At 52.8% G+C, this 176,546-nt stretch carries 176 protein-coding genes, 5 tRNA genes and 2 pseudogenes; 75 read left to right on the top strand and 108 right to left on the bottom strand.

The features are described from left to right. On the bottom strand, positions 1–1,948 hold a 1,948-nt coding region (locus tag L579_RS02670; protein WP_036624711.1), incomplete at its 3' end, for an Ig-like domain-containing protein. A 567-nt stretch (positions 1,949–2,515) separates the two neighbouring features. Here L579_RS02670 and L579_RS02665 point away from each other — a divergent pair. From L579_RS02665 to L579_RS02650, 4 genes are all read left to right on the top strand, one after another. Next, positions 2,516–4,717, top strand: a complete 2,202-nt coding sequence (locus L579_RS02665; RefSeq protein WP_021182725.1) for a type I secretion system permease/ATPase — start codon at positions 2,516–2,518, stop codon at positions 4,715–4,717. Further along, positions 4,710–5,942 carry an HlyD family efflux transporter periplasmic adaptor subunit gene (locus tag L579_RS02660; protein ID WP_021182724.1) on the top strand — a complete coding sequence of 411 codons (1,233 nt, stop codon included), beginning with the start codon at positions 4,710–4,712 and terminating at the stop codon, positions 5,940–5,942. Before L579_RS02665 ends, L579_RS02660 begins: the two co-directional genes overlap by 8 nt. Before the next feature lie 4 nt (positions 5,943–5,946). Next, positions 5,947–7,266, top strand: a complete 1,320-nt coding sequence (locus tag L579_RS02655) for a TolC family protein (RefSeq protein WP_021182723.1) — start codon at positions 5,947–5,949, stop codon at positions 7,264–7,266. 243 nt (positions 7,267–7,509) lie between these two features. Continuing rightward, on the top strand, positions 7,510–7,695 hold the full coding sequence (locus tag L579_RS02650; protein WP_021182722.1) for a hypothetical protein: 186 nt from the start codon (positions 7,510–7,512) through the stop codon (positions 7,693–7,695). An 84-nt stretch (positions 7,696–7,779) separates the two neighbouring features. On the opposite strand, the gene L579_RS02645 is transcribed toward L579_RS02650, so the two are convergent. Then, positions 7,780–8,043, bottom strand: coding sequence for a hypothetical protein (locus L579_RS02645; protein WP_021182721.1), 264 nt, complete (start codon positions 8,041–8,043; stop codon positions 7,780–7,782). A 587-nt stretch (positions 8,044–8,630) separates the two neighbouring features. Between L579_RS02645 and L579_RS23155 the strand changes: the two genes are divergently transcribed. Further along, positions 8,631–9,044 (top strand): hypothetical protein, encoded by a 414-nt coding sequence (locus L579_RS23155; RefSeq protein ID WP_071783559.1) that lies wholly within the window; start codon positions 8,631–8,633, stop codon positions 9,042–9,044. A gap of 1,182 nt (positions 9,045–10,226) precedes the next feature. Here the strand turns inward: L579_RS23155 and L579_RS22985 are convergent. The 28 genes from L579_RS22985 to L579_RS02500 form a co-directional block, all read right to left on the bottom strand. Next, positions 10,227–11,480 (bottom strand): tail fiber domain-containing protein, encoded by a 1,254-nt coding sequence (locus L579_RS22985; RefSeq protein ID WP_021182720.1) that lies wholly within the window; start codon positions 11,478–11,480, stop codon positions 10,227–10,229. Positions 11,481–11,535: 55 nt separating this feature from the next. Continuing rightward, positions 11,536–11,916 (bottom strand): hypothetical protein, encoded by a 381-nt coding sequence (locus L579_RS23665; RefSeq protein ID WP_152521857.1) that lies wholly within the window; start codon positions 11,914–11,916, stop codon positions 11,536–11,538. A gap of 25 nt (positions 11,917–11,941) precedes the next feature. Next, positions 11,942–12,226: a TonB family protein gene (locus tag L579_RS02630; protein WP_051337930.1), complete on the bottom strand. Its 285-nt coding sequence runs from the start codon at positions 12,224–12,226 to the stop codon at positions 11,942–11,944. 81 nt (positions 12,227–12,307) lie between these two features. Beyond that, on the bottom strand, positions 12,308–12,958 hold the full coding sequence (locus L579_RS02625) for a hypothetical protein (RefSeq protein ID WP_036624708.1): 651 nt from the start codon (positions 12,956–12,958) through the stop codon (positions 12,308–12,310). Next, on the bottom strand, positions 12,955–13,260 hold the full coding sequence (locus tag L579_RS23660; protein WP_036624705.1) for a hypothetical protein: 306 nt from the start codon (positions 13,258–13,260) through the stop codon (positions 12,955–12,957). Before L579_RS23660 ends, L579_RS02625 begins: the two co-directional genes overlap by 4 nt. A 9-nt stretch (positions 13,261–13,269) precedes the next feature. After that, a complete protein-coding gene (locus tag L579_RS02615; RefSeq protein ID WP_021182719.1) occupies positions 13,270–16,452 on the bottom strand; it encodes a host specificity protein J in 3,183 nt (1,060 codons plus the stop codon). Positions 16,453–16,505: 53 nt separating this feature from the next. Continuing rightward, positions 16,506–17,129, bottom strand: a complete 624-nt coding sequence (locus tag L579_RS02610; RefSeq protein ID WP_021182718.1) for a tail assembly protein — start codon at positions 17,127–17,129, stop codon at positions 16,506–16,508. Continuing rightward, the gene (locus L579_RS02605; protein WP_021182717.1) at positions 17,122–17,841 is read right to left on the bottom strand and encodes a C40 family peptidase; all 720 of its coding nucleotides are present in this window, start codon (positions 17,839–17,841) and stop codon (positions 17,122–17,124) included. Before L579_RS02605 ends, L579_RS02610 begins: the two co-directional genes overlap by 8 nt. 2 nt (positions 17,842–17,843) lie before the next feature. Beyond that, positions 17,844–18,578: a phage minor tail protein L gene (locus tag L579_RS02600; protein ID WP_021182716.1), complete on the bottom strand. Its 735-nt coding sequence runs from the start codon at positions 18,576–18,578 to the stop codon at positions 17,844–17,846. 45 nt (positions 18,579–18,623) lie between these two features. Beyond that, positions 18,624–18,965, bottom strand: a complete 342-nt coding sequence (locus tag L579_RS02595) for a phage tail protein (RefSeq protein ID WP_021182715.1) — start codon at positions 18,963–18,965, stop codon at positions 18,624–18,626. Between the two features lie 41 nt (positions 18,966–19,006). After that, positions 19,007–22,273, bottom strand: a complete 3,267-nt coding sequence (locus L579_RS02590; protein ID WP_021182714.1) for a phage tail tape measure protein — start codon at positions 22,271–22,273, stop codon at positions 19,007–19,009. A gap of 33 nt (positions 22,274–22,306) precedes the next feature. Then, on the bottom strand, positions 22,307–22,570 hold the full coding sequence (locus tag L579_RS02585) for a phage tail assembly protein T (protein WP_021182713.1): 264 nt from the start codon (positions 22,568–22,570) through the stop codon (positions 22,307–22,309). A 23-nt stretch (positions 22,571–22,593) separates the two neighbouring features. After that, the gene (locus L579_RS02580; protein WP_036624701.1) at positions 22,594–22,998 is read right to left on the bottom strand and encodes a phage tail assembly chaperone; all 405 of its coding nucleotides are present in this window, start codon (positions 22,996–22,998) and stop codon (positions 22,594–22,596) included. A gap of 53 nt (positions 22,999–23,051) precedes the next feature. Beyond that, the gene (locus tag L579_RS02575; protein ID WP_021182711.1) at positions 23,052–23,522 is read right to left on the bottom strand and encodes a phage tail tube protein; all 471 of its coding nucleotides are present in this window, start codon (positions 23,520–23,522) and stop codon (positions 23,052–23,054) included. A gap of 55 nt (positions 23,523–23,577) precedes the next feature. Then, positions 23,578–23,925: a tail completion protein gp17 gene (locus L579_RS02570; RefSeq protein ID WP_021182710.1), complete on the bottom strand. Its 348-nt coding sequence runs from the start codon at positions 23,923–23,925 to the stop codon at positions 23,578–23,580. Continuing rightward, positions 23,922–24,368, bottom strand: a complete 447-nt coding sequence (locus tag L579_RS02565) for an HK97-gp10 family putative phage morphogenesis protein (protein ID WP_021182709.1) — start codon at positions 24,366–24,368, stop codon at positions 23,922–23,924. Before L579_RS02565 ends, L579_RS02570 begins: the two co-directional genes overlap by 4 nt. Beyond that, positions 24,365–24,703 (bottom strand): phage head closure protein, encoded by a 339-nt coding sequence (locus tag L579_RS02560; protein WP_021182708.1) that lies wholly within the window; start codon positions 24,701–24,703, stop codon positions 24,365–24,367. Before L579_RS02560 ends, L579_RS02565 begins: the two co-directional genes overlap by 4 nt. A gap of 11 nt (positions 24,704–24,714) precedes the next feature. Continuing rightward, positions 24,715–25,020, bottom strand: a complete 306-nt coding sequence (locus L579_RS02555; RefSeq protein ID WP_021182707.1) for a head-tail connector protein — start codon at positions 25,018–25,020, stop codon at positions 24,715–24,717. Positions 25,021–25,049: 29 nt separating this feature from the next. After that, positions 25,050–25,325 carry a hypothetical protein gene (locus L579_RS22980; RefSeq protein WP_021182706.1) on the bottom strand — a complete coding sequence of 92 codons (276 nt, stop codon included), beginning with the start codon at positions 25,323–25,325 and terminating at the stop codon, positions 25,050–25,052. Between the two features lie 39 nt (positions 25,326–25,364). Further along, the gene (locus L579_RS02540) at positions 25,365–26,576 is read right to left on the bottom strand and encodes a phage major capsid protein (protein ID WP_021182705.1); all 1,212 of its coding nucleotides are present in this window, start codon (positions 26,574–26,576) and stop codon (positions 25,365–25,367) included. A 13-nt stretch (positions 26,577–26,589) separates the two neighbouring features. Then, positions 26,590–27,243 (bottom strand): HK97 family phage prohead protease, encoded by a 654-nt coding sequence (locus tag L579_RS02535; RefSeq protein ID WP_021182704.1) that lies wholly within the window; start codon positions 27,241–27,243, stop codon positions 26,590–26,592. Further along, complete coding sequence (locus L579_RS02530; protein ID WP_021182703.1) at positions 27,230–28,459, bottom strand: phage portal protein; 1,230 nt, start codon at positions 28,457–28,459, stop codon at positions 27,230–27,232. The genes L579_RS02535 and L579_RS02530 overlap by 14 nt, the downstream gene beginning before the upstream one ends. After that, entirely contained in the window at positions 28,459–28,644 is a 186-nt protein-coding gene (locus L579_RS02525) for a hypothetical protein (protein WP_021182702.1), read from the bottom strand. The genes L579_RS02530 and L579_RS02525 overlap by 1 nt, the downstream gene beginning before the upstream one ends. Before the next feature lie 9 nt (positions 28,645–28,653). Then, on the bottom strand, positions 28,654–30,384 hold the full coding sequence (locus L579_RS02520) for a terminase large subunit (protein WP_021182701.1): 1,731 nt from the start codon (positions 30,382–30,384) through the stop codon (positions 28,654–28,656). Positions 30,385–30,387: 3 nt separating this feature from the next. Then, a complete protein-coding gene (locus tag L579_RS02515) occupies positions 30,388–30,861 on the bottom strand; it encodes a phage terminase small subunit P27 family (protein ID WP_036624688.1) in 474 nt (157 codons plus the stop codon). Positions 30,862–31,017: 156 nt separating this feature from the next. After that, a complete protein-coding gene (locus L579_RS02510; protein WP_021182699.1) occupies positions 31,018–31,368 on the bottom strand; it encodes an HNH endonuclease in 351 nt (116 codons plus the stop codon). 36 nt (positions 31,369–31,404) lie between these two features. After that, a complete protein-coding gene (locus tag L579_RS02505; protein WP_036624685.1) occupies positions 31,405–31,707 on the bottom strand; it encodes a hypothetical protein in 303 nt (100 codons plus the stop codon). Positions 31,708–31,882: 175 nt separating this feature from the next. Beyond that, positions 31,883–32,206, bottom strand: a complete 324-nt coding sequence (locus tag L579_RS02500) for a hypothetical protein (RefSeq protein WP_036624682.1) — start codon at positions 32,204–32,206, stop codon at positions 31,883–31,885. A gap of 417 nt (positions 32,207–32,623) precedes the next feature. On the opposite strand from L579_RS02500, the gene L579_RS02495 reads away from it, so the two are divergent. Next, positions 32,624–32,881, top strand: a complete 258-nt coding sequence (locus L579_RS02495) for a biofilm development regulator YmgB/AriR family protein (RefSeq protein WP_036624669.1) — start codon at positions 32,624–32,626, stop codon at positions 32,879–32,881. 135 nt (positions 32,882–33,016) lie between these two features. On the opposite strand, the gene L579_RS02490 is transcribed toward L579_RS02495, so the two are convergent. From L579_RS02490 to L579_RS02475, 4 genes are all read right to left on the bottom strand, one after another. After that, positions 33,017–33,235 (bottom strand): hypothetical protein, encoded by a 219-nt coding sequence (locus tag L579_RS02490; RefSeq protein WP_021182697.1) that lies wholly within the window; start codon positions 33,233–33,235, stop codon positions 33,017–33,019. A gap of 126 nt (positions 33,236–33,361) precedes the next feature. After that, positions 33,362–33,817 (bottom strand): hypothetical protein, encoded by a 456-nt coding sequence (locus L579_RS02485; protein ID WP_021182696.1) that lies wholly within the window; start codon positions 33,815–33,817, stop codon positions 33,362–33,364. Next, positions 33,814–34,239, bottom strand: coding sequence for a lysozyme (locus tag L579_RS02480; protein ID WP_021182695.1), 426 nt, complete (start codon positions 34,237–34,239; stop codon positions 33,814–33,816). Before L579_RS02480 ends, L579_RS02485 begins: the two co-directional genes overlap by 4 nt. After that, on the bottom strand, positions 34,226–34,585 hold the full coding sequence (locus L579_RS02475; RefSeq protein ID WP_021182694.1) for a phage holin, lambda family: 360 nt from the start codon (positions 34,583–34,585) through the stop codon (positions 34,226–34,228). The genes L579_RS02480 and L579_RS02475 overlap by 14 nt, the downstream gene beginning before the upstream one ends. Before the next feature lie 460 nt (positions 34,586–35,045). On the opposite strand from L579_RS02475, the gene L579_RS02470 reads away from it, so the two are divergent. Both L579_RS02470 and L579_RS02465 read left to right on the top strand, forming a co-directional pair. Next, positions 35,046–35,972, top strand: coding sequence for a hypothetical protein (locus L579_RS02470; RefSeq protein WP_021182693.1), 927 nt, complete (start codon positions 35,046–35,048; stop codon positions 35,970–35,972). Beyond that, positions 35,959–36,501 (top strand): hypothetical protein, encoded by a 543-nt coding sequence (locus L579_RS02465; RefSeq protein ID WP_036624666.1) that lies wholly within the window; start codon positions 35,959–35,961, stop codon positions 36,499–36,501. Before L579_RS02470 ends, L579_RS02465 begins: the two co-directional genes overlap by 14 nt. 20 nt (positions 36,502–36,521) lie before the next feature. On the opposite strand, the gene L579_RS02460 is transcribed toward L579_RS02465, so the two are convergent. From L579_RS02460 to L579_RS23135, 12 genes and pseudogenes are all read right to left on the bottom strand, one after another. Beyond that, complete coding sequence (locus L579_RS02460) at positions 36,522–36,866, bottom strand: antiterminator Q family protein (RefSeq protein ID WP_036624664.1); 345 nt, start codon at positions 36,864–36,866, stop codon at positions 36,522–36,524. After that, positions 36,859–37,902, bottom strand: coding sequence for a DUF968 domain-containing protein (locus L579_RS02455; RefSeq protein WP_021182692.1), 1,044 nt, complete (start codon positions 37,900–37,902; stop codon positions 36,859–36,861). Before L579_RS02455 ends, L579_RS02460 begins: the two co-directional genes overlap by 8 nt. Then, positions 37,899–38,264: a RusA family crossover junction endodeoxyribonuclease gene (locus tag L579_RS02450; protein WP_021182691.1), complete on the bottom strand. Its 366-nt coding sequence runs from the start codon at positions 38,262–38,264 to the stop codon at positions 37,899–37,901. The genes L579_RS02455 and L579_RS02450 overlap by 4 nt, the downstream gene beginning before the upstream one ends. Then, a complete protein-coding gene (locus tag L579_RS02445) occupies positions 38,261–38,683 on the bottom strand; it encodes an HNH endonuclease (protein WP_036624661.1) in 423 nt (140 codons plus the stop codon). The genes L579_RS02450 and L579_RS02445 overlap by 4 nt, the downstream gene beginning before the upstream one ends. Then, on the bottom strand, positions 38,680–39,192 hold the full coding sequence (locus L579_RS22975) for a KilA-N domain-containing protein (protein WP_051337929.1): 513 nt from the start codon (positions 39,190–39,192) through the stop codon (positions 38,680–38,682). Before L579_RS22975 ends, L579_RS02445 begins: the two co-directional genes overlap by 4 nt. After that, positions 39,189–40,019 carry a ParB/RepB/Spo0J family partition protein gene (locus tag L579_RS02435; RefSeq protein WP_021182690.1) on the bottom strand — a complete coding sequence of 277 codons (831 nt, stop codon included), beginning with the start codon at positions 40,017–40,019 and terminating at the stop codon, positions 39,189–39,191. Before L579_RS02435 ends, L579_RS22975 begins: the two co-directional genes overlap by 4 nt. After that, positions 40,016–40,138, bottom strand: a complete 123-nt coding sequence (locus tag L579_RS24260; protein WP_021182689.1) for a hypothetical protein — start codon at positions 40,136–40,138, stop codon at positions 40,016–40,018. Before L579_RS24260 ends, L579_RS02435 begins: the two co-directional genes overlap by 4 nt. Continuing rightward, complete coding sequence (locus L579_RS02430; RefSeq protein ID WP_036624658.1) at positions 40,135–40,548, bottom strand: hypothetical protein; 414 nt, start codon at positions 40,546–40,548, stop codon at positions 40,135–40,137. Before L579_RS02430 ends, L579_RS24260 begins: the two co-directional genes overlap by 4 nt. A gap of 359 nt (positions 40,549–40,907) precedes the next feature. Next, positions 40,908–41,444 (bottom strand): annotated as a pseudogene (locus L579_RS24300) (helix-turn-helix domain-containing protein); the annotation flags it as partial. Then, on the bottom strand, positions 41,434–41,616 hold the full coding sequence (locus tag L579_RS23140; protein WP_071783557.1) for a DUF4222 domain-containing protein: 183 nt from the start codon (positions 41,614–41,616) through the stop codon (positions 41,434–41,436). The gene L579_RS23140 and the pseudogene L579_RS24300, both read right to left, overlap by 11 nt. 274 nt (positions 41,617–41,890) lie before the next feature. After that, positions 41,891–42,427, bottom strand: a complete 537-nt coding sequence (locus L579_RS02415) for a YmfL family putative regulatory protein (RefSeq protein ID WP_036624824.1) — start codon at positions 42,425–42,427, stop codon at positions 41,891–41,893. A 31-nt stretch (positions 42,428–42,458) separates the two neighbouring features. After that, the gene (locus L579_RS23135; RefSeq protein ID WP_071783556.1) at positions 42,459–42,689 is read right to left on the bottom strand and encodes a transcriptional regulator; all 231 of its coding nucleotides are present in this window, start codon (positions 42,687–42,689) and stop codon (positions 42,459–42,461) included. A 133-nt stretch (positions 42,690–42,822) separates the two neighbouring features. Between L579_RS23135 and L579_RS02410 the strand changes: the two genes are divergently transcribed. The 13 genes from L579_RS02410 (at position 42,823) to L579_RS02355 (ending at position 48,868) form a co-directional block, all read left to right on the top strand. Then, positions 42,823–43,494, top strand: coding sequence for a LexA family transcriptional regulator (locus L579_RS02410; protein ID WP_235056552.1), 672 nt, complete (start codon positions 42,823–42,825; stop codon positions 43,492–43,494). Positions 43,495–43,647: 153 nt separating this feature from the next. Next, positions 43,648–43,770 (top strand): hypothetical protein, encoded by a 123-nt coding sequence (locus tag L579_RS24255; protein WP_021182684.1) that lies wholly within the window; start codon positions 43,648–43,650, stop codon positions 43,768–43,770. A gap of 182 nt (positions 43,771–43,952) precedes the next feature. Further along, the gene (locus L579_RS02405; protein ID WP_036624652.1) at positions 43,953–44,348 is read left to right on the top strand and encodes a hypothetical protein; all 396 of its coding nucleotides are present in this window, start codon (positions 43,953–43,955) and stop codon (positions 44,346–44,348) included. A 411-nt stretch (positions 44,349–44,759) separates the two neighbouring features. After that, positions 44,760–44,921: a DUF1317 family protein gene (locus tag L579_RS02400; RefSeq protein WP_021182683.1), complete on the top strand. Its 162-nt coding sequence runs from the start codon at positions 44,760–44,762 to the stop codon at positions 44,919–44,921. Between the two features lie 10 nt (positions 44,922–44,931). After that, positions 44,932–45,369 carry a hypothetical protein gene (locus L579_RS02395; protein WP_021182682.1) on the top strand — a complete coding sequence of 146 codons (438 nt, stop codon included), beginning with the start codon at positions 44,932–44,934 and terminating at the stop codon, positions 45,367–45,369. Continuing rightward, positions 45,369–45,662 carry a hypothetical protein gene (locus tag L579_RS02390; protein ID WP_036624649.1) on the top strand — a complete coding sequence of 98 codons (294 nt, stop codon included), beginning with the start codon at positions 45,369–45,371 and terminating at the stop codon, positions 45,660–45,662. The genes L579_RS02395 and L579_RS02390 overlap by 1 nt, the downstream gene beginning before the upstream one ends. Beyond that, on the top strand, positions 45,659–45,886 hold the full coding sequence (locus L579_RS02385) for a hypothetical protein (protein WP_021182680.1): 228 nt from the start codon (positions 45,659–45,661) through the stop codon (positions 45,884–45,886). The genes L579_RS02390 and L579_RS02385 overlap by 4 nt, the downstream gene beginning before the upstream one ends. Next, positions 45,879–46,235, top strand: a complete 357-nt coding sequence (locus L579_RS02380) for a hypothetical protein (protein ID WP_036624646.1) — start codon at positions 45,879–45,881, stop codon at positions 46,233–46,235. The genes L579_RS02385 and L579_RS02380 overlap by 8 nt, the downstream gene beginning before the upstream one ends. Further along, positions 46,228–46,857, top strand: coding sequence for a phage-related protein (locus L579_RS02375; RefSeq protein ID WP_021182679.1), 630 nt, complete (start codon positions 46,228–46,230; stop codon positions 46,855–46,857). Before L579_RS02380 ends, L579_RS02375 begins: the two co-directional genes overlap by 8 nt. Continuing rightward, complete coding sequence (locus tag L579_RS02370; RefSeq protein WP_036624642.1) at positions 46,850–47,242, top strand: hypothetical protein; 393 nt, start codon at positions 46,850–46,852, stop codon at positions 47,240–47,242. The genes L579_RS02375 and L579_RS02370 overlap by 8 nt, the downstream gene beginning before the upstream one ends. Further along, positions 47,235–47,579: a hypothetical protein gene (locus tag L579_RS02365; protein WP_021182677.1), complete on the top strand. Its 345-nt coding sequence runs from the start codon at positions 47,235–47,237 to the stop codon at positions 47,577–47,579. The genes L579_RS02370 and L579_RS02365 overlap by 8 nt, the downstream gene beginning before the upstream one ends. Positions 47,580–47,633: 54 nt before the next feature. Further along, complete coding sequence (locus L579_RS02360; protein ID WP_021182676.1) at positions 47,634–47,855, top strand: DUF4224 domain-containing protein; 222 nt, start codon at positions 47,634–47,636, stop codon at positions 47,853–47,855. Then, entirely contained in the window at positions 47,855–48,868 is a 1,014-nt protein-coding gene (locus tag L579_RS02355; RefSeq protein WP_021182675.1) for a tyrosine-type recombinase/integrase, read from the top strand. Before L579_RS02360 ends, L579_RS02355 begins: the two co-directional genes overlap by 1 nt. Positions 48,869–48,992: 124 nt before the next feature. On the opposite strand, the gene L579_RS02350 is transcribed toward L579_RS02355, so the two are convergent. From L579_RS02350 to uvrY, 6 genes are all read right to left on the bottom strand, one after another. Then, positions 48,993–49,079 (bottom strand) — tRNA-Leu (locus L579_RS02350). A gap of 11 nt (positions 49,080–49,090) precedes the next feature. Next, a tRNA-Cys gene (locus tag L579_RS02345) sits at positions 49,091–49,164 on the bottom strand. A 45-nt stretch (positions 49,165–49,209) separates the two neighbouring features. Further along, positions 49,210–49,285: transfer RNA gene (locus L579_RS02340), tRNA-Gly, on the bottom strand. Positions 49,286–49,435: 150 nt separating this feature from the next. After that, entirely contained in the window at positions 49,436–49,984 is a 549-nt protein-coding gene (gene pgsA, locus L579_RS02335; RefSeq protein WP_021182674.1) for a CDP-diacylglycerol--glycerol-3-phosphate 3-phosphatidyltransferase, read from the bottom strand. 68 nt (positions 49,985–50,052) lie between these two features. Next, entirely contained in the window at positions 50,053–51,885 is a 1,833-nt protein-coding gene (gene uvrC, locus L579_RS02330) for an excinuclease ABC subunit UvrC (protein ID WP_021182673.1), read from the bottom strand. Next, positions 51,878–52,537, bottom strand: a complete 660-nt coding sequence (gene uvrY / locus L579_RS02325; protein ID WP_013508586.1) for a UvrY/SirA/GacA family response regulator transcription factor — start codon at positions 52,535–52,537, stop codon at positions 51,878–51,880. The genes uvrC and uvrY overlap by 8 nt, the downstream gene beginning before the upstream one ends. Before the next feature lie 429 nt (positions 52,538–52,966). Here uvrY and L579_RS02320 point away from each other — a divergent pair, with 429 nt between their 5' ends. After that, complete coding sequence (locus tag L579_RS02320) at positions 52,967–53,191, top strand: DUF2594 family protein (RefSeq protein WP_013508585.1); 225 nt, start codon at positions 52,967–52,969, stop codon at positions 53,189–53,191. A gap of 33 nt (positions 53,192–53,224) precedes the next feature. Here the strand turns inward: L579_RS02320 and L579_RS02315 are convergent, their stop codons facing one another. Both L579_RS02315 and sdiA read right to left on the bottom strand, forming a co-directional pair. Then, positions 53,225–53,836 (bottom strand): acyl-homoserine-lactone synthase, encoded by a 612-nt coding sequence (locus L579_RS02315; RefSeq protein WP_036624636.1) that lies wholly within the window; start codon positions 53,834–53,836, stop codon positions 53,225–53,227. A 124-nt stretch (positions 53,837–53,960) separates the two neighbouring features. Then, on the bottom strand, positions 53,961–54,683 hold the full coding sequence (gene sdiA, locus L579_RS02310; protein ID WP_021182671.1) for a transcriptional regulator SdiA: 723 nt from the start codon (positions 54,681–54,683) through the stop codon (positions 53,961–53,963). A 564-nt stretch (positions 54,684–55,247) separates the two neighbouring features. On the opposite strand from sdiA, the gene L579_RS02305 reads away from it, so the two are divergent. After that, positions 55,248–55,922, top strand: coding sequence for a DUF4396 domain-containing protein (locus tag L579_RS02305; protein ID WP_021182670.1), 675 nt, complete (start codon positions 55,248–55,250; stop codon positions 55,920–55,922). 2 nt (positions 55,923–55,924) lie between these two features. Here L579_RS02305 and L579_RS02300 read toward each other — a convergent pair whose 3' ends face one another. Further along, positions 55,925–56,623 (bottom strand): extensin-like domain-containing protein, encoded by a 699-nt coding sequence (locus L579_RS02300; protein WP_036624633.1) that lies wholly within the window; start codon positions 56,621–56,623, stop codon positions 55,925–55,927. A gap of 285 nt (positions 56,624–56,908) precedes the next feature. Here L579_RS02300 and cycA point away from each other — a divergent pair, with 285 nt between their 5' ends. Continuing rightward, on the top strand, positions 56,909–58,300 hold the full coding sequence (gene cycA, locus L579_RS02295) for a D-serine/D-alanine/glycine transporter (RefSeq protein WP_021182668.1): 1,392 nt from the start codon (positions 56,909–56,911) through the stop codon (positions 58,298–58,300). Between the two features lie 82 nt (positions 58,301–58,382). On the opposite strand, the gene rutR is transcribed toward cycA, so the two are convergent. Further along, on the bottom strand, positions 58,383–59,018 hold the full coding sequence (gene rutR, locus L579_RS02290) for an HTH-type transcriptional regulator RutR (RefSeq protein WP_021182667.1): 636 nt from the start codon (positions 59,016–59,018) through the stop codon (positions 58,383–58,385). Positions 59,019–59,324: 306 nt separating this feature from the next. On the opposite strand from rutR, the gene rutA reads away from it, so the two are divergent. From rutA to rutG, 6 genes are read left to right on the top strand one after another with little or no spacing between them, the layout of a single operon-like run. Further along, entirely contained in the window at positions 59,325–60,416 is a 1,092-nt protein-coding gene (gene rutA, locus L579_RS02285; protein ID WP_021182666.1) for a pyrimidine utilization protein A, read from the top strand. Beyond that, a complete protein-coding gene (gene rutB, locus L579_RS02280) occupies positions 60,416–61,126 on the top strand; it encodes a pyrimidine utilization protein B (RefSeq protein ID WP_021182665.1) in 711 nt (236 codons plus the stop codon). Before rutA ends, rutB begins: the two co-directional genes overlap by 1 nt. A 49-nt stretch (positions 61,127–61,175) precedes the next feature. Further along, positions 61,176–61,571 carry a pyrimidine utilization protein C gene (gene rutC, locus L579_RS02275; protein ID WP_021182664.1) on the top strand — a complete coding sequence of 132 codons (396 nt, stop codon included), beginning with the start codon at positions 61,176–61,178 and terminating at the stop codon, positions 61,569–61,571. Next, positions 61,571–62,368 carry a pyrimidine utilization protein D gene (rutD, locus tag L579_RS02270; protein WP_021182663.1) on the top strand — a complete coding sequence of 266 codons (798 nt, stop codon included), beginning with the start codon at positions 61,571–61,573 and terminating at the stop codon, positions 62,366–62,368. The genes rutC and rutD overlap by 1 nt, the downstream gene beginning before the upstream one ends. Beyond that, positions 62,355–62,879, top strand: a complete 525-nt coding sequence (gene rutF, locus L579_RS02265) for an NADH-dependent FMN reductase RutF (RefSeq protein WP_021182662.1) — start codon at positions 62,355–62,357, stop codon at positions 62,877–62,879. Before rutD ends, rutF begins: the two co-directional genes overlap by 14 nt. Before the next feature lie 45 nt (positions 62,880–62,924). Next, a complete protein-coding gene (gene rutG / locus L579_RS02260; protein WP_021182661.1) occupies positions 62,925–64,253 on the top strand; it encodes a pyrimidine utilization transport protein G in 1,329 nt (442 codons plus the stop codon). Here the strand turns inward: rutG and L579_RS02255 are convergent. Then, positions 64,250–65,173, bottom strand: coding sequence for a DMT family transporter (locus L579_RS02255; protein WP_021182660.1), 924 nt, complete (start codon positions 65,171–65,173; stop codon positions 64,250–64,252). The genes rutG and L579_RS02255 overlap by 4 nt on opposite strands. 110 nt (positions 65,174–65,283) lie before the next feature. After that, positions 65,284–65,448 (bottom strand): general stress protein, encoded by a 165-nt coding sequence (locus L579_RS02250; RefSeq protein ID WP_013508570.1) that lies wholly within the window; start codon positions 65,446–65,448, stop codon positions 65,284–65,286. Between the two features lie 314 nt (positions 65,449–65,762). On the opposite strand from L579_RS02250, the gene wrbA reads away from it, so the two are divergent. From wrbA to L579_RS02235, 3 genes are read left to right on the top strand one after another with little or no spacing between them, the layout of a single operon-like run. After that, complete coding sequence (gene wrbA, locus L579_RS02245; RefSeq protein ID WP_021182659.1) at positions 65,763–66,362, top strand: NAD(P)H:quinone oxidoreductase; 600 nt, start codon at positions 65,763–65,765, stop codon at positions 66,360–66,362. 20 nt (positions 66,363–66,382) lie between these two features. Then, the gene (locus tag L579_RS02240) at positions 66,383–66,613 is read left to right on the top strand and encodes a YccJ family protein (RefSeq protein ID WP_013508568.1); all 231 of its coding nucleotides are present in this window, start codon (positions 66,383–66,385) and stop codon (positions 66,611–66,613) included. A gap of 54 nt (positions 66,614–66,667) precedes the next feature. Next, positions 66,668–68,041 carry an NAD-dependent succinate-semialdehyde dehydrogenase gene (locus tag L579_RS02235; RefSeq protein ID WP_021182658.1) on the top strand — a complete coding sequence of 458 codons (1,374 nt, stop codon included), beginning with the start codon at positions 66,668–66,670 and terminating at the stop codon, positions 68,039–68,041. Positions 68,042–68,091: 50 nt separating this feature from the next. Here L579_RS02235 and agp read toward each other — a convergent pair whose 3' ends face one another. From agp to L579_RS02220, 3 genes are all read right to left on the bottom strand, one after another. Next, entirely contained in the window at positions 68,092–69,693 is a 1,602-nt protein-coding gene (agp, locus tag L579_RS02230; protein WP_021182657.1) for a bifunctional glucose-1-phosphatase/inositol phosphatase, read from the bottom strand. 256 nt (positions 69,694–69,949) lie between these two features. Continuing rightward, positions 69,950–70,037 (bottom strand) — tRNA-Ser (locus L579_RS02225). A gap of 35 nt (positions 70,038–70,072) precedes the next feature. After that, a tRNA-Ser gene (locus tag L579_RS02220) sits at positions 70,073–70,160 on the bottom strand. A gap of 224 nt (positions 70,161–70,384) precedes the next feature. Between L579_RS02220 and yccA the strand changes: the two genes are divergently transcribed. Both yccA and tusE read left to right on the top strand, forming a co-directional pair. Beyond that, on the top strand, positions 70,385–71,041 hold the full coding sequence (gene yccA / locus L579_RS02215) for an FtsH protease modulator YccA (protein WP_021182656.1): 657 nt from the start codon (positions 70,385–70,387) through the stop codon (positions 71,039–71,041). A gap of 100 nt (positions 71,042–71,141) precedes the next feature. Then, complete coding sequence (tusE, locus tag L579_RS02210; RefSeq protein ID WP_021182655.1) at positions 71,142–71,468, top strand: sulfurtransferase TusE; 327 nt, start codon at positions 71,142–71,144, stop codon at positions 71,466–71,468. On the opposite strand, the gene yccX is transcribed toward tusE, so the two are convergent. Further along, positions 71,469–71,747, bottom strand: a complete 279-nt coding sequence (gene yccX, locus L579_RS02205) for an acylphosphatase (RefSeq protein ID WP_021182654.1) — start codon at positions 71,745–71,747, stop codon at positions 71,469–71,471. 85 nt (positions 71,748–71,832) lie between these two features. Here yccX and rlmI point away from each other — a divergent pair, with 85 nt between their 5' ends. Together rlmI and hspQ are read left to right on the top strand one after the other, a co-directional pair. Then, positions 71,833–73,023: a 23S rRNA (cytosine(1962)-C(5))-methyltransferase RlmI gene (rlmI, locus tag L579_RS02200; protein ID WP_021182653.1), complete on the top strand. Its 1,191-nt coding sequence runs from the start codon at positions 71,833–71,835 to the stop codon at positions 73,021–73,023. A gap of 59 nt (positions 73,024–73,082) precedes the next feature. Then, positions 73,083–73,400, top strand: a complete 318-nt coding sequence (gene hspQ / locus L579_RS02195) for a heat shock protein HspQ (RefSeq protein WP_021182652.1) — start codon at positions 73,083–73,085, stop codon at positions 73,398–73,400. A 32-nt stretch (positions 73,401–73,432) separates the two neighbouring features. On the opposite strand, the gene L579_RS02190 is transcribed toward hspQ, so the two are convergent. Further along, positions 73,433–73,855 carry a CoA-binding protein gene (locus L579_RS02190; protein WP_021182651.1) on the bottom strand — a complete coding sequence of 141 codons (423 nt, stop codon included), beginning with the start codon at positions 73,853–73,855 and terminating at the stop codon, positions 73,433–73,435. A 176-nt stretch (positions 73,856–74,031) separates the two neighbouring features. Here L579_RS02190 and L579_RS02185 point away from each other — a divergent pair, with 176 nt between their 5' ends. Further along, on the top strand, positions 74,032–74,670 hold the full coding sequence (locus L579_RS02185; protein WP_021182650.1) for a YccT family protein: 639 nt from the start codon (positions 74,032–74,034) through the stop codon (positions 74,668–74,670). Between the two features lie 68 nt (positions 74,671–74,738). Beyond that, positions 74,739–75,200, top strand: coding sequence for a methylglyoxal synthase (gene mgsA, locus L579_RS02180; RefSeq protein ID WP_021182649.1), 462 nt, complete (start codon positions 74,739–74,741; stop codon positions 75,198–75,200). A 4-nt stretch (positions 75,201–75,204) separates the two neighbouring features. Here the strand turns inward: mgsA and helD are convergent, their stop codons facing one another. Then, the gene (helD, locus tag L579_RS02175; protein WP_021182648.1) at positions 75,205–77,259 is read right to left on the bottom strand and encodes a DNA helicase IV; all 2,055 of its coding nucleotides are present in this window, start codon (positions 77,257–77,259) and stop codon (positions 75,205–75,207) included. 123 nt (positions 77,260–77,382) lie between these two features. On the opposite strand from helD, the gene L579_RS02170 reads away from it, so the two are divergent. Beyond that, the gene (locus L579_RS02170) at positions 77,383–77,826 is read left to right on the top strand and encodes a YccF domain-containing protein (protein ID WP_021182647.1); all 444 of its coding nucleotides are present in this window, start codon (positions 77,383–77,385) and stop codon (positions 77,824–77,826) included. Between the two features lie 9 nt (positions 77,827–77,835). Next, complete coding sequence (gene yccS / locus L579_RS02165; protein WP_021182646.1) at positions 77,836–79,974, top strand: YccS family putative transporter; 2,139 nt, start codon at positions 77,836–77,838, stop codon at positions 79,972–79,974. Positions 79,975–79,981: 7 nt separating this feature from the next. Here yccS and L579_RS02160 read toward each other — a convergent pair whose 3' ends face one another. Then, positions 79,982–80,581 (bottom strand): TfoX/Sxy family DNA transformation protein, encoded by a 600-nt coding sequence (locus L579_RS02160; protein WP_021182645.1) that lies wholly within the window; start codon positions 80,579–80,581, stop codon positions 79,982–79,984. A gap of 223 nt (positions 80,582–80,804) precedes the next feature. Between L579_RS02160 and sulA the strand changes: the two genes are divergently transcribed. Next, complete coding sequence (sulA, locus tag L579_RS02155) at positions 80,805–81,296, top strand: SOS-induced cell division inhibitor SulA (RefSeq protein ID WP_021182644.1); 492 nt, start codon at positions 80,805–80,807, stop codon at positions 81,294–81,296. A gap of 350 nt (positions 81,297–81,646) precedes the next feature. After that, positions 81,647–82,720, top strand: coding sequence for a porin OmpA (gene ompA, locus L579_RS02150; protein WP_021182643.1), 1,074 nt, complete (start codon positions 81,647–81,649; stop codon positions 82,718–82,720). Positions 82,721–82,787: 67 nt separating this feature from the next. Here the strand turns inward: ompA and matP are convergent, their stop codons facing one another. Next, positions 82,788–83,255, bottom strand: coding sequence for a macrodomain Ter protein MatP (gene matP, locus L579_RS02145; protein WP_152521856.1), 468 nt, complete (start codon positions 83,253–83,255; stop codon positions 82,788–82,790). A 53-nt stretch (positions 83,256–83,308) separates the two neighbouring features. On the opposite strand from matP, the pseudogene L579_RS02140 reads away from it, so the two are divergent. Then, a pseudogene (locus tag L579_RS02140) lies at positions 83,309–85,167 on the top strand (AAA family ATPase). A gap of 66 nt (positions 85,168–85,233) precedes the next feature. Beyond that, entirely contained in the window at positions 85,234–85,752 is a 519-nt protein-coding gene (fabA, locus tag L579_RS02135) for a bifunctional 3-hydroxydecanoyl-ACP dehydratase/trans-2-decenoyl-ACP isomerase (RefSeq protein ID WP_021182640.1), read from the top strand. A 108-nt stretch (positions 85,753–85,860) separates the two neighbouring features. On the opposite strand, the gene rmf is transcribed toward fabA, so the two are convergent. The 6 genes from rmf to rlmKL all read right to left on the bottom strand — a co-directional run bounded on the left by rmf (position 85,861) and on the right by rlmKL (position 93,815). After that, a complete protein-coding gene (gene rmf / locus L579_RS23130; RefSeq protein ID WP_013508548.1) occupies positions 85,861–86,028 on the bottom strand; it encodes a ribosome modulation factor in 168 nt (55 codons plus the stop codon). Positions 86,029–86,305: 277 nt separating this feature from the next. Continuing rightward, positions 86,306–86,872 (bottom strand): membrane integrity-associated transporter subunit PqiC, encoded by a 567-nt coding sequence (gene pqiC / locus L579_RS02130; protein WP_021182639.1) that lies wholly within the window; start codon positions 86,870–86,872, stop codon positions 86,306–86,308. Further along, positions 86,869–88,512: an intermembrane transport protein PqiB gene (pqiB, locus tag L579_RS02125; RefSeq protein ID WP_021182638.1), complete on the bottom strand. Its 1,644-nt coding sequence runs from the start codon at positions 88,510–88,512 to the stop codon at positions 86,869–86,871. Before pqiB ends, pqiC begins: the two co-directional genes overlap by 4 nt. Beyond that, a complete protein-coding gene (pqiA, locus tag L579_RS02120) occupies positions 88,484–89,767 on the bottom strand; it encodes a membrane integrity-associated transporter subunit PqiA (protein WP_021182637.1) in 1,284 nt (427 codons plus the stop codon). The genes pqiB and pqiA overlap by 29 nt, the downstream gene beginning before the upstream one ends. Before the next feature lie 17 nt (positions 89,768–89,784). After that, entirely contained in the window at positions 89,785–91,698 is a 1,914-nt protein-coding gene (locus tag L579_RS02115; protein WP_021182636.1) for an ABC transporter ATP-binding protein, read from the bottom strand. A 5-nt stretch (positions 91,699–91,703) separates the two neighbouring features. Continuing rightward, positions 91,704–93,815, bottom strand: a complete 2,112-nt coding sequence (rlmKL, locus tag L579_RS02110) for a bifunctional 23S rRNA (guanine(2069)-N(7))-methyltransferase RlmK/23S rRNA (guanine(2445)-N(2))-methyltransferase RlmL (RefSeq protein ID WP_021182635.1) — start codon at positions 93,813–93,815, stop codon at positions 91,704–91,706. Positions 93,816–93,924: 109 nt separating this feature from the next. On the opposite strand from rlmKL, the gene L579_RS02105 reads away from it, so the two are divergent. Then, positions 93,925–95,034 (top strand): YcbX family protein, encoded by a 1,110-nt coding sequence (locus L579_RS02105; protein ID WP_021182634.1) that lies wholly within the window; start codon positions 93,925–93,927, stop codon positions 95,032–95,034. Positions 95,035–95,038: 4 nt separating this feature from the next. Here the strand turns inward: L579_RS02105 and L579_RS02100 are convergent, their stop codons facing one another. From L579_RS02100 to L579_RS02085, 4 genes are all read right to left on the bottom strand, one after another. Further along, complete coding sequence (locus L579_RS02100) at positions 95,039–95,581, bottom strand: cell division protein ZapC (RefSeq protein WP_021182633.1); 543 nt, start codon at positions 95,579–95,581, stop codon at positions 95,039–95,041. Between the two features lie 152 nt (positions 95,582–95,733). Next, the gene (gene pyrD / locus L579_RS02095) at positions 95,734–96,744 is read right to left on the bottom strand and encodes a quinone-dependent dihydroorotate dehydrogenase (RefSeq protein WP_021182632.1); all 1,011 of its coding nucleotides are present in this window, start codon (positions 96,742–96,744) and stop codon (positions 95,734–95,736) included. Positions 96,745–96,875: 131 nt separating this feature from the next. Next, the gene (locus tag L579_RS02090) at positions 96,876–98,180 is read right to left on the bottom strand and encodes a flippase (protein ID WP_021182631.1); all 1,305 of its coding nucleotides are present in this window, start codon (positions 98,178–98,180) and stop codon (positions 96,876–96,878) included. Between the two features lie 58 nt (positions 98,181–98,238). Further along, positions 98,239–99,246, bottom strand: coding sequence for a glycosyltransferase family 2 protein (locus tag L579_RS02085; protein ID WP_021182630.1), 1,008 nt, complete (start codon positions 99,244–99,246; stop codon positions 98,239–98,241). Between the two features lie 748 nt (positions 99,247–99,994). On the opposite strand from L579_RS02085, the gene ssuE reads away from it, so the two are divergent. The 5 genes from ssuE to ssuB are packed head-to-tail and all read left to right on the top strand — an operon-like array spanning position 99,995 to position 104,250. Further along, complete coding sequence (gene ssuE, locus L579_RS02080; protein WP_021182629.1) at positions 99,995–100,546, top strand: NADPH-dependent FMN reductase; 552 nt, start codon at positions 99,995–99,997, stop codon at positions 100,544–100,546. A 10-nt stretch (positions 100,547–100,556) separates the two neighbouring features. Continuing rightward, the gene (locus L579_RS02075) at positions 100,557–101,510 is read left to right on the top strand and encodes a sulfonate ABC transporter substrate-binding protein (protein WP_021182628.1); all 954 of its coding nucleotides are present in this window, start codon (positions 100,557–100,559) and stop codon (positions 101,508–101,510) included. Between the two features lie 10 nt (positions 101,511–101,520). Further along, a complete protein-coding gene (ssuD, locus tag L579_RS02070; protein WP_021182627.1) occupies positions 101,521–102,666 on the top strand; it encodes an FMNH2-dependent alkanesulfonate monooxygenase in 1,146 nt (381 codons plus the stop codon). A 10-nt stretch (positions 102,667–102,676) separates the two neighbouring features. Continuing rightward, entirely contained in the window at positions 102,677–103,462 is a 786-nt protein-coding gene (gene ssuC / locus L579_RS02065) for an aliphatic sulfonate ABC transporter permease SsuC (protein ID WP_021182626.1), read from the top strand. After that, positions 103,459–104,250, top strand: coding sequence for an aliphatic sulfonates ABC transporter ATP-binding protein (gene ssuB, locus L579_RS02060; protein WP_021182625.1), 792 nt, complete (start codon positions 103,459–103,461; stop codon positions 104,248–104,250). The genes ssuC and ssuB overlap by 4 nt, the downstream gene beginning before the upstream one ends. An 85-nt stretch (positions 104,251–104,335) precedes the next feature. Here the strand turns inward: ssuB and pepN are convergent, their stop codons facing one another. After that, on the bottom strand, positions 104,336–106,951 hold the full coding sequence (pepN, locus tag L579_RS02055; RefSeq protein WP_021182624.1) for an aminopeptidase N: 2,616 nt from the start codon (positions 106,949–106,951) through the stop codon (positions 104,336–104,338). Between the two features lie 231 nt (positions 106,952–107,182). On the opposite strand from pepN, the gene pncB reads away from it, so the two are divergent. The 4 genes from pncB (at position 107,183) to L579_RS02035 (ending at position 112,737) form a co-directional block, all read left to right on the top strand. Next, positions 107,183–108,403, top strand: coding sequence for a nicotinate phosphoribosyltransferase (gene pncB, locus L579_RS02050; protein WP_021182623.1), 1,221 nt, complete (start codon positions 107,183–107,185; stop codon positions 108,401–108,403). Positions 108,404–108,562: 159 nt separating this feature from the next. Continuing rightward, positions 108,563–109,963 carry an asparagine--tRNA ligase gene (asnS, locus tag L579_RS02045; protein WP_021182622.1) on the top strand — a complete coding sequence of 467 codons (1,401 nt, stop codon included), beginning with the start codon at positions 108,563–108,565 and terminating at the stop codon, positions 109,961–109,963. Between the two features lie 300 nt (positions 109,964–110,263). Continuing rightward, positions 110,264–111,346, top strand: a complete 1,083-nt coding sequence (gene ompF / locus L579_RS02040; protein WP_021182621.1) for a porin OmpF — start codon at positions 110,264–110,266, stop codon at positions 111,344–111,346. Between the two features lie 200 nt (positions 111,347–111,546). Next, entirely contained in the window at positions 111,547–112,737 is a 1,191-nt protein-coding gene (locus tag L579_RS02035) for an amino acid aminotransferase (RefSeq protein WP_021182620.1), read from the top strand. Positions 112,738–112,818: 81 nt separating this feature from the next. Here the strand turns inward: L579_RS02035 and L579_RS02030 are convergent, their stop codons facing one another. The 7 genes from L579_RS02030 to cmoM all read right to left on the bottom strand — a co-directional run bounded on the left by L579_RS02030 (position 112,819) and on the right by cmoM (position 123,462). Continuing rightward, a complete protein-coding gene (locus L579_RS02030) occupies positions 112,819–113,448 on the bottom strand; it encodes an MBL fold metallo-hydrolase (RefSeq protein ID WP_021182619.1) in 630 nt (209 codons plus the stop codon). A 37-nt stretch (positions 113,449–113,485) separates the two neighbouring features. After that, positions 113,486–114,037 (bottom strand): YcbK family protein, encoded by a 552-nt coding sequence (locus tag L579_RS02025; RefSeq protein WP_021182618.1) that lies wholly within the window; start codon positions 114,035–114,037, stop codon positions 113,486–113,488. 189 nt (positions 114,038–114,226) lie between these two features. Further along, on the bottom strand, positions 114,227–116,038 hold the full coding sequence (ldtD, locus tag L579_RS02020) for a L,D-transpeptidase (protein ID WP_021182617.1): 1,812 nt from the start codon (positions 116,036–116,038) through the stop codon (positions 114,227–114,229). Positions 116,039–116,194: 156 nt separating this feature from the next. Further along, positions 116,195–120,661 carry a chromosome partition protein MukB gene (gene mukB / locus L579_RS02015; RefSeq protein ID WP_021182616.1) on the bottom strand — a complete coding sequence of 1,489 codons (4,467 nt, stop codon included), beginning with the start codon at positions 120,659–120,661 and terminating at the stop codon, positions 116,195–116,197. Then, the gene (gene mukE, locus L579_RS02010) at positions 120,658–121,377 is read right to left on the bottom strand and encodes a chromosome partition protein MukE (RefSeq protein WP_021182615.1); all 720 of its coding nucleotides are present in this window, start codon (positions 121,375–121,377) and stop codon (positions 120,658–120,660) included. The genes mukB and mukE overlap by 4 nt, the downstream gene beginning before the upstream one ends. After that, entirely contained in the window at positions 121,358–122,680 is a 1,323-nt protein-coding gene (gene mukF, locus L579_RS02005) for a chromosome partition protein MukF (RefSeq protein WP_021182614.1), read from the bottom strand. The genes mukE and mukF overlap by 20 nt, the downstream gene beginning before the upstream one ends. 11 nt (positions 122,681–122,691) lie before the next feature. After that, positions 122,692–123,462 carry a tRNA uridine 5-oxyacetic acid(34) methyltransferase CmoM gene (cmoM, locus tag L579_RS02000; protein ID WP_021182613.1) on the bottom strand — a complete coding sequence of 257 codons (771 nt, stop codon included), beginning with the start codon at positions 123,460–123,462 and terminating at the stop codon, positions 122,692–122,694. A 124-nt stretch (positions 123,463–123,586) separates the two neighbouring features. Between cmoM and elyC the strand changes: the two genes are divergently transcribed. Next, entirely contained in the window at positions 123,587–124,372 is a 786-nt protein-coding gene (gene elyC / locus L579_RS01995) for an envelope biogenesis factor ElyC (protein ID WP_021182612.1), read from the top strand. On the opposite strand, the gene L579_RS01990 is transcribed toward elyC, so the two are convergent. From L579_RS01990 to serC, 12 genes are all read right to left on the bottom strand, one after another. Continuing rightward, positions 124,352–125,245, bottom strand: a complete 894-nt coding sequence (locus L579_RS01990) for a YcbJ family phosphotransferase (protein WP_021182611.1) — start codon at positions 125,243–125,245, stop codon at positions 124,352–124,354. The two genes, elyC and L579_RS01990, sit on opposite strands and share 21 nt — an antisense overlap. 112 nt (positions 125,246–125,357) lie before the next feature. Continuing rightward, positions 125,358–126,107: a 3-deoxy-manno-octulosonate cytidylyltransferase gene (gene kdsB / locus L579_RS01985; protein WP_021182610.1), complete on the bottom strand. Its 750-nt coding sequence runs from the start codon at positions 126,105–126,107 to the stop codon at positions 125,358–125,360. Then, positions 126,104–126,286 carry a Trm112 family protein gene (locus tag L579_RS01980; protein WP_013508517.1) on the bottom strand — a complete coding sequence of 61 codons (183 nt, stop codon included), beginning with the start codon at positions 126,284–126,286 and terminating at the stop codon, positions 126,104–126,106. Before L579_RS01980 ends, kdsB begins: the two co-directional genes overlap by 4 nt. Positions 126,287–126,363: 77 nt before the next feature. Beyond that, positions 126,364–127,581: a winged helix-turn-helix domain-containing protein gene (locus L579_RS01975; protein WP_021182609.1), complete on the bottom strand. Its 1,218-nt coding sequence runs from the start codon at positions 127,579–127,581 to the stop codon at positions 126,364–126,366. A gap of 21 nt (positions 127,582–127,602) precedes the next feature. After that, positions 127,603–128,604 (bottom strand): tetraacyldisaccharide 4'-kinase, encoded by a 1,002-nt coding sequence (lpxK, locus tag L579_RS01970; protein ID WP_021182608.1) that lies wholly within the window; start codon positions 128,602–128,604, stop codon positions 127,603–127,605. After that, complete coding sequence (gene msbA, locus L579_RS01965) at positions 128,601–130,349, bottom strand: lipid A ABC transporter ATP-binding protein/permease MsbA (RefSeq protein WP_021182607.1); 1,749 nt, start codon at positions 130,347–130,349, stop codon at positions 128,601–128,603. The genes lpxK and msbA overlap by 4 nt, the downstream gene beginning before the upstream one ends. A gap of 34 nt (positions 130,350–130,383) precedes the next feature. After that, complete coding sequence (locus tag L579_RS01960) at positions 130,384–132,642, bottom strand: DNA internalization-related competence protein ComEC/Rec2 (protein ID WP_021182606.1); 2,259 nt, start codon at positions 132,640–132,642, stop codon at positions 130,384–130,386. Positions 132,643–132,837: 195 nt separating this feature from the next. Continuing rightward, positions 132,838–133,122, bottom strand: coding sequence for an integration host factor subunit beta (ihfB, locus tag L579_RS01955; protein ID WP_013508512.1), 285 nt, complete (start codon positions 133,120–133,122; stop codon positions 132,838–132,840). A gap of 86 nt (positions 133,123–133,208) precedes the next feature. Continuing rightward, positions 133,209–134,882: a 30S ribosomal protein S1 gene (gene rpsA, locus L579_RS01950; protein WP_021182604.1), complete on the bottom strand. Its 1,674-nt coding sequence runs from the start codon at positions 134,880–134,882 to the stop codon at positions 133,209–133,211. 123 nt (positions 134,883–135,005) lie between these two features. Next, positions 135,006–135,686, bottom strand: a complete 681-nt coding sequence (cmk, locus tag L579_RS01945; protein ID WP_021182603.1) for a (d)CMP kinase — start codon at positions 135,684–135,686, stop codon at positions 135,006–135,008. Positions 135,687–135,885: 199 nt separating this feature from the next. After that, the gene (gene aroA, locus L579_RS01940; protein ID WP_021182602.1) at positions 135,886–137,172 is read right to left on the bottom strand and encodes a 3-phosphoshikimate 1-carboxyvinyltransferase; all 1,287 of its coding nucleotides are present in this window, start codon (positions 137,170–137,172) and stop codon (positions 135,886–135,888) included. An 83-nt stretch (positions 137,173–137,255) separates the two neighbouring features. Next, positions 137,256–138,341 (bottom strand): 3-phosphoserine/phosphohydroxythreonine transaminase, encoded by a 1,086-nt coding sequence (gene serC, locus L579_RS01935; RefSeq protein WP_021182601.1) that lies wholly within the window; start codon positions 138,339–138,341, stop codon positions 137,256–137,258. Positions 138,342–138,655: 314 nt separating this feature from the next. Here serC and ycaO point away from each other — a divergent pair, with 314 nt between their 5' ends. From ycaO to pflA, 4 genes are all read left to right on the top strand, one after another. Then, on the top strand, positions 138,656–140,419 hold the full coding sequence (gene ycaO / locus L579_RS01930; RefSeq protein WP_021182600.1) for a 30S ribosomal protein S12 methylthiotransferase accessory factor YcaO: 1,764 nt from the start codon (positions 138,656–138,658) through the stop codon (positions 140,417–140,419). A 352-nt stretch (positions 140,420–140,771) separates the two neighbouring features. Then, positions 140,772–141,632, top strand: a complete 861-nt coding sequence (focA, locus tag L579_RS01925; protein ID WP_021182599.1) for a formate transporter FocA — start codon at positions 140,772–140,774, stop codon at positions 141,630–141,632. Positions 141,633–141,705: 73 nt separating this feature from the next. After that, positions 141,706–143,991 carry a formate C-acetyltransferase gene (gene pflB / locus L579_RS01920; protein WP_021182598.1) on the top strand — a complete coding sequence of 762 codons (2,286 nt, stop codon included), beginning with the start codon at positions 141,706–141,708 and terminating at the stop codon, positions 143,989–143,991. A 154-nt stretch (positions 143,992–144,145) separates the two neighbouring features. Then, positions 144,146–144,886: a pyruvate formate lyase 1-activating protein gene (pflA, locus tag L579_RS01915; protein ID WP_021182597.1), complete on the top strand. Its 741-nt coding sequence runs from the start codon at positions 144,146–144,148 to the stop codon at positions 144,884–144,886. A gap of 70 nt (positions 144,887–144,956) precedes the next feature. Here the strand turns inward: pflA and L579_RS01910 are convergent, their stop codons facing one another. The 6 genes from L579_RS01910 to lrp all read right to left on the bottom strand — a co-directional run bounded on the left by L579_RS01910 (position 144,957) and on the right by lrp (position 153,934). Beyond that, positions 144,957–146,108, bottom strand: coding sequence for an MFS transporter (locus L579_RS01910; RefSeq protein WP_036624587.1), 1,152 nt, complete (start codon positions 146,106–146,108; stop codon positions 144,957–144,959). A 313-nt stretch (positions 146,109–146,421) separates the two neighbouring features. Then, positions 146,422–147,714, bottom strand: coding sequence for a serine--tRNA ligase (gene serS / locus L579_RS01905; protein ID WP_021182595.1), 1,293 nt, complete (start codon positions 147,712–147,714; stop codon positions 146,422–146,424). Positions 147,715–147,807: 93 nt separating this feature from the next. Further along, a complete protein-coding gene (locus tag L579_RS01900) occupies positions 147,808–149,157 on the bottom strand; it encodes a replication-associated recombination protein A (RefSeq protein WP_021182594.1) in 1,350 nt (449 codons plus the stop codon). 7 nt (positions 149,158–149,164) lie between these two features. Then, the gene (gene lolA, locus L579_RS01895) at positions 149,165–149,776 is read right to left on the bottom strand and encodes an outer membrane lipoprotein chaperone LolA (protein ID WP_021182593.1); all 612 of its coding nucleotides are present in this window, start codon (positions 149,774–149,776) and stop codon (positions 149,165–149,167) included. Between the two features lie 175 nt (positions 149,777–149,951). Next, positions 149,952–153,320, bottom strand: a complete 3,369-nt coding sequence (locus L579_RS01890; RefSeq protein ID WP_021182592.1) for a DNA translocase FtsK 4TM domain-containing protein — start codon at positions 153,318–153,320, stop codon at positions 149,952–149,954. 119 nt (positions 153,321–153,439) lie between these two features. Next, the gene (lrp, locus tag L579_RS01885; protein WP_006118610.1) at positions 153,440–153,934 is read right to left on the bottom strand and encodes a leucine-responsive transcriptional regulator Lrp; all 495 of its coding nucleotides are present in this window, start codon (positions 153,932–153,934) and stop codon (positions 153,440–153,442) included. A gap of 523 nt (positions 153,935–154,457) precedes the next feature. Between lrp and trxB the strand changes: the two genes are divergently transcribed. The 5 genes from trxB to infA all read left to right on the top strand — a co-directional run bounded on the left by trxB (position 154,458) and on the right by infA (position 160,359). Continuing rightward, on the top strand, positions 154,458–155,423 hold the full coding sequence (gene trxB, locus L579_RS01880; protein ID WP_021182591.1) for a thioredoxin-disulfide reductase: 966 nt from the start codon (positions 154,458–154,460) through the stop codon (positions 155,421–155,423). Positions 155,424–155,568: 145 nt separating this feature from the next. Then, positions 155,569–157,338 carry a heme ABC transporter permease/ATP-binding protein CydD gene (cydD, locus tag L579_RS01875; RefSeq protein ID WP_021182590.1) on the top strand — a complete coding sequence of 590 codons (1,770 nt, stop codon included), beginning with the start codon at positions 155,569–155,571 and terminating at the stop codon, positions 157,336–157,338. Beyond that, complete coding sequence (cydC, locus tag L579_RS01870; RefSeq protein WP_021182589.1) at positions 157,338–159,068, top strand: heme ABC transporter ATP-binding protein/permease CydC; 1,731 nt, start codon at positions 157,338–157,340, stop codon at positions 159,066–159,068. The genes cydD and cydC overlap by 1 nt, the downstream gene beginning before the upstream one ends. Positions 159,069–159,101: 33 nt before the next feature. Further along, positions 159,102–159,794 carry a leucyl/phenylalanyl-tRNA--protein transferase gene (gene aat, locus L579_RS01865; protein WP_021182588.1) on the top strand — a complete coding sequence of 231 codons (693 nt, stop codon included), beginning with the start codon at positions 159,102–159,104 and terminating at the stop codon, positions 159,792–159,794. A gap of 346 nt (positions 159,795–160,140) precedes the next feature. Continuing rightward, complete coding sequence (gene infA, locus L579_RS01860; protein ID WP_002211347.1) at positions 160,141–160,359, top strand: translation initiation factor IF-1; 219 nt, start codon at positions 160,141–160,143, stop codon at positions 160,357–160,359. Positions 160,360–160,515: 156 nt separating this feature from the next. On the opposite strand, the gene clpA is transcribed toward infA, so the two are convergent. Both clpA and clpS read right to left on the bottom strand, forming a co-directional pair. Continuing rightward, positions 160,516–162,792, bottom strand: coding sequence for an ATP-dependent Clp protease ATP-binding subunit ClpA (gene clpA, locus L579_RS01855; RefSeq protein WP_021182587.1), 2,277 nt, complete (start codon positions 162,790–162,792; stop codon positions 160,516–160,518). A gap of 55 nt (positions 162,793–162,847) precedes the next feature. Then, positions 162,848–163,168, bottom strand: a complete 321-nt coding sequence (clpS, locus tag L579_RS01850; RefSeq protein WP_021182586.1) for an ATP-dependent Clp protease adapter ClpS — start codon at positions 163,166–163,168, stop codon at positions 162,848–162,850. Positions 163,169–163,491: 323 nt separating this feature from the next. Here clpS and cspD point away from each other — a divergent pair, with 323 nt between their 5' ends. Next, positions 163,492–163,713 carry a cold shock-like protein CspD gene (cspD, locus tag L579_RS01845; protein ID WP_013508492.1) on the top strand — a complete coding sequence of 74 codons (222 nt, stop codon included), beginning with the start codon at positions 163,492–163,494 and terminating at the stop codon, positions 163,711–163,713. Positions 163,714–163,827: 114 nt separating this feature from the next. On the opposite strand, the gene L579_RS01840 is transcribed toward cspD, so the two are convergent. Further along, on the bottom strand, positions 163,828–165,468 hold the full coding sequence (locus tag L579_RS01840; protein WP_036624812.1) for an ATP-dependent nuclease: 1,641 nt from the start codon (positions 165,466–165,468) through the stop codon (positions 163,828–163,830). A 137-nt stretch (positions 165,469–165,605) separates the two neighbouring features. On the opposite strand from L579_RS01840, the gene L579_RS01835 reads away from it, so the two are divergent. The 3 genes from L579_RS01835 to ltaE all read left to right on the top strand — a co-directional run bounded on the left by L579_RS01835 (position 165,606) and on the right by ltaE (position 169,392). Then, positions 165,606–166,505 carry a lysine exporter LysO family protein gene (locus L579_RS01835; protein WP_036624807.1) on the top strand — a complete coding sequence of 300 codons (900 nt, stop codon included), beginning with the start codon at positions 165,606–165,608 and terminating at the stop codon, positions 166,503–166,505. Positions 166,506–166,598: 93 nt separating this feature from the next. After that, on the top strand, positions 166,599–168,320 hold the full coding sequence (gene poxB / locus L579_RS01830; RefSeq protein WP_021182583.1) for a ubiquinone-dependent pyruvate dehydrogenase: 1,722 nt from the start codon (positions 166,599–166,601) through the stop codon (positions 168,318–168,320). 67 nt (positions 168,321–168,387) lie between these two features. Beyond that, positions 168,388–169,392, top strand: a complete 1,005-nt coding sequence (ltaE, locus tag L579_RS01825; RefSeq protein ID WP_021182582.1) for a low-specificity L-threonine aldolase — start codon at positions 168,388–168,390, stop codon at positions 169,390–169,392. A 2-nt stretch (positions 169,393–169,394) separates the two neighbouring features. On the opposite strand, the gene L579_RS01820 is transcribed toward ltaE, so the two are convergent. After that, a complete protein-coding gene (locus L579_RS01820) occupies positions 169,395–170,228 on the bottom strand; it encodes an N-acetylmuramoyl-L-alanine amidase (RefSeq protein ID WP_369758255.1) in 834 nt (277 codons plus the stop codon). A gap of 83 nt (positions 170,229–170,311) precedes the next feature. On the opposite strand from L579_RS01820, the gene L579_RS01815 reads away from it, so the two are divergent. The 6 genes from L579_RS01815 to artJ (L579_RS01790) all read left to right on the top strand — a co-directional run bounded on the left by L579_RS01815 (position 170,312) and on the right by artJ (L579_RS01790) (position 174,785). Next, positions 170,312–170,848, top strand: coding sequence for a lipoprotein (locus L579_RS01815; protein WP_036624578.1), 537 nt, complete (start codon positions 170,312–170,314; stop codon positions 170,846–170,848). 216 nt (positions 170,849–171,064) lie between these two features. Next, entirely contained in the window at positions 171,065–171,793 is a 729-nt protein-coding gene (gene artP, locus L579_RS01810) for an arginine ABC transporter ATP-binding protein ArtP (protein ID WP_021182579.1), read from the top strand. Between the two features lie 15 nt (positions 171,794–171,808). Then, complete coding sequence (gene artJ / locus L579_RS01805; protein ID WP_021182578.1) at positions 171,809–172,540, top strand: arginine ABC transporter substrate-binding protein; 732 nt, start codon at positions 171,809–171,811, stop codon at positions 172,538–172,540. A 6-nt stretch (positions 172,541–172,546) separates the two neighbouring features. Next, entirely contained in the window at positions 172,547–173,260 is a 714-nt protein-coding gene (gene artQ, locus L579_RS01800) for an arginine ABC transporter permease ArtQ (protein ID WP_021182577.1), read from the top strand. 1 nt (position 173,261) lies between these two features. Further along, positions 173,262–173,930 (top strand): arginine ABC transporter permease ArtM, encoded by a 669-nt coding sequence (artM, locus tag L579_RS01795; protein WP_021182576.1) that lies wholly within the window; start codon positions 173,262–173,264, stop codon positions 173,928–173,930. Between the two features lie 123 nt (positions 173,931–174,053). Next, positions 174,054–174,785 carry an arginine ABC transporter substrate-binding protein gene (gene artJ, locus L579_RS01790; RefSeq protein WP_021182575.1) on the top strand — a complete coding sequence of 244 codons (732 nt, stop codon included), beginning with the start codon at positions 174,054–174,056 and terminating at the stop codon, positions 174,783–174,785. 84 nt (positions 174,786–174,869) lie between these two features. Here artJ (L579_RS01790) and rlmC read toward each other — a convergent pair whose 3' ends face one another. Together rlmC and L579_RS01780 are read right to left on the bottom strand one after the other, a co-directional pair. Continuing rightward, entirely contained in the window at positions 174,870–175,994 is a 1,125-nt protein-coding gene (gene rlmC, locus L579_RS01785; protein WP_021182574.1) for a 23S rRNA (uracil(747)-C(5))-methyltransferase RlmC, read from the bottom strand. Between the two features lie 48 nt (positions 175,995–176,042). Further along, complete coding sequence (locus tag L579_RS01780; RefSeq protein WP_036624572.1) at positions 176,043–176,504, bottom strand: YbjO family protein; 462 nt, start codon at positions 176,502–176,504, stop codon at positions 176,043–176,045. Between the last annotated feature and the right edge of the window lie 42 nt (positions 176,505–176,546).

Raw genomic sequence — 176,546 nt, 5'->3', positions numbered from 1 at the left:
CGCCGATCGCCACAGGGTTTTCCGGATCGTTGTCGTTGGTCATCACGATATCGGTCAGCGTACCGGTCGGACCTTCGGTATCACCGCCAGACGAACCGCCACCACCAACGTTCATCGGCAAATCTGTCGACGGACTGCTGTTACCTGCGGGATCTTTCTCGGTAACGACCAGGCCGTTGTTGCCATCGCCCAACGGCTGGTCCGGGGTGAGTTCCCAGTCACCATTTTCGTCAACAACAGCAGAACCAATCAGATTACCTTCTTTATCGGTAATGATAATGGTGTTGCCCGGCTCACCGCTTCCGCCAATGGTGGGTGTATTGCCTTCGGTGATGTTTTCACCGTCATTAGGTTTACCATCGATAGTGATATTACCTGGCGCTTCCGGCGGAGTGGTATCGATGTTCAGACCAACATCTTGAGCGTCTCCGCTATTGCCCGCAGCATCCTGCAATTCAGCGGTGATCTGGTGTTGGCCTTCGTCCAACGGTTTCTGCGGGGTAAATGACCAGTTCCCCTCTGCATCAATTTCTGCATAACCCAGCAGCGTACCGCCATCTTTAATGGCTACACGATCGCCTTTTTCAGCCCCATCGACCTTGCCAGTAATCAGCGGCGTAGTGTCGTTGGTGGAACCATTGGTGATGGCTGTTGGGTTAGCCGGATCGTTATCATTAATAAACTGGATATCGCTCAGCGTCCCGGTTGGTGGGATGGTGTCGACGTTGATTGGCAACTCAGAAGAACTGTTGTTACCAGCGGGGTCGGTCACATCGATGGTAAGATCTTGATTACCATCACCAATTGGTTGATTAGGAGTAATTTCCCAGTGGCCGTCTTCATCTGCCACAGCAGAACCGATAACATTTCCTTCGCCATCTGTGATGGTAATATTGCTGCCCGGTTCGGCGTCACCACCAATGGTTGGCGTGTTGTTTCCGGTGATGTTCTCGCTATCTGCGGGTTTACCATCCACGGTGATATTGCCTGGCGCTTCCGGCGCGGTGGTATCAATGATCAAATCAACCTGCTGAGAGTGGCCTGCATTTCCGTCTGCATCCTGCAATTCAGCAGTAATCTGGTGTGAGCCTTCGCCCAAGTCGGTAATCGGGGTAAATGACCAGTCACCGTTTTTATCCACTATCGCATAACCTAAGACCGTATCACCGTCCTTTATCGCGACGCGATCGCCCTCTTTTGCACCCGCAACCTTACCGGTAATTGTTGGTGTGCTGTCGTTGGTCATACCATTCGTGATGACTGTCGGATTATTGGGGTCATTGTCATTAATGAACTGAATGTTGCTCAGCGTACCGGTCGGCCCTGTGGTGCCGCCACCGTTGCCACCATCACCGTTGCCACCATTACCGTTGTTACCGCTATTGCTGTTGCCATCGTCTTTGCCACCGCCGGTAGCGGCGATCACACCACCGGCAATTGCTGCCGCTGCCAGACCCGCTGCCGCTGCCGCCCAGCCAGGAGAAAGGCCAAACAGACCTGCCGCACCTTTGTCGTCATCTTCCTGCTTCTCTTCAGCTGCCTCGGCAGTGACCTCCATTGCTGGAGTTGCTTCCTGCACACTGCTTTCGCCGTCGGTCAATGCAGCAACCATTGAGGTGGCACCGATGGAAGACCAGGTGTAGCGATTACCTTGCTCGTCAATACCGTAGATGTCCGGTGGGGTTTCCTGGGCGTAATAACCTTCAATAATCACCGTGGCGCGTGCGCCATCTGCGGTAAAAATTTCCAGGTTGTCGCCGTGACGAACAAATTTGAGACTTTGAATTGAGGCGATATCTTCGCCTGCCTGAATTTCAATCTGACCTTGTGGTGGAGACTGAATTGTTAATTGGGTTAAGGGTTCAACCTTAATAACAACGTTATTTTCCTTAATAACGCCGTTCGCTGCTTTGTTCAGCGTTCCGCCTGTTGACGTTGAGGATGTCATAGTCATTTCCTGGTGTCTTAATTCAATAATTCAATTCATCGCGTGGTGTCACACGTTGAGAAGAAACTCTTTCCATGCATTACCCCCTCCTGGAAGTAAGCACAGCAAATAATAAAGGCGCGTTTATCACAAAGGTATATTTATAAGCAGCTTTATATCTGAAATTATTGTGAGTAAAGTATTTTATCAAAGGTAAATATTTGCACCAAAAACAAGAATAACATTATGATATTTATAGTTATTAATAATGACAAAACAACTCTAATCAGATGTCACAAATTAATCACAGGCATCAGATTTCTTACCTAACTATCATGCCGGGTCGTTCTTAAAGGACGATGCGACTGATATGGCCTTTGTAAAAAAAGAAAATTAATATTGAATTATAACAATAAAAAATTAAGAGAATTCTTATTCCGCAAAAGAGAATTCGCGTAATAGGAATAATATATTAGTGATAGGGTTTTTATATTCGCGCCTGACACCAGACCGATTAATACCCCTGACATGCTGACTAATAAAACCAGGAAATGAATTATTACTATCCAGGATTGGAACTTACCCATTATGAAAGAAAATCTAAGTCCCCCTCCGGCTGAAAAGACGGAGATTGATACTTTACTTCATGCCGTCACATGGCTGGTGAAACACCACGGGAAATCCGCCAGTGAAGACGTGCTCTATGCTGGGCTGCCGCGCGGCGAACGACTCACACCCGATATTGCTGTGCGCATGCTGGAGCAGGCCGGAATTCAGGCCGGTTGGGTTGAGCGCGATATTCTGATGCTATCAGAATCGCTCTACCCACTGATTATCACCAACAAACGCGGTGAATATTGCATCCTCCAGGAAAAGCAGGACAAACAGTATACGCTGCTGTCGCCCGCTGACGGCCAGATACGCCATCTTTCTGCGGAGACGATGGCAGAGGAAGTAGCCGGGTTTGCTTTGCTGTCGAAAGTGAAGATCCAGCCGACTGCACGCGGAGAAAAAGATATCCTGCCGGAGATCGACCAAACTGGTCACTGGCTATTTTCCAATCTATGGCGTTACCGCCAGTATTTCTATAGCGCCGCGCTGGCAGCACTGCTCGCCAACATCCTGACCTTGTCGACCACCTTCTTCACCATGAACGTTTATGACCGCGTTGTGCCAACCGGTGCTTACGCCACCTTATGGTCATTAGCGATTGGCGTGCTGATCGCCATTAGCTTTGAGTTCACCGCGAAGCAAATCCGTTCGTGGTTGGTGGATTCCGCCGGGAAAAAAGCGGATTTGGTGGTGGGTTCACTGCTATTTCGCAAGACACTGGCGATCCGTATGGAGTGCAAACCACGGTCGGCCGGTTCTTTTGCTAACCAACTGCGTGAATTTGAGTCAGTGAGGGATTTTCTCTCCTCTGCAACCCTGGCGACATTGTCCGATCTTCCCTTCTGTTTACTGTTTATCGCCATTATGTTTGCCATTGGTGGACCACTGGCGTTTATACCGATGATGGCGATCCCGGTCATTATCATCGCTGCCGTGGCGATCCAGTGGCCACTGTCTCGTTATATGAAAGAGAACATCAGTGAAATTTCGCAGAAACAAGGGCTGGTGATCGAAACTATCGTGGGGCTGGAAACCCTCAAAGCGGCCAAAGGTGAAGGCGTGATGCAAAAACGCTGGAACGACTTCAGCGCGCTGGCTGCCGCCTCTTCAATGAAAACCCGTTACCTCTCAACCCTGACCAGTAACTTTGTCAGTTACGTGCAACAGATTTGTACCGTGTTGATCGTTCTGTGGGGTGTGTATCTGATTCATGCCGGTGACCTGACTATGGGTTCATTGGTGGGGATGGTGATTCTTTCCGGACGTTCTTTATCGCCGCTGGCGGCTGTGGTCGGGTTAGCCATTCGCTATCAGCAGGCAAAAACCGCCCTGATTTCCCTGAACCAGTTAATGGCGATGCCGACAGAGCGTGACCAGCAGGCGCATTTCTTACCCTCACCACCGCTCAAAGGCGAGATCGCATTGCGTCAGGTGGGCTTCCATTACCCGAAAACCGGGATCCAGGAGCCAGAGAAAATTCTGCACCCGTTGAATCTCAATATCCGCCCCGGCGAACGAGTAGCCATTTTAGGCACCATTGGTAGTGGAAAATCGACGCTGTTAAAACTCCTCGCCCGTCTCTACCTCCCCACCGCAGGAAAGATGACGATGGATGGTCTTGACGTGAACCAGATTGATCCCGCCGACTGGCGTTCCGCCTGTGGCTATGTTTGTCAGGACAATCGCCTGTTCCAGGGAACGCTGCGGGAAAACATCATCATGGGTAATCCCGCCGTGAGCACGGAACGCTTTTTACAAGTCGCAGCACTAGCCGGCATCGACGCTATCGCCCGCCGCCATCCCGCAGGATATGACATGCCGATCGGCGAAATGGGACAAGGACTTTCCGGTGGGCAAAAACAACAAGTTTCGCTTGCCCGATGCTTACTGCTCGATCCGGCCATCATGTTAATGGACGAACCCACCAGCTCCATGGATAGCAACTCAGAAGCGCAGTTTATTGCACGTCTGAGGGAGGTTATTCAACAGAAAACATTGGTCGTTGTGACCCATCGAATCCCGGTGTTGAGCCTGGTCGATCGCATTATCGTGTTGGAAGACGGGAGAATTCTGGCCGACGGACCTAAGGCGCAAATTATGGCCAAACTCTCGCAGGCTTCAGTAGCTAAAAATTCATCACGCACCGCACCGCCACGTAAGGAGACGACGAATGCGTAACACTAAAGAGTCGAAAACGCGTCTTCAGGCGGAAGATATGTCCTTCCTGGACGATTTGCAAAACGCCATCATTATGCAGAAGACGCCAAAAAGTATGCTGGTGCTCTGGCTGCTGGTGATTGTGGTCGTAACATCACTGGTGTGGGCGCATTTTGCTGTGGTTGAAGAGGTTACCAAAGGCGAAGCTAAGGTGATCCCTGCCAGCCATGAGCAAACCATTGAGAGTTTTGAGGATGGCACACTACAGGAGCTGTACGTAAAAGAAGGCCAACTGGTCGAAAAAGGACAGCCGCTGCTGAGACTCGACTCAACGCGCTCAGAAGCCAACTATCAGGAGGAGTTGTCCAAGTCCTACGGTCTTCAGGGTTCCATCGCCCGTGCCCGTGCTGAAGCCTATGACTTGCCACTGGATTTCCCGGACGAGATCAAAGATTTCCATACTATTGTTCAGGACGAAACCAAAGCGTATCAAACCCGACGCAAGCTGCTGGACGATAGCATCAGCTCCCTCTCACATAACCTCGAGCTGGCGGAAAAAGAGGTGAGCCTGTCCGAACCGCTGGCGAAGCGTGGACTGATCTCTGACATGGAAATCCTGCGTTTGCGTCGTCAGGCGAATGATCTCCGGGTGCAAATCGCCGACCGTACCAACAAATATCGTTCTGATGCCAACAGCGAGTTAACGCGACTGGAGTCCGAGTTTGCGCAGGTCGAAGCCCGTCTGGTAGGACGTAAGGACGTCATTAACCATGCGCTGATTACGGCACCGGTTAAAGGGACCATTAACAGTATCAAAACCACGACCATCGACAGCGTTATTTCTCGTGGGGAGCAGATCATGTCGCTGATCCCTTCTGAGGATAATCTGCTGCTGGAAACGCGTATCAAACCCGCTGAAGTGGCATTTCTACGTCCGGGTCTACCGGCCACGGTAAAAATCTCGGCGTATGACTTCGCCATTTATGGTGGGCTCGACGGTGTTATCGAGAGTATCAGCCCCGACACCATTATTGATGAAACCAAAATGCGCTCTGGCCGCGAAGATGCGACTTACTATCGTGTTTACGTCCGCACGTACGGTACGGATTTACAGGTTAAAGAGAAAAATTTTCCCATTATTCCGGGAATGACGGCCAGTGTAGAGATTAAAACGGGTGAAAAAACCATCCTGTCTTACCTGCTCAAGCCGGTTTTAAAAGCGCGCGAAGCATTCAGGGAGAGATAATAATATGCGCAAGACATTCATTACGCTGGCACTACTTGCCAGCAGCACCGGGGTGATTGCCTCACCGGATGCCATCCAGTCCGGCACCTTCGATACCGTGATGAACAAAGACACGCGTACTTTGTTGGCGAAGATGGTTAATCAGGCATTGAGTTACAGCCCGGAAATTCAGGTTGCCGGAGCGGATAAAACGGCGGCCAATTACGACATCGATCAGGTAAAAGGTGCGCGCTGGCCGCAGATTCAGCTGGGCAGCACGGCACCGATGGCCTCTTTTGGCGGTGGCAGTGAAACGACCAATAATCGGCTGAAAGACAGTAGCTTTTCAGTCAATGTCACCACCACAATTTTTGACTGGGGGAAAAATCGCGAAAATATTGGCAGCGCGACGCAGCAATCCCATGCCGCAGCACACCAATATGAATTTGAGAAACAACAGATTGCCTTCAACACCTTGAGCCAGTTGATTGAGTTGAGCCGTTATCAGCAAAATCAAAAAATTACGCAGGGTTACGTCAAGCGTATGCGTGAGCTGGTTAATATGCTGGGTGAAATTACCCAGACGGATGCAGGCCGCTACAGTGAGCTGGTGCAGGCCAGAGCCAAACTGCTCTCCGCTGAAACGTCCCTGGAGCGAATTAACGATCAGCGTCGGCAATCAGAGATCATGTTGCAACGCCTGACTGGCGATGCTGTCACGTTACCTGAAAAACTCGACTGGACAATGCAGCCCATTTCGACCGCCCTGGTAATGAGCAGGGTGAGTAAGCATCCCTCCCTGTTAAAAGCCGAGGCCGAAGCGCAATCTGCTCAGCACTTGACTGCCGCAACCAAAGCGAGCAGCCTGCCGCAGCTCAACTGGGTGGTGTCAAAAAGCACGGCAAAAGATGGCAATGGCAAAGCCGGACAGTGGTACACCGGCCTGAATGTTCAGTGGAATGCCTTTACCGGCGGTTCAGAAAAAGCGGCTGCTCAGGCGTCTGCCGCCCGTGCTTCAGCCAAAAAATCGCAGTATGCCCAGACCAAAATGGATATGGAGTATCAGGTGCATAACCTGACCCAAAGCCGCGATGCCGCCGAAGCACAAAGCCGGGAATATCAGAAGCTGAGTAAAGAAACCGATCAGGTGAGCAAAATTTACTATGAGCAATGGTTACGCCTGGGTAAAAGAACCCTGCTGGATGTGCTGACGGCAGAAAACGATCGCTATAACAACCAGGTTGCAACGGTCAATGCCCAACATGACATATACAGCAATAACGTTAAGTTGGTGGCAACTGCCAGTATGATCTTTGACTGGTTTGATCTTCGCCCTGAAACATAACAAGAGAGAAACATTCGCATCTTGAGGGGGGACTGACTTCGCTCCCCCTCTTCCTCCGGGGTACACGATTTCGGAGTTTTTAAGTCGTGCACATAATTGAAAAAAACTTTTCTAAACAAAGAGTAAAACACGAAATCAGCTACAATTAACTCGATGTTCCAGACGCTTTACGGGATCACGCAAGTGCTCAGGATGAGAAGGGAACTTTTAGCCGTTCATGTCCCTGATACCAAGGGGTTAATCATGATTCAATCAGCCAGTGATATTCAGAAACGTAGCGATGAAAAGCGCGGCATCAAACCCAAAACCTATAAGCTTCCTTTGGACACAATTGCGCGGATTGAGTTACTCGCCAGCCAGGGTGGTATGTCCCAGGGAGCGATTATAACGGCAGCCATCGATATCTATGAGCGGTCGCTTAATCCATAACAACAAGCCAGGTATATTGTCGCGGCGAGCGTAATTACGCCGCGACGATTCAGTGCAAACAAACGTTTGCACAGGTTGCGTCCATTAAGTCAGTTCTCTTACCAATCTCACACCCGCCTCTGTCAGCCTGACTTCATAGTACCGTGTGATATCAGTTGGCAAATAGGCAAACTCAACCAGACCATCGCGCAGCAGTGGTGCCAGACTGCGGCAATTAACTTCCTTTAGCTTGCGAGTTTTGTCATCACGTCTGACTTCCAGCCCTATTGCTTTGTCACCGCGGAGTAAATATTTCGCTCCTTTCAGCATGCGTTGTAGGGCGTTACTTTTCTCCAGTGAAATAATCATTAAGTTCTCCCGGCAAAAGTTGCTAACGGTAGTCACTCATATTTCCCCAACGTTTCCCGCATCTGTGACAGGTGACTAACTCCCCGACACGCCGCGGATCATGACCCGGTTGTGATTTGTGAAGATACTGTTGCGATAGTTTTAACAATATAACCGGTATATATCCGACTAATAAGCCGAAAAATCATTAGGCATTCTCCTGGATCTCCAGGATATCTGTACGTGGGAAGCGATGAAATATTAGCCTGACAGATATTACATGAGGGATTGGCTTGCGTGGTATTCAGACCGCACAGTCACGCCAGAACAAAAACAAAAAAACCGCCCTTGGGCGGTCACGACATCACTGCTTATTGCTTTGATTTTATTCGGTTTGAATCGGTATTCAATATGGTGCCCGGGGCGGGACTTGAACCCGCACGACCTTACGATCGAGGGATTTTAAATCAGGCGCTTTATGTATGATTTACAATGCTTTGGTTGACATTTTCATAAAAAAAGCTCAAAAATCACACTCAACATATCAGATGCTTACGGTTCATGTAAGCGGCATATTATGAAGGTTTTTCCTTAAACGTGAGGGACTTATGGCTGATATCGTAACTGGATTGGCTGCACTCAAAACGGCTTTTGATCTCGCTAAAGAAATAAAAAATGCTACCAGCGCATATACTGATGCCGAGATGCGCCTTAAATTTAGCGAATTATATTCCGTACTCTCAGAAGCAAAAATTGAGCTTGCCGATGCTCAACTTGAAATGCACGAACTAAAGAGGCAGATAACGGAATTGCAGGGCAAAATAAACGCCTCTGACGACCTGGATTTTAGAGATTCAGTATATTGGCGGACTACTCCGATAGATGGTAAACCAAATGGCCCTTTTTGCCCAAAATGCTATGAAGGTCCCCTTAAAAAATTATCATCAATGAGTCCTGTTGATGGCCACTTTAAATTTGCTGGTCGATATAAATGCAACACTTGCGCCACTTATGTGAAGTAAGTTAACACTGTCATGGGGTGTCAGGGGTCGGAGGTTCAAATCCTCTCGTGCCGACCAAAATTCCCTGAGAAAGCAGCCATTTACGGCTGCTTTTTTATTGCCTGAATTTCGCAATGGTAAAACGATGGCAAAATGGTGGTAAAACTCACCTACTCGCATGAGGCAAATCCAGGCTGCGACCAAAGGCCCCGAGGATGCACTATGCTTAAGTGGCAACATTAAGTTGTATGAAAAGGGATGCCACGTATGAGACATTCGTTAGGTTGGATGATGATTATCTTTGTGAGTCTGCTTGCTTTGGCGGGATGTTATCACCCTGACAGGCCAATCGGCCCTGATGGTCGACCTAATGTACCAGCTGAGCAATCAATCCCAGGTGGACCGATGAGCAAAGGGCCAGTGGGACAACCTGAAGCATAGGACGCTCAACCATGCCCAGGATGATTCTAATTACACCCTCTTCTGAGAAGGTTTGCAGCATCCTTTGCTATGGCCTTTACGGGCAATTCTTTCGATGCAGCAGCGATACGCTCAAGTTCATACAAAAGGTTATCGCGATTGAGCGGTATACCCTTTGCGCTTAACTCGATTACTGCTGTACCTATTGCACATCCAATCATACCTGCTCTATGCGAAATCAGTTCTTTCATTTTTCACTACAGTCTCATCATCTGCTTCAGTAATAAGCATAGTGGGGAACAGTGAGCTTTCCATCGCTGCGATCTGTGACATAGAACACATTAACGATTATAACAATTCATCTTTCTCATAACGAATTTTTTTTGCATAAAATGCTATGAGAAAAATCCTGATTGCCAGCGTGAAGTTTGACATGTACTCTTTCTCATCAAGCACTTACCCTGGTGCATAACTACAATAGCCATCCTTTCTTACCCGCTTAGGCGGGTTTTTTTGTGCGATAGCAATCTGGTATGATCAGTTACTAAATATTTATGTATAATCATCTCTCATACTTTGTATGAACTGGCTACACACAGCATGCGTAGCGTACATGAGAGATTTTGCATTTGAATGAGTTATACCTGCCATGTGCAGGTATTTTTTTGCACTACAGTCAGATACTGCTAAGCTCAAAAAATGGTATGCCACACCGACATGCCATGAGCTGATTATCCAAGACATAATTTGCCCGCGCCCACCCGTCCCGGAACGCGGGCTTTTTTAAGAACCAGCACCTTCCAGCGCAGCGATGCGGTCCTCCAAGGCCGTGATGGCCTTGTTCTGGGCGCTTATCAATTTCTGCTGCGCCTGGACAGCCATCGTGAGTTTTGCTATCAAAGCTACTTGGTCCAAGGTGTAAGCGTTCGGGTTGTTTGGATCGGCAACAATGTCATAGTCTTCCGGCAACCCATCACCTTCCACACATTCCGGGCTGACAATTTTCAGGTCATTAGCGATAAACCCAAATTTTTCGCTGGATTCGGGAATGTATTCTCCTCTGGCCTTATATTTAAAAGTGGCTATCTTCCATTGGGCCACTTCATCCAGCGCTGCCTCTGGATTTGCCTGATATTCAATATCTTTCTTCAATCCCTTATCAGAAGAGGATTGTGTGGTGACGTATCCGATAAAGGATGTGCCAATAAACATGCCGAGAGCAACGTTGCTATTGTAGTTCCAATAAAAGTTCCATGACACAGACTCATCTATCGCTCCTGTAGAGCCTGCTTTCGAGGCATACCCTGCCTGCGCAACGAAGCGAGACGATAAATTCAACAAGGTGTTTGAGCTTGCTATTATCCGGTGGGTGTAGTCAGCAGAACTGGTTCCGTAGTGGAAGTCTATAAAAGGAGTTGCGGCATACAACTCCAGACTACTCAGGTTAACAGTATTGGTAATTCCCAAACCAAGATCATCTCTGGCCGTTGAAGCTGTCCTGCCGTCTAAAAGCGCCTTCCAGGCGGTAGAAGCTGTTTTAGCTCCGGTTCCTCCCTGTGCAATTGATAATGCAGTCGTTAATCCTGTAAGCGAAGTAATATCACTATTCGCTCCATTCCCTGCTTTACCAGCGAGCGTGGTTGCAATGCCGTTCCACGCAGGGCCAGTAAAACTGGTGCCATCTGGAAGATTAACCGTAATATTACCTGTGCCGGTATAAATCTGCTGCCAGTTTGCCTTCTCCTGAATCATCCCTCGCGCAACCATTGCGAAGTCATTCAGGATTTTTTGAGTGATGGCGACCCGGATTGATGCAGGTACGGCGTTCCATGACAGACCGCTGGTCGTTGGTCCATCAAATGCTACAGACAAAGTCAGGCTGACATCTGAAGCTATTGACGCAACCACCAGCGTGTAGGGTGCGCCTCCTACAGTGACGTATACGAAATCACCAGGAGATAGCTCTGTGGTGAATGTGGTTCCCGTACCGTTAACAGCTGTAGAGCCATTGGTTAACGCAATAGTACCTGCCGACATGATTTTCTCCGGGCAATAAAAAACCCGGCGCAGTGGCCGAGTTCATCTTTAAACTTTACAGGCAGCGCTTTATCGCTGCTGTTCTCTTTTTTATTCCTCGCCAGGGGTCCAGTGCACCCCTTAGCGAATAGTAATTAACTACGGTTTTGCCATTTTCCTCGAAAGAATCAGCATTATCACTAACACCCAGCACACTGAAATACTTACCTGTTTTCTGCTGTGTCACAGGATAACCAAGCGGGTGTTGTTGCCACTCTGACAAAATGCACTCCTGAACATTCTGTGCTGGTTTTGAACTGTAAAAGGTTTCCAGAGGCTTGTAGTCTTCCCTGTATGTGTAGGTGTTAACACAACCGGCAAGAGCACTGATGGTAATTAATAAAAAAAATTTCTTATGCACAATTCCCTCGCAAAAAATAGTGGTGAAATTTTGCAAGGCAGATTACCACAAGTTCTGGTGGTTAGTTTGCTTTGAATACTATGTGCAAATTAATATCTTTTTGTGGCTTCTCGGGTGGAAATTCCCAGTGCCCAATGTCTTTTCTTACGCTCCCTTCAAACACGTACTTTGGTTCTGCATTCAGCACCCTGATGTTTTCAGCTCGCCCCTCTTTGTTGATGTCATATAGCACATCGACAATGCCATTAATCCGTAGCCTCTCTGCGCGTTCAGGGTACTTAATGCTGTTAGCAGATGCTGCGTTGCTCAAGATAAGGATGGCTACAACTGCACATAATTTATTCATTCACACCTCCATCTAAAGGTATGAAAGCCCCTGCAAGGAATTACGACAAATCATTAAATCGATCTTAAAGATCGATTTTGCTTAAGATAGATTGGAAAGTATTCCGTAGGGAATGCGCAACCCATAAGGCTTAAGTGAATTAGCCCATGTTAACTGATTCTGATTTACCCACTGACACTGTAACGTTCCATTCGAAAATTTAAAAAACGGGCCGGAGAATCCAGTTACGGAACCATCATCTGATATATTTCCACCAGGAACCGAACTCACAAGAATCCAGACATTAGTTCCAATGCTTTGCGAATACACCGTATTATCAAGGTCAAAATTTGCCGGTATATCAAAAAAACCAAGAATTCTCGGTATTTTTGCAGCCATGACGGCAGACCAGATTAATTCACCAGAAGAGTTAAAGACATCCCTGTAACCACTTTCGACTGGCATATCACTCCTGGTTCTTGCCATGCTGCCCGCATTAGCCGTCATCCAGTCGGGGCCAGTAAAGAACATCTTGGCGTTATTATTTGGCTTAAACCATCGCAGATGGTCATCAAGAGCCACACTATTGATGACATGCCCCATATCAGTTGAATTACCTAACTGGCATGAAATATTGTAATAACCAATATCGGTTAATCCAGTATAAGTCACCGTATCTTTATAATAGGTACCTTTGTAATCAGAATCGACAACAAGAGCACCAGCAGAATTAAATACCTGATATCCACTCATAAGAACGCATACATATCCAGTGTGAGTGTAACGGCGGCTGTGTAAGAGGAAAGTTTAAAAACAAGAAAACCACCATTGTAGGCCCGCGCAGCGAAATTAGCAGGGGTAAAATAAGATGTGCTTGATGCAGAGACTACTACGATAAAAGACCCTGTATCCGTCATTCCGTTAAAAGAACCGGTCGCAACATTTGAATTGGCAGGAATAGTAACAGTTGTCCTGCCAAGATAACGCGTGTTGTAATCACCAATATCAACGATCAGTTTACCAGTAGCATCCCAGCACTGAAGTCCACCGGGCATATTTCCCCCTTACCAGAGTCCGTCCCTGATGCGTAAAGTTCCATTGGCATCATAAACCTGCCTTAATGTGCCTGTATCAACCACCCTGCCAGAACCATTAGCAGCATTTCTTTCAAAGGTTCCAGACTTATCAAGACGCCAGCCGCTTGTGCCAGAAACATAGTCGTTCGACTGGATATAACTACCAATCATAGCGTTGTTGATCCATCCATCACCGATAAACGCCTGGCTGATTAATACCTGTCCGTTACTCACCACAAACGGCGAATACACGTTATCGCCGCTACCGCTCATAATGACGAATTGATTCGCGTTAATCGCGACTCGGGTCGTCACTGCTGTGCCATTAATGGTTACGGCAATTGATAACCCAGCATCATAATTAACCCCGCCATATTTGACGCCAGCTTTCATGGTGTAGATAGCTGAACCACCAGAGGCATCAGCATAGGCGGTCATTTTCTCCTGGATAGCCGCCTGCTGATCAGCGAACTGAGCAACAACATCCGTTTCCAGTTGAGCGACGGAACTTTGTGCATCTGTCGCAACTTTCTGAGCCTGAATAATTCCGGCGCGATTCTCACCGAACTGTGACCATTGCTGATTCACAGTATCGTAATTTGCCAGGATGTTTTCGGCCAGGGCCTGCGGGTCAGTGATCAAAGGATCAAGTAATGCTTCCCCGTCTTCCGATTGCAGGAAATCTTCAACAGCACTTCCAATCAGATCATTGGCGTCGGTATTGCTCGCACCGGCAACAAAATCAGTCCAGTCGCCCACGTTCCCGATTTTGTCCACCAGCCTTGCCCGATACCAGCGGCGAACACCAGCAGGCATCGGGCCATGCTGATAGCTGACGCCGGGATAAGGTACATAGGCCAGGAACAGCGGGTTTAGTCCGTCTGCCGTTGTGGCAACTTCCAGCTCGGTGTAAGCCGTGTCGCCGGAACCGGCAGGAAAGCCCCACTGAATATCGATAGCCCACACAACATCGGTGGAGGCCAGAAGGCTGACCGGCGTTCCGGGCTTGCCCACTTTCCCGGTGAGCGTGGTTGACTGCGCATAGCCCCAAGGTGACGACACATCGACCGCATTCACGGCGCGCACGCGAACGTCATACACTCCCGCATAAATCCCGGAAATGGTGAAGCCCTTCGCGCTCTGCTGCCCCACATTCACCCAGTCGCCGTTATCCTTGCGCCACTGTGCGGTGTAGCTGATGGCGTTCGCCACTGCATCCCATGTGACCTGCATGCAGGCAACGTTAAGCCCCTGCTCTACGTAATCAACCTGAGTGATGGTCACGTTTTTCGGTGCATCCATAACACTCGGTGGCGTCACGGTAATGGGTGCTGGGTCGATCTTCACACCGTCATCGATATAACGGTATTTGTTCGGGTCGTGCTGCACCCCGGCAATGGTAAACGTCCCATCATCGTTGGAGGCAATCGACGTTACGCGGAAATACTGAATCGCGAGGTTATCGCTGTCGATGGCCCATACCGCGCCTGCCGCTGGCGTCTGACTGAATGCCGTGTTTACCGTCACCGTCCGTTTATCCGTGCTGACTGACGCAATGTTCCGCGTCTGCGCGGTTCCGTCCGGCAGGTTAACCACCAGCCGATCGCCTGCTGCGTAATCCGCCTCACGGTCCAGACCGATATTCAGGCCATTAACGGAGCTGATGCGCCCGCCGTTCTGTTTACCTGCCCGGAACGGATCAGCAACGCCAATAATTTCAGCCGGCAGCGGGATATAACCGTCCAGGCCGACACCAAACGAAATGGTCCCATCTTTCGCATTTGACAGAATGGCCCAGCGGCCACGGCGATGCGCTTCGCTCTGTGACGTGCAGCCGATGGCGGTGATCTGCGTTTCATTGACGCCGTAGCGCTGAACGAGATCGGCCTCATACACACCTTCAACCGTGTCCGCGTAGTGGTTCTGCGGGTCTGACCATGACACCTGACAGGAGGTATAGCGGTTTTTATAAGAGCCACCAGCATACGTAAAAAGTCCGTCAATGACGTTTGATGAGTGATAGACGAAATCCACGTCATCTTGCGGCACGTCAGCTTTTACATAAATCTGGTCGTTACCCCAGAATGTAATACCGCGATATATAGCCGCAATATCTTTCAGAACGGTGTAAGCATCCTGCTGACTCTGGATGTAAACGTTACAGGTAAAGCGCGGCTCTGTGCCGCCTGCGCCGTCTGACACCATCTCATCGCAATACTGCGCAATGGTGTAAAGCTGCCACTTGTCAATCATGGTGGCATCGACACGGTTTCCCATGCCATAAATTTCATCAAGCACCTGGTCGTAAAAAATCCAGGCCGGATTATCCGTCCAGGCCAGTTTAAAATCTCCTGTCCATGTGCCGCTGTAGGTGCGCGTAACCGGGTCGTAAGTCGTCGGAACACGCACCAGCTTCCCATACGGCTTACAGGTGATTTTCGGGGCGCTGCCGTTGAACTGGCTGGAGTCCAACTCGATGTAAAGTAATGCAGTGTTTGGGTAGCGTAATTTGCTGTCGATAACTTCAGCAAAGGAATACACCTTGAAGGCGTTGATCAGTTTGGTGGAGGTTGAATCAGCAGTGATGCGCCGCACGCGTACAGACCAGCCGGTTGTGGCCGCAGGCAGATTAATACGGTGATCGCGCTGATATTCTGATGTGGTTTTACCGTCAAAGCTGCCGCTGACCACGTTCACCCAGGCTGCGCCATCAGTGGACAGGTCGATCGCGTATTGCGTGACGGTCCCGACCATGTCGCCGTTGTCTTTATACAGATACTGCACCGGCAGGCTCAGTTTTACGCGCACAGCATCCAGCGTCAGATCGGTAAACTGCCGGGTCCAGGGTGATGACGTTGTTACTTCAACGCCAACAGAAGACTCATTATCGATCTCCGGCATGCCCTGAATATAGGTCTGGTCCTGCGTTCCGTTGCGGTAATCCCACACAACGCCGGTAAAATTGTATGTCCCGTCTTCGTTCGCCAGTTGGGTATCATTCAGGTAAATCTGCTGCGCAGTCAGCCCACCCTGAATTTCACCTTCTGAAATCGCCAGCAGCATTTTCAGTTTGGCAACCGATAACAGATCATCCGGTTCTTCGACCGGCGTATGTGCGCTACTGCCGCCGCCTTTGTTGCCCTGGATTAACGCACCGTCAAGAAGTCGCATATCGCACCCATAAAAAAAGCCACCCGAAGGTGGCTTGCTGATTTATTCATTTTTTACTGCTGGTCGCTGGAGAAGATACCCGCGCTGATAATGGCACCGCCTATTTCACGCCTGCCATACAGAATCGGGACCGGATAACCCATCGCAACCGTGTTAACCGGGGAGCCAAACGCATAGTTAGGCTGGTTATCGGTACTGGATGCCGATCCGATGTTGTAGCTGGGCTGAGGCGTCAGCATGCTGACCACGCCGCCGAGCATCATGCTGATGCCGATACTGGTTAGCGCAGTCACAGCCAGTCCGGTTGCCGTGGTCGCTCCAAGCATCGCCCCCCACGCCGCCAGGCTCGCGCCAGCAGTAAAAAAGGCGGCCACCAGAGCAACAGCGCCGATCACAATCTGAAGCACACCGGCCTGCTTGCTTCCTTCAATGACCTGAGTCATGCGGTATTCAGTTGCACCCGAAGACATATCGAACTCTTCCAGGCTGATATTTTTACCGGCGCTGTAAAAAGCAAAACGCACCTTCTCAATGTGCGCATTTGAAAGGTATTTCTTGAAACCCGGAACCTGAGAGCACATCGCACGCAGCATTTCATTCAGGTCGGCTACGTGAAACTGATGCACCTTGCCAAACTTTTTTGCCAGGGCACCGGAGAGGATCATTTTCTTAAGCACCGAGTAACTCCTTATGCCTGACGATACGCACAGTGCGGTCACGATAATATTTTCCGTAAGGAACCCGCGCAGAAAGGTTGCCAAAGGCATGATGCAACATGATGTTATTCCCGAGATAAACGGCTGCGTGATTAGTAACAGGAGCCTGAACCCGCATCATGATCACATCACCCGGCTTCATGTCTGTCACATCTACTTCGGTGAAGCCTTCTGCCTGCCAGTTATCGTCATAGCGGTTTTCTTTGCCATCCACCCACCACTCGTAATCGACTGACCAGTTGTTAAGGATTACGCTGCGCTCCTGCCGGAAATAGTCCCGGACCAGCGTCCAGCAGTCGGCGTGCCCCAGCACCCAGCGCCGTCCGGCCAGCTCCCTGTCACCACGCGGGGAGATGGTGCAAAAGTCACCTTCAGGCCAGGACATAATCCCCCACTCAACACCGGAGTGATCGCACTGAATACGGTCAAGCTCGGACGGTATCAGCTGCACAACGTCAGGGTGAGAGTGGATAATCATCAGCACTTCACCCTTATTCTCCGCTTCAGCGAAATCATCCGGCGACAGCGTGAAATGCTCTTTCGGGGTTTCAGAGATGTTCCGACAGGGGATGTATTCCTGCGACTGCCCCGACTGCACAATCACCCCGCATGCCTCATTGGGGTATTCAGCCGCTACGTGTTCACGTATGGCGCTCATGATTTTTTCACGCATGATTATTTGCCCTGGAGATTTGCAGCCGGGAAGCCGCCGAACGGCATCGGGTTTTCAGACCCAAAGCGCAACTGGCAATCACTGAGCCTGCCACCGCATACGTCGAGTGAAGGATCAGCGGTTGGCGTCCCGTCTTTCAGAAAATAGTTTGTGCCGTTGTAATCGCAGCCAGTGCCGGAGCGATACCAGCCACGCATACACCAGGTGCAAACCGGTGTAATTTGCCGGGATGGTAATTGCAGGCTCTGGACATCAAAGGGGGAGCACAGCTCAAAATCTATCTGGGCGCGCGTTTCACTTTTCTTCAAATTGACGTAGAAAACCTGCACCCTTTCATCTGTCGGGCTGGCGTTCGCGTTACCACCAGTCCAGTTTGCCGCGTCCAGATATTTCGCCAGGGTAGTGTGAATCTTCACCTTTGCCCTAACCAGATCATCATACTGAAGGCACAAATCAGTGACATAATTGCCAACATTGCCAACAGACAGGGATGGTGTTGGTTGTGACCCCGTACTGCTCAGCTCTACCCCCGTAAGTTCATAGGGGTGAGGATCGTACTGGTTACCCTGCCAGATGATGGCCGGTAGACCTTTAACAAATGCGTTCCAGTCCGATTCAGCGATATTATGCGCGTGGAATCGCAATATATCGGTCATGCCAAAGCTGGTCCCGTCAATCTCGATCAACTGAACGAGGCTACCCGGCTCAAGCTGCTGTATGTCCTGCGTAAAGCTCATAACTCACCTGATAAACGAATGCACAAAACAACACGGCGTGACATGTCACGATGTGAAGGCTTGCTCAAAGGTAAAAGAGATGTCGGCGATCTGGCCGTTCTGAAAGCTGGGTTTGATAGAGTCATATTTCACCCGATAGAGCTTTGTTTCTCCCCAGGGGTTTTCCCACCAGAAAGAGGTGGTGACGTGTGATTTCAGAAAGGCCCGGACGGCTGCCATATCAGTAACTTTGCCGTTGCACGACAAATCCCATGATTCCATCGCCTGGTTGATGCCAACGCCAGCAATCTGTTTATATCCGTCACCAAACTGAGCCTGTAACGTTGCGGTCGTGACAGTCTCGGTTGCCCCAATCCGCACGCACCAGCCGAAAGTGTCAGTTGCCATTTTGACCCCAAAGAAAAACCCGCCGTAGCGGGTCTGATGAGTTAAGAGGAACGATAAAGCACACCACCGGGCGAAATGGCCTGCCTCGCCCATTCTGTGATGGTCTGCTGCATCATTGACTTCAACTGCTTCGAAGCAGCAGCGGTATTTGTGGTGCTGGTAGAACCGCTGTCAGCGCCCTGAGAAATGCTGACCGGTGCATCTACCTGAATATTGATATTTCCGTTGCCGGAGGCACGATTGACCCCTGAAGAATAAGGAACCGAACCACCAACATAGCCACCATCGGCATAACCACGCATCATGTCGTAGAGATTTGCCACACCAATTCGCGAGGTGGCCTCTTTGGTGAAAACAAACTCACCCTTGTGCACAACACCTGCGGCTTCATGCTTTCCACCGTTACCGGTATAGCCGCCATCATCATAGGCGCTGAAACTGGTAGACATTCCCATAGCACCCACGCTGCCAGTCGAAGAAGCCCCCGCACTGACTGAGCCGAGAGCGGCCCCGCCCAGGCTACCGGCGACAGAACCGAATATGCCGGTCACGGCATTCACCACGGCCATCTGCAATGCGACTTTGGCGATCATCTGGAGGACAGATAAACCCCAACTTTTCCAGTCGGCTTTACTGCCCGTCAGCATGGCGGCCATGTTGTCCATTGCGCTGTCCATCGTGGATGTGATGCCACTGGCAACAGTCCCCGAAACATTGCTGGCACTCTCAAGCCAGTTCTCATAGCCCTTCGAGACACCATTGAGCCAGTCAGATTCGGTTGCGGAAACTGCCTGATATTTCTTTTCCAGTGCGTCCAGTGCCTGCTGGCGTGCCGCAATGGCTGCTGTGCCTTTGTCGGTTTTGTCAAAAACACGCTCCACCTGCTGCGTCTCGTCGTACCGGCTGCGCTGACGGTCACTCATTCCAGCCGTATCGGTGGTCTGAACGGCTTCATCACGATATTTACGGGCGGCATCTGTCAGGTCTTTGAGGGCTTCGACCTGATCGCGCTGCTTCTTCACATTCGCATCAGCACGCTGCGTCCATGTTGCAAGCTCTGATGAGGATTCCCGGATAGCTTTAAGTTGCTCCTGAGTCCACTTTGTACCGGCCTGGTGAGCAGCAGCATAAAGATCAGCCGCCTTTTCTCCCTCCGTGGCGCGAACTTTCTGAACCTCAATAGCGACACTGAGATCGGCCATCTTCCGGGCATAGTTTTCGGCGGTCGTTGCCGCTTCCCGCTCCGCCTTGTTCTGCGCATTTGTTGCCGCTGTTCCGTCCTTTTTCGCCTGAGCGGCAGCAGCATCTTTCTTCGCTGCCTGGTCCTTGTTATAGACGTAGGTTGTATACAGTGCGCCAGTCAGTTTCAGATCGTCGGCTTCATACTGATACTGACGATGAAGTTTTTCCAGGCCATCCAGGCTTGCCAGCTCGTTATCGCGGCGGGCCTTCTCCAGTGCGGTCTGCTGTTGCGGTGTGGCATTCGATGTTGATACCACCGGCCCCTGATACTGCGGCGGGGTTGCGCCAGCAGTCGCAGACATTGAGCGATTAAGCAGGTCATATGCACCTTTCAGGATGGAAACCGCGCCTGCCTGCTCAACAGCCTTTTTCGTGGCAAGATCGCTGGCATCGTTAACCAGCTTTTGTGTTGCCTCAACTTTCGCCGCAGCGTCTTCACGCTGATATTCGAGCTTGTTCAGCTTATCCGTCAGTTCAACGTTTTTAGCCGTGATATCGGCCTGATCCATGAACGTGTTGATATACGTAAGCGTGGGGTGTTTGTTGTAATCCTGCTGAATCTGGTCGAGCGCGGAGAGGCTGTCTTTCACTTTCAGAATCTGAGCGTCGAGATCGCTCAGGTCTTTCTGCTGCGCCTGTAACGATGTCCGGGCATCAGCGGCGGTTGATTTCAGGCCCAATACAGACATCTGCTGTAGTTTGGCGTTAATCTCATCGAGATTATTGGCGAAGCCGACTGCCTCTTTATGTGCCTGCTGGGTGTTCTGGTACAGTCCGTACATCGCCGCACCGGCACCGATAATGACGCCGGGCCAGCCGCCAAGAATGCCGAGAATGCCACTACCTAACCGGGACATCGTCGAGGCGGTGTTGGTCAGGTTGGTGATAGCAGACGAACGCCCAGCTATAGCATTGTTAAGACCTGACTGAGCTGCCGTAAGATTCCGCTCTGCAACAATCTGAGCCTCAATTGAAACTGCTGCCGCTTTCGCCTGCTGGGCGCGATAAAGTGTCTGCCTTGCCGCTGCCACGCTGACCTGAGCACCCCGGACCTGAGCCTGCGCGAGCGCCACCTCAGCCGCAGTACTGGATACTACCGCTGCCGTTGACTGCGCGACATTCCCGACCATATCCCCAAAATATCGGGCCAGTCCCACACCAACCAGAATCCCGGCTGTGTTGGCTACCGTGTCGATATTTTTCGCCAGGACGTCCAGAATGCCAGACAGAGTCGAAGACGCGCCCACCGCATCATTAGCCCCGCCAACCCATGCCAGAAAAGCATTCTGCACCTTCTGTGCCGATCCACTGATCGAGGCTGGCAGGGTTTCAAACTCTTTGCGCAGCACCTGAACATTCGTCAGCAAAGGCACAATTTTATCGGTTGTCAGCTCGCCGTTATTTGCCATGTTGCGCAGGCCGCCAACGGTGGTGCCGAGGCCATCAGCCAGCAGTTTTGCCAGCCGCCCGCCATTTTCCATAATGGCGTTGAATTCTTCACCTCGCAGCACGCCTGAACCCAGCGCCTGACTCAACTGCGTGATAACTGAGCTGGCTTCCTCGGTACTGGCTCCGGACAATTTCAGTGACGTGGCAACCGTTTCTGTCACCTTCGCCACATCAGACGAAGCAAAACCCATAGAGCGCAGCGACTGAGCGATACGGCTGTAGAGGTTTGAGTTAGCTTCCAGTGATGTACCGGTGCGCTGGCTGATTTCCATCAGCGCACGCTGCGAGGTGGTATAATCATCTGCTGACGTTGAGGCAAGACGCAGGCGACCATTAAGTTGATTCCAGGTATCCGCGTATTCAATCAACTGATGCGTGGCAAATGCACCAGCCATCGCGCCCGCGAGTCCGGTCGCCGTTGACTGCACGGTTGCCAGTTGGGAATTAAGCTCTGCTACCGCCTGCCGCGTGCTCTGCGCAGCAGCAGCGGCTTTCTTGCCGCCCTGCTCCATCGTTTTGTAATAATCCGCGCCCATACGAGAGGCGCGAGCGATCTCCGACTGAAATGAACTGGAGTTCGCGGAAATTTTAATAATGAGTTCGCGCAGCGTTGCCATAATTCACCCGTTTAAAGCCCGCTGGCGCGGGAATTAAAGACCAGACATCCACTCTTCCAGGCCGCTGATTTCTTCCTCTTCTTCGGCTTGCCCCCACTTCAGAACCATTTCTGAAATGGATGCTTTAGCGCCCTGAGCATTCAGGACAGCAGTAACCACCTGAGCGGCCTGAATATCACCGCGCCAGTCACCAATCGGGCTGATACGATCATAGGCCAGCCACATTTTCAGCTCACTGGCGGTCAGGGTTTCGCGTAACTCATGGAGGGTGCGCCCCAGACGGAGCGCCAGCGACATCAGAAAGAAAGTCAGCGGCTCTTTTACTTTGCCTCTGCGGCTTCCTGAGAAAGGCCGAGGTTAAGCGCCTGAGAAAGTAAGCGGGAATGAACCGGACCATAAATTTCTGACACGGTGGATTCGTCTTCATCACTGAATACGCGATTACCCTCTTCATCCAGCAGGATGCCGAGGAACATCACCACATCCGCTTTTTTGTTGCGGATAAACTCTTGCTGTGCCGTGAGTTTCTGCGGCTCCTCGCCTTCTTTCAACTCAGGAGGCGTCATGATCTCGCGGAATTTCACCCAGACTTCGCCGGATGGTTCACGAAGCATAACTTTTGCACCATTCCATTCAGGAACGGTGACCACTTTCGAGCGGAAGCCCGATGATGGGGCCAGCGCCAGTGTGCGGAGTGAAACTTTGGGTTGAGCAGTTTTAGACATTTGGAATTCTCAGATAAGGGAAGAGAAAAGAGGAGTAAAGCGGCCTGAGCCGCTTACGAACCTGACGCAATAATGCGTTTTGCTTTGCCACGTACACGCAGGGAATAGGTCGCACTGACAACTGATGACGTGGTGGCCCCCCATGAACTCTGGCGCACCTCTACCAGCAGATAAAAACCATTCCCTGACGGGAAAACGACTTTCAGCGCCCGTAACTCATCGTTTTCATAGGCCGTCTGAAGTGCAAGCTGTGCCTCTTCATCACCAACCCAGTTACGGCTGATGCTCATTTCAGCCGGTGCGGCAAGTCCGTTGGTCTGCTCCTGTTCTGTGGAGCACAGCGTTGTCACATCAATATCGGCCTTCTGTCCACCGGTATATGTGATCTCTTTCGTCGCGCACTCCGCATCGAGAAACGTTACTGTTTCATCAGGAAAAGCAGCGTCATTGAATGCATCAGCAGTGATAACCGCACTGGATACACCAATGGTCATCCCCTTTGTAACTTCATATTTGCTGGTCATGTTTTCTCCAGGCATAAAAAAACCGGCTTTCGCCGGTCGTTATTGAGAGGGTTGGTTACTGCTGGATCTGTATCTCCAGCGTGGCCCGGTATAACCCGGTGTCGGTTTCATAACCGTTGGTTTTGTTAAGCTGGGTGAATTGCAGTGGCCCAAGCACGACAGCGACCTGCTCCCGTATGCTACGGGCCTCGTCTGTGGTCAGTGCGTAAACATCAACCTGAAGAGTGCCGTTTTCCTCAGCGGGTCCACACAGCGTGTCGCCGAAAACCTCACTCACTACAGTAAAAACCACCCACGGCGGTGACACGGAAGGCTCACCCTGCGGATTCAGTGGCACCACATAGGGATAAACCTGACCATCAGCCAGGTCACCGATAAGCGAATAAATCTGCGACTCAGTCATTTTGACAGCGCCTCATCAACGGCCTGGTTCGCCCTTGCAAAGGCGACTTTTGCCGCCTCCTCCTGCCTGGCGTCATATGCAGGCCGGACAAACGGCACAGCAGGCATGTTTGATGTTCCCAACTCGACAAATCGCCAGTAAAAAGCGTTGCGTGAGTCTTTGGTTTTCAGCTTGTTATCGCTGTTGCCGGTGCGGGGGTTGGTCCCGCGAATGTGAACGCCGGAAGAAATATTCCCGCTGCGATCGCGCTGAGTCATCACAACGATATTTTTCTTCAGTTTTCCCGTTCTCACTGGCGCACGCTTGATAACTTCTTCCTGAAAAACTGTGGCAGCGGCGCGGGTCGCATCACGCATCACCTTCCGGTTTTCAGCCTTACTGAGCGCTAACAGGTCATTGCTCAAATCCATCAGGCCGGAAAAGTCCAGTTTGGTGTCGATCACGTCTTCACCCCCTGCTTACAAAGCACTTCAAGAATCGTCATTCGTTCATCAGGAATCGGCGTACCGCTCACCTCCAGGACTTTCCCTTTAAATGGGCCGGTAAGAACTTTCAGGCGGGATGACGCCGTAATATCACTGCGGTAACGAACCCACACTCGCACTGTTGCCTCGGCATACTCTGCACCAGAGGACATTAACTCACGCCCACTGATGCCCTTAACCTCAGCCCAGACCGTTTTTCCATCGGACCACTGCTCAACCGGCTGGCCTGAAGGTGAACGCGTTGAGGTAAAGTTGCTGACAGTCACACGGTCGCGTAATCGCCCTGCCTGCATTCTGCCCTCCTCTATGTGCCAGGCTGTAACCGGTAGCTCCTGATGCCGTTAAAGAAAAAATCGGGAACCACTTCAGGTTGATCCCGATTGTCATACCAGAAGTTTACCAGTTGCATGACCCGGAGCTTAATTGATGGGGTGATCACAATCCCCGTGGTGTCATCATCAGGAACCGAGTCATCGTAAAGCCGACGATTCAGAAACTGCTCGGCTTCTTCGCGTGCCGCAGAGACATAAAGCTCAAGGAGAGAATCCTCGTCGGTATTGTCACTATCAATCCGGCACTGAACACGCAGCTCTTCCAATGATGGGATCATTGCTTTCTCCGCATTAACTTTCGGAACGGTTATTTTTTAGCTTTTTTATCCGCAGTTTCTTCTGGCTGCTCTGGCTGCTCTGGCTGCTCTGGCTGCTCTGGCTGCTCTGGCTGCTCTGGCTGCTCTGGCTGCTCTGGCTGCTCATCAGCATCCGGCTTCTGTTCCTCAGCCGCAAGCAAACCCATCTGCGCGGCCACTTCCAGCGCGCGTTCAGGCAGTTCACCATCGGCGTATTCACCAGCATTAAAAGCTTTTACCTGACAACCATCAGGGGACCACTTCAGGGTTTTAAGAAGTTTTGGCATTTTTCACTCCAGAAAAAGGGGCCTAAGCCCCGTAGAGGATTAACCAGCATCTACACCGATTTGCATCAGTTTGATGGCCTGAGAATCAGCCAGCATGCCACCAGTGCGCTTGGTGGTGTAGAAACCCACAAACGGTTTGTTGGTGTAGGGGTCACGCAGAATGCGCGTGCCGATACGGTCTACGATGGTGTAACCACGCTTGAAGTTGCCAAATGCGATGGCTTTCGCATCAGCTACGATATCAGGCATCTGCTCATTCTCAGCCACGCCATAACCTGCCAGAGATGACGGCTGGCCCAGCTCAAGCCCCGGACGCCACAGATAGTTGCCTTCCGAATCCTTCAGGATACGGACGGCAAAGAGGCTGTTATTGTTCATCATGAACTTCGCGCCGTTACGGTGGACTTTGCGGAGCGTATACACCAGTTTGATGATCGCATCAGCGGTCACTGCACCGGCAGCACCGGACAACATATGTTGCAAGGTGCCGAACGCGCGGGCTTTGTCATCTTCCAGACTGGAGGCGTAGGCCAGAAAGCCTTTCGGCTTTTTGGTTCCGTCACCACTGGTGAAGGCGATTTCTTCCTGTTCAGCAAACTCGATCGCCAGCTCGCTGTTAATCCAGTCTTCAACATTGAAGAAGGCGTCATCCAGCATGGTCTGCGTTGCCTGGGGGTTTCCGTAGATTTCACCCATAAACGGTTCAATCTGTCCAAGCTTCGACGCGGCGGTTTCCGGACGTGTGTCGGTTTCCCCCACCCAACCGGAAGCCGTACCACCGAGATTCACCAGCTTTTTATAGTTCGCCCCACCCACGGTGATGGTGGTAGCCTCCTGACGCATCACCACTTCATCTTTCAGAAGATCAAGGATGGTGCGGTCCAGCTCTTCCGGGACTGCATAGCCACCGTCTTCATCCATGCCGACCTGCAACGCCTTACGCTCCAGATCGCGCAAGCCGTCTTCTTTGCCTTTACGCATGAAGTCGATGAAAGCGGTTTTATGTTCACCCGCCGCTTTACTCTGTGTACCGCCACCGGGACGTTTGACCTGCTTCAGTTCCTCTTCAAGGGCTGATTTCAGCTGATCAAGCTCGGTCAGCTTGCCGTTAAGCGTCTCAACTTCCCCGGCCAACTTCCCCTTTTCCTGCTCAATCGCATCAATGCGCTTGTCATTTTTTGCGCGGAAATCGTCAAATTTCTGCTGAAGTTCCTGCGCGACCAGCTCAACGTCTTTAATTTCTACTGACATGATTCACTCCTGACTAAAAATTAATGTTTTTCAATGCATCCAGTGCGGCATTCACGCCACCAGCATCACGCTGAGACAGTGCGCCATAGCCCCCGGCCATGAATGCTTTGGCCTGGGTGCGGGAAAGTCCGACATCGCGCAGGACTCTTTCAATACTCTTCTGTGACGGGGTTTCACCCCGTGCAAAGGCGCTTTTTACATCACTGATTCGCGCCTCATCATTTGACGGGAACGTGACCGGGCTGACCTCCCAGAGGTCGATTTCTTTCAGGAGAAAAACCTCTTTGGTCCGGTCGTATTCCCAGTCTTTAAGCATGTAGCCAATAGAAAGGCCGGTTAAAGAACCGGCCTTCATATGTGCATGTGCGCGTCTGGCGAGAGGGTCATCATCGATTAGAAGTCGCCCTTTTACATACAGGCCAACTTCGTCCTCTTTCATTTCCGTATAGATGCCGATTGGCTCATCCATCTGATGTTGCCAGAGCATGGCAGGCATCGAATTTTTTTCCTTCCACATCTGGAGTGAAGCGGCGAAAGCACCAGGCACAACGACATCGTCATAGCTGTCTTTAACGCCAAAAACTGAGCCATACCCCTCAAACTCTCCGCCATCACTGACAGATTTCAGTTTCAGCGGGATATCCATCCGCTGTTTATTCATCGCCATTGCCCGGTTCCTCCTGTTTTGCTGATGAACCGCCATCAGATGGTTTCGTTGTCATGTTCATGGGGGTGAGATAAACATCACCGCCCTGCCGTGGGTTTAAATCTTCCAGCTCACGACAGTCATTCGGTGAATAGATGCCCCAGTTAATGCCCGTCGAATAGGCTTCAAATCGGGATTTCATATCCCCGCGCAACAGCGCACCGGCATTAAATTTGGCGTAAAAGGCTCCCTGTTTACTCTCTCTGACCAAACCGATGTTAATTCGCTGCTCAATTCGCGTGAGATAAGGGACGAGAGAATAATTAATAAAGCCAATACCGAGACTTTCGATATTGCTGAAGGTTGCTCTGTCCGTGTTCTGCACCAGGTGCATCGGGACGCGAAATAAACGACAGATTTCCTCAAGCTGAAACTTTCGCGTTTCAAGAAACTGACTGTCTTCGTTATCAAGCCCCATTGATTTCCAGTCGAGGCCCATTTCCAGAATCATCGGCCTGTGCGCGTTGCTTAACCCCAGATGCCGGTCCTCAAAATCCTTCTTCAGCCTGCCGTAAGCCGCATCTGTCAGTGTCTGATCCGTTCGCAATACCCCGGAAGTGACCGCACCATTGCTGAATAGCCGTGCTCCATGCTCTTCAGTCGCCAGCCCCAGTGAAATCGCCTCCCTCGCATAGGCTATGGGATTCAGCCCAACAAGACCGTCGAGCGTCAGCGTGCGGACATGCCAGATATCATCCTGCCCCAACACATCTGTAGAGCCATCAGGAAAAGTCACCTGATAAACCGGTTGCCACTGGCTGTTTAATTTCGGTGCAACACATCCGGGGTCGATTGGAAGAAGCTCAACGACCTCACCGAGCGCTTTCACCTTGTATGCGTAGAAATTTCCGCGCAGACAGAGGCAGACGATCACCAACTCCCAGAATTCCTGTGGGGTCATGTAGTCATTAGGTTTCATCGAAAGCACTTTAGAGAGGCGCTCTGATGCTGCTTTTTGCTTTGCATTGCCTGTTATTTTGTAAAGGTTGCAGGGGAGCATACCAACCGACTCCGCCAGCACCCTGACGCAGCCAAAAACAGCCGTCAGCCGCATGGCTTTCTGGCTGCTGACCCGCTTACCGGTATAGGTGTCGTATGACATCCCCACCGCTTCAGCCAGCTCAGCGGGTGTTGTTACCGGGGTGCTGTTTTTTCTGAACATACCGGGGAAAAACATTAATCATCACCCCCACCAACAGTTTTTCGCGGAATTGAAAGGTATTTCGATACCGCCCATGACCAGAAAAGGCAAAGCGCGCCAGCAGTAATAAAACCTGCCGGTTCATATATCTGCCAGGCACCGAATGCAATCAGAGCAGCCCCGATCATTCCGATAATCGGAGCGAGGATAAACAGAAACATAGTTGCCTCTTAAAGTGAGCGGACGCCGTAACTTTCCAGACGTTCAGACAGGCTTTCCGGTTGCTCACCGCCATTCACCAACAGGCGACTTTTCGCGGTAAATAACGCAACCGGGCCATCGATTTTATTTTCGGGTGTGGATTTATTCGGGAAAATATTGTCATTTTTGTCAGGTTTGACCGTGACGTTTGACATCATCCACCGCATAACGGGGTTGCCGTCATGGTGAAACTTACTACCGTAAATTTCGGCCTGGACAGACTTCATGGACTCCGACAGGTTTTTTACCGTCTGAGCCACCTCTACCAGCGGCAAACCTTCTTCGGCCAGCGCCAGGCTGAATTGTGTTGCGCTCCACGGGTCGAATGCTATTTCCCGCAACTGTTCACCCTTCACCCAGGCTTCGACCTCTGCTTTGATATAGGCATGGTCGATCACATCACCGTCAGTCAGTTCAAGATGCCCGGCATCAGACCACTTCTGATAAAGCTCCGCGATGTGTTTGGGTGCGGTGATCAGGCGGCCTTCAGGTATCCAGAATTTGTATTTCGAGTGGGTATGCCCGTCAGGAGAAAGCCACGTTTTGGCCGCCGCGCAGATATCAATCTTGTTGGAAAGATCGATACCAACCCATAGGGGCCAGTTACTGAGTTGTTCATCCGGTGCCAGACCTTCGCATGTTTCCCAGCGGTCCATGTCCATCCAGGCACTTTCAGCAGTGACCCAGATATTCAGGTGTTTGGTAAAAAAGTTGGGGCGCGCTGCTATCTGTTCTTTCGCCTTTTTTGCCAGACGGCGCATATCATCCCAGCGTTTGCAGACTCCTAAGCCGGGGTTAGCTTTCGGCCAGTTAGATTCATCAAAAGGATCATCATCTTCATCAAGCGTATAAATAACGGCGAAATAGGTGTCGTCATCCACCACGCCGCGAAGCACTTTGATGGCGTAATCGCGCTGCTCGAAGCAAATACCCTCTTTGTTGGTTCCCGCCGTTGTGATGGCAAACAACAGTGACTGAAGACGGGCACCGGTCGCCGTTTCAAGCACGTCCCATACATCGCGGGTGCGGTGAGCATGCAGCTCATCGACTATCCCGCAGTGAATGTTAAGACCGTCCAGGTTATTTGCATCGCTGGAAAGCGGCTCAAACTTTGATGCCGTCCTCTCCTGGTGAATATTCAGCTTTACGTGACCAAAGAGACGACCCAGAGTGCGGGGCGCTTTCTTAATCATGTTTTTGGCATCATCAAACACGATGCGCGCCTGGTCTCGGGTTGTTGCTGCGGAATAGACTTCCGCTCCACCCTCACCATCAGCACCAGTCATATAGAGACCAATGCCCGATGAAACCGTTGATTTGGCATTTTTACGCGCCACTTCGTTATAAGCGGTGCGAAAACGGCGAACCATGACAGGATCACCGTCGTCATCTGATACCTGTTTGCCTGTGTTCTCGTCCACCAAGGGAATGATGAAACCAAACAGATTTATCAGGATAAAAATGTGCCAGGGCATAAGCTCAATTGGCTTACCCGCAAGCGCCCCTTTAACATGGGGAACAAAGTTATAAAAGTCGAGAATATGCTGGGCGCGGTCCTCACTGAAGTAGATACCGCGTTCCGGCCCATGCTCTAAATCATTGAGAAACCGCTGGCACGCCAGACGCACCAGTTCGCCAGCAACAATCTCGCCAGACAGCACGCGCTCGGCGTACTGAATACCAGCCTGAACAGTTGCCATTCATCATTTGCGCTTTTTAAGAAACTCTTCCAGTGGGTCCACTTCACCAGCATCGCCAGAACTTACTTTGCTGCGTGAGGCTGGCGTCATACCAAACTCTGACATCATTCCGCGCAAGCGCTTCCAGGCATCAGCCATCATCGCGACACGAGGATGCGCCTTAACAAGCGTGTCACCCAGGGCTGTTTTGGTGGTGTACGTCTCGCCTTCTTCATCAAGGAAATCACGGTGAGTACGCCACTCAACGTAAGCGCCTATCAGCAATTCCAGCGCCATACCATCAAGCGTTGTAATCACTCCCATGCAGTCGAGTTCTTCACCCAACCGTTTGAACCAGTATTTTTCCTGCTTACTGAAATGCTTCGGAGTTGGGGGCACCCCAGAAGGTGGTTTCGGCTCATTTTTGTTGATGGGCCTTTTCGATGGGTTCCCCTTCACCAGAGCCAGGCGTGTCGGGGTCTTCGGCGGTCCTGACATAATCGAAAACTCCTATTAATCACTCATTGGGGGACCCCAAAAAAAGTTTTCTAACCTGCGGCGGTGCGAAAAAAACCTAGGCGGCGGTCCTGAGCGCGAAAAGCTCCAGAGATTTAACCCGCCCCTCCCCGCCACAGATACAATTTAGAATCGATATCATTTGAGCCGTTCGCGTGACGTTTTGCCGCGATGGCAGGGCCAGCACAGGCTTTCGAGGTTTGAATCATCATCGGTTCCCCCATGTGCTTTGGCTAAGATGTGATCGACGGTCTTAGCTTCAGCAGCGCGGCCATTCCGCAGGCAGCTCTGACATAGTTGATTATCACGCTTCAGAATGCGAGCGCGTCTGATGTCCCACTGACTGCCATAGCCACGCTCATGGCGGCTCTTGCCCTGCTGATGCTGTTGCCAGCCTTCGTGCCGGTGCTTCTCACAATAACCCGAACGGTCAGTCGTTGTAGTGGGACAGCCGCGCTTGCGGCAGGCACGAGGAATCAGCGCAGGCATTGCAGCCTCCAATAAAAAAACCACCCCGAAGAGTGGTTATTGTTTGTGAAGCAATCCGCCAGGACGTATCTCATTCTTGATTTTCTCAGTGATGAGATCATTCACTGCTCTGTATAGAGAATTGCATTTGGTGGTGTCCTTACTCTCTTCTGAGACTGGATTTATGGGACCACTAACGCTTAACAACACCGGGAAATATTCGGGAATACCATGAACTTCACCGCGACACCCCCAGCTATCATAAAATGCTGTCCCGGCTGCATTGTGCAACTCAAACCCACCATCGACGATGACGATTTGAAGTTGCTGCATGACATCTTTAAGCGGCGTATGTTTCATTTCAGTATTTCCTGCTGGTCAGATGAATGTAACCCTCGGCAATGGTGAGAATACCAGCCGATGATTCATTGTGTTTATGCTGAAAAGTGAACTCAGTGAATGCAGTTTTCAGCACAAAATAAAACCGCCACTTGGGCGGTTAGTACGCTGGTATGTATATTTGAGTGGAGATGCACTAATCAGTGAATTGTTGATTTTTAACAAACCGCCTTCTACTGAACTCCGCACTTCTTCTGCGACTTTTTATCCTCCTAACTGCATGCGATATCACTATGCTCCAGGCTGGGTCAGCTCTGCTATTCCGGTACCCCTCTAACGCGTCGAGCAGAAATGACCATTTCTCAATCTGGACTTCCTTATCAGGGCCAATAATTTCTCTGATTGACTGGATTAATCCATCCACATCTGCTTTCACTTCTTTAAGAGCTTTGCCCGATTGATGCTCAGCAGCTAATTTTTTGATTTCAATGGCGAAAAAATTTATATCAATATTCTTCAAAATCAGCTCATAAGCTTTCTGTTGGGTTTAATAAAAAGCATAGCTGATTAATTTGTACTTAGCTGACCGAGCAATCCAGTTATGAGAGTACCCTCAAGTGTTTTCTCCAGCTTCGCAGAATGGCTAACCGTTATCCCTTGCCGGTAGATTCTTCTTAATACACTGAATCAGTTTGCTCTCAACTCATATGACCACACACAATGATCAAAAAAAATTGTACAAAAATTTATTTATTGCATAAGTTTTTCAGGTGTTAATGAGTTCCTTGAACGAATGGTGCTTTGCATCGCCTCTGAAGGTGTTGCGGATTTTCACCTTCAGAGGCTATTTTTTGAACGACTAACAGATACACAGCTAAACTTACTATTCCCACAGCGCGGTATGCTTCTTTAAGCAGCCACACACTTGAGGCTTAAGATGGACCAGATAACACCGATGCAATCTCAGCTCTCAGTTTACTTACAAAGTATGGATTCACAATTCGTAAGCGAGAAAGCTGTGTTAGTAGAGATTTATCAGGATTTATCCTCTCGTAAGGCGGTTGTTGGCAACAAAGACATCATCCATTCCTTACTTGAAAAGCTTGAGGCCGAAAAAGATGTGATAAAGCTTGATGTCTATCGTCAAGCTCTTGAGATGGTCGTCCAACTAACCCCGGATGACACCATCAACTGAGTTCCTGTGTACTATAATTTATCCGTAAATATAAAACGGAATTTCGATCCCTTCCCTCAATTGGTTAGCCCCCTTCTGTCCAGGGGGCTTTTTTTACATCATCAGACGCACTCGCAAGAATGCGCCTTGTGATGACTACACCAGCTTTTTCACCACGGCGATCAGGTCATCAATCACCGTATGCGCCTTATCGCCAGCAGCTACCACCAGCTCTTTGAGTTTTGCCAGGACCACATCGGTGTTGTCAGTTACTGCCGGTTGCTCAGTCTGTGCTACTTCATTTTCATCAGGCATTTCGCTTTTCTCTTCTTTGGGTTTAGTGAACTGGCTTTTAAGCCATTCGAGGATTTTCATTTTTGCCCTGCCTCTATCTTGCGGATACCAGCCCGGTCGATGTTGCATTGCTTCACAACGCCATAAAGCAACGCGTTTAGTTCAACGCTGTCGCCATACAAAAGGCCAGGTTTTGGCTCGGGAGCTTCAATCGGGCTTGTCAGTTCCGCTGGCAGGTTTAACCGGGGCTGGCTGATTGTCCGGTACTCCACCACTGGCTGACTTTGCCGCGTCCCGCAACCGCTCAACAGCGCGACTGTCAACAGGAGCAGCAGCGCATTTATCCGCTGCGAGATAGCGCTTAATTTCATTCTGTAATTTCCTATTCTGCTCTGCGGTAACGGCGCGCTGTTCTGCTACCTCGCTCATCACGGCGTTCTGCTGGTTCACTGCTTTTACCAGGTCATTAACGCTTGATGCGAGGTCGTCATTCTTGGAGCGGAGATCGTTGATCTGGCTGTCTTTGCTGTCAGTCAGTTTTTCTAGCCGGTCATTGGTTGCTGACAGCTGTGAGTTACGGGCGTTAAGTCCCCACAGGCAGACACATACCAGGCCAATGATGATGAAGTGAGAATAATTTTTGATGAAGTTGATGATGCTCATGTCTCAAACATCCCCTTTTCTGCTGCGCGGCGGCGAACCAATCCGGGAAGCTCTTTTTTGCCTGCAAAGGTCCACTTCCCAAACTCAGCCGCAGCACCTTTGTAATCCCCGGCGTTGAGCTTTCTCAGCAGGGTGGATTTAACAAAGTTGCCAGCGCCCAGGTTGAATACGAATGACACCATCGCGTCAAACTGGCCCTGCGTGATCTTCACCTTAACGCTGGTGTTTACCGTTAACTCGGCAACCGACAGATCATCACGAAGGAATTTCTCAGCCTGCAATGGTGTAACCACATCATCAGGCTTCACACCGAAAGTGTGACCATAGCCAATCGTAAGAACGCCAACACTGTCACGGTAAGCCTTCAGCTCCAGACCCTCGGAGCGTTTAATCAATTCCATTCCGGCGTTACTGGTTTTCACTGGCATCTCCAAATCGCTTATCAATTAACCGGCGCAGCTTCGTCGAGAGCCAGTCAACACCGAGGAACCCGAGGAACACAGCCGCGACCTGTGTCGCACCAGCGCTGAAGTTCCAGTTAAATACTGAGCCGATCACCTGTAGCGTCGGCTGTAGGAAAAAAGCAAAGATGCTACACATCGCGGCATCCAGAAGACGACGGGGCCATGTATCTTTGCCAATGTAAGTTGCTCTCAGGATCGCCATAACGCCCGCCAGACCGGCATAGCCTGATTCGTTTTTGTGGGCGACCAACCAGGCGATCAGGCTGGCCCAAAACCCAACGTCTTTTTCCGGCATGCGCTTCATCTCCACCTCCCGCTTGTTGGGGTGGCTGTCTGTAGTCAGAAAACAAAAAAGCCAGCTCAATGGCTGGCATCTGAAAAAGGTGCGGGCGCTACCCCGCTGCATTAGCGTGTTATTAATACCCTGCCGCGCATCGGCGTTGATAACCTGGCTCGTCAGCCGCAGGGATAATGCTGTTGTGGATTCGCCACAATATGAAAGGCGCTGGATAGTTGCAGCTATCAAGATGGGTTGGGCTATGAACCCGTCATGCTTTAGCGCCTTTGGTATTGTGTGGAATGGAGAAGCACAAAACAAAAAAACCGCCAGTTGGCGAGGTTTCGATGATAAGCAGTACTGCGTAGTAACGACTCTTATCACACTACATCCTTTTTTGCGTACGCATTAGTGATTTTTTATTAATTTTTCAGTATTATCTGATTTCAATAAAAAATAAACGACCAGAAAACAGTAAGGCACTGAAATGAAAGTAAAAAGCATTGGATTTGAAATAGAAAACCCAAATCAATTCATTAAGACAGGCGATGTATTGGCCGCATTTATCCAGGCATCACGCCGTGTTCATTCATATACTGATTCCTCTCGCCAAATTCTAATGTCAGAGGAACCTGACTATTATGTCGGGATGGTTTTGACATATCGCAACCAGAAGAAAAACTGTAAGTCTACGTTTAGCGGGGGGAAATTTAGACTTAAGGTGGAAGACCTTAAAGGTAGTGAAAAGTTGGTATCTTTTAACTTTTTCTGCCTTAAAAAATCAAATTTGAAAGGACTCTATCTCTACCACCACTCGTCATGCTCAATAAACTCACTTTTTTCTAACTTTCAAACCATCTCTAATGATTACATAAGAAGTGTGAATAAAAAAGAAATAGATGCATTAGGTGAAAAACCAAAGAAAAAAGATGTTATTGCGGTAAATAAGAAATATAAAGAAAGATTTAATTTCAAAATACTCACTACTCAAAGCAGTATTGAGGCCATTCTGGCTCAGTTCAAAAAAATAAAATCCGCATCCTTCCGATTTTCGCACTTACAATTTGAACAAAAGCCTATGTCAGCAATTGAAACCATAACGAAGAATATTGACATTAATTTCTCTATTGATAATGCATCAAGATCAAAAACAAGTAACATTGGGCGACTTATATCAGATGCATATGGTTCTGTCAGTAACATCCTGAAAGCTAAGGTTGTAGCTTTAGACTATAATGATAATGAGAGGTTTATTGATGTTATGAATTGCCCAACGTTCTTCGATGAGTATGATTTCGACCTTATCGCAGATAAAGTTGATGGTTTGACAAATGACAACTATTCTTCCAGTGAAGTAATTGATATAATAAAGGACCAAATAATGAATGGTAAAAACAAAAATGTTTTTATATGACTGGATATTGTCGCAGAGGATACGTTATCAATACATTTTTCTTGCCTTGCTTTCTGTCCTGGCATTGCTAGGACTCATTATGCTTTATAAAAACTCCCCAGAGTTAAACTCTAAATTCTTTGAGTTCCACCATAAAAATTTAAGAGGTTATCTTTTTTCTGGGTTTATATCTGTTGGTTCTTTCTTGTTGAGTCTTCATACTTTTGTTATAGTAAATTTAAAAGAAAAGGTTTTTGGAACCAAAGAATACAGAGAAACATTTAGCCATGCAACTGGCATTGACGTTGACTCCATAGATGAGGGCGAATTATTTAAGCCTCTTGATAATTTATCTGCATTCATAAACACATCCATCTGGCTTTCAATTACAACGGCCATATCTCAATTTACGCTAGGCTTATCCACTAACTTCTATGCATGTCTTTTCTGTGTGTGGCTTGCCATATTAACCATATTCTTCATGCTCCACTCATTGATTATTATAAGGGATAATATAAAGGTCTTCCTGAAACAAAAAGGCGGGAAGTGACCGCCTTTTTCATCACATGCTTAATATAGCATACTCAAGCAACCATCTATAAATCCCATTGCTGCCTGTAACTCTTTCCTAATAGTTCCATCCGAACACTTTCTTTTTTTAGCTATCGTTCGCAATGATATCCCAATAACAAAATGTGCAATGATCAATTCAAACTCATCTGGTTTGTATTTTCTTAATCTAGCAACACAACTATCAATCATTATACCTTCATCATCGTTGCACTGAATACGTGAGCTTTTCCCATGAGGCAGAAGTCCTTTGAATCCAGCGGCAATTGGCTGCCAATCAACTCCACTACTTTCCGCAGCCGCCCACGCCCCCCAGCAATCTAAAACATGTGTCATGTCACGCATCGTTATTTCTCCATACCGTTTTATTTTTCGCTATCCCGATCACGCCGATGCCTATGGTGCGATCAAGGAATCTGAACAGCAGTTCTGTCTGGCCCCCGTATTTGTTTTCGAATGCCACCGGGTCACGGTGGAGTTCGTCGTGATGCGCCCTGCAAAGCGGTATCACAAACAAATCGTGTGCCTTGGTTCCCATTCCTCCCTGTCCGTGTCCGATGATGTGGTGCGGGTCATCTGCTGGTTTATTACAGCAGGCGCATGGCTGCGCTTTTACCCACCGTGTGTACTTCTCGTTTTCCAGTCGGCGGCGCTTTGGCCGCTTCATGAATGATTCCGGTGATTCCGGGTCGATAGCCAGGCTGATGACGGCTTTAACCACCTCTGCCGCTTCCTGTATCACTTCCCGTGCAGCCCGTTCCGGCTGGATGCGTGATTCCTTCAGTGCTCCTGTAGCCGGTTTCTCTTCTGGCATACGCAGCACACGGCGCGCTGGTGCTTCAGGTATCAGGTCCGTAACGTCATTAAGACAGGCCCACCAGCACAGCTCTGGTAATGTCATCCGATGGTCTGAACCTAACCCCATCTGAATACAGGCGGATTCGATAATCCACCGCGCCAGATTACCAGCGGCAACACTTTCAAGTGATTCAGGTAAGCCATTCTCACGGCAGTAATTATCATCGTGATAACACAGGCAAACCGTTCCCGATTCGGTGCGCAAGGTAGTGTAATGCGGATGATGATAGGAATCCTTTTTCTGAAGCTGGCAGGCGTTAATTTTTTGCACCCACGCGTCATGCACTTCCCAGCCACCAGCAGCTTTGATTACCCGGTCATCATTAAAGAATCCTGCCAGTGATTTTTCGTCCAGTAATGGCTGGCTGCTGTCGTTGATTAAGCCTGATGGCAGGTCGGCCATTTCTGATGTTGGGGTGCTGATCAGGACGCGTCCACGGAACAGCGAATGCAAATCTTTGCCGGGCTTAAACAGCACAACCCCAATGCGCGGAACCAGCTCAGGTGTTAACAATGCCCTCATGCAGCCACCGCCTGATAGTCAGTGATCGTCACTTCAGCTTTGCCGCCTTTGATGATCGGCCCCCACTCAATGATGATTCGCTTAATCTGGCTGTCGTCTTTCCAGACACCGGCATGCGTCAGGCTGTCGAATAGCGCTTTCTGGTAGTTGTCCAGGTCGCGCCTTAATCGGGTTGGCGGGTACAGGATCACATTCACCTGAACGTCAGTAGTGATCGGCTTGGGGCGGCGCTTTAACTGCTCCAGCACGCTGTAAATCGCACTGGAACGGAAAGAGCGCCCGGAGGCGCTGATTAATACTCCCTTTGGCGTGTTACGCCAGTAGGTGTTTACTGTTGGAGGGAATGGCAGGGTTAACTTCATGCCGCGCCCTCCTGCTGCTGGTATCGTTCAAACCAGAAAACAATCGGTGATGCAGTTACCTGAATCTGCCGGAATCTCTCGGCTGTACGAAAATTAACACTGTATTGTCTCGCCCGTTCTGCCTGCTCTGCGATTTGCTCCCGGAATCCTTCAAGGCTGAATGTGGCTTTGAAGAGGTTGCACGGTGCGCACGCCGGAAACAGGTTTTCCATAACATCGTTTTCGGGCTTCCAGTGCTCGCCAGTGGCAACCGTTCTTCGTGTGCCATCTGCCTGGCGGGGGCCAAACCCCCACTTGCGCAACGCCGCCTCTACGTGGTCAGCGTGCCAGCCCTTTTCAGGCAAATCACAACCGCAATAAGCGCACCGGCCACCAAATTTCATGCGCAATTCAGCGCGCTGTTTAGGGGTTAATTTCATTTAGCTCCCTTCTTAATTGCATCAACCAAATGAAGCTCACGAAGGACTCGGACAAACAGTTCAGGATTAATCCACATTGCGTAGGCGAAAAGCAGCTCCCGGCAAGCATAGGTGCCCTGAACTGAACCGCCTTTGATGATATGAACTTTTGTCCATGATTCACCAGGCAAAGAAGTGATAATTGTCTTAGCAGTATGAGTGCTTAGAAAATACTGTGGTCGGTGCCTGTTTTCATTTCCGCTGGCTTTGTGAAGATCATTAGCACAATACAACTTGTCCTCGAATTTATTGATGACAACACCATTGATTATCAATTCATTGCTATGACGGTTATTATCATGAAGCAATTCTTCCAATATGCAGTAGGCAAGGCTTACGTTTTCTTCTGCGTAATCACGTAGCAATAAGCTGTTTTCATCGTTAACTTTGATAGAGCTAATTGCATCAGCCATTTCATGCAGGTGGCCCTTTGCATCATTCAAATCCGAATAGAAATCAATAGCACTCATTGACACTCCCCTTTTTCTGATTTCAGAAAGTCATGGAATTCACAGATGATTAGCTCAATTTCTCTTTGATATTCGAGTGGCAGAGAAAGAATCAGTTTTCCCTCATCCGCAGATGAAACTGCATTGTGGAAAATTATTTCCAGTAGTCTACGCGCTCGAATGGGGCTGAACTCAGGGATAGCAGCGGAACGGGTCAGCTTCTTCTTGCCACTGGCTTTGGCCTTCTCCAGTTGGGTTCTGGCTACCGTCTCGGCTTTGGCTCCATGCTCCCGGACCATTGCTACAGCGGTCGTCGCGGCAACTTCCCCGGTTTTGACCATAGCGATCAGGCCGTCACCCACAGTAAGTAACTGGAGGTGATGATCGACATCTGCCACTGAGCGCTTAACTTTCTTCGCAATTTCTGCCGGTTCCCAGCCCTGATTGATCATGCGCTGATACGCGGCGGCACGTTCCAGCGGTTCCAGTGCCCTGCCCTGGCTGCTTGTGACCATGAATGCAATGCGATCGGCTTCACTGCCTACAAAGTCTTTGCACTCCAGGCGGATTTCATGGCCTGCTGCCTGTGCCAGCTTCGCGCCGTGCCAGCGGTGATGGCCGTCGATAATCTTAACGCCCTGCTCTGTCACCTGAACGGTCAGCGGCGGAACGTGCTCACCGGCGATAAACGCGTCGCGGAATTCTTCAACGTGTGTCTGGTCAATCTCTCGGACGTTGTAACCCGGCTCGATGTAGAGTTCATCCACGCCCAGCAGGTAAGTTTTGCGGACAGTGATGTTTGTTTCGTTGTCGTCTTTGTTTTTATAAACCTGAAGTAAATTACTCATTGGTGTGTCAGCTCCCATGCCAGGGCAAAAATCAGACCGGTTATCATCAGGACCGCAGGACGTGCTCCACGGTAGAAATCTTCATTGCGCCGCCAGTGGCGCTGTATGGCTGCTTTCATCGGAAGTTACCCCTGCGGCAGAAAGGATCAGGACCAGGTCGAGGGTCTTTCTCTCTGGCCCTCTCGACACACAGGATTGCCTTGATTCGTGCCTTCTCGCGTAGCCCCGGCTTGAGTGTTGCCTCTTGGGCCTGATGCCAGACGTGCGCGGCTGGGTTCCATAAATTCCGCTCTTGAAGGCGATATGCCTCGTCACAAAGCGCAATGTATTTCTCATCACCCTCGCCTGCTGGCTCTGCGGTGTAGTAACGGGCTTCGGCATCACTCCAGATATCACCAACAGCAACCATCACTGGCAGAGATGCGCCAACAGTGCTGCGGGTGCGTCCGATTGCATTGGCAATCTGCGCAGGGGTCTGACCGGGAAAACTCATCAGGTGAGTCAGAATCAACGTTTCTGTGTTCATCATTCCCCCCGCCAGCCGTCTGGATGCGCATAATCAACACTCGCGGTTTGGTTAACATCACGCTGACCGCCAGTCTTTGGCAGGTCGTTGGCGCGCTCTTCCTTGACCGACAGGTAACAACGTTCGGTGATCAGGTAATCGAAATTCTTTTTGCGCCAGGTGCGGCCTGATGCGTTGTCAGCGCGGTTCTCACACATCCAGCGGCAGTGCTTCGCGATGTAACGCAGGTAAGCAATCCAACGGTCTTGCGTGAAATCGAATTTGCGCCAGAGGCTACGCAGCTTGTCGCGGCGTCCGGTTGTCAGCTCCAGCACTTTTGCCATCTCTGGCAGGATTTCGTGATAAGCCTCGATAACGGACTGGTAATCCATTTTTGGTTGCTGCTCGTCGGCTGGCGCAGCCAGTTGACCAACAGGTTTTTTACTTGATGGATCATGTTTTGAATTTACTGACGGATCGTCGCCAGATTCTGGCGGGTGAAAACCTGTGTTTTTGTCGGATTCTGGTGCATCAGATTTTGATGCGTCAGAAACTGATGCACCGGATTTTGACGCGTCAGATTTTGATGTGTCAGATTCTGATGCGTCAGATTCTGACAGGTGAAGCGCAGCAGCTTCGCGCAGCTTCTTAACGTTCAACTGGTACATGTTGGAGTTATTGCGGTTGCCCTTGCGGCGCGGCGTGGTGGTAAGCCAGCCTTCGCTTTCCAGCTTTCTCAGTGAGGTACGGACAGTGCTCGGGCCAGCGCCAATTTGACGGGCGATAGTCGCGATAGAAGGCCAGCAAAGCCCCTCATCGCTGGAGAAGTCAGCCAGGCGCGCCATGATGGCTACGCTGGTGATCTTCATCCCCGATGCGGCACATCCGTCCCAGACGTATGCAGATAATTTAACGCTCATCCCTGACCCCTATTTCCCTGAAGTAACGCTGGAACTGGTCAAGAGGGCTGAAGCACTCGCCATGTTCGTAGTTTTCGCGAAGGTAGATAACCCGGTTTGATTCAGGCTCCCAGCGGATGACTTTGACGGGAACGCCCCGCTTGTCGGTAAATCGTCGGTCGAGGATTCGCAATGCTCTGTCTCCGGCTTACGATAAAAATCATTCCACTCGGTCTGAACTACCATCATGCTCACTTCCTGGTAGTTGCCGGGTCCACCAGCAGCGGGTAATCTCTGTTCAAACACCAGCGCACCAGCTACCAAACGGCAGCGAAATTGCACTGATGGCTTATTTCTGCGTAAAATGTTCATGCGATTAACTCTCCATACCAGTTGATTTACTCGCAAACCGACGCCTGGGGCTGCAACCTCGGGCGTCAACCTTTCTGACGCTGTCAAAACTTTCATCACGCCTCCGGCGACTCAAAATGCATTCCCGCCATCTCTGCTTTGCGATTGCTCGCTACAAACATATCCACCGAATGATCCGAGACACCCACGCCATAGAGCGCAAGAAAGCCCATAAAGCCGTGAATCTGATGACGGATTTTTTTGTTAAAAAGCTCGGAAAGGGTTTTGCGTTCGTGGTTGTCGATCACACCATCTGACACGGCTGCAAGTTTGGCGGTCGCAAGCTCACCAGCGGCTGCACTGGTTTTCAGTTCGATGTCAAAGAGATCAACCTTGTCCACGTTCTGCACTGATGAGATGTCCACCAGCGTCAGGCGACGACGAGCGGCAAAGTATTCAGCCAGGTGGTTAGTGCGCGACAGGTCTTCCATCTTCATCAGCTCATCAACCGTGAAAAAACGACTCTGGCACTTTCGGTAAAGGTGGTTGTGAAACTGATCAATGGACATGCCTAAGCCTTTAGCCATGCCCAATCGGCCAGCGGGGTGAGCTTTGCACATCAGGCGGATTGCTGTTTTAAGTGTGTCTACCATTTCGGTTTTCCTTTGGTAGTTACTGGGTTTGTTAGAGTTGTTTAACATCAGCCACACCATCAGATGGGCTTGGATACAAATCGGGCCTAAGTTCATGAGGTGTCACACCAGTGATCTGGAAGATGCTGATGACTCGCTCAGCAGGTACTACCCCTGATGAGCGGCTCTGCCAGTAACTTACAGTCATTGGAGATACACCAAGTTTCAGAGCCAAAGCGCGCGCGGAACCTGCCGCTTTAATCGCTTTGTTCAAAGCTTCCATTATTCATCTCCGGTTTATATTTGACAGGAACATTAAACAATAAGTTTACAGTGCAGTCAACTATGTGTTTATTCCCCTATGTAAACAGAACGTTTACAATCGAGTTTTGAATATGAACAGTGCGATACCACTTATGAGTAAGGCGACGACAAGGCTGGATGAGCTGCTGAAGGCTGCAAATTTGAGTAAAGCGGACCTTGCGAGGATTGCGGGGGTTTCACCTCAAGCGGTTAATAACTGGTTTAAGCGCGGAGAAATTGGTAAAGATTCGGCCATAAAAATTTCGGCGGCTACGGGTTTGGATTTATCCTGGGTTCTTGGTGAAAGTGAGCAGATGTATTCAACACCACACCAGAAACCTGCAAACGAGGTTGAAGTAGTTGGCAACATCATGAATGGGGTTATCCCCGTTAAAGGTGATGCTGTTCTGGGCATGGATGGGCTTATTGATATGATGGAGTTTCACGCCGGTTGGCTTAGAATTTATAGCGATGACCGTGAAGCTTATGGCTTGAGGGTTCGAGGGGATAGCATGTGGCCCCGTATCCAATCAGGTGAGTTTGTAGTGATCGAACCAAACACGAAGGTTCACCCTGGTGATGAAGTATTCATTAGAACTTCAGATGGTCACAACATGATCAAGATTCTCAATTACAATCGCGCAGGTGATTACCAATTCACGAGCATAAACAACGATCATAAGCCCTTCACCTTACCAGTTAACCAAGTAGAAAAAATCCACTTTGTCTCAGGAATAATCAAAGCAACACGTTTTATTTCTGCCGATGACGTTGGCAAAGAATAGTCCCGAATCAATGAATAAACCGGCCAAGTGCCGGTTTTTTTATGCCTGAAGCCTGGCCCCTCGAAGTAAACAAAATATTTATCAACTCATAGTTGACTCATTTATAAACATATAGTTTAATCACCCTATCGAGCGATTTCTGAGGAACATCAGATGAAGATGGTAAAGAACATGGCGAACACCAGCCTGGCCGACTTACTCACCTTCCTGAGACTGTTCCCTGAGGCTGAGCTGATTTGTGATGGTGATCTGTGTGTAGTGACGGTGGAGTGTTAGGCGCTTTGAGCAAGTAGTTGTTTGGCGGTTTCTCTGGTGATTGCTCTGGTTTAACCGCCCCTTTTTTCACAACGACAAGGGCATTTGCAAAACGGGTGTTTTCGAACGCTTTAGAGACGTGGAGTAAGTGCCCTTGATTTTTGTGGTAATTGAGTTCGTTTATAAATCAAAGAGGAATTTTCATGAAATTAAAGGCCCTGTTTCTCCTAGGTTTGCTGTCGTTTGGTAGCCAGGCTGAAACGTTTAATGTCAGTGCTATCAGCAACTGCATTTACCCACCGCTCAGTAATACCCAGATTCAAAAAGGTACCCCTATTCTGTTCAGTCTGAGTCAGGGTACTTACACCTTTTCTTTGTCATCTAACACCATGAACTGCCAGGGCGGCACTGGTTGCCCTATTGATCGTGTGTTTTTGCAAGGTGGTATGGGTAATGCGCGCTGGGGTGCAACAGTCAGCAGCTCACCGACTACCGTCACGGTTACACAGCCTACTGCAACATTCCAGGCTTTCATTAGTGACGATTCGTGTAGCAACAATGTGGGTAGCGCCACTATTCAGGCGACAAAAGTCAATTAAGCAGCAATCTCAGTTTTTGAATTAACTCGCCGCAAGGCGGGTTATTCAACAAAGGTAAGTCGCCGTGAAACATTCCGGCACACAACAGGCAAGAGCATTGGCCGATGGCGGGTATAGCGCCTGAAGCACCCTGACAGTGCTCTTACCGTTGTGGTGAATGCGGCTCAGCGCTCGCGGTAAAACTGACAATCACCTTAGTATCAGGTGCGTCAATACTATCAGTCACCGCCCTGCACTTTGTCAGCTTACACAGGGCACCGGGAGGCACCCGGCACCACACATCCTTTCAGGTATGGAGTAGCGGCGGTGAGTGTTGCAGTGCTCACCTGCCAATTTGAATGAATCCCTTTTTGCTTTATTGCCAATACCGGCAAGGGATTCGTGCAACCAAAAAACGGTATGGAGAGATATATGCAGCATCCAAACGATCACATCGTTGTCGGGATTATCACCCTTCCCTACAGCATCATCCTGGGTGGCTGGGTTATGCCTGACGGCTCAATCATCAGCAACCCGCTGGCGGCACAGAAAGAAGCTGAACGCCTGAATAATGCTAACCGCACCATTCACTGAGGCCACCAGCATGCACAACACAAAATCAAACAGAGAAGTGGTTAAAGCTGCTCACGAATTTTCAAAGGCACTGACCGTTGAAACCGCACTGATCGACATCGCGAAGATGATTAGTGACCTCGCTACCCGTCTCGATGTCGCAAACACCCGCGCTAACGTCATGGCCGGTGAAGTCCTGCGACTTAATGCGCTGATTCCCGGCGCTATCAAAGCGCTCCAGTCTGTAGGTGATCATGACAGCCTCATCGCTGACCTTAACGAAGCGATGATCACCCCTACTTCAGACCTGTGGATTAAAGAGCTGAACGCTCAGGCAGTCGGGCAAACGCATAAATACGTCCAGCTCCGGGCAAACCACCAGCAGCCAGGTGTTTCGCACTGCCTCAATCTCATCTCCCAACTGGAGATGGACCTGTTACGCGCCAATCAGCCAACTGAGGTCCACTGATGCCTACCAAATGCAACTGCCTGGATCAGGCAAATGAAAAGCTACACGCGCATCTGATGGAAGGCGTCCCGGAAGGCAGTGAATTAGGTTCTTCATGGGATGGGTGTGGTTGGGACAACCAAGTTATGTCATTCGGAAAGAATTCCGGGGTACATGTCATGCTCAGGTACCGACTTGCTTATCGCCTGAAAAAGAAAAACGGGGAGTTGGCTAAGAATTTCACCCGTAAAGAGTGCTCGCTGAAAATGACGTATTGCCCGCTGTGCGGCAACAAGTTGGAGGGTGATGAGTGATTAAGCTGAAAATGTTTACGCTTGATGGCCCTACCATCATTGAAACCAACGCTGTGACGCAATTTAGCCCTGATTCTGCTCGTGGCGGCAATTACACCAGGATTGAAACGGTTGATGCTGACGGTTCCTTTTCCGAAGTGGTAGTTAAACATGATTTCCACCAGGTAACTCAGGCATTAGCTAACGCATGGTCGATGGAAGAAAAGGCGGTGAACCATGCGTGACCACGAATTCTATCGCAAGGAATGGATGACCGAGGACCAGTTTTCATGCTTCCAGATGCTTTGCGACATTATGGGCGGTGGTAATCACTTGTGCGGAACGGTAAAGCCTTTTTCGCGTGGCATTGAACTCAACACTCGCAGTTTTAATGCAGCGACATTTGATTTTGATGGGCTGACTAAGGCGGTGATTTTGGCGCACGACCGCTGTATTCGCTTTGAAATTTGCCCGTCCGGACCCGGCATGGTGAAGCTGGTTCTGTTTAAAAGGCAGCGGGAAGGCAGAATGTTTGAACGCCACCCAACCATTGAGGAAGCGATAGCAAAACATCGGGAGGTGGACCATGCGTGAACGCGGAATGATTTTCAACGCCGACATGGTTCGGGCAGTTCTGAACGGCAGCAAGACGCAGACGCGCCGGTTGATTGACTGGCGGCGCACTACTCGCGCTACTGAAATTGCGGAGCGTGATGATGGTAGCAACTGGCCGTGGTCAGAAGATTGTGAGAATGGCGGTGATTATTGGCATGCCTGCCCGTTCGGTGCAGTAGGTGATCGCCTGTGGGTGCGTGAGACGTTCGGATTTGAAATCCGCTCAGTTGGCGGCGCACCTCATGAACAGCTTGTTTATCGCGCATCTAAGCCTGACGCGGTGCGTTTGTATGACTGCAACGGCAAGCCGCACCCGATGAAATGGACGCCATCACTTCATATGCGCCGCAAATATTCCCGCATAACGCTGGAGATTACCGGCGTTCGTGTGGAGCGGTTGCGTGATATGACGGAGCGGGACGCAATTGCTGAAGGTTGCTTAGGTGGTCATGACTCAATTCCCGGTTACATGTACAGCGCTACACCTCATGAGCACTTTCATCACGTATGGGAATCCATCTACGGAGAGGAAAGCTGGCAGGCTAACCCTTGGGTGTGGGTTATTGAGTTTAAGCGTGTGGAGGGTGGCAGCCATGATTAAGGGGGATTTGATCAGTTGCCAGCGTTACATCAACAGGGCAAAGGTTTTAGACAAAGCCTCCCGGTTTAAGCGCTTCATTGTGGCTGTATATCCAATTGTGTTGCGCGGAAAGCAATACACCGTCTTGATGGACGGGCATCACAACTATGCTGCTGCGAAACTCGTTGGGGCCACTCCCGATTATCGACCTGTCGGAAAGAAAGCATTGCGGATTCTTAATGCGATGCCTGAGAAAGAGCGGGAAGCCCACTTCATCAACAACATCACGGACAGCCATTACTATTTTGTTGAAACCGGGGAAGTGGTTGAGGATTTAGTGTTACCGGATACCTCTTATCCCCTTGCGGTGCATGTAAATAATCAGTGGGTGCTCGGTCATGGCTAAGTCACCCGCAGAACGCAAACAGGAACAGCGCGCACGTCAGGCCACTGCCGGTGATAAGAAACTTGAGCTTGTGCTCGATAATCAGGAACTCGAAATGCTGGCGCAGAATTGCGCCGGTCGTCGCCCTGGGCGTGAACCATATGAGCTGTATGAGTACATCACCACGCTTATTCGTATCGATAACGCCCAACTTAATCAACAGGTGGCAGAACTGAATAAACGTAATTGTGGCCGCTGTGGTGATCAGTTGCCGGTTACTGAATGTTGCTTTAGAGGTGAAAACGCTTGCTGGCTAACTCGCGGCTGGCATGAATTGAAATTAAAAATACCATCGTGACATGTCACGATAATTACTTCCCTGTTGCAGCAGGTCAGGTATGGAGAGATGGGTATGCAGACTAACGATATAATTTCTGATGCTGACATTGAACAAATCACCGGGTACAAAATCCCGTCTAAGCAATGCCAGTGCCTAAAGCAAGCCGGGGTTTTCTTCGTGGTTCGCCGCGATGGACGTCCACGCACGACCTGGCAACATTTCAACGATCCCATCACTCACCGTAAGACAGTGATGCCGGATGCATTCGAACCTAATTTTGGGGCACTCGACTAATGGCCCGTACCAGAAAAAATAAAGAAGACAGTTGGATGCCGCCCCGTGTTTACCGGGGCAAGTCTGCGTTTGAGTTCCACCCAAAGAATGGTGGTGCAATCAGGCTTTGCAGCTTTGATGCTCCCCAGTCTCAGGTATGGGCAGCATACGAAGCGCTTTTGAACGAATTGCCAGATGACAGCCTTGTTGCTGCTCTCGCTGATCGTTTCTTCAAGTCAGCCGATTTCTTTGAGCTGGCACCGGAGACACAGAAGGATTACAGAAAATATTCTAAAAGTGTCTTAGCTGTTTTCGGCGCGATGCCTTCTGATGCGGTTAAACCTGAGCACATCCGTAAATACATGGATAAGCGCGGCCTGAAAAGCCGCACCCAGGCTAACAGGGAGAAGGCTTTCATGTCGCGTATTTATCGTTGGGGTTATGAGCGCGGCATAGTTAAGCGCAACCCTACGAAAGGGGTAAAGCAGTTCAAAGAGAAGGCCCGTGATCGCTATGTGACAGATGCTGAATATGCTGCACTGTTTAGTGTTGCACCTGACGTTGTCCAGATTGCTATGGAGTTGGCTTATCTGTGCTGTGCTCGCCAGGGTGATGTTCTCGAAATGAAGAAAAGCCAATTGATTGACGAGGGGATATTAATCAAACAGAGCAAAACTTCAGTGTCTCAGATTAAGGGCTGGTCTCCGCGCCTTGAGAAAATTATCAAAGATGCTTCATGCCTGCCGTTAAAAACCGGGATGAGTAGCATTTATGTGATCCACCAGCCATCAGGTGCGAAATATACCCGTGATGGCTTTAACAGCCGCTGGCTGAAAGCGAAGAAGGAAGCAAAAGAGAAGTTTCCAGAGATGACCTTCGATTTCACTTTCCACGATCTAAAGGCCAAGGGCATTTCGGATTTGGATGGGAATTTATATGAGAAGCAGGCGATATCGGGGCATAAAAATGTTGAGCAAACTGCTCGCTACAATCGCAAGATTGCAGTTGTCCCTGTGGTCGGCGGTCAAAAATAGAACGGCGAATATTAGGAAAGGATATTAGGAAAGCGAGGTGGAGAAACAAAAAAACCGCCCTTGGGCGGTCACGACATCACTGCTTATTGCTTTGATTTTATTCGGTTTGAATCGGTATTCAATATGGTGCCCGGGGCGGGACTTGAACCCGCACGACCTTACGATCGAGGGATTTTAAATCCCTTGTGTCTACCGATTTCACCACCCGGGCAGGGTGTAAAGTGGAGGCGCGTCCCGGAGTCGAACCGAGGTGGACGGATTTGCAATCCGCTGCATGGCCACTCTGCCAACGCGCCTTTTAATCTGATGTGCATTCCGTTACTGAAACAGAGTGCTAAATCTGGAGCGGGAAACGAGACTCGAACTCGCGACCCCGACCTTGGCAAGGTCGTGCTCTACCAACTGAGCTATTCCCGCATATTTTTATTACTATCAAACTTACTGATTTTATTCAGCTTTTAGCAAACTCGCTGCCGTTCGATGCGATGCATTCTACTGAACTGGCGCAATGAGTCAATAGAATTATCCACACAGTGCGTCCGTTTGCTGCTTTTTAAATCGCATCGATCATCGTTCGAACAAATCGCCACGCGCTGCGTTCAAATATTGATACATTGACCAGAATGTCAGCACCGCTGCAATATACAACGCGACCACACCAACGCCAATCACCGTGGCATCATGTCGCCACAACAACGCGACCAGAGACAGCATCTGTGCGGTGGTTTTGACTTTGCCGATCCAAGAGACGGCCACGCTGCTGCGCTTGCCAATTTCCGCCATCCACTCACGTAATGCAGAAATAATGATCTCACGGGCAATCATGGTGGCTGCGGGTAAGGTTATCCACCAGGAGTGGAAATGCTCCGCCACTAACACCAGCGCGATTGCCACCATAACTTTGTCTGCCACAGGATCGAGAAATGCACCAAAACGTGTGGTTTGCTTCCAACGACGTGCCAGGAAACCATCAAACCAGTCAGTGACCGCAGCGACCACAAAAATAAGCGCGGTGACGAACGGCGCCCATTGAAATGGCAGATAAAACGCCAGCACAAAGAAAGGAATCAGGACAACTCGAAACAGGGTCAGATATGTCGGAATGTTAAATTGCATATGCCAGTAACTGTCTGGTATGGGTAGAATTTAACGTATGTTCCTACATTGCCCCCCCTGTTTCAATGTTAGTGTTTAAGGGAATAGTAGATTTTTTCTGCCAGGGCGAAAGAAATGCCCGGCACCCTGGCAATCTCTTCGACACTGGCATTCATCAGCGGCTGTAGGCCCCCCATGTACTTAAGCAACTGTTGACGCCGTTTTGGCCCAACCCCTTCGATGCTTTCCAGTGCGCTGGTGTTCTTAACTTTGGCTCTTTTTTTACGGTGACCCGAGATCGCATGATTGTGAGCATCATCACGAATATGCTGAATCACATGCAGCGCGGGTGAGTCCGGCGGCAGCGATACCCCCTCTCCTTCAGCTTCGAAAAACAGCGTTTCCAGACCCGCTTTACGATCGCTGCCTTTTGCCACACCGAGTAGAATCGGACGATCTTTATCCCAGGGCACATCCAGCTCGGCAAACACCTGTTTCGCCTGCGCCAGTTGTCCTTTACCACCATCAATCAGGATCACATCCGGTATTTTCTCTTCTTCTAGCGCCTTACCGTAGCGGCGGCGCAATACCTGATTCATTGCGGCGTAATCGTCGCCCGGCGTAATGCCTTCAATGTTGTAACGCCGATAATCGCTGCGTAACGGGCCGTTGCGATCGAACACGACACAAGAGGCAATGGTTTGCTCACCCATCGTGTGACTGATATCGAAGCATTCCATGCGGTTGATCTGATCCAGTTCCAGGAACGCCGCCAGAGCCGCCAGACGCTGCTGAATCGTTGAATGCTGTGATAAGCGAGTTGTTAGCGCGGTCGCCGCGTTAGTACGCGCCAGTTTGAGATAGCGAGCCCTGTCGCCACGCGGTTTGCTTTGGATATTGACTTTGCGTCCCGCCATTTCACTGAGCGATTCCGCCAGTAATTCGCGATCCGGAAGACTGAAATCCAGCAAAATCTCTGCCGGTAAGGTTCGTGCCTCACTGCCTTGCAAATAGAACTGACCCAGAAACGTTTGCACGACTTCCGCCAGTTCAGTATCAGCCGGGACTTTGGGAAAGTAACTGCGGCTTCCCAGCACTTTACCCTGACGAATAAACAATACGTGCAGACAGGCCATACCCGCATCGTAGGCGACGCCCATCACATCCAGGTCATCTCCCTGATTGGAGACAAACTGCTTCTCCGTGATACGACGTACCGCCAGAATTTGATCACGTAAACGTGCCGCTTCCTCAAAACGCAGCGCCTGACTGGCAGCCTCCATCCTTTTTACCAGTTGATTTAATACCTGGTCATCTTTGCCCGCCAGGAACAGCCGCACATAATCGGTTTGCTGGGCATACTCTTCCTCACTGACCAAACCGGCGACACAGGGGCCGAGGCAACGACCAATCTGATATTGCAGGCAAGGTCGCGAGCGATTGCGGTAGACGCTGTTTTCACACTGACGAATCGGGAACACTTTCTGCAATAGCGCCAGGGTTTCACGCACGGCATAGCCGTTGGGAAACGGGCCAAAGTATTCACCTTTGGCATGTTTCGCCCCACGATGCATCGCCAGTCGCGGATGGCTATCGCCGCTGAGAAAGATGTAAGGATAAGATTTGTCATCACGCAACAGCACGTTGTAACGCGGCTGGTAAAGCTTGATGTAGTTATGCTCCAGCAACAGCGCTTCCGTCTCGGTGTGCGTCACAGTGACATCGATTTGCTGAATGTTACTGACCAGCGCTTCGGTTTTGCGACTCCCCACCTGTGTACGGAAATAGCTGCTAAGGCGTTTTTTGAGGTCTTTGGCTTTACCAACATAGATCACCGTGCCTGTCGCGTCATACATACGATAGACGCCGGGCTGACTGGTCACGGTGCTGAGAAAGGCTTTTGAATTAAAAACGTCACTCACTACTGATTAACGGCTCCGCATTAAACAGGCCATGTCGTATGGCCAGATGCGTTAACTCCACATCGCCACTGATGTTCAGCTTGCTGAACATACGATAACGGTAGCTGTTAACGGTTTTCGGGCTGAGGCTAAGCTGTTCGGAAATCTCCGTCACTTTCTGCCCACGCGTGATCATCAGCATAATCTGCAATTCCCTTTCAGACAAACAACTGAAGGGCGATTCGGCTTTCTGCGGCTCAATCTGGCTGAGCGCCATCTGCTGAGCAATATCAGAAGCAATATAGCGCTGCCCTGCATGTACTGAACGAATAGCGCTAACAACTTCCTGTGGCGCGGCTCCCTTACTCAGGTAACCCGCAGCACCGGCCTGCATGACTTTCGCTGGCAGCGGATTCTCCGTATGGATGGTCAGCATGATAATGCGGATATCCGGGTTGTAACGCATGATCTTACGCGTAGCTTCCAGACCGCCAATGCCAGGCATGTTCATATCCATCAGCACGACGTCCACCGGATTGTTACGGCACCACTTCACCGCATCCTCACCACAAGCCACTTCCCCGGCAATTACCAATCCCTTCATATCTTCCAGTATGCGACGAATACCAACGCGTACCAGTTCATGGTCATCAACAAGAAGCAAGCTGATCAACGGGACGTACTCCGCAGGTTAGTGATGGGGGAATATATTTCAGGAGGCTTATCTTACCGGGTTTTCCGGTGAAAAAACATCGTCTGGGCAGATAAATCCTGGTTGAAATGACACACATCAAATAGATGTTAAGGACCACGTATTTTTAGTCATCAGCGATATCATGCGAGAATAAAAAAGTAAAATAATGACTAATATCATTATGTTATAATTTATGCGTCGCTTCGCTTTTTCCACGCCCTGCTTTAAATAAATAATCGCTTCCGTCATTATTTATTGACGATAAATACAGCAATTTCTCATTCCATTTCTGACATGAATTTCTGATTTCAGTGCTAATAAATTCTTTTGACAACCCTATGATATACTCTGTTTTTCGTGCACAGGAAGAATGTGTCAAGACCATGCAACACAACCAGGGAGTCAATTATGAGTGATGAAGACTTTGCAACTTCGCAGGAAACGCAGAAGCTGGCGGATGAAGTCGCCTGTCTGAAAATGATGGTGACACTGATTCTGAAAGGGATGGGCCAGGCTGATGCCGGAAAAGTGATCATCAATATGGAACGTTATGTGCAAACGTTAGGAGAAAAACCGCAGGCTGAAGTGTTCAGCAACACCATTCGCCAAATCAAAACCGCCTACCGCCAGTAAGCGGTCTGCCCCGCGCCTGATGCGCGGGGAGATTTAACCGTGCGACTGCCAGTTAACGGACACGCCCAATGTTGGCAGCACCTCTTCAGGGCTGAAGCGACGTGTACCCCGGTACTTTTCAGCCAGCGCCGGTTGCTGAACCGGAATACGAATGGCGAACAGGTTGTCCTCAGACTGAATCAGCCCCGGCGACAACGGTTCATAGACTACCCGATGTTGCTCAAACATTTTCTCCAACATCGGCGTAGCGGAACTGATAAGAAACTCGATCCCGCTCAATTCAGCGAGTTGAACCGAATGCCAGAGGATATTTAGGGGCAACTCTGCATCCACTTCCAGTCGGGCGGAAAAACGCGACATCTCCCAAACTTTTTCATGACTAAAAGGCAAAACTAACCCCTCGGTCATTTCGGGTTCTTGCCACGGCATTAAACGCGCACAACCACAAATGCCCTGCCGCGCGTTCCAGGCAATCATCCAGGTCACGTCTGAGCGATCGAAACGATCATACTCCTGGCCCGGGGTGCTCAAGCGGGGTGGAATTGACCAGCCTTCACCGCGCGCAAATACGCTGTAGCGATAGGTTCCCAATTCGGCCAGCAGAGAGGACGGCATATCCTTTAACTGGGTTTGAATTATTTTCATCATGCGCCCCTGACATCCCCATGTTTGCAATGATTTTTATGTGCGCCAGCCTGGCAAAGTTCCGGCGCAGGGTAGACAACTGGCTTCAGGCTGGGAACTACTAAAATTAGTAGTTGCCTTTTTGCTATATCAGTCCAATTGCTGCGGCATAACAGGCAATTTGCGTTTTATTGGAAACATTAAAGCGCTTTTGCATATTCTTTTGGTGGAAGTTCACCGTGTGTTCTGAAATCGCTAAAATAAGTGAAATTTCCGCAGAGGTTTTCCCTTCTGCCGTCCATTTCAAAATTTCCAGCTCCCTCTGACTGAAATCATTAGATAAAATCACCATAGCGTTATCGTTAAGGCGTTCCAGGACACGCAGGCTCAGTTCCGCCAGAAAGTGTAGTTTCACTTCCAGCTCAACACGTAAGTGCTGGGTCTTACTCTGTTGCTTAGATGCAATAGATAATATACCAATGGCACGATTTGATGCCATTGCCGAGCAGGAAAATCCACTCAAGAGGCCGTAAGCGTTCGCTTCTGCCCATAAATTACCCGCACCGGTAAACAGATCGCGCGTCCACTCCACCCCACGTCCTGGCTGCTGACAAAGTAGCAGCACCGGATCGACGGCAAAATAGTTCTCACTTTCGTAGTGTTTAACCCAGTTTTCCGGATACGTGCTGAACAAAAAAAGTCGTGGCCGGGTAAAGGGCACCGGATGCTGGATCAGAAAAGCAAAGTGATCAAAACCCAAGTTTTCAACGTGTTTCTGTAAAAGCGGTTTCAATTGCATCACGGCCGTCACCGCCTGAAATTGAATTTCGGTCTCGCCTCGCCAGACGAAATAATTATCGGTCGTCATTATTGCCTCAGCGTCTTGCAACGCTCTTGCGCCTTGTTATTCGGTCCGGTTAACACAAAAATTAAATTAACTAGAGAAAAAATATTGATTGAAAGAGATCCAACTACCCGCCGTAATCTTAAACATCCGGCGCTCAATGTGTTACCACAATGGAATGGATTGAGCTTTCATATCTTTGTTAACACCATCACAACTTTTAATGCGACAGATGTTTAGAATAGGATTTTTCTGATGTTGTTTCAATCTCCCCATTCATTGAAAATTTTCAATACTGTGATAAGCGTTGAGCATCGTCATTAACTGAAATCGATTGTTTACAGTGTTTTAACCTTAATCTCTCGGTTATTTTATGCCACATTTCTCCATCACCTTATTCTTGATCCCATTTATTTCTGCCATGTGGTGGCTTTTTCACCCCTCGCAGTGATTCCCGTCAGGCACGTTTCCGGCTACTCTTTAGCTGTGAGCGGCGTAGCACGCAACGGTGATTTGCAGGGGAAGACAATGCCGCAGCCGGGCTGACCGCATTGTCGCGCGTATTCGAGAAGCTAAGCGGGACTGACTATGTTGAACCAGTTGGCATTACCTTTCCTTGTTCTGGGTGGCTGCACCGCCCTGATGATTTTAAAAGACCTCTTCCGCCACCCTCACCCGGTTGCGGTGATGAATATCATTTGGCCATTAACCGGGCTATATATGCCTTTCGTTGGTTGGCTGGCCTGGTGGTATCTGGGAAGAAAACCTTCCCGCCAGGTAAAACTTGCCCTGCTGGTTCCTCAAAAATTACATCGCAACGCAGGCTGGCAAACCATCTTTATTTCGACTTCCTTGTCAGCCGCAGCCTGTATATTTGGCAATATAATGACAATCCCGATAATCACCTTACTAAATCAGTTCGCCATTAATCCGGCATTGTGGCTTGAGGCAATTATTTGCGTTGGGATTTCGTTATTGATGGGCTTATTTTTTCAATTTCTGGCAATTCGACAACGTGAAAAACGTTCATTTGGCCGTGCGTTATTATTAGCCCTGAAAACTGAAGTCTTTCCCTTGTTGATTTATCAATTAGGTATCTTTCTCTTTATGGGATTGGCGCTGAAATTTGTGCTAAATCAGCAAATCAATCCACTGTTGGTCGGCTTCTGGTTTATGTTGCAACTTGCCATGATGATTGGCTTTCTGTTTTCCTGGCCGGCTAACCACTTCCTGATTAAACGTGGATTGAATCCCGCGGTGTAAACTCAGCGACAATAGCCGCTTCCGCGCATGCCAAAATGAAAATGTCTGGCATGTGCGGCATTGTAATCAGGGCCAAGCGCATTGCCGAAGTTGGCACAACCATTCTGCCATAGCGCATGTAATGCGGCTGAGGCGTCCTGCGGCTGTTGCCAGTGATTCTCCACCCATAACCAACGTCCGTTCGCCAGTTGAAATCCCGTAATATCCCAGGCATCTGCCGTCGCATGCTCGCTTAAACGTCCCTCCTGACGATGATAAATATTGCGACAGGCGTAACTGCCAACATGCGCAATACGCTGCAATGGACTGTTGATCCCTGCCTGTTGTAACTCTGCCTGGCTTTGCAATACATACATCGTACTTGCCACTGCCAGTGGGCAGCTGGCGAGAAAACTGCTGCTGAGCATCACCGCACCAAAACTGCTAACACGCAGTGGCTGCGCCAGCGGGCATGCCCCTTGCCGTGTGGGTTCCTCACTGAACTGCACCTTGCCACTCCGCTGCGCCCGGCGCATCACATCCAGACAAGCAGCAGGATCACCTGCCAGTCGTTTGATTTTGTAACGCGTCAACCAACCCGGTGGATCGGTCACGGCTAGTGGGGTAAAGGGATTCCAGCCCGGCGGCAGATGCTGTTGCAACCACGGCAGACTCCACCAGCCAGCAAGCACCAACAAAATAATCATTAGCAATATGCGCATAACACCCCTCTGGTCATACCGCGAATATCACAAAGGTAGCTGCTCATGGCCGGAGGAACGGAGGATACGCACTGAAACTGCTGACTTTTTACCCATACTGACGGAAGATTGTACTGTGTAAATATTTACTGACAGAGCAAAGCGCGTAAAAGGTCACAGTTGTTAAAAAACAATTACCGAAAGTTGCTGCTGTTCCACTATCTTATGCCATCTCACAACGTGCAACAGCACGTTATCTAACAGCCAGCAGAGCTGACACGACATCAAGACAGGAAAGAAATCTTTATGGTTGACCAATCTAAAGAGGCGCTGCTTAGCGCTGAGCAGCCCGACAAGCTGCAACGAAATCTGCACAATCGCCATATTCAGTTGATCGCCATTGGCGGAGCCATCGGTACCGGATTATTTATGGGCTCCGGTAAAACCATCAGCCTCGCCGGCCCCTCGATCATTTTCGTCTATATGATCATCGGATTTATGCTGTTCTTTGTGATGCGTGCGATGGGTGAGCTACTGCTCTCCAACCTGGAATATAAATCCTTCAGTGATTTTGCCGCCGACCTGCTTGGCCCCTGGGCCGGGTATTTCACCGGCTGGACCTACTGGTTCTGTTGGGTGGTTACCGGCATCGCCGATGTGGTCGCCATCAGTGCCTATTTTCAGCTCTGGTTCCCTGACTTCTCGATCTGGATGAGCGCCCTGCTCTGCGTCTTCGTTTTTCTGACGCTGAATATCGCCACCGTGAAACTGTTTGGTGAAATGGAGTTCTGGTTCGCCATCATCAAAATTGTCGCTATCGTTGCGTTGATCATCACCGGTGTGGTGCTGGTCGCCATGCACTATCCCTCACCTGGTGGTGGCACTGCCTCACTGAGCAATATCTGGGATCATGGTGGCATGTTTCCAAAAGGCTTGAGCGGCTTCTTTGCCGGTTTCCAGATTGCGGTTTTTGCCTTTGTCGGTATTGAACTGGTGGGTACAGCTGCGGCGGAAACCCATGATCCCCACAAAGTATTGCCTCGCGCCATCAATGCGATTCCGCTGCGCGTGATTATGTTTTACGTGTTGGCGCTGATGGTGATTATGGCGGTAACACCCTGGAACCAGGTACTGGCCGACCGCAGCCCGTTCGTAGAAATGTTTGTTCTGATCGGCCTGCCTGCCGCCGCCAGCATCGTCAACTTTGTGGTGCTGACGTCAGCTGCCTCCTCCGCTAACAGCGGCATCTTTTCCACCAGCCGCATGTTGTTTGGCCTGGCAGAACAAGGGGTTGCGCATAAGGCATTTGGACGTTTATCCGCTCGCGCTGTACCGACCACCGGCCTGTTCTTTTCCTGCCTGTGCCTGCTTGGTGGCGTCGCGTTGATTTATCTGATTCCGGATGTGATGACGGTGTTCACACTGGTGACCACGGTGTCAGCGATTCTGTTTATGTTTGTCTGGACCATCATTCTGTGTAGCTATCTGGCTTACCGTAAACAACATCCACAACGTCACGCTGAATCTGCCTTTAAAATGCCGCTGGGCAAATTCATGTGTTGGGTGTGTATGGCATTCTTCGCCTTTGTACTGGTGTTGCTGACTCTCCAGGAAGATACCCGCCAGGCGTTGATGGTTACGCCGTTGTGGTTTGTCATCCTGACCATGGGCTGGTTACTGCGTCGTCGTAAAGCCTGATATCCCTGAAAAAATTAAGGCCCGATCATCGGGCCTTAATTTTAATCATCTTTCCTGCAACGTCCTCGGTGCCCTCTCCGGTTTAACGCACGCGGATACCTTCTATGATCATGCGCTGGACGTTATCGACGGTCTGCTCAAAGAACGCGGGATCATTCAGCGTCTGCCCGGTGATAGCCTCAACCTGCGAGGCGAAATCAGCGTAATGCTGGGTGGTTGCCCACAGCAGAAAAAACAGATGCTGTGGCCGTACGCCCGCCAACCGTCCTTCCGCGATCCACTGTTCAATGATCGCCGCCTTTTCATCCACCAGCGTTTTCAAATCGCCCGCCAGTTCACCTTTCAGCAGAGGAGCACCTTGTAACATCTCCAGGCAGAACAGGCGTGACGCCTGAGGGTGGTCGCGTGAGACTTCCAGTTTCAGACGGATATAGCGGCGGATCGCGGTCAGTGGCTCCTGATCGTGGCGCAATGCGCGCAGCGGAGCCAGCCAGACATCCAGAATCTCTTTCAGTACCGCAATATAGAGGGCTTCTTTCGAGGGATAGTAATAAAGCAGATTGGTTTTTGACACATCGGCACGCTCGGCCACTTTATCGAGACTGGTGCCATGAATACCGTATTGCGAAAAGAAGGTCAGCGCCGCTTCAAGAATCGCCGCCCGTTTTGCCGCAACCGCGCGTGACCGACGCGTGGGCTTTTTTTCATCGCTTTTCACACTGTTACCTCATCCATCCTGCGTAGAGGCATCATAACAAAGGCCTCCGCTCCTGCCTAATAATGACCCTGCACCTTTTTTGACCACTCACGCATGAAAAATGTGCAGATTGTTTTGACCAGATGGTCCAAAACGGACCACTCAATCCAATTTATCTTAAGCGTTATTTTTAACACATTGTTATCTATGGCATTTAAAAATGTGGCACAGGCTTTGCAGTTTTGTGAACGAGCGCCGCCGGCAGGGAGCAAGCAGGACGCAACGCAGCGCGTGAAACAACCCCCGTTCTTTGCTGAGAGGTTTCACATGAAAATTGGCGTCTTTATCCCGATTGGTAACAATGGCTGGTTAATCTCCACCCATGCCCCCCAGTACAAGCCGACTTTTGAGCTGAACAAAGCGATTGTGCAGAAAGCGGAGCACTACCATTTCGACTTCGCGCTTTCGATGATCAAACTGCGCGGCTTCGGCGGTAAAACCGAGTTCTGGGACCATAACCTCGAATCCTTCACCCTGATGGCCGGACTGGCGGCGGTGACTTCGCGTATTGAGATCTACGCCACCGCCGCCACCCTGACGTTGCCACCGGCGATTGTGGCGCGCATGGCCTCGACCATCGACTCAATCTCCAATGGCCGCTTTGGCGTCAACCTCGTGACCGGCTGGCAAAAGCCAGAGTATGAGCAAATGGGCCTGTGGCCCGGTGATGACTACTTCGCCAGTCGCTACCAATACCTGACCGAATACGTCACCGTGCTGCGAGATTTATGGGGCAATGGCCAGAGTGATTTTAAAGGTGAGTTTTTCACCATGAATGACTGCCGCCTCAGCCCGCAGCCGCAAAAGCCGATGAAGGTGATTTGCGCGGGACAAAGCGATGCCGGGATGGCGTTTTCTGCCCAGCACGCTGACTACAATTTCTGCTTCGGCAAAGGTGTTAACACGCCAACCGCCTTCGCCCCGACGGCCGCACGCATGAAACAGGCTGCCGACCAGGCAGGTCGCGATGTCGGTTCCTATGTGCTGTTTATGATCATCGCCGCAGAAACGGATGAAGCCGCACGCGCCAAATGGGAGCACTACAAAGCCGGGGCTGATGAAGAGGCCCTCGCCTGGCTGACCACACAAAGCCAACAGGACACGAAATCCGGCAGCGACACCAACGTGCGTCAGATGGCCGATCCCACCTCTGCGGTGAATATCAATATGGGCACGCTGGTCGGTTCTTATGCCAACGTGGCACGAATGTTGGATGAAGTTGCAGAGGTAGAAGGAACCCAGGGTGTACTGCTGACTTTTGACGATTTCCTGCAAGGGATCGAAGAGTTTGGTCAATTTATTCAGCCCTTGATGCAGTGCCGTCATGCTTTGATTGAATCGCAGAAGGAGGTTGCCTGATGAATACCGTTGTTTGCGCCCATACCTCGACTTTACCGCAGGTCACCTTGCCAGCCCGCCCGGAAGCGATCGCCTTCCCCCCTGCGCAGAGCGCGTTGATTGTGGTGGATATGCAGAACGCCTATGCCACCGAAGGCGGCTACCTCGATTTGGCGGGTTTTGATGTCTCCGCCACTAAACCGGTGATCGCCAAAATTCACCAGGCGGTGACCGCTGCCCGAGCAGCAGGCATCCAGATCATCTGGTTTCAGAATGGCTGGGATAACCAATATGTCGAAGCGGGCGATGCCGGTTCACCCAACTTTCACAAATCCAATGCGTTAAAAACCATGCGTAAACGCCCGGAATTGCAGGGCACGTTGTTGGCGAAAGGTGGCTGGGATTATGCGCTGGTGGATGAACTGGTGCCGCAACCCGGTGATATCGTGCTGCCTAAACCGCGCTACAGCGGCTTTTTCAATACCCCACTCGACAGCATGCTGCGCAGCCGTGGCATTCGCCATCTGGTGTTTACCGGCATCGCCACCAATGTCTGCGTGGAATCGACGCTGCGAGATGGCTTCTTCCTGGAATATTTTGGCGTCGTGCTGGAGGACGCCACCTATCAGGCTGGCCCGCCCTTCGCCCAGCAGGCAGCCATCTTTAATATCGAAACGTTTTTCGGTTGGGTCAGTGATACCGAGACGTTCTGTGAAGCATTAAAAGCCTGACATCCCAATAGTTTTCACCTGCAAAAACAACGATAAGGAAGACTTCACCATGCCAAAAAGTGTCATTATTCCGCCCGGAACCTCCACGCCAATTGCCCCGTTTGTCCCTGGTACGCTCGCCGATGGTGTGGTGTATGTCTCCGGCACCCTGCCATTTGATGCGCAAAATAACGTCGTCCACGTCGGTGATGCCGCGGCCCAGGCGCGCCACGTCCTTGAGACCATCAAAAAAGTGATTGAAACCGCAGGGGGTACTATGGACGACGTTACCTTCAACTCGATTTTCCTCACCGACTGGAGTAACTACGCCGCGATTAATCAGGTGTATGCCGAATATTTCCCCGGTGATAAACCGGCGCGTTACTGCATTCAATGCGGCCTGGTGAAACCTGATGCGCTGATCGAGATCGCCACCGTGGCGCACATCGGCAAACAGGAGGCGTAATGCATCTGGAAATTCAGGGATTGCAGACGGCAGATGCACCCACCCTGGTGCTCTCTTCTGGTCTTGGCGGCGTTGCGGGTTTCTGGCGGCCCCAACTGGCGGCGCTGGAGCAGCATTATCGCGTTGTCACCTACGATCAACGCGGCACCGGTCGCAGTGCTGATACCTTACCGGAAGGCTACAGCATGGCGATGATGGCCGCCGAATTGGCCGAAGCGCTGGAGCAGCAGGGTATTGAGCGCTTTGATCTGATCGGTCACGCGCTTGGCGGTTTGATTGGTCTGCAACTGGCGCTGGATTATCCACAACGCGTTGGACGCGTGGTGGTCATTAACGGCTGGTTATCGCTGAATGCCCATACCCGTCGTTGCTTCCAGGTTCGCCAGGATCTGTTGCTGAATGTCGGAGTGGAAGCCTTTGTCCGTGCCCAGCCGTTATTTCTCTATCCGGCGGAGTGGATGGCGCGCAATCAGGCTCGTCTGGAGCAAGAGGACACGCATCATGTGCAACATTTTCAGGGCATGGAAAACCTGTTACGCCGGCTGCATGCCCTGAAAAGCGCCGATTTTCGTCCTCATGCAGCGAAAATCACTCAACCGGTGCTGGCCATCTACAGCCAGGATGACCTGCTGGTGCCGTGGAGCTGCTCACCCGAACTGGCCTCCGCCTTGCCGAATGCCAGCCTGATCGAAATGGCCTGGGGAGGACATGCCATGAGCGTCACCGATGCTGAAAACTTCAATGCGTTATTGCTGCAATGGCTAACGCGTAAGGAGGCCAAAGATGAGTACGCATGAACTCTCGCCTGATTTACCGTTGGTCGAGCGCCAGGTGTTTCGCGATGCGATGTCACGCCTCGGTGCCGCCGTAAATATCATTACCACCGACGGCCCCGCCGGACGTGCCGGTTTCACCGCCTCCGCGGTGTGTAGCGTTACCGACACGCCGCCAACGCTGTTGGTTTGCCTCAACCGCTCCGCTTCGGTCTGGCCGGTGTTCCGCGATAACGGCTATCTGTGCGTCAACACGCTGGCCGCCGGGCACGAAGATCTCTCCACCCTGTTTGGCGGTAAAACGCCAATGGCAGACCGCTTTCTCGCCGCCCGCTGGCATACGCTCAGCAGCGGTTCACCGCTGCTGGATGGCGCGCTGGTGTCGTTTGATTGCAAAGTCTCCCAGGTGGTGAGCGTGGGAACGCACGACATTTTGTTTTGTGAGGTCATGGCGTTGGTGCGTAATGATGAGCCGCACGGCCTGGCCTGGTTCGACCGTGGATATCAGCATCTTTTACGGCAGGAAGCCCGCTAACGCCGCCCTGTGCGGCCCGGTTCCACAGACACTCTGGAGAAGACGATGGCGAGTTCCTGGTTTCCCCGCTGGCAGAAAAAGTCAGCCTTAACTGAAAATGGGTTGATTGCACCGGACGAAACACTGCCGCTCGGGCAGACGTTAATTCTGGGCCTGCAACATGCTGTGGCGATGTTTGGTGCAACGGTGCTGATGCCGTTGTTAATGGGGCTGGATCCAAACCTGGCTATTCTGGTTTCCGGTATCGGCACCTTGCTGTTCTTTGTGGTCACCGGCGGGCGCGTACCCAGCTATCTTGGTTCCAGCGCCGCTTTTGTTGGGGTAATTATCGCCATCACCGGTTTCAACGGTCAGGGACTGAACCCCAACCTGGCGTTGGCGCTCGGTGGCGTGATCGCCTGTGGTGCGCTGTACACGCTGATCGGTTTTGTGGTGATGAAGGCGGGTACGGGCTGGATTGAACGACTGATGCCGCCGGTGGTGACGGGCGCAGTGGTTATGGCAATCGGCCTGAACCTCGCGCCGATTGCGGTACACAGCGTATCATCATCCATGTTCGATAGCTGGATGGCGGTGATGACGGTGCTGTGCATCGGTCTGGTGGCGGTATTTACCCGCGGCATGGTGCAACGTTTGCTGATTCTGGTCGGGTTGATTGTCGCCTGGGCAATCTACGCGCTGCTCACCAATGGTCTCGGGCTGGGCAAACCGGTCGATTTTAGCGGGGTAGCCAATGCCGCCTGGTTTGGCTTGCCGCATACCACCTCACCGGTTTTCGATATGCAGGCGATTGTCATGATAGCGCCAGTGGCTATCATTCTGGTGGCGGAAAACCTCGGACATATCAAGGCGGTAGCAGGTATGACCGGGCGCAATCTCGATCCCTGGATGGGACGCGCCTTTGTCGGTGATGGCCTCGCCACCATGCTTTCCGGATCGATCGGCGGCAGCGGCGTTACCACCTATGCGGAAAATATCGGCGTGATGGCCGTTACCAAAGTCTATTCAACGCTGGCGTTTGTCGCGGCGGCCCTGATTGCGCTGGTACTGGGTTTCTCACCGAAATTTGGCGCGTTAATCCATACCATTCCCGGCCCGGTGATTGGCGGCGCATCGATTGTGGTGTTTGGTTTGATTGCCGTGGCAGGCGCACGTATCTGGGTGCAAAACCATGTGGATTTCAGCCAGAACAGCAACCTGATTATGGTGGCGACCACGCTGGTGCTGGGTGCCGGGGATTTCGCGCTGAAAATTGGCAACTTCACCCTCGGGGGCATCGGCACCGCCACCTTTGGCGCGATCATTCTCAACGCCATTCTGCGCCGTCGTGGAACCGGTGTGGGTGAGAACCAGACGGCACGGCAAAACAGTTAAGGTTCCTGTATCTCCTGCGGTGCCACATCCGGCACCGCTTTTTTGCGCCGGATACGCAACTCACTGACGATCACCCCGCAGACAATCAACGCACCGCCGAGTAGCGCTGCCGCAGGCAGGCGTTCGCCCGCAATGCGCCCCACCACCCCTGCCCATACCGGTTCACCGGCATAAATCACCGTGGCTCGTGTCGGCGAGACGCTACGCTGTGCCCAGTTCATGGTGACCTGAATCAATGCGCTGGCCGCCCCCAGACCCAGCGCGCTCAACAGCAGCGGTATACTCAAGGTTGGCAGCGACTCCCCGTTCGGAATCATAAAGATAAAGGCACAAGCCGAGGCCACCGCCAGTTGGATCAGGGTGACACGACGCACGTCAACCCGCCCGGCAAAGCGACTGATCAGGATGATTTCCGCCGCAATCGCCAGGGTGCTAAGTAATGTCGCCATTTCACCCGCGTTCAGCGCCAGTTCTCCATTCTGTGGACCGGCCACCAGCAGCAAGCCGATAAACGCCAGCAGGATGCCCAGCCAGGCCATCATCCCTGGAGGACGGCGTAAAAACAGCCACTGCAACAAGGGCACCACCGGCACATATAACGCCGTCAGGAACGCAGACTGGCTGCTGGAAATGGTTTGCATACCCCAGGTTTGTAAGCCATAGCCGCCCGCAATCGCCAGGCCAATCAACGCGCCAGCTTTACACTCCAGCCAGGTGGTTTGTCGGAGGTAGCGACGGAAGAAAAAAGCCAGCAGCAACGCCGCGGTCGCGAAGCGCAAACCGACAAAGAAGAACGGACCGGAGTGCGCCATCGCGCGGTGCACCACCAAAAAGGTGCCACCCCAGACCATCGTAATGAAGATCAGAACAAGTTCCTGACGCGACAGGCGCAGGAAAAAGCGAGAAGCAGGAACAGACATAAAGCACCATCGTGAGGATTCGGGCGCCATTTTCGCAGAGTCGGAAGGAATTGCAATGATTGTCACCGCCGGGCGTACCCGGCGGCGGAGGGCGTTATGTCGCAGCCGGGTTATTTTTTATTGCGGCTGCGTCCCCCTTTTTCACCTGCTTCGGAAGCGCGCTGCGGGTCATTTCTGAAATTCCCGCCGCTATTTTTACCGCCTTTACGGCCTGCTTCCGCGGCTCTTTCGCGATCTTCGGCGAAATTACCTGATCCTCCACGATGTTGTGCCATCATTTCCTCCGATAGAGTTTTCTCATCAGTGGTCAGGACTTTTCACATGCACGGGGTGAAAAGCAAGGTGGCACGCTTTCCGTACCACCCGTACAAAGAATAGCCAATGGCGTTACGTTTATGGTGAATATTTATACTTTGAAACACATATTCCTCTCATTTTTTAACCTAAGTTGGCATTTTACGCCATTCAACAAACGCTTAGCGGAGGATTAAGCGAAGCCGTAGTTTTCCCTCGCAAATTGCTGAGCAGCAGGTCACGCAGGCTCTTCTATACTTCAGATCGTGTGTTCAAACCCACAGGAAGGAAGAAGATGGCGAAAATTCTGGTGCTTTATTACTCCATGTATGGACATATTGAAACTATGGCGCAGGTAGTTGCGGAGGGTGCGCGTCGGGTTAGCGGCGCAGAGGTCACCATCCTGCGCGTACCGGAAACCATGGATGCCGAGCGCTTTGCGCAGGTCGGCGGAAAAGTACATCAGGCCGCGCCTGAAGCAACCCCCGAAGATTTACCGCAATATGATGCCATTATTCTCGGCACGCCCACGCGCTTCGGGAACATGGCGGGACAAATGCGTAACTTTCTCGATCGTACCGGCGGATTGTGGGCGTCAGGGGCGCTGTACGGCAAAATCGCCAGCGTCTTTGCCTCTACCGGCACCGGCGGCGGTCAGGAGCAAACCATCACCTCAGTCTGGACCACCCTCGCCCACCACGGCATGGTGATTGTCCCCATCGGCTATGGCACCAAAGAACTTTTCGATATCTCCCATGTGCGCGGCGGCACGCCTTACGGTGCCACCACCATTGCAGGGGGCGACGGATCGCGCCAGCCTTCTGCGGAGGAGCTCGATATCGCCCGTTTTCAGGGCGAACATGTCGCCGGTCTGGCGGTAAAACTGAAAGGATAAATCCACAACAGGAGACCTTTATGGCAACAGAACAGTCTAAAGCTCACCATGTGGGCGAATGGGCCACCTTGCGCCACACCTCGACCGAAATCGCCGAAGCGATATTTGAGGTCGCTAACTATGACGAGCGTCTGGCAGAAGAAATCTGGCGTCAGCAGGGCAGCGATGAAGTGCTATTTCGCGCCTTTGATAAGACCGATCAAGACGTTCTGACGTGGGACGATAAGACGGTCGAGCGTAAAAACATTTGAATCTCAGGCGGGCCAGTCCCGCCTTTGTCATTTTAATTGACCAAGGAGCGTTGTATGTCTTCCTATCAAAGTATCAATCCAGCCAATAACCAACTGCTGAAAACCTGGCCCTCGCATGACGACGCCCGGATGCAGCAGGCACTGGAAACCGCCGATCGTCTTTACCATTCCGACTGGTGCAAAGGAGATATGCAACCGCGATTACAGGTGCTGACACGTCTGGCGGAGCTGATTGATGCCAACGTTGAGCAACTGGCAACCATTGCCAGCCAGGAGATGGGTAAGCTGATTGGTCAAAGCCGGGGTGAAGTAAAAATTTGTGCGCAAATCGCCCGCTATTACGCAGAACACGCCGCCACCCTGCTCCAGCCGCGAGCCTATCCCAGCGACGTGGGGGATGCGTGGCTGGAATACCATCCTGTCGGCGTGATCGTGGCAGTAGAACCGTGGAATTTCCCTTATTACCAGTTGATGCGCGTACTGGCACCGAATCTGGCACTCGGTAACCCGGTGCTGGCTAAACACGCCCCCATCGTCCCGCACTGCGCGGATGCGTTCGAAAAACTGGTACTGGAGGCGGGCGCTCCCCAGGGAGCATGGACCAATTTGTTCATCTCCAATGAACAGGTTGCCGAGTTGATCGCTGATCATCGGGTACAGGGGGTAGCGCTCACCGGTTCAGAGCGCGCGGGCAGTGCCGTCGCGCAACAGGCGGGAAAATATCTGAAGAAATCGACGCTGGAACTGGGCGGTAACGATGTGTTTGTGGTGCTGGATGATGCCGACCTCGATGAGGCGGTGCGCCAGGGCGCGCAGGCCCGTCTGAGCAACTGCGGCCAGGTGTGTACTGCCGCGAAACGTTTTATCGTGCATGAAAAGGTGGCCGGGCAGTTTATGGCGAAGTTCAGCGCCGCATTACAATCCGCAGTCGTGGGTGATCCGCTGGATGAGAAAACCACGCTGGGTCCCCTATCGTCGCGTGATGCGCGCGATCGGCTGATTAAGCAGGTTGAGGATGCGGTACAGCATGGCGCGCGCGTGGAGTGCGGCGGACGACCGATTGACGGCGTGGGATGTTACTTTCAGCCAACCATTCTCACCGGTCTGACACCTGACAACCCGGCCTATTATCAGGAATTTTTTGGCCCGGTAGCCCAAGTCTATGTGGTGGCAAGTGACAGTGCTGCCGTCGCGCTGGCAAACGACTCGCACTATGGTCTGGGTGGATCGGTGTGGACACGGGATATCGCACGCGGACGTAAGATGGCGTCGCAGATTGAAACTGGCATGGTATTTATCAACTCACAAAGCGACACGGCCGCAGAATTGCCGTTCGGTGGGGTAAAACGTTCAGGCTATGGACGTGAGCTGTCCGACCTCGGGCTGAAAGAGTTTGCCAATCAGAAACTGGTGGTGGTGGCAAGTTAAGGGCATAAAAAACCCCGCTGCGGGAGCGGGGTGTTGGTTTTATCGCATTGTTAGTTACTAGCCGGTGCTGTAGCTGCGTTGCTCTTGTCCGTTTTGGCCGGGACATCAGCTTTCGCCTTTTCTGCCGCCGCTGCATCGGCTTTCGCTTTCTCTTCCGCCGCTTTCTGCGCAGTGGCTTTCTCGGCTTTCGCCTTTGCTTCAGCCGCTTTGTCAGCTTTCACTTTGTCTTCTGCTGCTTTCGCATCAGCCGCTTTCTGCGCAGCGGCTTTGTCTGCTGCCGCTTTATCCGCTGCTGCCTGATCGGCCGCCGCCTGATCCGCTTGCACCTGCGCATCATCGTTAGTCGCAGCCGGTTCCGGTTGCGCTGGCTGAGCAGCAGGCTCAGGTGCGGCTGGCTGCAACGGCGTACCCTGCAAAGCATTGTTCAGCACACCGGCGAACTGATCCCAGCTGCAATAACCGTTGGCATCAGCATCACAACCCGCCAGTTGCAGCGTGACACGTTTAGGCGGATTCTTCAGGCTCAGTACGTCGGCATTGCGCAACTGATCGCTGGTCTGATAAACGTATTCAACCTTCAACAAATCTTTGTTGTTTTTCGCATCGTGCCAGCGCTCAAACACCACCTGGCCACCAATCGGTGTTTTCTCATCATTGCCCGGCAGTTCATAGGGTTTGACCTGTAGCGCACTGAGCAGCGAAGCGATATTCGAATCATGTCCCACCATCAGCGTGACTTTTGGCGCGTTGGCTTTGTCCTGATCGATCAACTGGCTACGGATGTAATCCACCAGTGGAGCCGCCACTTCACGCGCCACTTCAGGTGAGGCGAATAACGCATCCTGGTAACCGTTTTTAATGGCAGCCAGCGCTTTCCACTGTTCAGGGGTTTTGATTTGGCCCCAGGCCACCTGGTCCAGCGGGAAGCCTTCATAGTATTGCAGCGTGAAGGCATCAACCAACGAGTTGCCCACTTTCAGCGGACCACTGACGTTCGGTTCTTTACCGTTATCAGCGCTAAAGGTGTTCTGCCCGCTGCTCAAATCACACTGTTTCTTGCCGTTGCAGGCCGGTGCCGATTTGTAATCGACAATTTTTTCCAACTGCTGGTATGCCGGTTTCAACGCCAGCTTCTCGTTGGCTGCGGTCATCGCCGCCAGCGCTTTCTTGTTGAAATCGTCGCTACCATCGGTCACGACCGGGTTAAACACCGGGTCCATGGTGCCCATAGCGTCCTGATGCGTCACCGCGATATCACATCCAGGGAAGGCACCATTAACAAAGAATTGGGCGGTCGCCACGGTACGTTGCAGGCTGTTAGCGTAGACAAAGACATTGTTGCTGTCCGGGCAGGTGCCGTTTTCAACCAGACCCTGCTGTGCCAGCCACTGACGGGTGTAATTACCCATGTAGACTTCCAGCACACCACCTTTAGTGGTGAGCTGCCCACCAGGTACATCCCATTGTGGCCAGCTTTTCTTGGTTGATTGCTCCAGAACGCTGCCATTGTTCGCCAGCGGGGCGCGCAGATTGTGACGGCTCAGCATCAGTACCTGCTGGAGCTGCATGTCCCCTTCTGCAGCCTGCGCTGCCATGCACATCGGTAACGCAGCGATGACTGACAACGCGCAAAGACTCAGTTTCTTGATCATTGTGCCTATTCCATAATTCATCAGTGAAACACTCTGGCATTCAAACGATTAGCTCGGCCACAGAGCGAAATGCCCCACAGTGTAACCCAGCTTGCCTGGGAAAATCGCCAGATGTTTGCAAAAACCGTGAATGGACTATAGCAGACATGGGGGCTGCCGGTGGACTGAGGCAGCAGATTGAAAAGCAACGGGATGTTTTTCGGAATCTCTGAAGCAGAAAAGCAAAAAGCCCGCATCGCTGCGGGCTTCTTTAATTTGGCGGAGGAAGAGAGATTCGAACTCTCGGATGGTTTCCCATCGGCGGTTTTCAAGACCGCTGCCTTAAGCCACTCGGCCATCCCTCCGGATAAAGCAGTTACTTAACTCTGAGTGAGTTAAGTGGCGGAGGAGGAGAGATTCGAACTCTCGGATGGTTTCCCATCGGCGGTTTTCAAGACCGCTGCCTTAAGCCGCTCGGCCACCCCTCCGCAATGACGCGCACTATAAACATCCCCCTGAAAGATGTAAAGCCTGGAGTGATTCATTCGCCTGAAAAACAGCCAAAAACTATTTAATCGGCGTCATAATCGCCATTCCGCTCAGGGAAACAGCAATTTATCGCGTAAAGAAGGGTAAAACGCCTTTTCTGCCCCGGTAGCGCTGCGTATTCTTCTTGGCATATTTAGTGTTCTTTCAATTAAAGGAGCGCATGATGGATAGAATTATTGCCTCGTCGCAGCGGCAGTCGCTAATCAGCACACATAAAGTGCTGCGTAATACTTACTTCTTACTTGGCCTGACGCTGGCGTTTTCCGCGCTGACCGCCACGCTGAGCACCGTCTTTGCCCTGCCCTCTCCGGGGCTGATTCTGATGCTGGTCGGCTTTTATGGGTTGATGTTTCTGACCTATCGCCTGGCGAACAGCCCAACCGGTATTCTGGCCGCTTTTGCCTTTACCGGCTTCCTCGGCTACTGCCTTGGCCCAATCCTTAACTCGTTCCTGTCGGCAGGAATGGGCGACGTGATTGGTATGGCGCTGGGAGGAACTGCGCTGGTGTTCTTCTGCTGCTCAGCTTATGTGTTGACTACCCGTCGCGATATGTCATTCCTCGGCGGCATGATGATGGCTGGCTTTGTGGTGCTGCTGGTCGCGGTTGTGGCGAATATTTTCCTGCAATTACCGGCTCTGCACCTGGCCATCAGTGCATTGTTTATTCTGTTCTCTGCCGGAGCCATCTTGTGGGAGACCAGTAACATCATCCACGGCGGCGAAACGAACTACATCCGTGCCACCGTCAGCCTGTATGTCTCGCTGTATAACATCTTTGTCAGCCTGCTCAGTTTGCTGGGCTTTGCCAGCCGCGACTAATCTCAGGCCGGCCGTAAATGAAAACCCCGCTTCGGCGGGGTTTTGCTTTTTCTGGCTACGCCGCCCTACAATATGCGCAAACTGAATCTGAGGAGTCACCGTGATTTTTGCCGGTAAAGAGATTGCCACCGATGCGGAAGGCTATCTGAAAAACAGCGCCGACTGGAGCGAACCCCTGGCGGAAGCCATTGCCGCTACCGAAGCCATCACCCTAAGTGAGGCGCACTGGGAAGTGGTCCATTTTGTCCGGGCGTTTTATCTTGAATTTAATACCTCGCCAGCGATCCGTATGCTGGTCAAAGCGATGGCGCAGAAATATGGCGAGGAGAAAGGCAACAGCCGTTATCTGTTTCGTTTGTTCCCGGAAGGCCCGGCTAAACAGGCAACGAAAATTGCCGGATTACCAAAACCAGCGAAGTGTTTGTAATCACCCGGTGGTAAAGCGGCTGGGGGCTTCTGTCGGTTGATGCGGTTCCACCAGCACTTTTTCCACGCGCGCGCTGCGCGGGCCACCGGCCTTTAACCACGTAATCAATGCGTTCACCTGGGGTTCCTCCCCCCATGCCAACACCTCTACGCTGCCATCGTTCAGGTTACGTGCATAACCTTTTACATCCAACTCTCTGGCCTGTGCCTGGGTGCTATAACGAAAACCAACCCCCTGCACCAGACCATGAACCCAGATTTTGAAGCAGGTTATGGCCATTATCCTCTCCCCTCACTGTTCATTGCATTTTGCCGCCATCCACCGGAAAATGACGCCTCATTTTTTCAGGTAAGCATAGCAAACTATGACTGTTCGATTGATTCTCACTAAGGGACGTGAAAAATCCCTGCTCCGCCGTCATCCCTGGGTTTTTTCTGGTGCTGTTGCCCGTATGGAAGGCAAAGCCCAATCAGGGGAAACCATTGATGTCTGCGACAGCAATGGCAAATGGCTGGCTCGTGCCGCTTATTCTCCGCAATCACAAATTCGGGCGCGCGTCTGGAGCTGGCAACAGGATGAGTCAATCGACATTGCCTTCTTTGTTCGCCGTCTCACCCAGGCGCAGCAATGGCGTGCCTGGCTGGCGCAACGTGACGGGCTGGATAGCTACCGTCTGATTGCGGGTGAGTCTGATGGTATGCCTGGCGTCACCATTGACCGTTTCGGCAATTTCCTGGTGCTTCAGTTGCTGTCTGCCGGTGCTGAATATCAGCGCCCGGCGATCATCTCCGCCCTGCAACAATGTTTCCCGCAGTGTGCGATTTACGATCGTTCCGATGTGGCGGTACGTAAAAAAGAAGGTCTGGAGCTGACACAGGGGCCGGTCACTGGCGAGCTGCCACCGCCACTGCTGCCGATTACTGAACACGGCATGAAGTTGTTGGTGGATATCCAGGGCGGCCACAAAACCGGTTATTACCTTGACCAGCGTGACAGCCGCTTTGCTACGCGCCGCTATGCCGAAAATGCCCGCGTGCTGAACTGTTTCTCCTATACCGGCGGCTTTGCCGTCTCAGCATTGATGGGCGGTTGCCGTGAGGTAATCAGCGTAGATACCTCTCAGGACGCGCTGGATGTTGCCAAACAGAATGTGGAACTTAACGGTCTGGATGTATCCCGTGCCCAATTCTTACGTGATGACGTGTTCAAATTGCTGCGTCGCTACCGTGACAGCGGTGAAAAGTTTGATGTTATCGTGATGGACCCACCGAAATTTGTTGAGAACAAGAATCAGCTGGCGGGTGCCTGCCGTGGTTATAAAGATATCAATATGCTGGCGATGCAGCTGTTGAATCCCAACGGGATTCTGATGACGTTCTCCTGCTCCGGCCTGATGGCAACCGATCTGTTCCAGAAGATTATCGCCGATGCCGCCGTCGATGCGGGGCGTGATGTACAATTTGTAGAACAGTTCCGTCAGGCAGCCGATCATCCCGTGATTGCCAGCTATCCTGAAGGGCTTTATCTGAAAGGTTTCGCTTGCCGCGTACTGTGACTTGAAAATTCTGCCCCTGCCTCCATATCTGACGCAGGGCAGTATTTTGGGAGGTCACTATGATTGCCAGTAAGTTTGGAATTGGACAGCAGGTCCGGCATCGTCTCTCCGGGGTGCTTGGCGTGATTGTGGATGTTGATCCGGAGTATTCGCTGGAAGAACCTAAGCTCGAAGAAGTCGGGGCTGCCGAGAAGTTACGCGCTGCACCCTGGTATCATGTGGTGATGGAAGATGAGGACGGTGAACAGGTCCACACTTACGTTGCCGAAATTCAGCTGTCCGGTGAAACATCTTTCGAACATCCAGAACAACCCTCGATGGATGAGCTGGCCGCGTCAATCCGACAGCAGCTTCAGGCACCACGCCTGCGTCATTGATCAAAAACGGCGACCCTCGGTCGCCGTTTGTTTTAGTGCACCGGCTGCGATAGCCCGAGCCGTGGTATCTCAATCTTCGGGCATCGATCCATGACCACCGTCAACCCCGCATCCTGCGCCAGTACCGCCGCCTGTTCATTGATCACGCCCAGTTGTAGCCACAACGTCTTCGCGCCGATGGCGATGGCTTCCTGCGCGATCCCCCATGCCGCTTCGGCATTACGAAACACATCCACCATATCCACCGGACCCGGGATGTCAGCGAGAGTCGCGTAGGCAGTTTGTCCCAACAGTTGTTGCCCGGCCAGCTTCGGACTCACCGGCACCACCTCATAACCCTGATCGAGCAAAAACTTCATCACGCCATAGCTGGGACGATCGGGACGATCGCTGGCGCCAACCAGCGCAATACGTTTGGTGCGCGTCAAAACATCACGAATGGTTTGATCGTTCATGCCTCTCTCCTTTTTCACTCGCCTGAGTGTAGATGGCATCAGGTTACACCACGCAACCCCCGCGTCAGAAAACTTTGCGCGGCAGCACGAATAAATATGTTAAAATGTAAATTTACTGCCATAATGTAATAATTTGCTACACATCACTGATTTGCGCCCAGCTTACGGGAGTTGAAATGAAGCTGTTTTTGGCTGCGACGAGTCTGTTTATCTTGCTCGTCTCAGCATCCTGCCATGCCATAACCTTGAAACTTGATCCGGAGATCGATCTTCTGGTGCTGGATGGGCGCAAAATTTCGGGCTCTCTGCTGAAAGGGGCCGATGGTCTGGAGCTGGATCGCGGTCAACATCAATTCCTGTTTCGGGTTGATAAAGCACCGACCTCTGCTTCAAACAATGGCCCACATTATCAATCTGTCCCGATGATTGTGACCTTTACCGCCAGTGGCAAAACCGTGGCTATCCGCCTGCCTGCCCTGGACAGCCGCCGCGAACGCCATGCATTCGATAAATCTCTCAATTTTCAGCTAATTGATGAACAGGGCAAAGAGATTGCCAGCATCCGTGACCACCTGCCCATGCCGTCGGGAGGCGATCTTGAACAGGCCATGTTGAATTATAATCGCAATGGTCAGGCCGCATCCGTCCCCCGTTTTGCCGTGCAAACCAGCAGTACGCCAGATGTCCAGTTGAACGCCGATTTCGCCTGGCAGGAAGCCAGCGACCTGCCCTCACTACAACGGTGGTTTGAACGTTTCGATGCGGCCACCCGTCTGCGTTTTCTTAGTTGGATGAAAACCTTACGCGCAAGTTGATAGGAACGAAATGCCAGGGGTAAACTCGAGCATCACTTAACCTAGCCCGAGAAGAGTCAGGAAGCCCTATGGAGCAGACCGTTCGTACCCTCAATATTCAGAAACACATTGCCCTCGTTGCCCACGATCATTGCAAAGCCTCGCTGTTGGACTGGGTCCAGAAGAACCAAAGCGCACTACAGTCGCATGTATTATATGCCACCGGCACCACCGGTAATTTGATCAATCGCCACACCGGCCTTGAGGTGAACGCTATGCTGAGCGGCCCAATGGGCGGCGACCAGCAGGTAGGCGCATTGATTTCCGAAGGGAAAATTGATGTGCTGTTCTTCTTCTGGGATCCGCTCAATGCCGTGCCGCACGACCCGGATGTCAAAGCGCTGCTGCGTCTGGCAACAGTATGGAACATTCCGGTTGCCACCAACCGTTCCACCGCAGATTTCCTGATCCAGTCACCGCTGTTTGCCAGCGAAGTCGAGATTCAGATCCCTGATTATCCGCGTTACCTGGCTGAACGCCTGAAGTCGTAATGCCTCAGGCCTTCCTGCTCTGCGGTACGCCTAAATCGCGGAAATGATCGACAAACACGGAAGGCCGTTCCTTATCGAACAATAACCAAACTTGCTGACGTGCACGCGTCAGCGCCACATACGCCAGGCGGCGTTCTTCCGCATCCGGGAACGCTTCTGGTTGCGGTAACAATCCCTGTTCCATGATCGACTCGCGTGCGGCAGCCGGGAAACCATCACGGCCTTCATGCAGGCCCAGCACAATAACAAAATCGGCCTGCTGCCCCTTGCTGGCATGGATGGTCATGAAATCCAGATGCAGCTTCGGCCAACGGGTTTTGGCTTTATCCAGCACCTCAGGCCGCAGGTGATGGTAGCGTGCCAGCAGCAGCACCCGCTCATCGGGTTTCACATAACCACTCAACTTATCGAGTAAGGCTTCAAGTTGTTCCTGCGCCAGCAATATCACCGATTTTTTATTGCCTTTAGTCAGGCTATTCAGTGGCTTGCGCAGCTGATGTGGATTTTGTTGCACGAATCGGTTGGCGATCTCACCGATGCGATCATTGAATCGGTAGGTGGTATCCAACACACAGCGATCACCTTCGCCAAAATAGTGATGGAAGGCGGTAGTCAGACTCATCTCTGCACCGCTAAAACGATAGATGGCTTGCCAATCGTCACCGACAGCAAACAGTGAGGTTCGCTTATTTTGTTGGCGCAGTGCGGTCAGCAAGGCGGCACGCTGCGGTGAGATATCCTGAAACTCATCCACCAGAATATGCTTCCACGGACTGATAAAGCGTCCCTTATCCAGAATAGCGATTGCCTGATGAATCAGGCCGGAAAAATCGACCGCGCCCTCGTCTTTTAACGCACTTTTCCAGGCTTTCAGGATCGGTGCCATCAACTTAACGCGTTTGCTAAATTGATCGCGTTGCTCCTCAGGTACATCGGCGATCATGGCGGCCTGTGCACCGCCATGCATACGCATCAACCCCAGCCAGCGCTCCAGACGGGACGCCAAACGCTGTGCCAGTTTATCATCCTGCCAAAATGGCCCTTCGGCAACGTCCCACTCCAGTTCTTCCTGCAACCACTGACGCCAACCACTGGCCTGCGCCTTTTTGCTGCTGCATTGTTCACGCCAGCTCTCAATTAACAACTGACGACGGGCTTTGCTGTCGCTTTCCAGTTTACTGATGACAGGCTGTTTATTGCTGCCTTCACGAATAATATGCAGCGCCAGCGCGTGAAAAGTGCGCGCCTGAATCGCGCTTTCACCCAGCCGCGACTGGATGCGATCGTTCATCTCGTCTGCCGCCTGACGCCCAAATGCCAGCAGCAGAATCTGCTCCGGCTGCGCCAGTTTACGCTGCAACAACCAGCCAGCACGCGCCACCAGCACCGACGTTTTTCCACTTCCCGCCCCGGCTAACACCAGTAACGCGTCTTCACCATTCACCACCGCCTCACACTGCGAAGGATTGAGCGGCGTCGTTTCAACCGTGGAGAAAAAGGTCTGGTACTCCTGCAAGATTTTTGCTGTCCACTCACGGTTGCGCTGGCGAATCGCCGTTTCACCCTGACTCATCCATTGCTGACAGAACTGCCACAATTCGCGGCAATTCTCGAACTTGTCCAGCCGTGATAGCGGTAACGGTAAGGCAGAGAACTGCCTGGCAATGTTTTCTTTTACCGTCTGGAGTTCGCTTCGCTTTAGCCAACGGTCCTGGCTGGTAAACGCGAAAATCTCCTGCTGTAACCCGGTCAGCACCCCGACACAAACCTCGCTCATCTCCTGGCTCCATTGCTGCCAGGCTTGTTGCAGGTAATGAAAAAAGCGCTGCGTTTCCTGCCATTCCGTGCCGTGCAACCGCACCACTTTCTCGTCTGGCAGCAAAAATTCCAGCTCGCCCCACACCAACCCACGCTTACAGGCGATATCCAATAATTGATTGAAAGGGATCAGGTATTCGTGACGATCGCCGCTGACTTCCACTCCGGCTTCCAGCAGACGTACGCGATTATAAGGGTGCTGAGCCAGACGTTTACCCATTGATGTTGCTTTCAGTTCCATGTCCGCACCGTGTTCAGCAAGAGGATTATCGCGCAGTTTACCTGTCAGACACTTGGCGCTCCAGCCTTAAAACAGGCTAAACTGGGCAACACATATTGCGGATTGCAAAAGGAAAATCGTGTTATGCGCACCGTGCTCAACATTCTCAACTTTGTACTGGGTGGCGTTTTCACCACCCTGAGCTGGTTACTGGCTACGCTGGTCAGCATCGTTCTCATCTTCACATTGCCATTGACGCGTTCCTGCTGGGAGATCACTAAACTCTCGCTGCTGCCATTTGGCAACGAAGCGGTTCATGTCGATGTACTGCGACCGGACAGTAAAAATCAGGTGATGAACGCCGGAGGCACTTTTCTTAACCTCTTCTGGCTGGTGTTTTTCGGCTGGTGGCTGTGCCTGATGCACATCTCTGCGGGTATCGTGCAGTGCCTGACTATCATCGGGATTCCTGTTGGCATTGCTAATTTCAAGATTGCCGCCATTGCCCTGTGGCCCGTGGGACGACGCGTTGTTTCAGTTGAAGAAGCGCAGGCGGCGCGGGAAGCCAACGCTCGTCGCCGTTACTGAGACTATGCCATGATGCCTGAAGCCTTACCCGGCTGGCGCCGTTATCTGTTTAACAGCAGCTTGCGCTATTTGCTGCGCATTTTTTTCGCCCTTGCCGGTTGTGCCGCCGTTCCGTGGTGGTTACAGCAAATTGAGTGGACGATCCCCCTCACCCTCGGCGTGGTTGCCGCTGCATTGGCCGATCTTGACGATCGTCTGGCAGGCCGCCTGCGCAATCTATTGATTACGTTGATCTGCTTTTGTATCGCATCGGTATCCGTCGAATTACTGTTTCCCCACCCCTGGGCATTCGTCCTCGGCCTGGCGCTCTCAACCTGGGGATTTATTCTGTTGGGTGCTCTCGGGCAGCGTTATGCCACTATCGCCTTTGGTGCATTGCTTATCGCGGTGTATACCATGCTCGGCGTAGGTTTGTTTCCACAGTGGTGGATGCAACCAACGCTGCTGCTGGTGGGGGCCTTGTGGTACAACCTGCTGACCCTGGTGGGGCATGTGATGTTTCCGGTGCGCCCGGTTCAGGAGCAATTGGCGGCCAGCTTTTCTCAGTTAGCGCGTTATCTGGATGCAAAAGCCAACTTGTTCGATCCCGATGGCGGTGAGCAGGATGATGCCAACCTGATTGCCACCGCAATGGTGAATAGCCAGTTAGTCGCCCAACTTAATCTGACGAAAAGCACTATCCAAAGCCGGTTACGCGGCGACCGGGGTTCACGCAGCACCCGCCGCAGCCTGCATTACTATTTTGTGGCGCAGGATATTCATGAACGGGCCAGTTCCTCCCACCTGCAATATCATCAACTGCGCGATGACTGGCGCTATAACGAGGTGCTTTTTCGCTTCCAGCGACTGCTGAATATGCAGGCACAGGCATGCCGACAGTTAGCGGAAGCCATTTTTTTGCGTCAGCCCTGGCATCATGACACCCATGTCGAACGCGCCTTTGAGCGGCTGGAAACCGCACTGGAACGCTTGCAACAAAATGCCCCGGACGACGCCCATATTCGTGCGTTATTCTGGCTGCTGCGTAATTTGCGCGCCATAGATGCCCAACTGACATCGATCGAATCGGAACAGAAACTGGCACAACCTGCCCCATCCAGCGACGATAATCTTTCCAATGATGGACCAGGCGGTTGGGCGGATATTCGGCTGCGCATTAGCCGGCATCTCACGCCAACCTCCGCCCTGTTCCGCCATGCCGTAAGAATGTCATTGGTGTTGTGCATCGGCTACGGATTTATCCAGATCACCGGTGTACATCGCGGCTATTGGATTTTGCTTACCAGCCTGTTTGTCTGTCAGCCGAATTATAATGCCACCCGACGGCGACTGGCGTTGCGTATTGGCGGGACGCTGGCAGGGATTGCCATCGGTTTACCGGTGCTCTGGCTGGTGCCTTCCATCGAAGGACAGCTGGTATTGATTGTGCTCAGTGGTGTGCTGTTCTTCGCGTTTCGCCAGATACAATATGCTCAGGCAACGCTCTTCATTACCCTGCTGGTGCTCCTCTGCTTCAATCTGTTGGGCGAGGGTTTTGAAGTCGCCCTGCCGCGTGTGGTGGATACGTTGCTGGGGTGTGGCTTAGCCTGGCTTGCTGTCGCTTTCGTCTGGCCAGACTGGCGCTTCCGCCAGTTGCCTGCGGTAGCCGAACGTACGCTCAATGCCAACTGCCGCTACCTTGATGCCATTATGGAGCAATATCATCAGGGCAAGGATAATCGTCTGGCTTATCGTGTTGCGCGGCGAGATGCGCACAATGCCGATGCCGAACTGGCCTCAGTTGTGTCAAATATGAGCAATGAAGCACGTCATCAGCAATCATTACGTGAAAACGCCTTTCGGTTACTTTGTCTGAATCACTCCTTTCTCAGCTATATATCCGCGCTGGGCGCTCATCGGGTCAGGTTAAATGACACCCGACTATTAACGTTGCTGGATGATGCGGTGTGCTTTGTTGATGATGTTTTGCAAATTGAACGCGTCAGCGATGCTGAGGCAACGCAGATGCAGCAGACCCTGCTGCATCGAGTGGCGGAAATGAAATCCAGCCCGGAGACGCAAGCTCCGTTAGTTTTGCAGCAGTTGGGATTATTAATTGCGCTGTTACCTGAAATTGCGCGCCTACGCCGCACCCTCGCAGCAGATTGAACCGCTGTTAGCGGAGCGTTTTTTGATACCACGCGCATAACTCCTCCCGGACCTCACGAGGCAATGCCGCCTCGTGATGGCCCGAAATCGCTCCCTCGAGAGCCAGCAGCGTCTTCAGGCCGATATGCTTATTGATGGTGCGAAGTTTCAGCCAACTTTTCTTGGCACCTGTTTCACACAGATGTTTGACCGAGCAGATGCCGACCTTATGTAGCATCATTTCCATACGCAGGCTGAGATTGGGCAAATCCTTCAGCCGCAGTGAGACATAACGGGTTTGCAACTCCTCACGCGCAGCGTGTAGCGCCCCAGAGGATAGCCGCATTAACTGTTCCGGTTCCTGCCAAAGACGTTTGTCGACTTTGTAATAACTCAGTGTCACCGGTATACCGCGTTTACTGTAAATCAGCGGCTCCATCGGGCATTGCGTCGCATAGGTCGTCACCGCTTCACAGGCACGTAGATAGAGCGCATCTTCATTGATAAACGCAAAGACAACCTTTTCCACTGAGAGCGTATAACCACCAAACTGCGTGCGGGATTCAATTTCGCCTAGCGCGGCTAATTGTGCTTTCGATTGTTCGACGATTGGGTGAGATTTTTTCATCCTGATACCTTCCTGAATTCCTTTTACCAGAACTGTCCTAATAAATACTTCATGTATTCATCAGGTTAGAAGATATTGAAAACGTTCCAGCTGTTCAATGAATAAATGCATTCGAGGTGAAAATTTGTCCGATTTTGCGAGACGTTTTCAGAAATTGAGGTTGATCTTTATCCAGGAACTCATTACTGTATATTCATACAGTTCATTACTGAGTGATTAAATTATGCGTACTCAATTCTCTGGCACCGCTGATCGTTCTCACCGTTTTGCGACTTCAGACTTAGCGCAACCTTCTTTGGGTGGCATTACAGAACTTCGCTACAGCGAGCAACCTGGCATGATGCAATTACTGCTGCTGCCGGTGCTAAAACAATTGAGCTTACAATCACGCTGGCAGCTGTGGTTAACGCCTGCACATAAGCTGAATCGCCATTGGATGCAACAATCTGGTTTGCCGCTGGAAAAGAGCATGCACATCACTGAATCTGAACGCTACAGTACGGTTGAAAGCATGGTTAAAGCTCTGCGCACCGGTAACTATAGCGTCGTGCTGGCGTGGATCCCTTATGAGCTGAATGATGATGAACGTCGTGAACTCAAACAGGCTGCTGCTGAAGGGGAAGCTTTGGGGTTGGTGATGCGTCCTCAGGGACACGATGGGGTTTTGTGCAGACAACCATCTGCGTCAAAAATTCCCTCAGATTTGTTTCATTAAGTAAAATTAGGATTTTTCTCACGCTGTTTTTTGCGGAAGTTGACGCTAAGCCACTGATTCTTGTCCCGCCAGCTTAGACAATGGCTTAGCCGATTTTTTCATTTCTGATCACGAAGATTATGCCGTGTCAATTGTTAAAATGTGTGTATAAATCCCTGTTTTTTTATCGCCTGGCGTCACATCATACTTGTAACTTTCCAATCTCGTTGTAGACTTTACCTCGCCAGGGTGCTCAATAACCTCCGTTTTTTTCGGTAGAGTCATAAGCGAGCGTTTTGACCCGGCGAAGGATTAAACCAAGAGCAAACTATTTTTGCTCATTGCCTATTTGGATGATAACGAGGCGCAAAATGAAAAAGACAGCTATCGCAATTGCAGTGGCACTGGCTGGCTTCGCTACCGTAGCGCAGGCCGCTCCTAAAGATGACACCTGGTATACCGGTGCTAAACTGGGCTGGTCTCAGTATCACGATACTGGTTACTACGGTAACGGTTATGAGAACAACAACGGTCCGACTCACGAAAGTCAGCTGGGCGCAGGTGCATTCCTGGGCTACCAGGCTAACCCGTACCTGGGCTTCGAGCTGGGCTACGACTGGCTGGGCCGTATGCCGAACAAAGGCAGCGTGACTAACGGCGCGTTCAAAGCACAAGGCGTTCAGCTGGCTGCTAAACTGAGCTACCCGATCACTGACGATCTGGACGTGTACACCCGTCTGGGCGGCATGGTATGGCGTGCTGACTCAACTCAGACCAACCCGACTACTGGCCGCATCAGCGACCACGACACCGGCGTTTCTCCGCTGGCTGCTGTTGGTGTTGAATACGCACTGACCAAAAACTGGGCTACTCGTCTGGACTACCAGTGGGTTAACAACATCGGCGACGCAGGCACCGTTGGCGCACGCCCTGACAACAGCATGCTGAGCGTCGGTGTTTCTTACCGTTTCGGTCAGGACGAAGCTGCTGCACCAGTTGTTGCTGCTCCGACCCCAGCTCCGGCTCCGGTTGTAGAAACCAAGCGCTTCACCCTGAAGTCTGACGTTCTGTTCAACTTCAACAAAGCAACCCTGAAGCCGGAAGGTCAGCAGGCTCTGGATCAGCTGTACAGCCAGCTGAGCTCACTGGACCCGAAAGACGGTTCAGTCGTGGTTCTGGGCTTCACCGACCGTATCGGTTCAGAGCAGTACAACCAGAAACTGTCTGAGAAACGTGCTCAGTCTGTTGTCGACTACCTGGTATCTAAAGGTATCCCGGCTAACAAAATCTCTGCGCGTGGCATGGGCAAATCTAACCCGGTTACTGGCAACACCTGTGACAGCGTGAAAGGCCGCAACGCCCTGATCGACTGCCTGGCGCCGGACCGTCGCGTTGAAATCGACGTGAAAGGTATCAAAGACGTGGTAACTCAGCCGCAGGCTTAAGTTTTCGCGTAATAAAAACCCCGCTTCGGCGGGGTTTTTTTATACCTGGCAGATGGCAACCAATAGATTACTCGTTACCTGCATCACCTTTACCCAGAATAGCCTGCAAGTCCTGCTTCAGTGTCGACATCTGGTTGGCATACTTCTCTTTGCGTTCCGCATCTTCAATCAACTGAACAATCGTTTCAGAAAGCGTGCTGCTGCGACGCTGCGCCAGTCCTGCCAGCCGTTGCCACACCAGATATTCCAAATCGATTGATTTCTTCCTGGTATGCTGATGCTCCGCATTAAAGTGGCGCTTACGACGAGCACGGATCGTCTGCTTAAGACGATTTTCTAAATCCGGATGAATATGCTGGTCAATCCATGCGTTGACTTCGACAGGGCTATTCTCCATCGTCAACAGCAGGTCAACCGCGGCCTGAGCAGCACTCAGCTCCAGATGACGGGTGATCAGCTCACCTTCCCGATGCTTTTTCACCAGGTATTTCCACTTCCATCCACTTTCAAGATTTTCGAGCTGCTGGTATTTCATCGGAATCTCATCGTGATCACGTAACAAACTAAGAATAACAGCTTTTTTCCTGGATGCAGCAAGGAAAAACATATTGCGGTCATCACAATTCGGGCCGGAACTCCGCAGTGCTTAACCTGGTTGATTCCTGTATAATCGCGCTTTTCCCGAATTCGACGAATGGAATATTTTGACCAGCTCTCAACTTACGTGGCAAGCCCTGCAGCCGGATAGCACCCGCTACCAATCCATTTTCTCCAATGTTTCACTGGAAGATAGCGATAGTCTAGCCGCGGTCCAGCCGCGTCTGCTGAATGCCCTGGCGCATTTACATCATCAACAACAGGGTTTTCCACTGCTGCTGTTACGCAGTCAGGAAAATAACGACTACCTCGCCTGGATTGCCTCGGCTGCACAGCGCTTTCAGCCTGATGAAACCGCCCTGTTTGGTGGTGATTATCTGGTGATGGGTGACAATGTCAGCCTGTTACCAGCGGCAGAAAACCGCCCTTTCACCAGCCAGGGTGGCGTGCACTATGCAGACTGGATCGAATTTGAACAACTGTTTGGCTGCGTCCGTCAATACAAAGATCGGGTCCAGCTCGAGCCAGGTTTAATCCATCGCGCCAATGGCGGCACCCTGATCCTCAGCGTCAATACGTTGCTGGCTCAGCCGCTGATGTGGTTACGACTGAAAAAATGTATCGAGCAGGGCCGTTTTGAATGGTATTCATCAGATGAACGTCAGCCGTTACCGGTCACGATTCCAGCGTTACCGTTTCAGCTGCGCCTGATCCTGTGCGGCGAACGTGATGCATTAGCTGATTTTCAGGCTCTGGATGCCGAAGCGCACGAAATGGCGCTTTACAGTGAGTTTGAAGAAAGCTTGCAGTTGGTCGATGAAGACGATATGACCGCCTGGTGTCAGTGGACACTCACCCAGGCTGGTCTGGCCGGTTTACCGGATCCTGAAGCAGATTTCTGGCCGGTACTGATCAATGAGGCGGTACGGAACACTGGCGATCAGGACACCTTACCGCTGTGCCCACGCTGGTTGCGCCGCCAGATGCAGGAAGCCGCACTGCACGGCGACGTCCTTAATGCCGAAGCCCTAAAGGATGCACTGGAAGCGCGTCAGTGGCGCGAAAGTTTCCTCGCCGATCGCATGCGTGATGAAATTCTGCTAAACCAGATCATGATCGAAACAGAAGGGGAAGTGGTTGGTCAGATCAATGGCCTGTCTGTGATTGAGTTTCCAGGCCATCCGCGTCCCTGGGGCGAACCGTCGCGTATTACTTGCGTAGTGCATCCGGGTGATGGCGAGTTCACTGACGTCGAACGCAAAGCGGAGCTGGGCGGCAATATCCATGCGAAAGGCATGATGATTATGCAGGCTTACCTGATTGCCGAGCTGGAGCTGGAGCAGCAACTCCCCTTCTCTGCTTCACTGGTGTTTGAACAATCCTATTCTGAAGTCGATGGTGACAGCGCATCACTGGCCGAGCTTTGCGCGCTGATCAGTGCACTGGCTAATCAACCGCTCAATCAGCAAATCGCCGTCACCGGTTCGGTTGATCAGTTTGGCAATGTACAGCCAGTGGGTGGCCTCAATGAAAAAATTGAGGGCTTCTTCAGTATTTGTCACGAACGTGGTCTTACCGGCCAGCAGGGCGTCATTTTGCCCGCCAGTAATGTCCGCCATCTGAGTCTCAACGCTGCGGTGATTGAAGCGGTCCAGCAGGGCCAGTTCCATATCTGGGCGATTGAGAGCGTCGATGAGGCATTACCACTGCTAACCGGTGTGGTGTGGCAAAGTGAAAGCGGGGACTCCCTGCTGAGCACTATCCAGGAACGTATCGCGCAGCTGAATCAGCAGGAGACGCGTCAGCGTCCGTGGCCCTTACGTTGGCTTAACTGGTTCAACCACAGCTGATAGCATTGCCCGGCGTACAACTGTTCGCTAATATTCGGGCTTCACTAAATAAGGCTTATTGAGAACATGGTAGATAAACGCGAATCCTATAGCAAAGAAGACCTGGTTGCCTCAGGTCGCGGAGAACTGTTTGGCGAAAACGGACCGCCGCTTCCATCAGGCAATATGTTGATGATGGACCGCGTGGTCAAAATGACCGAAGACGGCGGCAAATACGACAAAGGTTTTGTCGAAGCCGAGCTGGATATCCGTCCTGACCTGTGGTTCTTTGATTGCCACTTCATCGGCGACCCCGTTATGCCGGGTTGTCTGGGCCTGGATGCCATGTGGCAGCTGGTTGGCTTCTATCTGGGTTGGTTGGGTGCCGAAGGCAAAGGCCGCGCGTTGGGCGTGGGCGAAGTGAAATTCACCGGTCAGGTGCTGCCAACAGCGAAGAAAGTGACGTATAAAATTCACTTCAAACGTGTCATCAACCGCAAACTGGTGATGGGCGTTGCTGATGGCGAGGTATTTGTCGACGGTAATCTGATTTACTCGGCAACTGACCTGAAAGTGGGTCTGTTCAAAGACACCACCGCTTTCTAATCTCCCTATACCCGAAATGACTTGAGGTATCTCAGGTTATGACGGGTATAAATGACAACCTCCGCATTACGCGGAGGTTTGTTCCTTATTGATAGACATCCGGCAGTGCTAAGCCACCGCCGACCTGTCCTCCATGGCTTGTCGCCAACCTCCCAACCAGTGAGACCGTGCGTCGATCATTTGATACGGGCAAATCTCTTTTGAGCGTCCCGTAATACCGGCCTGATAGCCTCGTGAATGTGCTCGTTCCAGGCGGTCTCGTTTCTGTCTCTTCATACCTCGTTTCCCTCATTTCAGGTCTGGTGGAATCTGGTGGAAAGATAGAGTGGCGGAAAAATGTTCAACCACTCTAACGTTCTAACGCCATGCGCCGAAAAGATCAATGCGCAAATTTCACGCCAATGTCATAAATATGACCTGAAACCGACATCACAGAATGAGGTAAATTTTCGGAAAAATCTCTTATCTGGCTGATTAGACAATAAAAAAGTCCCTGATATTTTTGCCACTCGTTAATGACAAATCAAGGACTTAGATAAGCTTCGAACAATCCTTAATTTAACGCGATCGCATTATTCGCTATCTGCTGAGCGACTTGTTGCCAACCAAGCGCCAGGGTACGTACCAAGGCATCGTAACCGTCTTCAGTCTGTGGCAGCGTCAGATTAAAGCCATGTTTGATAAGACGCCCTTCATGTTGCAGCACCCACTCCCCACTCACAATGGCTTTACCGTCAAAGCGCCCCTGAAAACCGGTCACATTGACGGTCAGGGTATCGTGCGTCTCAGCCAACGGCGAGCCTGATACCAGGCGGCCCGGCAACGCACGGCTCAGATTATTCACCAGCGTTTGCTGCAATTGCTGGTCAAGCGGACTGGCCCAAAGATTATTAGCGGCAATGACGTATTTCACGTCGCTGGTCTGGTACACCAAACCATTGCCTGCCAGATAATCCGGTACGCTGACCTGCTGAACCCAAAGCATCGGCTGCTTACTGCTGGCATCGCTGCTGACAGGTGCCATAGCGGCACCTGTCGGGAGTTGATAGTACGTCGTTTCAACGGTGCTGCTGCAACCCGCCAGCAGCAGCATCGCCCCAATCATCAACCCTTTTTTCACTGTTTCGCCCTCTTTGGCTGTGGGTCCTCACCCGGCTTGGCTTCAAACACCAGCGCGTTGCTTTTGCTGTTCAGTGTCTTCAACACCGGCTGCAATTCACGCAGCGTCTTATCGAGTTGCTGCATACCGCCTACCAGCTTGTTATAAGCAGGCGATCCCGGTTGCAACCCTTTCATGCTGCGGTTCAGCTCACGCAATGTCTGCTGCATATCAGCCGGTAACGTCTTCATCGCCGGGCTGGCAGTGATCTGATTCAGGTTATTCAGCGTTTTTTGCAACTGCTGCAACGTTTTCTGACTCTCTTTCAGCGTACCGGTTGCCTCATTGATCATCGGATTCAACGGTAGATTGTTAATCTTATCCAATGCCGCCATCAGTTTTTGTTGAATCTGACTGAGGCCGCCGCTGACCGTCGGAATCACTTCGAAACCGGCAACTTTATTCGGCCCTTTATACGCCGCCACATTGTCATAGAAGTCCAGATCAACGTAGAGTGCGCCGGAAAGCAGATTCCCTGTTTTCAACGTGGCACGCAGGCCGCGCTTTTTACCATCTTGCAGATGTTGCTCAAGGTTAAAATCTCCGCCCAGACGGGTAATGAAGCGATCAGGCTCAATACGAATCAATACCGGCACACGATAATCATTGTCCAGCGCCTGATCCAGGCCCGGGATCATGTAAGGTGCCTTCGCCACCGTGCCAAGCCGGATACCGCGAAACTCCACCGGTGCTCCCGCCTGTAGACCTCGAATGGAGTCAGAGAAGAACATCAGGAAATCGATATGCTTGGTATACAACGAATCCTGGATACTGCGCTGATCGTCAAACAGATGGTATTCCGCCTTGTTCTGCGCCACTTCGCCCAGCTCCCAGCCAGTTGGCACATCAAAGCTCACACCGCCACTGAACAGCGTGGTCAATGATCCCATCTCGACACGCATACCTGAGGAAGACATATCCACGGCGATGCCGCTGTCCTTCCAGAAACGCACATTGGTGGTCACCAGTCGGTCATAAGGCGCTGAGATAAACAGCTGATACGTCATCATACGTTTGTCGGTATCAAAACTGCTGGTTTCTACCGATCCCACCCGGTAGCCACGGAACAACACCGGATCACCCGGATTCAATTGCCCCGCTTTGTTACTATCAAGCGTGACGCGAATACCTTTGGCATCGGGCGGTGCCAGCGGCGGCGCGTCCAGCAGTTGGTAACTCGTCGGCTTGTCGCCCTTGGTGCCCGGCTGCAATTCGATGTAAGCACCAGACAGCAAGGTACCGAGGCCGGTAATTCCTTCACGGCCAATCTGCGGTTTGACCACCCAAAACACGCTATCGCTATGAAGCAGTTTTTCCATACCGGAATTCAGGCGCGCGGTGATTTCTACATGATGCAAATCGTCAGTCAGCACCGCACTTTCCACCACGCCGACATCCACACTACGGCTTTTAATCGTGGTTTTACCTGCTTCAATACCTTCGGCATTTTCGGTGATCAGCGTGACTTGCGGCCCCTGATGGCTGAAGTGATAAAAAAGAATCCATCCGCCGATCAACAGCGTAACGATGGGTACAATCCAGACCGGCGACCAGCGTTTAATCTGGTCGACGTTAGCAATGCCCTGATGATTGTCCGTCAAGACGCGGCTCCTTACGTTCGGTTTTCCGTACACGATCCCAGGTCAGGCGCGGATCAAAAGCCAACGCTGCAAACATGGTGAGAATCACCACCAGCGCAAACAGTAGCGCGCCTGGCGCCGGGTAAACACTCATCAGCCGCCCCATCCGGACCAATGCGGAAAGGACAGCAATCACAAACACATCAATCATTGACCAACGGCCAACAAACTCCACCACCTCATAAACCAGATGCATCTTTTCGCTGTCATGCTGGCCGCGTCCACTGGCATCCCAGCATAACCAACCAATCGCCAACATTTTCAACGACGGCACCATGATGCTGGCGATAAAAATCACCAGCGCCACCGGCCAGGAGCCATCACTCCATAGCAAAATCACCCCTGCCATAATGTTAGAGGGATATTGCGTGCCTAACGTCTCCGTCACCATGATCGGCATAATATTCGAAGGGAGGTAAAGCAGCAGTGAAGTCACCAGCAACGCCAGCGTCCATTGCAGGCTGTGCGGTCGGCGCGCATGCACCACCACACCACAGCGGCTACAGTGATTCTGCGCAACAGGCAAAATGGCGGTGCAGCACGAACAACGTTTCATCCCCTGTTGTAAACCACTGATACCTGCTTTCGGTGCGTGTGGCAGCGCTGGCAAGGGTGCGATCTGCTGCCACACCCAGCGGCGATCCACCACCTGAAACGCGCGCAGTTGCAACACGCAAAACAGGCACCAGGCCCAGAAACTGATCCCCAGACCCAGTTCACCGTAAGCCATCAGTTTGACAAAGCTGACCAGCACCCCGGCCATGAAGATTTCCGCCATGCCCCAGTTACGCAACTGGAACAAAATGCGTGCCAGCACCAACCGCAGGTGGTGCGGCATTCTGATGCGGTTGACCAACAGGATGATGGTCACCATACAGAATGCGGGAATGCCCTGCACAAAGAGCAGGAACAGGGTGGCGAGGCTGCTGTAATCCTCACGCACCATCACATTGGGGATTTCCGGCAGCGAGATTTCACTACTCAAACCGGCGACATGCATGTTGACGAAAGGGAACAGATTCGCCAGCACCAGCATAAAAAGCGCGGCAAATGCATAGCCGGTCGGCCGCTTTTGCGGTTCGTGCCAGTTTGCTGTCAGCGTGGTATGGCAGCGCGGGCAACGCGCCCGGCTGCCGATCGGCACAGCAGGCAATTTAACCGTTAAATCGCATTGTGGGCATAGCACCCACGATTGCGGATTATCCGCTGCACACATACCGGTTTCCTTCTGTATTAAGCGCCGTTTTTCAGAGCTTCCAACTCTTCCCAGCGTTCAAACGCTGTTTCCAGTTCCTGCTCGGTCTGCGCCAGCGCATCAAGCACCGGCTGCGTTTTATCGTGCGGCTGACTGAAGAAATCCGGATGACTCATTTGCGCCTGCAACTCGCCAATACGCGTTTCGAGCTGCTCCAGTTTTTGCGGCAGCTGCTCCAGCTCACGCGTCAGGTTGTAACTTAACTTGGTTGCGTTACGTTTACCGGCATCACTTTTTTCCGCAGGTTTTGCAGTGACGGAAGATTTCGCCACCGGCGCGGTCTTCAGCTGCTTATACGCGGCACGCTGCTGCTGCGCATCATGATACCCGCCGACAAAGGTCCCAATCTCGCCGTTACCTTCGAAAATCCAGCATTCAGTGACGGTGTTATCGACAAACTGACGATCGTGGCTCACCAGCAACACGGTACCCTGATAGCCATCAATCAACTCTTCCAGCAGCTCCAGCGTTTCCACATCGAGGTCGTTGGTCGGTTCATCGAGAATCATCAGGTTGCTGGGTTTGAGGAACAAACGTGCCAACAGAAGACGATTACGTTCACCGCCGGAAAGCGCACGCACCGGCGTCATGGCGCGTTTCGGATGGAACAAAAAGTCCTGCAAATAACCCAGTACATGGCGCGGCTTACCGTTCACCATTACTTCCTGCTTGCCTTCCGCCAGGTTATCCATCACGGTGCGATCAGGATCAAGTTCTGCACGATGCTGGTCAAAGTACGCCACTTCCAGCTTCGTTCCGGAGTGCACGCGACCGCTATCCGCCTTCAGTTGTTGCAACATCAGACGTAACAGCGTGGTTTTGCCACAGCCGTTGGGGCCAATCAGCGCAATTTTGTCACCACGCTGCACCTGTGATGAGAAATCCTGCACCAGCACCTTGCCATCTACAGCGTAGTTGACATTCTCCAGCTCAAACACAATCTTGCCGGAGCGTGAGGCTTCACCCACCTGCATATTGGCTTTGCCCATCACTTCACGACGTTCAGAACGTTCACGGCGCAACGCTTTCAGGGCACGAACACGACCTTCGTTACGGGTACGACGCGCCTTGATGCCCTGACGGATCCACACCTCTTCCTGCGCCAGCTTGCGGTCAAATTCGGCGTTTTGCATCTCTTCCACGCGCAGCGCTTCTTCTTTACCCAGCAGATACTGGTCGTAGTCGCCCGGCCAGGAGACCAGCTTGCCGCGATCCAGATCGACAATGCGCGTCGCCATATTGCGGATAAACGAACGGTCGTGCGAAATAAACACGATGCTGCCAGTGAAGGTTTTCAGGAAGGTTTCCAGCCAGTCGATGGTTTCGATATCGAGGTGGTTGGTGGGCTCATCCAGCATCAGCACGCGTGGATTGCTGACCAGCGCACGTCCCAGCGCTGCTTTACGTAACCAGCCGCCGGACAATGACGACAGTTCGGTATCCGCCTGTAAACCGATTTTTTCCAGCACATCATTGATGCGGCTTTCCAGCTGCCACAGGTTGTGGTGATCCAGGATGCCCTGCAAACGCGCCATCTCATTGAGGTTTTTCTCGCTGGGATCCTCCATCACCACATGGGAGATAGCGTGGTACGCCTTCAGGTGTTCCGCCTGTTCTTCCACCCCTTCGGCGACGAAGTCATACACCGAGCCAGTGATGTTGCGCGGCGGATCCTGTTGCAGACGTGCCACCACCAGGTCGGTTTCATAAATGATGCGACCATCATCAAGCGGCTGTTCACCGTTGATGATTTTCATCAGCGTGGATTTACCGGCCCCGTTGCGCCCCACCAGACAGACGCGCTCACCCTCTTCAATGTGCAGCTCGGTGTTATCCAGCAACGGCGCATCGCTGAAGGAGAGATAAGCGCCGTGGATACTGATCAATGACATAAAACTTATTCCTTACCGGCGTGGCTGACCAGCCAGCAGTTGTGAATGTGATTACGGGCAAAATCCTGCGACTGGGTCTTCTGGGTGATTTCCTGCGCCTGCAAGCCCAGACGCTGCAATCCATCAAGATCCATTTTGAAGCCGCGTTTATTGTTGGAAAACATAATGGTACCGCCACGACGCAGCAGACGCTTCAGGTTTTGCATCAGCATCAGGTGATCGCGCTGCACGTCAAAATCGTCTTCCATACGCTTCGAGTTGGAGAAGGTCGGCGGATCGATGAAGATCAAGTCAAACTGTTCGTTGCTGTCACGCAACCAGCTCAGACAATCGGCCTGCATCAGGCGATGCTGGCGGCCCGTCAGCCCGTTGAGGCGCAAGTTGCGCTCAGCCCATTCCAGATAGGTACGCGACATATCCACCGTGGTGGTGGATTTCGCCCCACCCAGACCTGCATGGACACTGGCGCTGCCGGTGTACGAGAACAGGTTCAGGAAATCTTTGCCCTGGCTCATTTTACCCAGCATCTGACGCGCGATGCGGTGATCGAGGAACAGGCCGGTATCGAGATAATCGGTGAGGTTAACCAGGAAACGGGCATCAAATTCCTGCACTTCAAAGAAGTTGCCCTTCTCCGCCAGCTTCTGATACTGGTTTTTGCCTTTTTGACGCTCACGGGTTTTCAGCACCAGACGGTTCGCCGGGATCTCCAGCACGCTAAGCGTGGCGCTGATCACGTCGAACAGGCGTTGACGCGCCTTATTGGCATCCACGGTTTTCGGCGCTGCGTATTCCTGAATCACCACCCAATCGGCATAGCGATCCACCGCCACGTTATATTCCGGCAGATCGGCATCGTAAAGACGATAACAATCGATGTTCGACTGGCGCGCCCACTTCTCCAGTTTTTTCAGGTTCTTGCGCAGGCGGTTAGCGTAATCTTCCGCGATCTGCGCGGTACCTTCACCACTGCTGGCCGCCAGCTGATAATTTTTCTGCACGCACTCGAGCGGGCCGTTTTTCGCTTTAAATTGACGGTCGGCACGCAGCGACAGGCAGCTCAGCAGCTCGGGTGAGGCGCTGAACAACGACAGGTTCCAGCCACCAAACTTCTGCTTCATGATGCGGCCTAACTGGCTGTGCAACGCAATCAGCGCCGGTTCGCTCTCCAGACGCTCACCATACGGTGGGTTACTCAACACCGTACCGGTCACCTCCGGCGGCAACGGATTGCTCAGCTTCAGGACATCCTGTTGCGCAAAGGTGAAGAGATCGGCCACACCGGCACGACGCGCGTTGGCACGCGCCCACTCCAGCACACGACCATCATTGTCATAACCAAAGAAACGCGCACCGGTCGCTGCCGTACCCGTGCGTGCGCGCTGTTGCGCTTCGCTACGCAACTCCTGCCACAGCGGTTGATTATGTTTTTTCCAGTCAGTAAAGCCCCAGCGCGAACGCAACAGGCCAGGCGCGCGATCGCAGGCAATCAACGCCGCTTCAATCAACAGGGTGCCGGAACCACACATTGGATCGATCAGTGGCGTATCCTTTTGCCAACCAGAACGCATCACGATCGCCGCCGCCAGATTCTCTTTCAATGGCGCCTGGCCGGTTTGCTGGCGATAACCACGCTGATGTAGCGCATCACCGCTCAGATCCAGCGCGATGCTGACGCGATCTTTATTCAGCCAGGCATTGATACGAATGCCCGGCTGTTCACGATCCACATTCGGGCGTGGCAGATTCTGTCGCGTAAAGCTGTCAACAATGGCGTCTTTGATACGCAGCGCACCAAACTGGCTATTGCGGATCACCTCGTTGGTGCCACTGAAGTGGATGGCGAAGCTGGTATTGCTGTCGAAGATGTCACACCACGGAATACTCTGGGCGCCGACATACAGATCGAGATCGCTCCAGACGCCGAATTCTCCCAGCGGCAGTAAAATACGCGAAGCCAGACGGCTCCACAGCAGGCTTTGGTACATCACGCGGTCATCGGCCTCAAAATGCACCCCGCCCTGCACCACCTGCAAATCCTGCGCACCCAGCGCGTCCAGCTCAGTTTTCAACAGCTCTTCGAGCCCACGCGCCGTACTGGCAAACAGAGAATTCATATCGTCACTTATACCCTTGATAAAATTGTTGCGCATTATAGCGAATCAGCGTCCTATGTCCTAAAGTTAGCTTCTTTTTGTCCTGCATGACGGCTTTCAGGGAGTGGTGATGATTACGTTGTCCCGTCTATATATCCATCCGGTTAAATCGATGCGCGGTCTTCAGTTGTCGCATGCCCAGGTGCTGGATAGCGGCCTGGGATTTGATCGCATCTTTATGGTCACCGAAACCGATGGCACCTTTATCACAGCTCGCCAGTACCCGGAGATGGTGCGCTTCACCCCGGCGCTGTTGCCGGACGGCCTGTTTTTACAGGCACCCGATGGCAGCCAGGCGCTGATTCGCTTCACCGATTTTGCCGCCGATGATGCGCCCACCGAAGTATGGGGTAATCACTTTACTTCTCGTGTTGCCCCGGATGCGATCAACCAATGGCTGAGCGGCTTTTTTCCGCGCCCGGTGCAGCTACGCTGGACCGGTTCCCAACCGACCCGGCGCGTTAAACGCTTTGACCAGGTGCCACTCAGCTTCGCCGATGGTTTTCCTTATCTGCTGGTAAACATGGCGTCATTGCAGGATCTGCAACAACGCTGCCCCGCCAGCGTGCGCGTGGAACAGTTCCGCCCTAACCTGGTGGTCAGTGGCGCGCAGGCATGGGAAGAAGATAGCTGGAAGACCCTGAAAATTGGCGATATCACCTTTGAGATGCCGAAGCCCTGTAGTCGCTGTGTCTTCACCACGGTGGGAACAGAAAGTGGCCAGAAACATCCGCAGGGTGAACCACTGGCAACCCTGCAACGTTTCCGCAGCGCGCAGGATGGCAGTGGCGACATTGATTTCGGTCTGAATTTAATTGCGCTGAACAGCGGTGTGATCCGGGTGGGCGATCCCGTCACCATCGTGGAGAAACAACCGGCTCGCGCCTATGGTGCTGGTCAGGTCGTGGAGACACTGGCAACCACCGCCAGCCCGACCAGCCCTGTCACCATTGGTTATCAGGGCAGTGCCTTCGCCGGCGACAATCAGCAAGTCTTACTGGAGCAGTTGGAGATGCAGGGCTTTCGTATCCCCTACTCCTGCCGTGCCGGGATATGCGGCAGCTGCAAAATGACGCTGGTATCGGGAGAAGTGAAAGCATTGAAGAAAAGTGCCGTACGTCAGGATGGCACCATTCTGAGTTGTAGTTGTATTCCCGCTGGCGATATTGAACTGGCGTAACGCGTTATACCGCCCTGGCAAACGGGGCGGATGATTCCTGCTGACAAGGTTGCAGGCGATCGTTCATCACTTTAATCGCATCACCCAACACCATGCCTTTACCCGCCACGGTTAGCGCATGTTGTGCCAGCAAACACAGCGCCGCATTCTCACCACTCTCCACCACCAGCAATTGTGCCTGCTCACCGCTATCGGCCAACGTCACCGCCACCATATCACCCGCAGCAGGCTGCCAGCTGTGAGCATGGCTGGTAAAGTGCCAACTTTTTGGCATCAGCGGTTTTAGAAAACGGCTGGCAACCAGCGCATTTAATACCAGCTCGGCACGTTGATCGCCTTTTAATCCGCTCAGACGACAACGTTCTTCAAAGGTAAAATAAAGCGCGGCATCATCCACGCAAAAACCGCTTTCATTAAAGGCATCTGGCGTCAGCATTTTGCGTGAGAAGCGCGAGCGAAATAACATGCCATCAGCTAGATCAAGCATCATCCGGTCATGCTCCGCGTCAAAATACCAACGCCAGTTGTCATCGGGTTTGATTTTCATGATGTGCCCTGTGGTTTATCGCTGCGCAAAATTGCGGTTCACAGCAAAGAAAAATAACGCTAAGGAAAAGCTGAAAAATGCACCAGCAGAACAAAATATAAACGAGCCAGAGGGATAAATAAACCCCCTGGCGCGGGAATGTGGGAAATGTCTTAGAGGTGGGTCACGATATCTTTAATTAAACCAGGTCCTTTATAAATGAATCCGGAGTATATCTGGACCAGCGTGGCACCGGCGGCGATTTTTTCACGCGCGGCCACCAGCGAATCAATACCACCCACACCAATAATAGGCAGACGGCCTTGCAGTTCCTGCGACAGGCGACGAATGATTTCGGTGCTGCGTGTTTGTACCGGACGACCACTTAAACCACCGGCTTCTTCACTGTATTTCAGCCCCGCCACCAGTGAACGGTCCAGCGTGGTATTGGTGGCAATCACACCATCAATTTCATGACGCACTAAACTGTCTGCCACCTGGATCAATTCCTCTTCAGAAAGATCCGGCGCGATCTTCACCGCGACGGGAACATATTTAAGGTGCCGTTCCTGCAACTCTTTTTGCTTTAATTTGATCGCTGACAGCAGATCATCCAGCGCTTCACCATATTGCAGTGTGCGTAATCCTGGCGTGTTAGGTGACGAAATATTGATGGCAATATAACCGGCATGGGCATACACCTTTTCCATGCAGATCAGATAATCGTCTTTACCTTGTTCAACTGGCGTATCTTTATTTTTACCAATATTGATACCAAGGATTCCTTTAAAACGCGCCTTTTTAACGTTATCAACCAGGTGATCGACACCCAGATTATTAAATCCCATGCGGTTAATTATGCCTTCCGCTTCCACCAGGCGGAACATACGCGGTTTATCATTACCGGGTTGCGCGCGGGGTGTCACGGTGCCCACTTCGACAAAGCCAAAGCCCATAGCACCAAAGGCATCAATACATTCGGCATTTTTATCAAGACCGGCTGCCAGCCCCAAAGCATTAGGAAAGGTCAGCCCCATGCAGTTCACCGGACGCGCAGGTAACGACTGGCGGATAAACCCTTCCAGCGGGGTGCCGCTGATAAAACGCAATTGTTGAAAGGTAAGTTCGTGCGCACGCTCTGGATCGAGCTTAAACAGCGCCGGCCGGATGATAGGATATAACATGCACTCTCCTGAATGGCGGAAGCTTCGTGAAAGTCGGGGTGCACGGGAAAATGTGCGCCAGAATGGTAAAGGCCTCTGGCACAAAAGTAAATTGCAGCGCGAGGAAACGCAGGTCAGATTGACCTGCATCATCATTCACTTGCGGTATCTTTAATCGCTGTGCGGGTAGACGGTGAATTATGCAGGTATTCGCGCAAAATACCGTGCCGCGCCATCACCCAGAAAATCCCCACGCAGACGAGGAATTCAGCAATCACCATCGACCAGGCTGCGCCAATCGCCCCATATTTCCAGGCAAGAAACGCACAAACCGGGATATTAATAATTCCCGGTCCCAACATCACCAGCATACGCTGACGAGCCAGACCGTGGGGGATCAACACCTGCAACCCCGCCGGATAAGCAATGTTGCCAAACAGGAAACACAGCACAAACACGCGCAGCACGTCAGCCGAGGCCACAAACTCCTGACCCAGTAGAATGCGCACCACGTCATCGGCGAAGAACCAGGTAAAGATCACAATACCGAGGCTGAGCAGGAACGAGATCAGCAAACTTTTGCGCGTCGCCGCAATCGCCGCCGCTTTATCGCGGGCAAACAGATAACTGACCCGGGGGAAAAATGCATTGCCAATCTGCTCCGGCACCGAATTTGCCGCCTTACGCAGACGATCAGCCCCGTTATAGATACCAATCGCATAATGCGAGGTGAATGCCGCCAGGATCACCACGTTGACGCTGTTAAACAGGTTGGCACCCGCGATAGCAATAAAAACGTGCACGCTATCTTTCAGGCGTTGCTTGATTTCGCTGGGTTCGAAACGATAGCGACCAATCACCTTCATCATCAATACAAATCGAAGGGTAATCAATGCGCTGATCATTGACACCACACCCGGGATCAACGCTGCCAGCCAGGTATCGTCCGGGGTTTTCACCAACAGGAAGGTTAATGGGATGGCACAGAAGTTACCAAAGGTGGCGATCACCGCTGTTTTGCCCAGTTTTTCGAACCCCTGCATCAACCAGCCAAAGGAGAACAGTGAACCGAGCAGCGTGGTGCAATTCGCCAACACTACCCAGAACAGATAATGCCAGCCTGGATTGAGCCAGGTCGTCAGCAGCAGCACGCCACTGGTGGACAGCATTAACAGTAATTTGGCGTTGAAGGTTGACCAGAAGATTTGCGTCACCCGCGTTTTATCTTCACGATGGTGAGCAATATCCTTGGTGGTATAAACGTTAAAACCCCAGTCTGAAATGGTGCTGCAATACATCACGCAGGCAATCGCCAGCGCCAGTACCCCCATTTGGTTGACGCCCAAAATACGCGCCAGATAGGGCAAGGTGACTAATGGGAAGAGAAAGGACGCTCCCCGATAGGCCAGTAAAGATAAAATATTAATCACTAAACTCTTATCGAGTGTTTTCGCCATGACGCAACAACCTTAATGCTCAGACCTGCAATGACTTTCGCACTTATTTCTGGTGCAATCAAACCACCGGAACACTTTTCGGAATAAGGCTGATTCTCTTCATCTCCTTTACCACTTTGTAATTCTGAAGACGAATAAACAGCTCGGGTTGATTCAATAAAAGCCACTCTTTAAACCCGGTAGCTTTGATTTCCCGGCCGAGAAAACGGATAGCATTAATCACGTAATGCGGCACCGGAGTACGGTTATATAACGAGAGATAAATCATCAAGCGGAAGGAATGTAACAAATATTCTTTTTGAAGCCGATCGCGCCAGGTATTTTTTTCCAGCGTGGTCATTAAATCGTGATACGCCTGCATAAAGGCATGGTAACGTTGCAGAAAATAATCGCTATTTTTGCTGCCGTTGGTTAATGAACCCACGCGTACGCGTTGTTGATAATAGCTTTTCTCGCTCACCCATGCCTGACGGCTTTTCAGGAAAGCGCCAAGACTGAAACAGTGATCTTCATGCACCCGTTGTTCAAAGCGTAGCTGATGATTATCGACAACCGTGCGTTTCAGGATGTAGTTCCAGGCCGCCGAGGTATAGGTACCATTACGTAATAAAGAGGAAAGGACCTGCTGCGCCGGTTGCAGGCCAGCCAGGTCATGCTTCACTTTAGAGGCACAACGCTGCGGCTGTTCGTGGTCAAAGGTGGTCGAGCTGAAGCAGAACAGCTCCACCTCGGGATGCCTCTGCGCCACCTGTTGCAACTCCTGCACCAGGCCAAGTGCCACTCGGTCATCCGGGTCGCAGAAGAACAGAAACTCCCCTTGTGCCAGCTCAATCCCTTTGTCGCGCGCCAGTCCGGCGCCACCGTTAGGGACAGTAACAATCTGGATCTGAGGTTGACTGGCATAATGTTGATTGAGGAGTGCCAGGGTACCATCGGTTGAACCGTCATTCACAATAATGATTTCATTGGGCGTGGATATTTGCGCTAACAGAGAATCCACACATTCAACAATATATTTCTCTACGTTGTAAGTAGGAATGATAACGGACAGTTGTTTCTCTGACATAAGCACTCTCTTTTTGAACTTTGTAAAAAGAAAAATAGCAACCACATCCCTGTACGCCACAACGCACAGAATGCATTATCACAAGAATCATTTAGCGCTAGCTTAATCAGTGGTCGCAGGTTTTGACAGTTCCGTTTTCCAACCAGACCCAGGGCTAATCAGAAATAATGTTTATCAGCCATGATGTATTTATTTATTATTTTTACACCGTTGAGTTGTGGTTTATTTTTCTCACCTGGATGACATTTTTCCATTTGTAATTTAGAACAAGAAATTATTTAAAATCTCCTTGTTTGTTATTGGTATCGATTTTGACAGAGCTGATTAAATTGATACCGGGAGATACAACCAGACATAACTGATACCCTCGCGGTTAACCGCATCATCGTTGTTTATACGAGAAGTTGCCGTGTCACCGGAAATATAGCGACGTGGCAACCTGGTATGGTGCTGACATCACTTATAATGGGGTAGCGATACATTTGTTATCCTTTTGCACACTAATAAATCGACTCAACGGCATGTCATTGCTTAAAGAGAGTGAATCATTTCAATTTTGTGACTCAGCGGTTTTCGGAATTGTCGTATCGATTCCCCACCGCCTGATATTGATGCCCACCGTTTATTTGCAGATTCCGGCTTATCATTGCCGGATAAATCATTTAAGCCCTGCCCCCCGCTCTGTCAGGATTACCACATCAGTTCTCAATATCAGATAATCAATAACTTTCAGTTATAAGGAGTGACTATGCGGGTTATTACGCTGGCAGGCAGCCCACGATTTCCGTCCCGTTCCACGGCGTTACTAAGCCTGTGCCAGCAGGCGCTGGAAGCTCGCGGCGTAGAAGTCATTCCCTGGAATATTCACAACTTCCAACCGGAAGATTTGTTGTATGCGCGTTTTGATTCCCCGGCCTTGCAGGCCCTGAAAGAGGATCTGGCGCAGGCAGATGGTGTGATTGTCGCCACCCCCATTTATAAAGCTTCATTTTCTGGCGCCCTGAAAACGCTGCTGGACCTGTTACCTGAGCGCGCCCTGGAACATAAAGTTGTGCTGCCACTGGCAAGCGGCGGCAGCGTGGCACATATGCTGGCAGTGGATTACGCCCTGAAACCGGTACTCAATGCGCTGAAAGCGCAGGAAGTCCTGCACGGTGTGTTCGCCGATGACAGCCAGATTCAACACTATGACCGCCAGCCGGAACTGGATCAGTTGCTGGCCGCGCGCATTGATGAAGCACTGGATACCTTCTGGCATGCGCTGCATCGCCGCCACCAACCCTTTGCTAAAGCTGTATAAAGGAAGAAGTATGAAAAGGATGCTATCCGGTCTGCTGCTCGCAACCCTTACCGCGCTGCTGAGCCTGAGTACCTGTGCCGCTGACGCACCCGCGCAGTTTCGTATTGGCTATCAAAAAGGGTCCGTCAGCATGGTGCTGGCTAAATCGCATCGGCTGCTGGAGCAACGTTTCCCGCATACGCAGATTCAGTGGATTGAGTTCCCCGCCGGACCACAGATGCTGGAAGCGTTGAATGTCGGCAGTATCGACCTCGGCAGCACCGGCGATATCCCGCCCATTTTTGCCCAGGCTGCGGGGGCGGATTTGCTGTATGTCGGCTCGGAACCTCCTAAACCAAAGGCAGAAGTGATTCTGGTTCCCAAAGATAGCCCGATTCACAGCGTGGCCGAATTGAAAGGCCACAAAGTGGCATTTCAGAAAGGTTCCAGTTCCCACAACCTGTTATTACGCGCACTGGCGCAGGCCGGTCTGAGCTTTAAAGATATTCAACCCACTTACCTGACGCCTGCCGATGCTCGCGCCGCTTTTCAGCAGGGTGACGTGGATGCCTGGGCGATCTGGGATCCCTACTACTCCGCCGCCTTGTTACAGGGCAATGTGCGGGTGTTGGCCGATGGCAGCAAACTGAATCAAACCGGTTCCTTCTATCTCGCCACCCGTAAATTCTCCGCCGCCAATGGCAACTTTGTGCAGCAGGTGTTGCAAACCTTCAGTGAGGCCGATGCGTTAACGCGTAGTCAGCGTGACCAGAGCATCGACCTGTTGGCGCAGGCGATGGGTCTGCCCAAGCCGGTGATTGCCAGCTATCTCGACCATCGACCACCCACCACCATTACGCCGGTCAGCGCCCATACCGCGCAGGCCCAACAGCAAACGGCCGACCTGTTCTATGCCAACCATTTGATGCCGGTAAAAGTGACGATCGCCGATCGCATCTGGCAACCACAGTCGGCTCAGCCTTAAGGAGTGAATAATGAGCGTATCCGTATTCTGGTTTCTCCCGACCCACGGTGATGGCCACTATCTTGGCACCGATCAAGGTGCGCGCCCGGTAGACCATGCCTACCTGCAACAAGTGGCGCAGGCCGCCGATCGCCTCGGTTTTGGTGGCGTGCTAATCCCAACGGGTCGCTCCTGTGAAGATGCCTGGCTGGTGGCGGCATCGCTGATTCCGGTGACGCAACGTCTGCGTTTTCTGGTCGCGCTACGCCCCGGCGTGATTTCCCCAACACAGGCCGCGCGCCAGGCCGCCACGCTCGATCGCCTGTCGAATGGCCGGGCGCTGTTTAATCTGGTAACCGGGGGAGACCCGGAAGAACTGGCGGGGGATGGCGTGTTCCTCGATCACCGTGAACGCTATGCTGAATCGGCTGAATTCACCCGTATCTGGCGGCGCGTACTGGAAGGGGAAACCGTTGATTATGAAGGAAAACATGTCAAGGTGCACGGTGCCCGGCTGATGTTTAAACCGGTGCAGCAGCCCCGTCCCCCGTTGTGGTTTGGTGGATCGTCTGATGCAGCTCAGGATTTGGCGGCCGAGCAGGTCGATGTTTATCTCACCTGGGGTGAACCGCCCGCCCAGGTTAAGGAGAAGATCGCCCAGGTCCGCGCGAAAGCAGAAGCTCAGGGGCGCAAGGTACGTTTTGGCATCCGTTTACATGTGATTGTACGTGAAACCAATGAAGAGGCGTGGCGTGCCGCCGACCGGCTGATCGCCCATCTGGATGATGCCACTATCGCCAAAGCGCAGGCCGCGTTAGCCCGCACCGATTCCGTCGGTCAGCAGCGCATGGCCGCGTTGCACGGTGGACGCCGTGACAAACTGGAGATCAGCCCTAATTTGTGGGCCGGTGTCGGTCTGGTGCGCGGTGGTGCTGGTACAGCCTTAGTCGGCGATGGACCGACCATCGCGGCACGTATGCAGGAATACACCGACCTCGGTATCGAAACCTTTATTCTTTCCGGCTATCCCCATCTGGAAGAGGCGTATCGCGTCGGCGAGTTGCTGTTCCCGCACCTTGACCTGGCCGTGCCGCAGATCCCGCAGCCGTCGACGATTAAAGCGCGTGGTGAGGCTGTCGCCCATGACTTCGCGCCGCAAAAAGTGTCGCAGAGTTGAGGAGGCTATCATGACAAAGAAACACCTGAGTAATGCCTTGCTGCCCTGGGCGCTGCCGGTCCTGTTAGTCGCGGTATGGCAACTGGCTTCCCAAACCGGGCTGTTATCGACGCGCATTCTGCCGTCGCCGGAGAATATCCTGATCACCTTCTGGAATCTCTCGGCCAGCGGCGAATTGTGGCAGCACCTCGCCATCAGCGGCTGGCGCGCCGCGATTGGTTTCAGTATCGGCGGCTCGATCGGGCTGATACTGGGCCTGATTACCGGCACCTCACGTCTGGGTGAGCGCCTGCTCGATACCTCGGTGCAGATGCTGCGCAATGTGCCGCATCTGGCGCTGATTCCGCTGGTGATCCTGTGGTTCGGCATTGATGAGGCGGCGAAAATTTTCCTCGTCGCGCTCGGCACGCTGTTTCCGATCTATCTCAACACCTACCACGGCATCCGCAATATTGATCGGGGGCTGGTGGAGATGGCGCGCAGTTATGGCCTTTCCGGCTGGAGCCTGTTTATTCAGGTGATTCTGCCCGGTGCCCTCCCCTCTATTATGGTGGGGGTACGTTTCGCCCTGGGCCTGATGTGGCTGACATTGATCGTTGCCGAAACCATTTCTGCTAACTCGGGCATTGGTTATCTGGCGATGAACGCGCGTGAATTTCTGCAAACCGACGTGGTGGTGGTCGCCATCATTCTGTATGCCCTGCTCGGCAAACTGGCCGATGTCGCGGCCCAACTGCTGGAGCGCGTCTGGCTACGCTGGCATCCGGCTTATCAACTGAAGGAGGCTAACGCATGAGCACTGCACCCCTCACTCCGGCGCGGCTTAACAGCGGAACACCGGTGGGCGTTAACGGCGTAGTCAAACGCTATGGTGACCGCACCATCCTGAACCATATTGATCTGCATATTCCGGCCGGACAATTCGTCGCGGTGGTGGGCCGCAGCGGATGCGGCAAAAGCACCCTGCTGCGCCTGTTGGCCGGACTGGAATCCACCACGCAAGGCGAATTACTGGCCGGCAATGCCCCGCTGGCGTCGGCACGCGATGATACGCGTTTGATGTTTCAGGATGCGCGTCTGCTGCCGTGGAAAAAGGTGATTGATAACGTCGGGCTTGGGCTAAAAGGTCGTGCCTGGCGGGACAATGCGCTGGAAGCGCTGGCAGCCGTGGGCCTGGCGGAGCGTGCCAACGAATGGCCCGCCGCGCTGTCCGGCGGGCAGAAACAGCGTGTCGCACTGGCGCGTGCGTTGATCCACCGTCCCGGTCTGCTGCTGCTGGATGAACCGCTCGGTGCGCTGGACGCCTTAACGCGTATTGAGATGCAGGGATTAATTGAATCGCTGTGGCAACAGCATAACTTTACCGTGTTGCTGGTGACGCACGACGTCAGCGAAGCGGTGGCGATGGCGGATCGGGTATTGCTGATTGAAGAAGGACAAATCGGGTTGGATTTAACGGTTGATCTGCCGCGTCCACGCCGTCGCGGCTCTGCCCGACTGGCTGAACTGGAAGCGGAAGTGCTGGATCGGGTGATGAAGCGTAGCTCCAGCGAACAGCCGCTACGCTTTGCACAACAGCGATAATCGCCCCGTAGCGGCGCAATTTATTGCGCAGTTTTCTGCCGCCATTGGCAAAAAGCCGCGCGATTTATCGCGCCGCTACGGTTAATTACGCATTCAACGCTTTGGTGATCTTCTCATACAGGTCGCCAGACAGCTTATCCAGTCCTTTCAACGTCTCCAGCGCCTGACGCATCAACGCCTGGCGCCCGGCATCGTAACGCTTCAGACGAATCAGCGGCTCGATCATGCGCGCAGCAACCTGCGGGTTCCGCGTGTTGAGATCGGTCAGCATCTCCACCAGGAATTGATAACCGCTGCCATCTTTGGCATGGAAGGCCGACGGATTAGCCGAGGCAAAAGCGCCAATCAACGAACGAATGCGGTTGGGGTTACCCATGGTGAAAGAGCGATGATGCAGCAGTTCACGCACCTTGCTCAGCACGTCAGACGCCGGACTGGTGGCCTGTAGCACAAACCATTTGTCCATCACCAGACCATCCTGATGCCAACGCTCGTCATAGGCCGCCATTAAGCTATCACGACACGGCAGTTGTGCAGCGACCGCCGCCGACATTGCCGCCAGCGCATCAGTCATGTTGGTGGCGTGCTGATATTGCGCCTGTACCAGCTTGTCAGCCTGTTCGACGTCAGCAAAGGCCAGGTAGCTCAGGCAGACGTTCTTCAGCGCGCGTTTACCGATTTCCGCATGCTCAACCTGGTACTCATGGCTCTGATTGGCACGATAAACCGCCAGGAACTCATCACTCAATTCTTTCGCCAGGGTGCGCACCAGCGCCTCACGCACTTCAGCAATGGCCTGCGGATCAATCACCTCAAACAACTCAGCGATTTCATTCTCCGAAGGCAGCGTCAGAATCAGCGCCATCAGCGCCGGATCGCCCTGCTCATCCAGCAACACCGCACGGAAGGCATCAGCCACATGCAGCGGCAGCGACAGCGGTTGCCCCTGTTGATGACGCGCGACATTCAGGCGGATATAGGTTGCCAGCAGGCTTTGTGCTGCATCCCAGCGGGAAAAGTCGTTACGGGCATGACGCATCAGGAACGTCAGTTGTGCATCGCTCCATTTATAGTCGAGCTTCACCGGCGCAGAGAATTCGCGCAGCAATGAGGGCACTGGCTGGAAATAAACCTTATCGAATACGAAACTCTGGAACTCTTCGGTGACGTTCAGCACATGGTGCACCGGATGACCATTGTGTTGCAGCGGGATCACCTTGCCTTCACCGTCATACAGTTCAATATCCAGCGGGATATGTAACGGCAGCTTCTCTTTCTGCTCGGCGGTCGGTGGCGTGTGCTGGGTAACGTGCAGCGTATATTGCTCCAGCTCCGGGTTGTAATCATCGCGCACCGTCAGCACCGGCGTACCGGACTGGCTATACCAGCGACGGAACTGTGACAGGTCGACATTAGACGCATCTTCCATCGCCTGCACGAAATCGTCGCAGGTCGCCGCGCTACCATCATGGCGCTCAAAATAGAGCTGCATCCCTTTCTGGAAATTCTCTTCGCCCAGCAGGGTGTGCATCATGCGAATCACTTCTGAACCCTTTTCATACACCGTCAGGGTGTAGAAGTTGTTCATCTCAATGACCTGATCCGGGCGAATCGGGTGTGCCATCGGGCTGGCATCTTCAGCGAACTGCGCGCCGCGCATCACGCGCACATTATCGATGCGATTCACCGCGCGGGAACCGAGATCTGAGCTGAACTCCTGATCGCGGAACACCGTCAGCCCCTCTTTCAGGCTGAGCTGGAACCAGTCACGGCAGGTGACGCGGTTGCCGGTCCAGTTGTGGAAATATTCGTGACCAATCACCGCTTCAATACCGAGGTAATCTTTGTCGGTGGCGGTTTCCGCTTTCGCCAGCACGTATTTAGAGTTAAAGACGTTCAGCCCTTTATTCTCCATCGCGCCCATATTGAAGAAATCCACCGCGACGATCATAAAGATATCGAGGTCATATTCGAGGTCAAAACGCTCCTCATCCCACTTCATGCTGTTTTTCAGCGAGGTCATTGCCCAGTCGGCACGGTCAAGGTTGCCGCGATCGACAAAGATCTCCAGCGCCACATCACGGCCTGAGCGGGTGGTAAAGCTGTCGCGCAGCACATCAAAATCACCAGCGACCAGCGCAAACAGATAACAGGGTTTCGGGAACGGGTCCTGCCATTTTACCCAGTGGCGACCATCTTCATGACGACCACTCTCCAGCTTGTTGCCATTGGAGAGCAGGTACGGATAGCGCGCGGCATCGGCGATAATGGTGGTGGTAAAACGCGCCAGCACATCCGGGCGGTCCAGATACCAGGTGATATGACGGAAACCTTCGGCTTCACATTGCGTGCACAGCGCCTCACCTGACTTATACAAACCTTCCAGCGCGGTGTTTTGGTCCGGGTGGATATCATTGATGATGGTCAGGGTGAAGGTGTCTGGCACCTGGCTCAACACCAGCGCGCCCTCTTCTTCGCGATAATGCGTCCACGGAGTGCCGTCCACCGCCAGTGATACCAGGGTCAAATCTTCCCCATCCAGACGCAGCTCAGCCTGGCTGTTGCCTAAACGCTTCACCTGGCTGACCGCGGTGACGCGCGTGGTGGCCGCATCAAGGTCAAACGTCAAATCGATATCAGTGATGGTGAAATCGGGTGCACGGTAGTCGTGACGATATTTTATTTGCGGCTGTTGCGTCATAAATCCTTCTCGCATCGTTAAAAGGTATACCCGTCAAAGTCTAAGCGGGTTGGGCCTCACTTGCCACGCACAATGCGTGCCTTAGCAGAAAATGCTACAATTTATTAACAATGGCACAAATGACCATCGACCTGCCCCCTGCAAATATGGTGTGATCGCGGTCTATTACTGTTTTATACTCCTGCGTCTTTATGACTTTGTTGAACACCGGGCTATGCTCCGCGGAAGAGGATGCTGAAACGCACCATGACAGGACACGCTTCCCCGATTTTGACCACGCTGCTTGATACCGATGCCTACAAGCTTCATATGCAGCAGGCCGTATATCATCGTTACTACGATGTCCCGGTCACGGCGGAATTTCGCTGCCGCGGCACCGAGTTACTCGGCGTCTACACGGATGAACTCCGCACCCATATTGATGCGATGCACTCTCTCGCCCTGAGTGAAGAGGAATATCGTTATCTTTCTGCCCTGCCCTTTTTTGACGCTGACTATCTCAGCTGGCTGCGCGGTTTCCGCTTCGATCCCAGCCAGGTGGTGGTACGCAACGATCACGGCAAACTCGCCATCCAGATCAGCGGTCCGTGGCGTGAGGTGATTCTGTGGGAAGTGCCATTGCTGGCGCTGATCAGCGAACTGGTGCACCGTCACCGCACCCCGCAGATCGGTGTCGCGCAGGCAGTCGATCACCTGCAACAAAAGTTGACGGACTTTCGCCGGCAGGTCAGCGACCTGGATATGTCCCGCTTCCATTTGATGGACTTCGGTACGCGTCGCCGCTATTCCCAGCCAGTGCAGGAAGCCATCGTCAGCACCCTGAAGCAGGATTTCCCGTGGCTGGTGGGTACCAGCAACTATGATCTGGCGCGTCGTCTGCAACTTAACCCGGTCGGCACCCAGGCGCATGAGTGGTTCCAGGCACATCAGCAGATCAGCCCGGTATTGGCCAATAGCCAGCGTGCTGCGCTGCAATCCTGGCTGGATGAGTACGACGAGCAGCTTGGCATCGCACTGACCGATTGCATCACTATGGATGCCTTCCTGCGCGATTTCGGTCCCGGCTTTGCCAACCGCTATCAGGGATTGCGCCATGATTCCGGCGATCCGGTGGAATGGGGGGAGAAAGCCATCGCCCACTATCAGCGACTGGATATCGATCCGAAAAGCAAAACGCTGGTGTTCTCCGACAATCTCGATCTGGACAAAGCGCTGGCGCTGTATCGTCACTTTGGTCAGCGCGCCAATGTGGTGTTTGGTATCGGCACGCGCCTGACCTGCGATATTCCAGGCGTAACCCCCCTGAATATCGTGATCAAACTGGTGAGCTGCAACGGCAAGCCGGTGGCTAAACTTTCCGACAGTCCCGGCAAAACCATCTGCCAGGATAAAGCCTTCGTTCGCGCTCTGCGTAAAGCCTTCGACCTGCCGCTGGTGAAAAGAGCCAGCTAACCACCCGACAGCAGGGTACCTGTACCCTGCTGTGCTGCAACAAATCTCCCCGTATCCCGGCAATTTTGCTTGTTTCCTGATGGCTCGTAAGTAACATAGCAAAACCCCGGTATGGGGAATGTATAAATTGACTTCATCCTAATATATAGAGAGATATTTATGAGCGTAGTGCCTGTAGCGGATGTACTGCACGGCCGTGTCGCGGTTGACAGTGAAGTCACCGTACGTGGTTGGGTGCGTACCCGAAGAGATTCCAAAGCCGGTCTTTCCTTTATCGCCGTTTATGACGGTTCCTGCTTTAATCCCGTTCAGGCTGTCGTCAATAATTCTCTGAATAATTATCAGGACGAAGTGCTGCGTCTGACCACGGGCTGCTCGGTGATTGTGACCGGCAAAGTGGTGGAATCGCCGGGTGAAGGTCAGGCGTTTGAACTGCAAGCCACTCAGGTTGAAGTAGTGGGCTGGGTGGACGATCCGGACACCTATCCGATGGCTGCCAAACGCCACAGCATCGAATACCTGCGTGAAGTGGCGCACCTGCGCCCGCGCACTAACCTGATTGGCGCGGTGGCACGTACTCGTCACACCCTGGCGCAGGCGTTGCATCGCTTCTTCCATGAAAACGGTTATTTCTGGGTTTCCACGCCGCTGATCACCGCTTCGGATACCGAAGGTGCCGGTGAGATGTTCCGCGTCTCTACGCTGGATATGGAAAACCTGCCGCGTGACCCGCAGGGCAAAGTCGATTACGACAAAGACTTCTTTGGTAAAGAAGCCTTCCTGACGGTGTCCGGCCAGTTGAACGGCGAAACTTATGCCTGCGCGCTGTCCAAAATCTACACCTTCGGCCCAACCTTCCGTGCTGAAAACTCCAACACCAGTCGCCATCTGGCTGAGTTCTGGATGCTGGAGCCGGAAGTGGCGTTCGCGACACTGGATGATGCCGCGGCCCTGGCGGAAGCCATGCTGAAGTATGTGTTTAAGGCGGTGCTGGAAGAGCGCGCTGATGACCTGGCGTTCTTTGCAGAGCGCGTAGACAAAGATGCGATTTCTCGCCTGGAACGTTTTGTTAATGCAGATTTCGCTCAGGTGGACTACACCGATGCGATCGAGATTTTGCTGAAAAGCGGCCAGAGCTTCGAAAATCCGGTCTCCTGGGGTGTCGATCTGTCGTCAGAACACGAGCGCTACCTTGCTGAGAAACACTTCAAAGCCCCGGTGGTGGTGAAAAACTATCCGAAGGATATCAAAGCGTTCTACATGCGTATGAATGACGATGGTAAAACCGTGGCAGCGATGGATGTCCTGGCGCCTGGCATAGGTGAAATCATCGGTGGTTCGCAGCGTGAAGAACGTCTGGATGTCCTGGATGCACGCCTGGCTGAGATGGGTCTGAACAAAGAAGATTACTGGTGGTACCGTGACTTACGTCGTTACGGCACCGTGCCACACTCTGGCTTCGGTTTAGGTTTCGAACGATTAATCGCGTATGTCACTGGTGTACAAAATGTAAGGGATGTTATCCCCTTCCCACGTACGCCGCGCAACGCCAATTTCTAAAATTCGCGATTAATTATAAGTAATTCATATATATAACGAGGTCGGCTATGCCGGCCTTTTTTTATTTTTGTAAATTTAGAGTTCTCTCACAAAGTTCCCGAATATTTACATCTTGTAATACAATTTTTCTTTTTGATACCTAATTGCGAGATTAGTAGCATTTTCGGGGTAGAATTACCAACCCCGGGATGGAAAGATGCGTGCAGACACAGGAGACACCAAACTTCTTTCAAGGTTCCCGTAAAGGTTTCTTGACGGCAGTGGCAGGTGTCCAAATAACTCCAATGAGGGTAATAAAAAATGATGAAGCGCAACATTCTTGCAGTGGTTATCCCTGCTCTGTTAGCTGCTGGTGCAGCCAACGCAGCAGAAATCTACAACAAAGATGGCAACAAATTAGACCTGTACGGTAAAGTTGATGGTCTGCATTACTTCTCTGACGACTCTGGCAACGATGGCGACCAGTCTTACGTGCGCTTCGGCTTCAAAGGTGAAACTCAGATCACCGACCAGCTGACCGGTTACGGCCAGTGGGAATACAACATCCAGGCTAACAACTCTGAAGGCGGCTCTGACGCACAGTCTGGCAACAAAACCCGTCTGGGCTTTGCTGGTCTGAAATTCGCTGACGCAGGTTCTTTCGACTACGGTCGTAACTACGGCGTGGTTTACGACGCAATCGGCTGGACCGACATGCTGCCGGAATACGGCGGTGACTCTGGTTACTCTGACAACTTCCTGGCTGGCCGTTCTACCGGTCTGGCTACCTACCGTAACAGCAACTTCTTCGGTCTGGTTGATGGCCTGAACTTCGCTGTTCAGTACCAGGGCAAAAACGACCGTACCGACGATCCGCGTCGTGCGAACGGCGACGGCTGGGGTACTTCAATCTCCTATACCTCTCCGATCGGTGTTGGCATCGTAGGTGCTTATGGTTCAAGCGACCGCACCACTGAGCAGAACCAGATGGGCTACGGTAACGGCGACAAAGCTCAGCAGTGGGCAACTGCTCTGAAATATGACGCGAACAACGTATACCTGGCAGCAATGTACAGCGAAACCCGTAACGCAACCTACATCAGCAACGCTAACAACGATGTAGACGGTTTTGCTAACAAAACTCAGGTTATCGAATTCGTAGCACAGTACCAGTTCGACTTCGGCCTGCGTCCGTCTATCGCCTACGTTCAGTCTAAAGGCAAAGACATCGAAGGTATCGGCGATGCTGACCTGTACAAATATGTTGAAGTGGGCGCAACCTACTACTTCAACAAAAACATGTCTACCTACGTCGACTACAAAATCAACCAGCTGGACGACAACAACCCGCTGGGTCTGAACACCGACGATATCGTAGCAGTTGGTCTGGTTTACCAGTTCTAATCTGCCGATTAGTAACGCGTAATACCTTAAAAACGGAGCCTTCTGGCTCCGTTTTGCTTTTCAGTGATCCACTTCGCAATAAGCGGCATTAATCGCAGCCGTGGCATTATTTCTTTTTCGTCTCAACGGTTGGCAACGGTGCCGACTGACGCTAACCTGATAGCTCATTTCGCTAAAGTTCACGCAACTGGACCTGACTCATGTTTGAATCGATCTCTGCCGCACCCGCCGATCCTATCCTTGGTTTGGCCGACCTGTTTCGCGCCGACGACCGCCCGAATAAAATCAACCTTGGCATTGGTGTTTATAAAGATGAAACCGGAAAAACGCCGGTGCTCACCAGTGTGAAAAAAGCTGAGCAATACTTGCTGGAAAATGAGACCACCAAGAATTACCTCAGCATTGATGGCCTGGCTGATTTTGCTCGTTGCACGCAGGAACTGCTGTTTGGTAAAGAGAGCGCGCTGATTGCCGCTGGGCGTGCCTGCACCGCTCAAACGCCGGGTGGTACAGGCGCACTGCGCGTTGCTGCCGATTTCCTCGCCAATCAGACCAGCGTAAAACGTGTCTGGGTGAGCAATCCAAGCTGGCCGAACCACAAAAACGTCTTCAACGCTGCGGGTCTCGAGGTCTGCGATTATCAGTATTACGATGCCGCCAACCATACGTTGGATTTTGACGGCATGGTTGCGTCACTGCGTGAAGCGAAAGCCGGTGATGTGGTGCTGTTCCACGGTTGCTGTCACAACCCAACCGGTATTGATCCAACAACCGAGCAATGGCAACAACTGGCCGCCCTGTCTCAGGCAAATGGCTGGCTGCCGCTGTTTGATTTCGCCTATCAGGGCTTTGCCCGTGGTCTGGATGAAGATGCAGAAGGCCTGCGCATTTTTGCCGCTTCGCATCAGGAGTTGATTGTTGCCAGCTCATACTCAAAAAACTTCGGTTTGTATAACGAACGTGTGGGTGCCCTGACGGTGGTTGCCGCCAATAGCGATGTGGCAAAAACTGCGTTCAGCCAAGTGAAGTACAGCATTCGCGCTAACTACTCTAACCCACCGGCCCACGGTGCGGCGGTGGTGGCGACCATTCTGGGCAATGACGCGCTGCGTACCATTTGGGAGCAGGAACTGACCGATATGCGCCAGCGTATTCAGCGTATGCGTCAACTGTTCGTTAACACACTGGCCTCAAGCGGTGCAGAGCAGGATTTCAGCTTTATCATCAAGCAGAACGGCATGTTCTCGTTCAGCGGCCTGACCAAAGATCAGGTGGTGCGTCTGCGTGAAGAGTTTGGGGTTTACGCGGTGAATTCGGGACGTGTTAACGTCGCGGGAATGACGCCAGACAATATGTCGGCGCTGTGCGAAGCGATTGTGGCAGTGCTGTAAGGATCAACCTGTAGCGGCGCGATTTATCGCGCATTGCGAAAAAGACGCGTGTTAAATCACGCCGCTACGGTTTATGCAGTTTTATTGCAGAAATGGATTACTGATACGTTCGCGGCCCAGCGTGGAAATCGGGCCATGCCCTGGTACAAAAGTCACATCATCGCCCAGCGGCAGCAATTTGGTTTTGATAGCCGCGATTAAATCGCTGTGGCTGCCCTGCGGAAAATCGGTTCGACCGACACCACCGTTAAAAATCACATCACCTGAGATCAACAGACGTCCGGCGCGGTCAAAGAACACGATATGGCCTGGAGTATGTCCCGGACAGTGCAGCACTTCCAGTGTCACTTCACCGACCTGCACCGTTTCACCCTCTTCCAGCCAGCGATCTGGCGTTAACGGTGCACATTCCGGCAGACCAAACATGCGACTCTGAGTCGGCAATGCCTCCAGCCAGAAAGCATCCAGTAACTGTGGTCCGACAATCGGCGCCTGAAAATGTGCTGCCAGTTCAGCCGCAGCACCCACATGATCGAGATGCCCATGCGTCAGCAGAATCTGCGTCGGCGTGATACCACGCTCTGAAAGTACGGCGATAATGGTTGCAGCATCGCCGCCCGGATCCACCAGCGCAGCCTGCTGAGTATCGTCACCCCAGATGACAGAACAATTCTGAGAAAATGCGGTGACTGGAATGATGAGGTAGTTCATAGCGCTCCATGACCGACACACGCAGCGCTGTCGGTTTTTACGACCAGTGCCTTACAGGACCGGTGTCAATGTGAACAAAGTTGCTGCGCGGGTAATATCCTACACCACCTGCACGCAGAGATAACGCCGCTTTGCGAACATTGCTCAGGGAAATGCCTTCGATATGGAAGTCCATCGCCTGACCTTTGGTGTGATAACTGTGTTTCGCCACGCCAGGACCGGACTCACGCAACATATTGTTGGTGGCAATGGTGCGATAGCCTGAAACCAGTTGAATCGGTTTGCGTGTTCCCAGCGCGGCCTGGAGGCGATAAATCTGATCAAACAAATGTGGATCGATGGTTTTGATCTGATTGGCGCGGTAATCACGGAAGAAGTGATTTAAGCGAGCTAACTCATCCTTGTCATAACTCTTGCCGTTAAAAAACTCTGTTTTGAGGGTTTCACCGGTGTGAAGGTTATTAAGCGTCAAAATACGCGGCCGGGAGGTGGACATCGAGGCCAGTGCGGAGCCAGGAAGAAGTGCCAGACCTGCCGTTGCGCCTCCGATCAGGAGCAATTTGCGACGCTGAGAATCAAAATTAGCCATGAAACGGGGTTACCTGAGATTAAAGCGATAAAAAAATGTGTAAAAAGCACACAAGGCGGAACATTAACGTTAGCCTCAGACTCAGTCAACCCAGAATAAGGGAAAGAAAATGCAGAACCGGCGCAAAATCGCAATTTTGCTGCCGGTTGTATGAAAGTTAACCAGAAAGGAGATGAATTAAATCAATCACTAGAGTAGCAATTGACCAGCTTTGGTCAGCACCTGGCTCCCCGAACGGGCCGGATTATCATAATTGTAAATATCTGTACGATATTGCGGTTGACCATCTTCCGCCACCCAGGCCGTCAGATAATAGAGGTTAACCGGGATACGATGACGAATCGGGATGTAGCGCGTGCTACCCTCTTTCAGGGTGTCAGAGATACGGCTGTCATTCCACCCCGCATCCTGAAGCAACAAATCCGCCAGTTCAGACGCCTTATTCACCCGGACACAGCCAGAGCTGAGCGCACGAATATCACGCTGAAACAGGTTGTGGTTCGGCGTATCGTGCAGATAAATCGCATCCGAGCTGGGCATATTGAATTTATAACGCCCCAGCGAATTCATTGCGCCAGGAGCCTGACGGATACGGTATGGGAAGCTGGCGGCTGAAACCATACTCCAGTCGAGCGTGGAGGGATCGATGACTTGCGCATCAGCGCTCCAGCCTGACAACAGGGTATAACCGTGTTTATACAGATAGCCCGGGTCCTGTTTGACCTTCGGTACAATGTCCTGGCGCACCAGCGAAGTCGGCACATTCCACGGCGGATTGAGCACCACATTATTCAATGCGCTGCGCATCAGCGGCGTTTTGCGATCGGGACGTCCGACAATCACGCGTGACGAAAGGATGGTGGCACCATTGTTGTAGTAGGTCAGTGAATAGTTAGGGATATTGACCATGATACCGTTATGCATATCATCCGGCAGCAAACGCAAACGCTGAATATTGAGTGCCAGCAAGGCGGCGCGCATTTGCGGCGAGACATTCAACCATTCGCGGGTGCGCGGACCAATCGCGCCATCGTCGGCCAGGCCTTGCCAATGCTGGAAGCGTTTTACGCCGTCCACCAGCGCAGCATCATAAACATTGTTGGCCGATGATTGCACGGGATTCGCTGCGACATTGCCCGGCGCTTGTGGTGCCTGAGCGGAGAGATCATTCACGCTGGCTGCCGAGGGGCTGACCGCAACGGGCTGCGCACTCTGACTGACCGGCACCGGTGCCACAGGCACAGCATCGTCTGCGGGCGTCGGTGTCGCGCTATGCCCGGTCAACATGCCGGTACGTTGTAAAATCTCACGCAGGGCAGGCACATCATTACTGATTTGGCCGGGGCGCAGCGTACCGCTATCACGTAATTGCGGCCACGGGCGGTTGTCGGTCAACAGGGTTTTCAGCGCTGCGTGCATGGGAGCGTATTGCGGATGTTGCGGCTCAAGCGAGATGACAAAGGCACGGCTTCCGCCACCATTTACCGCGTTTTGCCACTGGTTAATCGCCGCAATGGTGGGCATCGCCATCTTGTACGGCACGTTGCTGTACAACCAGGTTTCGCCCTGCGTCGGCACGCCGGAGACAAATTGCAGATAGCCCAACATGGCATCACTCAGCACGATATCGCGTGCCAGCCCTTTTATCGCTGGGTTGGTCAGTAGCCCTACCCAGCGCGTAAACTGCGGCTGTACCCCGGATAATGCCACTTCCGCCAGTTGCTGCTGAAACGCCTGCACCGCCGTGCGATCCTGCCACAACGGCGCCATATTACGGGCGGCATAAATGCCTGCCAGCCCGGGAAGATAGAACGGTTGTTCGCTGGGGCTGAAAACCTGCTGAATCTGACGCTGGCTATCCGCGACCGACAGAGTATGGTGCGTCGTACCCGGTAGCGCTGCGATAATTGCCGCATGGCTGGCCGCCAGTGGCGACAATACCAGTGACAAACTGAGTGCTATGACAGCACGATTAAATCTGCTCTTATTATTCAGCAACATCCCTGGCCCCCTTCTCGCCTAAGACACAGCCGACTCGCTATGCTGTGTACTACCTTATACATATTTTTGAGTATACAAATAAAAACGGCATTTGCCTCTGGTAGCAAATGCCGTTTACACATTAACTGTAGCGATGAATTTTAACCACAATTCCCGCTACGAATTTTCTGTTTCCAGGTCCGGCGCGTTATTTTCTCGCTTCACCGGTGCCGGATCCGCTGAGAAGCCACGCAGGCCCACTACATGAACGTGTTCGGTGTTGTTAAACACCTTACGCACCAGTTTATAAGTGGTCCCTTTTTCCGGACTGATATTTTCCGGGGCGGCAATCACCAACTGCATTTCCAGACGCTCGCACAACTCAAACAAGGTGGCGATGGAACGCGCATCAAGACGCGCGGCTTCATCGAGGAACAGCAGACGGCATGGGGAAATATCTTTGCCACGCAAACGGCGTGACTCCTCTTCCCAGCTCTGCACCACCATCACCAGAATCGACATACCGGTACCGATCGCTTCACCGGTTGAGAGCGCACCACTTTCCGCGCGTAGCCAGCCATCGGAGCCACGGTTAACCTCAACCTCCATCTCCAGGTAGTTGCGGTAATCGAGCAGCTCTTCACCAATGGTCTGTGGCGTACGCTGGCCCATATCGATTTGTGGATTCAGGCGCTGATACAACTTCGCCAGCGCTTCAGAGAAGGTCAGGCGATTGCTGTTAAACAGATCCTGATGCTGTTCGTGTTCCTCTGACAGCGTTTCCAGCAGCATCGAGTGCGTTTCACGCACGTTCACGTTCAGCCGCACGCTGCGCACCTGACCAAAACTGACCGCTTGCAAGCCCTGGTTAAGCTGACGAATACGGTTCTGCTCACGCTGAATGGTTTTACGAATGATGTTGGCGACGCTGCGCGAACTGATCGCCAGCGTCTGCTCGCGCGCCGTCAGCTCCTCCGTCAGGCGGTTCAGCTCAATCTCCATCTGCTCAATCGCTTCCACCGGATCATCGGTACGAATGATGTCCTGACGAATACGTTCACGCAGATGCTGGTAGACCGCGATAAAGAACTGAATTTTACGCTCCGGACGTTTCGGATCTTCCGACATCCGCAATACATCGCGGAGATGTTCGTTATCCGCCACCGCCAGACGCAGGGCGCCCAACGCCTTATCCGACATTGAACGCAATTCATCGCCGCTCAGATAAGCCAGTTCACGACGATGCAGGCGTCGCTCGACACCATTTTCTTTCACCAGGCGCAGCACCGCGCACCAGCCCGCTTTCGCCGTGACAACCTGCTCGCGTATCTGGTGATAATCACGCTCCAGCTTGCGCAATTTCTTCTGTAGGCTGTCCATTTCTGCTTCGCAGAAAGTGAGCTGTTTTTCCAACTGGTTACGACGCGCACGGTTATGGCTTAACGCGGTATAGAGTTCATCGCGGCGGGCGCGTGCACGCTCCTCGGCGCTGGCATCGGCATGCACACCGATGTCCTGCATCTCCTGCTGCAACTCTTTCAACATGTCGCGTTTAGCGTCATACGAACTTTTCAGCGAAGCCAGTACCTGAGAATATTGCGTCAACTGAGCCTGATGTTCACGCAGACGTTCGCGGGCGCGACTGCGCTCGCCCTCTGCCTGCTCAAGGCGCTGACGTAACTTCTCGTTGAGATCGCTGTTACCGGTAAGCATGCCAGCCGAGTCTTCGTAGCTGAAATGTGCGCGACGCTGAACCACTTCGGTGAGCGCAAACGCCTGCTGACGCGCCTCGCGCTGCAACTGCTGCGCCTGCTGATAATCACGCTCCAGCTGATCGTGCTGCTGCGGATCGCTCTGTAGCACCGGCAGCAGCGGCTCCAGTTTGCCGAGTTTATTACTGTGCTGATGCAGGAAACGCGCCGCTTCCTGTGCTTCTTCGACGCGCTCACGGATCTCTTCACAGCGATCCGCCAGCGTATCATCCAGCAGCAGCGTCACACGCGGCAGCAGGCGGTTCAGTTGGGCCACGCCCTCTTTCGCCTGTTCGTACTGCATGCGCTGCTGTTGGTTATCGTTTTCATGCTGACTCAGCGCGCGTTCCAGTTCGCCGCGGCGGCTGTTGAGCTGGCGAATCAATGCTTCCGGGTCTTCGTCAAACGCTACCGCTAAATGGCTGCCGATAAAGCGGCTGAATGACTGATGCAGGCGCTGGGTTTTCTGCACATCAAAGGAGAGCGTTGCATAACGTTCCGCCAGTTGATCGCGTTCGTTGTTTAACAGCTCCAGCTGATTCTCACGCGCGGCACGGCCAAATAGCGGCACCTTCGGGAAGCGGGAGTAGCGCCACTGACGCTCGGCCACCTTCACCACTACCGCGTTTTCCAGCTCATCAACGCCGAAAACGCTGTCATCAAATGACTGCGGATCCCCTTCAATCAGATAGAGATCTTCCGGGCAATCTTCCAGGCCATTCAGCAGCTCACGCACCAGTGAGAGATCCGGCACCACAATCGCATGGCGCGATGGACCATAAAGCGCGGAGAAGTACGGCGCATCGTCCAGCGTGACATCATCATAAATTTCAGACAGCAATACGCCGCCAAAACGCTCAGCAAGCTGCGTCAGACGAGCATCTTCTGCACCACCCGGCTGGCTGAGACGTTCGATTTGCTTCTCAACATCACGTTTACGTGCCGCCACCTCATCACGTTCGACGGTGGTTTCGCGCTCGCGCTCCAGCAACTGCTGCATAAATTCGGTGATTTGCTGGCTGCTGGTCAGCTGCTGTCCGGTTTGCTCGCTCAGCTGCGTCAGGATCTCCTGCGCAGCCAGCCAGTGCGGCGCGCGCGCGGTCAGCGCGGTGATACGCTCACGCAGTTGCTCCAGCTCCTGACGCATCAGCATACGACGTTCACCGGCATCGGCAACGCTGCTGCTCAGCTGTTCGATCTGCGCTTCCAGCTCACGCTGTAAGCCTTCCAGCGCATCGGCATCATATTGCTGCCCCTGACGCTTACAGAATTCAGCCAGCAGACGCTCGGCTTCGTTCTGCTCGCGCAGACGCTGTTCCAGCTCGTTCAGACGCAGACGCAGCGAGGAGAGTTGTTCGGCATGATGACGCTGATTGGCCGCATCACGCAGCAATTCACGCCCGACCTGCCAGGCATCCTGACGGTTAACGTCACCAGCAATGCTGATAACCAGCGCCAGTGCCTGTTCAAATTGGCTGTGCGCCGCTTCAGCAACGCTGAGTTTCTGTTCCAGACGCAACAGTTTTTCGGTCGCTTCTTCTTCGCGAGCCTGAAAAGTTTCCTGCCACTCCGCAGCGTTGTCGATGGACAGATCCGGCAATTGACACTGCGCACGGGCTTTATCCAGTGCCTGCAATGCCTGTTGATACTGAATGGCTCGGGTTTGCTGCACATCCAGCGCCTGCTGGAAGTCGGCCAGTTGGCTTTTCAGCTCATCCACTTCCACTTCTGCCGCTTCGGCGCGTGCTTCATTTTCTTCATGTACTTCACGCGCTTCAGCCACCACCTCGTTCTGCTCTTCGAGACGGTAAGTCAGCTCTTCCAGATCGGAATCGTAACGCTCGATCTTCTCCTGCTGACGCATCGCCGTCTGCACCAGATTCAGGTGATCGCTGGCTGCCTGATAATCGGTTTCCAGATCGTTTTCCGCACCGCTGTGCTCAGAAAGCTCTCGCGCCATTTCGATGTGGCGATACTGTTCCGACGCCAGTTGGTTACGGCTGGTAAACAGCTCATTACGCAGTTGCAATGCGCCATCCAGGTGGATGCGACGTTCATTGGCGTGACGCATGTAATCCGCCGAAACGTAGCTGGTCGCTTCGGAGATCAAATGCTTAAACAAATCGCGGTCTGACTGGGTAACGCGAATCGCTTCCAGCGTCATGCGGTTTTCACGCAGTGCCGCTTCCATATCCTGGAAGGCTTTACGCACGCCGCTGTTTTCCGGCAGCAGGTAATCACGTAACGATCGGGTAATGGCGCTGGAGATACCGCCGTATAACGACGCTTCAATCAGACGATAGAATTTGCTGCGATCGCCCGCGGTACGCAGGCGGCGCGGCACCACGCCAAGTTCGAACAGCGTGGCATGATAATCCGTTACCGAGCTGTACTGGCGGAACTGCACGCCTTCCTGCGCCTCGACACGATCTTTCACTTCGGTCAGTGGCAACACGCGCGCCTGACGACTGCCGAGGATCTCAGTCAGGATATCGGTAGGTTGTGTATCGGTGGGCAGGCCGTGAATGCTGAACGGCTTGATATCCACCTTCTTATCACGCCCGGCGACCTGTTGCAGACGCACGCCCACCACTACGCGCTGATGACGTGAGTTGACGACATCCAGCACCGCATAGCAGACGCCCGCACGCAATTTACCGTGCAAACCTTTGTCGCGCGAACCGGAGGTCGCCCCGGCTTCGGTGGTGTTACGGAAATGCAGCAGCGTCAGATCCGGAATCAACGCCGTGACAAAGGCCGCCATCGTGGTGGATTTACCCGCACCGTTGCCGCCTGACAGCGTGGTCACCAATTCATCAAGATCAAAGGTACGGGCAAAGAAGCCGTTCCAGTTGATCAGCGTTAGCGAACGAAATTTACCGCGTTCAATCATGCCTGTTCATCCTCCGCGTTATCACTCGCTTCATTCTCGGCGTCGTTGTCGCTTTCTTCGGTGGCCGGAGCAGTTGTAATCAGCATGGCTTCACCATCGCGAATCAGACGCAGCTGCGCTTCGCGGGCATCATCACCGCTGCGCACATCCGCCCCGAACCGGAACACCGATTCGGTGATACGGAATTTGCTGCTGTCATTGCCCATAAACCACACCATGCCGAGACGACGCAGGCGGTTCAGTGAAGCGCGCATCTTCTCCTGCAACTTGGCACGATCGAGGTCAGAACCGGTGGAGCGCTGATTCACCAGCTTGAGCAGTTTGCTCTCATCCGCCAGCGACAGCAGCTCATCGTACAGCTCCTGCTGGGTGAAAATACCTTCGTTGGCAAGACGTTCCGGGCTGAGATAGAGGTAACACAGGATTTTGCCGACCATCATATCCAGCTCGGACAGTACCGAGCGCGGGATCAGCGTGGTTGAACGCGGGCGCAAATAGAAAAAACCTTCCGGCGCGCGGATCAGTTCCACGTTGTAACGCGCATAAAACTCTTCCAGATACTCCTGGTAATCCATCAGGAAAGCATGATTATCCAGCTCTTCGATGCCAATATGGCGTCCTGCGCGTAACTGGCTATCGAGCGCAGGAAAAAGGGGATTTGCCAGTGCCAGCGCCAGTTTGACTGGCATCACTTGTTCAATATTTGTCGATGACATGTGCCTGCACCTTGGCTCCGTATTCATTAATGGTCTGCCATTCCGCAGGCAGACCGGCTAAATCAGCCTCGGCGACGCCAAGACGAACCGCCTGATCGATGACAATGCGCGCCAGATCAAAATGACGCGCGCGCGGATATTGCGCCAGATAGTCACGCATCACCGTCGCGAGGTTAAGGGGTTTGTGTTCCTGCTTATACACCTGTAAGGCTTCTTCAATCATCGCCGCCAGCTGCTCACGAATCTCGTTAAACTCTTCGTACTCCAGCTCCGCCGGCAGCTCGCCCATCACCTCGTCGTTACGCAGCGTCATCTCTTCGTCGCGCATATCAAAAAGGCGGTCAGCGTTGGCGTAGGTCAGCGCCCAGGGTTGGTCGAAATAGTTTTGTACCGACAAACGTAAACGCTGGGCGAACACGCGGTTCTTGTCCATGTCGATGGCGGTACGAATGAATTTGTGAACATGGCGGTCATAACCGATCCACAGGTCAATAGCCTGCTGGCCCCAGCTGATAATGCGGTCCAGCTTGTTTTGCAGATCAAACACCAGCTTGTCGACAAAACCGAGATCCGGGCTGCTCAGGGTAGCGTCCTGGATACGCAGCAGATTGGCCTGCAACTTATCGCCCGCCGCCTCCAGCGTATCCTGCAACTCACGCAGGGTGCCGGAGGTTTCTGACAGCAGCATTTCACAACTGGAGATCGCCGCGCGCCAGTCTTTGTTCAGCAGATCGGCGATATCGGTCTTCACCGCCTGCTGCTGTTCATCCATCAGGCGTTGCGTCATGTCGATACTGTCGAAGATCTCCGCCACCGAATATTTCAGCGGCGCAAACACGTTGCGATGCCAGTGAAATTCATCACCGTCTTCTTCCGCAGCATCCGCCGCACGTTTCAGCTCTTGCGCCACGATCGACAGCTGCATCGACAGACGCAGGGTGGAAAACTCACGCTGGCGAATATAGTAGTCGGTGATACCGATAGCCAACGGCGTCAGGCGGTAAATCGCATGGCCTTCCGTCAGTTCGCTGGTAAAACGGTTGAGCAGACGCTGCCGCACCATATCGTTGATGGCGTTATTGGCACGCACCTGAACGGTTTCGTGGGTTTGTTCGAACGCTTTACTGACATGACGAAATGCGTCAATCAACTCGCCTTCACTCATCTCACCGTCCATCCGCTCACCGTTCAGGGTGGCGATAGCCAGCAAAAACGCCAGACGTTCAACCGGCAGCGCAAGCGAAAAATCGTTCTTGCGCGCCCATGCCACCAGTTCGGGCACCGTCTGGGAAAAATCGCTCATAGTTGGTCCTTCTACCTGGGTTTGCGCGCGGTCACATGGATATAACGCCCTAAACTTAAAAAGGGCTCCTGGCGACAGTAGCGCCGTTCCATCTCAATAATGGACTCAACGTCTTTCACGGCGGCAGACTGTTCTTTCATGTAGTCACAAAAGACACGAATGCCAGCGCGCTGTTCAATCTCAAATCCACAATCTGTCAGCCAGCGATACACCTCTTCGGGATCGCGTGGGTAATCGGGCGACAGCGTGCGCTTCTTGCGCTTGGACATATTGGCCTGTAGATAGCCGAAATTGCCAAGGGTCAGCAGGCGCATGGTTAAGGCATGGCGATTAAAAAACATCAGCGACAACACGCCACCGGGCTTCAGGGTGTGCCATAACGCCTGCAATACCACCTCGGGTTGCGCGACCCATTCCAGCACAGCGTGAAACAATACCAGATCAACTGGTTTATCCAAATGTTCGCCGACCTGTTGCGCGCTAATTTGTTTGAATTGCATGTTGTGGCTCACACCCTCGGCAAGGGCATGCGCTTCCGCCAGCTTCAACATCTCCGCAGACAGATCACACAACAACACCTGATGGCCGCGCGCCGCCAGACCGCTGGAAATTTGCCCTACTCCGCCACCGGCATCCAGCACCGACAGCGGCCCGGCGGGCAGCGTCGGCAACAACGTATCCAGCTCATCCCACAGGATCGCCTGACGCACCATGCCTTTTTTGGTGCCATATATGTTCTTTGAAAATCTCTCCGCGAGATCGTCAAAGTTACGATCCTGCATGCTGGTCGCTCCGTTCTGCTGCCTTCAACTTGTGCTATTTTGTCACAGGCGCAATAAGAATGAACCTTTCATCCCGTGGTTAGTGTCTGGCTGCTGTTTTTTCGGCCAAAAGGAGCAATTTTCGATGTTTTTCACGTTAAAAAAAGTGATCGGGGGAATGTTACTGCCCTTGCCACTGCTGCTGTCGTTGATGGCAGCCGGACTTTTATTGCTCTGGTTCAGCCGCTGGCAGAAAAGCGGCAAAATCCTGATATCAATCAGTTGGCTGTTGCTGCTGTTACTCAGCCTGCAACCGGTAGCCGATCGCCTGTTGCTGCCACTGGAAAAGGCCTATCCGACCTGGAACCGTTCTGTCAGCGTCGATTATATCGTGGTGTTGGGTGGCGGATACACCTTTAATCCGGAATGGGCACCCAGTTCGAACCTGATTGGGAATAGTCTGCCTCGGGTGGCTGAAGGGGTGCGTCAATGGCGACGTTATCCGCAGGCGAAGATGATTTTTACCGGCGCGGCAGCAGGGAATAACCCCATGAGCAATGGCCGCGTGGCGGCGATGGTGGCGGAGAGCCTCGGCGTCCCCGACAGCGCAATTATCGTGCTGGACCAGCCTAAAGATACCCGGGAAGAAGCGCAGGCCGTAAAAATCGCCGTGGGGCAACATCCCTTCCTGCTGGTGACATCCGCCAATCATCTGCCACGGGCGATGCAGTTCTTCCAGCGTGCCGGACTTAATCCACTGGCCGCCCCGGCTAATCAACTGGCCATCACCTCGCCATTAAACGGCTGGGAGCGCGCGATCCCTTCACCGTTGTGGCTCAGCCATAGCGAGCGGGCAATTTATGAAACCCTGGGGCAGGCGTGGCAGGCACTGCGCGGTGATGACCTCACCTCATCCCAGCCAGGGGAGTAACTGTTCACGCGCGTTATCAAAGCGTGGACGGTCGAACTGGCCGGTGCTGACCAGGGTATCAATGCAATCCCAGAGTTGATACAGCCAGCGCCGCCAGAGAAATCCTTCTGCGACCGGTGCACGCTGCAAATAGTGCTGCAACAGCGAGGCTTCTGCCCCGTTGTCACCCAGCCGCATCAGTTCAAATTCGCGTGGCGCCCACAACACATTGCCGGGTTGTGTCATTGCCACCAGTTGATCACTGCGCACATCCTTCATGATGCTCGCCAGCCGCAAGTTGCCGTGGATCAGCACGCAGGGATCGTCAAACCCCTGAAATAATCGGGTCAGTTGCTGACGGCTACGAAACAGAATTTGCCGATCGTCGAGGGTGAAATCGGGGGGCGACAGGTAGCCTAACGTTGACCACAACACCTCGACCCGCTGCTGATACCAGGCAGGCCAGTTGTTTTCCTGAATGCTGTCGATGCTGCCGACCAGTCCATGACTGTCAATGCGATGCCACGCCAGTAAGCCTTCAACCACCTGCTCGCAGAGCTGCTCCCAACGTGCAGCCGTTCGCGCGGGCGCTTCGGCAGACACACCATTGAGACGTGCCATCAGCAACATTTCGTGTACCGGTTTCTGCTGGCTGAGTACCAGGCCAAACACCGCCGGTACTGCAATTAATCCATCGCGGCCCAGCATCGCCAGCTTTTTGGCTTCCAGCGCTGCGCGCCCCTGATGACGGAAATATTTCGCGACAACCGGCATCGGTTTATCGGCGGCGTCATACAACGCGTAAAGCCGCGATTGGGATTGTTCACTGATGGTTTCAAGACGGCCGACGCTTTCACCAAGCACCAGCGTGAGTTCTGAGCGAAGCTGTTCCATGCGTCATCCTCCTGAGAAAGTGACTTAAATATCCTGGAGGTCACGGTAGCGCAGAGCGATGCGCCAGATCAAAGAACAGCAGGGCCAGCCGCAAAAGCTGGCCGCTGCGGGATTAAGCCTGCATGGCAGCGCGAACGCGCAACAGGTCTTCCGGGGTGTCAACACCAACGCTGGGCACCGTCTCTGCTACGGCGACATGGATCTTCTCGCCATACCACAAGACACGCAACTGCTCGAGCAACTCAATCTGCTCCAGCGGGCAGGGTTGCCACGAGATATAACGACGGACAAAGCCTGCGCGGTAAGCATAGATACCAATATGACGCAGCAGCGTATCGCCAGCCTGCTCGCGCGATTTCGCGTAACGCTCGCGATCCCACGGAATGGTGGCGCGCGAGAAGTAAAGTGCATAACCCTGCGCATCAGTAACCACTTTTACCGCATTTGGGTTGAACGCTTCTTCCGCATCACGGATGGGCACCGCAAGGGTCGCCATACCCGCATCAGCCTCAGCCAGGTTTGCCGCCACCTGGCGCACAATCGCTGGCGGGATCATCGGCTCGTCACCCTGCACATTGACAATGATGGTGTCATCCGGGAACTGATATTTTTCAATCACTTCCGCCAGGCGCTCGGTACCGGAATGATGGTCAGCACGCGTCATGCAGACTTCACCACCTGCCGCTTCTACCGCCGCCGCAACATCAGGATGATCCGTGGCAACAATCACCCGTTCGGCACCGGATTCACGCGCACGTTCCATCACATGCACCACCATCGGTTTACCAAGAATATCCACCAATGGCTTGCCCGGCAGACGCGTCGAAGCGTAGCGCGCCGGAATAATGGCGACGAAACTCATGGATGGATCTCTTCAACAGACAAGGTTCGCGCTTCGTTTTCCAGTAATACCGGAATACCATCGCGCACCGGGAATGCCAGCCCATCGGGTTTGCAGATTAACTCCTGCTGTTCTTTGTTGTAGTACAGTTTTCCATTGCAAACTGGGCAGGCCACAATTTCAAGCAAACGGTGATCCATAATCTCCTCCATACCGGATCGATTCGTCAGGTAATAAGCATACCATAGCGTAGCGCGAGACAACGTGCCGGAATCCACTACGCAGTTATTGTCCAGCGATCTGACCAGGCAGCACGCAATGCCGATGGTGCCTGCTCAATCAACACTTCACTGGCCCCCTGCCATTGGGCAAATCGCGTGATGGCACGCTGAACGTCATTGACAAAGCTGGCCGTCACACGCACCCCCTCCTCCAGCCAGAAAGCACGGATCACCAATTGCTGCGCCTGGCGATCCATCTTCGCATCGAGCCGACCTTTCAGTACGCCACGATGCAAAACCGGCAGCACAAAGTAGCCGAACTTACGCTTCTCCGCTGGCGTATAGCATTCGATGCGGTAGTCAAAATTGAACAGTTCCAGCGCCCGGCGTCGATCCCATACCACCGGGTCAAAGGGAGAAAGCAGCGCGGTATGGGTGGCTGCCGACGATTTTTCCAGTTGCGGGAGTAACTCATGATGCAGCCACATCTCGCCCAGTTGCTCAACCTGCACCGGAATAATCGCGCCCCGCTCCTGCGCGGCCTCAAGCCAGGGTTTCAATGCAACCCGCTTCAGCCGATAGTAATCAGCCAACCAGGTGGGGCGGAAAATACCCAGACTACGCGCGCTGTGGTTGAGCATACTGACCACCGCGTCCTCTTCACTGAGCGCATGTTGCTCATCATCCCAGTCCGGCATCACCCGTTGCTGTAGGTCATACACCCGATGGAAATTGCGGCGTTCTACCACCATCAATTCCCCTGCACTAAACAAGTTTTCCAGATGGCGTTTATGCGGCTTCCACGCCCACCAGCCCGGTTTACTGTGCTTTTCCGTGGCAAAATCAGCGGCACGCACCGGACCGTTAGCGTTGATATGCTCCAGCAGGTCGGCAATCTCCTGCTGATGCTCTTCAACCCACTGCGCGTTATATTTCCAGCCAAGGCGCGAGGGATCGAGCATGCGATGGCGCAGCAGCGGGTAGTCTTCACGCGGGATAAAACAGGCTTCATGCGCCCAGTACTCAAACAACTCGCCCGATGCCAGCGACTCTTCCAGCCAGGTTATCGGGTAGTCACCCAGACGGCTGAATAACACCAGATAGGGGCTGCGCGCCACCACATTGATGGTGTCAATTTGCAGCAATGACATCTGACGGATAGTGGCATGAATATCAGCGAAACGGGCACGCCGCCCGGCAGGCCGAAGCAGCCCCTGAGCGGCAAGATGGAGATTGCGAGCGGTCTGTAAAGAGAGGGAATCAGCGCGGGTCATTACTCAGTTTCCCTGTCAGTTTTAGCGCGGTTTTGCGTCGCGGGCGTTGAGACAAAGTTGCGTGATGTCATCTAACAGCACAGGCAAGGACGCCCCTGCAAGATGCGCATCGACGGGTAAATACCACCAGTTTTCACGCGCAAACGCTCGGCATTTCACTGCATCTTTTTCCGTCATCAGCAGACACTGCCCTTGTTGCGTCAGGCTGCTTAATTCGGCTTCGCTATAAGCGTGATGGTCAGCAAAAGCGATTTCCGCAACAGGCTGTAACCCTTGCTGCTTCAGGGTAGTGAAGAAACGAGGCGGATGCCCAATACCGGCCATGGCGATCACCGGTGGCAACTGTGTCAGGCTGGCGCTTTGCCCGGTAACGAGATTTATCGCCTGGCCTGGTTGTAATGTCATGGCGATTTCACGACCACTGGCTTCACCACCGTTCACGATAACGGCATCAACCTGATCAAGACGGGAAGCACGTTCGCGCATTGGCCCGGCGGGCAACCACCAGCCATTGCCGAAACGACGTACGCCATCCACCACGACCCACTCGCGGTCACGTTGCAGAGCGTAATGCTGCAATCCATCATCGGTGATAATCACATCCAGCTGCTGCCGGGACAATAAGGCCTCGACAGCAACACGACGTTGCGGGGCCACCGCGACCGGCGCACCGGTACGTTGTGCTATCAACACCGGCTCATCACCTGCCAACTCGGTGGACGTTTCGGCATCGACTAACAGTGGATAACGTTCAGCTTTACCACCATAGCCGCGCGACACTATCCCAGGACGCAGACCTCGTTGTTGCAACGCCTGCACCAGCCAGATAACCACCGGTGTTTTGCCGTTACCGCCAGCAGTGAGATTACCCACCACAATCACCGGACAGGGCGCACGCCAGCTTTTACGCCAGCCATGCTGGAAACTGAGGCGAATCAGCCAGCTGACTGCCCCATACAGCAGGCTGAGCGGCCATAACAGCAGCCACAGCGGCGAACGCCCACTCCAGATGCGTTCAATCATTGGCCAAACTGCAATTTGTGAAGTTGTGCATAAGCTCCTTTTTCGGCCAGCAGAACCTCATGCGTACCACGCTCAACAATACGACCATCTTCAACCACCACGATTTCATCCGCTTTTTCGATGGTTGAAAGACGGTGCGCAATCACTACCGAGGTGCGGTTTTTCTGCAATTCATCCAACGCCGACTGAATCGCACGTTCAGACTCGGTATCCAGAGCAGAAGTCGCTTCATCAAGGATCAGGATTGGGCAATCACGCAATAAAGCACGGGCAATGGCGATACGCTGACGTTGGCCGCCGGAGAGCAGCACACCATTTTCGCCGATGACGGTATCAAGCCCGTTATCCATTTTTTTGATGAAATCCATCGCATGCGCCATAGTCGCTGCCCGCTCAACCTCTTCGCGGCTGTACTGTTCATTGCGTGCATAAGCGATGTTATTCGCGATGGTGTCGTTGAACAGATGCACATTCTGCGACACTAACGCCACCTGGTTACGTAACGAACCCAGGGTGTATTCGCGTAAATCGTGTCCGTCCAGCAGGATTTCACCCTGTTGAATATCGTAAAAGCGGGTCAGCAGACTCGCCATGGTAGATTTACCTGAACCTGAACGACCCACCAGTGCCACGGTTTTTCCGGCTGGTAAGCTCAGATTGATATCGCGCAACGCCGGAGTATCACGGCCAGGGTAAGTGAAGGTTACATGACGGAATTCCACATCACCTTTAGCGCGTTCCAGCTGACGCGTACCGCTGTCATTCTCCTGCTCGCTATCCAGAATGCTGAACAGCGTCTGACAAGCCGCCATACCACGCTGGAACTGCGCATTAACGTTAGTCAGCGACTTAAGCGGGCGCATCAGGGCGATCATCGAGGAGAACACCACCGTGATGGTACCGGCGGTCAATGTATCCATTACGCTTGGGAAGCTGGCAGCATACAGCACAAAAGCCAGCGCCAGAGAAGCGATCAGCTGAATAACCGGGTCAGAGATAGACGAGGCAGAAACCAGTTTCATGCCCTGTTGACGCATCTGATTGCTGACGCGTGCAAATCGCTGGGACTCTACTTCCTGGCCGCCAAAAATCAGCACCTCTTTGTGCCCTTTCAGCATTTGCTCGGCGCTGGTTGTCACTTGCCCCATGGTGTTCTGCATGGTTTTGCTGATATTACGGAAGCGTTTTGAGACGTTGCGAATCGCAAAAGAAACGATCGGTGCCAGAACAATCAGGATCAATGACAGCTGCCAGCTGTAGTAAAACATCATGATGAACAGGCCGATGATCGATGCACCTTCACGCACCACCGTAACCAGCGCGCTGGAAGATGATGAAGCGACCTGCTCGGAGTCATAAGTGATACGAGACAGCAACGTACCTGTCGACTGCTGGTCAAAGAAGGCTACCGGCATACCCATCATGTGACTGAACAGGCGACGACGCATATTCATCACTACGTTGCCGGAAACCCACGAAATGCAATAGCTAGAAATATAACTGGTTATTCCGCGCATCAGCATCAAACCGATTACCGCCAGCGGCATCCACAACAGCACGGATTTGTCAGCTTTACCGAAGCCGTCATCCAGTAAAGGTTTCAACAGGGAGAGCATTAAGGTGTCGCCTGCCGCATTGAGTATCAGCGCCACAGCAGACACGAATAAGCCAGCTTTGTGGGGCGCAATCATCGGCCAGAGTCGGCGAAATGTCTGCCACGTTGAGAGATCTTTGTCTTGTTGCATTATTTAGTCACGCTGTTTGAAATAGCCGCTCATTCTACCTGGATTCACGTTTGACGCCAAACCACTGATGATACCAGCGAGGCATTATTTGCTCTCTTAACCCCTTTATTTGCCAATGACCTGCACGGATCCCTATCTGTATCTGGCCGGATTGGGCGGTGTCATGCCAATGATAACCCTGCTGCTGATAGGTGCTAATCACCGTCTTCGCTGGCATCCGCCAGACGTTATAACGTGCCACAGAGGCAATCGCGACCTCCCCGGAGACATTACGCAACAACAACGCGCTGGAAGAGGTTCGACTACCATGATGAGGCACCTGTAAAATGGTTGAGGCCAGTGCCTGCTTTTGCTGCGCGACCAGCATCCTTTCAGCCTCCCGCTCAATATCCCCCGTCAACAGCAAACTCACTTTGCCATCATCGACCCGTACCACACAGGAGTCGTTATTTTCGCCTCTGGAGGAGCCACGAGGCGGCCAGAGTACGCTAAAACGAAGTTTCCCCCAGAGCCACTCTCCCCCTTGATAACAGGGAAGATGGTTAGGTTCAGCCAATGCGCTACGCACCGGTGTGCCAGGGTGAGCAGCGATAATTGCTGCCAGCCCTCCACGATGGTCCAGATGCTTATGGCTCAAAATTATTGACTGTAAGGCTCGGTTTTTACGCTGCAACCAGGGAAGGATGACCCGGCTCCCTGCATCACCATATGTCCAGCGAGGGCCTGTATCGTATAACACTGCCTCATCCCCCTGAGAAATGACGATCGCCAGTCCGTGCCCAACATCGATCATATCGATTTGCCAGTCATCTCGTGGCTCACTGACCCGCCACAGCAGCAAAGTGATGGCAATACTGCAACATTGCACAGGGGCGCGAAAAACAATGCCACTACGCCAGGCAAACATCCCGCCCCACAGCAACAGCATCGCTGGCAATGCATCACTCCATGGCAACCAACCCGCGGGAAGCCATGCCAGCCCAGACATCACCTGGTGGACCGACTGATCCGCCAGCCACCATAATCCACTGGCAAACGAAGTCACGGGCATCACCATCGCCAGCAATATCAACGGCACCGTAATAAATGAGATTATCGGTACTGCCAGCAGATTAGCCAGCAACGCACTGAGGCTAATGCCCTGAAACAGCCATATTTGCAGTGGCGCCATCAGCAACATCATCCCCAATTGCAAATGCAGCAATTGCAAACCCCACCAGCGACGCCCGTTACGAAACCTTGCAGGTAATGCAAACCATTGATACCAGATTAGCAGCGCCGCTACAGCCAGGGCTGATAACCAAAAACTCTCTGACAAAACAGTGAGCGGATCCAGCGCCAGCAACAAGCCAACACATAATGTCCACACCTGCCAGCCACTCAGTTGCCAGCCCGCAATGCGTAGGCCTATCCATAGCGTCAGGGCGAGCAAGGCACGCTGTGCCGGTGGATGGCTGCCAGATATCCAGCAATAAATCGCGGCAGTGCACCCACTGGCTATCAAAGGAAACAGATAATTAATCCGTCGGGCGGGGAGCACCCATTGCAGCATCCGCATAAATAGCCAACCAACACTGGCTGCCAGTGCGATATGCATACCCGAAATTGCCATCAGATGCGCTGTTCCCGTTTCGCGTAGAATGCGACGCTGATCTTCTGTCATCGATTCCCGCATACCAAACGCCAGCGCCTGGACAATCGCCGGGGCTTGCATCACCGCAAATGCCGGAAGGTGATAATTGATCAGTCGAGCGCGCCAGCTACACGTTGGATTCAACACCTGGCGTGCCGCAATAACGCCCTGCAAAGGTTTGTGTTGTGCCAGGGCAAAGCGCTGTGCATCAAACTCGCCTTCGTTGAGGCGCGCATGCACGGCACGTAAACGTAACTGCATACGCCAGCGTTGTCCGCTGCAAAAGGGTTCCCCTTCCCCGTTGTGGTTTAGCGTGGCAAAGAGCGGTGGAAACTGATATCGCCCATTGATTTGCAGCAGTTGAACCGTCAGTTGTTTATTGTCCTGACGCACATCCGTTATCCGTACGATAGCGTTTACCGGTGCCTGCGTCAGTTGGTCAATAGTGCTGACCATTTGCCGGGCCTCAGCCAATGCCCAAGTCATCAGGAGTAAAGTCACGCCGACGAGACGTAACCAGGGAAGAGGTTGCAGACTCAGTAACAGTGCGCTGGCCCCCATCGCCCACAGGATGTCATTACCGGGTAAGTCAGGTATCAATCCTAATGGCAATGCAGCAAGCATCATCAATCGCGCCAGCACTATCCATGTTATCTGCATCTTTCTTCTCCGTGAAAGGAGAAAAGAGTGTGCCAGAGGTGATCGCGTTATTCGCGCCAGGCGTTAACGATTCTGGAGGCAGCTCCAGAGATAATCAGGCTTTTGCAGTGGTATTACATTAATTCTGGAGCTCGATTGTCATCAGGCAAAAAAAAACGACACCAGATGGTGTCGTTTTCACTGTTCGGTAACGGCTTAGCCGTAAATATTCGCACGGTCACGCAATTCTTTGCCCGGTTTGAAGTGGGGAACGTATTTACCTTCCAGATCCACTTTGTCACCCGTTTTCGGGTTACGTCCGGTACGCGGTGCGCGGTAGTGCAAAGAAAAGCTGCCGAATCCCCGGATTTCAATGCGCTCGCCTTGTGCCAACGTTGTGGCCATATGCTCGAGCATCTCTTTAACCGCATCCTCAACGACTTTCGCCGGAATATGAGTCTGCTGGCCAGCAAGTCTTTCAATCAGTTCTGACTTGGTCATGTAACCTCCGGTTAATCCCTGTTTGGAAAGGTATGACAGCTTTTACCGAAACCGGGCAGCTTACGCCGCCCGGTGCTTCGGGTCGATTACTCGCCTTTAGCCGCTTTGAACGCTTCAGCCATAGCGTTAGAGAAGTTGCCTTCTTCCTGTTTGGTGTTAACAGTGTTGATAGCTTCTTTCTCGTCAGCCTGGTCTTTCGCACGGACAGACAGACTTACAACGCGGTTCTTACGGTCAACGCCAGTGAATTTAGCTTCAACGTCGTCACCAACACTCAGAACCAGAGTTGCGTCTTCGATACGGTCCAGTGAAGCTTCAGAAGCGCGCAGGTAACCCTCTACGCCATCAGCTAATTCTACTGTAGCACCTTTCGCGTCAACTGCAGTGACTTTACCAGTCACGATAGCGCCTTTCTTGTTCAGGGTGATGTAGTTGTTGAACGGATCTTCAGCCAACTGTTTCACACCCAGAGAGATGCGCTCACGCTCTGCATCAACCTGCAGTACAACGGCAGCGATTTCGTCGCCTTTTTTGTACTCACGAACGGCTTCTTCGCCAGTTGCGTTCCAGGAGATGTCAGACAGGTGAACCAGACCGTCGATGCCACCGTCCAGGCCGATGAAGATACCGAAGTCAGTGATTGACTTGATTTTACCTTCAACGCGATCGCCTTTGTTGTGGGTCTCTGCGAACTGCTGCCATGGGTTAGATTTGCACTGCTTCAGACCCAGGGAGATACGACGACGTTCTTCGTCGATGTCCAGAACCATAACTTCAACCACGTCGCCCACGTTAACAACTTTAGACGGGTGGATGTTTTTGTTGGTCCAGTCCATTTCAGAAACGTGTACCAGACCTTCAACGCCTTCTTCGATTTCTACGAAGCAGCCGTAATCAGTCAGGTTGGTTACACGACCGGTCAGCTTGGTGCCTTCCGGATAGCGTTTAGCGATAGCTACCCACGGATCTTCGCCCAGCTGTTTCAGGCCCAGAGATACACGGGTACGCTCGCGGTCGAACTTCAGCACTTTAACAGTGATTTCGTCGCCCACGTTGACGATTTCGCTCGGATGCTTAACGCGTTTCCAGGCCATGTCAGTGATGTGCAGCAGGCCGTCAACGCCGCCCAGGTCCACGAATGCGCCGTAGTCAGTGAGGTTCTTAACGATACCTTTGACTTCCATGCCTTCCTGCAGGTTTTCCAGCAGCTGATCACGTTCAGCGCTGTTTTCAGATTCGATAACTGCGCGGCGAGAAACAACCACGTTGTTACGTTTCTGATCAAGCTTGATTACTTTGAATTCAAGCTCTTTGCCTTCCAGGTGCAGGGTGTCGCGAACTGGACGCACGTCTACCAGTGAACCCGGCAGGAACGCACGAATACCATTCAGCTCAACTGTGAAGCCACCTTTAACTTTGCCGTTGATAACACCGGTAACAGTTTCAGCATCTTCGTAAGCTTTTTCCAGCGTGATCCAAGCTTCGTGACGTTTAGCTTTTTCACGGGACAGCAGGGTTTCACCGAAGCCGTCTTCTACTGCGTCCAGAGCAACGTCAACTTCGTCGCCCACCTGGATTTCCAGTTCGCCAGCTGCGTTCTTGAACTGCTCTGCAGGGATTGCAGATTCAGATTTCAGACCCGCATCAACCAGAACTACGTCTTTGTCGATAGCAACAACGACGCCACGAACGATGGAACCCGGACGGGTTTCGATTTCTTTCAGGGACTCTTCAAAGAGTTGAGCAAAAGATTCAGTCATATTGATAATCTTCAGGATTCTTCAATTTAACGTCCACCTGACGTCATTGTCGGATGGGGTTGTTTCACATGCCCTGCACCGGATCCGTGGTACAGGGTTACAGCAATTCGGTTACCGAAAATATTAAATGCCCAGCTTCTGGCGGGCATAATCAAGTGCCATTTCAATGACTTGCTCAATTGACATGCTGGTTGAATCCAGCACCAGAGCATCGGCAGCAGGCACCAAAGGGGCGATTGCGCGGTTACGGTCGCGGTCGTCGCGTTCCTTTATCTCGGCTAAAAGGCGATCAAAGTTAACACTAAAGCCCTTCTCCTGCAACTGTAGCATACGGCGATGAGCACGCTCTTCTGAACTGGCATCAAGGAAGATTTTTACCGGTGCATCAGGGAAAACGACTGTCCCCATATCACGACCATCAGCAATTAAACCCGGCTCCTCACGGAAAGCCCGCTGACGACGTAACAGCGCTTCACGTACCCGCGGGAAGGCGGCAACGCGTGACGCGGTGTTGCTCACTTCCTGAGTACGGATTTCACCGGTCACGTCTTCACCTTCCAGAATGACCTGCATCTCACCATCAACGGAAAGAAAACGCACGTCGAGGTGAGCCGCCATCGGAACTAAGGCCTCTTCAGACTCAATATCCACCTGATGATGGATCGCAGCCAAAGCCAGGACGCGATATATCGCGCCCGAATCCAGCAAGTGCCACTGCAATGACTCCGCCATCGCTTTGCACAAGGTTCCCTTCCCTGCACCACTAGGCCCATCGATGGTAATAACCGGGGCGATTGCCGTCATTGTTTTCTCCTGTTGCTGAATGCGTATTTTCAGCCGGCATGGCTGTGCGGATTGCGCAGCATTATACGCTGACCGCGTCAGGTTCGTTACCCCTTAGCGCAGACAGCGTTATAAATTTGGGCAGAATCGGAGGAATTTCCGCTACTAAGGCCAGGAGAAAGTAAAGTCACCCGGCAGGAAAGGCCACCGGGTGTCAGTATCAGGACGTGTGGCTGATTTTCGCCAACTGCTGAAAATAGTCAGGGAAGGTTTTAGCGGTACAACCTGGATCAAGGATTGTTACAGGCGTATCTGACAGAGCGACCAGCGAGAAACACATTGCCATGCGGTGGTCGTTGTAAGTGCCAATATCGGCATGCTGCAACTGCGCAGGCGGGGTGATACGAATGAAATCGTGCCCTTCTTCAACTTCAGCACCGACTTTACGCAGTTCAGTCGCCATCGCCGCCAGACGGTCAGTCTCTTTAACGCGCCAGTTATAGATGTTGCGCATCAGGGTGGTACCGTTAGCAAACAATGCCGTGGTCGCAATGGTCATCGCGGCATCAGGAATATGGTTCATATCCATATCGATTGCGTTCAGAGAACCGCGAGTACAGGCAATGTAATCCTCACCCCATTCAACGGTGGCACCCATTTTTTCCAGCACATCGGCAAAACGGATATCACCCTGCACGCTGTTACGTCCAATACCCGTAACACGCACGGTCCCGCCTTTAATTGCCGCAGCAGCAAGGAAATAGGAAGCTGAAGAGGCATCACCTTCGACCAGATAATCGCCCGGTGATTGGTACTGCTGCTGCCCTTTAACGACAAAGCGTTGGTAATTCTGGTTATCAACTTCAACACCGAAACAACGCATCAGATGCAATGTGATATCAATGTAGGGTTTTGATACCAGATCACCTTTGATCGTGATGGTGGTGTCCTGCCCTGCTAAAGGCGCCGTCATTAATAACGCCGTCAAAAACTGGCTGGAAACACTACCGTCGACACTCACTTCACCGCCGTTAAAGCCCCCTTTGAGCAGTAACGGTGGATAGTCGGTCTGCTCCAGATAATCGATTTTAGCTCCGCCCTGACGCAGTGCATCAACCAGGTGACCAATCGGGCGCTCTTTCATCCGCGGCTCACCGGTCAGCACGATAGATTGCTGGCCAAGGCACAATGCGGCAGCCAGTGGACGCATCGCTGTGCCGGCATTACCCAGAAAAAGTTCCAGCGGTTGATCTGCGTGCAGTGGACCAGCATTACCGGTCACCTCACAAACAGTGCGATCCGCAGAGAGCGTATAGCCCACACCCAGCGCTTTCAGCGCGTTAAGCATATGCTTAACATCATCACTATCCAGCAGGTTGGTCAGGCGTGTGGTACCTTTTGCCAGCGCTGCCAGCAGCAGTGCACGGTTAGATACGCTCTTGGAACCCGGTAGGTTTACCGTGCCATCAACACGAGCAATCGGTTGTAGTGTCAGGGAGTCCTGCATGTGAAACTCAATCTCCAGAAAAGAAGAAACCCCGTCTGAAAACAACGGGGTCTGGTACCAGTCAAACTGGCATATATGAATAATTAACCGTGGCGACGCTCAAAATCGACCATGAAATCGGTCAGGGCTTTTACACCTTCCAGCGGCATCGCATTGTAAATCGAGGCACGCATACCACCAACCACGCGATGACCTTTCAGCGCATGCAGGCCAGCTTTGAGCGATTCTTCGAGGAATACTTTGTCCAGCGCAGCATCTGCCAACTGGAAAGGCACGTTCATACGTGAACGGTTTTCCGCCGCAACATCGTTACGGTAGAAGTCGCTGCGATCAATCACACCGTAAAGCAGATCAGCTTTAGCCTGATTCTGCTTGTCCATATCGGCCACACCGCCTTTCTCTTTCAGCCATTTGAAGACCAGGCCAGAGAGATACCAGGCAAATGTCGGTGGGGTGTTGAACATGGAATCGTTCTCCGCCAGCACCTTGTAATCGAGAATGGACGGCACATAGCTGTGTGCTTTGCCCAGCAAATCTTCACGTACGATAACCAGCGTCAGGCCTGCCGGACCGATATTTTTCTGCGCACCCGCATAGATTACACCATAACGGCTGACGTCAATCGGGCGTGACAGGATGGTTGATGAATAGTCGGCCACCACCACTTTGTCGCCAAAGTCTGGCTGTTCATCAATCGCGATACCATCGATAGTTTCATTTGGGCAAAAATGCACATAGGCCGCATCATTGCTCAGTTGCCATTCGCGCATCGGCAGAATCGCACGCTTACCATCACGGGTGGTTTTTACATCAATGGTATTTGGCGAGCAGTATTTTTCCGCTTCTTTGATTGCACTGTGCGCCCAATAGCCGCCATCAATGTAGTCAGCAGATTTAGCAGCACCCAACAGGTTACCAGGGATAGCCGCAAACTGCGCACGCGCACCGCCATGACAGAATAAAACTTTGTAGTTGGCGGGGATTTTCAGCAGATCGCGAAAGTCTTTCTCAGCCTCTTCCGCCACCTGAATAAATTCTTTACTACGGTGACTGATTTCCATCACCGAGGTGCCTAACCCGTGCCAGTTTGTCAATTCTTGTTCTGCACGACGGAGCACTTCAACCGGCAGCATCGCTGGACCGGAGCTAAAATTATAAACCTGCGTCATTTCCCCTCACCACTGTCATATCGAACGGTTATGAATACCCTACCGGTTTTATCATTGCCTCTGGATGGCTGCAATCATTTATCCAACCGTGATCACATTTCCAGAGCCAGCTCCACCGCAGCTTATGTCATAAATGTAATCGACAATGGAATTTTGTGAGGTTTATCTGCGAAGTAAAATCAGAATGCCGCCAGGCGGATAAAAACCCGTAACATAAGCGAGAGAGAAACTTCGCCAACCGAATAGCGAATTGCGTGCAAAACCCGTATTATTGCGCGCTTTACGCCCACCCCATTGACTTAGAGAGCGCCATCATGACGCAAACTTTTATTCCAGGTAAAGACGCTGCACTGGAAGACTCCATTTCACGCTTCCAGCAAAAATTGCAGGATTTGGGTTTTAACATCGAAGAAGCCTCCTGGCTGAACCCTGTCCCTCATGTGTGGTCAGTCCATATTCGCGATCGTGACTGCCCGCTGTGCTTTACCAACGGTAAAGGTGCCAGCAAAAAGGCCGCGCTGGCTTCTGCGCTGGGCGAATACTTTGAGCGCCTCTCAACCAACTACTTCTTTGCTGACTTCTGGCTGGGTGAGTCCATCGCTAACGGCGAGTTTGTCCACTATCCCAACGAGAAGTGGTTCCCCTTACCTGAAGATGGCAGCCTGCCAGCAGGGATCCTCGATACTCGCCTGCGTGAATTCTATGATCCTGAAGATAGCCTGAGCGCGAGTGACCTGATCGACCTGCAATCCGGCAATGCTGAGCGTGGCATTTGCGGCCTGCCCTTTACACGTCAGTCAGACCAGCAGACCGTCTATATCCCGATGAATATTATCGGCAACCTGTATGTGTCCAACGGAATGTCAGCAGGTAACACCGCTAACGAAGCGCGTGTACAGGGACTGTCCGAGGTGTTTGAGCGCCATATTAAAAACCGCATCATTGCTGAATCCATCAGCCTGCCAGAAATTCCTGAAGCTGTTATGCAGCGCTATCCTGGCGTGGTTGAGGCCATCGCACGTCTGGAAGCTGAAGGCTTCCCGATTTTTGCCTATGACGCCTCCCTCGGCGGTAAATACCCGGTGATCTGTGTGGTGCTGTTCAACCCGGCGAACGGCACCTGTTTCGCTTCATTTGGTGCACATCCTGATTTTGGTGTGGCGCTGGAGCGTACCGTTACCGAGCTGCTGCAAGGTCGTGGCCTGAAAGATCTCGACGTGTTCACGCCGCCAACCTTCGATGATGAAGAAGTTGCCGAGCATGCCAACCTGGAAACCCACTTTATTGATTCAAGCGGTCTGATTTCCTGGGATATGTTCAAAGACGATGCCGACTATCCGTTTGTTGACTGGAGCTTTGCTGGCAGCACACACGAAGAGTTTGACACGCTGATGGCTATCTTCCGCGCTGAAGATAAAGAAGTGTACATCGCCGATTACGAGCATTTGAGCGTGTATGCCTGCCGCATCATTGTACCGGGCATGTCTGATATTTACCCGGCGGAAGACTTGCTGCTGGCAAACAACAACATGGGCGCACCGCTGCGTGAAACCCTGCTGGCCCTGCCGGCGAGCCAATGGGAGCCGGAAGCCTATCTGGATCTGATCACCCAACTGGATGAAGAAGGTCACGATGACTTCACCCGTGTTCGCGAATTGCTGGGTCTGGCATCGGGCAAAGACAATGGCTGGTTTACGCTGCGTATTGGCGAGCTGAAAGCCATGCTGGCACTGGCTGGTGGTGACCTCGATCAGGCACTGATCTGGACTGAATGGACGATGGAATTTAACCAGTCAATCTTCAGTGCTGAGCGTGCTAACTACTACCGCTGCCTGCAAACCCTGCTGCTGCTGGCTATGGAAGAGGAACGCGATCCGGTTCAATACCACCGCGCCTTTATCCGTATGTACGGTGAAGCAGCCGTTGACGCGGCATCAGCCGCTATCAGCGGTGAAGCGCCGTTCTACGGCCTGCAAGCCGTAGATTTAGATTTGAAAGCCTTCCCGGCCCATCAGTCGTTGCTGGCAGCTTATGAAAAGTTACAGGCGGCCAAACGTCGTTATTGGTTAGCGAAATAAATAGCCTTATTTTGCTGTAAAAGGTCAGATAATGCCCAAAAAGGCGCTGAATAACTTCAGCGCCTTTTTTTATTATCAGCGGTTTTACCTTTCTCAGGAAAATTTCAGATAACATTTTAGACTCAAGCAATAATATTCGTTAACAATTCAACTTTTCTATCGTTGCGTTTCTCAACAATATTTGCAAATATTAAAAAATATTTATTTGATAATATTCAATTGGTTAATGCGGTTTCGCTTGTCCAATAGCCCCTGACACCCCCACCCCACCGGCCAAATATGATCCATATCAAATCCTGTCCTATACTCCTTTGTTAGTATTAATCCCAGATAATTCCTGGAGAGCGTTAGTGTGAAAACTGACAACCCGTTTAATTCATTATTACCGGCGGCAATGGCAAAGGTTGCTGAAGATGCCGGGGTTTATAAAGCCACTAAACACCCCTTAACCACCTTCTTTCTTGCCATAACCGCTGGCGTATTCATTTCTATCGCTTTTGTGTTCTATATCACCGCCACCACCGGTAGCGGCGCGATGCCTTACGGCATGGCAAAACTGATTGGCGGCATCTGCTTCTCTCTGGGATTAATGCTGGTGGTGGTGTGCGGTGCTGACCTTTTTACCTCCACCGTGCTGATTGTGGTGGCTAAAGCCAGCGGTCGCATCACCTGGGCACAGCTGGGGCGTAACTGGTTAAATGTGTATATCGGTAACCTGATTGGCGCACTGTTTTTTGTCGCGCTAATTTGGCTCTCTGGCGAACATATGGTGGCAAACGGCGCGTGGGGCTTAAACGTTCTGCAAACTGCTGACCATAAAATGCATCATAGCTTTATTGAAGCCGTTAGCCTTGGCACCCTTGCCAACCTGATGGTGTGCCTGGCGGTATGGATGAGTTACTCCGGCCGCAGCCTGCTCGACAAAATGGTGGCAATGATTCTGCCTGTCGCTATGTTTGTTGCCAGCGGCTTTGAGCACAGTATCGCTAACATGTTTTTGATTCCGATGGCGATCATGATTCGCGACTTCGCCAGCCCGGAGTTCTGGCAAATGGCCGGAGCCAGTGCCTCACAATTCCAGGCGCTCAGTGTCGGTAACTTTATTGTCGACAACCTTATTCCTGTCACCATCGGCAACATCATTGGTGGTGGCCTGTTAGTCGGATTGACCTACTGGGTTATCTACCTACGCGGTGATGACCCGGTACATTAATTAAGTATTGAGTACGGGCACGCCTGATCGCGTGCCAAACGTGAAAGTTTCCCTAAATAAAGGCAGGTATATCATGACCGAACTGAATGAAAAATTGGCGGCAGCCTGGGAAGGATTTAACGCGGGCGAATGGCAGAACGGTGTCAACGTACGCGATTTCATCCAGAAAAATTACACCCCTTATGAAGGCGACGAGTCGTTCCTCGCGGGTGCCACCCCGGCAACCACTAAACTGTGGGATAACGTGCTGGAAGGCATCAAGATTGAAAACCGTACTCACGCTCCGGTTGACTTCGATACCGATCTTGCTTCAACCATCACTTCACACGATGCCGGTTACATCAACAAGTCACTGGAAAAAATCGTTGGTCTGCAAACTGAAGCCCCGTTGAAACGCGCCATCATCCCGTTTGGCGGTATCAAAATGGTGGAAGGCTCCTGTAAGGTTTATGGCCGTGAGCTGGATGCCTCACTGAAAAAAGTCTTCACTGATTACCGTAAAACCCATAACCAGGGCGTGTTTGATGTCTATACCCCTGACATCCTGCGTTGCCGTAAATCCGGTGTACTGACCGGTCTGCCAGATGCTTATGGTCGTGGTCGTATCATTGGTGACTATCGTCGCGTTGCGCTGTATGGCATCGACTACCTGATGAAAGACAAAGTTGCGCAGTTCAATTCACTGCAAAGCGACATGGAAAACGGCGTCAATCTGGAAGCCACTATCCGTCTGCGTGAAGAGATTTCTGAACAGCACCGTGCGCTGGGCCAGATCAAAGAGATGGCGGCTAAATATGGTCACGATATCTCTCTGCCTGCCACCACGGCGCAGGAAGCGGTGCAGTGGACTTACTACGGCTACCTGGCTGCGGTTAAATCACAGAATGGTGCGGCGATGTCGTTTGGTCGCGTGTCTACCTTCCTTGATGTTTACATCGAACGTGATATCAAAGCAGGCAAGCTGAATGAAGCCGAAGCGCAAGAACTGATTGACCACCTGGTCATGAAACTGCGTATGGTGCGCTTCCTGCGTACGCCGGAATATGATGAGCTGTTCTCTGGCGACCCGATCTGGGCAACTGAGTCCCTGGCAGGTATGGGCGTCGACGGTCGTACTCTGGTCACCAAAAGCACCTTCCGTTTCCTGAACACGCTGTACACCATGGGTCCATCACCGGAACCAAACATGACCATCCTGTGGTCAGAAAAACTGCCGATTAACTTTAAAAAATATGCGGCAAAAGTCTCCATCGATACTTCATCACTGCAATATGAAAACGATGACCTGATGCGTCCTGACTTCAACAACGATGACTATGCCATCGCCTGTTGTGTTAGCCCGATGGTGATCGGTAAACAAATGCAGTTCTTCGGTGCCCGCGCTAACCTGGCGAAAACCCTGCTGTACGCAATCAACGGCGGCGTTGACGAAAAACTGAAAATGCAGGTTGGCCCGAAAGAAGCGCCGATCACTGATGACGTACTGAACTTCGAAACCGTCATGGCGCGTATGGACCACTTCATGGACTGGCTGGCAAAACAGTATGTCACCGCCCTGAACGTTATCCACTACATGCATGATAAATACAGCTATGAAGCGTCACTGATGGCTCTGCATGACCGTGACGTTTACCGTACTATGGCTTGTGGTATCGCCGGTCTGTCTGTAGCTGCTGACTCACTCTCGGCTATCAAGTACGCCAAAGTGAAACCGGTGCGCGATGCGGATGGCCTGGCGATTGATTTCGAGATCGAAGGTGAATACCCGCAGTTTGGTAACAACGACGCTCGCGTCGATGATATGGCCTGTGACCTGGTTGAACGTTTCATGAAAAAAATTCAGAAACTGGCGACCTATCGCAATGCTGTTCCGACTCAGTCAGTGCTGACCATTACCTCTAACGTGGTTTATGGTAAGAAAACCGGTAATACCCCGGATGGCCGTCGCGCAGGTGCACCGTTCGGACCGGGTGCTAACCCGATGCACGGACGTGACCAGAAAGGTGCGGTTGCCTCACTGACCTCGGTCGCTAAACTGCCGTTCGCCTACGCCAAAGATGGTATCTCTTATACCTTCTCTATCGTACCGAACGCGCTGGGTAAAGATGATAACGTACGTAAAACCAACCTCGCGGGCCTGATGGATGGCTACTTCCACCATGAAGCCAACAATATCGAGGGCGGTCAGCATCTGAACGTTAACGTGATGAACCGTGAAATGCTGTTGGATGCGATGGATCACCCGGAAAAATATCCGCAATTGACCATCCGTGTTTCCGGTTACGCCGTGCGTTTTAACTCGCTGACTAAAGAGCAGCAACAGGATGTGATTACCCGTACTTTCACCAAGTCCCTGTAATTCGTCCCGCTAAAAAAGGCTCCTGCGGGAGCCTTTTCTCCAGGTCGTTTTGCCAGAAGGCTAACCGAGGCTCTCTGGCAAAACCGACTTAAACCTCAGAGCACGACACAGATTGTGCCGCCTGATACCAGGCCAAATTGGAGAACTCATCGCAATGTCAACCATCGGTCGTATTCACTCCTTCGAATCCTGCGGCACCGTTGACGGCCCGGGAATCCGCTTTATCACCTTCTTCCAGGGCTGCCTGATGCGCTGCCTCTATTGTCACAACCGTGATACCTGGGATACCCACGGCGGCAAAGAGGTGACGGTTGAAGATTTAATGAAAGATGTGCTGTCGTACCGCCATTTTATGAATGCCTCTGGCGGTGGTGTGACAGCTTCCGGCGGCGAAGCGATTCTCCAGGCTGAGTTCGTACGCGACTGGTTCCGTGCCTGCCGCGCCGAGGGTATCCATACTTGTCTCGATACCAATGGTTTTGTGCGACGTTACGATCCGGTTATTGATGAGCTGCTTGAAGTCACTGACCTGGTGATGCTCGATCTCAAACAGATCAATGATGATATCCACCAGATTCTGGTCGGTGTCTCGAACCACCGTACCATGGACTTTGCCCGCTATTTGCAGAAGAAAGGTGTTCGCACCTGGATTCGCTATGTCGTGGTGCCCGGCTATTCCGACGATGATGATTCGGTACATCGCCTGGGTGAATTCACCCAGGACATGGACAACATCGAGAAGATTGAATTATTGCCTTACCACGAATTAGGTAAGCATAAATGGATTGCGATGGGTGAAGAGTACAAGCTGGAAGGTGTGAAGCCACCGACGAAAGAAACGATGGAACGGGTGAAGAACATTCTGGCTGGATATGGTCATCAGGTGATGTATTAACCCTGCCAGCCCAACACACCTCCGTAGCGGCGCGATTTATCGCGCGGGTACGGCGGTGTGCAGACACGCTCTACGCGTGCGCCACAGGTGTGGCGTGATGGTCGGCTTTGCGCAGCAGCATCACCAGATAAACCAGTGCCACCCCCGCAATCATCACAAACAACAGACGATCTGAGTAGCTCTGCATCAACATCGCCGTGGTGCCCGGTCCAACCAGACTACCCAGGGTGTAGCTGAACAGCAGTGCCTGATTCATCGCCACCAGTTCGTGATGTGCCACCGTTTCACACGCCCAGGACATCGCCACCGGATAGAGCGTAAACCCAGCCAGGCCCAGCACGAATAAGGCCGGGGCCATTGCCGCATCACTCAGCATCGCGATCGCACCGAGGATGATGACAAATACCTGAACACGCAGCACCAACAAACGGCCAAAGCGATCGGCCAGACGCCCCACCGGCCACTGCCCAACGATACCGGAACTGACCAGCAGCGCCATCCAGTAACCTACCGTGGCATCGCTCATACCCTGATGTGCCAGATAAAGCGGCATCAAGCCATACAGTGAACCCAACAGAATCCCGGAGATAATGCAGCCGTTAATACCCAGACGCGAACTGCGACGGCGCATCATCGGCCAGATACGTCCTGGTGACGCATCTTCGCTGGCATGTCCGGCATTCACGCGAACAAACACCACTGGTAACACCGCACAGAGCACCAGGGCCGTTACCCACGGAATAACATGCAACAATTCGGTTGAAACACGGCTGACCAGCAGTTGCCCGGCCACGGTGCCGAGATAATAAATAATCATGTAAGCAGCAAGTAACTGGCCGCGATTGCGCACGGTGCCGCTACAAAGCAAAGCGCTTTCCACCACTACCCACATCAGTGCGCAACCGACACCGGCGATAAAACGCAGCAGTGTCCAGCTGTAAAATCCACCCAGCAGCGCCATCCCCACGGTTGCCACGGCAAACAGGATCGTCGCCAGATAGTAGCAACGATTAAAACCGTAGTGGGTGATCAACCAGCCTGCCAGCAAAGTGCCTGCAAGGTTACCGGTATAATATGATGAACTGACCATACCCACCTGCCAGGTTGGCAGTTGATCATGCGTCAGCCATAACGGCACCAGTGTATTGAGCACAGCGATAGACACCGTCAGGAGCAGCAAACCGCAAAGCAGCAGCAGGACGGGGCGCGACCAGGTTGACATAGGGAAAAAACCAAAGGAATAGAGAGAATTGCGCGCAGTTTGCCAGTTGCTATTTTAAAGTCAATGTGCAAAAAAACACCGCCGCATTTTTTGCTGCTAACCAATTTAATTTTTTTATCTTCAGTTAGTTAGAGTACGAAAGAACTTTCTTAACCGTCTCGCTATCTCTATGAATTTGTGGATTTTTAGACGATCAGGCTTCTCAGATGACGATAACGTTTATTTCTGATTAATTCCGGGTAAAGATTAAATCAGTTTTTTATTTGGGAAATAAAAAACCCGGCATTGCCGGGTTTTTAAAAACAGCGGGAGATTAACCAATAAATTCAATACCGCCCATATACGGACGCAGAACTTCAGGCACTTCAATACGACCATCTGCCTGCTGGTAGTTTTCCAGCACGGCAACCAGCGTACGGCCAACCGCCAGGCCAGAACCATTCAGCGTATGGACCAGACGTGGTTTCTTCTCAGTCTTGCTACGGCAGCGTGCCTGCATGCGACGCGCCTGGAAATCCCACATGTTGGAGCAAGAGGAGATTTCACGGTAGGTATTTTGCGCCGGTAACCAGACCTCAAGGTCATAGGTCTTGGTTGAGCCAAAGCCCATATCGCCGGTGCACAGCAGCACTTTACGGTACGGCAGGTTAAGCAGTTGCAGCACCTTCTCCGCGTGACCAACCAACTCTTCCAGTGCCTGCATGGAGGTTTCCGGTGCGACAATCTGCACCATCTCCACTTTGTCGAACTGATGCATACGGATTAAACCGCGCGTATCACGACCGTAAGAGCCCGCTTCTGAACGGAAGCATGGCGTGTGTGCAGTGAGTTTGATCGGCAGGTTTTCTTCTTCGACGATCTCATCACGCACCAGGTTAGTCAGCGGCACTTCTGCGGTCGGAATCAGCGCATAGTTGCTGCTGCCCGCTTCTTCATCGAGCGGCTTGGTGTGGAAAAGATCTTCACCAAATTTAGGCAACTGGCCGGTACCATACAGCGTGTCATGGTTCACCAGATAAGGCACATAGGTCTCAAGATAACCGTGTTGCTCAGTATGCAGATCGATCATGAACTGGCTCAGGGCGCGATGCAGGCGAGCAATTTGCCCCTGCATCACCACAAAGCGTGAGCCGGTCAGTTTGACCGCAGACGCGAAGTCTAAACCTTTCGCCTGCTCACCCAATGAGACGTGATCTTTCACCTCAAAATCGAACTGACGAGGTTCACCCCAGCGCGCAACTTCGAGGTTTTCCGTGTCATCTTTACCCAGCGGAACTTCATCGGCGGGCAGATTGGGCAGCGCCAGAGCAAAATCACGAATTTCGTTCTGCAGGGCATCCAGTTCTGCTTTCGCGGCATCCAGGCGTTCGCCCAGCGCGTTCACTTCCAGACGCAGCGGCTCGATATCTTCCCCACGGGCTTTAGCCTGACCGATGGATTTGGATCGGGAGTTACGCTCAGCCTGCAGATTTTCGGTTTCTACCTGCAATACTTTACGACGCTCTTCATGGGAGCGCAGCGTTTCCACATCCAGTTTAAATCCCCGGCGTGCCAGTTTTTCTGCGACTGCGTCTGGCTCGTTACGCAGCAGATTGGGATCGAGCATGCTTATCCTGTGTAATTAAGGTTGATTGAACGAATGAAGTGATGCATCCCTCTGGAATGCATTGAATTCCTGGATCACCTTACCGTAACGCCTTTAGGAGCGGTAGCGTTTTATCGGGCTATTTTGATCCTGTTCAGCCAGCCAGGCGAGTTTTTCGCCAATTTTCCCTTCAAGACCACGATTGGTGGGATGATAGTAGCGTGTTTGTGCCATTTCTGGCGGAAAGTAGACTTCACCGGCGGCAAATGCATTCGGCTCGTCATGCGCGTAGCGATACTCCTTGCCCAGCCCCATCTCTTTCATCAATTTGGTCGGCGCGTTGCGCAGATGTTCGGGGACGTCATAATCCGGAAATTCGCGTGCGTCACGCATTGCCGCTTTGAAAGCGGTGTAAACGGCATTACTTTTCGGCGCACTGGCGAGATACACAATCGCCTGAGCAATGGCGCGTTCCCCTTCGGCGGGCCCGACGCGTGTAAAGCAATCCCAGGCCGCAATCGCCACCTGCATACCACGCGGGTCGGCATTGCCAACGTCTTCCGAGGCGATGGCCAACAGACGACGCGCCACATACAGCGGATCGCCACCGGCAGTGATAATACGCGCATACCAGTAAAGGGCGGCATCCGGTGCCGACCCCCTTACCGACTTATGCAAGGCTGAAATCAGGTCATAGAAGCGATCGCCTTTGTTATCAAAACGCGCGGCGCGCTCCCCGGAAACCTCATTCAGCAACTGCGGCGTCAACTCACGCTGGCCAGCGCCGTTGGTTTCCGCCATATCTGCCATCATTTCCAGCGTATTCAGCGCGCGGCGAGCGTCACCGTTCACCAACTCAGCAATCATGCGGCGCGTATTATCAGGCAATAAAATGTCGCTATTACCGTAACCGCGCGCGCTGTCCTGCATCGCCTGCTGTAAAACCTGCTCAATATCCGCAGTGGTTAATGATTTCAGCAGGTAGACGCGCGCCCGTGACAACAACGCTGAATTCAGTTCAAACGAGGGGTTTTCGGTGGTAGCACCTATAAAGGTGATGGTGCCATCCTCAATATGCGGCAAAAACGCATCTTGCTGGCTTTTGTTAAAGCGGTGCACCTCATCAACAAACAAAATGGTGCGACGGCCAACCTGGCGATTTTGCCGGGCGCGTTCAATCGCTTCACGGATCTCTTTCACGCCGGATGTCACAGCGGAGATGCGCTCAACATCGGCTTTGCCATAATGGGCGATGATCTCGGCCAGGGTGGTTTTCCCTGTCCCTGGCGGCCCCCACAAAATCATCGAATGCAGATGCCCCGCCTCAATCGCACGGGGCAACGGTTTACCTGCTGCCAGCAGATGTTGCTGACCGATGTATTGTGCCAGCGTCACTGGCCGCATACGTGCGGCCAGTGGCTGAAACTCATTGCTGGAGGAGAAATCCAGGGAAAGATTACTCACCGTGACCTCACTGACGTTGATCGTCTACCGTTACCCCTTTCGGCGGCGTAAAGGTGAATTTATCCGGGCTAATTGCCCCATTGGTCTGACTTTTCAGCTGATAGCTGCTGCGCTGTCCATCCTGTTCAATCGCACTGAATTGATTGATGGTGCCAGATGGCGTGACAGTGATGGTGAACTGCTTGAGATTGCCGTCGCTACTTTTCGGCGTCAGCTCAAAATTATCGCCCTGCTGTTTGATGTTGTACTGCTTCCAGTCACTCGGCTGGTTACGGGCGATCAACATAAACGGGGTGTTGCTGGTGGCATTTTTCAGCCAACTGGCGCTAACCTGCTCGACAAACGGATTGTAAAACCACAGGGTTTTACCATCGGAAATGATCACGCTTTCGTCCGGTGCCGTCATATGCCAGTTAAACAAGCTGGGACGTTTTACCCACAACTCACCTTCACCATCTTGCACGTTCGCTCCGCTACCATCAGTCACTTTCTGGCTAAAGCTGGCATGGAAGCTATTCACTTTATTCAGACGCTGCTGCAAATCGCTGGAAGCATCAGCCAGCACGGAAGCGGAAAGAAAAGAGGCCAGCAGACCGCAGGCAATCACGCGTAATTTCATCTGATTCGATTCCTTATTCATTGTTTCCCGACACTTACTGCATTAAACGTAGTTGCCGCACTGTCTCTTCGACAGGAGAAAAAGCCGAAAGCTCCCGTTGATATGGGGATCGACTGCCAGATAAACAATGGGCCAGTAAATACTGGCCCGGGATTAACTGTTGGAGAGTAAGCAGTTACATCTCATGCGGCGGTGGCGACAGCACCTCACGGTTACCATTATGTCCAGGTTCAGACACAATCCCCTGCGCTTCCATCTGTTCAATGATGCGCGCGGCGCGGTTATAACCGATACGGAATTGGCGTTGCACACCAGAAATCGATGCACGACGCTTATCCACCACAAAAGCCACCGCCTGGTCGAACAGCGGATCCAGCTCTTCATCGCCTTCCAGACCGGCGGCACCGCCTTCGTTCTCCTCGCCTGCCGTGATGCTATCGATATACTGTGGGCGACCACGCGCTTTCCAGTCCTGCACCACCGCATGAACCTCCTGATCGCGAACAAATGCGCCATGTACACGCATTGGCATCGACGAGTTGGGCGGCATATACAACATATCACCCATGCCGAGCAGCGATTCCGCACCGCCCTGGTCAAGGATGGTACGCGAGTCGATTTTACTCGATACCGTAAAGGCGATACGTGTCGGGATGTTAGCTTTGATTAACCCGGTAATCACATCCACTGACGGACGCTGGGTCGCCAGCACCAGATGGATACCTGCCGCACGCGCCTTCTGCGCCAGACGGGCAATCAGTTCTTCCACTTTCTTGCCTACCGCCATCATCAGGTCGGCAAATTCATCTACCATCACCACGATGTAAGGCAGTTTTTCCAGCACTGGTGGCGTGGTGTCCATACTGTCACCAGGCTTCCAGAATGGATCAGGAATCGGACGGCCCATCGCCTCAGCCTGTTCCACTTTTTCGTTGTAACCGGCAAGGTTACGCACGCCAAGCGCAGACATCAGCTTATAACGACGCTCCATCTCACCCACACTCCAGCGCAGCGCATTCGCCGCATCTTTCATGTCAGTCACCACTTCTGTCAGCAGGTGCGGAATGCCTTCATACACCGAAAGCTCCAGCATTTTCGGGTCGATCATGATAAAGCGCACTTCTTCCGGCGTGGCTTTGTACAGCATGCTGATGATCATGGCGTTCACGCCGACCGATTTACCCGAGCCGGTGGTACCCGCCACCAGTAAGTGCGGCATTTTTGCCAGGTCGGCCACCACCGGCTGACCGGCAATATCTTTACCCAGCACCACTGCAAGTGGGGAAGGATTGTCGCGGAATTTGGCGCAATCCAGCACTTCACGCAGGTAAACCGTCTGACGATGCTTGTTCGGCAGTTCCAGACCAACATAAGGTTTGCCGGGAATCACCTCAACCACACGTACCGCCACCGCCGACAACGAGCGGGCCAGGTCACGCGACAGGTTGGAAATACGCGCGGCTTTGACGCCAGGTGCGAGGTCCAACTCAAAGCGGGTGATGACCGGCCCCGGCGAGATACCGACGACCTCCGCCTTCACGCGGTAATCAGCAAGGCGCGCTTCTACCAATCGCGCCGTTTGCTCCAGCGCGAACATATCTACCGGCTCTTCTTCCGAGGGTGGTGGCGTCAGCAGATCCAGCGTGGGCAACGGCGTGGATGGACGCTCCAGCGGCTGTTCATGGCGCACCAGGAAGGGATGGAACAGGCTATCGTGTACCGATTTGGCCGGTTTCTCTTCCTCAACCGGTTCCGCTTCTTCAGCGGCTGACCACGGGCTGCTCTCTTCATCGAAGGACGGCATCACCTCCGGCTGCGGCGCAACCGGCTGCTGCCACTGTGCAGGCGCAGGAGCTTCAGGTTCTGGCGTGGCCGCAATGGTGAATAACGGTTCACTCGGGCTGTCATCCACCAGATCTTTCATCGGTGAGAAATCAAAGGCCGACGATGTGTCGAGATTAAATACCGGCCCTTCATCCGCTTCAGCTTCTTTTTCTGCACGGTAACGCTGTTGCTGCTGTTCAGCAAACTGACGCGCCAGTTGTGCCTGCTGCAACGCATCTTCGTCTTCCGCATCCGTGTGCCAACTTTCGCCATAACGCTGCTGCTGTTGAGACTGAAATGCGTCACGCAGTTGCGCTTCCTGTAACGCCGCAGCATCTTCTGCCGCAACAGGATCCAGCGCGGCGCTAGCCTGCTGTTCTGACTCTTTAGCTTTCTCTTCAGCCATCCGCTGTGACGGGAGCTTGATGCCATAAGAAGCCAGCTCACGGCGCGTGGGTAATTTCACCGGGTTCGGACGAGGCAGCTCCGGGCCAATACCCTGTTTAACCTGCGGGTTGTAATCACGCTCCGGCACCACATCGAAAGCAGGCGTATAAGGCGCACTGGAAGCAGCAACTTTTGCCGCTCCGGCGGCCAGCGCCACACTGGCGGTGGTATTGAGCGCGGAGGGTGCCTGCGCAGCATCCTGCCAGTTCCCCATCCTCGGGCCATCGTCCTCGTCAACCGGTGAGAACGGCGAGGTTTCCGCCGGCACTTCAAAACGGTACAACGGCGGCGCGGCGGGAGTTTCAGCCACCACCGGTGTTGTCGGAGCAGGAGGAACCGTAGCCGCAGGCTGGACCGATTGCACCACCGGCTGCGGCGCAGCGGGCACAACCGCTGGCGACGTTGTCGGTGGTACTACGGGTTCCTGGCGAGCCGCTTCGCTGCTCACCGCAATCGCTGCTGCCGTAGCGGCACTGGCTTTCGCCAACAGGGGAGCATCCCCGGCAGCATCAAGCGGTGCCTCATTCACCTTACGCGGTTTTGCCAGCAGCACATCATCGTCATCAGATGCAGCCGCACGCAACGCGGGTACAGCCTCATCGGCCGGCTCCTGCTCGTCCTCGTATTCATCTTCTTCCTGCCAGGGTTCATCCTGGCGGGAGCGATTGCTGGCAAATGTCAGCACGCCCATCACGACACCGCCGATTCTTTCGGCAATCGTTAACCATGACCAACCGGTGTAGAGGGTAATCCCCGCCGCCCAGACGCACAGCAGCGTTAAAGTGCCACCTGCGGAGCTGAACCAGGGTGCCATCGCGTTGCTGATCAGGCTGCCGATCACACCGCCGGAGGCGAAATACCAGATGTCGTCAGCGTTAAGCGCCGCCAGACCACAGGTGGTTACCACCAGCGCCAGCACGCCAATAAGACGCAGCCCCACCGCAAAGTAATCGATGTAGTCGTGACGATCGCGCTGACGGAAAGTAATCCAGCACAAGCCAATAATGACCGGAGGAATGGCATAGGCCATCACGCCGAAGATAAACAGCAAGGTGTCGGCTAGCCATGCACCGACGCTGCCACCCAGATTGTGGATAGGCTCGTGCCATGCCGTTTGCGACCAACTGGGATCGGAAGGGTTAAAACTGACCAAAGAAACCATCAGATAGATGGCAAACAGGGCCACAAGGATAAGCAACGCTTCAAGCAGCCGACGTCCGCTGCTCAGCGGTTGTAATGAAACGTCTTTGTCTTCTGTATATTCCTGGCTCAAGAGAACTCTCCAGGTGCCTGTAAATTAAGAAGGCAACAGCGTCGGGCTGGCCCGACGCTGGTCCTGTATGAATTCACAGGAGTGTACCGAAATCCTGCACGCTTTGCACCTGCCCTGCGTTAACGGGTTTTGATCACCAGGCGATTGCTCTGTTTGACCTCTTCCATTACCACATAGGTGCGGGTGTCGTTTACGCCCGGCAGGCGCAGCAAGGTCTCACCCAACAGCTTGCGATATGCTGACATATCCGGCACACGGGTTTTCAGCAGATAGTCAAAGTCACCGGAAACGAGGTGACACTCTTGAGTTTCCTCAAGTTTTTGCACGGCGGCGTTAAATTGCTCAAACACATCTGGCGCGCCACGATTCAGAGTAATCTCAACAAATACCAGCAGCGAAGCATCGAGATAGTGCGGGTTGAGCTGTGCGGTATAGCCAAGAATGAAACCCTGACGTTCCAGGCGACGAACACGCTCAAGACACGGCGTCGGCGATAATCCAACACGTTTCGAAAGCTCGACATTGGAAATACGACCGTCTTTCTGCAATTCATTCAGAATGTTTCTGTCGATACGATCCAGATCTTTTCCGGGGCGCTTCTTATTGTCTACCATTATTATTGTCTCTCTTAATTCCTTCCCTTAACCTGCCACACCCTGAAAACATTCATTGCTCAGGGCCTTACTCGAAGTGAAGACGATAAGCCTGTGCAGTAATGCGACCATCCGTATGACGCATGTTGTCTGTCCACATCATGCGTCATTACCAATGTCAGACTGTTTAAATCTGGCGAAACAAACCAAAACAGGTATGAAATTCTGTTTTGCATCGCTAAATCCTCTTTGCTTCTGACAATGTTTTCGCAAATGCGCAGGCGATTGTCAAAGTAAAACATCCAAATTCAGTACAAGATGCCAGACAGAGTGCTGGGTTCCTGTTTTCTAATGAGATTTTTTATACAGCTGCACCACGAATTACCGAGCATTGCCCCCTTTTGGCGCAATCCGCGTGCAGAATTCCTTCTCATCGTCTACGCCGCTCGCAGCGATTGTTAACAAAATTGCTGAAGACTTTTTTTGCGGCGGCAATTTCCCTACAATCGCTAGCTATGTTGTCAGACAAAAAACTGAGGAACACATGAGTACGGCCAAACACAGTAAGCTGCTCATTCTGGGCTCCGGCCCTGCCGGTTACACCGCTGCAGTCTATGCCGCGCGCGCCAACCTGAATCCGGTATTGATTACCGGTCTGGAAAAAGGCGGTCAGCTCACCACCACCACCGAAGTGGAGAACTGGCCAGGCGACCCGCACGATCTGACAGGTCCATCGCTGATGGAACGCATGCACGAACATGCCGAAAAGTTTAATACCGAAATCATTTTCGACCATATTCACACGGTCGATTTGCAGAACCGTCCTTTCCGCCTGACCGGTGACAGCGGCGAGTACACCGCCGATGCGCTGATCATCGCGACCGGTGCTTCCGCCCGTTATCTCGGCTTGCCGTCAGAAGAAGCGTTTAAAGGTAAAGGCGTATCGGCCTGTGCAACCTGCGACGGTTTTTTCTATCGCAATCAGAAAGTCGCGGTCATCGGTGGCGGCAACACCGCCGTGGAAGAAGCGCTGTACCTGGCGAATATCGCTGCTGAGGTGCATCTGATTCACCGTCGTGACAGCTTCCGTGCCGAAAAAATCCTTATCGACCGCCTGATGGAAAAGGTACGCAACGGCAATATCGTGTTGCATACCGACCGTACGCTGGACGAAGTCGTGGGAGATCAGATGGGCGTAACCGGTCTGAAACTGTTGTCAACCAAAGGTGACGCTGCTGAATCGCTGGAAGTGGCCGGTCTGTTTGTCGCTATCGGCCACAGCCCCAACACCGCCATCTTTGAAGGCCAGTTAGCCCTGGAGAATGGTTACATCAAAGTTCAGTCTGGTCTGCATGGCAATGCGACCCAGACCAGCATCCCTGGCGTGTTTGCCGCGGGCGATGTGATGGACCATATCTATCGCCAGGCAATCACCTCAGCAGGCACCGGCTGTATGGCGGCGCTGGATGCAGAGCGTTACCTGGATGGTTTGGTTAAAAACGATAAGTAACTTGTTAATAACCTGATCATATTTGCTGAAGGCGACCTGTTTTGGTCGCCTTTTTTATTACCTGCGTGCTACAGTTCATGCGCCTGACGTTGTTGGGTTTTTTGCTTCGCAACGACTTCTCTTCTGAGTAATTGAACGGCTTCGTATGAACAAATCGCGGCAACAGGAACTTCTCCGCTGGCTCCGCCAGCAACGTCATCACGGTGCGCGTAGTTTGCGTCTGGTTTCTCTATTGGGATTTGCCAGCGCCCTGGTGATTATCGCCCAAGCCTGGCTGCTCGCCACGCTACTTCAAGCCCTGATCATCGCCCATCAACCTCGCACGGAACTGTTGAGCCAGTTTGCCCTGTTGCTACTGTGTTTTGTGCTGCGTGCCGCGCTGAATTATGGCCGCGAAATGGCAGGCCAGCGCGCCGGAATGGCGATTCGCCGCGCCTTGCGTCAGCAGGTTCTGGACCGTCTGAATACGTTGGGTCCGGCATGGATTCAGGGCAAGCCCGCCGGTAGCTGGGCCACCCTGCTGCTGGAGCAAATTGAGGAGATGCAGGAATATTACGCGCGCTATCTGCCACAGATGTCGCTGGCGGTGTTTATTCCCTGCGCCATTCTGGTGGCGATCTTCCCGATTAACTGGGCGGCTGGCCTGATTTTACTGGTTACAGCACCCTTGATTCCGCTGTTTATGGCAATGGTCGGTATGGGCGCGGCCGATGCCAACCGCCGCAATTTCCTTGCGCTGGCGCGTCTGAGCGGTGATTTCTACGATCGTCTGCGTGGCCGTGAAACATTGCGCCTGTTTGATCGCGCCAGTGCAGAACAACAGGCCATCACCCGCAGCACCACCGATTTTCGTCAGCGCACCATGGAAGTTCTGCGTCTGGCCTTCCTCTCTTCGGCGGTGCTGGAGTTTTTTGCCTCCCTGGCGATTGCCGTGGTCGCGGTGTACTTCGGCTTTTCCTATCTTGGCGAGCTGAATTTTGGTCATTACCACGGCGGCGTCACGCTGTTTGCCGGTTTCCTGGCCTTAATCCTCGCGCCCGAATTCTTCCAGCCGCTACGCGATTTAGGCACTTTTTATCATGCTAAAGCCCAGGCGGTGGGCGGTGCCGATGCACTGGATCGTTTCCTGCAAGAAAGCCCGGAAGTGCAATCTGACGAATCAGGCGAGCCGTTCACCTTCTCCGCCCCACTACAACTAACAGCCCAGGATCTGGTGGTTATGACGGCCAAAGGGGAGTCACTGTCCCAGCCGTTGAGCTTTAACCTGAGCGCAGGTAAACGGGTCGCGCTGGTAGGGCAAAGCGGTGCCGGTAAAACCGCGCTGATGAATGTCCTGCTCGGCTTTCTCCCCTATCAGGGATCCCTGAAAATTAATGGTCGCGAGTTGCGTGATATGCCACGTTCAGACTGGCAACACCATCTCGCCTGGGTCGGCCAAAACCCGCACCTTCCGGCTGCCACCTTGCGCGACAATGTGCTGATGGGACGCACCGTGAGTGAGGCTGAACTGGAAAACGCCCTCAATCAAGCCGGGGTCACTGAATTTCTGCCGCGTTTACCTCAGGGGCTGGATACAACGCTCGGCGATGGCGCAACCGGCTTATCCGTCGGCCAGGCACAGCGCATTGCCGTTGCGCGTGCCCTGCTGAAACCGGCACAACTGCTGCTGCTCGATGAACCCGGTTCTGGCCTGGATAGCCAAAGCGAGCAGCGCGTGATGAGCGCCCTGAAACAGGCCGCTACGCGGCAAACCACCCTGATGATTACGCACCAGCTCAGCGAGCTCGCCAGTTGGGATGAGATCTGGGTGATGCAAAACGGCCAACTGGTGCAACAGGGTGACTGGCAGCAGTTGCATCAGCAGGAAGGTCCGTTGCGTGAGATGGTGCAACATCGCCAGAGGGAGATTGCCTGATGCATAGCCTGATGCCTTTTTTACGTCTGTGGCGACGCCATCCGTGGCGTCTTGGTCTGGGGATCGTGCTGGCCATCGCCACGCTGTTAGCCAGCATCGGCCTGTTGACGCTCTCCGGCTGGTTCCTCGCCGCCTCTTCCGTGGCAGGCGTGGCCGGTTTGTACAGCTTCAACTACATGTTGCCCGCCGCTGGCGTGCGTGGTGCAGCCATTATTCGCACTGCCGCCCGCTATTTTGAGCGTCTGGTCAGCCACGACGCGACCTTCCGCGTATTGCAGCATTTGCGTGTCTTTACTTTCAGCAAATTAATTGCGCTGGCACCGCAACAACTGGCGCAGTTCCGTCAGGGTGATTTGCTGAACCGCTTTGTCAGCGATGTCGATACGCTTGACCATCTTTATCTGCGTGTGATCTCCCCGCTGATTGGTGCGGCGGCGGTGATTCTCGCCGTGACGCTGGGATTATCCTGGCTGGATGTGCCACTGGCGCTGCTGCTGGGCGGTATCATGTTAGCAACCTTGTTGCTGATGCCACCGCTGTTTTGGCGCGTTGGCGCAGCGGCAGGTCAGCGTATTGCACGCCATCAGGCCAACTGGCGGTTACAGCTGACGCTGTGGCTTACTGGTTTAGCCGAGTTGCAAATTTATGGCACGGCCGCACGCTGGCGCGCGCAACTGGATCAGGAAGAAACCGACTGGCAGCAGGCACAACGTAAACAACACCGTTTACAGGCGCTGGCGCAAAGTTTGTTGCTACTTATCACCGGTGTGACGGTCACGCTGTTGCTGTGGATCTCTGCGGCAGGCGTCGGTAACGATAGCGCGCCTGGCGCGTTGATTGCGTTGTTCGTCTTCTGCGGATTGGCGGCCTTTGAAGCACTGGCACCGGTCGCAGGTGCGTTCCTGCCTCTGGCGCAGGTCACCAGCGCGGCACAGCGGGTACAGGAGATTATCGATCAGCCTCCGGCTATTCGTTTCCCGAGCGCCAAAATCCACTCCACACCCGGCATCAGCCTGGCACTGGATAATATTCAGTTCAGCTATCCACAACGCCCTGAAGCGGTTTTGAATCATTTTTCCCTGCATTTGCAGCCAGGCGAACATCTGGCGCTGCTTGGGCCAACCGGTTGTGGCAAATCCAGCCTGCTGGCATTGATTACCCGGGGTTGGGAAGCGCAACAGGGCAGCATCACGCTGAACGGCCAGCCTCTCGCGAACTGGGATGAAGCCTCGTTGCGTCAGCGCATTAGCGTGGTGACACAACGGGTGCATCTGTTTAGCCAGACCCTGCGCGACAATTTGTTGTTGGCAGCACCGACGGCAAGCGATGAACAACTCATCGAAGCCCTGCATCAGGTCGGCCTCGGCCATCTGGCGGATCACAGCGAAGGTCTGAATGCCTGGATGGGAGAAGGTGGTCGCCCTCTTTCCGGTGGCGAACTGCGTCGTCTGGCGATTGCGCGCGCGGTGCTGCATGGTGGCGATTTATGGTTGCTGGATGAACCAACCGAAGGTCTGGATGCTACCACTGAGCAACAAATTCTGACGCTATTGCAGCAGGTCAGCCACGGCAAAACCCTGATTATGGTGACGCATCGTCTTAGCGGCCTGACGCACATGGATCGTATTTGCGTGTTGGACCAGGGACAAATCATTGAATCAGGTACCCATGACGAATTAATCTCAAAAGCAGGACGCTACTGGCGTTTCCATCAACGGTTTGCGCTATAGTCTTAGCGAACTGCCGTAAGGGTGATTAACGCAATGAGATTGGTTCAACTTTCACGCGATTCGCTGCATTTCCCGCCTCCGGAAATGGCGCTACGCGAGCCAAATGGCTTGCTGGCGATGGGGGGTGATCTCTCCCCTGCTCGTCTGATGAATGCGTACCAGCGTGGTATTTTTCCGTGGTTTTCGCCCGGCGACCCGATTCTCTGGTGGTCGCCCGATCCGCGCGCGGTGATGCTACCGGAATCATTCCACCTCAGCCGCAGTATGGCGCGTTTTCACCGTCAATCCCCCTATCGTGTCACCATGAACCAGGCGTTCGCGCAGGTACTGGAAGGCTGCGCCAGTAATCGTCAGGAAGGCACCTGGATCACCTTCGAGGTCAAACGCGCCTGGCTACGGTTGTATGAACTGGGCCATGCGCATTCGGTTGAAGTGTGGCATGAACAACGTCTGGTCGGGGGGTTGTACGGGCTGGCACTGGGACAGATTTTTTGTGGCGAGTCGATGTTCAGCCGCCAGGAAAATGCCTCCAAAACCGCGTTGTGGGTTTTCAGTCAGCATTTTCTGCAACATCATGGCCGACTGATTGATTGCCAGGTACTGAATCCCCATACCGCCTCGCTGGGCGCCGTAGAGATTCCGCGCGTGGATTATTTGCAGTATGTACAAACCCTGGCATGGCAGCCTGTTTTAGCGGGTTGCTGGCAAACACAAACCCTTTTTTGAGCGCTGGCGCAGATGTTTTGCACACAATACGCAGTGAAAGTGATATAATAGTCGAGTTTGGTATGTCGTCCGCGCTTCGCTGTGGCGAGCCGGAATTGCCAGGCTGGGAAAGTGACTGTTTTCCCGAAGCTGTTTCAGTTGCGCATCAGAGGCCAATTGCTACAGATTCTTAGCCCGCTAATCCCCCGCAGACGTCAAAAACACCCGAATTTATCCGTAATGCACGCGCAATTGGCGCGACGCACGGCGAAGTGTTGGCAAAATCACCAACGTTTCTTTACATAAATCATGGAATTCGGCATTATCTTGCCGGTTCAACAGTTTGGTAGTTCACCCAGAGGATTCGATGGCCAAAGAAGACAATATTGAAATGCAAGGTACCGTACTGGATACGTTACCTAACACCATGTTCCGCGTAGAGCTTGAAAACGGGCACGTGGTTACCGCTCATATCTCCGGTAAAATGCGCAAAAACTACATCCGCATCCTGACGGGCGACAAAGTGACTGTCGAGTTGACCCCGTACGACCTGAGCAAAGGCCGCATTGTCTTCCGTAGTCGCTGATTTGTTGTTCACGTCACGCGTTTTCTGAACGCGAAAAAAGGCCGGATTTGTATCCGGCCTTTTTCATGCGCAATCCGTAGCGGCGCGATGCAGGCATATAAAAAAGCCCCCCTGATGCAATGCACCAGAGGGGCTTTTGACCTGCAAGGCTTTTAATTAATGCACGGTACCTTCGGTTTTGCGTTTTTCCGCACTCAGGAAGTGATACGTCAGCTGGTTTTTCTCTTTATCCAGCGCGACGGAGACTGAGCCACCATCTACCAGTGAACCGAACAACAGTTCGTTGGCGAGCGGTTTTTTCAGGTTTTCCTGCACGGTACGCGCCATTGGACGTGCACCCATTGCTTTGTCGTAACCTTTTTCAGCCAGCCAGTCACGCGCATCATCGCTAACTTCCAGCGACACGCCTTTCGCATCCAGCTGAGCCTGAAGCTCAACAATAAATTTATCCACCACCTGATGAATCACCTCAGTCGACAGGTGACGGAACCAGATAATGTTGTCGAGACGGTTACGGAACTCCGGCGTAAAGATCTTTTTGATCTCTTCCATCGCGTCAGTGCTGTTGTCCTGCTGAATCAGACCAATCGATTTACGCTCGGTTTCACGGACCCCGGCGTTGGTGGTCATCACCAGCACCACGTTACGGAAATCGGCTTTGCGACCGTTGTTATCCGTCAACATGCCGTTATCCATCACCTGCAACAACAGGTTGAACACATCCGGATGTGCTTTCTCGATTTCATCCAGCAACACCACGGCGTGTGGATGTTTGATCACCGCATCGGTGAGCAAGCCACCCTGGTCAAAACCGACATAGCCCGGAGGCGCACCAATCAGACGGCTGACAGTATGACGCTCCATATATTCCGACATATCGAAACGCAGCAGCTCAATGCCCAGCGCTTTCGCCAGCTGCACCGTCACCTCGGTTTTACCTACCCCGGTCGGACCGGCAAACAGGAAGGAACCTACCGGTTTACGTTCCTGGCCAAGACCCGCACGGCTCATCTTGATGGCTTCAGTCAGTGCCTCGATGGCATTATCCTGACCAAATACCAGCATTTTCAGACGATCGCCGAGGTTTTTCAGCGTATCGCGATCGGTTGCCGAGACGCTTTGTTCCGGAATACGCGCAATACGCGCAACCACCGTCTCAATATCCGAGACATTGACCGTTTTTTTACGTTTGCTGGCTGGCACCAGACGCGCGCGCGCGCCCGCTTCATCGATCACGTCGATTGCCTTATCAGGCAGATGACGATCGTTGATGTATTTCACCGCCAGCTCCACCGCCGCACGGACCGCTTTGGCGGTATAGCGAACATCGTGGTGCGCTTCGTATTTCGGTTTCAGACCGTTAAGGATTTGCACCGTTTCTTCAACCGACGGTTCAGTGATGTCGATTTTCTGGAAACGACGCGCCAACGCCCGATCTTTCTCAAAAATGTTACTGAATTCCTGATAGGTGGTTGAACCCATCACGCGGATTTTACCGCTGGAAAGCAACGGCTTGATCAGGTTCGCTGCATCCACCTGACCACCCGATGCCGCTCCCGCACCAATGATGGTGTGGATTTCATCGATGAACAGAATGCTGCTGTTGTCCTGCTCCAGCTGCTTCAGCAGCGCTTTGAAACGTTTTTCAAAGTCACCACGATACTTGGTGCCCGCCAGCAGTGAACCGATGTCCAGTGAATAGATGGTGCAATCTTTCATCACTTCCGGCACATCGCCCTGCACAATCCGCCAGGCAAGGCCTTCCGCAATCGCGGTTTTACCGACACCGGATTCCCCCACCAGCAGCGGGTTGTTTTTACGGCGACGGCACAATACCTGAATAGCCCGTTCCAGCTCTTTCTCGCGGCCGATCAGCGGGTCTATCCCACCGACTCGAGCAAGCTGATTAAGATTGGTGGTGAAGTTTTCCATACGTTCCTCCCCGCCTGCTTGCTCTTCGTTAACCGGATTTTCCGCATTCTGTGCCTGGCCAGGCTCGTCTTTACGCGTACCGTGGGAGATAAAGTTCACCACATCGAGGCGGCTCACTTCGTGTTTACGCAGCAGATAAGCCGCTTGCGACTCCTGCTCGCTGAAAATGGCGACCAGCACATTGGCACCCGATACTTCGCTGCGCCCGGATGACTGGACATGGAAAACCGCACGTTGCAGCACGCGCTGGAAGCTGAGCGTCGGTTGCGTATCGCGCTCTTCTTCACTGGCAGGCAACACCGGTGTGGTTTGTTCGATGAAGGCTTCGAGTTCCTGTCGCAGAGCCACGATATCCACCGTACAGGCTTCCAGTGCCTCTCTGGCCGACGGGTTGCTGAGCAGAGCCAGCAACAGATGCTCGACGGTCATAAACTCATGACGGTGCTCACGCGCTCTGGCGAAAGCCATGTTTAAACTGAGTTCCAGTTCTTGATTGAGCATTAGGCACCTCCCCCAATTATCGCTCTGACGACCTTTCCCCTATATGGAGACGGTTTCAGGCTTTTTCCAGCGTACACAGCAACGGATGTTCATTATCTCGTGCGTAATTGTTCACCTGGGCAACTTTGGTTTCCGCCACTTCCGCAGTAAATACACCACAGATCGCCTTTCCCTGGTAGTGAACTTTCAACATCAGCTGCGTTGCACGTTCAACATCATAAGAAAAGAACTTTTGCAGAACGTCAATAACAAATTCCATAGGTGTATAATCGTCATTATTCAGAATGACTTTATACATTGAAGGCGGCTTTAACCCTTCGCGTACTTTGTCTTCGGCCAGATGTTCAAAATTAAGCCAGTCGTTTGTGTTTGCCATAATGTTCCGTCGAAATTCTGCGTTACGGTTGTGCGCATTTCTGCGCTCACACCTAAAGTTTAACATGTCTGTCAAGCCATTTTCCCATTACTAAAAAATGGCCCTGAAAGCACATGCGCGACCTGTATCACAAAATTTGCAATAGCGTTAACTGCCTCAAATTTTGATGAATTTCCCCCTGCGCGCCCGGGTCGTTTGCTTGACGATAAGGACCGTTTCTCTACATTCTACTTACACAAGCTGAGTGAGTTTTGAACAAGCTCGACTCACAGCTTCAATGACCTCACCTACTTATCAAAATGTCTTGCGAGGGAAGTAAAAGCATGGAGACGGGTACTGTTAAATGGTTCAACAACGCCAAAGGCTTCGGCTTTATCTGTCCGATTGGCGGCGGCGACGATATCTTCGCACACTACTCCACGATCCAGATGGAGGGATACAGAACGCTGAAAGCCGGCCAGCAGGTTCAGTTTGATGTCCATGAAGGGCCAAAAGGCAATCACGCCAGCCTGATTGTGCCGGTGGAGACATCGGTGCCGGTATAAACCTGCGCCACTTCATCCATTCTGACCACTCCCGAAAAAAAATGCCAGCCAGTGATGCTGGCATTTTTCTTTTGAGAATTTTACGTCCTCTTCCGACAAGATTTCGCCGTGAAATCAATCGGCCTTGCCATGTGCCAACCAAATTACCCGTGAAAACAAGGTATCCAGCAGGGACGGAATCGACGCCGGTCCACGTTCGGCAGCAGCCATCGCGACAGCAATCGCCAGCTCCGGCTTAGAACTATGATGAATCGCTTTAGTGATAATACGCCGGGCGTTCATCGGTACGTTTAACGGCAGGTGCGCTGTTTGATGATAAATGTCACTAAACCCATGCTTATAAAAGAAGTTCTCAATATCCAGCGCCGGTAGCATCGTCAGGTGATCGACATCATGTTCATGCGCTTGTAACTGGCTGCGCGTGGTCGCCGCATATTTCTTCCCGGCATCATCGCCATCGGTCAACACATGCCAGGCTATCCCCATACGGCGGGCAAATTTCAGCAATGGTTTCAGGCCGGACTGGGCAAACTCAATCACCTTCACCCCTTCCGCGGCAAAGTGATAACCGCTCTGGCGTGCCAGTTCATTAATAATCCACACCTCCGTCTCCCCCTCCACCAGCAGCCAGCAGCGCGCAAACAGGGCCGAGGGGCGATTGACGCGAATATGGAAACCAATCCGACGGCTCTCCTCCGCACTCAGCCCCTCAGGGCCGATGCGCCAGGCCGCAACCCGTGTCGGTTCACGTACCAGACGACAAACACTCTCCAGCGGTACCTGAGACAACAATTCACCTGAATTGGTGGTAGCGATTTTTTGCACTGGCATCAGATCCAGCAGGTTCCACGCCACCGCCAGCATAATGGGATGGAGGCGAGTTTCCGGGTCCTCAACCAGTAACATGGGGCGAGCGCCGACCGGTAGCGCAGCGTTGCCGTGCGCCTGAATCAACAGCGAAAACATGCGTAACAGAATGACCTGGCGGCTGCGCGATTCAGTACCCGCAATCAGATGATTGAGCTTATCCAGAGAACGCCAACCCTCTCCCCCGTTTCGGGCTTCCGGCGATACCCTGGCCATGTTGCCCCCCGGATGCTGGACCAAAAAGTAATGCTCCAGCAATTGCTGCATCGTATGCAGCCCCTGGCGCAGCAGTTCATCGCTCAGCATTTGTGGCCTTGAAACCAGATCACGCGTCAGTTTATCAACTTCCAGCGCCAACTCGCTCAGGGTACTGGCACGTTGCACCGGATCAGTCTCCACCTGACGCGCCCGACGGCTAAAGCGGGCATCGCGCACGCGCAACACCGGGTAAAAGGTTCTTAAGTGGACCAGCGCCTGCGCCGTCCCGTCCAGCGGTAATACATCGCCGCGCGCATCAATAAAGCGATGGGTGGTTTTCACCTGATGCTCCTGCCGCTTACCGCGTGCGCTGAAGCACAGGTAACGTTCGTCACCATCACGTTGCCAGAACGGCTCCAGTACCGGCTCTTCATCGTGGCTTTCGCCGCGAAAACGGAATACCAGCTGTAACTGGTGAGTGCGCGCCTCAAGATCGCCTGGCGGGAAGTGGAAGTCGTTTTCGGTGAAGAGATAGGATTCGGTAGCGGGAGCCAGCAACAGCGTCAACGCATCCAGCAGACTCGATTTCCCCCAGGCATTTTCGCCAATCAACAGATTGGTCGCAGTCAACGACAATGAGAGTCGATTTATCCCGCGAAAACCATATATATCGATATGTTCCAGAATCATCGCAGCATCCATCCTGTTCTTTGCCTGAGCATGGTCTGCCTTGTGGCGTTGGTCAAGCCATCTCACCGGGAAAAGGTTTACACTTCAGATATTTTTCGTTAGCGTGACGCCTCATTTTTTCAGGGACGAATCACATGATGTATACCGGATTGATCATTATCCTGCTGCCACTGATCCTCGGCTGGTTGTTGCCACAGCAAAGCCCACGTCTGTTGAAAATCGCCAACCGCTCGTTGGGACACATTGTTTACCTGATCCTGTTTTTTATGGGCATCAGCCTGGCGTTTCTCGACAATCTTGGTAGCAATCTGCTGACGATCTTCCATACCGCGCTCATCAGCATGTTGTGTATCCTTGCCTGCTCGCTGGGCGCGCTGTGGCTGCTGGAAAAACGTTATCCGTGGCAGCATAACCATCGCCCGCAAACATTGCCCTCACGCTGGCATATGGCGCTGGAATCGGTGAAATTGTGTGCCACTGTTGCCGCGGGATTTCTGCTGGGATTGACCCACGCATCCCCCCTGCGTCACGCTGCCACCGCCAGCGAATACGCGTTGATCCTGATGCTTTTCCTGGTCGGCATTCAGTTGCGCGGCAGCGGCATGACATTACGGCAGATTATGTTGAATCGCCGTGGCCTGTTGGTGGCGGGGGTATCGCTGGTCAGCGCCCTGTGTGGCGGTACTCTGGCTGCTACGTTACTGGGTTTGCCGCTAAAAACCGGGTTGGCACTGGCGAGCGGATTTGGCTGGTACTCCCTCTCCGGCATTCTGATGACCGAAGCCTTCGGCCCGGTGATGGGCAGTGCAGCGTTCTTCAATGACCTGCTACGCGAATTATTCGCCATCATGCTAATCCCCCTGCTGGTCACACGCCATCGCTGCACGGCGTTGGGGTTGAGCGGTGCCACCTCAATGGATTTCACCCTCCCCATCTTGCAGCGCGCAGGAGGGATGGAGATTGTCCCGGCGGCCATTGTGCACGGCTTTATCATGAGTCTGCTGGCGCCGATTCTGATCGCCCTGTTCTCGGCCTGACCCGATTACGCGCAGCGCATTTTTTCACGGCTGCGCGGTTATCCCATCGTCTACGCTTCAGACTGACCTCATTTTCCCGGAAAGGAGTGTTTGATGAAGCAAACTGTTGCAGCGCTGCTGGCGAAAACCCTGGAAAACGCAGGTGTGAAACGCATCTGGGGCGTAACTGGCGATTCATTGAATGGGCTAAATGACAGCCTCAACCGCATGGGCACCATCCAGTGGATGCCCACCCGACATGAGGAAGTCGCTGCTTTTGCCGCCGGTGCCGAAGCGCAAATCAGTGGGCAACTGGCGGTGTGTGCCGGTTCCTGCGGGCCGGGCAATCTTCACCTGATCAACGGCCTGTTTGATTGCCATCGCAATCATGTCCCGGTGCTGGCCATTGCCGCGCACATCCCCTCCAGTGAAATCGGCAGTGGCTATTTTCAGGAAACCCACCCCCAGGAGTTGTTCCGCGAATGCAGCCACTATTGTGAGCTGGTGTCCAACCCGGAGCAGCTGCCGCAGGTGCTGGGCATCGCGATGCGTAAAGCCATCCTCAATCGTGGCGTTTCGGTGGTGGTATTACCCGGTGATGTGGCGCTGAAAGCAGCCCCAGAAGGCGCACGCGCCGATTGGTATCCGCCACAATTGCCGCAGGTGGTGCCGTCCGCCAGTGAAATCGCCCGACTGGCGTTGACGCTGAATGGCGCAAAAAATATTACCCTGCTGTGCGGCAGCGGTTGCGCCGGTGCGCATGCTGAAGTGGTAAAGCTGGCGGAAACGCTGAAAGCACCGGTGGTACACGCGATGCGTGGCAAAGAACATATCGAGTACGACAATCCTTATGATGTTGGTATGACCGGTCTGATCGGTTTTTCTTCCGGTTTTCACGCCATGATGAACGCCGACACGTTGGTGCTGCTGGGTACGCAATTCCCCTACCGTCCCTTCTACCCGGCAGAAGCCAACATCATTCAGATTGATATCAATCCCGCCAGTCTCGGCGCGCATAGCCATGTTGATATGGCGTTAGTGGGCGATATCAAAGCCACCCTGCTGGCATTGCAGTCGCAGCTCACCAGCAAAAGCGATCGCCAGCACCTTGACCACGCATTGGAACACTATGCCGATGCCCGCAAAGGGCTGGACGAACTGGCAACCGCCAATGATAAACAGGCAATCCATCCTCAATATCTGGCGCAGCAAATCAGCCATTTTGCCGCTGATGATGCCATCTTTACCTGCGATGTCGGCACCCCCACGGTTTGGGCTGCACGTTATCTGAAAATGAACGGTAAACGGCGGCTACTCGGCTCGTTTAATCACGGTTCGATGGCTAACGCGATGCCCCAGGCATTAGGCGCACAGGCGCTCAACCGCGACCGTCAGGTGGTGGCGCTGTGTGGCGATGGCGGATTCAGCATGCTGATGGGCGATTTTATTTCCGTGGCACAACTGAAGCTGCCGGTAAAGCTGGTGATCTTCAACAATAGCGTGCTGGGGTTTGTGGCGATGGAGATGAAAGCCGGAGGCTATCTCACTGATGGCACCGAACTGGAAAATCCTGACTTTGCGGCCATCGCCACCGCCTGTGGCATCAAAGGGATTCGGGTAGAACAAGCCTCGGCGCTCGACAGCGCGCTGGAGGAAGCATTCGCCCATGATGGTCCGGTGCTGCTGGATGTGATTACCGCCAAAGAAGAGTTGGCTATCCCACCACAAATCAAACTGGAACAGGCCAAAGGCTTCAGTTTGTATATGCTTCGCGCGATTCTGAATGGTCGTGGCGATGAAGTTGTGGAGCTGGCGAAAACCAACTGGCTGAGGTAAAACGGTTTCAGCAAACCAAAAAATCGTATGCGGGCGCTCAGCCCGCTTTTTCTTTCAGGAGAGCGACGTGATCGATTTACGCAGTGATACCGTAACCCGCCCGAGTTCCGCCATGTTGGACGCCATGATGGCGGCTGAAACCGGCGATGATGTTTATCGTGACGATCCTACCGTCAATGCACTGGAAGCCGAAGCTGCACGTCTGAGCGGCAAAGAAGCCGCGTTATTTTTTCCTACCGGTACACAAGCGAATCTCGTGGCGCTATTGAGCCACTGCCAGCGCGGTGAAGAGTATATCGTTGGACAGCAGGCGCATAACTACAAATACGAAGCCGGTGGTGCGGCAGTGCTGGGCAGCATTCAGCCTCAACCGATTCTGGCGGCGGAAGACGGTACCTTGCCGCTGGTCGATGTCGCTGCCGCTATTAAGCCGGACGATATCCACTTTGCCCGCACCCGTCTGCTGAGCCTGGAAAACACTCATCACGGCAAAGTGCTACCACTCGCGTATCTGGAGCAAGCCTGGCAATTCACTCGCGAACATAAGCTGGCGTTGCATATTGACGGCGCGCGTATCTTCAACGCGGTGGTGGCGCAAAACACCACGCTGGAAAAGATTGCCCGTTACTGCGACACCCTGACCATCTGCCTGTCCAAAGGGCTTGGCACCCCGGTGGGATCGCTGCTGTGCGGTGATGCTGCGTATATTGAACAGGCTCGCCGCTGGCGCAAAATGACCGGCGGCGGGATGCGCCAGGCCGGAATTCTGGCGGCCGCAGGCCTGTATGCGCTGCAACATAATGTGGCGCGTTTGCAGGACGACCATGACAACGCGGCCTGGCTGGGCGAGCAGTTGCAAGCGCTGGGCGTGACGGTGGTAAGCCAGCAAACCAATATGTTATTTGTACAGGTCCCACCGCAGCAGGTTGAAGGGTTAAAAGCGTGGCTGAAGGCGCGTGACGTGTTGATTAGCGTCGGCCCGGTAACGCGTATTGTTACCCATCTGGATGTCAGCCGTGACGATCTGGCACAACTGGTAGCTCACTGGCAGGCCTTCCTGCAACAGGCATAACCTCAGGCAGCACCATATTTCGCCAGTAACGCGCGGGCAATTGCCAGCGTCTCTGCATCCGCCAGGCCACGGTAATCCCGCGGCCTGAAATGCATCTGAAATGCCGCAATCACCTTACGCTGCATCGCAGGCGTGGTGGCAGCCGTGACGTCATAACCGTAGCGCTGTAACACATCCAATAATGCTTGTTGATCAACCAACGCATCGGCGGCCTGATCGCCAAGGTAACGCTGCACCGTAGCCGTATCGGGCCACGCCCCAATCCCCTGCTGCGCCAGTTGCTGCCACGGAAACAGTGGACCAGGATCCTGTTTGCGCTGCGGCGCGATATCGCTGTGCCCCACCACATTTTCCGGCGAAATACCGTAACGCTTGGTGATGTCTTTGACTAAGGCTTCCAGCGCCGCGATTTGTGCCGGGCTGAACGGCTGCCAACGCAATCCGACCAGCGTGCGTTGATAGCCGCTGTTTACCAGTTCAATGCCAATCGAGGTGTCGTTGATACGCGTCGCGCCGCGCCAGAAACTCGGGCCGGCGTGCCAGGCCAATTGACTTTCGGGCACCAGTTGCCAGATCACCCCTTTTCCTCTGCGCTGTTCGGGTTGCGCCGGAATCAGGTAATGCGCGCTGACTTCACGATCGGTCAAGGTCGCCAGCGAGGAAGGAAGATCTTCGGCGGTGTAGTGGATCACCACGACCTTAATGCGTGGCCGCGCGCCTTGCGCCGGGTGGGAGGTATCGACCCAATAGCCGTGGCGTGCTTCAATCGCCGACTGACACCCGCTCAGGATCAGCATCGCCAGCAGCAACCCACCACGCATCAGCCACATCAACATCCTCTCCCCCGTCTGGCACCGAAACCAACGCTATACTTTATGCTAATTATGCCGCTTTGCCAGTGAACAATAAGGAAATCGAGATGAGAAACAATGCTTTTGCGCTAGTTGTTCCCGTAGCGGTGCTGCTCAGCGCCTGTACCACCGTTGAGCCCGTGATAAAGGATAATGGTCCACGTATGGCGTCGTGTGTCGAAGGCGGCCCGGATAGCGTGGCGCAGCAATTCTACGATTTACGCGTCAGCCAACCAACCCAGGGCCTGCCGGATAATGCGCTGCTGGCGAAATATCGTCCCTACCTGAGCGACCGGTTGTATCAGAAGTTGGTGCAGTCAAACGGGTTGAGCAATAAACCTGCCGACTGGCGCAGTGGTGACCTGTTCTCCAGCCTGGCGCAAGGCCCCACCTCTGCTGAGGTAGCCAGCGCCTCCTCCATCCCCAACCGGGATGCCCGCAATATCCCGCTGCGTGTTGACCTGACGCGGGGCGATAAGAAGTGGCAGGACGAAGTACTGATGATCCACGAAGGCAGCTGTTGGGTAGTGGATGATGTGCGTTACGTTGGCAACTGGCCGCATCCGGGTGGTGGCTCGCTGAGTCAGTTGCTGGAGGAGCGTTAATTACCTGTCTGGCGTGATAAATCACGCCGCTACAAAATGTATCGGTTGTAGCGGCGCGATTTATCGCGCATTTTGTCTGCCACACCGTGATGTCGAGATATTGTGCTACCCTTTTTACCTTTAACTGCTGTTTAATAAATTTTAACCCACCTCAATTGCATAACTATTCTGGTGACGTTAAGATTCGCGGCATCAATTGCTATTCATTTATTGCGCATGAGTATTCAACTAACCGGCATTAACTGTTTTTACGGTGCCCACCAGGCGCTGTTCGATATCAACCTGGCCTGCCCACAGGGCGAGACGCTGGTGTTGCTCGGTCCGAGCGGCGCGGGGAAAAGTTCACTCCTGCGCGTGCTGAATCTGCTGGAGCAGCCGCGTTCTGGCAGTTTGCAGATCGCCGGTAATCATTTCGACTTCAGTAAGACTCCGTCTGACAGCGCGATTCGTGAATTGCGTCAGAACGTGGGTATGGTGTTCCAACAATACAACTTGTGGCCGCATCTGACGGTGCTGCAAAACCTGATCGAAGCGCCCTGCCGCGTGCTGGGTTTAAGCAAGGATCAGGCCCGTGCGCGCGCCGAAAAACTGCTGGATCGTCTGCGTCTGACCCCTTATGCCGAGCGTTTTCCCTTGCACCTTTCCGGTGGCCAGCAACAACGCGTGGCGATTGCACGCGCGCTGATGATGGAACCCCAGGTGCTATTGTTCGATGAGCCGACCGCCGCACTCGATCCGGAAATCACCGCGCAGATCGTCAGCATTATCAATGAGCTGGCGCAGACGAAGATTACCCAGGTGATCGTCACCCATGAAGTGGAAGTCGCACGTAAGACCGCCAGCCGTGTGGTGTACATGGAAAATGGCCACATTGTGGAACAGGGCGACGCCAGCCACTTTACACAGCCGCAAACCGACGCGTTTGCTCACTATCTTTCGCACTAAGTCAGGATGTCTCTAATGAAAAAAGTCGTACTTGCTGCACTGCTTGCTGGTTTGAGTCTGAGCGCTTCCGCTGCGCAGACCCTGCGTTTCGCGACCGAGGCCTCTTATCCTCCGTTTGAATTCGTCGATTCTGACAATAAAATTCAGGGCTTTGATGTCGATTTGGCCAATGCCTTGTGTAAAGAGATTGATGCCACCTGTACCTTCACCAATCAGGCCTTTGACAGCCTGATCCCGAGCCTGAAATTCCGCCGTTTCGACGCGGTGATGGCTGGTATGGACATCACGCCAGAGCGTGAAAAGCAGGTGCTGTTCACTAAACCTTACTACGACAACTCAGCGCTGTTTATCGCGCAAAAAGGCAAAGTGGCGGATGTCGCGGCGCTGAAAGGCAAGCGTGTCGGCGTGCAGAACGGCACCACCCATCAAAAATATCTGTCTGATAAGCACAGCGACATCACCGTGGTGCCGTATGACAGCTACCAGAACGCCATCCTCGACCTGAAAAATGGCCGCATCGATGCCGTCTTCGGTGACACTGCGGTGGTCAACGAGTGGCTGAAGCAAAACCCGAACCTGGCCGCGCTGGGTGATAAAGTGACCGACAAAGCCTACTTCGGCACCGGTCTTGGCATCGCGGTGCGCATGGGTAACACCGAGTTGCAGGAAAAATTCAACGCCGCGCTGGATAAAGTCAAAGCCGACGGTACTTACAAAACCATCTACAACAAATGGTTTCAGCAGTAATTTCTGATGAATGAAATGATTCCACTCGCAAGCGCCGCCGGTATGACCGTCGGCCTTGCCGTTTGTGCATTGATCGCCGGCCTTGTGCTGGCGATGATTTTTGCTGGCTGGGAATCGGTGCGCTGGCAGCCGCTGGCCTGGGTTGGCACCGGTTTGGTGACGCTGATTCGCGGTCTGCCGGAAATCCTCGTGGTGCTGTTTATCTACTTCGGTGCCTCGCAATTGTTGCTGACGCTGTCGGATGGCTTCCATATCAACCTTGGCCTGTTCACCATTCCGGTGCAGGTACAGATTGAGAACTTCGATGTCAGCCCATTCCTGTGCGGCGTGATTGCGCTGGCGATGCTCTACTCGGCTTACGCATCACAAACCCTGCGCGGCGCGTTAAAAGCGGTGCCAGTGGGTCAGTGGGAATCCGGTCAGGCGCTGGGGATGAAGAAGTCAGCGATTTTCTTCCGCCTGATCATGCCGCAGATGTGGCGTCACGCATTACCCGGCCTGGGTAACCAGTGGCTGGTGCTGCTGAAGGATACCGCGCTGGTGTCGCTGATTAGCGTTAACGATCTGATGTTGCAGACCAAAAGTATCGCTACCCGTACGCAGGAGCCCTTTACCTGGTATCTGGTGGCCGCGGCCATCTATCTGATTATCACGCTGTTCAGTCAGGCGGTGCTGCGCCGTATTGAATCGCGCACCACGCGTTTTGAGCGGGGAGCCTGATATGCTGCAATATTTACCCGAACTGCTGAAAGGTCTGCATACCAGCCTGACGTTGACCGTCGCTTCACTGATCGCCGCGTTGGTGTTGTCGCTGCTGTTCACCGTGGTGCTGGCGCTGAAAGTGCCGGTGGTGAATGCCCTCGTCAAAGGCTACATCACGGTGTTCACCGGTACGCCGCTGCTGGTGCAGATCTTCCTGATTTACTACGGCCCCGGCCAGTTCCCCAGCATCCAGAACATTCCCTGGCTGTGGCATTTGCTGTCGCAGCCGTGGCTGTGCGCCCTGCTGGCGCTGTCGCTCAACAGCGCAGCCTACACTACGCAATTGTTTTACGGCGCGGTACGTGCCATTCCTTCCGGTCAGTGGCAATCCTGTGCTGCCCTCGGGATGAATCGTAAAGACACGCTGCGAATTCTGCTGCCGTATGCGTTTAAACGTGCGCTGTCGTCTTACTCCAATGAGGTGGTGCTGGTGTTCAAAAGTACCTCTCTGGCCTACACCATCACGCTGATGGAGGTAATGGGCCACGGTCAATTGCTGTATGGCCGCACCTATGATGTCACGGTGTTCGCCGCCGCCGGTTTGGTGTATCTGTGCGTCAATGGTTTGCTGACATTGATGATGCGCCTGATTGAACGACGCGCGCTGGCATTTGAGCGTAGAAATTAATATCCAGGCGGGTTTTCCCGCCTTTTTTCATTATTTATACAACATTCTTGCATAATGATGCATTCGATGGCATCTTGTAACGCGTTCGCCTCCGGGCGTAAATGATCTACAGGAGCCTCAAAAATGAAAAAATGGATCGTTGCTGCTGCACTGGCAACTCTGGCAATGAATGCCTTTGCGGCGGAGAAAATCCGCTTCGCCTCTTCCGCGACTTATCCTCCATTTGAATCTCTGGACCGTGAAAATCAAATCGTTGGCTTTGATATCGATCTGGCAAAAGCGTTATGCCAGCAAATAAAGGCCGAATGTACCTTCACCAACAACGCATTTGACAGCCTGATCCCCTCTCTGAAATTCCGCCGCTATGACGCCATCATCTCCGGTATGGATATCACCGCCGATCGCAGCAAACAGGTGGATTTCACCCAACCCTATTATGCCAACTCGGCTGTCGTCATTGCGCGTAAAGGCCAGTTCAGTGATTTCGCCCAGTTGAAGGGCAAACGGATTGGTATGGAAAACGGCACCACCCATCAGAAGTACCTGCTGGAGCAGCATCCGGAAGTGGTCGCGGTGGCGTATGACAGTTACCAGAACGCCATTCTCGACCTGAAAAATGGCCGTCTGGATGGCGTATTCGGTGATACCGCCGTGGTAAATCAGTGGCTGAAAACTAATGCTGATCTGGCACCAGTTGGCGCGCATGTGACGGATGCCAGTTATTTTGGCACCGGGCTGGGCATTGCGGTACGTAAAGGTAATACCGAACTACGCGATCAGCTGAATGGCGCGCTGGCGGCAATCAAAGCCAACGGTACGTATCAGCAACTCAATCAGAAGTGGTTCCCCGAATAATAGCTATGGGGTCGGCGCGGTGTGATGCCTGACAGGTTCTGCACTGTCCTCGGTTCAGGATGAGCACGGCGTCGCCCCACCCCTTCAGCGTTTAGTCAGTAACGTCAGCACTTCGAAATGGGCGGTATGAGGAAACATATCGAACAACTGCACGCGGCTGACGTCATAGGCACTCAGACGCGCGATATCCTGCGCCATGCTATGCGGATTGCAGCTGGAATAGAGAATGTATTCCGGTGCCATCTGGCTAAGGTAGGCGCATAACTCAGCCCCAATGCCACGGCGTGGCGGATTGACCAGCACCAACTCCGGTACCTGATCCCGCGAGGCGGCGAACTGGGTGGAATCCAGCGCGGCAAAACTGACCTTCTCCAGCCCCAGTTGCTGAGCTGACTGGCGAGCACAGGCGATAGCTTCCGCGTTGATCTCAATCCCGGTTAACTGCATCTCTGCGCTGGCACAGTGCAGACCAAAACCGCCTACGCCACAAAACAGATCCCACATGCTGCTCACCGCCAACTGCGCCACCCAGTCGCGTGCGGTGGCATACAAACTGGCTGCCATCCGCGGGTTGGTCTGGAAGAAACTTTGTGGGCGAATAAACAGCGGTACGTGATTAAACGTCTCGGCCAGCGCCTGATCAGGCGTCAGCGCAATCTCCTCCTCGCCTTCGAGGATCGCCATATGCACCGGCTGAATATTGGCAGAGATCACCGTCAGCTGTGGCAGCTGCTGTTGCAGCCACGGCAGCGCGGCGCGTAACTGTTCCAGTTTGCTGGCAGAGCGCAGCACGAAACGCAGCATCATGCCGCCCTGGGTGCTCTCCGTCAGCAACAGGAACTTCAACTCACCACGTTTGCGCGCCACGTTATACGGTGTTAAACCGGCGCGGGCGATAAAGGGTTTGAGTACGGCAAACACCGGAGCAAAACTGGCGGGATAGAGTGGGCAGGCGCACAGATCAACCGGCTCGCCATCACGCGACATCATGCCAAACACCGGACGCTCGACACTGCCGCTCACCACCATCTTGGCTTTATTACGAAACCCCTGTTCAACCGAAGTGACCGGCGCGCGCCACTCCCCTACCGCCTGCTGCGCCAGCAGTTGCTCCAGCAGCGACTGTTTCTCAGAAATCTGCTGCGGGTAAGGTTTTTCCAGCCACTGGCAGGAACGGCAGCGGTCGGCATCATAAAGCGCGCAATGCATGGTGGGGCCTGTATTCTGAATCGGGAGAAAAAACGGGGGGCGATTGTATCACCGACGCCGGAAAAAAGCGCGGCTGCTGGCCGGGACAAACAACAGCAGCAGAACCATCACATCCGGCAGTTTCTGCGACAGAGTATGGTGAATAATCTGCGCGTTAGTTTCGCCATCGATACTGAAGATCTCCGGGTAAATCCAGCCCATCGATGCCATCAGCATATATCCCAGCACGATAATCTGGGTCGCCACATAACCCCAGCGCCCTCGGTTACTGCCGCGCATCAGGGTGAAAGCACAGCGCAGCTCAAACAAAAAGATCAGCTGGCTGGCAATAAAAATGACGGTGGAATCCCAGGCCTGAGCGCTACGGTGGACAAAATTGACTAACTCTTCGTAACCCAGTTCATTCGCCAGCATCACCACGCTGATGCAGCGTGTCGCAATAATGGCGATACCGGCAACCAACACCGGCGCAGGCGTGAACAAAGGCACTTTTTTCAGGGTTTCCGACATCGACCAGGCTCCATAACAAAAGGCTGGCTGCGCCATCATGCT

This window comes from Pantoea sp. AS-PWVM4 (assembly GCF_000468095.1).
GTDB lineage: Bacteria > Pseudomonadota > Gammaproteobacteria > Enterobacterales > Enterobacteriaceae > Pantoea > Pantoea phytobeneficialis.
The sequence above is the reverse complement of the archived record's forward strand: the minus strand, read 5'-3'. Positions and strand labels throughout refer to the sequence as shown.

Coding starts and splice junctions, on each gene's coding strand:
- L579_RS02665 (WP_021182725.1), top strand. CDS start 2,516: ATGAAAGAAAATCTAAGTCCCCCTCCGGCTGAAAAGACGGAGATTGAT.
- L579_RS02660 (WP_021182724.1), top strand. CDS start 4,710: ATGCGTAACACTAAAGAGTCGAAAACGCGTCTTCAGGCGGAAGATATG.
- L579_RS02655 (WP_021182723.1), top strand. CDS start 5,947: ATGCGCAAGACATTCATTACGCTGGCACTACTTGCCAGCAGCACCGGG.
- L579_RS02650 (WP_021182722.1), top strand. CDS start 7,510: ATGATTCAATCAGCCAGTGATATTCAGAAACGTAGCGATGAAAAGCGC.
- L579_RS02645 (WP_021182721.1), bottom strand. CDS start 8,043: ATGATTATTTCACTGGAGAAAAGTAACGCCCTACAACGCATGCTGAAA.
- L579_RS23155 (WP_071783559.1), top strand. CDS start 8,631: ATGGCTGATATCGTAACTGGATTGGCTGCACTCAAAACGGCTTTTGAT.
- L579_RS22985 (WP_021182720.1), bottom strand. CDS start 11,480: ATGTCGGCAGGTACTATTGCGTTAACCAATGGCTCTACAGCTGTTAAC.
- L579_RS02630 (WP_051337930.1), bottom strand. CDS start 12,226: ATGAATAAATTATGTGCAGTTGTAGCCATCCTTATCTTGAGCAACGCA.
- L579_RS02625 (WP_036624708.1), bottom strand. CDS start 12,958: ATGAGTGGATATCAGGTATTTAATTCTGCTGGTGCTCTTGTTGTCGAT.
- L579_RS23660 (WP_036624705.1), bottom strand. CDS start 13,260: ATGCCCGGTGGACTTCAGTGCTGGGATGCTACTGGTAAACTGATCGTT.
- L579_RS02615 (WP_021182719.1), bottom strand. CDS start 16,452: ATGCGACTTCTTGACGGTGCGTTAATCCAGGGCAACAAAGGCGGCGGC.
- L579_RS02605 (WP_021182717.1), bottom strand. CDS start 17,841: ATGCGTGAAAAAATCATGAGCGCCATACGTGAACACGTAGCGGCTGAA.
- L579_RS02600 (WP_021182716.1), bottom strand. CDS start 18,578: ATGAGCTTTACGCAGGACATACAGCAGCTTGAGCCGGGTAGCCTCGTT.
- L579_RS02595 (WP_021182715.1), bottom strand. CDS start 18,965: ATGGCAACTGACACTTTCGGCTGGTGCGTGCGGATTGGGGCAACCGAG.
- L579_RS02590 (WP_021182714.1), bottom strand. CDS start 22,273: ATGGCAACGCTGCGCGAACTCATTATTAAAATTTCCGCGAACTCCAGT.
- L579_RS02585 (WP_021182713.1), bottom strand. CDS start 22,570: ATGTCGCTGGCGCTCCGTCTGGGGCGCACCCTCCATGAGTTACGCGAA.
- L579_RS02580 (WP_036624701.1), bottom strand. CDS start 22,998: ATGTCTAAAACTGCTCAACCCAAAGTTTCACTCCGCACACTGGCGCTG.
- L579_RS02575 (WP_021182711.1), bottom strand. CDS start 23,522: ATGACCAGCAAATATGAAGTTACAAAGGGGATGACCATTGGTGTATCC.
- L579_RS02570 (WP_021182710.1), bottom strand. CDS start 23,925: ATGACTGAGTCGCAGATTTATTCGCTTATCGGTGACCTGGCTGATGGT.
- L579_RS02560 (WP_021182708.1), bottom strand. CDS start 24,703: ATGCAGGCAGGGCGATTACGCGACCGTGTGACTGTCAGCAACTTTACC.
- L579_RS02555 (WP_021182707.1), bottom strand. CDS start 25,020: ATGATCCCATCATTGGAAGAGCTGCGTGTTCAGTGCCGGATTGATAGT.
- L579_RS22980 (WP_021182706.1), bottom strand. CDS start 25,325: ATGCCAAAACTTCTTAAAACCCTGAAGTGGTCCCCTGATGGTTGTCAG.
- L579_RS02540 (WP_021182705.1), bottom strand. CDS start 26,576: ATGTCAGTAGAAATTAAAGACGTTGAGCTGGTCGCGCAGGAACTTCAG.
- L579_RS02535 (WP_021182704.1), bottom strand. CDS start 27,243: ATGGCGATGAATAAACAGCGGATGGATATCCCGCTGAAACTGAAATCT.
- L579_RS02530 (WP_021182703.1), bottom strand. CDS start 28,459: ATGTTTTTCCCCGGTATGTTCAGAAAAAACAGCACCCCGGTAACAACA.
- L579_RS02525 (WP_021182702.1), bottom strand. CDS start 28,644: ATGTTTCTGTTTATCCTCGCTCCGATTATCGGAATGATCGGGGCTGCT.
- L579_RS02520 (WP_021182701.1), bottom strand. CDS start 30,384: ATGGCAACTGTTCAGGCTGGTATTCAGTACGCCGAGCGCGTGCTGTCT.
- L579_RS02515 (WP_036624688.1), bottom strand. CDS start 30,861: ATGTCAGGACCGCCGAAGACCCCGACACGCCTGGCTCTGGTGAAGGGG.
- L579_RS02510 (WP_021182699.1), bottom strand. CDS start 31,368: ATGCCTGCGCTGATTCCTCGTGCCTGCCGCAAGCGCGGCTGTCCCACT.
- L579_RS02505 (WP_036624685.1), bottom strand. CDS start 31,707: ATGAAACATACGCCGCTTAAAGATGTCATGCAGCAACTTCAAATCGTC.
- L579_RS02495 (WP_036624669.1), top strand. CDS start 32,624: ATGGACCAGATAACACCGATGCAATCTCAGCTCTCAGTTTACTTACAA.
- L579_RS02490 (WP_021182697.1), bottom strand. CDS start 33,235: ATGAAAATCCTCGAATGGCTTAAAAGCCAGTTCACTAAACCCAAAGAA.
- L579_RS02485 (WP_021182696.1), bottom strand. CDS start 33,817: ATGAGCATCATCAACTTCATCAAAAATTATTCTCACTTCATCATCATT.
- L579_RS02475 (WP_021182694.1), bottom strand. CDS start 34,585: ATGAAGCGCATGCCGGAAAAAGACGTTGGGTTTTGGGCCAGCCTGATC.
- L579_RS02470 (WP_021182693.1), top strand. CDS start 35,046: ATGAAAGTAAAAAGCATTGGATTTGAAATAGAAAACCCAAATCAATTC.
- L579_RS02465 (WP_036624666.1), top strand. CDS start 35,959: ATGTTTTTATATGACTGGATATTGTCGCAGAGGATACGTTATCAATAC.
- L579_RS02460 (WP_036624664.1), bottom strand. CDS start 36,866: ATGCGTGACATGACACATGTTTTAGATTGCTGGGGGGCGTGGGCGGCT.
- L579_RS02455 (WP_021182692.1), bottom strand. CDS start 37,902: ATGAGGGCATTGTTAACACCTGAGCTGGTTCCGCGCATTGGGGTTGTG.
- L579_RS02450 (WP_021182691.1), bottom strand. CDS start 38,264: ATGAAGTTAACCCTGCCATTCCCTCCAACAGTAAACACCTACTGGCGT.
- L579_RS02445 (WP_036624661.1), bottom strand. CDS start 38,683: ATGAAATTAACCCCTAAACAGCGCGCTGAATTGCGCATGAAATTTGGT.
- L579_RS22975 (WP_051337929.1), bottom strand. CDS start 39,192: ATGAGTGCTATTGATTTCTATTCGGATTTGAATGATGCAAAGGGCCAC.
- L579_RS02435 (WP_021182690.1), bottom strand. CDS start 40,019: ATGAGTAATTTACTTCAGGTTTATAAAAACAAAGACGACAACGAAACA.
- L579_RS24260 (WP_021182689.1), bottom strand. CDS start 40,138: ATGAAAGCAGCCATACAGCGCCACTGGCGGCGCAATGAAGATTTCTAC.
- L579_RS02430 (WP_036624658.1), bottom strand. CDS start 40,548: ATGATGAACACAGAAACGTTGATTCTGACTCACCTGATGAGTTTTCCC.
- L579_RS02415 (WP_036624824.1), bottom strand. CDS start 42,427: ATGGTAGACACACTTAAAACAGCAATCCGCCTGATGTGCAAAGCTCAC.
- L579_RS23135 (WP_071783556.1), bottom strand. CDS start 42,689: ATGGAAGCTTTGAACAAAGCGATTAAAGCGGCAGGTTCCGCGCGCGCT.
- L579_RS02410 (WP_235056552.1), top strand. CDS start 42,823: ATGAGTAAGGCGACGACAAGGCTGGATGAGCTGCTGAAGGCTGCAAAT.
- L579_RS24255 (WP_021182684.1), top strand. CDS start 43,648: ATGAAGATGGTAAAGAACATGGCGAACACCAGCCTGGCCGACTTACTC.
- L579_RS02405 (WP_036624652.1), top strand. CDS start 43,953: ATGAAATTAAAGGCCCTGTTTCTCCTAGGTTTGCTGTCGTTTGGTAGC.
- L579_RS02400 (WP_021182683.1), top strand. CDS start 44,760: ATGCAGCATCCAAACGATCACATCGTTGTCGGGATTATCACCCTTCCC.
- L579_RS02395 (WP_021182682.1), top strand. CDS start 44,932: ATGCACAACACAAAATCAAACAGAGAAGTGGTTAAAGCTGCTCACGAA.
- L579_RS02390 (WP_036624649.1), top strand. CDS start 45,369: ATGCCTACCAAATGCAACTGCCTGGATCAGGCAAATGAAAAGCTACAC.
- L579_RS02380 (WP_036624646.1), top strand. CDS start 45,879: ATGCGTGACCACGAATTCTATCGCAAGGAATGGATGACCGAGGACCAG.
- L579_RS02375 (WP_021182679.1), top strand. CDS start 46,228: ATGCGTGAACGCGGAATGATTTTCAACGCCGACATGGTTCGGGCAGTT.
- L579_RS02370 (WP_036624642.1), top strand. CDS start 46,850: ATGATTAAGGGGGATTTGATCAGTTGCCAGCGTTACATCAACAGGGCA.
- L579_RS02365 (WP_021182677.1), top strand. CDS start 47,235: ATGGCTAAGTCACCCGCAGAACGCAAACAGGAACAGCGCGCACGTCAG.
- L579_RS02360 (WP_021182676.1), top strand. CDS start 47,634: ATGCAGACTAACGATATAATTTCTGATGCTGACATTGAACAAATCACC.
- L579_RS02355 (WP_021182675.1), top strand. CDS start 47,855: ATGGCCCGTACCAGAAAAAATAAAGAAGACAGTTGGATGCCGCCCCGT.
- pgsA (WP_021182674.1), bottom strand. CDS start 49,984: ATGCAATTTAACATTCCGACATATCTGACCCTGTTTCGAGTTGTCCTG.
- L579_RS02320 (WP_013508585.1), top strand. CDS start 52,967: ATGAGTGATGAAGACTTTGCAACTTCGCAGGAAACGCAGAAGCTGGCG.
- L579_RS02315 (WP_036624636.1), bottom strand. CDS start 53,836: ATGAAAATAATTCAAACCCAGTTAAAGGATATGCCGTCCTCTCTGCTG.
- sdiA (WP_021182671.1), bottom strand. CDS start 54,683: ATGACGACCGATAATTATTTCGTCTGGCGAGGCGAGACCGAAATTCAA.
- L579_RS02305 (WP_021182670.1), top strand. CDS start 55,248: ATGTTGAACCAGTTGGCATTACCTTTCCTTGTTCTGGGTGGCTGCACC.
- L579_RS02300 (WP_036624633.1), bottom strand. CDS start 56,623: ATGCGCATATTGCTAATGATTATTTTGTTGGTGCTTGCTGGCTGGTGG.
- cycA (WP_021182668.1), top strand. CDS start 56,909: ATGGTTGACCAATCTAAAGAGGCGCTGCTTAGCGCTGAGCAGCCCGAC.
- rutA (WP_021182666.1), top strand. CDS start 59,325: ATGAAAATTGGCGTCTTTATCCCGATTGGTAACAATGGCTGGTTAATC.
- rutB (WP_021182665.1), top strand. CDS start 60,416: ATGAATACCGTTGTTTGCGCCCATACCTCGACTTTACCGCAGGTCACC.
- rutC (WP_021182664.1), top strand. CDS start 61,176: ATGCCAAAAAGTGTCATTATTCCGCCCGGAACCTCCACGCCAATTGCC.
- rutD (WP_021182663.1), top strand. CDS start 61,571: ATGCATCTGGAAATTCAGGGATTGCAGACGGCAGATGCACCCACCCTG.
- rutF (WP_021182662.1), top strand. CDS start 62,355: ATGAGTACGCATGAACTCTCGCCTGATTTACCGTTGGTCGAGCGCCAG.
- rutG (WP_021182661.1), top strand. CDS start 62,925: ATGGCGAGTTCCTGGTTTCCCCGCTGGCAGAAAAAGTCAGCCTTAACT.
- L579_RS02255 (WP_021182660.1), bottom strand. CDS start 65,173: ATGTCTGTTCCTGCTTCTCGCTTTTTCCTGCGCCTGTCGCGTCAGGAA.
- L579_RS02250 (WP_013508570.1), bottom strand. CDS start 65,448: ATGGCACAACATCGTGGAGGATCAGGTAATTTCGCCGAAGATCGCGAA.
- wrbA (WP_021182659.1), top strand. CDS start 65,763: ATGGCGAAAATTCTGGTGCTTTATTACTCCATGTATGGACATATTGAA.
- L579_RS02240 (WP_013508568.1), top strand. CDS start 66,383: ATGGCAACAGAACAGTCTAAAGCTCACCATGTGGGCGAATGGGCCACC.
- L579_RS02235 (WP_021182658.1), top strand. CDS start 66,668: ATGTCTTCCTATCAAAGTATCAATCCAGCCAATAACCAACTGCTGAAA.
- agp (WP_021182657.1), bottom strand. CDS start 69,693: ATGATCAAGAAACTGAGTCTTTGCGCGTTGTCAGTCATCGCTGCGTTA.
- yccA (WP_021182656.1), top strand. CDS start 70,385: ATGGATAGAATTATTGCCTCGTCGCAGCGGCAGTCGCTAATCAGCACA.
- yccX (WP_021182654.1), bottom strand. CDS start 71,747: ATGGCCATAACCTGCTTCAAAATCTGGGTTCATGGTCTGGTGCAGGGG.
- rlmI (WP_021182653.1), top strand. CDS start 71,833: ATGACTGTTCGATTGATTCTCACTAAGGGACGTGAAAAATCCCTGCTC.
- hspQ (WP_021182652.1), top strand. CDS start 73,083: ATGATTGCCAGTAAGTTTGGAATTGGACAGCAGGTCCGGCATCGTCTC.
- L579_RS02190 (WP_021182651.1), bottom strand. CDS start 73,855: ATGAACGATCAAACCATTCGTGATGTTTTGACGCGCACCAAACGTATT.
- L579_RS02185 (WP_021182650.1), top strand. CDS start 74,032: ATGAAGCTGTTTTTGGCTGCGACGAGTCTGTTTATCTTGCTCGTCTCA.
- mgsA (WP_021182649.1), top strand. CDS start 74,739: ATGGAGCAGACCGTTCGTACCCTCAATATTCAGAAACACATTGCCCTC.
- helD (WP_021182648.1), bottom strand. CDS start 77,259: ATGGAACTGAAAGCAACATCAATGGGTAAACGTCTGGCTCAGCACCCT.
- L579_RS02170 (WP_021182647.1), top strand. CDS start 77,383: ATGCGCACCGTGCTCAACATTCTCAACTTTGTACTGGGTGGCGTTTTC.
- yccS (WP_021182646.1), top strand. CDS start 77,836: ATGATGCCTGAAGCCTTACCCGGCTGGCGCCGTTATCTGTTTAACAGC.
- L579_RS02160 (WP_021182645.1), bottom strand. CDS start 80,581: ATGAAAAAATCTCACCCAATCGTCGAACAATCGAAAGCACAATTAGCC.
- sulA (WP_021182644.1), top strand. CDS start 80,805: ATGCGTACTCAATTCTCTGGCACCGCTGATCGTTCTCACCGTTTTGCG.
- ompA (WP_021182643.1), top strand. CDS start 81,647: ATGAAAAAGACAGCTATCGCAATTGCAGTGGCACTGGCTGGCTTCGCT.
- matP (WP_152521856.1), bottom strand. CDS start 83,255: ATGAAATACCAGCAGCTCGAAAATCTTGAAAGTGGATGGAAGTGGAAA.
- fabA (WP_021182640.1), top strand. CDS start 85,234: ATGGTAGATAAACGCGAATCCTATAGCAAAGAAGACCTGGTTGCCTCA.
- rmf (WP_013508548.1), bottom strand. CDS start 86,028: ATGAAGAGACAGAAACGAGACCGCCTGGAACGAGCACATTCACGAGGC.
- pqiA (WP_021182637.1), bottom strand. CDS start 89,767: ATGTGTGCAGCGGATAATCCGCAATCGTGGGTGCTATGCCCACAATGC.
- L579_RS02115 (WP_021182636.1), bottom strand. CDS start 91,698: ATGTCATTGATCAGTATCCACGGCGCTTATCTCTCCTTCAGCGATGCG.
- rlmKL (WP_021182635.1), bottom strand. CDS start 93,815: ATGAATTCTCTGTTTGCCAGTACGGCGCGTGGGCTCGAAGAGCTGTTG.
- L579_RS02105 (WP_021182634.1), top strand. CDS start 93,925: ATGATTACGTTGTCCCGTCTATATATCCATCCGGTTAAATCGATGCGC.
- L579_RS02100 (WP_021182633.1), bottom strand. CDS start 95,581: ATGAAAATCAAACCCGATGACAACTGGCGTTGGTATTTTGACGCGGAG.
- pyrD (WP_021182632.1), bottom strand. CDS start 96,744: ATGTTATATCCTATCATCCGGCCGGCGCTGTTTAAGCTCGATCCAGAG.
- L579_RS02090 (WP_021182631.1), bottom strand. CDS start 98,180: ATGGCGAAAACACTCGATAAGAGTTTAGTGATTAATATTTTATCTTTA.
- L579_RS02085 (WP_021182630.1), bottom strand. CDS start 99,246: ATGTCAGAGAAACAACTGTCCGTTATCATTCCTACTTACAACGTAGAG.
- ssuE (WP_021182629.1), top strand. CDS start 99,995: ATGCGGGTTATTACGCTGGCAGGCAGCCCACGATTTCCGTCCCGTTCC.
- L579_RS02075 (WP_021182628.1), top strand. CDS start 100,557: ATGAAAAGGATGCTATCCGGTCTGCTGCTCGCAACCCTTACCGCGCTG.
- ssuD (WP_021182627.1), top strand. CDS start 101,521: ATGAGCGTATCCGTATTCTGGTTTCTCCCGACCCACGGTGATGGCCAC.
- ssuC (WP_021182626.1), top strand. CDS start 102,677: ATGACAAAGAAACACCTGAGTAATGCCTTGCTGCCCTGGGCGCTGCCG.
- ssuB (WP_021182625.1), top strand. CDS start 103,459: ATGAGCACTGCACCCCTCACTCCGGCGCGGCTTAACAGCGGAACACCG.
- pepN (WP_021182624.1), bottom strand. CDS start 106,951: ATGACGCAACAGCCGCAAATAAAATATCGTCACGACTACCGTGCACCC.
- pncB (WP_021182623.1), top strand. CDS start 107,183: ATGCTGAAACGCACCATGACAGGACACGCTTCCCCGATTTTGACCACG.
- asnS (WP_021182622.1), top strand. CDS start 108,563: ATGAGCGTAGTGCCTGTAGCGGATGTACTGCACGGCCGTGTCGCGGTT.
- ompF (WP_021182621.1), top strand. CDS start 110,264: ATGATGAAGCGCAACATTCTTGCAGTGGTTATCCCTGCTCTGTTAGCT.
- L579_RS02035 (WP_021182620.1), top strand. CDS start 111,547: ATGTTTGAATCGATCTCTGCCGCACCCGCCGATCCTATCCTTGGTTTG.
- L579_RS02030 (WP_021182619.1), bottom strand. CDS start 113,448: ATGAACTACCTCATCATTCCAGTCACCGCATTTTCTCAGAATTGTTCT.
- L579_RS02025 (WP_021182618.1), bottom strand. CDS start 114,037: ATGGCTAATTTTGATTCTCAGCGTCGCAAATTGCTCCTGATCGGAGGC.
- ldtD (WP_021182617.1), bottom strand. CDS start 116,038: ATGTTGCTGAATAATAAGAGCAGATTTAATCGTGCTGTCATAGCACTC.
- mukB (WP_021182616.1), bottom strand. CDS start 120,661: ATGATTGAACGCGGTAAATTTCGTTCGCTAACGCTGATCAACTGGAAC.
- mukE (WP_021182615.1), bottom strand. CDS start 121,377: ATGTCATCGACAAATATTGAACAAGTGATGCCAGTCAAACTGGCGCTG.
- mukF (WP_021182614.1), bottom strand. CDS start 122,680: ATGAGCGATTTTTCCCAGACGGTGCCCGAACTGGTGGCATGGGCGCGC.
- cmoM (WP_021182613.1), bottom strand. CDS start 123,462: ATGCAGGATCGTAACTTTGACGATCTCGCGGAGAGATTTTCAAAGAAC.
- elyC (WP_021182612.1), top strand. CDS start 123,587: ATGTTTTTCACGTTAAAAAAAGTGATCGGGGGAATGTTACTGCCCTTG.
- L579_RS01990 (WP_021182611.1), bottom strand. CDS start 125,245: ATGGAACAGCTTCGCTCAGAACTCACGCTGGTGCTTGGTGAAAGCGTC.
- kdsB (WP_021182610.1), bottom strand. CDS start 126,107: ATGAGTTTCGTCGCCATTATTCCGGCGCGCTACGCTTCGACGCGTCTG.
- L579_RS01980 (WP_013508517.1), bottom strand. CDS start 126,286: ATGGATCACCGTTTGCTTGAAATTGTGGCCTGCCCAGTTTGCAATGGA.
- L579_RS01975 (WP_021182609.1), bottom strand. CDS start 127,581: ATGACCCGCGCTGATTCCCTCTCTTTACAGACCGCTCGCAATCTCCAT.
- lpxK (WP_021182608.1), bottom strand. CDS start 128,604: ATGATTGAACGCATCTGGAGTGGGCGTTCGCCGCTGTGGCTGCTGTTA.
- msbA (WP_021182607.1), bottom strand. CDS start 130,349: ATGCAACAAGACAAAGATCTCTCAACGTGGCAGACATTTCGCCGACTC.
- L579_RS01960 (WP_021182606.1), bottom strand. CDS start 132,642: ATGCAGATAACATGGATAGTGCTGGCGCGATTGATGATGCTTGCTGCA.
- ihfB (WP_013508512.1), bottom strand. CDS start 133,122: ATGACCAAGTCAGAACTGATTGAAAGACTTGCTGGCCAGCAGACTCAT.
- rpsA (WP_021182604.1), bottom strand. CDS start 134,882: ATGACTGAATCTTTTGCTCAACTCTTTGAAGAGTCCCTGAAAGAAATC.
- cmk (WP_021182603.1), bottom strand. CDS start 135,686: ATGACGGCAATCGCCCCGGTTATTACCATCGATGGGCCTAGTGGTGCA.
- aroA (WP_021182602.1), bottom strand. CDS start 137,172: ATGCAGGACTCCCTGACACTACAACCGATTGCTCGTGTTGATGGCACG.
- serC (WP_021182601.1), bottom strand. CDS start 138,341: ATGACGCAGGTTTATAATTTTAGCTCCGGTCCAGCGATGCTGCCGGTT.
- ycaO (WP_021182600.1), top strand. CDS start 138,656: ATGACGCAAACTTTTATTCCAGGTAAAGACGCTGCACTGGAAGACTCC.
- pflB (WP_021182598.1), top strand. CDS start 141,706: ATGACCGAACTGAATGAAAAATTGGCGGCAGCCTGGGAAGGATTTAAC.
- pflA (WP_021182597.1), top strand. CDS start 144,146: ATGTCAACCATCGGTCGTATTCACTCCTTCGAATCCTGCGGCACCGTT.
- L579_RS01910 (WP_036624587.1), bottom strand. CDS start 146,108: ATGTCAACCTGGTCGCGCCCCGTCCTGCTGCTGCTTTGCGGTTTGCTG.
- serS (WP_021182595.1), bottom strand. CDS start 147,714: ATGCTCGATCCCAATCTGCTGCGTAACGAGCCAGACGCAGTCGCAGAA.
- lolA (WP_021182593.1), bottom strand. CDS start 149,776: ATGAAATTACGCGTGATTGCCTGCGGTCTGCTGGCCTCTTTTCTTTCC.
- lrp (WP_006118610.1), bottom strand. CDS start 153,934: ATGGTAGACAATAAGAAGCGCCCCGGAAAAGATCTGGATCGTATCGAC.
- trxB (WP_021182591.1), top strand. CDS start 154,458: ATGAGTACGGCCAAACACAGTAAGCTGCTCATTCTGGGCTCCGGCCCT.
- cydD (WP_021182590.1), top strand. CDS start 155,569: ATGAACAAATCGCGGCAACAGGAACTTCTCCGCTGGCTCCGCCAGCAA.
- cydC (WP_021182589.1), top strand. CDS start 157,338: ATGCATAGCCTGATGCCTTTTTTACGTCTGTGGCGACGCCATCCGTGG.
- aat (WP_021182588.1), top strand. CDS start 159,102: ATGAGATTGGTTCAACTTTCACGCGATTCGCTGCATTTCCCGCCTCCG.
- infA (WP_002211347.1), top strand. CDS start 160,141: ATGGCCAAAGAAGACAATATTGAAATGCAAGGTACCGTACTGGATACG.
- clpA (WP_021182587.1), bottom strand. CDS start 162,792: ATGCTCAATCAAGAACTGGAACTCAGTTTAAACATGGCTTTCGCCAGA.
- clpS (WP_021182586.1), bottom strand. CDS start 163,168: ATGGCAAACACAAACGACTGGCTTAATTTTGAACATCTGGCCGAAGAC.
- cspD (WP_013508492.1), top strand. CDS start 163,492: ATGGAGACGGGTACTGTTAAATGGTTCAACAACGCCAAAGGCTTCGGC.
- L579_RS01840 (WP_036624812.1), bottom strand. CDS start 165,468: ATGATTCTGGAACATATCGATATATATGGTTTTCGCGGGATAAATCGA.
- L579_RS01835 (WP_036624807.1), top strand. CDS start 165,606: ATGTATACCGGATTGATCATTATCCTGCTGCCACTGATCCTCGGCTGG.
- poxB (WP_021182583.1), top strand. CDS start 166,599: ATGAAGCAAACTGTTGCAGCGCTGCTGGCGAAAACCCTGGAAAACGCA.
- L579_RS01820 (WP_369758255.1), bottom strand. CDS start 170,228: ATGTTGATGTGGCTGATGCGTGGTGGGTTGCTGCTGGCGATGCTGATC.
- L579_RS01815 (WP_036624578.1), top strand. CDS start 170,312: ATGAGAAACAATGCTTTTGCGCTAGTTGTTCCCGTAGCGGTGCTGCTC.
- artP (WP_021182579.1), top strand. CDS start 171,065: ATGAGTATTCAACTAACCGGCATTAACTGTTTTTACGGTGCCCACCAG.
- artJ (WP_021182578.1), top strand. CDS start 171,809: ATGAAAAAAGTCGTACTTGCTGCACTGCTTGCTGGTTTGAGTCTGAGC.
- artQ (WP_021182577.1), top strand. CDS start 172,547: ATGAATGAAATGATTCCACTCGCAAGCGCCGCCGGTATGACCGTCGGC.
- artM (WP_021182576.1), top strand. CDS start 173,262: ATGCTGCAATATTTACCCGAACTGCTGAAAGGTCTGCATACCAGCCTG.
- artJ (WP_021182575.1), top strand. CDS start 174,054: ATGAAAAAATGGATCGTTGCTGCTGCACTGGCAACTCTGGCAATGAAT.
- rlmC (WP_021182574.1), bottom strand. CDS start 175,994: ATGCATTGCGCGCTTTATGATGCCGACCGCTGCCGTTCCTGCCAGTGG.
- L579_RS01780 (WP_036624572.1), bottom strand. CDS start 176,504: ATGTCGGAAACCCTGAAAAAAGTGCCTTTGTTCACGCCTGCGCCGGTG.